A 230,686-nucleotide genomic window follows, 5' to 3' on the forward strand; every position below is an offset into this window, starting at 1 on the left:
GGCGTGCTGCCGCTGGCCAGCCATTTTGCTCATACGCCGGGCCAAGAGATGGCAGATTATATCGCCCTGATGCAGGCGCAATATGGTGACTGCTAGGTGTATTATCAGCGGTTAGGTTATTCTGGCTGCAATGACTACACAAAGCCGTGTGTCTTGACCCCGATTTGTCTCTATTGCCCCGCTTATTAACAATGGAGTGATACACTCGGGCGATGAGCTTGAGTTAAAGAAAAGCCAACGCGAGGAATTAGCACATTAACGCTCATGATGCCGCCGGGCTGGATAATATCTATCCCTTAGTGATCTTCGATGGCACCTGTAACCTGTGTCATGGCGCGGTGCGTTTTATCGTTAAACGCGACAAACTGCGACGTTTTCGATTTGCCTCGATTCAGAGCGATATTGCCCAGCAGATCTTGGCCGAGCACGGCATAGTCGTGGACCTTGAGGATCTCAGTACATTCTATCTGGTAGATGAGGATGGTGTGCTGGCTCAGAGCGAAGCGGCGCTGGCGGTGGTGAGTCACCTCGATGGCGCCTGGCCCTTATTGAAGCTATTTAGGTGGCTGCCCCGCGCCTTGAGAGACTGGGGTTATCGCCAGATTGCCAGCAGGCGTTATCGCCTCTTTGGTCGCAGAGCCTGCGCCCTGCCAACAGAGGTCGACAGGGCTAGATTTCTTAACTGAATCGAGATTAGTTGAGGATCAGAGTGCCATCAGCTTAGGCAAGAAACGATCGTCCAGTTTGGCAATCTCGCGCTGTTCATCCAGAACCTGCTGCAAAATCTCCTTGCTGGTGAGTGGATTGGCCAGTACCACACGAAACACGACCGAAGTGATGCCATGATTATTGGCCGGGATGATGCGGGTACGGGAGACAAAAGATTTTCCCTGTTCGCGCTGCCGCTTCTGAATAAACTTGGTCAAGCCGTCTAGCAGTGTGTTGATCTCGCTCACCCGCGCTGTGTCACCAGTTTGTACAGCCTTTTCCAGTGTCACTTGTACCTTGGCGGGCACATAGCGATAGGTCAGCAGGCAAAGCTCTGGCTTAGATGCCAGCTGGAAATCATCTTGAGCAGCGATAAGCTCGCCGAAATAGCGCGCCTTTTCCAGGCTGTTGTTGATTAAGATCTCGTAGCCGTCACGTCCAATCACCTGCAAGCAAGCGTGCACTAGCATGGCCATACCTGGGCGGGATCCCTCTAAGGTTTGGCTACCCAAATCCTTTGAGCCCTTGCGCAGAATATATTCGGCGTGGTGTTTGATGGCGTTGGCAAATTCCGGGTCTTTAAATAGCACCATTCCGGCGCCCATGGGCACGTACATCTGCTTATGAGCATCGATAGTCACTGAGTCGGCGCGCTCGATACCGGATAACAGGTGACGATACTTGTTCGACAGTAGGCTGGCACCGCCCCAGGCAGCATCTACATGGAAATGACAGCCAAGGTGCTCGGCCAGATCTGCAAGCTCGTCGAGCGGGTCGATATTGCCGGTTTCCGTGGTGCCCGCCACGCCGACAATCGCCATGACCTTGATATTCTTATCGGACAGTTGTTTGGCCGTCTCGCGCATCTTGGCCACATCCACCTTGTTGTCCGCCGCGCAGGGAATACTGATGATGTTGTCGCGGCCGATGCCGAGCAAATCAGCGGCCTTGCCGAGAGAGTAGTGGCCGCGCGTTGACACTAAGATCGCCAGATCATCATAGCCATAATGGCGCAGCGCGCGCATTAGGCCTGATTGTGCCACACCCTTGAAATCCCCATCGGGTTTTAGCAGACGGTTACGAGCGATCCACAGGGCCGTGATATTGGCGACCGTACCACCAGAGCAGAAGGCGCCAAGGGAGTGACTGGCGCTGTGCATCCAGCTCTGATAAAAAGTCTCGGTCTGACCGTAGACCATATGATGCATCATCCCCAACACCTGACGTTCCAGCGGCGTAAAGGCCTTGGAGGTTTCTATTTTCACCAGGTTTTGGTTCAGCCCTACCATCATCTTCGACAGTGGCAGTACGAAATAGGGCAGTGCCGAGGTCATATGGCCAATAAAGCTGGGCGCCGAAGTATGTACGCTGTGGGCGATCAGCGTTTGCATCATCTGCTCGGCATAGTCGGAGACGAAGCTGGGAGCGGCCGGGATCTGATGGGCCTGAAAGTCTTTTTCGATCTCGCTAAGTGGCTTCTCGACCGCGACGATATTCTCTTTGAGGAATCCCATCAGGTTTTCTGACAGGTTTTTCTCTATCTTGCCAAGGGTCGAATTAGGTGCCTCGGGCAAGGTGAAAATACGCATCAAGGCCTCTTCAGAGGCGGTCGCTTGTCGTGTCTGTTTTGATGTCATCGAGGCGCGTCGCTTAACTTGTGTCTGTTTTGTAATCGAAAACAGGCGGACGAAAAAGGGAGCTAACTTTACTGTAAGCTTTATACCGCATCAAGGGGGAAAAGTGAAATGGCTAGCGGCAGGGGCGTAAAGCCCTGAGAGTGCCCAGGGACTAACCAAAGGGGGTCGTCCCTGGGCACTTTAGTTTAATTGGCTTTGGGACTATCGACCTAGCCGATACAGGCGGGCGATATTCACTGCGCAGTGGTAAAGGTTGTCGCTCGCACTGGCCAGAACCTGTTCTAATGCCATCGCTCTTGGGGTGACTGAAAAAATAGCTTCTATGCCGTGTTCGAGCAGTATATTGGCATCGTCGCTAACACAGCCGGCAATGGCGATCACCGGGATCCCCTGTTTGTTGGCCTCGCGGGTGACCCCCATGGGCGTCTTACCGTGCAGGGTTTGGCTGTCGAGGCGGCCTTCGCCTGTGATCACTAAGTCTGCGCCTTTGAGCTGCTCGCTCAGCTTAACCGTTTGCATCACGATATCGATACCGGGTCTGAGCTTGGCCTTGAGATAGGCCAGCATCGCAAAACCCATACCGCCTGCCGCGCCTGCACCCGGTACCTCGCGGCATTCCGTAAGGCCCGCGAGCTGGGTAATATCGGCAAAGTGAGCCAGTGCCTTATCCAGTCTGGCGACCATGATCTCATCGGCGCCTTTTTGTGGCCCGAAGATGGCGGATGCGCCTTTTTCGCCGCACAGGGGATTATTTACATCGCAGGCAACTTCAATCTGTACCTGACTTAAACGTGGATGCAGGCCGCTGAGATCGATACTGGCCAGTTCGATGAGGGCTGCGCCGCCAGGGGCAAGGGGCGTACCTTGACCATCGAGCAGGTGAACGCCGAGCGCCTGCAACATACCTGCGCCGCCATCGTTGGTGGCGCTACCGCCGAGTCCGAGGATCAGGTGAGTGACGCCGTTGTTGAGCGCGTGGCAGATAAGTTCGCCTGTGCCATAGCTGGTGGTGATTAGGGGATCGCGCAGGGCCGGAGGCACATGGTGCAGCCCCGAGGCCGAGGCCATTTCAATCACTGCGGTGCGCTGGCCAGCGATCTCTTGACCCAGTAAGCCGTAGTGCGCATCGACCTGGTTGCCCAGTGGGCCAGTGACCTTGAGGTTAACCAGTTTACCACCTGTGGCATCGACCATAGATTGCACAGTACCTTCGCCGCCATCGGCCACGGGTAACTTAATATATTCAGCATCGGGTAGCACCGCTTTAAATCCGCGTGCTATCTCTGTGGCGACTTCCATGGCGCTCAAACTTTCTTTATATGAATCGGGCGCGATGACTATTTTCATGCAGGCTTCCTGTGTGAAGGGGGAGTAACGTTTAATTAAATCTGGGGTGTCCGGCGCCAAGGTATTAACCCTTCAGCGCCGGGGAGTTTAGCTTAGAGTAGGACAAGACTCAGCAGATAGACTAGCGTCATGGCGGTAACACCTTGGATTAGGGTCGCCATGGTTTGTGCCTTGTAGGCCTGCTTCACGCTCATGCGGCTAAACTGAGTGACCACCCAGAAGAAGCTGTCGTTGGCGTGTGAGACTGTCATGGCACCGGCGCCAATGGCCATCACTGTGAGCACGCGGCCCATGTCGCTGGCCAGGCCGATATCGCCCAGCATAGGCGCAACCAATGCAGAGGTGGCCACCAGGGCTACGGTCGATGAGCCTTGAGCCGATTTTAGTGCCGCGGCGACGATAAACGGCATGAAGATACCGATACCCAGTGCCGACAGAGAACTGCCAAGGAAATTACCAATCTCTGTGGCTTTGAGCACGGCACCGAAGGCACCACCTGCACCAGTGATTAACAAAATCGGGGCTGCAACCACCAGACCATGGCTGATGCGCTCGCTGAACTCTTTGATCTTATCGTCACTCTTAAGCAGAAGTAGCGAGAGGAACAGGCCAATCATCAAGGCGTTCACAGGTTGACCCAGGAAAGCCAGCGTATCGAATAGCGCGCCATCGCCCAGTGGCATTGAAGGGAACTTGGCAATAGAGCCTAAACAGATCAGTAGGATCGGCACGAAGATAGGGGCAAAGGCCTTGGCTGGGCTAGGTAGCTCGCCATAGGTTGCCTTCAGTTTGTCAAAATCTTCCACATTGTTTTTAAGCTCTTCGGCGCCTTCGCCATCGGGTTCAACATTAGCGAAGCGGTTAGCCCACAACATACCCGCCAGTGCGGCAACGGCGGCAACGAAGATACCGACACCAATCACCAAGCCAAGGTTAGATTCCAGTCCCAGGTTACCTGCTGCGGCGATAGGGCCGGGCGTTGGCGGTACGAAGGTGTGAGTAGCATAGAGACCCGTGGCGAGGGCTACACTCATGGAGACGCTGGAGACCTTCATACGGTTGGCCATCGACTGCTTGAGCGAGTTGAGGATCACATAGCCCGAGTCGCAAAATACCGGGATAGAGACCAGGTAACCGATGATCGACATGGTGAGGGTGGGGAAACGTTTACCTAACAGTTTAATGACCACATCGGCCATGGTAATCGCCGCGCCGCTCTTTTCCAGTATGGTACCGATAATGGTACCCAGCACGATAACTAGGCCGATATAGCCTAAGATACCGCCGAAACCGGAGGTGATGGTTTTTGCCACATCGGCGCTGGGTAAGCCATAGGCAAACGCAGCGATAAATGAGGCGAGAATGAGGGTTAGGAAGGGGTGAAGCTTAAATTTGGATGTCGCGATAACGATAAAGGCTATCACGGCGATCAAGATCAATACTAGGCTCATAGGGTGTCCCTGTCGTGGGTTATATTTATTGGTTTAGCGTTAACCCGCCCCTAGCGCAGGGACAGAGGGTTTTCAGGCTGGCACCATTATCCGTAGATAGAGACAATCTGGCTTCGTGCCAGTTGCCTAACATTTAACTTGAGCGTAACCAATATTTGTGCGCTTGCACAAATATTGGCGAAAACAGAAGATAAAAGTCGGTCTGGATCACAAATCGACGGGCGGGGTTGTTCGATTAGGCGGTTAATTTGTCGTCGTTGGCTGATTGCCAGCTGGCCTCGCCGCGACAGGCACTGCCGAAGGCTTGAAATAGTTTGACCGAGTCAGGATTTTCATTGGCCTGCCACTCAGGGTGCCACTGCACGCCGAGGATAAACTGGCCATAATCTGGGCCGTGGATTGCCTCAATCAATCCATCTTCACCATAAGCCAAGGCTTCGAGCCCCTTGCCTAGGGTGCAGATCCCCTGGCCATGGAGGGAGTTGACCATGGTCTTGTCGCCAATCAACTTGGCCAGCCAGCTGCCGGGTACCGTCTTGATGGCGTGTCTGGGTCCATACTGCACATGATTTGGGGTCTGAGGATCTTCACGGTGATCATCAAAGCCGGGTTCGCTATAGACCTTTTGATACAAGGTGCCACCCAGTGCAATATTAAGCTCCTGCATGCCGCGGCAGATCCCCAGAATAGGTAACTTACGCTTAAGGGCGCCTTTAATCACTGCCAGGTCGACGATGTCACGGTTCAAATCTTGGCTTTTTTCAGGGGTAAGGTTTTCTTGTCCATACAGGCTAGGCTCGATATTTGAGCCAGCGCCCGAGAGATAAACTCCATCGACCATGTCCAGATATCGGTCTACGTCCTCGACGCCGAAACAGGTAGGCATGAGCAGCGGGACAGCATTGGCTATTTCCACAATCGGCTGCATATATTTGTGGGTCATCACTTGGTACGGATGTTGGTTTTTGTCCTGCTGGCCCATGGTCATCAAGATAATAGGTTTGGATTTCTTAGCACTTGTAGTCTGTGTTATTGGCATAGATCACCCGTTTGGTCGCGTTATTTGTCACCCGATGCGTGACATAAGAGTAGCGTTATACGGCCGCTGTGGGCCTTAGCTATTGGCTTTGTTTTAAGGATAGCAAAATGTGCAAAGCCCATTTATCGACCACCAGTCTGCCCTAATGGTGTTCATTATGTCAAACGGTTTGATTTTAATTAATTACGTTTTGGGGCTGGTTGGAGGAGACGTGAAATCCCAGATTTTATCCTGGGAGCATGATTCTTCGATTTGACCTGGTTTGGTTATTGAGGGGGATTCTATATGTTTGATCTATCCGAGGTGTCCATATATGCGATCGAATAACATCCCTGTTTAATTGCCAGTTCGGCATCCATGCCTCTCGCTCGTAAGCGCTAAGCTTTGCTTCACTCACCGAGCCAAAATAGTGATTGTACGAGCCCTGCCGGGCAGGCGCTAATGCCAGATTCCCCCCATTGGGCTGATAACCACAATAACCATTTGTTCCGACCTCGACCTAGATCAAAATAACTTCACCAAATAAACCTTAACATTGGTGCGAACTGTCACCTGACAGAGCATGTTCCCGTTCCCACTGTTGGCTGGAAGACTTGAAAGGCAAGCCTGTTGAGTCCTGCTGAAACGCAATTGCTCAGGGCTGAATTGTTGAGAAACAGGCTCTGCTATCCATGCCGGATAAGATGGCGAACATTGCTAAGAAGATAAAAAACCACCTGATTGAGATTGTTATGATTCATAAAATGAAGCTGGCCGTAAGGGGCATACCCACACCAATGGCGGGCTTGGCGCTGGGCATTGCAAGCTTAGGTTGGTGTTGGGAAAACTTTGCCGAGCTCCATGGCTATGGGCAGTGGACTGGCGCCGCGATTGCCAGCGTGCTGTTAGTCGTCTTGGCCGTTAAGTTTTTCTTTCATCACGCTCTGCTTAGGCAAGATCTCGCTCATCCGGTCGTCGGCAGTGTCGTCCCCACCTTTGCGATGGCGCTCATGGTGGTGTCTAACTCCCTGGCGCAATTTTATCCGCTAGCGGGTGATGCCTTGTGGCTAGTGGCTGTGGTGCTCCACATCATCTTTCTGGTGAGCTTTGTATATCACAGGGCAAAAGACTTTGAACTGCACCATTTGGTGCCCAGTTGGTTTATTCCCCCCGTAGGCATTGTGGTTGCGGATGTCTCTTTCTCAGGCAATCCGGCACTGGCAGGGATAGCGCAGGGCGCGCTGCTCTTTGGCATGTTGGCTTATGCCGTGATGCTGCCCATGATGATCTATCGTTTCATGTTTACCCATGAAGTGCCTGATGCGGCGAAACCCACTATGGCGATTCTGGCGGCGCCAGCCAGTCTCTCGCTGGCAGGCTATTTAACCGTTACGACAACGCCATCGCCGGTGATTATCGCCCTGTTATTTGGCATCGCCGTGCTGATGACAGCTGTTATCTACCTGGCGTTTTATAAGCTCCTGAGATTGCCCTTTAGCCCCGGCTATGCGGCGTTTACTTTCCCTTTAGTGATTGGCAGTACGGCATTGTTTAAGATGGCAAACTGGATGGTACTCGAGGGGATAAAGGCTGATTATGTGCAGCAGGTGAGAGAGTTAGCGGTATTTGAGTTAATGGTGGCGACCCTTGTGGTGTGTTATGTCACGCTGCGCTACATCAATAACCTCTTGATACAACCTCGCCTTGTTTCAAGGACAGCTTAGTGTCACCTCCTGTTTAGAGTCTCGTTTTGTTCAGTATCGACGCGCCCTGCTTGATGGGCGGCAGGTTAACCGTCCTGATAAGGAAGCCTCGCCGGGTGAAAGCCATAGCTGTGGAAAAGCTTTAGCTGTGTAAGCCATAGCGCGAAAGCCAGCACGTCAACGAATCCCCATGCGCTCAGCGCAATAATCAAAACCCTATAGTGTTAACGGTCCGTATGCGCAAAAATAATGACCTTTACGGCATGACTTAGCCGGCGAGAGTGCGTAAAATCCCCGCTTTCAGAAAGGGGTTCTAGCGCCATTGCCCCGGCTTTTTGTCGTATTTACTTAAGATGTCAGACGCCATGTATTGTGCCCAGCAATGTTTCACTCCGTTTCGCGCCTCCGTCGAGGGGATCGCGCTGCCTGAGCGGTTTACCTTTCCCTTCTATTATGAGCCCCACAAGCTGTGTGAGCTGGCGGCAAGTGAGTTGCAGGAATATCTTGAGCATCAAAAGCAGTGGCAGCACAACTTCGGTCTGAGCGGCGAGCGCGAAGGTGCCATTGGCAAGATGTTTGGCGTCTTGGTGGTGCAAAATGAACAGGGTGAGCTTGGTTATCTCAAGGCGTTTTCAGGCAAACTCGCCGAGCAGAATCTGCTGCCGGGATTTGTGCCGCCTGTGTTTGACATGCTGACCCAGGATAGCTTTTTTCTTGGCGAGCAGCTGGCCATCAATCAATTGACGGCAGAGCTTGAGGCCTTACAACAATCCCCCGTTCTCAGCGGGCTACAGAGCGAACTTAAGGCGCTGCGCGAAGCCAAAGAGCAGGCTGTGGGCGAACTTAGGGCGGAGATTATCGACAACCGTAAGTCGCGCAAGGCCAGACGTGTGGCAGGTGAGCAGCTTGATGCCGCGGCCTTTGAGGCATTACAGCAACAGCTTGGTCGCGAGAGCGTGGCCGAGAAGCACAGGCTCAGGCTGTTAAATGAGCAGTGGGACAGTCAGATTGAGCTGCGCGCCACCCAACTTGCCAGCCTTAATGCTGATCTCGACGCCTTGAAACTGCGACGCGCCATGCAGTCCAGTGCCTTGCAGCTAAAGTTGTTTGCCCAGTACCGCTTTTTAAATCAGGCGGGCGAGGTTAAGGATCTTAACAGCCTGTTTAGTCACCTGCCTAATGGGTTACCGCCGGCCGGTGCGGGGGAGTGCGCCGCGCCTAAGCTGCTGCAATTTGCTTTTGAACATCACTTTAAACCTATTGCGATGGCGGAGTTCTGGTGGGGGGCATCGCCCAAGTCCGAGGTGAAGCAACATAGGCATTTCTATGGTGCCTGTCAGGGCAAGTGCGAACCCATTTTAGGTCATATGCTTGCCGGTATCGAGCTGGATGATAATCCGCTGCTGAGCAACCCTGCTGAGGGCAAAGCGCTCCCCATTCTCTATCAGGATGAGGCGATAGCTGTGATCAACAAGCCGGCAGAGTTTCTCTCTGTGCCAGGCAAGAACATCAGTGATAGCGTTTATAGTCGCATGAAGCTGGCCTTTCCGAGGGCCAGTGGACCGCTGATAGTGCACCGCCTGGATATGTCCACCTCAGGTTTGATGGTGATCGCACTGAGCAGCGAGGCCAATAAGGCGTTGGTACAACAGTTCATCGGCCGCACCGTGGAGAAGCGCTATCTTGCCAAGGTGGCTGGAGAAGTAAAGGGCGATGCGGGGGAGATCAAGTTGCCTCTGAGAGTGGACCTTGATGACAGACCGCGCCAGCTGGTCTGTTTTGAACATGGTAAACATGCTCATACCTATTGGCAGGTAAAGGCCAGGGAAGAGGGCACGACCTTGTTGTCACTGTTTCCGAAAACGGGCCGAACCCATCAGCTCAGGGTGCACTGCGCTCATCAAGATGGCTTAGGGCTGCCGATTATCGGTGACGATCTCTATGGTGCTAAGGCCAACCGATTGCATCTACATGCCCAGTATCTGGCCTTTAACCATCCGCTAAGCGGCGAGCGGGTGAGTTTTAGCTGTGAGCCCGATTTCTAGACCTTTTCATTGCTCATCCTGGGTTCGGCTTAGTAACACCTGCCCCAGATAGAGCTGCAACAGGCCGTCGAGCTTATGAATATCTATCTTAGTGATTTGGGCTATCTTATCCAGGCGATACCTTAAGGTGTTACGGTGAATAAACAGCGACTTGGCGCAGGCTTGCTGATCGCCAAAGTGTCCCAAATAACTTGCTAGCGTCTTGCGCAACAGGGCGTTCTTGTCTTTGTCTATCAGGCGCTGAAACGGCGTCAATAACTGTTTGCCGCGCCAGTCATCCTTAAGGCCTGAGAGCATCACCAAGAGGGCATGGTCTTCATAGAGGTATTTGCTCTGCTCAGGTTGTAACTGTTGGCCAAAATTGAGGGTTTCCAGCGCCGTCTGATAGGAGCGGTTGATCTCCATGGTATCGGGGAAGTAGTGGCCAAGGGCGATTTTGAGGCGTGTGTTTAACTCGTTTGGCAGACGTTTAAGCAGGCGGTCGATGCGCAGGCTCTCAGCTTCGGCGCTCCAAGACTTGCCATCGAGAAAGGCGGGTTTGAGGATCACCAACTCTGTCATCGAGGTCATGGCGATTAGGTTGCCCCTTGAAGGCGTTTCCAGCAGGTGCAACACAGTCTTGAGCAGAGAGTTAGCACGCTCGTCGCTGGTATCGTCGTTGATTCGAATGACGGCGGCGACTCTGGGCATCTCAAGATCAATATCGAGTCGTTTGGCCCAGATCCTGAGATGATCGAGATCCCGTCCTTCAGGTTTTATCAGCTGCAGGATAAACTCCTCCTGCTGACGAGCACGCCATTGCGCCACATCCAGCGAGTTAGCCTGCTCGACAATCATCTCGGCGGTCATTTTCAGCAGCTGGCCAAACGCCCTGAGGTGTTCAGGCTCGCCCGTGATACCGATAACACCGATGATCTCGCCCTGATAGTGCAGCGGCAGATTGATGCCCGCCTTGACCCCATGCAGGCTACCTGCGCTGGCGTTGTTGAGCTCAACGGTGCGATTCTGACTGATGGCCAGCAGGGCACCTTCGTGGGTGGAGCCGATTCGGTGTGGGTCGCCAGAGCCCAGGATTACGCCTTGGCTGTTCATCACATTGATATTGTGGCCGATGATCGCCATGGTGCGATCGACTATCTGTTGGGCAAGTTGTGTGTCGAGAAAGAACAAGTCGATGTTAACGGCTTAGGGATTGAACCTTGAGCTTAAGGCAAAAGTTTCCCTGACACTAGACTTGCTGGACGCTTTTGCGAGATGGCAATAAAAAACCCGCGACAGGCGCGGGTTTTTTTGTAGGCTTTAGCCTATTACAGCTTGTAGCTCATGCTAAGCATGATCAGGTGGGCATTGTAGTCGTGGTTGTTGTAACCAAATCCGACGACGTTCCAAATGCCATCTGGCGCTATGCTGTTACCTGGGTCATTGTCCTGGTATTTTTCCATCTTGTAGTCAAGACGAACCGCCATCTTATCGGTGGCCTGGTATTGACCATAGAAATTGACGTTGTGGACACTGGCATAGTAATCGCCATAGTCACCAGTGATACCCTGTTGTACCTGAGTGTTGCTGCTTGAATCTGAGAAGGTGTAGTCTACGCCAAGACGTAGTTTTTTCTCTAACAGATTGTTGTAGCTGAACCCAGCGCCAACCACATCGACCTGATCTTCAACTAAACCAAACCAGTTTGGCGCGCCAAAGTTGGTGCTGCCAGCCTGCTCTGAATCAATGTTCTGACGATTGTAGAAGGCGTTAACCATCATATCGTCGTTGAGCAGGTAGCTGAGGTTGATGTCATAGCTGACATCTTTTGACTCAGTGAGACCGATTTGGGTTTCGTTGTAGTCATCCAGTGCGTAACGACCACCAAAGTCAATGGTCAGCGCATCGATTGGCGTGTGGCTAACACGAGCCTCGACCATGGTGCGCTTGCGGTCGGCAAGGTTGTACTTGCGCAGCAGGCTGTTTGACTCATTCGAGGTCCACTCTGAGGCTTGGTATTGCGAACCATCACGCTCGCCATAGCTACCCTTGATCCACATATCCCACTTGTCGAATGCGCTTAGGTGGTACTTAGCCCACAGCGTGTTCTCATCAGTGGTTTCGCGATCTTGGTAGCTACGCTCGTCGCGGCGGTAGTCGTAACCCACATCAAGCTTCATGCCACGGCTGATACGCAAGTCAACACCTACTTTACCCCTTTGTGTCGTGAAGTCATAAGGGGTGTTGTAGGCCACTTTGCCTGTGGTGGAGTCGATGCTGATCTGAGTCCACTCTTCCACATTGGTCTTGTTATCGCGGTCGCTATAGTCATAGCTGGCGTTAACACGAACCGTGCGGTTGATGCGAGACACTACCTTGAGGTTAGCGCCAGTCATATCGACCTTAGCATCTAGGGCATCTACTGGCGTTTGATAACCATAACCAGAGGTTACCAGCGCCTGATCTTGGCTCATCTGACCGTAATGCACGCGGCCGCTCATGATGGTGCTACCGGCTGTGTATTGGCCCATTAGCGAGACGGTGTGCGCCTCGTTGTCTGGGTCTAACGCCATGGTGCCCTGAGTCTGCGCGCCGAAGGTTGGATTAAAGGCATTGTCAAAGGTCAGCTGGCTGTACTGGTTCTTAAAGCTTGAACCTGAGTAGGCCAGGGCGGTAAACCAGTTATCGCCTTTGAACTTGACGCCTGCCTCCACGGTATCTGTGGTGTAATCCACAGGCTCAGCCAGCATCATAGACTGATTGAAGAAACTACCTGATGCCTGCTTAAGACCCGTTTTATCTTCACGCTCATAGGTGATGTAAGTGCTCCACAGCTCCTCACCCTGATACTCGAAGCCCAGGCCAGCGCGCTTGCGCTTGAGGGAGAGTTCAAGTGGGTTAAGGCTGTTGTATAGCTCACTCATATCCTGGCTTGAGCCCGCAGTCTGCCAGTTGTCTGGCAGAGTGAGGTGGTCGCCGCCTACGCCTTGATAAGGACTCATTGCCTTGTCAGTCTTGTAGGTGGCAATTTGACGGTAGTTGATGTTCAGCTTGTGCTGTCCTACCTTGCCAGTTTCGAGATCAAGAGAACCGTTTTCCATGCCGAGGTTTTGCGCCTCTACGCTGGCACGGTAACCAGATTCGCTGACGTAACTGACATCGGCATCGACCTTACCGGCAAATTCATTTTCGGCGGCAAATGCGTTGGCAGAGCGTATATCATCGCTGTCGTTGTAACCCACGCCAACACCTACAGTGCCGCTGACGCCAGTTTCAATTTTACAACGCTTACAGTCCCACTTATCGAACTTCACTTTCTCGGTATTGGCGTTTTGAATGCCATAGCCATCGGCCAGCGCCATGCCAGGCATGACGATACCGGCATTAGCGATAAGGGCGAGGGTGACTACATTGAGTTTGAATTTCATCTTCTCGTCTCCTTAGCGCTGGAATAGCTTGCCAGATGGATGGTTTGAACCATGGATCTGGTTGTGACAGTTCAGACAGCTACGACCACCGGTAAAGGCGTTACCACCCACGGTACCTTGGTCGGTGTTGCCCATGTAAGCATTGCTGGCATGGCCATCGCTAGCGTGGCACTGCTGACAAAGTTGTGGCGCGCGAGTCTTCAACATGCCCTCGTTAACGCTACCGTGCGGGTTGTGGCAGCTAACACAGTTTTCAGTTACGGGAGCATGTTCCCATAGCTTTGGGCCGCGTTTTTCTGCGTGGCACGAGTAGCAGGTCTCGTTAACGCTGGGCTTAACCAGGTCCGAGTCTGACAGGGTACCGTGTGGGTTGTGACAATCGCTACAAACCATCTGCGCCCACTTCATTGGGTGAGCAGAGCGCTTGTTCATGTCAGCTTTTTGCTTAGTGTGACAGCTGGTACAGATCTCCATCTCGGTGTTCTTAGAGAGCACGGGATCTTTATCTGTGTGAACTGAGTGACAAGAAGCACAGGCAACATCGGCATTATCGTGGTGACCGCCGTTCCAGGCCATACGCTTGTCATCTTTGTGACAGCTCATACAGACGCTGTTTTGCTTCTCAGCAGACAAGCTTGAGTCGGGACCGAAGGCGATCATCGGCTCGTTACCACCGCGGTTATGCTTACCCATAGGGCCGTGGCAGGCTTCACACTGCAGACCGGCCATCGGGCTTTTGCTCGAGTCGGCGGCGCCGTGTACGCCTTTAAACAGATCCATGACCTTTTCTGATTTGCCGTGACACATAAGGCAAGAGTCGGCACCTTTAGGCGAGTATTGGCCTTCGGCAAACTTCTTGTCTAGCGTGGCTTCCACCTCGTCAGGGGGCATCTTAGCGTCCCACTTAGAGGCTACGGCGCCTTGGCTTATGCCAAGCGACAGCACAGCTGCTGCCATCACCGCCGGAATCAGGCTTTTGAATTGATTTATGATTTTCATAATAGGCATCCTAATTTGCACAAAATAGTCGTGAAAAGTGGGGGAGGTGACTCCCCCGGATTTCAATTTGAGATGTGCAAATTACATCTTCACCGCAGTGTGATCTTCGATAACAGGTGCGTGGCAGTAGAAACAAGTTTCAACTGCGTTACTGGCTGTTTCTTTAAAGTCATTGAAGACTGCACCTTGTTTTTCGGCGTGAGCCTTTACGCTATCGCTGGTGTGACATGAGGTACAAGTCGCCGCGATAGGTGAACTATATTGGCCAGCAGCAGTGGCTAGTGCACCCTTAGCTTTGAAAGCGTCCAGGTTGAAGTCGTTGTGACACTGGGCACAATCTTTGATGATACCTTGCTCGCCATGTACCACGTGCAGTTTCATCTCTAGTGCACCTTTGTTAGCGCCACTAGCGTATGTACCGTCAGGAGTGTGACAAGTGACGCATCCGTCTATGCCTACAATCATTTCACCATCAGCATTAGGACGGCCAAGTTGTTCAGACAAAACAAAGCCTGTGTGATACTTAGTGTGGCTATTTAATGGCCACTCGCTTCCATGACAATTTTTGCAAGAAGCAAAGTTTACAGAGTCAGTGTGGCGGTAGCTTGGTGCTTCACCAGACAGGGTGCCATGAGCTAAATCTGCTTTCATGGTTACTGTTGGTACGCCTTCGCCGCAGTTTACGAGTTTTCCATTTTCAGCACACATGGATAAACCGATAAAGCTAAACGCAGTATCTGCATCAGAACCACTCTCACCGAACGGTAATTTTCCAGTGTTAACGGCCAATGAGCCATCAACGACTTGTACGGCACTACTTAACTCATTATTTTTAATGAGATCGATAGCGACTTTATGTTCACCGTTGTCTGGGTTGATGTTATAGCCCATGATTGGGTAATTAGGGCCAACGTTAGTGATGCTTTCTAGGTGATCGATTTGAGGCAGAATCTCATTTACATCTAGTGCATTACCGTTCGCGTCAGTGAATGCGATAGTGAGTGTCGCACTATTATCTTCAGCAACGGCTACAAGTGTTGCATTCATACCAATTTGATCAATCACAGCTTTTTTCTGAGCGAAGCCTTCGGTATGGAGCTCCTCAGTCCAGCTTGCGTTATGACAGGCAATACAGTTGCTGTTGTCATTCTGCTGAGAGTGACCTTTACCCGCTTTGAAGTCGACGTTGACGTGGCAACTAGTACAGGTTTCCATGGTTGGAACGCGTGACCAGTTACCCCACTCGGTTAGCTCTTCTGACTGCACGTGACAGGTTTGGCAGTTGTCTTGCACTATGGCGTGAGCTGTTTCGGCGCTCTTTTCCATGTTACGACCATACATCTTAGCGTCGTTGTGCACGTTGTGGACCAGATGGCCGAAGGCAACTTGTGGCTTGCCTTTGTCATCTGCCATCTCTTGAGTATGACAAGACACACAGCTCTCTACTTCAGTGTAGCTGTGATAGATCTTTTCACCTTCGGCGTGACAGCTGTTACAGCTAGCGGTATCAACCACATTTTTGGTGTAAAGGGCTTCATAGCCTTCACCTGAGAAATCTTCTGCGATCTCAGTACGTGGTACGACAGTTACACCATCAAGCAGTGTCGATGCACTGGCAATAACGTTATAACGCTGAGTTAGCTCTGAGTTGTAACCTTCCACGTCGATAGTAAAGGTGTAGTTACCATCTTTATGATCGGTAAAGGCTTTTTGTGAGCCAATGAATTGCCATTCGGCGGCATTACCGGCACCGGTTGCACCTTGTGGCAGCAGTTGGACGACTTTTTTCACTTCAAGATCTTTTAGACCGATAACAGGAAGATCTTCTTCGTTGGTCGCAAAGACTGTGATAGTTGGAATACCGTTGTCATAGTCCACCTTGGTGACATCAAGGTGAAGCACTTTAATGGCGTCGGCTGCTGGGCCACCTGGGTTGCCCGGATTACCATCTTTACCATCGCTACCACCACAACCGGTAAGAGCCATGGAGACAGCACCTGCTGCGAGAAGCAGCTTAAATTTATTGTGTTGTACGTTCATCATTTTTTCCCTGCATAGGTTTGGCATCGTCTTAAGTGCATGGCCTGTTAATAGCGCCGATTCTCGTTTATAAGTTGTGCGACCTAAGTCAATGCTGGAAATAGAAATCCCCAAGGAAATGCTAACGTAACAGACGGCTAAAATCTGCCTGACTGAGTCTAATGTGTGACCCAGATCTTTCTATTTCTAAAGGGGTAGGTTTGAGGGCTGATAAAGGCGGTATTTGATGAAAAAAATGTTGCAAAATGAAACGGTTTTACGATTTTTGTTTTTATTTTAGCATTAGCTGTTCTTTATTAAAAACAAAGGGAGGCAATGCCTCCCTTTGGGTATCAGAATTTCCCCAGATGAGCCATCAGGGGAAAGGCTAAGTCACTAGTGACTGCTGCCCCAGTTAGCGTGAGCTTCCAGGATCTGACTGTCTTTATGACAAGTAGAGCAAGTTTCAGCCGGGTTGAGGCTATCATAATCGCTAGCAGGTACACCTAAGGTGGTGAGTGGAGCACCGTCTTGCTTTAGCAAGCCACCATTGGTCTGAATGTGTGCAGCAGTGGCTTCACTTAGACCATAAGGCGCTTGGTGACAGCTGACACATGCTGCGGCTTGTGGTGATACCACTAGCTGCTCGTTAGCGTCATTTAAACGGTTACCATCAGTTGTACCAAAGGCAACAGGTGCGGCTTTCGGATCTATCTTAGAAAGTGAGAATCCGTTGTCACCGTGACATGCCTGACACTCAGTCTTCTTGAAGAACAAGTCGCCTTCAGGGGTGTAGACATAGTGCTTGCTGTGAACAATATAAGCTAGGTTAGAAGAACCTGCGCCTTTCTTGTCACGTGTGCCATTGTGGCAGCTTGCACAGCCATCCATGTCGTTACTGAAACGATGCTTGATCGCAGTAGTGTGACACTGCTGACAAGCTGTCATGTCTGCATGTTGTACGCGTGGAGACTGGTCAACCTTGGTACCATCGGCAGCGAAGTAGGCTGTGTCAGAAGGCACATAAGGGCCAGCATTTGTTGCAACGCCTTCTGTGACTGTACAGTCGGCTAATGCGCCTTTGCCGTCAAAGCAGATGTGCAGTTGGCTGCTTAGCGCAACAGTCACTTCAGGGGTTTCCATCACCTGGGCAACCTTGTATGCACCATCAGCGATAGTGACATTGATAGACCCATCTTCGCCAGCAGTGAAGTAGCGGTAACCTATCTTCTGGTAGTTCACGAGGAAGTCATCATCGACTACACCGTTGAATACAATGGCACTGGTGTCGCCACCATATTTGTATGGCGTAGGATCGATTTGTGCCAACGTCACCTTAGTATCACCTAAGCTCACAGTCATGTTAGCCGTTACTGTCTTAGTATCAGCATCATAGCTCATGCTGTTAAAGGTTACTTTTGCAGCTGCTGATTGTGCATTGTCATTTTTCAGGTAGTGGCCCGATTCTGCACCGCGTACACCACCGTTTGGATCGTTATGACAGCTCACACAGTTTTGCTTGCTTTCATCAATCTGGTTGTTGTCACTATCCCAGTGCCAGCTTGGTACTGCGTATGGGCTGTTGTGACAGTTCATACAGGTTGCAGTATCCAAGTCAGCCTTCCAGGCGTCAGCCATCATCAGGCTTTCATCTGCCTGGTGACAGGTTTGGCAGTTACCCGCGCTTTGTGGGTAGATACCGTTGTAGGTCGAGTGGCTATGGATAGCGTGTGCCATACCTTTGATTGAGCCATCAAACTCATAGCTACGTACCACGTTGCCAGCGTCATCTTTTTCGTCTTTCATGTACGTGTTGTAGTCGGTATGACAGAAGGTACAAGACTCAAGTGTGACATGTTTGCCGCCATGCATGGCAAGAGCGCCATCTTGACCAGGACGGTGACAGCTCTGACAAGTATCATTTGCAATCAGCGCTTTAGGCTTACCTTGAACTGTGTCAGAACTTGGTTGCCAATAGAAGAAGCTGTTATCAACCATTGACGAACCGGCAAAATTGCTCGCCTTAACGCCGAGGTAGATGCCGTTAGTGACGTCTGCCTTATAGTCGTACTTGCCTAAGGTGTCGATAGGTTTATCCAACACTAGCGTATAGCTACCGTCACCATTATCGGTTAAGCAAGTTTCACACTCTGAACCTTTGAAGTAGGAAGAGCCAGTGTAGTGGTCATCGCCTTTATCTTTATTAAAGTAGCTTAACCAGATATCACGTGGGTTGCCTTCGAGATCTGTGCTGCCCACTTCATCTTCGTTGCCGACACGACCAAAAGAAACTGCACCAATATCTGCTGGTTTGAGACCGAGTACCGCAACGCCGTTAGCGTCAGATAGATTGAAGTTGATGGTGAGGATACCTGCGTCATCTACGCTGGCCGATTGAATAGTCGATTTTAGGTGTGAAACCTCGCCAATGGGGTTAGCGATAGGACCTGGCTTGCCATCTTCGCCATCTTTACCGTCGCTGCCGCAACCAGATAAAGCGAGAGAGAGAAGTCCGGCACCTAATACAGCTTTTGTCGCTGCATTAACATTGAACTTTTTCATCATGATTATTCCCTGCAATAGTTTTAATCATCACTAATTGATTGTTCTTCAATAAAAACAAGCACTGAAAGAGAGTGCTGTAATTGTTTTCTACGTTGAAAACACCCGCTTAGTGTGTGGAATTAATTTCCACCTCTAAGGCTATCGAAATGGCAGCTTTTTAGCAGGTGTTTCAGTCAGCTTATGTGATTGAGATCTGACTATTTCTTTAGAGGTAGGTAAAAAAATGCATTTTAAGTGAAATTTTCATTTTCACTTAAGAAAGTCAGCCAGTTAAAAGGATGTCTTGTTAAATTTTTGTGGCAATGTGAGCCGGGTTTGTCGCGGCGTGTTAGCCTGTTTAGGTATGTGTGGGAAGTTGTGCGAAAGTCACTCGCTGAAGTTAATGGGATGTGTGGTAAACAAAAAAAGAGTGGAAAGCTTGGCTTTCCACTCTTGTCATGATTTAGAACAGACTTTGCTTTTTAGTCTTGCTTATGCAACTCGGCAACCTTTTCTGCACTATGGCAGGTTAGGCACGACTCGCTGTTGAGCATAGCTTCTTCGTAGCTACCCGCAACGACACCACCCATGCTTTCGATGTGTGATTTAGCCGCCTCTTTTCCTCCGCCGATCTCATAGCTTGATGAGACGTGGCATGAGGCACAAACACCCGCTTGTGGACTAGAGAAACTGGCATCGCCCTTGTTCCAACGCATTGGGGTTGAGCGCGCATTTTCTAGACCGAAGTTCATATCACTATGACAAGCAGAACAGTTGGCACTGCTCACTAGAGACTGAACATCTTCGCGGCCGTGAGCCTTACCAAAGGTACCGTGTACACGAACGATTAGGCTGTTGTAGTCGCCAGCTTCGTGACACTGCGCACAAGTGTGAATGTCTGCATTGCGGTAGTGGGTAGCGCCTTTACGGGCCACCATGTCGTTGTTGTGACAGCTTGCACAGTTATCATAATCAACGGCGCTGGCGCGTTCAGGAGCCTGGTCACCACTTAGCGTCAAAAATGCGGTTTTTGCAGCATTAGTGCTGAGGGCACCTGAACAGTTACCTTCACTATCAAGAGCTGTCAATGTCGAGCTCTTGTTTGCAAAACAGGTGTTAAAGCTTGGAGTGATGGCAATGTTCGCCCCAGCCTTGATAGCATCAGCCAGAGATGGAAGGCCATAACCTGGGTTAGCAGCATTAACCGTTACACCGTAGCTACCATCTATATTCGCGATGACTGAACCACTGGTGCGTCCGGCTAGGAAAGCATCAGGCTTTGTCGCGTCAACGGCGTTTACATAGAGACGCATGCCAGTGGTATAGTCAACAGTTACTATCTCTTCACCCTTAGTTAAGTGCATGGTAAAGCTTAAGGTATTTGAAGCCTCATCCCAGTTGATTTGACTGTAGCTGGCATCAATTAGAGTACCCGCCTGTGATGCTGCTTCGCGGCTGTCTTGCTCATGGCCAGCGAAATGACGGAAGGCGCCGCCACGGGTGTTACCGTCGTGGCTACTATGACAGGCGACACAGCCTACCAGCTGGGTTTCTTCTCCAACAAGCTCAGTGCGGTTACCGTAATGGTAATCGCCGTGGCAAGTTTGACAGGCAACGGCATCCTTATCAGCAAACCATGCCATTGCATGAGGAGTAAGTCCTTCTGGCAGCGTCTCTTCAGTTGTGGTGTAGCTAATGTGACAGCTTTGGCAGTTGGCTGTTGAGGCTGGGAAGTTAAGCTCGGCTTTAGGCTGGCCTTCGCTATCGAGCGCCGCACCATCAAACTTGTATGCAAATGCTGGGTTTTTGCTTGCGTTAGCAATGACAGTATTGAATTTTGCCAGTTCACGGCGATCACCTTCTGTGATACCTGTGTGAACCGCATGCACTAGGCCTTTGATTGAGCCATCAAAGTTAAATTCAACCGTATTACCTTCTCCGTCAACACCAGAGCCGCTGTATTGGGTGTAATCGGTATGACAGAAGCCACAGCCATCGGCGGTGTTACCATAGTTGCCATGACGAATATGGTCCTGGCCTACGTGACAGTTAGTACAGGTTTCCATCTCTAACACCTTCTTAGGCGAGGCGACAGACTGCTCTGTTAATGGATCCCAGTAGTAGGCTTCGACATTCTTAAGCTTGTTCTGACCCACGCCATAGGTGATCAGGTAGATACCATTGATGCGATTGGCGTCATAGCCATAATCCAGACCATTAGTGTCGATGATCTCCGGCGCAGTAACCTGATATCTTCCCTGGCCAAGATAAGCCAGACAGGTCACACCTTCCTGACAGTCACGGGTCGGGCGCCAGTTGTTAGAACCTGTCATAGGTACGCCATTTTTGCTGGCATTACGGTAAGAAAGCCAGATCTCCTCATCGCCATCGCCTCTAGCAGTGACTTCTGTACCGTCTTCTAAGCTGAAGGGAGTGAAGGCTTCGCTGCGTGTGCCCATACGACCAAAGGCGATGCGTAGTGGATCGGTAAGTGTCTCTAATCCAGTAACGGCAACACCGTTAGGATTGGTTAGACTGAATTCGAAGGTTAAGGTTTTTGACGTCTCATCAAAGCTTGCCTTTTCTATTTGGGTCTGTACGGCGGTTGCACTGTTGATATCGATTGCGATTTCACCTGGTTTGCCGTCTTCACCATCTTTACCATCGCTGCCGCCACAACCGGCAAGCGCTAGGGACAAGGCCCCAACACTGAAAGCTGTTTTGACAGCGGTACTGATTGAATACCGTTTCATCATTTTTCCCCTGCATGAGAATGAGAGTGATCTCAATTTTATTTTTGGTATGAACAAGGTGAGCCAGAGTTATTGCTATTGCCTCAATGACTTGGCGACACCTTGGGCGCATATTACTCAAAAGGGGGTAGATGGAGAGCGTGCGTCTGCCCAAACGTGAAGCGGATCTATTAACAGTGTTACAAAATGATAGTTGTGTTAAAGCGCAATAATTACAGTTGGTTATATTTTTAGCTCGGTTTCAAAATTAAGCAATGCTGTGAAAAGTCGGCCGCTATCTTAAGTGAAGCTTAATAAGTGGGCGTTTTATTAGCTTATGTATTGATCTAAGACAAACTCATTGGTGGAGGCTGATGACCGATTGCGCTTCATTTGGTCACAATCTGTATTTGTGGGGTTGTCTGAATGTTGTCTAAAGGTTGGCGGGGTGAAGAAAAGGAGGCTAAAGCCTCCTTTTCTGAGCTGAGGGTTAAGGGTTATGAATACCCAGTAGTTGAGTTGGTGTGTGGCAGGTTGAGCAGCTCTCTGCAGAGCGGCTGCGAACGTCATCAGCACTCATACCATCTAAGATACCGCCGTTGGTCTGGATATGGGCCGCTCCAGAGTCCTTAAGGTATTTCTGGTGACAGCTGAGGCAGGCACCAGCATCGGATGAGACCCAGATATCGACGCCTGTGGTGGTATCGCCATAGCGCCAGACGCGGTCTTTGACTCGGCCAAGTTCAAAGCCACCATCGGTATGACAGGTGAGACAGTCTGTTTTCAGTACAGTGCCCGACTGCACGCCTGCGTATTTCAGGTAATGGCCTTCGGCTTCGTGCGCCTTAAAGGCGAAGCTGGTTGGTTTACGACCGCCTGGGTAACCTTCATCTCCTCGTGTGGTTTTATCAGAGGTGTGACAAGTCTGACAGTTGTAGCCATTATTGTAGTGGTGATTTTCTTGGTTGTGGCAAGTTTGACATTTTGCCGTATCGACAATGGCACGGCGCATGGCGGTTTGCCCATTCTGGTCAACACCAGTACCAGACCAGACGAATTGGTAAGGCGCCTCTTTTACAGCAACCGAACGGGTGTTATCGCTACACGCGGTCATTACCACCTCAGCTACACCATAGCCACCATTGTTGAAGCAGACCTCAATGGCCGACCAGAGTTCAAATGTCTTACCTGTGGCATCTAGTGGCATATCGAAGGTGTTCGCGACAATGGTAAAGGTCTTGCTGGTATCGTCATAGGTGCCTTGAGACAACCTGAAACGGCGGTTGCTGTAGGAAGCGTCGCTATAGGCTGGGTAGTCTTTATCGACATCCCAAGCGACGACCACTCGGGTTCCCAGTTCAATATAGTCTGCGCCGACTGCATTACCTGAGGCATCGGTAACTTGCACATCAAACTTCAGTTTACCATCGGCGTCTAAGCCTATGTTGCTAAAGTTGACGCCCATGGCCTGGGCTAGCGTATAAGCCTTGAGGACATCGCCATGACGCTTCTCGGCGTTACCTGTGCCTGAGTAGGTATCCGTCGCGTTATGACAGGCAACACAGTTGGTGCTGGAGTGATTCTGCGACGGTTTTTCGGTGTGACAGCCAATACAGGCAAGGTTTGACTTATCGGCCTTAAACAGCGCGGCATCGCTAGGGGCACCGTCGCCCTCGACGTGACATGCTGCGCAATTGGCTGCCGGCTTTTGCGGGAACATCACCTTGCCATAGTCGTGCAGGCTGCCACCAAAACCCACTATCTTATAAGGCGCGGGTACATAGCCTTCAGGGGTGCTGGTGACTCTGTTCTGGCCCTTATGGATGGCATGTATCATGAAGGCAAATGCAACGCTGTTGCCACTTTCTGGATCGCCAGAGGTTGTGGTGTGGCAACTGGCGCAGTTTTCCAGATCGATACGACGACCGCCGTGGAGCGCCAGACTCTCCTCTTGGTGGCAGTTCATGCAGGTTTCTTTGCTGACCACATTGCGGGTTTGAATCCCGTCGGTAGCGCCTGTTGATGGTTGCCAGTCATGGTGAGCATTGGCGGTTGCCTGAGGCAGTTTCAGCTCCAGTGTCACCCTGTGAGTGTTGTCGCCGTTATAGGTGATCGCCAGTGGTTCGGCCACATTGGCGATATTTTGCTGAAATTTATAGGTGTAGCTACCGTCAAGATTATCCATGAAACAGTCTTCACAGCTGCTTGCGGCCTCAACGTTTGCTTGGTACTGAGGGGAGGGGTTAAGCCCTGAGGTATCCTCAGGTAAAGAGCCTGGCTGTCTTAGTCTATTGATGTAGGCTTGCCACTGGTAGCCGCGATCAAACTCCTGACCATCTATAGTTTCGACGACATTAGCGAGTTGGGCGACCCCAAAGCGTAAATCATAATCTTTGGTGAGGCCGAGTACGGCGACGCCATTGGCATTTTCCAGCTTAAAGGTCACGCTTACCTGTCCATCTTCGACCGAGGCCTCTGTAAATTCTGCCATTACGGTAGGAGTGTCATCGATATTGACACCGATAGGGCCGTCAGCGCCATCTTCACCATCCTTACCGTCACTGCCACAACCTAGCAGGAGCGCGCTGCAACTTAGGGCAATGAGGCTCCATCTATTCACCTTTCTCTTTATATCCATCATAGTGCGTTCCATTTTAATCTATCTATCAATGCTTGTTAGGATAGGCGCCAGCGATACTGGCGCCTCCACGGGTTATTTGATTGGGTGTACTTTCAGGACATCGGCTTCTGCGCCCAACCTGTGACAGGTCGCGCAGCTTTCAGTACCTGCGGTAGCATCTGACAGGGTGCCCATAAACACGGCGCCTTGCTGGATCATGTGATTCTTGTTGGTCTCGCTGCTATGACAGTCGCTACAGATTGCCGCAGTTGGGCTGGTGTAGCTACCGTCACTAATGGCCAGAGGTTTAACTCCTGGGTCGAGTGGCAGCGCTGGCGAGAGTACACCGTCATTATCGCTATGACACTGGGCACAATTGCCTATGTCACCAGGATAGTTGATGGCTTCATAACCGGCTCGCTGGCCGCTATGAATGGCGTGGATCAGGTGCTTAAAGTCGGCAGTGGTCGTCGAAGGATTTTCGCTGGCTTCGGCTACCATATTAGGGTTATGACACAGCTGACATTGGCCTTCGAGATCATTTCGCGAACCATGGAAGTTCAGTTGTTGATCCCCATGACAACTGCCACAGGTGTCATTAGTCACTACCACGCGACGTCCGCTATCACTGAGCGCCTCGCTGCTAAAGAAGCTGTGGCTGGATTTGATGACGATTTGGCTGTTGGCTTCGTTATCGCAGCTACCCAATACGCCATCGGCCGCGCAGATGCGTCCCTGTATCGCTAAGGTGCCCTTATCCATCTCGCTACCCGCTGGCACGCTAAGCCCAGTGACTTGATAGTCGAAGGCACCATTACTGCCGGCGAGAGGCGTTATTTCATGCAGACGAATCGAGCGTGCCGAACGAGTGGCATAGTCGAAGCTTGTGCCCCAGTTCGCGTAAACTCGGAGGTCTGATATAAAGTCGAGTTGGTCGGCACTGGAGGTATACCGCTCACCACTACTCGGGTTTTCAAGTGCAAGGGTAAAGGAGACGGTATCACCGCTTCGCATCGCCTTAGTGATCACTGGCTTAAATTGTGCCAGTGCCTGCTCGTTACCACCGTCATTGTGTACGCTGGCTGTCCAGTCGGCATTATGGCAGGCGACACAGTTGGCATTGTTAAGTTGAGCGGGGTGGCCTTCCCCAGCCTTAAAGTCGATATAGGTATGACAAGAGCCACAGGTCTCCATCGTTGGCACTCGAGCCCAGTTCATCTGTTCGCTCAGGCTTTCATCTTGGGCGTGACAGGTTTGGCAGTTAGCCAGCGAACCTGGGAAGCCGGTTAAATGTTTGCCGTGGATCATCTGGGGGAAGATGTTATCTGGATTGCTGACACGATCGGCATTATGACAGGTCACACAGGTCTCAATCTGGTTGTAGTTACCTCTGTGGAAGGCGAGATCGTTGTGACAGCTGTTACAGGTGTCTATCTTAATCAGATTGCGGCTGTAAGCGGGTTCGCTACTCGTTCCGTCTGTTTCCGCCTGCCAGTCAAAGTGCTGATTGGTAATGGGCAGGGAAGTCCCATCGGCAAGTGTATCGCCGCCCATCTTCACTACAATACGTTGAGTAGCGCCAGCCTGATAGCTTATGTCGTTCATGCCATCAAAGGCTGCACTGAAGGTGTAGCTGTAGTTACCATTTTTATGGTCGACATAGCTCCCTGGGCAGCTGGCATTGCAGTTCTCAGAGGTAAAATATTGCCATTGTGAGCTGTTACCCGCATTGGTATAGCCTTGAGGTAACAGCTGGGCGGCAATAAAGGTGGCAGTGGGCACCCCCACCACAGGCTCATCGTTTTGGTTGGTGACACGGTAGTTGACCGTGGCGACGCCTCCCTCCATATCAACCTGATCGAAGGTGATATGGAGATCATCTATCACCATGGCTGGTGGGCCGCCGGGTTCACCTGGGTTGCCGGGTTTACCATCATCGCCACCACAGGCTGATAATAGGGTCATTAGCCCGAGGAGGGCTACATAACAAATGGGGTTGTTCATCTTCATCATCGCTTCCTTGGCATACGGGGTGCTACCTGAGTTACAGACGGTAACTCAGGGTCACTCCAAAGTAGTGGGCGCTGTAATCGTGGCTTAAGTCACCGAAACTCAACACGTTGGGGATGCTGTCTGGCATGAGCTGGTCATTGGCCCTGTCAGCATCTTGGTACTGCTCGAAGATCCAATCGAACCTCAGACCTAAGCCATTGCTCAGGCTAAAGTCTGCGAAGGCATTGATGTTATGTTTGGTGGCGTAATAGTCGCCATAGGGATTGTGTAGCCCTTGGCTCACTTCGGTGTCGCTCTGACCATCACTGAAGCTATAGTCAAGTCCTATCCTAAGGCGTTTTTCAAGCAGGTTGCTATAGTCAATGCCTGCCCCTATGAGGGTGGCCTCGTCCTCTGTGTTTGCAAACCAATTGGCTCCGGCGTAGTTATTGCTGCCAGCCTGATCGCTGTCGCGCCAGTCCTGGTTGACAAAGGCGTTGAAGTTTAGGTTTTCACTGATAGCGTATTGCGCTGACAGATCATAGCCTTGGCTGTCTACCTGTGTCAGGCCTATCTGGGTGTCGGTATAATCATCTTGGCGGGTATGCAGATTTAATGTGACATTATAGGCTCCGCCGTTGTAGCTGGCATAAAGTCCATAGCCTTGGTGCTCGCGATCGGCGAGGTAGCTGCGTCTCAGCAGAGGGTTATTGGGCCTGTTGCTGGCGGTCATGCCATGATATTCACTGCCGTTGCGATCGCGATATTCGGCCTTTAACCAAGCTTGCCAATGGGGAGAAAGCCGGTAGTGGAGCTTGGCTTCAATATCGGACTCCTGCAGAGTGTCTCTATCAAGGCCGTTGTAATTGTTGTGTTCATATTGATATTGCAGGTCTAAATATAGGCTGCGGGTGAATCTGTACTTGGCGCCTAGATTGGCCTGCTGGCGTGTGCGGTCGTAGTCTGGATTGAGCCGATCGCCACTGTAGTAGCTGTCGGTGACAATTTGTGGATAGCTGAAGATTGGCGTCTTGTTGTCACGGTCTCGATAATCATACCCCGCTCTGAGGCTAAAGTCTGGTGTCAGCCTGCCGTGATACTTTAGTTTCATCTCTATCAAATCCACTTGGCCTGCTAGGTCCGTCGCTGGTAACGCAGGCGAGGGGCCATTGATGGTGGCAGGTAAGAACGCCTGATCTTGTGTCATACGAGTAAAGCCCAGATGCATAATGACCTGTTGGCCCTCAGCGGAAAATTGGCTATGACCTGCGACGCGATAAGCTTTGTTGTCAGGGGCTACGGCATTTTGGCCAAAATAGGCGGCACCGAAGGTGGGGCTGAAGGCCGATTGCCAGTGCAGAGCACTCAAGTCGTTTTGATATTGGCTGACTTCGGCGTCTATGCCCGTGAGCCAGTGATCGCCACGAAAGTAAAGTTTGGCATTGACGCGATCGTTTTTATCTTCGATACGCTCGGCCAATAAGGTGCTATTGGTAAGCAGATTAACACTGGCGCGGCGATTGCCCTGGCGCTCTTCATGTTGATAGCCAAGAGCAACTTCATAGAAGTCACCAGTATAGTTAGCATCGATACGATAGCGGTCCCGGGTGATCTTAAGCTCTGCAGGGCTGAGGCTGGATGACAGGCTTGTCATCTGATCTGTGGTTGCAGCGCTTTGCCACTCAATAGGCAATTGCCATGTCTGGCCATCGCGGCGGTAAGGGGTTAGGGCGCTATTATTGTCGTAGCGGGCAAAGCCTCGATAGGCTGCTTGTATTTCATACTGGCCTTTGCGCCCCGTGGTTAAAGAGGCTGAGCCGGCATCATAGCCTAAACGATTGGCTTCGAAGTGAGTTTGGTAGCTCGAATCTGTCTTGTGAGCAAGATCCGCTTCAAGGCTTGCTACGGCGCCATCTTGGTCAGTCCCTGTTGTATTGCCGAAACGGCTATCACCGCCATCATTGTAGGCAATTCCTGCCCCTATCATTCCCGTTGTACCCTTAGGGACTTCACAACGTTTACATTCCCAGGCATCAAGTTTGACTTTGTCACGGTTGGCCGAGGCAAGCCCATATCCTTGTGCGCCGGCATAGCTGCTGATCACAGCTAAGGCCAACAGGCTTAAACGCCATGGGAGTCTTTGAGATCCATCTTGTTTAATCATCGCTATGCTCCCTCATTAACGTTGCAGAAGTTTGCCTGACGGGTGGTTAGAACCATGCACCTGGCCATGACAGTTCATGCAGCTTTGTCCCGCATTAAAGGCGTTTGGACTGTTGGCAAATACGGGGTTAGCGGCATGGCCATCGCTGGCATGACACTGTTGACAAAGTTGCGGTGGCTTGGCGATTAACATCGCCTCGTTGACTGTGCCGTGGGGGTTATGACAGTTAGCGCAGTTATCGCTTACCGGTGCGTGCTCCCATAGTTTAGGACCACGTTTTTCGGTGTGGCAGGCATAACAGTTCTCGTTAACGCTCATCTGTTTTAAGCCTGCATCACCCAATCCACCATGGGGATTGTGGCAGTCGCTACAGACCATCTGCTGCCATTTGAGTGGGTGGCTGCTGCGCTTGTGTAAGTCGGCCTTCTGTTGGGTATGACAGCTGGTGCAGACGGCAACTTCCTGGGCCTTATCGCTAATAGGGTCATGACCTGTATGTACCTGATGACAATCACTACAGGCCACATCGGCGTTATCATGATGGTTACCGTTCCAAGCCATACGCTTGTCGTCGTTATGGCAACTCATACAGACGCTATTTTGTTTTGCAGCGGGCACAGGAGATTGGGCACCAAAGGTAATCATGGGCTCTTTGCCGCCACGGTTATGTTTGCCCATAGGGCCGTGACAGGCTTCACATTGGAGATCTGCCATGGGAGAGCCTTTTACTTGAGGATCGCCATGTACGCCATCGAAAAGGGCCATTACCTCTTGGCTTTTTCTGTGGCACATAAGGCAGCTATCGGCGCCTTTGGGAGAGTATTGTCCCTCGGCAAACTTAGTGTCGAGGATTTGCTCAACCTCTTCGGCGGGCATTTTGTCCCAAGGGGTTGCCTGAATCGACACACTGAGGAGTGGGTATAGTACGATTAGAGCCGCTAGCTTGAACGCAAGCAGCCAGTTAGATTCCTTTTTCATCATCATCCATCCAAGCACAGAAAAGTTTTTAGTTGTTATCTTTAAAGATTGCTAATTTACCAATTCTAAATAATAGGTGTGATTTGTGACGAATGTGTAACTTTTGTATCGATAATTGTTCTGTAAAAGTGATGTTTTAGAACGAATTAGCATTATATGTGATCTTGATCACGTTGTTGGGGTGAGGTAGGGACGTAGAATGCCCTTGTTGGTGAAAATGATTCTCATTTAATTATCTCGTTTTCTCATTGAGATATCTGTCACATAATATAAAATACAATTGAAAATTATTATCGTTTCCAATCATAAATATTGATCTAGATAAAGTTATTGGAAGCCTTGCTCCGTTAGAATCTGGTGTAGTTCAGATTTATCGAGACCTGAAAAGGTAGAGTTGCAATATGAAATTAAGCGAATTAAAGCCTGGCGACAGTGCAGTGATCTCCGAGGTTGGCCAAATTAGCCTGCCTGCGGTGGTGAAACGCAAGCTTTTATCTATGGGGATCACCCCCAACACCTCTTTGACATTATTACGACGTGCCCCACTTGGCTCGGGATTAGAGTTGGCCATTCGTGGCAGTAAGTTATGCATGCGTAAGGACTTGGCAGAGGTAATAGAGGTGGAGCTGGCTCATGGCTAAACAATTTCATTGTGTGACTGTTGGCAACCCAAATGCGGGTAAATCAACACTATTTAATGCCCTAACCGGAGCTAACCAACAGGTGGGTAACTGGTCAGGGGTGACGGTTGAGAAAAAGACTGGCCAATTTACGTTAAATGACACTGAGGTGTTGTTGACGGATCTTCCCGGTATTTACGATCTGTTGCCAGCAGGCAGCAGCTGCGATTGCTCTCTCGATGAGCAAATTGCCCAGCAGTATCTGGCTGAGGCGCAGATGGATGGCATCATCAACTTAGTGGATGCGACCAACATTGAGCGTCACCTATACCTGACGGTGCAGCTGCGTGAACTTGGTATCCCTATGGTGGTGGTGATCAACAAGATAGATGCGGCTAAGGCACAGGGGATCGAGGTCGATGTTACCAAGATGACCAAAGAGTTAGGCTGTCCGGTGATCGCCGTCTGTTCTCGTGATGTCAATGATATTAAGCAGGTTCAGGCCCGGGTGGTGGATCTGCTCGACGGTAAGGTCTCAGAGGCGCCATTGGTGCTGGATTACGATGTTGAGATTGAGGCGGGAATTAAAGCGCTGTTTGAGCGAGACAGCCAACTGAGTCGTGGCCGAGCCTTGGCAATGATGGGCAATGGCTTAGGCTGTGGTCAGTGTAAAAATGGCCAGATGCTTTCAGAGGTTTCTCAGTGCTCCGAGAAACTTGCGGCTCAGGGCAAAGATATCGAGATCATGGTAGCGACTACTCGTTTTGATTTCGTGCAGAAAGTATTTAACGAGTCGGTAAAAGCCGCCGATGTTCAAACCATCAGTGATCGCTTAGACAAGCTGGTATTGCATCCTGTCGCCGGGGTCCCAGTATTTCTGTTCGTAATGTATCTGATGTTCATGTTCAGTATTAATGTGGGCAGTGCTTTTATTGATTTTTTCGATATCACGGCCGGTGCCTTGTTTGTTGACCATCTCGGCGCCTTTATGAGTAACGTGGGCGTACCTGCGTGGTTAGTCACTATTGTTGCTGGTGGCGTGGGACAAGGTATTCAAACCGTTGCCACCTTTATTCCGGTGATCGCCGCGCTCTTTTTGGCACTGTCTGTCTTAGAAGGCTCGGGTTATATGGCTCGCGCAGCTTTTGTGGTGGACGGATTGATGCGCCGCATCGGTTTGCCGGGTAAGGCGTTTGTGCCTATGATTGTCGGCTTTGGTTGTTCAGTGCCTGCAATTATGGCGACCCGTACCTTAGGCAGTGAGCGTGAGCGTATCGTGACCGGTATGATGGCGCCCTTTATGTCTTGTGGTGCACGTCTGCCTGTTTACGCCCTGTTTGCAGCGGCCTTCTTCCCTGAATCGGGCCAGAACCTAGTGTTCTTGCTTTATATCATAGGTGTATTCGCGGCTATCGGTACCGGCTTACTGCTAAGGTCGACCTTACTACCCGGCAGCAGCAGCGCCGTAGTGATGGAACTGCCTAACTATGAAAAGCCTAAGTTTAAGGCGGTGATGGCCAGAACCGGTAAGCGCACCAAGAGCTTTATTCTAGGAGCGGGTAAAACCATTGTGATTGTGGTTACTCTGCTTCACTTTGTTAACTCTATCGGTGTCGATGGCAGCTTTGGACATGAAGACAGCTCTGAATCTGTGCTGAGTGTGGCGAGTCAAAAGGTGACTCCTTTCTTCTCACCTATGGGGATAGAGAAAGACAACTGGCCAGCCACTGTCGGTATCATCACAGGTATCTTTGCTAAAGAGGCGGTAGTTGGCACCTTAAACAGTCTCTATTCCACTTCGGGTGGTGACGAGGAGGCTTTAGCACCATTTTCTGAAAGCTTTAGTGAAGCCTTAGCAACGATTCCTGAGAACCTGTTTGGTATCGCCCCAGAAGATCCGCTATCTATGTCAGTAGGGGATATCGAGAGTATTGAAACTGCCTCAAGCGAGCTGGATGTGGATACCTCGACCTTCAGTGCGCTGCAGAGTGGCTTTACAGGTATTACAGCGGCATTTGCGTACTTGCTCTTCATCTTGCTTTATACGCCATGTGTGGCCGCAATGGGGGCGTTAGTGGGCGAATTTGGCTCTCGCTGGGCGACCTTTGCAGCGACTTGGACATTCGCACTTGCCTATGGCACTGCAACCGTCTTCTATCAGGTGATGACCTTTGCGGCTCACCCGTTGCAATCGGGTCTCTGGATAGCCTTCTTTGTGGTGGCCTTGGTGGTCTTTTACCTCTGGCTTAAGCGCAAAGGGCAGCGCGCCCAGACGATTATTCCTGTTATCAATGTAGTAACTGAATAAACAATTGACCCGCGTTAAGTCAGTCGTTAAAAACAGAAAAGCAGCGATTTATCGCTGCTTTTCTGTTTTTGCGCTAAATGATGTCAGTTTTTGCTATTTGGCCGTTGTAACGAAGCGAGATCTGTAGGAATATGCAGGTTTTCCCCAATTAATGTCGAGCGGCGATTGTGCGGCCGATGATTAGAGTTCGCAAAGAGGATTTCCATGAGTCATGTGGACACCGAAGTACGTCCTAGTAACTTCATTCGTAACATCATAGATGAAGATTTAGAAAGCGGTAAGCACACGAGTGTACACACGCGTTTTCCGCCTGAACCAAACGGTTATCTTCATATTGGTCATGCTAAGTCGATCTGCTTGAATTTCGGTTTAGCTAAGGACTATAAGGGGCTATGTAACTTACGTTTTGATGATACCAACCCTGAGAAAGAGGATATCGATTACGTTAACTCTATTCAGGCCGACGTCAAGTGGTTAGGTTTCCAGTGGGATGGTGAAATCCGTTACTCGTCAAACTACTTTGATCAGTTACATCAGTACGCGGTTGAGTTGATCAATAAGGGCTTGGCTTATGTATGCTTCCTTAATGGTGAGCAGACCCGTGAATATCGCGGTACCTTAAAAGAGCCGGGTAAGAACAGCCCTTATCGTGACACCTCGGTGGAAGAAAACCTTGAGCTGTTTGAGAAGATGCGCAAGGGCGAATTTAAAGAGGGTGAGTGCGCCCTGCGAGCCAAAATCGATATGGCATCGCCTTTTATGTGCATGCGCGATCCTGTGATCTATCGTATCCGTTTTGCTCACCATCATCAGACAGGTGACAAGTGGTGTATCTACCCTATGTACGATTTCACTCACTGCATCTCTGACGCGATTGAAAGTATTACCCATTCGCTCTGTACTCTGGAGTTCCAAGATAACCGTCGTCTGTATGACTGGGTATTGGATAACCTGGATGATTTCCAGGCGCCAAACCGCACTCGTCAGTATGAGTTTTCGCGCCTGAATCTGGAATACACCCTGATGTCTAAGCGTAAGCTTAACGATCTTGTGGTTCGCGGTTTAGTGTCAGGTTGGGACGACCCGCGTATGCCGACCATTGCAGGTCTACGCCGCCGTGGTTATACGCCAGCGTCTATTCGCGAGTTTTGTCGTCGTATCGGCGTGACCAAGCAAGACAACATGGTCGAAGTGGGTATGCTAGATGCGTGTATCCGTGAGGAGCTTAACGAGCACGCGCCGCGCGCCATGGCTGTGATCAATCCGGTAAAGGTGATCATCGAAAACTATCCTGAAGGCCAGGTTGAAAAGCTATCGGCACCAGCGCACCCAACCATAGAGACTATGGGGCAACGTGAGCTGGTCTTTGGCCGTGAGCTTTATATCGATGCCGACGATTTCCGTGAAGAGGCCAACAAGAAGTACAAGCGTCTTATTCAGGGCAAGGAAGTGCGTCTGCGTAATGCCTACGTGATTAAGGCTGAGCGTTGCGACAAAGATGAAGCGGGCAATGTGACCACCATCTATTGTACCTATGATGATCAAACCCTAGGTAAGAACCCGGCTGATGGTCGCAAGGTGAAAGGGGTGATCCATTGGGTTGAGGCTTCTAGCTGTGTTCCTGCTGAGTTCCGTCTGTATGACCGACTGTTTAATCAGGCAAATCCAGCTGCGGCCGAGACGGTTGATGAAGTGCTTAACCCTGAATCTCTTGTGGTTAGACACGGCTTTGTAGAGCCTGGTTTGGTGAATGCTGAAGCCGAAAAGGCATACCAGTTCGAGCGAGAAGGCTACTTCTGCGCCGACAATAAAGACTCATCACCTGAGCATCTGGTCTTTAACCTGACCGTTGCGCTGCGAGACTCTTCTAACTAAGTCTTAGGCTCAGTTTTAGTTGGGTGCTAGCTTGATGTTAACTTAGCACCCACTCGATATTAAAAAAGGCTTTAGGATCACCCTAAAGCCTTTTTTGTATTTAGCGTTAGCCTATCGTTGCTATTGATATATAGGACCTAATCCGTAGCTCCAAAGGATCACACTCGAGGCCATTAAGGCAACCAGCAATACTAAACCGGCAGTAACGACCGAGCTGGCGTAGATAAAGCCTTTCTCTTCAGGGATGTTCATGATGATGGGAACGCCCGTGTAGAGCAGATAGACAGAGTAACTTAGGCCAACTAACCCAACAATCATCACAAACCACAGAGCGGGGTAGAGTGCAGCCAGACCCACCATAAATAGCGGAGTAGCTGTATAGGCGGCTAGCTCAATGGCTTGGGTATAGGTTGGGTGTGCATCAAAGGTCTTTGCCATCCAAAAGGCCAGGTAGGCTAAGGCAAATACCCCGGCGATTAGACCGAAATACATACTGACTGACATCATCAAGGCGCTTTGCTTGGTGAGGAAGAGTGGATCGGATACCCCGAGATTCCAGCCTATCATTGTCGATGCAACATAGGTGCAAATCGCTGGTATAAGGGCAATTAACAGGACATGACTGAGACTGCTTTTGAGCGCTTCGTGATTTTGTTCAATTGTGTGCCACTCTTCTTTTGGATGAGTGTATAACCCCATTAAGTGATTCAATATCATTATAGTTATCCTTGTTCAGCTTTCATTACTGTGCTCGCCAAACTTCAGACGAACCCTAAATGCCTGTCGGTCTGCTACCAATAGACCTTAGGCTCCCAAACAGCCGCTTCAATGTGGCTGACATAGTTTATTTATTGAACATAAACTTAGACTAGTCAAGCTAACTTTCATCTGTTAGGCAGATAGGCGTGCCCAAGGATTGATTTTATGAGTAAAATAGGCGCCGTTTGTTTGTTAACCTTCAGAGTGTGTAATGCAAGCTTTATTAGCGCCGATCAAGCAGTTTTTACAATGTGAAACCCCGGATGAGTGGATCGCCGTCGCCAGCCGACCGGAGCAGTTGTCGGCGTTATTAATTGATCACTGTAATTGCGAGCTAAAGGCGGCGCAGACCGCGATGTTTCTTATTCGCAAATATGCGGTAGATAAAGATAGCGGTGAGCAGTTGCTGCAGTGGGCTAAACCCTATGAAGACTTTGTCTATAACAAACAGCGAGATATCGATGTTTTTCTTGCTCGCGACGTTAAGAAGAATGAATTACTTGGTGAGCTTAAGCCAAAGGCCGGTGTCGCCTACGGCGCGGATCTCATTGCCAAGATGGTACGCCTGATTAAAGAGGAGTTTCATCATTTTGAGCAGGTGCTTGAGATCATGCAGGCTAGAGGCATTCCTTATCAAAACCTTACCGCCGGTCGCTATGCTAAAGGTATGATGCGTGCGGTGCGCACCCATGAGCCGGCGACGCTGGTGGATAAGTTGATCGTGGGCGCCTTTATCGAGGCGCGCTCCTGTGAGCGTTTTGCTAAGTTAGCGCCTTATCTTGACGAAGGGCTGCGCAAGTTTTATGTCTCGCTGCTACGCTCTGAAGCCCGTCATTATCAAGATTATCTGGTGTTAGCTCAGGCGATATCACCTGATAATATTGAGCAGCGTGTCGCTGAGTTTGCTGCCCTTGAGGCGGAGCTTATCAGCGCCCCAGACAGCGAGTTTAAGTTTCACTCTGGCAGGCCTTGTTAATCGCTAGCTGTTTAACCGGTTGAGCAACAAAGGTTAGTTGTCAGCGAATGGCAGACGTTGCAGCACCAGCTGCTCGGCACTGACCTTTAGCACACTTCCTTGTTCATACCAGTCACCGACGACTATGCGTTGGCGATTATTGGTGAGCTGGTGGATGTTGGGTCTGTGGGTGTGACCGTGGATCATTCGCTTAGTGTCAGTCTGCTGCATTAACTGCTCGACCGCACTCTGCTCGACATCCATGATGCTGTAGCTTTTTAATTGATTACTCTGCTTACTCTTATGGCGCAGCTTATTGGCAATGGCTGTGCGCTGGGATTTGGGCAGATGATTGTAAATAAACTTGGCCCAGCCGAAATTTCTAAATCGACGAAATCGTTGGTAGGTTTTATCTAAGGTGCATAGGCTGTCACCATGGAGAATAACACTGGGTATGCCGTAAAGGTCTATACAATAGACTTCGGGTAACAGGGTCATTCCAGCGAGCTTTGCATAACGTTTACCGAGCAAGAAATCGCGATTGCCATGGACGAAATAGATAGGCGTGTGCGCCGAGAAGGCTTTTAAACGCTCGGCTAGCTCGAGAGCGAAAGGCTCTGCAATGTCGTCTCCCACCCAGACCTCAAATAGATCGCCCAGAATATAGAGGGCATCACAATGGCTGGCGTCTTGACTGAGAAAACGGTTGAATGCGGCGAGAATATCGGGGCGATCGGTACTAAGATGCAGATCGCCCACAAACAGGGTGTAATTCAAGAATTGTCTGCCCTGTGCTTACTCAGCAACGGTCACGCTTTCGATAACAACAGCTTCTAGCGGCACATCTTGATGCATGCCGCGATTGCCCGTAGCCACTGCCTTGATCTGGTTAACCACATCCATGCCTTCAACCACTTTACCGAACACGCAGTAACCCCAGCCTTGTACCGACTCAGATTTAAAGTCGAGGAAGGTGTTGTCGTTGATGTTGATGAAGAACTGTGCCGTGGCCGAGTGAGGATCTGAAGTACGTGCCATGGCAATGGTGCCTACAACATTAGATAGACCATTGTTGGCTTCGTTTTCAATGGCTTCGTTACAACGCTTTTGCGACATATCTTCGGTAAATCCGCCGCCTTGGATCATGAAACCATCGATTACGCGGTGAAAAATGGTGCCGTCATAGAAACCGTCTTTAGCGTACTTAATGAAGTTAGCTGCGGTTACAGGGGCTTTTTCGGCATCAAGTTCAATTTTGATAACACCGTGGTTGGTTTGCATTGTGATCATATGACTGTATCTCATCATGGTTACTTATTCAGATAGCGCCCGATTCTAGCCTATTAACCATGATGCATAAAGGGATGGCACGACTTTTATCATCTTTCCCTGATCCCAGCGCCTGAATATTTACCTCTTGTTAGCTGTAGAATGTGCGGCGTAACAAAAAACGCTTTAGATTCACGCTATCACGCTGGAAGACCCTGTTTTCAGGTGGTAGACTGAGCGACCCAATTGTAGTCAATAATTTGTAGAGAAAATCGATGTTGAAGCTATACAACAGTCTTACCCGCCAAAAAGAGGAATTTAAGCCATTACAGCCAGGTAAAGTCGGCATGTATGTCTGCGGGGTCACCATATATGATTTGTGTCATATTGGTCATGGACGTACGTTTGTTGCTTTCGACATGATCGTCAGATACCTGAGGTATAAAGGTTACGATGTGAACTTTCAGCGTAACATTACCGATGTCGACGATAAGATCATTAAGCGCGCCGCAGAGAATAACGAGAGCTGCGATGCACTGACTGAGCGATTAACCCAAGAGATGTATCGTGATTTCGATGCGCTCAACATGAAGCGTCCTGACTTTGAGCCGCGTGCGACTCAGCATATGCCTGAGATCATTGAGATGGTTGAACGTCTAATTGAGCGAGATCATGCCTATATTGCCGACAATGGCGACGTGCTGTTCAGTGTGGCTTCATTCCCTGAGTATGGTCGTCTATCAGGGCAGAACCTAGATCAGCTGCAGGCGGGTGCCCGCGTTGAAGTCGATGAAAACAAACGTGATCCTATGGATTTCGTGCTTTGGAAGATGTCTAAACCAGGTGAGCCAACATGGGATTCACCTTGGGGACCGGGTCGCCCTGGTTGGCATATCGAATGTTCAGCAATGAACAGTAAGCATTTGGGTGAGCATTTTGATATCCACGGCGGCGGTTCGGATCTGCAGTTCCCGCACCATGAAAATGAGATAGCACAGTCATGCTGCGCCCATGATACGCCTTATGTGAATTATTGGATGCACACCGGCATGGTGATGGTGGATAAGGAGAAGATGTCGAAGTCACTGAACAACTTCTTCACCATTCGTGATGTGCTTGCGCATTATGATGCCTCGACTGTACGTTACTTTTTGCTGTCGGGTCACTATCGCAGTCAATTGAACTATTCAGAAGATAACCTTAAGCAGGCTAAGGCGGCGCTTGAGCGACTCTATACGGCGTTAAAAGGCTTGGATCTTAGCGTCGAGGCGGCGCCAGCGACCGAATATGTGGCTAAGTTCACTGCGGCCATGGACGATGACTTTAACACTCCTGAGGCTTACTCTGTGCTGTTTGATATGGCGCGCGAGATCAACCGCCTTAAAGTGGACGATTTGGCTGCGGCTTCTGCTCTGGGTGTAAGCCTTAAGCAGCTAGGTGATGTGCTGGGCATTTTAGATCAAGATGTGGATGCCTTCTTTAAAGGTCAGGGTAGTGACGATGAGGTTGCTCAAATTGAAGCCCTAATCGCCGAGCGTAACCGTGCCCGCGCTGAAAAAGATTGGCCTGCGGCAGATGTGGCCCGTGATGGTCTGAATGCTCTTGGGGTGATCTTAGAAGATGGCCCAGAAGGCACTACATGGCGTAAAAAATAAGCTATCGGTTAGCCAGTGAGATTGCTTTAGCTGTCTTGTTGTAAAAACCACTTAATAAAAAAGCCTGCATTAACTGTGCAGGCTTTTTTGTGGGCGTTGATTGCTGGAGGTTTTACCACCCGGACCACAATCAGATTTACTGCGCTTAGTCGTGATAGTTCTCGGCCGCAAACAGGGTATTTTCCAGTAGGCTGGCAATTGTCATAGGACCTACGCCACCAGGTACTGGTGTGATATGACTAGCGTGCTCGGCGGCCACATCATATTGCACGTCGCCAACCAGTTGGCCGTTTTCTAAACGGTTGATCCCGACATCGATAACGATGGCACCGGGTTTAATCCACTCACCTGGAATAAAGTGTGGTTTACCCACAGCAACCACGACCAGATCGGCGCGGCGGACTTTATCTTCAAGGTCACGGGTAAAACGGTGACAGGTCGTCGTGGTGCAGCCGGCCAATAGCAGCTCTAATGTCATTGGGCGACCAACAATATTCGATGCGCCAACGACAACAGCATCCAGGCCGTAGGTGTCTACGCCTGTTGATTTGATTAAGGTCATGATCCCCATAGGTGTGCATGAGCGCAGCACAGGAATGCGCTGCGCCAGACGACCGACATTATAAGGATGGAAACCGTCGACATCTTTATCGGGCTGAATGCGCTCGATCACCTTCGACTCTTCGATATGATCAGGTAGTGGCAGTTGCACCAAGATGCCGTCAATCGCAGGATCTTGGTTGCACTTGTCGATCAGGGCCAATAGATCGGCCTCAGATGTTTCGATTGGCAGGTCAAAAGATTGCGATAGGAAGCCAACTTCTTCACAGGCGCGGCGCTTGCTGCCGACATAAACCTGAGAAGCCGGATCGGCGCCGACTAAAATAACGGCTAGTCCCGGTACACGCTTTCCAGCCTCTTTGCGGGCGGTTACTTTGGCACTTAGTTGCTTTCGAATGGATTGAGCAATCGCTTTGCCATCGATTATTTGTGCTGTCATGGGGGGTGGATTTCCTTAATATGGCGCGATAATAAAAAATCGGCGACATTTTAACAGGGGGGGCGGAAACTGTCATTGACTTAGGACGATAATAGACAGTTCTAATATATGGATAATGCCAGCTAAGGCGCCTATTATCATTACATTGTTAAAAAGGCTAAGCTGAAGTGTGGAAACGGGTTATTAGCGCAGATATTTGCCCGGATTGTTTAATAAAGTTTCGGATAGCTGTTTAAATAGTCATGTGCGTCGTCATTGCAAAAAAATCGTTGACGCTAATCATGTGAGGGGATAATATGCGCTCCGTTCTCAGCGACACCCAGTGAGTGTTGAGAGTGTTAGACTTTCGGTGATTAGCGCAGCCCGGTAGCGCATCTGGTTTGGGACCAGAGGGTCAGAGGTTCGAATCCTCTATCACCGACCAAATTTTTAAATAGTGTGGATACGCTATTTTGCCCTGTTAGGATATGAACCAAGTTCATAACGACGCGCCCGTAGCTCAGTTGGATAGAGCATCCGCCTTCTAAGCGGATGGCCGCAGGTTCGAATCCTGCCGGGCGTACCAAATCAGTGGTGATTGTAGCTCAGTTGGTAGAGCCCCGGATTGTGATTCCGGTTGTCGTGGGTTCAAGTCCCATCAGTCACCCCACTTCTTTTGAAGAAAATAAAAAAAGCGACCTAAGGTCGCTTTTTTTACGTCTGTAATTCGAGCTTTGAGGCTCGACTATGCAGAAAACCGTGGCTATAATGTCGCGTCTTGATAAATTTCAACTATGTGCGACGACTGCCAAACCCAGTTACCAAGGCATTTTAGTCGTTTTTTTAGATCAAGAAACGAATACCTTAATAGTTGATGATTCGGCTATTACAAAAGACGTTTGACATATTTCGAGGTAAAACAATGCAAGTTTCTGTAGAAACAACACAAGGTTTAGAGCGCCGCCTAACTATCTCTGTTCCAGCTGAGCAGATTGAAAAAGCCGTTTCTGATAGTTTGAAAAATGAAGCTAAGCGTGCACGTATTCCTGGTTTCCGTCCAGGCAAGGTACCTGTAAGCGTGATCAACAAGCGTTACGGTAAAGCGATTCGTCAAGAGATCACTGGTGAAGTGATGCAACGTAATTTCGTTGAAGCCATCATCGCAGAAAAATTGAACCCAGCGGGTGCACCAACTTTTGTTCCTGGTGAGACCGATGCCGAAAACTTCCAGTTTGTTGCAACCTTCGAAATCTACCCAGAAGTAGAACTAAAAGGTCTAGATGCAATTGAAGTTGAACAACCAACTGCTGAAGTAACCGATGCTGATGTAGATGCGATGATCGAAACTCTGCGTAAGCAACACGCAATGTTCGAAGTGGTTGAGCGTGAAGCGGCTGAAGGTGATAAAGCGAAGATTGATTTCGTGGGTTCTATCGACGGTGAAGAGTTTGAAGGCGGCAAGGCTGAAGATTTCGAACTACAACTGGGTAGCGGCCGCATGATTCCAGGCTTCGAGTCTGGCGTTGAAGGCCATAAAGCGGGTGAAACATTCGATATCGAAGTGACTTTCCCAGAAGATTACCACGCAGAAAACCTGAAGGGTAAAGTGGCTAAGTTCGCTATCACTTTGAAAGAAGTACAAGCGGCTAACCTGCCTGAAGTTAACGACGAGTTCGCTAAGTTGTTCGGTGTCGCTGAAGGTGGCCTAGAAGCCCTTAAAGTTGAGATCAGCAAGAACATGAGCCGTGAGCTTGAGCAAGCGCTTAAGGCTAACGTTAAAGATCAAGTACTAAACGGTCTGCTAGAGCAAAACGAGATCGATCTGCCTAAGGCACTGATCGACGGTGAAGTTAACGTACTTCGTCAACAAGCAATGCAGCGTTTTGGTAACCAAGCCGCTAACATGCCTGAGCTACCAGCTGATCTGTTCACAGAGCAAGCTGAGCGCCGCGTAAAAGTCGGTCTGCTACTTGGTGAAGTGATCAAAACTAACGAGCTGAAAGCGGATGATGAGCGCGTACAAGCACTGATCGCTTCTATGGCGTCTGCCTACGAAGATCCAAAGGAAGTTATTGAATATTACAATAACAACCAAGAGATGATGCAGAACATGCGCAACGTTGCGCTAGAAGAGCAAGCGGTTGAAGCTCTGCTGAAAACGGCTAAAGTGACAGAGAAAGCAGTTCAATTCGAAGAATTTATGAACAAGGCTACTGGTCGCGCGTAACCTATGCTTGACTTAAATGGCTGTTAGCCATTTATAATGGCTCGTATGAGGCTCCTCATGCGAGCCGTTTTTATTTAGGGAAGTTAATAATGCAAAATGCGCCAGAATCAGTACTGAATGCACTTGTGCCTATGGTTGTTGAACAAACTGCCAAGGGAGAACGTTCATATGATATTTATTCTCGTCTGCTAAAAGAGCGAGTGATCTTCCTCGTCGGTCAGGTCGAGGAGCATATGGCAAACCTAATCGTTGCTCAGCTACTGTTCCTTGAGTCTGAGAGCCCAGATAAAGATATCTATCTTTATATTAATTCTCCGGGTGGTTCGGTGACGGCAGGTATGGCGATTTATGATACGATGCAGTTTATTAAGCCTAACGTCAGCACAGTTTGTATTGGCCAGGCTGCCAGCATGGGCGCGTTTCTGTTAGCCGGTGGTGCTAAGGGTAAGCGTCATTGTCTACCTAACTCGCGTGTGATGATCCATCAGCCTTTGGGCGGTTTCCAAGGCCAAGCCTCTGACATTGCGATTCATGCGCAAGAGATCTTAGGTATCAAGAATAAGTTGAATCAGATGCTTGCCGATCATACTGGCCAGCCGCTGGAGGTTATCGAGCGCGATACCGATCGTGATAACTTTATGAGTGCAACCGAGGCCGAGGCCTATGGTTTAGTGGACTCAGTGCTCGATAAACGAAGCTGATATTTGTCGCTTGCTGAGCTATGATCAGTAAAAGGCTATAGAGATGAATTGTGCAGTGAGTGAAACTGCAAAAGAGGTAAACTAATGGGCGACAACAAAAGCAACGGTGATAGCGGGAAACTGCTGTACTGCTCTTTTTGTGGAAAGAGTCAGCATGAGGTTCGTAAGCTCATCGCCGGCCCTTCTGTGTATGTATGTGACGAGTGTGTAGAGCTTTGTAATGATATCATCCGTGAAGAGATTCGTGAGATATCGCCTAAGCAAGATCAAGACAGATTACCTACGCCACATGAGCTCAGAGCACATCTTGACGACTATGTGATTGGTCAGGAGAAGGCTAAGAAAGTCTTATCTGTTGCTGTATATAATCACTATAAGCGTTTAAAGAATTCCACGCCTAAAGATGGTGTCGAGTTGGGTAAGAGTAATATCTTGCTGATCGGCCCAACAGGTAGTGGTAAAACATTGCTTGCCGAGACTTTGGCTCGCTTCTTAAACGTGCCTTTTACTATGGCTGATGCCACCACTTTAACCGAAGCCGGTTACGTGGGTGAAGATGTTGAGAACATCATTCAGAAGCTATTACAAAAGTGTGATTACGATGTCGAGAAGGCACAGCGCGGTATCGTCTATATCGATGAGATCGATAAGATCAGTCGTAAGTCAGATAATCCGTCTATCACCCGTGACGTGTCCGGTGAAGGTGTACAGCAGGCATTGCTTAAACTGATTGAAGGTACTGTAGCAGCTGTGCCACCTCAAGGCGGACGTAAGCATCCTCAGCAGGAGTTCTTGCAGGTTGATACCTCTAAGATTCTGTTCATCTGTGGCGGTGCGTTCGCAGGGCTGGAGAAGGTGATTGAGCAGCGTTCTCATGTGGGAACCGGTATTGGCTTTGGCGCCGAGGTGAAGGGGGAGGCCGATAAGGCAACCATTTCCGATGTACTGATGCAGGTTGAGCCGGAAGATCTGGTCAAATACGGTCTGATCCCTGAGTTTATCGGTCGTCTGCCTGTTTTGGCGACACTGGCAGAGTTAGATGATGCGGCCCTAATTCAGATTCTGTCTGAGCCGAAGAACGCGTTGACTAAGCAGTTTGCAGCCTTGTTCGAAATGGAAGGGGTAGAGCTCGAGTTTAGAGAAGATGCCCTTAAGGCGATCGCTTTGAAGGCGATGGACCGCAAAACCGGTGCTCGTGGCCTGCGTTCAATCGTTGAAGGCATACTGCTTGATATCATGTATGACTTACCTTCGTCAGAAAATGTGGCAAAGGTGGTTATCGATGAATCCGTGGTCAAGGGGGAGTCAGATCCTATCTTGATTTACGAAACCAACGAGTCGCAAGCTGCCGTTGCTGAACAATAATTCGGCTAACACTCAGCTAAGCTATCATTAAGGAGTCCACTGGACTCCTTTTTTTATTTTTGCCATTGAAACCCACTAAAACACCCCAATATACTGATTAATATTGTTACCAAACGGAATCGAGCTATGACCTTAGAGCGTGAAGCGCGAATCGAACTCCCGGTACTGCCATTGAGAGATGTGGTGGTCTACCCGCACATGGTTATCCCCCTGTTTGTTGGGCGGGAAAAATCTATCCGCTGCCTGGAAGCGGCGATGGAGCAAGACAAGCAGATTATATTAGTGGCTCAGCGCGATGCTGAATTAGATGAACCGACCAGCGATGATATTTTTGACGTCGGTACCGTCGCCTCTATCCTGCAACTGCTGAAACTGCCTGATGGCACGGTGAAGGTGCTGGTAGAAGGCGGCCAACGTGCGCGCATCGACAAGTACACTCAAGAAACCGAGTATTTTATTGCCACGGCGCAATATCTTGAATCGGAAGAGCTTGCCGACAAGGAAGAGGAAGTACTGGTGCGCTCGGCCATCGGCCAGTTCGAAGGTTATATTAAGCTGAACAAGAAGATCCCGCCTGAGGTATTGACCTCGCTGTCGGGTATCGATGAAGCTGCACGTTTAGCTGATACCATGGCGGCACATATGCCGCTCAAGCTGGAAGATAAACAGGCTGTGCTTGAGATGGTCAACGTCTCTGAGCGCCTCGAATATCTGATGGCCATGATGGAATCTGAAATCGATCTGCTGCAGGTGGAGAAGCGCATTCGCTCTCGCGTCAAGAAGCAGATGGAGAAGAGCCAGCGCGAGTACTATCTGAATGAGCAGATGAAGGCGATTCAGAAAGAGCTTGGTGATATCGACGAGTCTCATGACGAGTTCGAGACCTTGACACGTAAGATTGAAGAAGCGGGTATGCCGAGCGAGGCCAAAGAGAAGGCCACCGCTGAGCTGAATAAGCTGAAGATGATGTCACCCATGTCAGCTGAAGCTACCGTGGTTCGCAGTTATGTGGACTGGATGATCTCTGTGCCTTGGAAGCAGCGCTCTAAGATCAAGCGTGATCTGGCAAAAGCTCAAGATGTTCTGGATACAGACCATTATGGTCTGGAGAAAGTCAAAGAGCGCATCTTAGAATATCTTGCAGTGCAGAGCCGTGTTAAGCAGCTTAAAGGGCCTATCTTATGCCTTGTGGGTCCACCAGGCGTAGGTAAAACCTCTCTGGGTCAATCTATCGCTAAGGCAACGGGCCGTAAGTACGTCCGTGTTGCGCTCGGCGGCGTGCGTGATGAAGCGGAGATCCGTGGTCACCGTCGTACCTATATCGGCTCAATGCCAGGTAAGGTGATTCAGAAGATGTCTAAGGTGGGTGTCAAGAACCCGCTGTTCCTGCTCGATGAGATAGACAAGATGAGCAGTGATATGCGTGGTGATCCAGCGTCAGCGCTGCTTGAGGTGTTAGATCCTGAGCAGAACGCGACCTTTAGCGATCACTACCTTGAGGTGGACTACGATCTCTCTGATGTGATGTTTGTCGCCACTTCTAACTCGATGAATATTCCTGGTCCATTGCTTGACCGTATGGAAGTGATTCGTCTGTCGGGTTACACCGAAGATGAGAAGCTTAACATTGCCAAACAACACCTGCTGCCAAAGCAGATTGAGCGCAATGGCCTGAAAGCCAATGAGGTGACTGTTGATGAGAGTGCCATCATAGGTATTATTCGTTATTACACCCGTGAAGCCGGTGTGCGTGCACTTGAGCGTGAGCTGTCTAAGATCTGCCGCAAGGTGGTGAAGCAAATCCTGCTCGATAAGTCGGTTAAGCATGTGGACGTCAATCAAGACAATCTCAAGTCTTACCTGGGTGTTCAGCGCTATGACTATGGCAAGGCGGAATCGAACAACCAGATTGGCCAAGTCACAGGTCTTGCCTGGACTGAAGTGGGTGGCGACCTGCTCACCATCGAAGCCACCTCTGTGCCGGGTAAGGGCAAGCTGACTTATACCGGTTCTCTGGGTGATGTGATGCAGGAATCGATTCAGGCGGCGATGACAGTGGTGCGAGCCCGTGCAGAGCAGCTTGGCATTAACCCAGACTTCTACGAGAAGCGTGATATCCATGTGCACGTGCCAGAAGGGGCGACGCCTAAGGATGGCCCATCAGCCGGCGCGGCAATGTGTACGGCTTTAGTTTCAAGCCTCACGGGTAACCCGGTACGTGCCGATGTCGCCATGACCGGCGAGATCACTTTGCGCGGCGAAGTATTGCCCATTGGTGGCCTAAAAGAGAAACTGCTCGCGGCCCACCGCGGCGGTACTAAGCTGGTGTTAATCCCTAAAGAAAACGAGCGAGATCTTGAGGAAATTCCGGCTAATGTGGTGGCCGATCTTGAGATTAGACCGGTACGTTGGGTCGATGAAGTTCTTAAGTTGGCGTTAGAACGACCAATCGAAGGCTTTGAAGTTGTTAAAAATTTGGTCTAACGCAAGAAAATGCCTATTTGCATTAAAAAAAATGCAAAAAGGGGCTTTTTAAAATCTAAACCTGTGGTAGCCTAGGTCTGTGGATAGCTTTCTAGCTGCAGCCCTTGGCGCTGCTGGTTTTTAGGCTTATTCCGATTTTATTTCTTAGGTTTTCCTATTTGGCTTGAACTTTAGTTTCAAGCTTGTTATAAAAAGCCTCCGCAGACCGCTCTAGAGAAGGATTTGGTTGCGGCGCAAAAATTAAATTCAAGGGGATGACATGAACAAATCTGAACTAATCGAGAAAATCGCTTCTGGTGCTGATATCTCTAAAGCGGCCGCTGGTCGTGCTCTAGATTCTTTTATTTCTGCTGTGACTGATGGCTTAAAAGATGGCGATAAAATCTCTCTAGTTGGTTTTGGTACTTTTGAAGTGCGTCAGCGTGCAGAGCGTACTGGTCGCAACCCACAGACGGGTAAAGAGATCAAGATTGCAGCAGCAAACATTCCAGCATTCAAGGCCGGTAAAGCACTTAAAGACGCTGTAAACTAAGAAGCTCTTAGTTAAGGTGGCCTTTGTAAACCTTACGAGTAGTTTGATAAGCACTGTTTAGACAGTGCTTTTTACGAGTAAGGGTTTTGATAATGTCAATTCACATTATCAAGCCGTTGGCCTAACATTACGCACTGTGTAAACTAGGTCTACAAATTACAAAAATGGCGCATCCTCCATATAGGTGATGCGCCATTTTATTTTCAATGCAACGAGCGAGAAATCTGATGTTAGAAAAGATTCGCGAAGGCTCACAAGGCGTGATTGCTAAAGGCATTCTCGTTCTTGTGATATTGTCCTTTGCATTTACTGGTGTAAGTAGTTACCTCGGGTCATCCTCGGAGCCGTCAGCGGCTACGGTTAATGGTGAAGAGATCAGTAAATCTGCACTGGAGCAAGCCTATCAAAGCGAGCGTGCTCGATTAGAGCAGCAACTGGGTGAGATGTACGATGCATTGGCCAGTAACGAGAGTTACCTGGCTAGCGTGAAGCAGAGTGTTTTAGATCGTTTGATCGCCGATAAACTGGTTGATCAAGCTGCTGCCGAACTGGGACTGACGGTGTCAGATCAGCAGATCAAGACAGCCATCATGAACGAACCTGCGTTTCAAACCGATGGTCAATTCGACAACGATCGTTACCTGGCACTTATTCGTCAACTGGGTTATCAAGCCAACAGTTTTCGCGACATGATGCGCGCCGACATGACTCGCCGTCAGTTGGTGGTTTCTGTGGTAGGGTCTGAGTTTGTGTTACCTGGCGAGGCCGAGTATCTGGCTAAGCTGCAAGGGCAGACTCGCGATATCCGTTATCAGGTTGTCGATGCTGAGCCCCTGTTAGCGGGCGTGACGGTTAGCGATGAAGAAGCTAATACCTACTATCAGCAAAATCAGATGCAATTTGTGCGTCCTGAGACGATTTCGTTAGATTATATCGAGCTAAGTGCCGATATGTTGGAATCGTCTTTTCAGGTCACGGATGAAGAAGCTAAGACTTACTACGATGAAAACAAGGCGCAGTATCTGCAGCCAGAGAAGCGTTTAGCTGGTCATATTTTAATTAGCCTTGGCGATGATGATGACGCGGCCGAAGCGAAGGCTGAGGCGGTATTAGCCAAACTTAAGGCTGGTGAAGACTTTGCAGAACTGGCTAAGAGCGATTCAGACGACAGCTTTAGCGGTGAGCAAGGTGGACAGCTGGATTGGTTCGAGCAGGGTGTGATGGAAGCACCATTTGATGAGACGCTGTTTGGTCTAGAAAAAGGTCAGTATTCAGATGTGGTTAAAACCAGCTTTGGTTACCATATCATTAAGCTGTTAGACCTACAGCCAGCATCGACCTCTGCTTATGAGGATGTGAAAGATAAGATCATCGCTCAACTTCAGCAAGATAAAGCGGTTAACGAGTACTATTCGCTGCAGCAGCGCTTGTCTGATGTGAGCTATGAAGTGCCTGATACCCTATCTGAGGCGGCTAAAGAAGTTGGCGTTGCGGTGAAGACAAGCCCTGTGTTCACTCGTGACAATGCACCAGAGCCTCTTAACTCCCCTGATGTGCTCAAAGCGGCGTTCTCTAACACCGTATTGCTAGATGGCATGAACAGTGACGTAATTGAGCTGGGTAATAACCATGTGGTTGTGGTACGTGTTAAAACACATACCGAGGCCGGTACCATGGAGTTTGCCGATGTTAAAGCAAACATCCTTGAGCGTCTGAAACAGGATAAGGCGAACGATCTTGCTCGTGATAAAGCTCAAGAGATCATGGCGGCCATTAAAGGCGGCGATATCTCAGAAGAGATGATCACTCGTACCCAGTTAAGTCGTGGTGAGCAAGGTATAGATACTTCGATTGTCAGTAAGGCATTTGAAATGGCTCAACCTTCAGGTGACCTAGTGGTTGATACTGCTGCACTGGCTGATGGTTATGCCGTGGTGATTTTAGACAAGGTTAATCAGCCTGAGCAAGTCGATGCAAATCTGGTGACAGCGTTGAAACAAAGATTGAATTCGCAGTACAGTGAAAACGATTACCGCTCGCTTATTGCCGCACTGAAGTCAGAAGCTGAAGTGGTTTACTCGCCAGCTGAATAAAGCTATCGGGTATCCTTAAAAAGCCAGTCCAAGTGACTGGCTTTTTTATTATCTGTCATTTAACGAGCTAAGTTGGCTTGTTGGCTATGGGTTTTAAGACCACAGTGTGAGGGTGCAATCAGAGTGTCAGAGTGCCAGAGTTCAGCTAAGAGTGGATAACTCATTAAACCAGTGCATTGGGTAGTCGATAAGGAGATTAGGTTATTGAGGCGAGCAGAGGCGTTTTGATGAACATTATCAGGCGAGACAAATATAAAAAAGCCACGGATAGACCCGTGGCTTTCTTCATGACACACAGCTAGGTAAAGTTTAGAGCTGCTCTACGTCAAAATTCACTTCAGGGTTAACATCGGCTTCATAGTCAACTGAGGCGATGCCGAAACCAAACAGCTTAAGGAACTCCTCTTTGTACTCTCGGTAATCGGTGAGTTCACTGAGGTTTTCGGTGGTGACGCTAGGCCACAGATCGCGGCAATGTTGCTGAATATCTTCACGTAGCTCCCAATCATCTAGGCGCAGACGGTTGGCCTCATCGACCTCTGGTGCTGCACCATCGGCGCGGTAGAGGCGCTCGTGGAACATACGGTTGATCTGCTCCTGACAGCCTTCGTGAAGGCCCTCTTCGCGCATCTTCTTAAACACCATTGCAATGTAGAGAGGCATAACAGGGATCGCCGAGCTGGCCTGAGTTACCACGCTTTTTAGTACAGCGACATTCGCGCTACCGCCAGTGGCTGACAGCTTATCGTTCAGTGCGTGTGCCGCGCGGTCTAGATCCATCTTGGCTTTGCCCAGCGCACCGTGCCAGTAGATAGGCCAGGTCAACTCTGTACCTATGTAGCTGTAGGCAACGGTTTTGCATTGTGGGGCTAAGACACCGGCTTCAGAGAGGGCGTTCATCCACAATTCCCAATCTTGGCCGCCCATGACGGTAATAGTGTCTTGGATCTCCTGCTCAGTAGCCGGCTCGACACTTGTCTCTATGATAAGGTCTTTGTTGGTGTCCACAGCCGTTGCCGTGTACGTTTCACCAATGGGCTTGAGTGATGAACGTACCAGCTCTCCGGAGTCTGGCAGCTTTCTTACCGGTGAGGCCAGAGAATAAACCACCATGTCTACTTGACCCAGATCTTGTTTGATCAGCTCGATTGCCTTTTGCTTAGCTTCATGGCTGAAGGCATCGCAGTTTAGGCTTTTCGAGTATAGGCCATCTTGCTTTGCAAACTTGTCGAAGGCGGCAGAGTTATACCAGCCAGCCGTACCAGGTTTAGTTTCGGTACCTGGTTTTTCAAAAAAGACGCCGAGGGTTGCTGCGCCGCTGCCGAAGGCCGCTGCGATGCGTGAAGATAGACCATAGCCACTTGAAGAGCCGATCACCAATACTTTTTTGGGGCCGTTTGCGACCGGACCTTTTGCCTTAGTGATGTTAATTTGCTCTAGTACATTTGCTTCACAGCCAACCGGATGAGTGGTGGTACAAATAAAGCCACGTGTTTTTGGTTTGATTATCATGTTTCTGCTTCTCTTGAAAAAGTGCCATAAGGATAAATAAACCAAGAAGAAATGGCACATGTTTTTTAGTAATAAGACGTTAATGCTCCAGTGGTTGGAGCAGTTTAACGCTTGTAGGAAAACATCGTCTGTTCTTGGATCAGTCGCTGGGTGTATTCGTGTTGTGGCGCACTAAACAGTTTTTCAGTCGTGGCCTTTTCCACCATTTTGCCCTGATGCAATACCATGATCTTGTCGCTAAAGTGGCGGATGATATTCATGTTGTGGGAGACGAAAATATAGGAGAGCCCCATCTCCTGCTGCAGCTTGAGTAGCAGGTTAAGGATCTGTGAGCGTACCGAGAGATCCAATGCCGTTAATGCCTCATCGGCTATGATGATTTTGGGGTTTAGCATTAAGGCTCTGGCCACGGCTACCCGTTGTTTCATCCCCTCTGAGATCATATGGGGGTAAAAGTCGGCATGCTCGGGCAGTAAACCGACCTTTCTTAAGGTGTCGACCACTTGGGCAAAACGCGCTTGTTTGTCCAGATCCGTATTAAACCTGAGAGGTTCATCCAAGAGCTCACCTACAGTAAGACGCGGGTTGAGTGAGGTGTTTGGGTCTTGGAAGATCATGCGGATTAGGCGGCAGCGTTGTTTGAGGTTACGGCTTTCTAATGCTTCGCCCTCAAATAAAATTTCACCATCTGTGCGTTGCTCCGCGCCGACCAAAATGCGCGCCAAGGTACTCTTGCCTGAGCCGGTTTCACCAACAATCGCCAGGGTCTCGCCACGATTGAGCTCGAAAGAGATAGGTTCGAGCGCGTGATGATACTGACGCTTAAAGCCTTTATAGCCGGCGAAAAAGGTTTTACTCAGTCGATCAACTTTTAGTAAGGGGCTCTTCATGGCATGGCTCATTGTGATAAGGAAAATGACAGGCAAAATAACGGTCTTTCTGATGACACAGGCTAGGCTGATTGACACATAGTTTCTGTGCCTGGGGACAACGCGGACCGAGTCGGCAACCTATTGGAAGATGTTGCAGCGCAGGCGCGGAGCCAGGTAGTGTCTGCATCATGGTCTTGTGATGTTCAGGATTTGAATAGTCAGGAATATTGTCCAATAGCGCCTTAGTGTAGGGGTGATAGGGATTGGCGATCACATCGCTTGTCGCTCCCGACTCCATCACCTGACCGCTATACATTACAGTTAGGCGGTCGCTCCATTGGGATAAGGTTTCTAACTCGTGACTAATTAATAGGATAGAGACGTTTTGCAGCTGGTTTAGCTTACTCAACAGACGAAATATTTGCGCCTGGGTGCGCACTTCCATCGAGTTGGTTGGCTCATCGGCGATCAACAATCTGGGTTGGTTGGCCACGGCGATGGCAATCATCACCTTCTGGCATTCGCCGTCTGATAACTCCCAGGCATAGCTGGACATGATCTTCTGTGTCTCTTTGATGCCTACCTTGTGTAACCATTGCTGTGCTTTTTTACGTTTGTCACTGCCACGTTTCCACCAAGGGAGATCTTTGTTTTCCGGCATCGCCTCAATGATCTGAGTGCCGACTGCGATGGCCGGATCCAGGCTACTGATAGGGTCTTGAAAGATCATTGCCATTTCGCTGCCCATGAGCGCGCGGCGCTCGCTGGGTGACATATCCATCAGGTTTTGGCCATCCCACATCATGCGGTCGGCTTGTATGGTCCAGTTGTGACCTGGAATGCCCAAGATGGCTTTGGCAAGCAGTGTACGGCCCGAGCCTGATTCTCCCACCAAGCCATGCACTTCTCCTGGATTAAGGGTCAGACTCACCCGCTCCAGCGCCTTTACTCGGCCATGGGGCGTATCCAGTTCTATGGTGAGGTTTCTAATGTCCAGTAGTGGCATAGGTTTGTCTCATTAGGAGCGAATAGGGGAGAGGGCAGATCGCAGCCCGTCGCCCACAAGGTTAATGGCCAGTACGCTGCACAAGATAGCCACGCCGGGGATAGTCACAGTCCAAGGGGCGGTGAGTAGGTTGTCCATGCCTTGAGATACCATGGCGCCCCATTCCGGGCTAGGTGCCTGCGCCCCGAGATTGAGAAAACCCAGTGCGGCAATATCCAAGATGGCCGCGGAGATCCCCAGAGTGGTCTGAATAATCATGGTATCCATCACGTTTGGCAAAATCACATACCAGAAGATCTGTAGGCTATTGGCACCATCGAGTCTGGCGGCGGTAACATATTCTTTTTGCAGTTCTTCATGTACCGCCTGGTGAATGGCGCGCACAAATTGTGGCGTTAAGGCGATGCCCACCGCCCAGAATACGTTACCAAGTCCAGGGCCTGTCACGGCAACCACTAAGATCGCCATTAAGAGCGAAGGAATAGAGAGCAGGGCATCTAATAGATGGCTGAGAATGCTGGATTTAAGCCCTGTCATCATGCCTGAGATAGAGCCGATAACAAAGCCTACCAAGAGGGCGGTAATTACGATGGCAAGGGCCATGCCAAAGGTCAGGTGAGCGCCATGAAGTAATCGACTGAAGATATCCCGGCCCAGATCGTCAGTACCGAGAAAATGTTCTACTGTGCCAGAGGGTTCCCATGAAGGCGCTAGCAAGAGTGCCAGGGGATCTTGATGCTCCGGGCTATAAGGTGCGATCAGCGGACCAAATAGTGCCAAGAGCAACAGACAACAGACGGCCCAGAGTCCCGCGAAGGCAAAGGGGTTGTCGGTAAAGGCTGACCAGATCCGGCTCAGGGGAGAGGGAATATGATCTTCCTGATAGATTTTAATTTGCGGCATAAAGCTCTTTCCTGCTGAGGGGATTCATTGCCGTATGGATCACTTCGATAAGAATGCTCAAGAAGATGATAATTAGGGCAACGGCTAAGATCCCACCCTGAATCACAGTATAATCACGTTGATAAATCCCCGAGACTAACCAAGCGCCTACGCCCGGCCAGCTAAAGATCACTTCTACCACCATAGCATAGCTGGCAAAGGCGCCTAACATCAGGCCAAGGTTTTTCAATACAGGGACAAAGGCGTTCGGTAGGGCATGGCGCAGCACTATGGTACTGGTGCGCAATCCGCGTGCCTCGGCCGCCTTGATATAGGTCTGATCCATGATGGTTATCATGGCTGAGCGTGTGATACGCACCACTACGGTAAACGGCAGTACCGCAAGTGTTACTGCTGGTAAGATGATATGCAGCAGGGCGTCAATAAAGGCCGATGTCGCGTATTGTGAATCGGACAACAGGGTATCGATAAGCAAAAAGCCGCTGACAGGTTTGATGTCGTACAGCAGGTTGATCTGGCCCGAAATGGGCAGCCACCCCAGTTGCACGCCAAACCAGAGCGAGAGTGACAGGCCTAACCAGAATACTGGGATAGAGTAGCCTGTCAGGGTGATCGCCATAATGGTGTGCTGTGTGATCTTGTGTTTGCTCAAAGAAGCCAAGACGCCTAAGGGAAGACCGAGGATAAGGGCGATAAGCCCTGCAACTATACCTAACTCGAAACTGGCGGGTAACACGGCCGAAAGTTCATCGATAACCGGGTTTTGAGAGGTCGCGGAAATGCCTAAATTACCTGTCAGTCGCTGGTGCAGATAGGCGATAAACTGATACACTTGAGAACTGTCGAGTTGATAGTCTTGCTCTATCTGCATCAGCTGTTCACTGGTTGGTGATTGTAAGCCAGTTAGCGCGAAGGTATGTTCTACCGGAAATTTTCCCGTGGCGATAAACATCACCAAAAAGAGCACAAAGGAGGTTGCCAGGAACAGATTGAGTCTGCGGATCAGGTATCTGGCCATTAGTTACTCTCCTTTGCAGCAGGCTGGGACGCCGAGGTGTTGGTAAAGGAGATACCGCCAAAAGGCGTTAACTTAGATTCGGTGACCGATTTTTGTTTGACCACCAGGCGGGTGGCGTGAGCAAAAGGCAACAATGGCATCTGCTGGGCAATATAGTGTTCCGCCTCTTGATAGAGTTTGGCGCGTTTTCCTCTGTCAGTGGTCGATTTCGCCGCATTGAGAATCTGATCAAATGCTGGGTCGCACCAACGAGAGCGGTTGCTGTTAGAAGCCACCGAGGCGCAGCTTAAGATCGGCGTAAAAAAGTTATCCGGGTCGCTGTTGTCCGCGTTCCAGCCAATAAGCACTGAGTCATAGCCGTGCTGGCTCAGTTTCTGATTGAATACACTCCAGTCGTAGTTAACGATATTGACCTTGACGCCAATGTTGGCCATATCTGCCTGAATCAGCTCTGCTGTTTTATGGGCGTTAGGGTTATAGATGCGCGCAACAGGCATGGCCCAAATATCAATGGTGAGATCGTGAACGCCAGCTTCGCTAAGCAATTGACGGGCTTTCTCGGGGTTATAATCGATCAGACTTTCGTTGGCGGAGTAGGCCCAAGAGAGGGGCGGCAACAGGCCGACAGCCTCTTCTGCGGTCTTATGGTAAACGGCTCTGAGAATGTTTTCTTTGTCTACAGCGTGAGCCAGCGCGCGCCGAACCCTGACATCATTGAGGGGAATACGCTCTGTGTTGAAGGCCCAGAAGGCGACATTAAATCCTGGCAGTGAATCGACCTCAAGATCCTCTTTATCGATGACAACTGGCAGTTCGCCCGCTTTTGGTAAGGCTGAGATGTTACAGTCACCCGTGATGAGCTTTGCTAAGCGAGTGGTGCTTTTTGGCGTTATATCAAACACAAGCTGGTCGACTTCAGGGGTGAGACGCCAGTAGTCAGGGTTACGGTAGTAACGGATAAAGTCATTTTTTACATAGTCGATTAGACGAAACGGTCCAGTGCCTATGGCTTGTTTATCCAGTAACTCAGCTTGGCCAGATTGCAATAGCTGATCGGCGTACTCTTTGGAGAGAATAATTGCAAACCCGGTCGCCAGATTCGACAAGAAAGAAGCATCTTTATGCTTGAGATGGAAGGCGACATGGTAGTCATCAATCTTCTCAATAGCGTCGATCAGTTCGGCAAAGCCAATACTCTGGAAAAAGGGGTAACCTGTCTTGGAGACAAAGTGGTAAGGATGGTTAGTGTCGATAATGCGATTGAAAGAGAAGAGCACATCGTCGGCATTAAAATTACGGCTCGGGGTAAAACTGTCTGACTGATGAAATTGTACGCCCTGGCGTAACTCAAAGGTGTAGACCTTCTCATCCTCGCTTAAGTGCCAAGAGGTGGCCAGTGATGGGGTCATCTCTCCCGATTTGGCGTCATAATCGACCAATCCATCATAGAGCTGCTGTGAGGTAGCATCGACCGTAGTGCCTGAGGTAACCAACTGGGGATTAAAAGATTCTGGATTGCCTTCAGAGCAGTAGACCAAGCCTGAGGGCACGCGTGTTGGCCCACAGGCTGACAACAGTGGCACAATACAACAAAACGCCGAACCTAACGTGAGACGTTTGAGCAGCTCTTTCATCAGTAGATGTAATAGTTGTTTGAATGAAGAGGTTTATTTTAACAGTGGGATGGAGTTAGGGGCAAACATCATCTGCCCCTGAATGCGTTATTTATCCAGTAAGTTGTACTTTTTCAAGATACCTCTGAGCTGGTGATAGCTGAGCCCGAGCAGTTCGGCGGTTTTCTTCTGATTATATTGACCTGTCTCTAAGGCTTTTTTGAGCAGTGAGATCTCTTGATGTTCGCAGTGCTCTTTAAAGTCGATGGGGAAACAGATTTCATCGCCAGTCGAGACAGTGCTTTGCGCCTTAGGCTCTGGCTTGTCCGTGTCGCTCTCGCTCTGGCGCGGCGTATCGACCTGGGCTTGACGAGATTTGGTCTTGACACGATTCGTTGGGCGATAGGGAGAGGCGAAGGGATCGATCACTATGCTGTCTATGGCTTCATCTTGCTCGGTATTGCGATAGACGGAGCGCTCAACTACGTTCTTTAACTCACGAATATTGCCTGGCCAGCTGTATTCCATTAACTGTTCTATTGCATTTGGGCTAAAGCCATCAAATTGTAGCTGCTTTAATTGGCGCGCCATGCCGATGGCAAAGTATTCTGCTAGCGGCATGATATCTTCCTTACGATGACGCAGTGGTGGCAGCGTGATCACATCGAAAGCCAGGCGGTCGAGCAGGTCGGCCCGAAATTCGCCTGCTTCGGCGAGTGAGGGCAGATCTTCGTTGGCGGCGCACACTAATCGCACATCGGTCTGCACGGTTTTACTACCGCCCACGCGTTCAAACTCACCATATTCGATGACCCGCAGTAACTTCTCTTGTATGAGTCCAGAGGTGTTGGCCAACTCATCTAAAAACAGTGTGCCGCCATCGGCACGCTCGAAACGCCCCTCATGTTTCTTATTCGCGCCGGTAAAGGCGCCTGCATCATGGCCAAAGAGTTCACTTTCAAGCAGATTTTCACTGAGTGATGAACAGTTTAGCTTGATAAAGCTTTGATCCCAGCGTTTAGAGAGATAATGTAAGCGCTCGGCGATCAGTTCTTTACCTGTGCCGCGCTCGCCAATAATTAAGACAGGCTTTGATAGCGGAGCAATTTTTGATACATGCTCTAGGACTTCCAAGAGGGCGTTTGACTGACCTATAAGGTTGTCTTGTTGAAATTGATTGGCCACTTTATTTTTTAGTCTTTCACGCTAATTATTGGTGAAAATAATAATATGTGTCTCGTGAATTAAAATAAAGAAAAAGTTATAAATATGTTTAACCAATTGTTTTTTATGGGTATAGTTAAGTTGGCACACTTAATGTATTAATCTAAGCGAAACCAACATAAATTTGAGGACAGTATTATGGGAATTTTCTCTCGCTTTGCAGATATTATTAACTCTAATATCAGTGCATTACTCGATAAAGCAGAAGATCCAGAAAAAATGGTTCGCCTGATCATCCAAGAGATGGAAGATACATTAGTTGAAGTGCGTTCGACCTCTGCCAAAGTCTTGGCTGAGAAGAAAGAGATCATTCGTCGCATAGCTAAAGTACAAGAGCAGGTGCAGGATTGGCAGGACAAAGCAGAATTGGCCTTGTCGAAAGACCGTGAAGATCTCGCCAAAGCCGCTTTGCTTGAAAAGCAAAAGGCCAGTGAGTTGGCGGCCACTTTGGAGCAGGAACTGGTTGTTGTTGAAGAGCAGATCAGCCGTTTGAAAGAGGAAGTGAACCTGCTGCAAGAGAAGTTGGCCGATGCCAAGGCGCGTCAGAAGACTATCATTATGCGTAAGCAGACTGCGTCTTCTCGCTTAGAAGTGAAGCGTCAGCTGGATTCGAGCAAGATTGATAATGCCATGAGCCGTTTCGAGCAGTATGAGCGTCGTGTTGAAGGTCTTGAGTCTCAGGTGGAAGCCTATGATCTGGGTAACCAGAAGACACTTAACGACGAGTTTGCTGCGCTGGAAGCTGATGATGCCGTGAACGCGGAACTAGAAGCCCTTAAGGCTAAGGTCAAATCAGCTAAAGCTAAGAAACAGACTAAATAACAACAATTCTGAGGTGAGTTATGGATTTGGATTTATTAATAGCCCCCATTATTATCTTTATGGTTGTGGTGGCGCCCATCTGGCTAATTCTGCATTATCGTAGTAAACGCCAAGTGAGCCAGGGACTCACTGAAGAAGAGTATGCTCAGCTTAATGAGTTGATTGGTAAAGCAGACAAGATGGCCCAACGCATCGAAACATTGGAAGCAATTTTAGATAGCGAGGCCCCGCAGTGGAGGAATCGAGATGAGCGAATCTAGTGGACGCCCCTTATATCGAATTCCCGAGTCAGGCAAGATAGCTGGAGTATGCGCAGGGATTGCGGATTACTTTAACTTCGAAACCTGGTTGGTGAGGGTAGTAGCAGCATCGATATTTTTGCTTGGGGGATCGGGAGTTGTCATTATCATCTACGTATTACTCTGGATGATCTTGGATATCAAACCCGGCAGCGCAAAGAACAAGCAACAACATAAAGAGATCGAGGTGAAGAAAAAGGTTTGGCAGGCAGGGGAGCCAGCCAAGGCAGCCTTAAGAGACGTCAACAACCAGTTTCGTGATTTAGAACTCAGGTTGCAGAATCTCGAAAGACATGTCACCTCAGATAGCTTCGAGCTAAAACAACAGATCAATAATCTTTAAATTCTTTCAATGGGCGGTGTATACCGCCCTTAGCCGTATTAAGATTAGGTGATGAACTCAATTAATCGCTCACTTCGTAAACTTACTCACCATTCTAAGTCTTTGGTTAAACGGACGACGGATAACCATGTCAGATTGGCTGTCACGGGTCTGTCTGGGGCGGGAAAAACCGCATTTATCACCGGGTTGGTTAACCAGTTGCTGCATGCGGGCATCGGCGAGCGTCACAATGCTCTGTCTTTGCTTGAAGTGTCGCGAGAAGAGCGGCTTTATGGGGTTAAACGTACGTTACAGCCTGATCTTACTATTGCCAGTTTCGACTATGAAGGTGCGATGGCTGCATTATGTGGCGAACCCGCCGCCTGGCCGCAATCGACGCGTACTATTAGCGAGTTACGCCTGGCCATCCGTTATCAGCCTGCTGCTGGCCTTAGGGCGAGATTTACCGATAGTGCGACGCTTTTCTTAGATATCGTTGATTACCCGGGCGAGTGGTTGCTCGACCTGCCCATGCTAAGACTCAGCTTTATGCAGTGGTGTCAGGCGCAGTCTCGGCGTAAAGCAGTACTGTCGCTTAGCCCTCTCTATGAGAGCCTGATGTCTCTCTGTTGCGAACTGGATCTAAACGCACCAGCCGATGAGCTCAAGCTCAAAGAGATTGCCAATGCTTATCAAGCGCTCTTGGTTGATCTCGTTCAGCAGCAGGGGTTTTATTATGCACAGCCTGGACGCATGTTGCTGCCTGGAGAATTGGCCGATACGCCGATTCTGGCGTTTTTCCCGCTATTGCATCTGCGAGAGAGTGAGTTGCTGGAGCATGAAAAAAGCGCTAAAGGTTCATACTATCAGGTGCTTAAGCAAAGGTATCAGAGCTATGTTAGCCAGGTGGTGAAGCCTTTCTACCGAGACTATTTCGCTAAATTTGATCGCCAGCTTGTGTTGGTCGATTGTTTAACCCCCCTTAATCGTGGCAAGGCGCAGTTTGATGATATGGCCAGTGCAATCGACGGCATCATGGAGAGCTTCCATTTTGGTCAGTCTAATCTGCTCAGACGCCTGTTTGCGCCCCGTATCGATAAGTTATTGTTTGCTGCCAGTAAAGTGGACCATATGAGTCGTGATCAGCAGGGCAATGTACTGTCTCTCCTATCACATCTGGTTAAGCGTAGTCAGCAGCATGCCCAGTTCGAGGGCTGTGAGGTCGAGACCATGGCGATCAGTGCTATCAAGGCTACCCAGCACGGTATGGTCCAGAGCCAAGGTAAAGAGGTTGAGGTGGTTCAGGGCCGAGAGCTAAGCTCTGGTGACCTGGTTACCTTGTACCCAGGCGAAGTCCCTACTCACTTACCTAGCGCCGATTTCTGGGCCCGTCAGGGATTCGATTTTGTTAATTTTGCCCCGCCAAAGGCTGAGCAATCCGGTCATGAGGTGCATTTTGAGCATATACGCCTGGACCATCTTTTGCAGTTCTTACTCGGAGATAAATTGCGCTAACAGGTCGCAGATAAACATCATGTTGAAGGTGTTATGAATAAACCCGATTTACAGATAGAGAAGAAGCAGGTCTTCGATGAGCCTCAGCTTACCGGGGAGACAGAACTTAAGGCTGCGCGGCGTTTTGATGGTGAGGTGACTCTTGACGATCAAGAGTCCGAGCAGACCTTGAATGCACTGGTTCCTGAGCTCGATGGGATAGCGCCTCAGGCACGCTCACGCAAAAAGTCCTGGTCTTGGTTAGCCAAGGGGTCAATCTTGGGGATTGGCCTTGTCTTTGTCGTTGAGCTTTTGCTGACACTGCGACAGGCCTGGTTTGAGAGCCCTTGGCTATTTGCCCTCTACGGCGCGGTGACCTCGGTTGTGGGATTATGGGCCTGTGTGATTGCTATCAAAGAGTGGCGTCAGCTTAAGCGACTGCGCTCGGTGGAAGAGGCTCAGGCGGTAAGTGAGCGCTTATCTGTTAGCATGCAAAGAGGTGAAGCTGATAAGTTTATTGATAAGATCATCTCGGCGTTACCTGGAGAGATAGATACTCAAAGGTACTATCGATTGGTACGAGAGGAGCACAACGATGCCGAGCGGTTACTCCTGTTCGAAACAAGTGTCTTGCCACAGCTCGATGCCAAGGCCAAGAAACTGGTGCATCGTTATGCCAGCGAATCAGCGCTACTGCTCGCGGCGAGTCCTCTTGCCGTGCTCGATATGGCGATCATATTGTGGCGCAATCAGAAGATGATCGCACAGCTTGCCAGTTGTTATGGCATAGAGTTAGGTTATTGGAGCCGCATCAAGCTTATCAGGTCGGTGATCACTAACATTATCTACGCAGGTACCAGCGAAGTGGTCACTGACATTGGGACTCAGCTGTTTTCACTCGAGGTATCGGGGAAAGTATCGGCCCGGTTAGCGCAGGGACTAGGCGGTGGTTTACTCACTGCGCGTTTGGGATATCAAACTATGCGCCTGTGTCGTCCGGTTGTCTTTACGCCGGAGACTAAACCAAAACTCAGCAAGATCCATACGGCTTTGCTGGGTGAGTTGAAAGACTTCTCACTTTCGGTTCTGGGTAAAACAACCGTTCGTAACAAAGATTTTACATCGAAGTAGGGCTTAATTTTTCGCTGCAGGTTTACTCCTAGCCCCTAAACTGGGCAAGTTAGTGCATCGCTCTCATCCAAACCTAACAATAATAGTGAGCGAGTATTATGGAGAAAGTGTATGCAAGAGAAATGGAAGCTTGCCACTCAGGTTATTCATGCTGGGCACGAGTCAAACCAGCATGGCGCCTTGGTGTCCCCCCTGGTGCAGAGCGCGACCTTTACCTTTGATAGTGTCGAGCAAGGTGGCGATTGTTTTGCCGGTGAGCAACAAGGCTATATCTATACCCGTTTGGGAAACCCCACCACCGCAGAACTGGAACGCAAGATGGCAGCCCTTGAGGGAAGCCAATCGGCTGCGGCTACGGCTTCAGGAATGGCCGCAGTCTCTGCAGCCCTGCTGACCCATTTAAGCCAGGGCGATCACTTGGTCGCTTCACGGGCCGTCTATGGTTGTACTTTTTCCCTAATGACCGAGCAGTTTAAGCGCTTCGGTATTGAGGTGACCTTGGTCGATTTTGCCGAGCTTGCCAACATCGAACAAGCTATCAGGCCTAACACTAAGGCGCTCTTTTGCGAAACTCCCGTGAATCCTCATCTTGATGTTTATGATTTACAAGCGATAGCCGCCATCGCGAAGCGCCACAATCTAGTCAGCATAGTGGATAACACCTTCATGACGCCCCTATTGCAACGTCCATTGGCGTTGGGGATAGATGTTGTGATCCACAGTGCCACTAAATACCTCAACGGCCATGGCGATGTGATTGCCGGTATTGTATGTGGCACCGAGGAGATGATCACTAAGCTGAAACTCGAGGTACTAAAGGATATTGGTGGGGTGATCTCTCCCCATGATGCCTGGTTGATCCTTCGAGGGCTAAAAACCTTAGATGTACGTCTGGGGAGGCATTGTGACAACGCTGAGCGGGTGGCGACCTACCTTGAGCAACATTCGCAAGTCGCCAGAGTCTACTATCCGGGGTTAAAGGGGCATTCTGGCTATGGATTACTCGGACAGCAGATGCGCCGCGCTGGTGGTGTCGTTGCCTTTGAACTTAAGGGGAGCTTTGAGACCGCTAAGGCATTTGTGAACAGACTGAAGCTATTTAAGATCGCGGTGAGCCTGGGGGATGCGGAATCGCTTATCCAACATCCTGCTTCTATGACTCACTCTCCCTATTCGCCAGAGGCGAGGATGGAAGCGGGGATAGGTGATACGCTGCTAAGGATCTCTTTGGGTCTCGAGGACAGCGATGACATCATTGCCGATTTGGCGCAGGCCTTCGAATCATGATCGTTAACTGAAATAGGTTAAGTGAAGTACTTTTAGTGAAATTTACAGGTGATAAAAAAGGCCAGCATCAGCAGGCCTTTTTTGTTACTGGTGTTAGATAGTCCAGAATAGGTGGGCTATCACATAGAGCGCCAGCATACTGATGAAGTTGATAATCACCCCGGCGCGCATCATTTCAGATTGTTTAATGTAACCTGAGCCGTAGACGATAGCGTTAGGCGGTGTGGCGACGGGCAGCATAAAGGCGCAAGAGGCCGCAATACCGATAAGCACCGACAACATGACTGGAGACAGGCCAAGTGCCTCGGCGATGGCGGCAAATACAGGCACCAAGAGTGCTGCACTGGCCGTGTTACTGGCAAACTCGGTCAGCATTACCACGAAGAAGATCACCGCAAAGGTAAATAGGGCCATGTGAGTGTTGCCAAAGATATCGGTTACCCAGTGAGCGAGGAAAACGCTGGTGCCTGTGGCCTTGAGAATGGCGCTGAGAGTGAGGCCGCCACCAAAGAGGATCAGTACGCCCCAATCTGTGGTTTTCTCAATCTTCTTCCAATCGACTAAGCCTAAGCCTGCCAACATAACCACTGCGCCGAGTGCCACTATAGTATCGAACTGAGGGATCCCTCCTAGGGCTGCCGAGATAGGCTTACTGAAGATCCAGCAGCAGACGGTAGTGAGGAAGATCAGTAAGGTAAGTTTGCCGGGTAAAGCAAGTTGCTCGTTGCTCTTGGGAAGCTCACATACCACATTGAGGTTGGGTTTCAGATAGAGATAGAGAGCGATCAGCATACTAGGCAGCATGAGAGCCACGGTAATAAGGCCAAATTCTAGCCAGTCGGCAAAACTTAAACCGACCTGAGCCGCTGCAATCGCATTGGGAGGGCTGCCAACTAAAGTGCCTATGCCGCCAATGTTTGCCGAATAGGCGATACCCAGAAGCATAAACAGATAGGTGCTTTTGTGCTCCTTAAAGTCCAATTGTCTTAATATTCCCAAGGCTAGCGGCAACATCATGGCCGCGGTGGCAGTGTTGCTTATCCACATCGACAGTAATGCAGTAATACCGAAGAGGAGCATACAGGCAATGCTGAGTTTACCTTTCGATGCCGTTAGCACCTGATATGCAATGCGCCTATCAATGCCCTGATGGTTTAGCGCTGCTGCCAGCACAAAACCACCAAAAAACAGATAGATGATTGGGTTGGCGAAGTTGCTCATGGCGGCCTTGGTTTCAAATACCCCAAGTAATACCCCCATGATAGGGATTAAGATGGCTGTGACACTAATATGTATCGCTTCTGTTAGCCATAGAATGGCGGCGAAGATCAATATGGAGATCCCCGTATTGACGCCTTGTTCAAAGGGCAAGAAATTGTAGAGCAGTGCAAAAAGCACGATATCGGCAAATAGGATCACCAGCTTGCTTTGCGAAGCCGATTTTGGCGGGGCAGCGAGTGCCTCTTGTGTTGTGTCGAGGGACATTGAGCTTCCTGATTTATTATTGTTTGGCGCTACACACTAGCCTAGCGGCGGCGGTACGCAACTGAAATTTTTTTGTGGCAAAACTACAGAGTGGCGACGGCCCGATGTGATCCGCATCTCTGAAGTGGGTGCAATTGTGCTTTATATCACTCAGGCATGATAGGGGACGATCAAATTTTTTTTCAGTCGCTAGTTAAAGGCTCAGTAATTAATAAGGCGCTGAAATAAATTAATATAATTTATTTTGTGATCTGTATCGCATTGGGTGTGCTGCTGCAGCTTTGCTGGTCACGAATTGGCAAAATTTTTGAACCTGTTCTATGTTTTCGAGGTGGCCGAGGAAAAAGGATTGTTGGCCATGTATACCACAAGGACACAAGGAGACACCCTATGAAACATCTGCTTTTTGCGGCGCTCGTTGCAGCGTCATTTTCCCTTCTACCCGTCATGGCCGCCGATCAGGTGGTTGTTCCTGTTGAGACCGCTCAGGCGAGTCTGACGCAGGTTAATATTAATACTGCCAGTGTGCAGGAACTGACTCAGCTCAAAGGTATTGGCGAAGCCAAAGCCATGGCAATAGTCGAATATCGCGATACACATGGTCAATTTTCGAGTGTTGAGGAGTTGACCAAGGTAAAAGGTATTGGGCCTAAGGTGTTGGAGCAAAATAAAGCGATGTTATCGCTTTAACCTAATGGTTAGTATTGTTGTTTTAGCCCGCAGTCGCGGGCTTTTGTTTATAGATTCGTCAGTTAGGGCTATTCTGGCGATAACTCTTGGTTATTCACTTGATTGCTGGGCTGCCTTAGTGGATAATGCAGGCCGTCTTAGAGCATTCTAGCTCAAGAAACTATGGTGACCCTAGGGTCCCCCCGCAATGATAACTTGTGAACTCGGCCAGGCCCGGAAGGGAGCAACCGCAGCAGGCGACTCATGTGCCGGGGTGTGGCTCTAGGGGAACCTCCAATTCTCACTATTATCAACGAGTTAACTCAGAAATACCTCAGGTGATACACTTGGTGGTACACTCGATGATAAATAGGTTATCCCCATTACTAAACCTAAGCTAATCAGTTTAGCGATCACTCTGACTTGTCAGATATCTTCTTGTTGCTCTTCTGTGAGCTTTGATTTTAAGAAGGCCCTGGATTTCTCAAGTGCGGCTTGTATCTCTTCTTTCATCTGTTTGAGTTCGTTATAGTCTTCGAAGAAATAGGTATCGACCAGATGGCGGATATAGCGCACTGGTAGTTGATTTAAGGTGACGCAGCAGAGATCGGCAAGATAGTCTTCGGGGAGTTCGTCGAATAACCCTTCGTCAGACAGTAACTCCATCAAGAGTACTTCGTAATAATTGCGAATTTCCAGTTGCATAGGTTTTTCCCTCAAGTTCCATTGCGGTTTATCTAAGCATAATCTAGTTTGCTACCATATGGCATGAGCGGCAATAAAAACTTGTGCATGGCGCTCACTAAGCTCTTGTATGTCATGACTATAGCCTCCACCGACCACGCATGCTATGGGGATTCCGGCCTTTTTTGCCGTCTCGAGTACCAGATGATCTCGCTGGTAGATCCCTAGAGTCGAGATGTTCAGGTGTCCTAACCTATCATCTTGATGCACATCAACGCCGGCATCATACAAGATGAGATCTGGCCGATAGAGACGAATTGCAAGTGCTAAGGTTTGCGTCACTGTTTCAAGGTAGTCAGCGTCCAGAGTTCCGCGCGCTAACTCAATATCGAGATCTGAATGCTGCTTTCGGGCCGGAAAATTCTCTTGGCAATGGATAGAGCAGGTGTAGATATTGTCATATTTTTGCCCCATGGCGGCGGTGCCATCTCCTTGATGCACGTCACAATCGAAGATCAATACAGTATCGACGCCATCGAGGCGTTGGGCGTGCAAGGCTGCGGAGATCAGGTCATTAAACACACAGTAGCCACTTCCAAAGTCATAATGGGCATGGTGATAGCCGCCGCTAAGTTGTAGCGCGACGCCATGGGTTAATGCCAATTCGCAGGCCAGATGGGTGCCGCCGATGGAGTAAAGCGTGCGTTGTGTCAGCCTGTCGCTTAAGGGAAATCCCAGGCGGCGAATGGCCTTGACGGTGAGACTTTGCTGGATAAATTGGGTCACATAATCCGGGCAGTGGATCTGGCTTAGCCATTGAGGCGTGACGGCTTGGGGGAGGTGAAAGGCCTCTGGCGGCGCTATCTTGTTGTCTCTTAGATATTGGTATAAAGCCTGATATTTGGTGATGGGAAATCTATGGTGTTGGGGTAACGCCAGCTGAGAATAGCTGGCGTGATAGACGAGTGGAACCATGTAAGTTGTTTATAGCTGTTGAATTGCCCAGCTCATAAACTCTTTACGTGTTTTCTCATCGGCATGTAGCCACCAATATTGCAGCATCTGCTGAGCATGGTCAGCATCGCTTGGGTTGGCAGGGAGTTTGGCTGGCAGAGTGACAGCTTCTACGGTAGTGGCTTGCTGGGCAGGCGCAGTACTACGGGCAACGGCGGCGCCACCTGTGGCGGCGGCTGTAGCGGCTTCAATATCCTGGCCAGAGTCGCCATTAAAGAGTTTACTGACAAAGCTGCTTTCGGTGATATCGGTTTGAGTGACCTTATAGTTGACGTTGCCTCCGTCGACACGGCTGATCACAACGGCTGGCGACTTAGCAAAACTCTTAGGTTTCTTGATGATCTCGCCTTCTGCTGGTTGAAGCTGGTATTCATAATCACCATCAACGGCCAGGGTCACAATAAATGGTGAGGATTTAACGAAACTTTCACTGTCGCTGAAATCGTCTTGTACCATGTCATGGTAACGGATAGCGATTTTGTGGGTACCTTCGCTTAGTTCCAGATCCGACTTATGGTTAAACAGGCTGCCTTCAACTTTTTTGCCGTCCAAGGCAAGGTATTCGAACGACATGGGAATCTTGAGATTTGCAGCCATTGCCGATGAGGCACCAAGCAGAGCGATTAAAGCGGTGATTGGCTTGATTGATTTCATTGTTGCTCCTTAACGATTTTGATGCTTATACGGGCGTTCAAACGCCTGAATACGATCTTCTATATAGCTAATAGCTTGTCGGCACTTGCCTAAGCGGCGATGGACCAAAAGTATTTCATTTTGCAGTGCAATTTTGTCAGCACTATGACAGTTTTCAAGCTTAGATTGCAAATGCGCAATTTTTTGTTCAAAGGTGTGAACCCAGTTCATATGTTTGTTCAATTCTTCATAGAGCTGGTGGCTATTATTCATCACCCCAGCCGCGATCCAGCTAAAGCCACTTTGTGCATGGCTGTTTTGGCGGCGTTTTCTTGCATGGGCAATACGCGATGTCTTCTGTTGCTGTGCTGACTTAACCCCGAGTCCCGTAGTGTTGAGTGCACGTTTTAAAGCGGTAAACCTGTCTTGTATCCCTTCACAACTCAGTGCGATAGTGTCTGCCGAGATATTGCCTTGAAGCAGTTTCTCTAATTGGGCGATCTTCTTACTGAGTTGATCTATGCAGGGACCGAGTTGGGCGCCCGCCTGATTGAACAGTTTGTCATTAAATCGCTCAGTGTCTTGCAGCAGTTTTCGTTCCCCTTTGGGGAGCTGGCTGTCGTGTTGTAACACCTCTTGCTCTAACTGTTTCAGTTGGACTCGTAAGCGGTGGATAAGTTCATTGGTCTTCATGACCAGGCCCCCCAGGCCAAATTAATGGCGATGAGTATGACTATGGCTATAAAGAGGGGACGAATAAAGGGAACCCCAAACTTTATCGCTGTTCTGGCACCGATGAAGGAGCCTAACATCATGCAAAGCCCCATTGATAAACCAATGATCAGGTTCACCTGGCCTAAGGCAAGAAAAACCGCTAAAGAGGTCAGGTTACTAATAAGCGTCATTGCTCTGGCGAGGCCGCAACTGTTCAGTACTGGCAACTTATATTGCGAGACGCTGCTAATTGTCCAAAAGGCGCCTGTGGCGGGTCCGGCAAATCCATCATAGAACCCTAGCGGCAAACCTTGGCGCCACTGTTTGAACTTGGAGGGCGCTTTCTGCGGTGGCTCATAGCTGGGGCAACCCATGGCATTGGGTTTGAGTAAGGTGTAAAGGGCTACGGCTATGATAAATAGCGGTAGCCACTTTTCTAGCCATTGGTTGTCGATAAGGTAAACCACAAAGGTGCCCATCACGGCGCCAATAAATGTGGCAATGGCAGCGTGATACCAAAACTTGGGGGTAAAGAACTGTTTTCGATAATAGGTAAAGGCTGCCATGGACGAACCAAAGCTGGCAGCTAACTTATTGGTGCCCAGTGCCGTATGGGGGGGAATGCCTATCGTCAGCAAGGCGGGGATGGAGAGTAGCCCGCCGCCGCCGGCTACGGCATCAATAAAACCTGCGATGAAGCCCGTAGCAGCAAGAATGGCCCAGCTGCTGGGTTCGAGTAATAGATCCAAAGAGTTTCCTATTCTATAACTTGGCGGAAGGGTGGCAGGGCATCGAGCAACGATTTGCCGTAGCGTTTCGTCACTAAACGGCGATCCAATATAGTGATTCTGCCATAATCCTCTTCTTTACGCAGTAATCTACCACAACTTTGAATGAGTTTACGTGAAGCATCGGGAATCGTCAGTTGTAAAAAAGGATTTCCCCCTTTGACTTTGATGTATTCCGCGTGGGCTTGTTCCACCGGTGAGGTGGGGACAGCAAAGGGGAGCTTGGTAATGATCAGGTTAGTCAGGTAGTCGCCTGGAAGGTCCAAACCTTCTGAAAAGCTGCCGGTGCCAAAGATGATACTGACCTCGCCGTTATCACAACGCGCCTTATGATCTTGTAGTAGCTGTTGACGCGACGCTTCTCCCTGTATCAGTAGCGGGCTTTTAAGCTTGGGCCGAACCAGATCGGCCACTTTCTCCATCTGCCAGTAGGAGGCAAATAGCACTAGGGTCGCCATTTCACCATCGATCAGGGTCAGGATCTGCTCGGCCAACTCATCTGTGTAGCGATCGTCTGTGGGTTCAGTGCGCATCTTAGGCAGATAGAGGGTGGCGTTCTGTTGGAAGTCGAACGGGCTGTCCATGGCCAGGTATCGACTGCCATCATTGACGGACAAGCCAACCTGATGGGTAAAGTGATTAAAGTTGTTCAATGCCCTTAATGTCGCGCTGCAAAGCACGACACCGGCAGCCTTTTCCCACAGCAGGGATTCCAGCATGAAGCCGACTTCGATAGGGGATACATTGAACAGGTAGTCGCTCTGCTTGCCGACAATATGTTCTACCCAACGCGCCATAGGGGCGCCTTTGCTATTGTCCTCCTTGGCCATCATCTTCCAGAGCTTTTGCAGGTTTTCCAGACGTTGAAGCATAAATCCGGTTTCGCTCAGCAGCTGCTCAGCCTGATGCTTGGGTAGCTCGCCATCTTTAATGGCTTCGCTAAGCAGTGCCAACATCTTGTTAAATTGCTTAAGCGCCCCATTTGAGGCAGTAGCCAGGTTTTCCGCCTGTATGGTTAAAGCCTGAGGCAATTTGCCGTGCTCAAACCGAATACGACGTTCGGGGTTATCAAACCCGGCCGTTTGACCATCACAATATTGGGCGACGCTGGAGAGTAGGCTGGTGAGCTCATTGATGTGATCAAGCATTGCCTGAGCTGGCGCTATGATATGGTTGCTCTTGAGCTGATTTTGCAGTTTAGCGCTAGTTTTACCGACCTTTTCAAGCCAATCGATAGCGCCTCTCAAGGTTGCTTGGGCGCTAGAAAAGTCCCTGGCGACCACTGGTAAGTGATGCGCCTCGTCAATGACATAGTAGAGATCTTCTGGGTCAGGCAGTATCACGCCGCCCCCCAGTTCAAGATCGGCAAACAGCAAACTGTGGTTGGCGATCAATACATCCCAGGTGTCGATATCTTCTCGGGCCTTATGAAAAGGACACTGTCTGTGGCTAGCCAGTTGTCGGTGGCAGCTGTGCTTGTCACAGGCTATCTGTTGCCACAGGTGATCTGGCAATGCTTGGGTGAGGGTGTCTCGCTCGCCATTCCAGCGACCCTCATGGAAATCTTTCAGCAAGCTTTGCAATAGTTCTACTTGACTGTGATCCGGTTTGGTTTGCCACATCGCCATCTGAGTGCCGTCATCGCCGCCGATCAGCATCTCCAATTTGGCCAGACAAACATAACGCTGTCGTCCCTTGACGAGACCAAAACTAAAATTGAGCCCAGATTGCTGTAAAAAGAAGGGCAGATCCTTGTTAAGCAGCTGTTCTTGCAGGGCAACCGTGGCGGTAGCGATACAGACTTTCTTTTTACTGGCAAGCGCCAGGGGGATGGTTCCCAGAATATAGGCTAAGGATTTACCTATACCTGTGCCAGCCTCCACGACTATGATCCGTCTGTGCTTGTCATATTCTCCTGCAAGCGTCTTTGAGATCTCGGCAACGATATAGTTTTGTTCCCGGCGTGACCTAAAGTTAGGTAAGGCCGCGGCGATATCTTTGTAAATGGTACGGATCTGGGTTTTAACGTCTGCAGATAACATGAAGGCATAGTGCTGGACAAATAATGCTGTACATAATAACAGTGATTACATAGCCTAAGAAGCATTGATGTGATGATTTGGCGACTTATTTACAGTTACCTAATCTAAAGATATGAAATAAATGGAAATAGTTTAATTTGCGCGACGCTAATTCGCTGCTTGTCAGCATAAAAGGACGAATACTCACTCGTCATCATTTTGCTAACGAGCTGCATTATTATCTTAGAACTCCTCAAGGTCCTGTGCGGGTCATCGTTCCCCATGGTGAGCGTATCTGCTTTTGCCGCACACAAGATCTCGCAGCGCTTGGTACAGCACTGCAAGATACTGGGGTAAGGCAAGAATCGCTGGTATTGAAAACTTTCGATGATGAGCCAGTAAGTGCGCTTTATTTTTCCTCTAACCAAAGTTTCCGACACCTTAGCCGCACCGCGACGGATAAAGGTGTGGCGTTGTTCGAATCGGAACTGCGCGCCGAGCAGCGTTATTTGATTGAACGTTATATCGCCCTCGATGTGGAATTTGTGGGGCAATGGCAAGCAACAGAGCAGGGGATACCGACACTGTTGGCTGACAGGGGGCGGAGAAGTGATGCCAAGGTTTCCATGTCAGTCGTCTCCTTAGATTTTGAATGCTCTGTGGAGGGGCAACTATATAGCGTCGGCTTATTTGGTCAGTCGGCCAGTGGAGAGCGTTTTCAACAAGTCATCATGGTGGGCGAGGCGGGACAAGCCGGAGCTGACTATCTCGAGATGGTTGAGGATGAGCGCGCGCTAATTTTGCTTCTGCTGCAATGGTTTAAAGAGCAGGATCCCGACATCATCATTGGCTGGGCGGTAGTGACCTTTGACCTTGCACTTCTCTATCGCCGGGCAAAATTGCTTGGGATAGATCTCACCCTGGGACGTTGCGGCGCGCGCTTATCCTGGCGAGTCGAAAATAAATTTAGGCCGGAAACCTTGGTGCTGCCAGGGCGTGTGGTGCTCGATGGTATCGATTGGTTAAAAGCCGCATTTTATCAATTTGATAGCTTTAGCCTGGAGAACGTAGCACGTGAGCTGCTGGGGGAAGGTAAAGCGATTCACAACGTCAGTCAGCGCGCCCAGGAGATCACCAGTCTGTTCCTTCACGATAAAGTGGCGCTGGCACATTACAATATTACCGATTGTCGCCTTGTGTGGGAGATCTTTGAAAAAACCTCTCTGTTAGCCTTTGCGTTAGAGCGCTCACGCCTGACCGGACTGGAGCTTGGGCGGGTGGGTGCATCGGTTGCAGCCTTTAATAACCTTTATTTACCCCATCTCCATCGAGCCGGTTATGTGGCGCCAAGCGCGCCGGTAAGTGATGGCATTGAGAGTCCGGGTGGCTATGTGATGGACTCAAAACCCGGCCTTTACCAACACATATTGGTATTGGACTTTAAGAGCCTTTACCCATCAATTATTAGAACCTTTTTAATCGACCCCAAAGGCTTGATTGAAGGGCTTAAACAAGGTCAAGACACAGTTCCTGGCTTTCTGGGGGCCGAGTTTAGTCGTCGGGAGCCGATCTTACCTGAGCTGATCGCCAGCTTGTCGGCGAAACGGGAGTTAGCCAAACAAGAGGCGAATGGTCCCTTGTCTCAAGCGATTAAGATCATCATGAACTCTCTTTACGGGGTGCTTGGGTCTCGCGGATGTGTGTTTCATGATGCCAGACTGGCAAGCTCGATCACCTTGCGTGGTCACGAGATCATGAAACAGACAAAGCAATGGATTGAAGAGCAAGGGTTAACGGTTATCTATGGCGATACGGATTCAACTTTTGTACATCTGGCTGAGCCTGAACGAGTGGGCGATATTGACGTCTTTGCTCGCAAGCTGGTTGACAGCATTAACCAGAAGTGGCGAGCCAAGTTAAAGCAAGAATATCAATTAGAATGTTATTTAGAACTCGAATATGAGCGCCATTTTGAGCAGTTTTTCATGCCAACGTTGCGGGGCTCAACCTTAGGGTCTAAGAAGCGTTATGTGGGCGCCTATCGAACATCGGAGCAAGAGCTTAAGTTAGTCTTTAAGGGTATGGAGCAGGTCAGGAGTGACTGGAGTCCATTAGCGCGAGAAATTCAGGCCGAGATTTACTATCGACTGTTTGCCAAACTGGATGTGGTGGCGTATCTCAAACGGATCATTAGCGAGTTACAGCAAGGGATGTTGGATGACAAACTCATTTTCTCAAAACGTTTGCGTAGGGATATTGTCGACTATACTGCTAAATCATCACCTCATGTGAAGGCCGCGACAATATGGTGCGAGCGTAGTGGGGAAAAGGAGCACGGCAAGCGTGGCGCTAAGATCAGTTATCTGATGACACAAAATGGCGCTGAACCCGTGCAGTATCGTGTCGGAAAAATCGATTATCAGTACTATTTGGATAAACAAATAGCACCTATTTCTGATCCTATACTTTCAATTTTAAACACTAGTTTCAATAATCTTGTGGACAAGCAAATGACGTTAATTTAGTTGTTTTCACGTTGAGTAGATAGTGTGTACTTGTTAACAATTAGTATGAAGTCTGAGTTTTCTGAATTTTTTTAGTTAATTTGGTGAAAAAAGGCACGGTTATTGTGATTTTCATCTTTGAGGGGGTGCTGATCTTTTGCTAATCTTGAACTGAAATTGGAACGAAATAAAACAACGGAATGTAGCAAAAAATAAAGCAAACTGAACATAACAAACAAGGTTAGATTAACAAGATGAAGAAGAGTGTAATAGCAACAGCGCTAGCGGCAGTCATTTTTGTTCCCGCTGCATCCGCTATCGAGATCTATAAAGACGATAAAAATGCTGTAGAAATTGGTGGTTTTGTTGATGCCCGTGTTATTAACACTCATGGTTCAACCGAAGTGGTAAACGGTGCATCACGGATTAATTTCGGCTTTACGCGTGAGATGAGCGATGGCTGGAAAGCATTTACTAAGTTGGAGTGGGGTGTTAACCCATTCGGTAACAGTGAAATCGTTTACAGTAGTGAAAGTAACTTCGAATCAAAGAGCGGTGACTTTCTTAATAACCGCCTAGGCTATGTTGGTATTGCCCATGACCTATATGGTAGTTTGACTATCGGTAAGCAATGGGGTGCATGGTATGACGTGGTCTACAACACAAACTATGGTTTTGTGTGGGATGGTAACGCTGCTGGTGTATACACCTACAACAAGGCTGATGGTGCGATAAACGGCGTAGGTCGTGGTGATAAAACGGTTCAATACCGTAACGCTTTTGGCGACTTCAGCTTTGCGGTACAAGCTCAGCTAAAACACGATACCTTCTACACCTGTGAGGCAAATCCAGCGTTGTCGACTGATTGTAAAGAGCGTTGGGATGACCCTGCTGTTTTGGATTCAGAAGAAGTTAAGTACAACTATACCTATGGTGCATCGGCGACTTACCAAGTTACCGACAAGTTTGCTGTTACAGCGGGTCTTAACCGTGGTGAATTTGATGTGACCTTCAGAAAGACAGCCGAGCAGATCACCGCTATAGACGTGATCTACGGTTTAGGTCTGACCTGGGGTAATTGGGATGGCGATGGTTTTTACGGCGCCGCTAACTTTAACAAAAACGAAAACCATGACACTGATAACCTTGGTCGTTTGATTAAAGATTCTTACGGTGTGGAAACCCTGTTTTCTTACAAGTTTGACAATGGCCTACGTCCCTTTGTTTCTTACAACATATTAGATGCGGGTAAAGACTACATCATTCAACCGAATAACGTTGATCCTAACTCATCTTTCAAGCGTCAGTTCGTGGTAGCGGGTTTGCATTATGTGTGGGATGCCAACACAGTACTTTACATCGAAGGCCGTAAGGACTTCAGTGAATTTGAAGGTGCTGATGCCGAAGCGCAAGCTAAGTTTGAAGAAGATGGCGTAGCCATTGGTATTCGTTACACCTTATAATCAACAAATAGATCTTTTTCTGTTTAAAGAAGCGCCCTTTGAGGCGCTTTTTTGTGTCTGTAAAACAGTGGCGTATTAATTGAGTCGATTAAGCCGACCCTATGTTCTCTGTCTGTTCTCTCGATGTTTGTAACATCTTGTTCTATTTCAATATGCTTTTGCCGAATTCAACAGGCGAAAGGCTTAGATTTCTACCCTTGCATCGCTTATTTTGTAATCAATTCTTTACGAGTCCACCAGAGTCTAGCTTGATATTGCTACTTACCTATAGGTTTTTATCAAGTTGTTACCATCTTCGTTTTGTTACATTTGCATATAGATAAATTATCTTAATCGCTAATTAAGCGCCCCATTAAATTAGCTTGGATAGATTAAAGCTAATGAAGTGAGATATGGTTAATGCATTGTTTCGTATTGATTTTTTAGGCGATCCGCATTGCTCTGCTAATTAAGGGATAACGAAACCAAGCAAAGGGATCTGGCTAACAAAGATCATCCCAATTGTGATAAGCGTCTACAAAATGAGCGAACGCAAATTAATTCTGTGAAAATAGTGATGCGATTGTTGATTAAATGTTTCACATGTGGTTCTATTTGTTGGCGAATGTGCACAAGTGTAACGATTGGTGTTTATTTGTGTTTACTTTCACAAAAAAATAAAAAATAAAGTCCAGGGAGAAACAACATGTATAAGAACAGCTTATTAGCTAATTCGGTGCGTTTTGCGCTAGTTAGCGGTGCAGCTATGACTGCTTTTACTGCTCCAGCAGTATTCGCGGCAGACGAGGAAGCTGCGGATAAAGTTGAACGTATTGAAGTTACTGGTTCACGCATTAAGCGTAGTGATCTTGAGGGTGCTTCACCTGTAACAACGATCACTGCAGAAGATATGAAAGTTGAAGGTAACTTTACGGTAGCAGATGCGCTACGTAACAGTAACTTAAACTCTTTTGGTTCATTCTCTGAGCGTTCAGGTAGTTCTGCTCAGTCTCAAGCAACTATCGATCTTCGTGGTGCCGGTTCAAGCCGTACACTGGTTCTGATCGACGGTAAGCGTTTCCCAGGTTCACCAACACTGGGTGGTGCATCAGCTAACTTGAACGCCATTCCTATGGCGGCAGTTGAGCGTATCGAAATTCTGACCGATGGTGCTTCTTCTACTTACGGTTCTGACGCGATTGCTGGTGTTGTTAACATCATCATGAAGAAGAACTTCCAAGGTATTGAGTTCAATGTAGGTGGCGGTTCACGTGAGCGTGATGGCGGCCTGACAAGTAAAGAATTCTCTGTGGTCGCTGGTTATGAAATGGATAAGGGTAACATTACCTTTGCATTCGACCACCAAGACCGTAAAGGTATCTCTGATGCAGACCGTGAGTTCACTGCACCATGGATGAAAGACCTAGATGGCGACGGTGTTATTCAGGCATACAACGAGACTGACGGCTGGTCATACTACGGTGCTACAGTACTTGCTCCTGATTTTTCTGAAGCACAAGCTTCTTTATTGTGTGATGACCTTATTGCCCAGTATGGCGAAAATGTATTCAAGCGTGTTGCTGCTGATGCGGATTGGAGCGAAGGTTCTGAGTACTGTATGTATGCATACGGTAACGTTTCATACAACAAGGCTTCTGTAGACCGTAACACTGTTTATGTAGATGCTAACTATGAGTTGGGTGAAGATGTTGAGTGGTTCGGCCGCATCATGTTTACTCAAAACAACTCATTTGGCCGTTATGCGCCGCCAGCAGCACCTTGGACTAACATGACTGCTGATAACCCACATAACCCATATGGTGAAGACGGTGCATACGGTCTATACCGCTGGGTTGGTATCGGTACCCGTGATGGTCGAGTAGATGACTACAACCAAGATTACCTAACAGGTCTTCGTGGTTCTATCAGCTCATGGAATGATGCAACGTGGGAATTCTACTACCACTACAACAAGGCCGATAACAAGTCTATCGGTGAATACTACTTAAGCTATTCAGGTCTTGCTTACAACGAAGCTAACGGAATCGATCTAGGTTCTGAACAGGGCGTTGCTAATATGAAAGCGACTACCCTGACTCAGGATAAGGCGACTTTCCATCAGTATAATGCTGGTATCGGATTTGACGCTGGTGAACTGCCAGGTGGTGCTGCAGCTCATTACTTCGGTCTTGAGTACTTCGAACAAGATTACGCTTCTATCTATGACGCTCAGTCAGAAGCTGGTCTAATCGGTGGTAGTGCTGGTAACTCAGCTGGCGGTGACCGTCAAGTATGGGCAGCTTTCTATGAAGCAGCTCTGCCGCTAATCGATTCTGTCGAGTTGAACCTTGCTGCTCGATACGATGACTACAGTGACTTTGGTGACAACCTTGCACCTAAGGCGTCTATTCGCTGGCAAGCTCTGGACAACTTAGTTGTTCGTGCTTCTTACTCTGAAGCTTTCCGCGCACCCGCTCTTGATCAGCTTTATGCTGCGACAACCTTCAGTGCTGATACTGGTACCGATTACCCATTCTGTGAATCGAATGGCATCTCTGAGGCAGACTGTTCTAGCCGTCAGTACGACACTTATATTCGTGCTAACAAGGACCTAGGTCCTGAGACTTCTGAATACCTCAACTTTGGTGTTGCGTGGGACGTCGTTGATAACTTCGGTATCAAGGTTGACTACTTCGACCTGAACATCGATAACGTGATCAGCCGTCGTTCAATCACTAACGTGATGGAAGGTATTGCTGACGGTACGCTTAACCCAACTGAAACCTTCTACGTGGTGCGTGCGCCAGGTCAGGGTGGCAAGCTTGGTGCGGCTCGCGAAATCGGTACTGGTTATGGTAACGGCGACAAGCTACAGATCAAAGGTTTGGACGTAGCGTTCAATGGTAACTTTGAAACTAGCTTCGGTGACTGGGGTATCAACTGGAACAACAGCTTTGTATTCGATTACATTGTTGAAGTTCAAGGTGGTGAATCAGCTGAAGATACAGCTGGCTGGAACGGTCAACCTGATTACAAGTCAGTATTCACAACTTCATACACCAATGGCGATCACCGTGTATCATGGAACATGAACTACACTGCATCTACCTATGAAGATAAAGATTCTGGTAAGTTAGATTCTTGGTTAATCCATAACCTAAGCTACACTTACAACGCAGGTGCTTACGGTGCAATTATGCTGACTGTTAATAACCTGACTGATGAAGATCCAGTACTGTCTTCTGCTGGTAAGTATGAGAACCCTGATCTTTACAACAACTACGGTCGTGAATACCGTGCTAGCTACACTCTTAAGTTCTAAGAGTTAGTTAATAGTTGTAATATAAATACTTGATAAAAAGGCCCTTAATAGGGCCTTTTTTTATGGTATTAATAAAGCCAATAAAGATAACAATATGAAAAGGGCAAGCATTATGAGCCAACATTGGGATGAATACTGGCAACAGGGGCACTTAACCTCATTCGGCGCCAGCTTTAGCGGAAACTATTCAGGCGTGCTTGAAACTATATGGCATCAGGATTTTAAATGTTTGCCTGATGATTTTAAGGTACTGGATCTCGCGACGGGCAATGGGGCACTGCCGCTTTTACTCAATCAGTTTTTTGCTGATACCCAGAAACCTGGAGAGGTAATAGGTGTTGATCTTGCCAAAATTAATACTGATCTTGCCAAGCTAGATCTCAATAACAATATCGATGTTTCCTTGGTTTCTCATGTTGATTGTGCTTCATTGCCCTATGCTAATAATCATTTTGACCAAGTGATCTCTCAGTTTGGCTTGGAATATTCAGACTTAACACTCTCTATACCGGAAGCAATTCGTGTTTTGAAACCAGAGGGAGCTTTGAGCCTGGTTACCCATCATAGCCGCTCTTTGGTGATAAATCGTAACCGACGAATTCTAACTTTAATCAGTCGCGATGAAACCCAGAGTGTATTTGCCACAATGGAGGCCTTAGTTGCACAAATGGGCACTTTAATCGATGCGGAGGATTTGAGAAAAGTTAAGCAAGACCCTGAATGTGAGCGTCTACGGCATGAGCTAAATCAACACATATCGGCTCTTGTTCAGTTTGATGAAGACGCATTGAAAGATAGTGAACTGTTAGCCTATGTTGCGACACTTTTTCAGCGGGGGCTTTTTTGGTCTCTGGAGCAAAAGACGACATACCTTAATTTCGCCAAAACCCAAATTGTAACGTTAAAGGAGAGGTTGTCAGAATTGATAGCCGCTTCACTCGACGAATCCGCCTTGGCGAGTCTATTGGCTAGGCTCAATGAATATGGCGCTGTGCTCTATAGCCTAAGTCAAATAGCGAATGAGGACGGGCAGATTTTAGGATGGAAGATTGTTATAAACAAAACTGTCTAGCAGGGGAGGGGGCTAAACCGATCATATGTGTACATCATGTTTCGAATGTCTCCCACGGCAACGCCGGAGCAACATAATTGCATTTGCATGCTTTTCCCTAGGTAAGTTGGTTATCACTTTGTTAATTAATCTTTTGTTTATTGTTAATTAGGATAACCCTTTAAATTCATGTGTTTAGTGCCTTGCGCATGTTTAAACTCCTGGGGGCTTGTTTAATTTGTAAATATTGACTTGTTTGAAAAAACACCTCTTGTAGCAATTTCGCCTCGTAAGAGCTTTTTCTGCTAGTTTTAGCCGTTTCCAAATGTTGACACAGGTCAACATTTTGTGAAATGATGCCTGCGGGTCTACACCTCACCCGGTGTAGAAAAGGGAAGATAATAACTAACAATCACAAGAGAAATGCACACTTATGGTGGCGGAATTCATGCAAATATAAGCAGAAAACCCGTGTTACCAATAAGTTAAACCTTTTATTTTTCACTTCAAATTGGTTGGGAACTATGTCCAAGGTAAGCAATAGAACTAAAATCGCTACAGCGCTCATTGGCGCGCTGGCCTTAGCAGGCAGTAACTTAGTGGTTGCCGATCCACTTTCTGACGTTCAGAAAGCGGATTCTAAAATTCATACAGATGCAGCAGCATCTCAGAAGAAAGTCGATAAGTATTACGATCAAGCGCAAGATATGGCGTTTGAATATGGCCAAGTTGCAGACACTCGTGAGTCAACTAAGTCATACAATGATTACGTGGCTGGTTTGGTTGCAGACCAAGAAGCCACAATGAAACTGATTCAAGAAGATATCAACGGTGTTGATAAGCTACGTCAAGGTGTTGTGCCTTTGATGTTCAAGATGGTTGATGCCCTTGAGCAGTTCGTTGCACTGGATCTGCCATTTAATAAGGAAGCTCGTGAAGCACGTATTCAGCGTCTTCGTGAGACCCTTGATACCGCTAACGTCACTTTGGCTGAAAAGTACCGTTTGATTCTTGATGCTTATAACATCGAGCGCGAATACGGTTCTAAGCTGAACGTTGAAACCGGTAAGCTACAACTAGACGGTAAAGAGATCTTGGTTGATTTCATCAACTTTGGTCGCGTTGCCTACTACGCACAAAGCCTAGATCAAAAGTCTGCTTGGATGTTCAATCCAGAGACGAAAGCATGGGACAAGCTAGAAGATAGCTACCTACGTAACATTACTAAAGCAATTCGCCAGGCTCGTGGCCAGGGTGCTCCAGATATGTTCGCGTTACCAATCCCAGCTGCGGAGGCTGCACAATAATGAAAAAGTTAATCTCTACAGCAATCGTTGCTGCAAGTCTATCTTTAACAGCTGGTATGGTGAGCGCTGCTGACGCGCCAAAGAGCATCGATCAGCTACTTAAGCAAGTTCAAACTGAGCGCGCTAACGCTGCTCAAGTTAACAAGAAGCGTGAAGCTGAGTTCCAGGCAGAGCGTGGCGACAAAGCTGCACTACTTAAGCGTGAAAAGGCTGCACTAGCCGCTGAAGAACAGCGCGGTAAAGATCTGTCACAAGCATTTGCCGATAACGAGCGTAAAATTGCTCAGTTAGAAGAAGACCGTAAGATTGCTCAAGGTGACTTGGGTGAAATGTTCGGTGTGGTTAAAGGTGAAGCCGGTGATTTCGCTGGTAAGCTTGTTGCGTCAAACGTTAGTGCACAGTACCCAGGTCGTGATGCGTTCATCGCTGAGCTTGGTGCGCGTAAAGAACTGCCAAAAATCGAAGAACTCGAAAAGTTCTGGGAAGAGCAGCTATTTGAAATGGCTGAATCTGGTAAGGTTGTTACCTTTGATGCTGCGGTAACGGGTATCGATGGTAACGTTCACACCACTAAGGTAACTCGTGTTGGTGCTTATAACCTACTAGCCGATGGTCAGTATGTTGTTTACAACGCCGACCTAGGTCTTATCCAGCAGCTTTCACAGCAGCCTGGTAGCGAGCAAGTAGCAAGCGTTAAGGCTTTCGAAGGCCAAACTTCTGGCGTTCACAAACTGTTCGTTGATCCTGCACGTGGTGTACTGCTAAACGTATTCACTCAGAAAGCAACTATCGAAGAGCGTATTGAAGCCGGTGGTACTATCGGTTACATCATTATCGGTCTACTGGTACTAGGTGCCCTGATCTCTATCGAACGTCTGGTGACTCTGTATGTTGTTGGCGCTAAAGTTAACGCTCAGCGTAAGAACATCGATAACCCAGGTAATAACCCTCTTGGTCGCGTGTTGAAAGCTTACCACGACAACAAAGATGTTGACGTTGAAACGCTTGAACTGAAACTTGACGAAGCGATTCTAAAAGAAACGCCTGCACTTGAGACTCGTATCTCAATCATCAAGGTTCTGGCTGCTATCGCACCTATGATGGGTCTACTGGGTACTGTAACCGGTATGATTGCAACCTTCCAAAGCATCCAGCTATTCGGTACTGGTGATCCTAAGCTAATGGCTGGTGGTATCTCTATGGCACTGATGACAACCGTACAAGGTCTGGTTGCTGCACTTCCACTAATGCTAATGCACGCTATCGTAATTGCACGTAGTAAGTCAGTTGTTCAAGTACTTGAAGAGCAAAGTGCGGGTATCGTTGCCGAGCACGCTGAGAAGAGGAACGCCTAATGATGCTATACCTGATGGACATCTGGGATTCCGTCAGGGGCTTCATGGCCTCCGGAGGCGACGTCCTCTGGTTGGTTGCGGCAGTGCTATTTCTAATGTGGGTGTTAATGCTTGAGCGCTATTGGTATCTCAATTTGATTGCGCCAAAAGAGCACAAGAACATTATCACCGCATGGGACAATCGAGAGGATTCTACCTCTTGGCATGCACACCGTATCCGTGAAGCTTGGGTATCCCAAGCGAAACAAGATATGAATGCTCGTATGCTGATTATCAAAACCTTAGTAGCCATCTGTCCAATGATCGGTCTACTAGGTACCGTAACCGGTATGATACAGGTATTCGATGTGATGGCAGTTCATGGTACGAGTAACGCTCGTATGATGGCAGCTGGTATTTCAATGGCGACAATGCCCACAATGGCAGGAATGGTCGCAGCACTATCGGGTGTATTCTTTAGCACACGTTTAGATGCAAAAATGAAAATCAGTTTAGAAAAGCTCAAAGATAGCTTGCCACACCACTAGAGAGAGTATTGAACATGGCACGTAAAAAGCATTCAAGTATAGAAGAAGAAGCGCAAATTGATATGACGCCGATGCTCGACATCGTGTTTATCATGTTGATCTTCTTTATCGTAACGACGTCGTTCATTAAGCCATCTGGTCTTGACTACAACAAGCCAGAAGCTTCTCAAGCGACAACTAAGAAGTCTGCAAACATCTTTATTGGTGTCAGCAAGACAGGCGTGATTAAGATGGAAAACCGTCAGGTTGACATCGAGCGTGTGACAGCAAACGTTGAGCGTATGCTGGCTGAAGCACCAGAAGCGGCTGTACTGATCGAAGCAGATAAAGAAGCTGAACACGGCATTGTTGTAAAGGTTATGGACAATGTGAAGAAAGCGGGTATCGATAAAATATCGGTTTCAGCGGGGAAAGACTAATATGCTGAGAGGAATAGTATCATTATTAGTTGGTGGTGCTGTTACTTTTGCCCTGTTTGTTTTCATGGCCTTCTTGGTCGGTGGCGGCGCTAAACGCGCCGACACCAAAACTGATTCTCCAGTTATCGAGATCAGTATGGATAAACAGGATACGAAAGTGCAGGACAAGCCTAGGGTAAAACCTAAGCCACCTACACCGCCTGAGCAGCCACCTTTACCAGATACGCCACCGCCAGATAGCTCATCTGACATTGATACCAACATGGCTTTCAACATGTCTGGTGTAGTTGCTGGCTCAGCGAGTACCGGCTTTAAGCTGGGCAACATGATGACCCGTGACGGTGATGCAACGCCTATCGTACGTATCGAACCACAGTATCCAATTGCTGCGGCACGTGACGGTAAGGAAGGCTGGGTACAACTTAGCTTTACCATCAACGAACTTGGTGGTGTAGAAGATGTGCAGGTGATCGACGCCGATCCAAAGCGTATTTTCGATAGAGAAGCTAAGCGCGCACTGAAAAAGTGGAAATACAAGCCTAAGATTGTTGACGGTAAAGCCCTTAAGCAACCTGGCATGACTGTTCAATTGGACTTTAAACTAGATGGAGGCAAATAGAGATGCAAAAAGTTAATACGCTTGCAGCAGCACTATTGTTTGCTATCGGTGGAAGTCTAACAATGGCGCCAGTCGCAAACGCCGCTGAAAAGTGTCCGATTGAGAAGCGCCAGTCTAAGGCCGTAGGCCAAAGCTCGGCAAAGAAAGTCCAAAAGTCTTTCGAAGCTTATCAAGAAGGTAACATTGACGAAGCGATTGCTGTTCTGCTTGAAGCCAGTCCTCGTGATGATTTTGATAAGGCCTATATTGCCCGTATGTTGGGTAACTTCTATGCCGAAAAAAATCAGATGGGTACAGCGATCAAGTATTTGAAGCAAGCTGTAGACGCTGACATTCTTGGTGGTACAGACCATGGTGCTACCCTGCGTTTGTACGCTGACCTGTTGATTCAGGAAAAGAAGTTTAAAGAATCTATCCCTTACTACTATGAGTGGATGAAGTTTACCTGTAAGGAAGATGCACAAGTGTATCGCCGTATTGGTATCGCTTACTCTGAGCTCAAAGAGTGGGACAAGGTTCTTGGCGTTGTTGATAAAGGTCTGGCCATCAGTACTAAGCCCGATAAAGGCTTGTACCAGATGAAGTTGACCGCTTACTTCAACAAGAAAGATTATAAAAATGCGATTAAAGTACTCGAAACCATGGTTCCCTTGTTCCAACAAGATGGCCGTCTTTGGGTACAGTTAGCGCAGTTTTATTTGATGACTGAAGATTATGAAAAGTCACTAGCAACTTATGACTTAGCTTATATGAATGGGTTTTTAGAGACTGCGGCTAATATTACACGTCTGTCTCAACTGCTGGCACAAAACGGTTCACCGTATCGTGCAGCGAAAATCTATGAAAAGCATATGAAGAGTGGCCTGATCAAGGAAGATGAGAAAACCTTGTCTATCCTGGGTGGCTTCTATCACAATGCGAAAGAGCTAAAAGAAGCGGCTGAATACTATGGTAAAGCTGCTGACGTTAATAACGACGGTAAACTTTATCTTAAGCAAGCAAGACTTTTGACGCTTCGCGAACAACATAAGGCTGCTATTCCAGTGCTGAAGAAAGCACTTGCAGCAGGTGGCGTGAGCGAGGGTGAAGTTGAGTTTGAATTGGCGCTGGCTTATCTCGGCACTAAGCAGTACAAGGCAGCGTATAACGCTTGCTTAAAGGCTGCTAAGGATGAGAAGACTAAGCGCACAGCTAATAGCTATCTTGCTTATATCAAGGAAAAAGCACGTATCTATAACGTTGCACTTTAATCCTGGTTGTTATGACATAAAAAGCCCCGCGAGGGGCTTTTTTTATGTCATTTAATCTAGTTAGTTGAGACAGCGCATCGCCGTATGATGCTCCTTCTGCCCCTCAAGGGTATGAGTCAACGAGCGCACATCTTCAAACAAATTTTCGATGTTGAGACCGTCCTCTGGCTGGCAAAGGCAGGCAGCCAACTCATAGTCGATACGGTAGTTGTGTTTACGTTGAAAATCCTGGTTAAAGGCCATGATTTTCTGCTCGATGCGGCCGATAACGATTTCGGTTCCTTCTCTGTCTATGTTGAACAACCCCAAGGCAAAGTTATCCTGATTTAGCCTTGCAACCAGATCCGTGGTCCTTAATATCGCTTCTTGAACCTGTTTCATGAATAATTCAAGCAAATGAGGTTGCTTTACTGTTTCATGAATGTGTGGGCAAAGATACAATAGTGCCAGCGTCTGGCGTTCTCGCATATGGCGGTGCCACTCACGATTGAACACCTCCATAAAGTAGGTTTGATTGTAGACGCCAGTTTCAGGATCTCTGAATCCAGAATTACTAAATGAGTAAATCATTAACTCGCTCCTCAGATACACCTAAGGTAAGTATAGAAAACAACGTACACTTGCACAGATTATGAAGGATATAACTCGAATGAATAAAACGCTTCTCGCATTGACGATATCAGCTTTAGTAGCCATGGCTGGCTGCTCAGACAAGGACACTAGTGCAAGTCAAACGACAAAGGGCTCGCCGGCAGCAGAGAAAGTCTCTGCCACACAGACTCAGAGCGCTGAGCAGGTTTACCTTGAATTAGTCGATCGTTATTTTGACGATCTACTCAAGCTCGAACCTATGTACGCTACCTTTGTCGGTGTTAATGATTATAACGATCAGTTTGGTGGTAGTCTGACTGAAGAGTATTTAAAGGCACGTCATGATTTCAACAGTCGCTATTTGAAGGAAGTTAAGGCGATAGATCGTAATGCCTTACCTGAGGCGCTGCAGCTTAGCTATGACATGTTTGCCTATGATAGAAACATGGCTCTAGTGTCTGAAACTTTCCCGGCTTATTTTATGCCGATGAACCAATTCTATAGCACAGTGATCACCATGGTGCAGTTGGGTAGTGGTGAGAGTGCCCAACCTTTCAACACGGTTAAAGATTACGAAAACTGGTTGTCGCGCTTGAGCGGCTTCATTCAATGGACCAAGTTGGCACAGTCGCGCATGGATGAGGGGATCGCCAGTAAGGTAGTGCTGCCAAGGGTTTTGGTTGAGCGCATTATTCCTCAGCTGGAAGCCCAGCTGGTCGAAAAGCCAAGTGAAAGTCTCTTCTATGCACCAATTACCAAGTTGCCGGAAAGTTTTAGTGAGCAAGAAAAAGCGCAGCTCACCCAGCAATATACCGACTTAATCAGTAAAGAGCTGCTCCCAGCACTTACGTCACTTAAACAATATTTCCAAGACACTTACCTACCAGTTGCCAGAGCCAGTGACGGTTGGTGGGGATTGCCAAACGGTAAGGTTTGGTATCAGCATCTCGCCAATTCTCATACTACCACAAGTATGTCGGTGGATGAGATACATCAGATTGGCCTCGATGAGGTGGCGCGCATCTTGAGTGAGATGGACAAGGTGAGAGCTCAGGTAGGTTTTGAAGGCGATCTCACGGCATTCTTTGACTCGCTATCATCAGAGCCTCAGTATTTCTTTAGCGACCGTCAGGGGTTGATTGACGGATATGGTGTGCTGAAAGATAAGATTAACGCCGAATTGCCACAGTATTTTAATGTCATGCCAAAAGCCGACTATGTGGTTAAGCCAGTGGAGAGTTTCCGTGAGCAGTCTGCGGCAGGTGCTTCTTATCAAGCGCCTGCGGTAGATGGCTCTCGTCCTGGTGTATTCTACATCAACACCTTTAACCTTAAGGCGCAACCCAAGTGGGGCATGACGACCCTGTCTTTACACGAGGCGGCGCCAGGACACCATTTCCAGATCGCCATCAAGCAGGAGTTGACCGGCGTTCCTCAGTTCCAACGCTTTAGTGGATATACTGCCTTCGAAGAGGGATGGGCCCTTTACGCCGAGTATCTGGGGATTGAGATGGGATTGTTTGAAGACCCGTACCAATATTTCGGCAAGCTGTCCGATGAGATGCTGCGCGCTATGCGTCTTGTGGTTGATACCGGACTACATGCTAAAGGCTGGAGCCGCGAGCAGGCAATCCAGTATATGAAGGATAACTCGCCGATGGCCGAGAGCGACATTATCGCCGAAGTGGAGCGCTATATGGCGATCCCCGGACAAGCCTTGTCATACAAGGTGGGTCAGCTGAAGATATTGGCACTGCGCGCCGAAGCGGAAAAAGCTTTGGGGAATAAGTTCGATCTTAAAGGTTTCCATGACCAGATCTTGACCTCAGGCTCGCTGCCGATGGCGGTAATGGAGCAAAAAATCCACCGTTGGATCAAAGCCCAAGGCGCTAAGGCATAATCTGAGAGGAATGCCTTTTTAAACCCAGCAAATGTTTTATACTTGCTGGGTTTTATTTTATTCATTTTTAGGGAAATTAGAGGAGTGCCACATGGTACAAGCAACAGCACGTCATTTATTAGTCAGCAGTGAAGAAGAGTGTGTACAGATCAAACAGCAGATCTTAGATGGCGCCGATTTCGGCGAAATGGCTAAGGCACATTCATCATGTCCATCAGGCGCTCAGGGCGGCGATCTGGGCTCATTCGGTCCAGGTATGATGGTACGTGAGTTCGACGAAGTGGTCTTCAGCGCACCATTAAATGAAGTGCAAGGCCCGGTTAAGACTCAGTTTGGTTATCATCTGCTCGAAGTGACCAGTCGCGGTTAATTAAGGCGAGTTGATGCTTGAGTTATATACAGACAACTTAAGGATCCGCTCGCTCACACCTGATGACTGGCAAGACTTCTTGTCGGTTCATCAGGATGAGCAGCAAAATCGCCATGTCAGAGCGCCGCAAAGCGAGCCCGTTATACGGGATAAGTTTGCCGAGCGGCTTATGCCATGGCGATACGAGTCTGGTGCCTGGCTAACCTTAGTGATCGAAGAGATTGCCACAGGCGAGTTCATCGGCTTTACCGGCTTTTATACTGTTGATGTTAGCCTTGGGCAGGTCGAAGTGGGCTATATGTTAAGCCGCAATGGTCAAGGACGGGGTTACGCAACCGAAAGCCTTAAGGCCGTGATCGATTGGGCTTGCCTGCAATATGAAGTGCATAAGTTCATTGCCTTATGTTCTAACGATAATCTCGCCTCGGTGCGGGTGCTGGAAAAGTGTGGTTTTGTGCATGAAGGCACCCTAAGACATAATTTTCGCCTTAACCATGTCTGGGTAGATGATTGCTACTTTGGGCTATTGGCCAGTGAGCGTGGTGATAGCCCGCACTAGCCCCGAGGTGGTATACTCGCCCGGTTCAAATTAAACAAAGGTAGTTAGTGTGACCACAGAATCTCAAACCCTGGCGTTGTTGCCAGGAGAAACCTTTATCGAACTTTATAAAGTGTTAAAGGTTCAGTCTATGACCTCTGGTGGCGGCGAAGCCAAGGTGGTGATCAGCGAAGGCTTAGTCACTGTTGACGGTGAGGTTGAAACCCGTAAACGTAAGAAGGTGATTGCCGGACAGGTGGTCAGCTATAACGGCGAAAGTGTCACCATAGTCGCTGAGTAATCAAAGAGGGAGTCATATTATGCAGTATCCAGATGATGACAACGGCAAGATGTTAGCGGCTATGGCCGATGCTGGCATAGATTTAACCAAAGCCTTGGACGTAGACTTTTTCTTGGTCTTCGAAGATCAGCGTGATGCGGAATCTGCCGTTGAAGAGTTGGCAAAGTCAGATCTTGAGGGCGAGTTAGAGTTGCACCTTAACGATGAGCTGGGTAAGTGGGAGCTGATCGTATGCATTAACATGGTGCCAGAGTATCAGGCGATCGTTGATCAAGAGTTTGAACTCAATGAGTTTGCTGCCGAATTTGGCGGCGCGACCGACGGTTGGGGCGTGATGCAGCACCAAGAAGGTGATGATGAGTTTGCCGATCATGACCATGAATGCGGTGATGACTGTCAGCACTAATGACCAAAAATTCGAGAAGCCACTATTTTTAGTGGCTTTTTTATGCTTTAAATTTGTCTCATAAAACAAAAATGCCTAAGTAGGGAGAGCCCATGGCAAAACAGATCAGTTTCGGTACGCCGGTTAATGACGCCGAGCGCTGGGCATTTGGCATGTTGGCAGATGAGTTGCCAGAAAATTATATCTTGCTTACCAACGTAGAGATCCCCACTAAGTCAGGCCAGGCAATGGAGGTCGATGCCCTGGTGATTGGCGAATGGGGCGTATATGTCGTCGACGTCAAAGGTTATATTGGTAGGCTGGATGCTGGGCTGCACGCCTGGTCTCTCGATGGTCGACAGGTAGACAACAGCCTTGCCAAGGCCAACTATGTGGCGCGGGTGCTGGCGGGTAACGTCAAGCATAAGATCCCGGTTGGTGTTTATGCCCCTTGGTGTCAGGGAATGGTCTTTGTGACTGGGCGAAAGGGCGAAGAGATAGAACTGGAGAAGCAACAGGGCTCCCTGAGCATCTATACACCGAGTCAGATAGTGGCTGCGTTAACCAAGGAATGGGGACTCACGGCGCCGCGTAAACATCAGGTGACCGACGAGCAAAAGCAGATGGTGTTAGAGACCATAGGTCAGGTGGCCTTGGTGGAGCAGCGCAACAATAAGATCCAAGATTTCATTAAGCTTAAGTGCCTGTTCATTCAAAGTGGTCTCGAGGTATGGCAGGCCGAATACAATCCAGGGGGCTGGACCGCGCCATGGCTTCTCAAGGTGTTGGTACCGACACAGTTTGACAATAGCGATGAATCGCTTAGCTATGAGATGCGGCTACGTCATGAGTTTAAGCGCTTACAAACCTTGGCCGGTTGTAGTGGTGTGCCTCAGTGTGCGCCGCTGATTCAAGATGGCGAGCAATTAGTCCTGCCCATCAGAATGCCACGCGGTGTTCCCCTTGACGTACTTGAACATGAGCAGCTGACTACTTATCAGCTCTTGGAGATTTTGCGACGTGCCGTGTCAGGGCTGCAACAGATCCATCGCCGTGGTATCACGGTTGGCGGTTGGAGCAGCAACTGTATCTTTATATCGGATCAGGGGGATGTGGAGTTTATCGACATCAAGGATAACCTGAATACCAGTGAAGATATTTATGCTTTTGCTAAGTGTTTCCTGACGCTAGCCGAGCAAACACGTCAGCCGAGGGTCTACCAGTGGTTCAGGCTGGCGGCGAGCGGCGCGATGACAGATCTGGATATGATACGCTGCGATATTGCGGCGCTGATCGACAATGGGGTGTGTGACACCTTACCCCAGCGGATCACCATCGCCAGTGGCGCCATCATAGATCACCACTACCAGTTAGAGCAGTTTATAGCGGCCACTGAACACAGCCAGTTCTGGCGCGCACGGCATCTGCAGGGCAGTTATCCGTGTGGCATCTCTATCTATGCCAAGGTGGAGACTAATTGGTCTATGCTCAGCAGCCTCTACCGCAGTTTATCTAAGCTTTATCATCCTCATGTGGAGAAGGTGCTTAATTTCGGCCAGTTACCTCAGAGTGATGAGCTGTTTATCAGCCGCGCCTGGGAACAGGGGGCATCCCTCGACGAACTGACCGAGATTCAACTGGGCCAGCCATCGACCTGGTTTACTCAGCTGTTGTCGGCGCTGCAATATCTGCATCAGATGGATATTTATCATGGGGCGATCTGCCCGAAAAATATCATCTGCAATGATGATCGGGCCGTGTTGGTGAATTTCGGTATCGGGCTGGATATTGCCACCAGTCATTATGCGAGTCGATATGCCGATCCTCAGTTGTGGGCGGCAGAAGGAGACGCCGAGAAAGATCTCTATGGGCTTGTGGCGAGTTTTATCGCCACCCTGACGCCCGAGACGTTGCAGGGAGACGGTGGTCAGGCGGGTATTATCAAGGCACTGCACGCGTTCGACAGAGAGTGGTTTGGCGAGAAAACCTTCGATACCTGCCTTAAGGTGTTAAATTTTGAGTTGGATATCACCCCGGGTTGTAACTATCTAGAAGCGTTCGATGTGACTGACCTCCTGAAGAACTAAGCCTTTGTTTAGGCGCAAGTTGATGCCTTGCGTCTAACTGCTCCCATGGCGATAGGGAGCAAAGATCTCCAATAGCCAGTCGATAAAGGCTTGCGCCTTAAGCGGGCGCTCGTTGGCCTTGGGCGTCAGCACATAATAGGCATAGGGGCTGATAAATGATGTCGATAAGGGGATCACCAGGCTGCCTTCGGCCAACTCCTTTTCGATAAAGAAGCGCGGGATCAAGGCCAGTCCCATTCCGCTCACCGCGGCCTGGCTCAGCATATAGAAGTGCTCCATGCCGAGCATCTTGTCTGTGGTCAGGTTCAAGCCCACCTCGTCGGCCCATAAGGCCCATAGCCCTGGTCGCGTAGTGTGCTTGAGCAGTGTCATCTGGTTAATATCTTCAAGGCTGTGTATCTGTTTGGCCAGCTGTGGGGAGCACACCAGACAAAGATCTTCATCCATGAGTTTTAGTACATGACAATGGCGTGGCCGCGCAGTGGCGCTGCGGATCGCTACATCATATTTATCTTGAGTAAAGTCGACCTGGAAGTCACCGATGGAGAGATCCACATAGAGGTGAGGGTGGCGGGCCTTAAACTCCTCTAGCCTTGGGATCAACCAGTTAATAGTGAGGCTGGGTAACACATTGATTGAAAGGGCCTGCGCCAGGACAGGTTGTGAGATCAATTCCTGAGTGGATTGACTGATACTCTGCAGGGCACTGCTAATGTGCCGTAGGTAGCGCTCTCCTTCAGGGGTGAGACACAATTGTTTGTGCTGGCGTTGAAACAGGCTGACATTAAGGTAAGTTTCTAAGCTTTTTATCTGTTTACTGATAGCGCCATGGGTGACGAAGAGTTCCTCACCGGCACGGGTAAAGCTTAAATGTCTGGCTGCCGCTTCGAAAGCCCGTAGTGCATTGAGGGGAGGTAGCGTTAATGGTGTCATTGTTTATCTGTGAGTTTATTTCACGCACTGTTGAGGATAACTCCTTTGCCAAACGCTTGCAAAGGGCGTTTAATAGCCGCCAATTCATTTTACATTTGACCCAGAATTGTTATGTCTCTCGAGCTCAGTTACGAAATCTTAGCCCTGCTGTTTGCCGTGGCGGCCCTTGCGGGTTTTATCGATGCCATTGCCGGTGGCGGCGGATTGATCACTATCCCCGCACTCATGTGGGCTGGTTTGCCGCCCACGGCGGCGTTGGCGACCAATAAACTGCAGGCCTGTGGCGGCAGCTTTTTTGCCAGTTTTTATTTTGTGCGCAAGGGGATGGTGAATCTCGGGCAGATGAAGCTGGCGATTGCCTGCGCCTTTGTGGGCTCAGCGTTAGGCACCATAGCAGTGCAGTTGATTGATACCAGTGTGCTCAAGCTGTTGCTGCCTTTCTTGATTCTAGCTATTGGCAGTTACTTTCTTTTTTCTAAGAAAATCAGCGAAGAGGATAAGCAGCAAGTACTGACGCCTACGGTATTTGGATTTACGGCAGCGCTTGGGGTGGGGTTTTATGATGGTTTCTTCGGGCCGGGGACGGGCAGTTTCTTTGCCTTGGCCTTTGTGTCGCTGGCGGGATACGGGTTGGCAAAGGCTACGGCTCATGCCAAGGTGCTGAACTTCTCAACCAATATAGCCTCATTGATCTTCTTTGCCTTGGGCGGCAAGGTGCTCTGGTTGCTGGGTGGCATCATGTTGCTAGGGCAGGCCATAGGGGCGACCTTAGGCTCGCGTATGGTGCTGACTAAGGGCAGTAAGATCATTCGTCCTTTGGTGGTGACCATGTCGATAGCCATGAGTGCCAAGCTGCTGATGGAGCAATATTTCTGATCCACTGTTAGATTGGACTGTCATTAACCCTATCAAGATCCCTTTAGCTTGCCTGGCTCTGTATTTCGTCTGACTTTTGTGTAGAATGGCTGAGGATTTGATTTAATCATATTACATTTCAGTAATATGCATAGCCAGGGATGTCAGGATGGCCGGTCGTCTAAACAGGGTTGTTTATGTCGCGCTCACACTTTGTTTGAGCCTGCTCAGCGCACTTCAGGGCGCTTATTGCAAGGAAGCTGAGCGCAAGCTTGGTCAATACCAGATCACCATGAGCACAGTTTTTGCCCATGGTGATAACCAACAAGTCGTCAATCGCGCAAGGGCCTTGCTTGATTATCGCGATGGCGCTAACGCCGCCGACCTCTCTATCACTCCTCAAATGTTGCAGTATCAAGATCATCGTTATCGATTCAGGGTCAACAGTTTCGATGACGCAGGTTCTGCAGCAAAACTTGGCGGGATAATTCGACAAGGGATGCTCCTCAGCCGTGAAGGCCAACAGCCGCCAGCGCTGACATTTAAGGCGCAACAAGCCTGGCAAGCCTATAACGACAGACAAGGCGATAAGGCAAGGGCGGCATTAGCGCCTCTGTTATCACTGTTTCACTTAAGCCCTGTTATCGCTCACGCTAATACGCCCGAGTCGGGCGGGGTTATTGCGCCTGTGTTAGGTGAATTTACCGATTGGCAGGTGGAGGAGAGAGAGGGAGAGTTGACGACGGCTAGCCTGCTCAATGCCTATCAGCAAGAGGGAGTGGCATACCGGCATTTCGGCCGCTTAACCTATCATCATCAAACCGGCCTGCTCGATAAGCTCTTGCTCGTTGAGCAAAAACGCCTTGGCGAAAAGCTAGAGACACGTCGCTGGGTGATGGCTCCCAAGGACAGTCGCTATGTCAGCAGCATGCTGTGGCAGGACGAAGGCGAGATTGATTATGATGAACCGGATGACAGCCTCTATGAGATCACTCCTTTAGCCAAGACCCCTGATGACCCAGATGGCGCGGCGTCTATGATGGCGCAGGCTCAGGGGATCATGTCTGCCGGCTGGGGAGGTGATGATATTGAGCTGCGTTATATTCACGGTTTAGTGCCGGGCGACTACGCCACCTCGGTAGTATACAGCAACATTGAGTTGATCGACTGGCAAGAGCGGGTCATCGATTTGCCGCTTTGGGTTCATAGCAGTAGCGGTGCCCGGGCATTTGGCGGCGTGGTGAGCTCGCAGCTCAACTTATTACCGCTAGGCTGGGGCGAGAGCAAAACCAAACTCGACGAGCTTGAGCATATTCGCGCCGAACTGCGCCTGACACCGGTAAAACGTGTGAGTAAATCGCTCCCCTGGCAGCAGTTACTGAGCGCTCCCTACCGCTATGGTGACTCGACTCTTACCCTGGAAGCGATGAACACCACAGGGCGCTATCGTCTGTCGGTGACGAGTCGCGGTAACTATGCCCTCTCTCCAAATTTCAATGGTCTTATTGGTCAGTTGCGCTTGGAAAACATGGTCTATCATGGGCCTGAATGGCTCTCTATGACCGAGCAGATGTTGCTTGATGAGCTATTTACCCTTGAGCCGCCGCCAACCGTCTATATTTTGCAGCTGGCGCAGACGCCAAAAAGCCTTGAGCTGTTACATCTTGAGTCGCTGGTCGACGCCCAGATCAGCCGCAGCGTCAAGTTTGTGCGTCAGTCTGAGTATGACGCCAACCTCGAAAATCCCCCGATGCAACTTTCAGAGCAAACTGCATCTAAGCCCAAGCCATCTGGCAAGTTGACACCAAGGGATGGATTAAGCCAACTGACAACGGTATCGCTCAGCGGACACGATCTCTTTATCCCCCTGCCCACGGCGCTGGCCAACTGGTGTCAGCCTGAAATTACTCAAGGTTTCAATGAGGGGGAGATGCCCGTGGTATGGCGTCTTGTCAGCGATGGCCAGGGGCAGAGCGCCTATCTACTGACCACAGAGGATGATACCCGGCACTACTTTTACGACCAACAAGTGGCGGGCACCATTCGCTGTCAAGGAGAACCTAAGTGGCATGAGATTTTGATAAAACCTGGCGAGCGTCCCTGGTTGGTGGATTTCTCGGCGCTTGTTTCACACACGGGCGGGGACTCTCAGGAGCCGATGAGCTTGAGATCTTTGCTGATCACTGATGCCAGTGGTAGGCGTCTTAACCCGCGTCTGCCCAAGGGGAGTCAGGGAGATACACTGGACAGTGCCCTGATTGATGGGAGTTGGTTGAGTGTCGATGGCGCCGCGCGCCGCGCCGCTTACCTTGAGGTGAGTCATACGCCGCTGACGATTCCTTACAAATTTCATTTTAAGCCGTTGCCCTAGGAGATGAAGATGAGACCTGCTCTCCTGTTTGCGATTGGTTGTTTTACCCTAACCCTTGGCGACGTCCAGGCCAATATCTGGTTGGATGATGATTGGCAGCCTACCCAAGATAAGCAACAAGCCAGTTTCTATTTGAAAAACGCAATTGAGCCTAAAGCGGGGCGCTTTCGTTTCGAGCCCTACTATCTAGGTAGCGATATCATGCAATTTAGCGGCACCCTGAGCGGTGAGTCGCTAAGTGATAACGCCCATCCCGTGGGGGCTTATCGATTCTTTGCCAAAGATGGCACCTTGGTGGAGCAAGGTGAGTTTAATTCCCAGGGGCAGCGTCAGGGGTTGGTAAAGATCTATGATGGCGCCGGCAAACTCAATTGTGATTGCCTGTTTGATAAGGGAGTACGTCAGGGATTGCAACGGGAATACTATGGTGATGGTCGCCTTAAACGTGAGCTGGTATTACATCAAGGTGAGCCCATTGAGCAAGAGAAGGTCTATTCACCTATGGGCCACTTAGTGCGTGAGCTCTGTCATACCGGGCTGTGCAGTGACCGTTTTTATGACAAGCAAGGTCGGCTTACCATGGAAAGCCAAAAACGAGATGGGCTTAAGCATGGGGTCGAAACCTTTTGGCGAGATGGTCAGGTGGAGGTCACTCAGGCTTATCTTGATGGCAAACAAGATGGTGACTATTTTGCCTATTTCCCAAATGGTCAGATTAAACAGCACCATAGGTGGCAAAACGACTTCAAGGTAGGCGAGCAGCTGAACTACTTCGAAGACGGCCGCCTGGCGAAACGAGAAATCCTCGATGGCCGTGGGCGAACCCTGAGCTTGGTCGAGTATCGAGAAAACGGCGAACGATATCGGGAGACCGAATACGATTACAGCGCCGATGGCGATGTTCAGGAGGTCAGACGTTTTTATCATAGAGGCTCGCTGAGCAAGCAAATAGAGAAGCATAAGCTGAGTCAGTGGCGCCTAGTGACCCAATATCATGACGGAAAAGTGATTGGTCGGGAGGAGACCCAGGCCGGCAAGCTGACAGGGTTAAAAATCGCCGCCAAGTTGGATCGTAAAGAGAAGCTTGCCTGGCTAGAGAAGATCCACTATCGAGACGGGCTGCGTCATGGGCCAGCCGAGAAGCGCGGCGGCGATAATAGTTTGTTCTATCAAGGCGAGTATGCCTTAGATAAGCCGGTTGGCGATTGGCAGATGCAGACTCGCGAGATGCGCACTTGGTGTCACTATAACGGCCAAGGCCAGCTTGATGGCGAATATCTGTCATTGGGTGAGTCAGATCAGGTGCTGGAACGGATCAATTATCAAGATGGAGAGCCTGCAGGAAGGTTTGAGCGTTTCTATGCCGATGGCGAGGTCTACCAGCAGGGGCAGTATGTCAATGGTCAGCGCGAAGGCAAATGGATAGTGGTTCAAGAAGGCGATTATTCGCCTCAGCCTAAGCCTCTTCGAACCTATTGGCAGGGGGAGTACCGCGCGGGTAAACAGGTTGGCCGCTGGGAACGACGCTCAAGCAAAGGGTATGGATTGGCCATCGCTCAGTATGATAGTGAGGGGCGAAGGCATGGCGTTCAATATGATTTTTACGCCGACGGCGCCCTGCGCCAGCGTAGTGAATATCGTCATGATCAGCTGATTAGTGAAACGCAGCCCGCAAGGCCCTATCGCTCGCTACAAGCACACATCTTCGCTCTTTATCGTTAAACCGTCAGACAGATACTCGATGACAGCGCAGCGCTATGGCTGCGCCGTCAAGGAAATGATTTTTATAGGTACAAGGAAGCTTGAATGAACCTTTCCCGCCCGATCCACTCTGCGTTGTTGGCAGGCGTCAGCCTTAGTGCAACAGTCTTTATCACATGCCCGGTTGAAGCCAGTCAGAAGCTGTCGACCCTGATGGTGGAGATTCGCCAGCAGGAGGGCATTGCCACTTATTACAATTTGGCCACAGGTATGGCGCTCAATGGCCAGGTGACCCTGGTGCGTGACAATCAGGGGTATACCTTAGGGGAGTTTTCCCAAGGCGTGCCTAATGGGCGCTGGCTGGTCTATTTGCCCAACAATCAGAAGCTTGTCGAGGGTGAATACCACAACGGTTTGCAAACAGGGCGTTGGCAACTGTTTTCCAACACCGGTGAGTTAAGTGAAGAGCAGTTTTACATCAAGGGCGTGCCGAGCGGCGATTGGAGCCAATATGATGATCTGGGCAACCTCTATCAGAAGAGTGTCTATGAGGCCGGGGCTAAGACTCAGGTGCTGCGTTACTTTGCCAGTGGTAAATTGCAGGCCAAAGAAACCTATGTGGACCATTTGCGTCACGGGATCTGGGAAACCTATCATGGCAATGGCGTCTTGGCTCAGCGCCAGCAATACGCCAACAATCAGATCTCAGGCCCTTATCTTACGCAAAACAGTCAAGGTCAGGTGCTAGAGGAGGGCCGTTTCGATGCCAACGGTGAGCGCCAGGGGCGTTGGCAGACTTTTTATGATGATGGCACACCAGAGCGAGATGAACATTATGAGGCCGGTCGCCGCGAGGGTGAGAGCCTGAGCTACTATCCTAACGGCCAGCTGTCGCTTAAGGGACAATATGCCAACGATATGCGCCAGGGACGATTACTGCATTACAGCGATACCGGAGTGAAGCTTGAAGAGGAACATTATCTCGATGGCGATCATCATGGTGTGCAGCGCTACTTTAACCGCGCAGGCGTATTGGTCAGTGAGCTCAATTACAAGGCGGGTCTGCAGGCGGGTGTTCAAAAGACCTATTACGATAACGGTAAGCCCAAGAAGGTGATTCGCTATCATGATGAACTGCTTGCCGATAATGGCCTGTATCCCCTGCACGGAATGCAGCAGCGTTTTGACGAGGCAGGGCAGCTTATCGCGACTGAGCACTATCAGATGGGGCTGAAAGAGGGCGAGTTTACCACCTATCGTCAAGGGCGTTTACAGCATCTGCAGCAGTGGCAGCAGGGAGAGCGTCATGGGGACTTCATCAGCTACTATGACAATGGCAACCTGCGTAGTCTGGATCAATATCAGGCCAACCAGCAAACTGGCAAGGCTGAGCGATATTATGAAGATGGGACACCCAAGGAGCGCGGCACACGTATCCAGGGGCAATGGGTAGGCCTATATGAGTCCTTCTATGAAACGGGGAAACCACGGGAGAGACTTCACTATAGCGACGAGAAAAGTGCCAGCAGCGAGCGTTTCCCGCTAGATGGTCAATTTTCCCGTTGGTATGCCAATGGCGATCTAAATGAAGAGGGGGGGTACCATAAAGGCGAAAAACAGGGGCTATGGCGTCAGTACCGCCAGGGACTCGTCAGTCGGGAGATGACGTTCGCGGCCGGCAAACTCAATGGCCCTTACAGCGAGTATGATAATGGTCATCGCAGGGTCACGGGCCATTATCAAGATAATCGCAAACAGGGGTTGTGGACCGAGTATCGCTTTCAGGAGAAAGATCCCAGCTTTGGAGCGATCCCCGAGGGCAACATCTACCGCACCAGTCATTATCACCTGGATAAACTCGAGGGCGAGCGGCGCTACTTCAGTTTCAAGCAGGTTTGTTACCGCAGCGAGCAGTATGTGGCGGGCGAGTTGACAGGCCCCTACAGCGAGTATTACCCAGGCAATGGCCAACTCAAGCGCCAAGGCACTATGGTGCAGGGGCGTCAGACCGGACTGTGGCAGAGCTGGTTTGAAGATGGAGTCTTGTCTGAAAGTGCCGAGTATCTGGATGGCAAGCTACAGGGAGAAGTTGCCAAGTACTACGCCAACGGTCAACTTAAGCAGAAGTCTCAGTACCAAAAGGATAAGTTAAGCGGCGAGCAGTATAGCTACTTCCAGACGGGTAAGCCCAAGACCAAGGAGATGTGGTTGGATGGTCAGCGTGAAGGCGAGGCCAGCTATTTTCATGCTAATGGTAAGCAGGCCGAGCAAGGCACTTTTCTGCGCTCACGCAAAGAGGGGTTATGGCGCACCTACTGGCCCACTGGCGAGCTGCGCAGCGAGGGCAGCTATATCGCCGATAGGCAGGCCGGTGACTGGGCCTTCTATGATCAATTCGGCAAGCTGATTAAGACGGAGCATCACTAGGTGAGGGGGAATTACGTGCCACATATCCAAAGGACGCTGGAACAGAACAATTCGAGTAAAGCTGGAACAAGAATTCTAGCTTTGCTCGAAAAAATTGGAGCCGGGATAAGATGAAGTCAGGCGTTAAGCTTATCTCCCCGGCGTTCTTGGCCTTGCTGTTATCCGGCTGTCATCAGGCGCCTCAACTGCCCATAGAAGAGCAGCTACTTACGTTTATCGAGTGCAGCAAGCAGCAGATTTACGGGATCTGGGTCGAGACTGACTGCCTTACAGGCTATCGCGGCAAGCCCTTTAGCGGCATTCACCGATAGGCAGGCCGGTGACTGGGCCTTCTATGATCAATTGGGCAAGCTGATTAAGACGGAGCATCACTAGGTGAGGGGGAATTACGTGCCACTTATCCAAAGGACGCTGGAACAGAACAATTCGAGCAAAGCTGGAATAAGAATTCGAGCTTTGCTCGAAAAAATTGGAGCCGGGATAAGATGAAGTCAGGCGTTAAGCTTATCTCCCCGGCGATCTTGGCCTTGCTGTTATCCGGCTGTCATCAGGCGCCTCAACTGCCCATAGATGAGCAGCTACTTACGTCTATCGAGTGCAGCAAGCAGCAGATTTACGGGATCTGGGTCGAGACTGACTGCCTTACAGGCTATCGCGGCAAGCCCTTTAGCGGCATAGCGACTCGGGGCGAGTTGGCGACTTACTTTGGCGCTACTCAGTATCTTGAGGGTAAACGTCACGGATTTAGCTTCTCGGCCAATGGGCGTCGTATCCTGTCCCAGGGTTGGTATCGTCAAGGAATAAGAGAGGGTGAACACTTAGACTATTATGAGCAAAGCCAGCGAGCGAAACGTCAGGCCATCTACAAGAATGGTGAGGAACAGGCGATCGCCCTGTTCGATGAGGCTGGCATTATAGAAAGTTATCGCCGCCTAGAGGGTGATAAGACAGTCGAGTCCATCATCTATGAGCAGGGACGCCCCTGGACGCACATCTTCTTTCAGGATGGCGAGCAGCGTGAGCGCCTGCGTCACTATTTTCCAGATGGCAGCTTGGCTAGCGACGCCCTGTTTCGTAAACAGGATCTTAAGCTGCTCAGCGAGATCACCTTCTATGCCAGCGGCAGAGTAAAGACGCGCTATGCCTATGATAGGAAGAGCGATCTGGCCACGCAGCAGACCTACTGGCCAAACGGTCGCCTACAATCGCAGCAGCAATATGGCTTCGATCCGCTTATCGTACGCCACGGTGAGCAGCGCAGTTTCTGTCAGTCTAGCGGTGCGCTGGAGGAGCTCGCCCACTATGAGATGGGGGTCGAGCATGGGCGATTCGAATGGTATCACTGCAGTGGTCAGCTGATGAATGCCAAGGCGTTTCGACAGGGGGTCATGGTGGATACTCAGGTGAAGACCTTCGATGATTCGGGCAACTTGATTAAGCGTGAGCGGTTCGACGGCAAGGGGAAATTACTCGAGGCGTTTTATTTTAACGCTGCCGGTCAGCAGATCTATTATGAGCGTCCTTGATCAAGGTCCTGTTTTGTTATCTAAGGGAAAGTTAATATAGCGGTCTTATTTTTCGTCAGATTCGATGCGAGACATTAACGCCCGTGACGCGCAAGCCAGATAGCACCATCGCCATGTTGCAGTTAATCGAACAGGTAAAACAGACCATGCCGCTCGATGATCCTGAGACCTTTGCCTGTGGCCCAAAGGGGGACTGCATAGGTTGTCCTAAGAAGTTGCTTGAGCTGGTGGACAGTGAAATGCGCTATTGGGAAAGCGCCATTGAGCGGGGAGAAAGACCATTGCTTGGCGAGCTTAGCCGTTTTGCCAAGTTATGCCGCAATGTTCATCGAGGCCTGGCGCGTAGTGGCACTCTGGAGCGATACCAAGCTACGCAGACAAAGCGGTCTGACGAATCCCATAATTAACTTGCTATGGGTCATCTTTACTTTTCAATAGCCTATGGCTACTTTTGATTTTCTTTCATGCCAATTCCATCAAGGGTATAGCCAAAGGTTATAACTAAATGGCAGCCTCAGGGTTTAAATTATTAGCAGGCGACCCGAGATTATAGGCATAGGGTTAAACCCATGTCGGGCCTAACCTCATTTATTCGATAAGGAAGCAGTATGGCAAACCAATATATTCCCCCGAAAGTTTGGGTTATGGACAGCGAAAATGGTGGTACCTGGGCCAGTATCAATCGGCCCGAAGCCGGGGCCAGGCACGAGCAGGCATTGCCGGTTGGCAAACATGACTTGCAGCTCTACTCGTTGGCGACGCCCAATGGTCAGAAGGTCACTATCATGCTCGAAGAGCTGTTGGCGCTGGGAGTCGAAGGCGCCGAATATGATGCCCATCTCATTCAGATTGGTGAGGGGGATCAGTTTTCATCAGGTTTTGTGGCGGTTAATCCTAACTCTAAGATCCCAGCATTAGTAGATACGAGCGGGGAGACGCCAGTTAATGTGTTTGAGTCCGGGGCCATCTTGCTCTACTTGGCAGAGAAGTTTGGCCATTTCCTCCCAAGTGAACATGTTGCGCGAACTCAGGTGCTCAACTGGCTGTTCTGGCTTCAGGGTTCGGCTCCCTATTTGGGCGGTGGTTTCGGTCATTTCTATGCTTACGCGCCGGAAAAGTTTGAATACCCGATCAACAGATTCACTATGGAGGTTAAACGTCAGCTAGACCTGCTTGATAAACAGCTGGCCAAGCAGGCTTATATTGCTGGCGATGAATACTCGATTGCGGATATGGCTATCTGGCCATGGTACGGTAACCTGGTGTTGGGCCAAGCCTATGACGCTGCCGAGTTTCTCGATGTCGATGCCTATAAGCATGTAAAACGCTGGGCGCAGCAGATCGCGGCAAGACCTGCGGTGCAGCGTGGCCGTATCGTTAATCGCAACTGGGGCGAGCCTTGGGAGCTGTTGGCTGAGCGTCATCAAGCTGAAGATATCGATGCCGTGCTGGCGTTAAAGCCTGAATAGGTTTAACGGACTAACTCAATTCCTGTTTCAGCACTGATTAAGTATTTTAAGCATGACCCGCCCTGTTGGCGGGTCTTTTTGTACTTAGTCTTGACGCTAAGTACTACTTTACACACAAGCGGCCAGAGGAAGGGAGATGCGCATTGCCTATCTAAGTGACATTTCTTACTATAGCTAACATCAGATACTTAGCTATCCTCCTCATTTCTAAACGAGAAAAGATGAAATTTATCCATACCTCAGACTGGCATATCGGTCGTCAGCTGCATAATCAGAGCCTGCTTGATGATCAGCGTCATGTGCTTTCTCAAATCGTCTCACTCGCTAAGACCCATGAGGTCGATGCCCTGATTGTCGCCGGCGATATCTATGACCGCTCCGTGCCGCCCGCCAATGCGGTAGCCCTGCTCGATGAGGTGCTCAACGAGCTGATTGCCTTGGGAATCAAAGTGATCATGATTGCGGGTAACCATGATGGCCATGAGCGTCTGGGCTTTGCGGCGCGGCAGATGCAGAGTAGCGGTCTCCATATCGTCGGCCCGCTGACAGCTGAGATCAGCCCAATCCATTTAGGCTCAGTCAGCGGTGATGCCGTGTTCTATCCTCTGCCTTACGCCGAACCCGCGACCGTCAGGCTGCAGTTGGATTGTCAGGTCAGTACTCATGAAGAGGCGATGGCCGAGCTGCTGGCTCAGGTGCATCAAGATGACAGTCAGGGACTGCCCAAGGTGGTGATTGCTCACTGTTTTCTCGATGGTGGTAGCGAATCTGAATCTGAGCGTCCCCTGAGCATAGGGGGGGCGGATAAGATCTCTCCCAAACTCTTCGAGGGATTTGACTATACCGCCCTGGGGCATCTGCACGGCCCACAATATAAGGGCGCTGAGCAGATACGTTATTCAGGCTCCATCCTCAAATACTCCTTCAGCGAGCAGCATCAAAATAAGTCGGTGACTTTAGTTGAGCTTGCTCAAGGTGAGACCAGTATCAGTTTGTTACCCCTTGAGCCACTGCGGGATGTGCGCATTCTCGAAGGGGCGTTGGATGAGTTGTTGGCCCAAGGCGTCAAGGATCCCGGTCGCGAGGATTATCTGATGGTGAGGCTACTGGACAAGCACGCCATCTTAGATGCCATGGGCAAGTTGAGAAATGTCTATCCTAACGTGCTGCATCTCGAGCGTACCGGACTGATGGCAGCTAACGAGCAACTGGCCATTGCCTCAGATCATATCAAGAAGGGTGAGCTTGAGATGTTTAAAGATTTCTTTACTCAGGTATCGGGCGAGCCGATGAGTGAGGCGCAGCTTGAGTTAATCACCCAAACCTTGGATGAGCTGCACAAAGGGGAGGAAGGCAGATGAGACCACTGCGACTGACCATGACCGCCTTTGGCCCCTTCGCCGATGAGCAGACCATTGATTTTAATGCCCTGGGCAGCAATCCGCTATTTTTGATCAACGGCCCGACCGGCGCCGGTAAAACGACGATTCTTGATGCCATCTGTTTCGCGCTTTACGGCAAGACGACGGGAGATGAGCGTGAAGGCACCCAGATGCGCTGCGACATGGCCGATAGCCAGCGTCTGACTCAGGTAAGCTTCGAGTTTGAGCTTGGCACTAACCGTTATCTGATCCGCCGTGTTCCTGAACAGTCCAGAGCCAAGAAGAGTGGCGATGGGGTGACGCAGCAAAAGAGCGAGGCGCAGCTGAGTCAATTCGATGCCGATGGCAAGGAGACCCTGCTGGTGGCGGCTAAGGTGTCCGATGCTACTGCGCAGATAGAGCAACTCACGGGGCTGGATGTGGATCAGTTTCGTCAGGTGATGGTGCTGCCCCAAGGTAAATTTCGTGAGCTGCTGATGGCCGACTCTAAGGCCAGAGAGAAAATTTTTAGCCAGCTGTTTCAGACTCACATCTACCGCAGAATCGAAGATAAGCTTAAGCAGCAGGCGGCGGGGATCCGCAAAGAGGTGGAGGCGATGCGCAATCGCCGCTCGGGCATATTGGAAGGCGCCGAGCTTGAGTCTGATCAGGCACTGCTTGACGAACAAACGCGCCTCGCCCCCGAGTTGCAAAAGGCCGAGTCGGATAAACTTGCCCGAGAAAAGGCGCTGCTTGAGGCCAATCAACAACTGGATAAGGGGATGAAACTCCAGGCTGATTTTAATCGCTTGCAGGCCTTGCAACAGGAGGGCGAAGAGCTTAAAACCCGCCAGGCTGAGGCCACTTTGTGGCAACAGCGTCTGCAAGCGGCGCAGCGGGCAAATAACTTAAGCCCTCTATATCAGGCGATGCAATCACGTTTGGGTGAGCAACAGGCGGCGACTAAGCTGCGTGACGAGCGCCAGCAGACGCTGCAGACTGCCCTGCAGGCATTGGCGCAGAGTCAGCAAGCCTTCGAACAGCTCGGTGAGCTTGAAGCGCAACAGTTGAGTCAACAGCAGAGGCTGACTCAACTCGAGGCGCTAGCGCCGCAGCTGGAGCAGCTAACTCAGTTGAGTCAGCGTCTGACCGAGCTTCAGGGCAAAATGCTGGCGGCCGAAACCAGTGGTAAGCAGAGCGCACAGCAACTTGAAGCGCTCAAGCAGGCGCGCCAGGAGATGCTTGGGCGGCGCGAGTTGCTTAAACGAGAGGCCGAGCCGCAGCTCAGTCTGCAACAATCTCTCAATGATGCCCGAATCCAGCTTAAGGTATTTGAGCGCTGGCAACAGCAGCAACATGAGGTAGCGGCCATTGGACATAAGCTGGAGGCGGCAAAGGCCGCAGGCAGTGAACTGGCCGGCAAGCATAAGCAGGCTGAAGATGCCCATAAACGCCTGGAGCTTAGCTGGCATCGCGGTCAGGCGGCGCGTCTCGCCGCCGAGTTATCGCCAGGTGAACCTTGCCCGGTTTGCGGCAGTGTTGAGCATCCTGAGCCCGCTCAGGGCGAGTTTGATTTACCATCGGATGATGCGCTGGCCGAGGCCAAACAACAGGAGTTGGACGCGCTGAATCAGCTGCATCAGGCGCGCAGTGACTTTAAACTGCTCAAGCAGTCGCTACAGACCCAGCAGCAGAGCGCGGAGCAATTGCAGCAGGAGCTTGGGCAGGCGGCCGATTTGTCCCTTGAGCAACTGCAAACGCGGCTTATCGAACTCAATGAGGCCTTCGAGAAGGCCAAGGCGGCGCAAGCATCGCTTGTTCAGTTAGAGACTCAGCTTGAGATCAGCGAGCAGCAGGGACGAGAGTTACAGACAGGCCTGGATGAGGCGCGCGCTCATTATGGCAAGCTGGCCGAGCAACAGGCCAGTGACAAGGGACAATATCAGCAGATTAGCGCGGCCATTCCGAAAGAATTTAGCGACGCGGCGGCAGTAAGTCAGGCCATTGCAGAGCTGGGCGCTAGCCTCACCGGGCTTAAATCGCGCCAGCAGTCGATAAGGGCGAATCACGCCAAGGCTGAACAGGACAAGGCCGCCGCGCAGGCCTCACTCGATGCCGCCAGTGCTCGTGTTGTGGAGGTTAGTGCTGCTGCCGAGCAGGAGCGCCAGCGTTTCGAACAGGCGCTTGAGGCTTCCGAATTTGATAGCGTTGCTGCATTTGAACAGGCCAGTTTGAGTGAGTCTGAGCAGGCCGAACTGGCGCAGCAGATCAAGGCTTTCGAGCAGGCACAGATCACCCATCAGGCTAACCTGGCGCAGTTAACTCAGGTGCTCGCAGATTGCGAGATGCCAAATATTGCTCAGCTAGAGCAGCATAAGGTGGACGCCGAGCAGGCGATGCAAACCGCCTTGGGGCTTTGGCAGACGATAAGTGGCAGAGCGCGCCAATTGGCCCAGACTCAAGAGCAGCTCAAGGCGCTTGATACCAAGGCCCAGGCGCTCGAGCAGCAATATGCCGTAGTGGGTACATTGGCCGATGTGGCCAACGGCAATACGGGCAACAAGCTCAGCCTGCAACGTTTCGTGCTCAGTGTGCTGCTCGACGATGTCTTGCTGGAGGCCAGCCATAGATTGCAGCTAATGAGTAAGGGGCGTTATCGACTGCTACGTAAGGAGGAGCGTGCCAAGGGCAACAAGGCTTCTGGGCTGGAGTTAGAAGTAGAGGATGCCTACACGGCCAAGGTACGCGCCGTGGCGACCCTAAGCGGTGGTGAGAGCTTTATGGCGGCCTTGTCGATGGCGCTGGGATTGTCGGATGTGGTTCAGGCCTACGCGGGTGGGATTAAACTCGATACCCTGTTTATCGACGAAGGTTTTGGCAGCCTGGATCAGGACTCGCTGGAGCTGGCTATCAGAACCTTGATGGATTTGCAGTCGGCGGGGCGTATGGTTGGGGTGATCTCCCATGTGACCGAGATGAAGGAGCAGATCGCCAGTCGCATCGATATTCATAAAAGTGCCAATGGTAGCGAGATTAAATTAGTTTTACCTTAAGATTAAAAGGTGCTGATCTTGATTGGGATTTCAGCACCTTTTTAGTATTTTTGCCTATTTGTACGCCTAAAACCTCAGTTTATTCCATTAAATTGTGTTGTTGATCAGTTTGTAATTGCCGTTATTTTTGATATAACTTGGCATCGGCCCCATTGTTTATGGGGTTTTTGGGCTCTAATGATAAGCATAATAATGAAAGATGAGGCACAGGTTGCGCGCAGGTAAAATTTCTTTTTTGAGCATGTCTCAATCTCGTATCATGGCGTTACCTTCGCCACATAAAAAAATCTTGCTTGCAGCAGGCTTGGTATTGGGCGCCGCCTTGTTATGGCCTACGCAGCAGCAGACCCTTCCGCAACGCATTCCGGTTGCCCTGGATATTGAATCTTTGGTGACTAATCTGCAAAAGAGTGATGAAGTGGTTGAAATTGCCACTCATCCCGATTTTGTCAAAACTATCGTAACTGGTGATACCTTAAGCGGCTTGTTTGTTGAGGCCAATGTCGATCAGCAGACCATGTATAAGGTGCTTGAGGCCGACCTGAATATTTTGGCGCTGGATACCTTAAAGCCCGGTAATATTATCCGTTTCTGGCTCGATGACTCAGGCGAGCTCGAGAAGCTTGAACTCTATTTTAGCGCTGCGCGCCAAGTGGTGTTTAGTCGTTACGAGGAGGGGGGCTTTAGTGTCGAAGAGATCAATGTTGAAGGGATATGGCAAAACCGGGCCTTGAGCGGTGAGATCCACGGCTCTTTCTACCTGTCGGCGCAACGTATCGGCCTCAATGCCGGTGAGATCCAGCGGATCGAATCTCTGCTCAAAGAGAAGCTCAATTTTGCCCGGGATCTGCGCGCCGGCGATAAGTTTGCTGTGCTCAAGAGCGATCAATATATCGACGGTGAAGCGACGGGAAATAGTGATATTCTTGGCGTCCATATTCAGCGTGGCCGCAGTGATATCAACGCCTATCAAAACAGTGACGGCAACTTCTATGACGAACAGGGACGCAGCCTGGCCAGGGCTTTCCAGCGTGTGCCTTTACTCAAGAACTACCGCATCAGTTCACGCTATAACCGCCATCGCCACCATCCGGTGACCGGGCGCACCGCGCCGCATAATGGCACAGATTTCGCCACGCCCATCGGCACTAAGGTGGTCGCGCCAGGTGATGGTATCGTGTCTTTGGTGACCGACCATAGATATGCAGGTAAATATGTGGTGATCGATCATGGTAATAAGTATCGCACCCGCTATCTGCATCTATCTAAGGCGTTAGTACATAAGGGGCAGCGTGTGTCTCGCGGTCAGGTGATTGCCCTGTCGGGCAAGACGGGCCGTATTACGGGGCCGCATCTGCACTATGAGTTCCATGTCAACGGCCGCCCGGTCGATCCAATGAAGGCCAATATTCCGATGGCGAGCAAGTTGTCGACCAAGCAGATGAATGAGTTTGCTCAGCTGGTTAAGGTGCGTCAGATGATGATGGGCCAGAGCTAGTTGCCAAGAGCTATTCGCTAGAGTTAGCTACCAGTAATAAAAAACGCCACATGATGTGGCGTTTTTTACGGGTTTTCGGCGGCTTCCAGATCTAACATGGTGAGCCAGAGCCTGAGATCAAACTCCAGCTGATGATAATCGCCTTCCATATGACAACAGAGCTGATAGAAAGCTTTGTTGTGATCTTTCTCTTTTAGGTGTGCCAGTTCGTGTACCACTACCATGCGCAGCAAAGGTTCTGGCAATTGCTTGAGCCTGGCCGCTATGCGGATCTCATTTTTCGACTTGGTCTTGCCGCCATGGTTTTTGGCTATATAGGAATGTAAGCCCAACGCCTGTTTCTTGAGGGTGAGCTTGTCATCAAAAACCACCTTGCTCAGCGGTGACGATTTCTTGAGATAGCGATTTTTGAAGGCCATGGTGTAATCATACAGGGCCTTGTCGCTGCGGATATCGTGTCCATCGGGGTAACGCCGCTCAAGTACAGCTCTTAAGCGTTTATTCTCAATAAGCTCATAGACCTGGCTAAGCAGCTCGGCGCGATAGCCTTGAAGGTAGGGGAGAGAAACCATAATAGCAAACCGGGCGCCTGGCACCCGGTGAGTCTTAGCTCTGTCTTAATCGTTCTTGGCAAAGATGCACTTGTTTTGGTAGCAATAGGCCACCTCAAAGGCACTTTTTTGAAAGCGTTTCAGATCCAGGCCGTCGAAATCGACCATAGGTGGATTGCGCTTAAGCTGCTCTTTGATGTTGACCGGCGAGATCAGGTGTACCGGCAGACCGCATAGCTGAATGGCCGCTTCCATCTTAAAGCTGGTGGCACTACCGGCCAGTTTGCCTTTCTGCTCGCGTTCGATGATGACCACTTCGTCGACCTTGTAATCTTCCATCAGCTTGCTAAAGGCAAAGTGAAACTCTTTAATCGACTCAGTCTTAGCCGAATTGGAGATAGTCAGCGAGCGAGAACGGCAATCAGGGACGTTAAAGGTCTCACCTTCATAGCTCAACAAACAGATGATGGCTTCGCCACCTTTTAACTCAACGCCACAAACTCTCATGATAACCCTAATATAAAAAACCAATGGCGGCTATTGTAACCTTAATTGACCGGATTGAGCACTAGTTGTTGCGGGAAAATCGCCACGGGGGATGCTTTGCTGGCCTCACGGAAGCTTAGAGGAGAGTCGGATAAAAAGGCAGAGATAAAAAAAGCGGCCATTGAGACCGCTTGATGTTAAAGAGATACTAGCTTACAAGGTATTAGCCAAGCTTAATCTTCAGGCGTATCTTGCAGTTTTGATTTAGGTTTACGCAGCATAGGCGCGTCACCAATATCGACACCTGTGATAAAGCGTCTATCGCGCTGGGCTTTCGATTTGCCGGCGCTGGCACCTTTATCCGCTTTTGTCTTAGGTTTATGCTGAGATTTCGCCTTTTGCTTGGCTTGCTTGGGCGCGTCTTTTAGCCCTTTAAATTTAGGTTCGAGTCCTTCCAGCTCACTCAGCTCAAAGTTCCTTCGCAGGAACAATTGAACCTGTTTGAAGTTGGCCCAGTCTTTAGGCCCCACTAATGAGATGGCATCGCCCTTGGCGCCAGCGCGGCCGGTGCGGCCAATACGGTGAATATACTCTTCGGCAAATTTAGGCATGTCGAAGTTAATCACCAAAGAGACGTTCAGTAGATCTAAGCCCCGTGAGGCCACATCTGTGGTCACCAGAATTTGCTGCTGGCCACGGCTGAACTGATCCATGATCTGGTTACGGGCCGCTTGCTTAAGCTCGCCGCTAAGGGAAGCCGTGCTAAGTCCCTGCTCGGCCAGTACCGCCGCCAATCTGTCGGTGTCGCCGCGGGTCGCGGTAAAGATAATGACCTGCTTATGTTGCTCTTGTTTGAGCAGTTGAAACAGTAACTTCTCTTTATGGCTCAGGTTGTCACACAGGTAAATCTTCTGGGTAATGTCCTGATTCTCGACATGGGATTCACCTATGGCGACATGCTCGGGTTCTTTAAGCAGCTCGGCGGCGATTTCGTTGATTTGGCCATGATCTAAGGTGGCTGAAAACATCAGTGTCTGACGACGCTTGTGGTCAGCAGCCTGATTGATCGCTCTGAGTTGGTCGGCAAAGCCGAGATCCAGCATACGGTCTGCCTCATCTAAGATGAGTAGCTCGAGGCCGTTAAGAAACAGATGGTTTTGCGCCAAGTGATCGGCCAGACGGCCTGGCGTGGCGACGACGAAATGAGGATCTTTAGCCAGTGCCTTGGCCTGGTCGTTAAAGTTTTCGCCGCCTAAGATCTTGAGTGCCTTATATTGAGTGTTAGCCACCAATAGGCGTAGCTGACTGTAGACCTGGGTGGCCAGTTCGCGCGTCGGTAACAGGATCAGTACCCTGGGATCGCGCTTAGTTAACGCCTTGGTGGAGATGACTCGTTGCATTGCCGGCAACAAGAAGGCGAGGGTCTTGCCAGAGCCTGTCTTTGAGGATGCCATGAGATCTCTTCCCGATAAGCCGACGGGAATCGATTGCGTTTGGATCTCGGTCGGCGTGTCGATGCCCATATGTTCAAGGCTGGTCAATAGACGTTTATCGAGTGAAAAATCTGAAAATTGCAATGCTGTGCTCCAAAATAACCATAGGGGCGCATTATACATCGCCGTGAACGATTCAGCCATCGACTTGAGGCGCCAGGATTGTGTTGTCGGGTCGATGACAAATATTTGTGCCGATCAGGCTGCTTGGTGGCTGACTTTGGCTTATGATGAAAAATGAACTCAGTTAAGGTCGGCAAACAGAGATTTGCCAACTATCCCAGGGAGTATTAAAGAGAGTATGGCGAATATCGGCATAGCGCTGGGCAGCGGTGCGGCGAAAGGGTGGGCACATATTGGTGTGCTTAAAGAGCTAGCAAGTATGGGAGTGTTACCCAACAAGGTCGCGGGCTGTTCTATTGGCGCGGTGGTGGGGGCGGCCTATGCGCAAGATAATCTGGATGATCTTGAGGCCTGGGTCAGCAGCTTTTCCAGCTGGGATGTGTTGGGTCTGATGGATCTGAGTTGGCGCAAAGGCGGCTTAATCGGTGGCGAGAAGGTGTTTGATGTGATGCAGCAGCATATCGGCAACCTGGATATCGAGCAGATGCAGATGCCGTTTGCGGCGGTGGCGACCGATCTTTATACCGGTCAGGAGATCTGGTTTAAACAAGGGAACTTGCGCCACGCGGTCAGGGCCTCCTGTTCTATGCCGGGAATTTTGCCACCGGCCAGGGTCGGCGATCGTTGGTTGGTCGATGGCGCAGTGGTTAACCCAGTGCCAGTGTCGGTCAGTCGGGCCATGGGGGTCGATCTTGTGATTGCGGTGGATCTTAATGCCCACCGAAAGGCACGTGTTCAGCAACTGCCGGTGGCTATCTCCTCAGATGTTAAACCTAGCCCAGCCGAGCAGATCAAAGCAGACAAAGAGTTGGAGAGCGGCTTTATGGATCTGTTGGCAAGGGGCCGAGAGTATGTCACTGGCCTAACCGATAAATTTTCGTTGGGTAATCGCAGTGAGCCTGGGATGTTAGCCGTGATGTCTCAGTCGATGGATATTTTAGAACAGCGCCACAAGCGGGTGCGCCTGATGGGCGATCCGCCTGATATTCTCATTACCCCCAATGTGATGGAGATTGGCACCATGGAGTTTCACCGCGCCAGAGAAGCGATAGAAGCGGGTCAGGAGGCGGTGAAGCTGGTGGCACATATCATTCGCGCTCGTATCGATGAGCTTGAGGGCTCATAACCGCTTAATAGCCAGATAATCTAAACCATGGCCTGGTTTTTGCTGATTGCTTAGATAATTCTTAGCAGCAGTCGGAAAATTGACAATGAATTCAATTAGCCGGGCCATTAGCGGTTCACAAGCGAGTCTTATTGCCAACACCTATGGTCAGACGGACAAGGGTGTCGATGGTCATCTGTCGGGTGAAAAGGTGACCCTGTCGCACCAGGCGGCGCAGACCCCTGAGCAGACGACTGGACCTGAGATTAAACAGGAAGAGGTTCATTTTTCTGCCAGAGCGGCCAGGGCGCAAAAGATTGATGCCATGGCGAAAGATTTCTTTGCCTCTGGTCAGTTTGGCCTGGGGGACATTCCTAAGTTGATCCAACGCCTGCATCAAGATGGCATCTTATCCGAAAGTCAGCTCTCCCGCCTCGGTCAGGCAGGGTTTGAGATCCCCAAGGCCGACGAAGCTCAGCCTAACTTACTTGAGTTTATTAACGCCCAGCGCAGTCAATTACAGGCGACTAAGCCAGACAGTGTTATGGTGTCTATTCTCGATGACGCTGAGTCCGTGCTTAAGCAGATGGATAGCTTAGATAGCCAGGGATTGAATCAAAAGGCCGCCAGGGTCTCGGCGCAGCTATCGGTATTTGTGAATGGCGATCAGGCTATGACAGATGCCGACAGGTCTATGTGGCAGGGACTGAAATCGACCATGCAATTGGCCGCCTCTTCGGGAAGTTCGCAACAAGCTTCGGGGCAATTACAGCGTTATTTGGCGCTATCTAAACGAATTACGTAATTTATTCACAGCTTGTCCCATTTTTATCCCGTATCTAGCTTTGTTTGAGTGAGAGGTCAAGGCTAGTTTTGGCGATCAGTGGCCTGGTTGGCAGTAATCTTTTGTCGCAAAATTCCATCGGTAAATTCATGATCTGGATCAAGGTACTTGTTCGCAACTTGTAGCTTAATGCGCTACATATTGTGTTCATCGACTATATTGACACTATATATGGTGTTAGTTTGGCCGTTACTTGAGGAGATATTGAACAATGCCAGTGGTTATTAAGCGGGATGGTTACCGCACGCCTTTTGACGAAACAAGGATTCGAGATGCTGTGATCGCAGCAGCTAATTCGGCAGGTATTGATGATGTTGCCTATGCCACGGCCGTGGCCCAACAAGTACGTCAGTCGGTGGCGGAATTTGACAAAGTTGATATTCACGATCTGCAAGATGCGGTCGAAAATCAGCTGATGGAAGGTCCCTATAAGCAACTTGCCAGGGTCTATATCGAGTATCGTCACGACAGAGATGTTCACCGTGAGCTGAGCAGCCGCCTTAATCGTGATATTCGTGGCCTAGTGGAGCAGAGTAATGCCAGTCTGCTCAACGAAAATGCCAACAAAGACTCTAAGGTGATCCCAACCCAGCGTGATCTATTGGCGGGCATTGTGGCTAAACACTATGCCACCCGTCATATTCTGCCAAGGGATGTGGTATCTGCCCATGAAGCGGGTGAGATCCATTACCACGATCTCGACTACGCACCATTTTTCCCCATGTTTAACTGCATGTTGATCGATCTGGCCGGTATGCTGACCCATGGATTTAAAATGGGCAACGCCGAGATTGAAACCCCTAAGTCTATCTCTACCGCCACGGCGGTGACGGCGCAGATCATCGCCCAGGTGGCCAGTCATATCTATGGCGGCACCACCATCAACCGTATTGATGAGGTGCTGGCGCCTTTCGTGGCCAAGAGTTACGACAAGCATTACCAGGTGGCACTGACCTGGGGTATCACTGATGCCAAAGCGTTTGCCACGGCGCAGACAGAAAAAGAGTGTCACGATGCCTTCCAGTCGCTGGAATATGAGGTCAACACCCTGCATACCGCCAACGGCCAGACACCTTTTGTCACCTTTGGTTTTGGCCTAGGGACTTCATGGGAGTCGCGCCTGATCCAATCTTCTATGATGAAGGTGCGTATGACGGGTCTGGGTAAGAATCGTAAAACCGCAGTTTTCCCTAAGTTGGTGTTTGCTATTCGAGACGGCATCAATCATAAGGCGGGCGACTGTAACTATGACATCAAGCAGATGGCGCTTAAGTGTGCGTCTATGCGCATGTATCCAGATATTCTCAACTACGAGCAGGTTGAGAAGGTCACAGGCTCCTTTAAGACGCCTATGGGTTGTCGCAGCTTCTTGGGTACCTATGAAGAAGAGGGTGAGTTGGTACACGAAGGACGCAATAACTTAGGGGTGGTCAGCCTGAACCTGCCTCGAATCGCAATCGAGGCGCAAGGAGATGAGGCGCGCTTCTATCAGTTACTCGATCAGCGTTTAATCGTTGCTCGCCGCGCCTTGGATACCCGAATCGAACGTCTGCAAGGCGTTAAGGCTCGCGTTGCACCTATTTTGTATATGGAAGGGGCCTGTGGCGTGCGTCTGCGCGCCGATGATGAGATCAGCCAGATCTTTAAAAATGGCCGTGCATCTATCTCTCTGGGCTATATCGGCCTCCATGAGAGCATCAATGCCCTTTATGGCAATGATACCCATGTGTATGACAGCGAAGAGCTCAGGGCGAAGGCGATTGCCATCATCGAGTATCTTAAGGCGGCGACCGTGCGCTGGCGTGAAGAGTCAGGTTATGGCTTTAGCCTCTACAGCACACCGAGTGAAAACCTGTGTAGTCGTTTCTGTAAGCTAGATACTAAGGCCTTTGGCGTGATCGATGGCGTGACAGATCGCGGCTATTACACCAACAGTTTCCACCTGGATGTAGAGAAGAAGGTTAATCCTTACGATAAGCTGGATTTCGAGCAGCCCTATCCAGCGCTCACCAGTGGTGGTTTCATCTGCTATGGCGAGTACCCCAATATGCAAAATAATATTGAGGCGCTGGAAGATGTCTGGGACTACAGCTATAGCCGCGTGCCTTACTATGGGACCAATACACCTATCGATGAGTGCTACGACTGTGGCTTCACCGGCGAGTTTAGCTGTACCAGTAAGGGCTTTACCTGTCCTAAATGCGGTAACCATGAGCCGAGCAGGGTTTCAGTGACCCGCCGGGTATGCGGCTATCTCGGTAGCCCTGATGCCAGACCCTTCAACTATGGTAAGCAGGAAGAGGTGAAGCGCAGGGTGAAGCACCTCTAATGAGGTGACTGCACCTTAGTTAAAGGTGCTGTGGCTAGGTGAAACTCAAGATAGCAAGGTGCCTATAGGCTCTTGCTATCTTTGTGTGAGGCATACATGAATTATCATCAATATTTTCCCATCGATGTGGTGAACGGCCCCGGCACCAGGGTGACCCTGTTTGTGTCTGGCTGTGAGCATCAATGCCGCGGCTGTTACAACCAATCGACCTGGAATCCCTGCTCGGGTCACCTCTTTGATCAGGCGATGATTGAGCAGGTGATTAAGGATTTGAACGATACCCGTATCAAGCGCCGTGGGTTGTCGCTCTCTGGAGGGGATCCTTTATACCCTCAGAACTTGGACGATATCCTGGCCTTGGTGCAAAGGGTAAAAAATGAGTGTCCTGGCAAAGATATCTGGCTATGGACGGGTTATACCTTAGATGAGCTCACGCCAGCTCAGCGGGCGGTGATCGCCTACGTGGATGTGTTGGTGGACGGTAAGTTTGAGCAATCGCTGGCCGATCCCAGTTTGGTTTTTCGTGGCAGCAGTAATCAGGTGATCCACTATCTTAGCGATAATCATGAGTTTAAGGCTTAAGTCATTTAATGGCACAGTCTGTCTTTGGGCATGATGACTTGTCCGCTTCTTCCCCATTAGTGGTATAATGTTCGCCAATTTTGCAGATGCAGCCTATTTTTAGCTAAGGGCTGCATTTGTATTTTAGCTAGATTTTAAGGCAAGTTAATGAATTTAAAGCAAGAGTTACAGCAATTGAACGATCGTCTCGACAAGTATCGCCGCAAGTTAGATGCGGCTGAAAAACGTGGCGATCAGGCGGTGATTTTGCAGTTTAAGCAAGAGATCAATGCGGTAACTAAGCAAATTACCCACGTCAAGCAGCAGCAAAGCCGCCAACTGAACAAAAAAGGCTCAGAGGTGAGTGAGCTGGCTTTTAGTCGCGCGCTCACTAAGGCGGAGCAGGCCGATATGGGTAAGCTTAAGCGTTCGGTGAAAGGCTTGGTGGTGGTTCATCCTATGACGGCGTTAGGGCGTCAGATGGGACTCACTCAGGTAACGGGCTACGCACCTAAGGCTTTTTAAGCTAAAGCAATGATAAATTTGATGCTGGCGTGAGCGACTTCATAGCCTTGACGCCAGTCAAAGCGTATCCTAATGAGCCAAAGTGGTTGCGGTGAAGCAATAACCGATTTCAACACTCGGGTATTTCACTGTTAGGCAAAAACACATAGAATGCTCGGTCTGAGAAAGGGGAGAATCCCTCCACCTTATTATTCTTCTTTATTCGTGTCTCAGACTAGAGCGAGTTGTAAAGGTTATTTCATGTCGATTAAGTATGTCGCCACCTCTAAGCTTCCCACCCCTTGGGGAGTATTTGCCATGCACGGTTTCGAAGATACAGAGACGGGCAAAGAACATGTGGCGCTCACCTTTGGCGAGTTAGACGCAAACCAGCCTATGCTTGGACGTATTCATTCCGAATGTCTTACTGGCGATGCGCTGTTTAGCTTGCGCTGTGACTGCGGCTTTCAGCTGCAAACCGCCATGCAAAATATTGCCGAGGCAGGCCAAGGCTTTATTCTTTATCTGCGACAGGAAGGTCGTGGCATAGGCCTGCTTAATAAGATCCGTGCCTATGAGTTGCAAGATCAAGGCGCCAATACGGTAGAAGCTAATGAACGTCTGGGCTTTGCTGCCGATATGCGCAAGTATGACATGATCAAACCTATGCTGGAGAAGATTGGTGTGCAGCAAGTGAAGCTGATGACCAATAATCCGCGTAAGGTAAAGGCGATGAAGGAGTTAGGTATTGCCGTTATAGAGCGAGTTCCGCTGCAGGTGGGTAAGAATCGTTATAACGAGGCCTATCTTAAGACTAAATCGACCGAGCTGGGTCATATGATGTCTGAATATCACTTTACCGAAGGTCATCAAGACTAGCCTAATTCTCTGGTCAGCGCCGTGACACTCTCGCGGCGTGATGAGATGTGTCTTTATGCTCTTAACTGAGCTTTCGTTTTACGCCGTGACATCAGCTGCCTAGCGATGACTACCTGCTCTTGAAACGGTTTACCTTGCAGCTCGGCGCTCAGGCAATCATTCCCTTGCAATGCCATGAGCTCTTGGTGTAGCGATTTTCTCTTAATGTCTGAATCTTCTTGTTTATCTCAGATCTTCTTATTTATCTCAGGCCTTCTATCTATGTTATGATAAACCCTGAAAGATCACTCTTTGCTGCCCCAGATATGCTGATTAACATCCTTTTGCCCCTGACTGTCTGGTGTATCAACGCGTGGTGTCGCAGCAGGCGCTTGAGCGTCACGACCGGTTTCGCCTTTTAGGTGTGGCGGGATAGGCTCGCCTATCATCTTGAGGTAAAGGCGCTCGACTTTCTCTCTAGCCCATTGGGTCTTACGTAAAAATTTAAGACTGGATTTGATAGAAGGGTCGTGATTAAAACAGCGGATATCTATGCGTCTGCCCAGCTCTTCCCAGCCGTAGTGATCGACAAGATCTGTGAGTAGGGTTTCTAGTTTGATGCCGTGTAGCGGATTGTTCGCCTGAGTCATGGTAAAGATTTCTAAAAAATTTTGGCCATTATATCAGTTTATTTTGGATGTTTTCGATAAAAAAGGGGACCCTGAGGTCCCCTTATATTGGCATTCGCTTACTGGAAGCTAAGTTCCCAAGCATCGATAGTGCCTGTATCACGACGGGCGCTGTCGACAGCCTTCAGTGTCCAGGTTCCGGCAGATTCAACGCCAGACATGTCCACTGTGTAGCTCTTAATAATGTTGTCAGCACTGCCGCCGCTGTTGTCGTGTAGTACGGCAACTTGACCGCTTGGGCTATGCAGCTCAACCTGCAGGTCACCGATATAGGTATGGGTAATGTTAACCTTTACTGTGACAGTGCCAGAGTCGCCGCTACGAGTGACAGCAATTGGGCTGCTGATGCCAGCCGTGTTGTTGTCAGGGATAGCGTAGCTAGTGTTGTTGGTGTAGGTAGCGGCGCCGCCTGTGTTACCGCCTGAGCTTTGCTCAGTGTAGCTGGCCGTGAGGCTTACACCGCTAAAGTCGCTATAGCCTTGAACCATCACATAGTAAGTCCCCGCCTGTGGTGTGCTCACTGGGCAAGACTCGCTGTTGCCGCCTTTCCATGGACGACAGTCGTAGCTGCTTAGAGTAGGCGCCGCACCATACTGAACGTAAAGGTCAGCATCGCCTGTACCACCGCTCATGGCGAAGTTCAGATCGCTGGCACCGGCTGGCACATCGATTGAGAAGTGTAGCTCGTCGCCTTTCACGCCAGTCAGGTTGGTCTTAGCCACGCCATTTTCTAGTACGTTGCTACCGCTGCCTGTACCTGGATCGGTTGGGCCGTTGCAAGAGGCATCGAGATACGCTTTGGCGGCAACTGCGTCGACTAGACCGTAACCTGTCTTGTCATCGCGACCAGCTACATCAAGATCTTCTGCCGTTGCGTTAAGCGCTGCACGAACCTGGGCGGCGCTACACTCAGGGTGATAGCTCCACACCAGCGTTGCTACGCCAGAGACGTGAGGCGTCGCCATAGAAGTACCGTTGTAGTACTCGTAATCTTCAGCATCTGTGTTGGCAACGGTAACATTGGTGCCCAGATGAGCGCGCAGTGCCTGACCGGTTGCGCGATCGACAGAAACAGAAACCATAGGGGCTTCGTTGTTCGTGTCAACCAGGAAGGGGTTTTGCAAACCTGGTAGCGTGGTGTTACTAAAGACGATTGCAGCCTGTGCGCCGGCATTGTTACACGCTTTCACTGCATCGATCTCTGGATAACTAGCGCCTTGATTGCCGACACGCTCAACCAGACAAACCTTGCCAGTCATGTCGCCACAGTTAAAGACGCCACCAGAAACACTACATTCGGCCAGCTCAGCGGTGACAGAACCTATTATCGGTGTGCCAACATAGTTGCCGCTGCTGTCTTTCACATAGCGGTTATGGGGCACGACGCCATTGTCAAAATAGGACACGCCACCGGCTGTGATGTTGGCCAAACGACCTTCACCACGTGTGACGGTTGACAGAATTGCTTCACCTGGGCCCGAGATCTCTACCTGGTTGGTGTATTGAGAGAAGGCGGCGTGATCTTTGTTGTTATCTACCGCAGCCACAGACATTACAGCGTCGTATGACGCAGGGTAGCTATGAGTGTTGTTACCGGCGTTACCGGCAGCGGCAATCAGTAGCACGCCGTTGTTGGCGTGGGCTGCAAGCGCGTTACGCTCTGTGGTGGTTGATTGCGAACCACCCAGGCTCATGGTTACCACGTTTGCACCATTGTTTACACAAGTGTCAACCGCTGACACTAATGAAGAGGAGTAACCCCAACCTTCGGCGTTAAATACTTTGACCACGTGGATGTTGGCGTTTTGGTTTGGCATAACACCTACTACACCGTCGTTGTTGGCAATAGCCGCGATGGTGCCGGCAACGTGAGTACCGTGGGCATTGTTCGCACCTGGCTCATACCAGTTGCCTGTGCCTGAGTTATTGGTACCAGTTACATTGTTGCCGCTTAGCTCGCTGTGGCTACGGTCGTAACCCGAGTCGATGATACAGATAGTGCGGTTGCCAGCCATGCTGTCGCTCAGGCTGGTGGCGCCCACAAAGGTTTGGCCCCAAGGTGTGGTTTCGCTGAGTAAACGGCGCGGCATATCTTCTTCGACATAATCCACGTCGGCGCGAAGTTTCAGCGCCTTGATACCGTTTGCATCTAACTGAGCTGAGTAGGCGTTTGAGCGACCGATGCGCTTCATCTGCTTGGCCTTCACGCTGTTAAGTGCTCTGTGTTGTGAGAAAACTTCGTTAGCTCTTGGCTGATACTCACTGAGCGCGTTATCACTGGCCTGGGCTGCAGCTTCGGCATTCTTAAATTTGACTATGTAACGCTTAGGCAGTGGTGAGGCTTGATTGATGCGGGCATTGTCTGCCTGCAGGTGGAGTCCTTTCGAAGGGGCTGCATTGACGTTTGCTGCAATTGCCAGGGCAAGCGCAGACAAAGACATAGCGACCGCAGTTGTCTTTTTAACTGTCATTTTGTATTCCATTTTAAAAGTTAGAATTAATAATTATTATTAGAGTGCATTGCAGCATGACTGCCACAATAACCGTCACTCGGCAGTGAATTTATCTGCTGATGAAACATTTGTAAACAAGGTGTTAAGTTTGGCTGGCGAAAGATTTGGGATGGTTTTTAATACATTTTTATGCACTTGCTAATCAATGAATACGATTGCAACCTAGGTGATTTATTATATTTTTGAGTATTTATTCGAATTTGTAGCGTGTTTATACAGGGTTGGTTTGGCGGGAGAGATAGCGACGAGAAATTGACTGTTAATTTTAAATCTTTGTATTAAATAGAAATTAGATATTCCATACTTGAAATATCTTATATCAAATAGTTATATGCTGTTTGACTTGTTACAGTTTAGGTGGGCAATCGACAGGAAGGCTGATAGCTAAAAACCAAGGTGGTAGCTATTTTGTATTGTTAAAGACATCCAAGCCACTGAAATAAAAAAGGCACCTTAAGGTGCCTTTTTAAATGCTGTATTCGTTACTCTTTTACCAGGCTTTGATAGCCACCACCGTTATAGGTGTTGCTGTAACCCAATTTGATCAGGCTTTCCTGTGCTATACCGCTACGCCGACCGCTGCGACAATAGAGCACAACGGATTGATCTTTATCGATATTACGCTTGGTAAACTCCTCGGCAATCTGCTCAAAGGGGATATTTATTGCGTTTGCTAAATGTCCCTCAGCGAACTCCTCCGGGGTTCTGACATCGACAATCATGGCCCCTTGCTCAATATGTTCCCAAGCGATTTTAGGGTTTTTCTCTTCGCCGTAACTCGGCGCAGAGATACCCATGATGACGATGAAGAACAGCGTCATCAGACTCATTACAGGGGTTGCTAGCATTTTTTTGGCTTGTCTCACCTTGACTCCTTGTGATCTGTGAGTTTTACCAATCTTAGTCAATAACTGCTCATCCTAGCTTGTTAAAACGCTATTTCTGATCACTTACTTACAGTGATTGGTATTATTTCATGCGAGCCAATTCCGCTTCCGTTTTGATCCCCATCTTCTTCATTAACATGGCTGCGGGGCAGAAGCCGGTAAAGGCGCTTTGAAATAGATTAGCGCCAACAAAGGCGGTTAGCCAGATAAAGTTGGGATGTACAAAGGCGGTGAGCAGCAATGACAACATGACCATAAAGCCAGCAAAGGCAAAAATACTACGTTCGACAGACATACTGTATCTCCTTAAGATTGCGGATTGACCGCGGCAAAATATTCGGGGCGATGGCGCATCACGGCGTAATAGAGCACGGGAATCACCACCAGGGTTAATAGCGTTGAAACCAAGATGCCGAAGATCAGGCTAATGGCTAGCCCGTTGAAGATCGGATCATCAAGAATAAACAGTGCACCTATCATGGCGGCCAGACCCGTTAGCATGATGGGCTTGGCCCTGACGGCACCGGAATGGATCACCGCCTGTTCGAAGGGCACGCCAGCTGCGGTTTCCTGATTAATAAAGTCCACCAAGAGGATAGAGTTACGCACGATAATACCGGCCAGGGCGATCATGCCTATCATTGAGGTGGCGGTAAATTGAGCGCCAAGCAGAGCGTGACCCGGCATCACCCCAATAATGGTGAGCGGGATCGGCGCCATGATGATCAACGGGACGCTGTAGGAGCGGAACTGACCGACGACCAGCAGATAGATAGCTATCATGCCCACAGCATAGGCTATCCCCATGTCTCTAAAGGTCTCATAGGTGATCTTCCACTCGCCATCCCAAAGCACGGCAATGCTGTCCAGGCCTGAGGGTTGATTGACATAATGCTGGTCAAAGCCCAGACCGCCTTCTTGGTTGATACTGCCTGCGATGTCGAACATGCCATAGAGTGGGCTATCCAGTGGACCAGACATATCGGCTACCACCATGATCATTGGGATCATATTCTTGCGTATGATAGGGGCATCTATGACGCGCTTATGTATGGTGATCAGCTCAGAGACAGGCACAGAGGTCCCCGACATTGTTGTGAGCCTGAGGTTAAGCACCTGCTCCAGATCTACCTTGGCGCCTTCTTCTAGCTGAAGCTTGATAGGTACAGGGGTCTTTTGATTCGGCTTGTGCAAATAGCTCACCGCCTTGCCACCGACAGAGGTCGCCACCAGATCGACGATGTTGCTATAAGGCACGCCCAGCAGGCTGGCCTTAGAGCGGTCGATATTGACCTGCCACTTTTGCTGCGCGGCTGGCAGGTAGATGTCGATATCGACTACGTCCTGCGTGTCGTGGAATAGCTGTTGCAACGCTTTGGCAGCGGTTTCGCGCATCTCGGCGTTGGGGCCATAGACCTCGGCTAAGATAGGTGACCATACCGGCGGCCCAGGAGGCACTTCGACGACCTTGACGTTGGCATTGTATTGCTTGGCTGTGGCCTGAAGTGCCATACGTACCTCAGAGGCAATGCTGTGGCTGTCTCTGTCGCGATCACCCTTGTCGACCAAGTTGACCTGAATGTCGCCCAGTTCCTGGCTTTGTCTGAGGAAATAGTGGCGAACCAAGCCATTAAAGTTCATCGGCGCATTGGTACCCGCATAGAGCTGATAGTTATCCACCTCTTTCACTTTATCCAGCTCTAAGGCCAGCGCCTTGAGGACGCGCTGAGTTTGCTCAACCGGTGTGCCCTCTGGCATGTCTACCATCACCTGAAACTCAGACTTATTGTCAAATGGCAGCATCTTAAGCACTACCAGCTGTCCCACCGGCAGCGAGACGGCAATCATGATCAGTAAGGCAATTGCGGCGCCTAGACCAATTCTTGCCTTACCGGCCTGTTTGCCTCGAACAAAGGGCGAGATCAAGCGAGTAAAGAGTCTGAGCATGCGATCGTCTACGTCATGTTCGCTATCGCTGCTCTGATGGCTATGGCCTTTGAGTAGCTTAGTCGCCAGCCAAGGGGTCACGATAAAGGCGATGGCCAGGGAGATCAGCATCCCCATGCTGGCATTGATGGGGATAGGGCTCATGTAGGGGCCCATGAGGCCAGATACAAAGGCCATCGGCATTAATGCGGCGATCACGGTAAAGGTCGCCAAAATGGTCGGTCCGCCCACTTCGTCGACGGCGACGGGGATAAGCTCCACAAAGGATCGTTTTCCAAGGGCCATGTGCCGGTGAATGTTCTCCACCACCACGATGGCATCATCGACTAAGATACCGATGGAGAATATCAAGGCAAACAATGAGATACGGTTTAAGGTGAAGCCATAAGCCCAGGAGGCAAACAGGGTGATCGCCAAGGTGATAATGATGGCGATACCCACCACCACAGACTCACGCAGGCCCATGGTGAGAAACACTAAGATCACCACGGCAGAGGTAGCAAATACCAGCTTAAGGATCAGGGTGTTGGCCTTATCACCTGCTGTTTTACCATAGTTACGCGATACCTCTATGTTGACATCGTCCGGGACTAAGATGTTGTCTATCTTATCCAGTCTTTCCAGGATCACATTGGCGATATCCACGGCATTTTCGCCAGGCTGCTTGCCGATAGCTATGGTAACGGCTGGGTAGATTGCCGACTTGTCGCCATGCCAGGCGTGCTGGGTTGGGATGTCACTATTGAGGCTAATCTTGGCGATATCGCCCAGATACACGGGGGCGCTTTGGCCAGATTCGTCCTGATAGACGGCAACAACCAGCTGTTCAACTTCTTGTTTCGATTTTAAAAACTGCCCAGTTTGTACCTTGATCTCCTGATTATCTTGCACCAGGGATACCGGCATGGAGACATGGTTGTTGCTCGACAAGCTGCGGTTAATATCGTCATAGGTAAGGCCATAGAAGCTCATCTTCGCCGGGTCGATGCGGACGTTCAGGCTGATCTCATGGCTACCAACGCTATAGATCTCTCGGGTGCCCGGAATGCGCTTAAGCTCACTTTCCAGTCCCTTGGCGATATGGGTGAGTTGCTCGGCAGATTGCGCGCTATTTTTCGACCAGAGGGTCAGGCTGACGATAGGCACATCGTCGATGCCACGGGGTTTAATCTGTGGCTCGCCCACGCCGGCATGGCTGGCAACCTTGTCTTTATTGGAATAGACCTGGTTGTAGAGTTTGACTATCGCCTCATTGCGGGGAATGCCCACCTCAAAGATAGCAATGATCAATGCGCCGTCTGGTTGAGAGAAGGAGTAAAGAGTGTCTATGCCCTTGATCTGCGAGATCACCTCTTCCATAGGCTGAGTCACCAACTGCTCGACTTCACTCGGGGTCGCGCCAGGGAAGGGGATATAGATATCGGCAAAGGTGACATCAATTTGAGGTTCTTCCTCTTTTGGAGTAACCATGACGGCAAATAGACCAAGCAAAAGCCCAAGCAATGCCAGCAGCGGAGTAATGGCACTGAGCTGAAACATCGCCGCGAGGCGCCCAGAGAACCCAAGGCGTTTAGTATTGTGCGGTCCATCTGTGTGTCGATCTTGCTGATTCATCGTAATACGGCTCCTATGAGATCAACGGCATTATTGCTTTAACTGCAGCAGTACTTGATAGGCATCGAGAGCGATGGTGTCACCGTCGCTTAGGCCAGAGAGCACCTCGAAACGATCCCCTTGTTTATTTCCCAAACGTACCTGATTGAGAACGAAATGATCCTTGTGCTTGAGGTAAACCGCACTGAGTTCGCTGTTATAGATCACCGCCGATTCGGGAATGGTGAGCGTATTGCGATCGCCGGCATTAAAACTGGCTTTGACCCACATGCCTGGCATCAGGTTGGGTTCTTGAGGCGGCAAGTCAATTCGCGTCTTGTAGCTGTGACTATTGGCGTCGGCAAAAGAGAAGATGGTCAGGGCATCAGACTCTATCTCTTTTCCATTGGCCAGGGCGAGTTTCATCTTAGGGTTGGCTCTTAGCGCGTCGATGTAACGCAGCGGCACATGAGTGACTGCGCGCATATGTTCGGTGGCAAAGCCGCTGAGCAGTGGCTGGCCAGGAGACACGGTTTCACCCACTTCCACATGGCGTGCAGTGACTACACCGGCAAAGGGTGCACTAACGATAGTATATTGCAGGGATTCATTGGCTTGAATAATCCGCGCTCTGGCCGCGCTTACGGCTTGTGCTGCGGCTCTGGCATTGGCGATGGCCTGGTCCATATCTCCTTGAGAGATAGCGCCTTGTGGGAACAACTGCTCAAAACGTTTACGCTGTTTTTGTGCCTCTTCATTTTGAGCCTGCGCACGGGCAAGCTCGGCTTCGGCCGCCGCCAGTTCGGCGCCTTGGGCCTTGCTGGTGATCTCAAGCAGTGATGCGCCCTGAGGAACAATATCATTAACGTCATAGTTAATCTTGATGATACGGCCGGAGGTTTGCGCCGATACCGTGGCCGACTTTACGGCTTCAAGCTGTGCATCTAAGGTGATCCACTGGGGCTGAGACTCTGTAGTTAGGGTTATTGTCGGCTGCTCACTGGCACTCGAAAATAGGCTGACAAGTGACAGCATAATGCCGATAGAAAACGCGTGTTGTACTTGCATGGAAGATCACCTCTTAAAACTTCATAAGAAAATTCTAATGGACTTTTTAAGCTTGTGCAATCTTTTATTAGAAAAATACGATTGATAGGGGCGAAATTATTAGCCCCTTTAAAACTAATCGTTTAAGTAATAGGTCAGAGTAGAAACTACCCTGACTTTTTTAATACTCGGTGTATTACTGTCTCGGTTGCTGATGGTAAATTGTCCCTGAGAGGCGTTTTTGATCTTACCCAGTTGAGAGTCCGAGTCTTTCGCAAACTTCTCAGCGGTTTGACGGGCGTTTTCTGTGGCTGTCTGTACCATTTGTGGTTTTAACTCGTTGAGCCCAGTGAACAGAAATTCAGTGCGTCCGTTGTAGTCTTGATTGGAGATGGCTATTCCTTCTTTGGTCAGCTCAAGAAGATTACCTTGAGTGGCCAGAAGCAACTCGACCCGTTTGGTATAGAGTGAAACAGTGACCTGAGCGGCGTAGCGGTATTTGACGTTAGGGTCGACATAGCCCTGGGCCTGCCTGTCTTCGATAGAGGGGAGCGAGCTTGAGATCTCTTCCTGTGTAAAGCCTTGTTTAATCAGGAAGGCAATAACTTTATCGGTTTTGGTTTGGACCTCTTGATAGAGGTTATTGAGATCATTATCCACTTGGGTAAAGCGGATGGGCCAGATAGCGGTATCGGCTTTCACTTCTGCCTCAGCGAGGCCTTTTACCGTGACAGTTCGTTCCATGGCGCGCATCTTTATGATGCTGTCACCTAAACTTGTGCCTAACAGATAGAGACCGGCGCAGATAAAGCCGCCTAAGAGAATACTTGCCAGTGATTTTTGCATGAGAAGCGTCCGAGTTGCTTGTCGTTAGCGCCAGCATATGCCTGTTTGGTCGGGTTTTCCAGCACTATGCTTGGTTACTGGGCTGCCAGAGCTCTACCTTGTTGCCATCGGGGTCGATAAACCAACCGAAACGACCAAATTCAGAGTCCTCGGTTTCCGCTATTAACTCGGCGCCGCCTTCGGCCACCTGGGCCAGCGCTTCATTGAGATCATCGACGATCAGATTAAACATAAACTCTTTGCTAGAAGGGTGAAGGTAATCTGTGTCTTTGGCCATGGGGGTCCACACACTATAGCCTGTGGCAGCCATTGGCATCAGATTATTGAGGTAGAAGGCTGCGCCGCCCCAGTTTTCTACTGGCACCTCAAGGTAGGTTTTGTACCAGTTGGCGAGTTTTTGAGGATCCTCGCTCTTAAAAAATATTCCACCTAAACCTATTACTTTAGCCATTGTCCATCTGTCGTTATAGGAGTTTGTATTAACTGTAGGAAACTTTTCCAATAACTACAAAAAAGCCGCAGTAGTCTGCGGCTTTTTAAGGACAGTAGAACAAGTTAGAACTTGTAGTTGTACTGCATAGAGTAATAGGTCGCGTTAGAGCGAGTAGTGGCGTGTACTTCGCTTGATTGAGGGTTGCCAATAATTGGTAGGCCGCCAGTGATAGCACTGTGCTCAATTAACTGTACATCTTCACCGCGAACAAAGGCGACACCGAAATCCAGGCTGGCGTGCTTGCTGAGATTAAAGGTTGCACCTGCGGTAAACCACTGACGATCAGAGTCAGGGATTGAGATAGAGCTGACTTCGCCAACGACCCCTTGGTCAAACATATAACCGGCACGTATTGTCCAGTCTTGGTTAAGGGTATAGGTACCACCTATGCTGAACAACCAAGAGTCATCCCAAGCATAGGTTTTTAGGCTGGCTTCAGGAGCCACTGGTACACCACCTACACCACCTACAACACCGTCGGTCACTGTGATCTCATGGAAATCGCCCCAAGTGGTCAACTGCGCTGTGTAGTGCAGAGCAAACTTTTCGGTGAGTTGGTGGAAACCTGCTACCTGGAAGATATCCGGCATAGGGATATTGATCTCATCGAATGCGACAGTGGCACCGGCAATCGGGTTATACATGTCGATATCGCCAGTTGCCTTAAAATCTGGGCTAAAGCGGTAGCTCATACCGAATCTGTGATCGGCGTTGATCTCGTAGACGGCACCTATGATACCACCGAAGGCGACGCCATCGGCTTCAACATCGACCAGGTCCAATTGTCCTGGGCCTTCAGCGGTCGGAACCTGTCCACCACGGGTAAGGGTGCCTGTACCATAAATTACATCGACACCAGCACCTATGCTGAAGTGGTCGTTAAAACGGTACGAGCCACTTAGGTTAAGGTTAAAGGTGGCGACTTCAGTTTTACCCAGCAAGTCTAGAGGTCCGGGCAGGCCGTTAACCAACTGCTCTGATAGAGGTGTGGTGTCTGTACCAGTTCCGAAGTTGCTGAACATGGCAACGCCATAGGCGAACTTGTCGTTGACTGGGCTGACGTAGTAGAAGTTAGGGATTATTTTAGCTTCTGCTGCATCGTCCACATGGCCGTAGTGAATTTGACCGAGTACAGTGTCGACGTAAACATCTTTTACGCTGACTTCAACGTCGGCATAGGTCAGGCCAACTGACAGTTGTTTTTCATCGAATAAGGCCATAGCTGCTGGGTTACGAGATAACACTGAAGCGTTATCTGCAATGACGGCGTCACCGGCAAAGGCGCGGCCGATACCGGTCGCTGACTGGCTGTTAAGTTGGAAACCGGCAGCCATTGCTTGTGAGCTGGCGAGTGTTACGGCTACCGCTAATATTGTCTTGTTGAAACGCTTCATAGTTTATTCTCATTATGGTGGCTTGGCGGCAATTTCATGTAGCCATGAATAGGCCAAGTCCTTTTTATAAATCCCGTGCATAGTAGGGATGTGCTGCAGCCCCAACAACTCCGACCAGATCGGTTTTTTTGTTGAGTTTCTGTTAACGTTTTTCCGAAAAAATCTCTTGGTGTGTCGTTCTTAACAGGAGAGCTTGTGGTCGCCGCTATCCCACGCATTATATGGGTTTGGTTTAGGTTTTTCTAAAGGTTAATGGAATGTGAAAGTGCAAATTATCGGTAAAATTTTCGAGGTATAAAAAAAGCGTACACGTGTACGCTTTTTTGATCTAACGCTCATTTTTAATACAAATGAGCGTTAACTGATATGTTTACAATTTTTGACTAAATTGCTCGAACTGTTCGCGGGTGCTGCTCTCTGGTTTAGAGATCAGGCTGACCAAGATGCCCGACAGCATGGCGAACACAAAACCGGGTAATATCTCGTAGAGATCGAAGATGCCGCCGCTGCTCTGTTTCCAAAGTACTACAGTAATGGCACCAACGATAATGGTGGCCACAGCGCCATTACGGCTGTAATCGCGCCAGAAGAGTGACAGGATGACGACAGGGCCGAATGCCGCGCCGAAACCAGCCCAGGCATAGCTGACCAGGCTGAGCACACTGCTTTCTGGATTTAATGCGATAATGCCCGAGATGATGGCGATGGCCAGTACGCCGATACGGCCAATCATCATCAACTCTTTACTGTTGGCTTGGGGTCTTAGCCACTTCTTGTAGAAGTCTTCAGTGATCACACTGGAGCAAACCAGTAGCTGAGAGTCTATGGTACTCATGATGGCGGAAAGAATCGCCGCGATCAGCAAGCCACCAATCCAAGGATTAAAGGCTGCATGGGCCAGATGAATAAATACCGTTTCTGGGTTATCGATTGGCTGGTCGGCAAAATAGAGGGTGCCAGCAAGGCCTGTAGCCAAGGCGCCGATGAGAGCGACAATCATCCAGCTCATGGCGATACGGCGAGACACCTTGAGATCATCGGCACTGCCAATGGCCATGAAACGCGACAGTATGTGCGGCTGACCAAAGTAGCCTAGTCCCCAAGCCAGCAGAGATGCCAGACCTATAAGTGTGGTGTTGTCGCTAATCAGGGTCAACATGGCAGGATCCAGACTATGGATGCCGTTTTGAGTCTCTGGTTGGCTGAAAATTGCCACGGGTACGATCAGCAGGGCGATCAGCATTAGACAGCCCTGGAAGAAATCTGTCCAGCTCACGGCAAAGAAACCGCCAACGAAGGTGTAGGCGACTATGATCCCCGAGCCGATAAGCAGAGCCAGGTTGTAATCTAGGCCAAACACCTTTTCAAATAAGATGGCGCCGCCCACCATGCCTGATGAGGTATAGAAGGTGAAAAACACTAAGATGGTGACCGCCGACACTAACTTGAGCACAGATTGCTTGTCTTCGAAACGCTTCTCGAAGAAGTCTGGTAGGGTGAGGGCGTTGTCGGTGAATTGGGTGTAGATCCGCAAACGTTTGGCGACAAACAACCAGTTTAACCAGGCGCCAAAGACCAGACCTATGCCGATCCAGGCTTCACCCAGCCCACCCAGATAGACGGCTCCGGGTAAGCCGAGCAGCAGCCAGCCTGACATGTCTGAGGCGCCCACGCTAAGAGCGGTTACGGCTGGCCCCATAGAGCGGCCACCCAAAATATAATCGTCGACTGAGTCGGTTGCTTTATATGCCCAAAGGCCAATGCCCATCATGAGGACGAGGTAGCCGAAAAAGGTAATTAAAATGGGTAATTCAATATTCATGCTTACGCCGTATTATTGTCATGCCAGTTAGCACCCTATTTAAGGCCGCAGCCCGCGACAGCAGTGAGTTGGCATTTTTGTTTTAAGTTGGCCTGCTATGCTAGCAGATGTTTGAGCGTGAGCCCAAATATGTCGTGAAATGTGATCATGATCCTGGCGAGATCGGTCGATAAATTGTCAGATATAGGCGAGTTGTTTTGGGTTTGTTGTGCATCATGAGGGCTTGTTGTGCTTTTGTGTGGCACTTTGTTTGTGGGGGCTCAAAGCGTGCCCCCAGCTTAATCGCTTAACCTTGGTAAAATCAGGCCTAGATAAACGACTCTTTTACTTCATCTCTGACATAGTCCAGATCTTTGGCATGCTCTGCGACCAGCAACACATAGGCATTTTCAGACTTGAAGCCCATGCCCTGATAACGCTTGTCGGCGAAGGCCTCCTCGAGCACCATGCGATCGTCGAGTGGTACAATAAACAGAGTGACTTTGCCTTGCTTGCCCTGCATCACCAGGTGGATGCTCTTCACGCCTTGGAAGTCGCAGTAAGTGCTAAAGAGCACTCGTCCCGGTTGTTCGGTAAACTGCGCCTGGTTGAGGCTGCTTAGCGAGGCCAGTTGAGTATTGATTTCGTCGACACTGATATTTTGCTCGCTCTGCATCGCTACCTTTTCGTGGTAGACATGGGTCAGCGCATGCTGACCTAGGTCCACAGGTGCCAGTCGCATCAGGGTGAAACTGATGCCGGCGATAAAGGCAATAGACGCCACCAGAGCCAGAGTAAAGCCAGTCTTGCGGCGATCGACCTGATGCTGATGTAGCTGCTGATTCAGTAGTAGCTTGGCCTCAAGATCTTCGGGAATATCGATTTTTAACGCAGCTTCGAGTTTGTTATCTAATAGCTTGAGATCGTTTACAAAGGCAGTGCGCTCGCTCGATTCATGCATCGACGCAAGAAACTCGTCATCTTGACGATGTGGATTTTCATAGGCCTCGCGGCGGAATTTTAGCTCATCCATTGGAGCGCCCCCTGGTGTGCGTGTCATCGAGTATCTCTTTTAGCTGATTTCTAGCGCGAAATAAGCGGGTCATTACGGTATTACGATTTAGATCTAGGATGCCGGCAATCTCTTCGCCGCTGAAACCACCAATCACCTGTAATACCAGTGGTTCGCGGTATTCGGCTTCGAGCTTTGCGATCTGGCGTCTTAGCATATGTTGCTCCATGTTCTCCTCACTGGACGAGGAGATATGGTCGGCAATATCGGCTTGATCTATGTCCGAGTAATCAAACTGCTTACGTTCGAAACGGCGCGCATTTTCCCTGCGTAAAATCGTGATCAACCAAGCCTTGGCGGCTTTATCATCTTTTAAAGACTCAAGAGAGCGCCAAGCACGTAAAAAGGTTTCTTGAGTGATATCTTCAGCGATATGTTTATCGCCGCACAGCCAATAGGCGTAGCGGAACAGATCGCCATGAAGTGCCCTGACAAGGCTATCGTATCGTCGTTGTTTATTCAGCATGTCACTATTGACCGACTTTTTCGGTTTTATATTTCGTATCACGCTAAACATTTTTTACTCGCAGCATAGGAAGGGGTTGGTGCGCCAATTGTTTCGACTACGTTAACGCTATTGGCGCACCAGAGGCAAGTTGTTAGAGCGGATTTAACGGACTCAAGGCAGATTGTGTGCTTGTTTGGGTTGCTGCAGGTACATTCCTCACCTGTTTGATCACGTTTTCGGCGTCAAACTCAGTACCGGCAGGACTATAACCTTGACGCTGAATAGCCGCTATAGCCTCGGCAAGTTGAGGATATTGCGCCGCGATGTCAGACAGACTCAGTGGTTTACCAGCAAGTTGGCTCATATATTGTTGCAGGGCAACCAAGGCCTCACCGCTGCGACCTGCGCGGCAGGCATTTTCAAATTGGTTTAATGCTGACGATGGTTTGGAAGCTGCAGCTGCTGCTGGCTCAATCGCTCCCTTGCCTTGACGGTAACTTTGGTAGTGGCGATACCAAAGCAGTAGGCTGGCTAACCACGCCAGTGCCAGCGCCGCGCTCACATAGGGCCAGAAGCTGGCCGAATCGGCGCTTTGGTTGACTAAGCTCACCTGGCTTGGCGCCGGTGCGTTATTGGCAGGGGCGACGAGGAGTGTGCGAGCCGGCAGGGTGGCATACTCCTGTTTACGAGTGTGGGTATTCCACCAAGGGATGCGGATCTCAGGCAGGGTATAACTACCGGGTTGTGTCGGCACAATCGCCGTAGTCTGGTTGAGCTGCGCCACCACCTGTTTTTCGCGCACATAGGTTTTGCGCTGTGGCTTCTCAGGATAGCTTTTAAAGGTATCGGGCAGTGCCAGTGCTATCTCGGGTAAGCTAGTGTCGTCGGCGTTGGATGCTAATAGGCTGATGTTGCGGGTAATAGGTACGCCAACTTGAAACTCTTGATCTTGCGGCCAATCTTCTTTTAGCACTACAAGATCGCTTGCCAGCCAGTCGCCCTGATAGCTATCGGGGATAGGTAATACGGTTATTTCGCTCGGGGCGGCTTTGGCCTGCATGGGGCGACTTTCGTTAAAAGAGAACATGCCGCCGCGACGGGAGGACTCCACTAACACATCACCTGAAAAGCTCGCGCCCGAGAGTGACAGGTTGCCGGGCTTGTCGGCGATCAGGCTATAGGTTCGTTCGATCACTCGGTAGCGTCTGCCATCGATGATCTCATGGCCATCGACATCATCGCCTAGCTGCTTGAGCTGGGCCCCCTCGACATTGGGCGCGCTGAGTACACCTCGCTGCAACTCGACGCCCAGGTAGAGCTTAACCTTATAGGTGATCAACTGACCCACATAGGCAGTTTCGGTGGAGACGTTGCTGCGAATAAAGAGGTTTTTCATCTGCTCGGGTTGGCTACCCGGCGCCACCACCTTGAGATTGATAGGGTCTGAGCTGATGTTGTCTATGGTCATCGCCGGGATCACTATTGTGCCGGTCTTTTTAGGCGCCAGGAGGATCTGCCAGCGAGTTTCTTTACTGGCATCGAAGTTCATGATCTGGGTACTGCGACTGACGCTGGTGCGTCCGACAATAAAGTCTTTCAACAGGGCGCTGGTATCCAGACTGGCATTGTCCACATCGTCATCGGCCTTGATGCTGAGCACCAGGTATTCGCCCTGAATCGCCGGGTTTCTGTCTACCGAGGTTTCTACCTTGGTCAATGCATAGGCTGGGGTCGATAAACAAAGTGCCACACAGGCTAAGGTCAAAAGGTGTCGTATTACCACTGTTGATTGTCCTTTATGGTCGCGCCTTGACGGCGGCGTTTTTGATATTCCAGTTGCATCTTGTTGCGCAGCAGCACCTGAGGATCGTCAATCACCCCGGTGAGGGCGCGTTGCATCTCAGGTGGCAGCTCCTCGGGGGCGATGACATTGCTCATGGCGGCGTTGGTTTGAGCGTCTGTCTCACCTTGTTCATCTGACTCGCTGGGGTTGCCCTGTGCCATATCGGCTTGAGCATTCGACCGCTCGCTTTCAGCTTGATGCTCTTGAGCGGCTAGCCCTGACTTGTCCGCTTGCTCGGGATCGGCACTCATTTGCGCATCATTATTTGGCGATGACGATGACTGCTGCTCGCCAGACTGATTTTCATTGTCTTGAGATGAGCTTTCCTGATTCTTCTTAGCTGATTTATCTTGCTCAGAGTCGGCCTGCTCGGATGAATTGCCGTCACTAGATTGAGATGGCTCACTATTTTGGTTTGCCTGCTGCTCGCTCTCTTGTCCTTGGCTGTCTTGTCCTTGACTGTCTTGGCCTGCGTTGTCTTGACCAGCGCCGTCTTGGCTAGCATTGCCTTGCTCACCATTATCTTGATCAGCATTTTGCTCAGATTGCTCTTGCTGAGACTTTTCCTGTTGAGCGTCCTGTTGACTCTCATCCTGATCAGATTGCTCTTGACCGTCTCCATCTTGTGTGTGTTGCTCTTTGAGCTGCTTAGCCAGCTCAAGGTTTTGCTTGGCCTGGGTCAGCTGAGGATCTTTATCCAGTGCCTGCTGATAACGCTCAATCGCCTTGTCGAGGTCATTGAGCTGCATCAGGCTATTGCCCTGATTGTATAAGCCATTGGCGGAATCATCTTGCTCGAATAGCGCCAGCGCCTGCTGATAGTCACCACTTTTATAGAGCGCTGAGGCTTTCCATTGGGGCGAGTTAAACAGCTCAGCAGCCTGCTGATGCTGGTCTGCCTGATAGGCCTGCATGGCGCGTTGATCGTCCGTGCTGAAAGGGTGTTGCCAGCTGATGGCCTGTGCCTGAGGGCTCGGCGCTAATACCAGAAAACAGGCAATCGCCGCGAACGCCTGCCTGAAACTCAGCAGGACAGGGAGCAGCAAAAGCAAGGTGAGATAAGGGCCAAGATCTTGCCAGGTTTCTCCTTCGAGCTCAGAGGCCTTAGCATCTGTCTCCTGGCTTAGGCTATCAATGAGGGATTCGAGGTCTTGGCCATCGGCGCGATAGCTAAATAGCTCACCACCACTGTGGTTGGCCAAGGTGCCAAGCTGATTGAGATTCGTTTTGCTTACCACCACCTGATCGCTATTATCCCGCATTAATTGCCCATCGGGCAAGCGGATGGCTGCGCCCTGAGTTGTGCCCATTGCCATTATCGACAGGCGATACTGGCTGTCTGCCAATAGCGATTTAGTGTCACTAATCTGCTCAGGGTTGATCCCGTCAGTCACTAAGATAATCTCGCCTTTGAGATGACCGCCCTGCAGTAGTAATTGCTTGGCCTGACTTATCGCAGCGGGCAGATTAGAACCCAATACCGGCATGATCTCAGGTGAGAGGGTGGGTAGCAGGTTAAGTAAGGTGGCCTTATCCCGCGTGAGTGGGCTGATGGTAAAGGCGTCCCCGGCATAGGCGACCAGGCCGGTTTCGCCCTCTTTAAGGCTCTTGATCAGATCCGTCGCCTTAAATTTTGCCTGTGTTAGACGGTTGGGCGCCAGATCGGTCGCATACATGGAAAGTGACATATCCATCACTATCACCCTGCCAAGGTTTGACTCAAAAACCGGCAGGTTTTGCTTGGTCAGCGCCGGGCCGGACAGCGCCAGGATCCCGACCAGCCAGATGAAGCTGATGAGACCTAATTGACCTTTTTTTGTGGTCGCCTGACCGCTGACCAATACTTTGGCCAGATGAGGCGCGATATAACGATTCCAGCTTGAGGCCTGATATTGCTGGCGTTTAAGTTGCCAGAGCAATAGCGCGAGTGGAATAAGGGCTAAAAGCCATTCGGGGCGGAGAAAATGGATCATGAGCCTCTCCGGGGGAAGCGTTGAACTAAAGCCTGCACGGCAGCAAGGCGGGTTAACATTATCAATACACTGATCAGCATAGCCAAGGCTAAGGGGTAAAAGAAGAGCTCGGCTTGGGGGCGATAACTGAGCTGATCGCTGTCGGTAGGTTCGAGCTTATCTATCTCTTGGTAGATCCCCTGCAACTCGTCTGAATTGCGTGCCCTGAAATAGCGGCCATTGGTTTTTTGCGCCAGCAGGGTGAGCTGGTCTTCGTCAAGATCCATCGACGGATTGACCCGCTCTTTACCGAATAGGGTTCGACGTTCCAACACCTCGGCGCCCACGCCAATAGTGTAGATAGTGATGCCGCGCTTAGCGGCGATATCGGCGGCTTGCTCTGGAGTGATACTGCCAGAGTTATTGGAACCATCGGTCAGCAGAATCAATACGCGATTACTCTGCTGCGCCTTGTCGAAGCGTTTAACTGCCAGAGCGATGGCTTCACCAATGGCCGTCTGTTTACCTACTAGGCCAATCTGGGCCTCGGTGAGAAACTGAGCAACCGAGCGTCTGTCTTGTGTGAGGGGCGCTTGTAGGTAGGCGTGATCGGCAAACAGGATCAGCCCAAGCTTATCGCCCTTACGGCGCTCGATAAACTCGCTCATCACCTCTTGCACCATGGTAAATCTGTCGACCGTCTTGCCCTCAAGCACCATATCTTCAATCTGCATACTGCCTGACAGATCCACCGCCAGCATAAGATCCCGGCCTTTACTGGGCAGCTCTATGGCATCACCAACCCAGAGCGGGCGGGCAACGGCGATAACCAGCAGCGACCAGAGTAGCCAGTAGGGCCAGCGGGCGCTGGGATTGGCGCTGTGTTGACCTATGGCGCGGGTGTCTGCGACGCCTGGCAGTTGCAGTTGGCCACCCTTGACCTGAGCGGTTTGTTTGCTGCGGGCAAAGATCAGCGGCAAAGGGAGCAGGAGTATTAACCAGGGCCAGGCTAGCGTGAACATGGCGCCTCCTTGCTCTGTTTTAGGGGGAGGGCCTGTTGCAGCCAGGCTTGAGCGCCCGCGAGTAATTGCGATGCCTCATCAGCGGATAGCTCTGCTGACTGGAAGCGTTTTTCTAGCAAGGTAGCCAAGTGAGGGTCTATGCCGGGTACCTGCTTTTTAAGCCAGTCATACCAAGCTGCTCCTTGCAAAGAGGCGACCTGCTCCCGCGGCAAGTAACTCATGGCGCTGCGTTTAAGCAAGGCGTTAACGCTATGGGGCAGCTGGGGATCGCTTGCCTCAAGTTGACTGAGCAGCTTTAAGGCCTCACGTTTGGCGGCTAGGTGTTTACGTCTGCGCTTAAGATAGATAACAAGGCCACAAACGACTAACAGTAGCAAAAGTGCCAGCAAGTAGTAGCCGTAGGCGAGGGGCCATAGCCCGATAGGATCTGGGGTAATAATATCCTGCATTGCAGCCAGGCCGGATTGCGGAGCCACTTGCATCTACCTCAAGGCTCCCATCTGCTGATTTAAGGGCTGCGCCGCACTTATGGTTCTCGGGCGTGCGTTGATCTGATTCATCATGGTGATAAATCCTTGTTGCTGTGTCTGTTGCTGAGCGAGCCAGGCGTTGTAGCTGCGTCTATCTAGCATCAGCTCCTTACCGCCATCTCTGACAGGAAACTGAAACTGAGATGGCAGTTTCAGTGTGCCTTGTCTGAGTGGGTCAGTGATTAAAAACGCCCCAATGTCGCAATGGCGTTTTAGCTCACTCAAAGGCCCTAAGCATTGCGGATTAAAATGACTGCCATCACTGATGATCCAGATGAGTGAGCCAGGTTTGGCAATGCGTCTGAGTCGCTGGCAGGCACTGAATATATGGTCTGGCTGTTTGGCCGGGTTGGCCATCTGGGCCAACTGGTGTTGATGTACCTTTTCTACGGCCGAGATTAACGCCAACATGCCGGTTTGTCTGCTGCGGGGCTTAAGCTCTAGGTGTTCTGCCTCGCTGGCAATCAGCGCGCCTAAGCGATCGCCATGGCCTACCGCGGCCCAGCCAAGGGTGGCGGCCAGATGGGCGGCCTGAACCGACTGCAGCATTAAGCTTGAGCCGAAATAGAGGCTGTGGCTGAGATCCAGCAGTAACAGCACCGGACGTTCACGCTCCTCGACAAACAACTTGGTATGGGCCTTGCCGGTTCTGGCAGTGACCCGCCAGTCTATAGTGCGCACATCATCACCGCTCTGGTAATGGCGCACCTCGGCAAACTCCATCCCGCGTCCCTTGATGCTGCTGGCTCTGTGTCCGGCCAATGCGGCTCGCGCCTTGGTTCTGCGTTCGGGCAGGGCTCTGGCCAGATTTTGGCAGGCTAGCAGCTCTTTTTGATTGAGCGACACACCATCGGCAAACAGGGGTAAAGCATTCTGTTCCATTAAGGCACCGCAACCTGACTAAGGATATGGTCGATCACCTGATCGGCACTTACGCCTTCTGCCTGCGCCTGATAGCTCAGCAGCAGACGGTGGCGTAGCACATTAGGGACTACGGCTTGAATATCTTCAGGCGAGACAAAGTCGCGCTCCATCAACCAAGCGCGGGCACGGGCACAGCGCTCGATGGAAATCGTTGCCCTGGGGCTGACGCCATACTCCAGCCAGTTGGCGAGCTGATCGCTATATTGCTGTGGTTGTCGGGTGGCCATCACGATATTGACGATATATTGCTCCAGCGGCTCGGCCAGATAGATATCCAATGCCGCTTTTCGGGCGGCGAAGACTTCGTCCTGGGCGATAGGCGCTACCTTAGGAAGCTGCTGAGTAATGGCTTCACTACGTGATAAGCGCATGATCTCAAATTCGGTTTCAGCACTCGGATAATCCAAATTCAGGTGCATTAAGAAGCGGTCCAGCTGGGCTTCTGGTAGGGGATAGGTACCCTCGTTTTCCAGTGGGTTTTGGGTTGCCATCACCAGAAACAGCTTAGGCAGTTTATAGCTTTGTTTACCCACAGTGACCTGGCCTTCGGCCATGGCTTCAAGTAAAGCTGATTGCACCTTTGCCGGGGCGCGGTTGATCTCATCAGCCAAAATCAAGTTGTGAAAGATAGGGCCGGCTTCAAATTCGAAAGTAGCCGTTTGGGCGCGATAGATATCGGTGCCGGTCAGATCGGCCGGCAGCAGATCCGGGGTAAATTGAATACGGTGGAAGTCACCCTCAACGCCATCGCTTAACGCTTTAACCGCTCGGGTTTTGGCTAGGCCTGGTGGGCCTTCAACCAATAAGTGACCATCGGCAATCAGTGCGATCAGTAAGTTTTCGGTAAGAGTGGGTTGACCCAGGATCACTTTATCCAGGTATTCACGTAATGCATGAAATCGACTTAACGGCATGATGCTACTCGGTATTATTTAATTGTGTGAGCTGTAGACAGCGTGTTGAGTAAAAAATTCAGTGGTAAATGGTTTATCGCACTCCATGACTTAAGCAGAGGGCCTGCTAGGATTGGGCTGTGCCAATTTCCATTCAGCAAATTAAGTTAACATGCTTAAACGGGGATTTAAACCAGAGTTAGCCGCAAAATTCGCATTTATTAAACATTGTTAATCAACATCTTTTTCGATATTTGTTGTTTAAAAACCAAACGGGTGTTTAAAACCTTGAAATAAGAAGTTAGAATCAGATCACACTTTGATGGTCTGACCTGTTGTGAAGCTGTTACAAAAAGAGAACAACGGGGTAGGGAAGAATAATAACGGCGTTAATAGAAGCGTTTCTATCAGACGCGTCACGAGGGCAAAAGATGAGTGAATTACAGCAAGTAAGGAATGCGAAGGGTGATCGCATCGCGATAGTGATGGGGCTAAGAACCCCTTTCGCTAAGCAGGCGACCGCTTTTCATGGGGTGTCGGCGCTGGATATGGGCAAGATGGTGGTTAATGAACTCTTGTCTCGCAGTGAATTAGACCCGAAAGAAATTGAGCAGCTTGTTTATGGTCAGGTGGTGCAGATGCCTGCAGCGCCTAACATCGCCCGCGAGATAGTGTTAGGGACTGGCATGGACGTCTCTACCGACGCTTACAGCGTAACACGCGCCTGTGCTACCAGTTTTCAGTCAACGGTCAATGTGGCCGAATCCATCATGACGGGCAACATCGAGATAGGCATTGCCGGCGGTGCGGACTCTTCGTCTGTACTGCCCATTGGTGTATCAAAGAAGTTAGCCCACGCCCTGGTGGATCTGAATAAGGCCCGCAGTTTAGGGCAGAAATGGTCAATTATCCGCCGTCTAGGGCTCAAAGATCTTTTACCCGTTCCCCCTGCGGTTGCCGAATACTCGACCGGATTGTCTATGGGACAGACTGCCGAGCAGATGGCAAAGACCTACAATATTAGCCGCGCCGATCAGGATGCGCTGGCGCACCGCTCTCATACCCTAGCGACAGAGACCTGGGATTCAGGCCATCTACGTGATGAAGTGATGGTGGCTCATGTGCCGCCTTATAAGTCCTTTATCGATAGAGACAATAACATTCGTGAGAACTCTTCTCTGGATTCCTACGCTAAGTTGCGCCCGGCATTCGATCGCAAGCACGGTTCGGTAACTGCAGCTAACAGTACGCCGCTAACCGATGGTGCTTCGGCGGTACTACTGATGAGCGAGAGCCGCGCAAAGGCGCTCGGCTATGAGCCTATCGGCTATATCAAGAGCTATGCCTTTAGCGCCATCGATGTGTGGCAGGATATGTTGATGGGGCCTTCCTATGCAACGCCACTGGCACTGAAACGTGCCGGTATGGAGCTTGAAGATCTGACTTTAATCGAGATGCATGAGGCCTTTGCGGCGCAGACGCTCGCCAACATGCAGATGTTTGCCTCGAAGAAGTTTGCCAAAGAGAAGCTTGGCCGCGACCGCGCCATTGGCGACATCGATATGACTAAGTTTAACGTTTTAGGCGGCTCATTGGCCTATGGCCATCCCTTTGCGGCAACGGGAACCCGTTTGATCACTCAGGTATGTCGTGAGCTAAAACGACGTGGCGGCGGTACTGGCCTGGCAACGGCTTGTGCGGCAGGTGGTTTAGGTGCAGCAATGATAGTAGAAGTGGAGTGATCTCATGGAAAAGAGTTTTACATTAAGTCGTCTCGATAGCGGCATCGCTGTGCTGACCATGGATGTGCCGGGTGAGACCATGAATACCTTGAGGGCCGAGTTTGGTCCTGAGATCTGTGAGATGTTGGCCGAGATTAAGAGCGATGCCAGTATCCGCGGTGTGGTGATTATCTCGGGTAAGAAAGACTCATTTGTTGCAGGTGCCGATATTTCCATGCTTGATGCCTGCAGCACAGCAGGCGATGCACGCGAGTTATCCAAGCAGGGCCATGAGGTGTTTTTCGCGCTTGAGTCGTTAACCATTCCTGTGGTTGCGGCCATAAATGGTGCCTGCCTCGGCGGTGGTCTTGAGCTGGCGCTTGCCTGTCATCAACGTGTCTGCAGTGATAGCAACAAGACCATGTTAGGTCTGCCTGAAGTTCAGCTTGGCTTGTTGCCAGGTGGCGGTGGAACCCAGCGTCTGCCGCGTTTGGTAGGCATTGCCAAGGCGTTAGATATGATGCTGACCGGCAAACAGCTAAGACCCAAGCAGGCCCTGAAATTAGGCTTGGTAGATGATGTGGTGCCCGAGTCTATTTTACTGCAAACGGCAGTCGAGATGGCACTGGCTGGAGCACGTCCGGCTAAGAAGCGTAAGGTCTCTTTGGTTGAGAAGCTGTTAGAGGGCACGCCTGTGGGGCGTAACATCATCTTCGATCAGGCACTTAAGCAGGTTAACAAGAAGACCCAGGGTAACTATCCTGCGCCAGAGAAGATCATCGACTGTGTACGCCAAGGCATGACCAAAGATATGGTGAAAGGCCTTGAGGTGGAAGCTCAGCATTTTGGCGATCTGGTGGTTTCTAGCGAGTCTGAAGCCTTGAGAAGCATCTTCTTTGCGACCACAGAGATGAAGAAAGAATCTGGCGCCGGTGATGTATCGCCTAAGGCCGTCAAGAAGGTGATGGTATTGGGCGGTGGTTTGATGGGCGGCGGAATCGCTTCTGTCACTACCACTAAGGCCAAGATCCCTGTGCGGGTGAAAGATATCAGCGAAACGGGTTTGAGCAATGCGCTCGCTTATGCCTATAAGTTGCTGGCCAAAGGGGTTAAGCGTCGCCATATGACACCGGCTGTACGGGATAACCTGATGGCGCTGATGACCACGACCACCGAATATAAAGGCATCAAAGATGCGGATATGGTGGTGGAAGCGGTATTTGAAGATCTCAATCTAAAACATCAGATGGTGAAGGATGTTGAGCGTGAATGTGGCGAACATACTATTTTCGCCTCGAATACCTCCTCACTGCCGATCAAACAGATCGCCGAGGCTGCTGAGCGTCCTGAAAATGTGATTGGTTTGCACTATTTCTCACCAGTAGAAAAGATGCCACTGGTTGAGGTCATTGCCCATGAGAAAACTTCGCCTCGGACCATTGCAACTACTGTGGCCTTTGCCCGTAAACAGGGTAAGACGCCAATCGTGGTGAAAGATGGTGCTGGCTTCTACGTTAATCGTATTTTGGCGCTCTACATGAATGAGGCGGCGAATCTGTTGTTAGAGGGGCAGAGTGTCGAACATCTCGATAAAGCGCTGGTGAAGTTTGGTTTCCCTGTAGGCCCCATGACCTTGCTTGACGAAGTGGGTATCGATGTGGGAGCTAAGATCTCGCCCATTCTTGAAAAAGAGCTTGGTGAGCGCTTTAAGGCGCCAGCTGCCTTTGACAAGCTACTCGCTGACGATCGTAAGGGGCGTAAGAATGGCAAGGGCTTCTACCAATATGGTAACAAAGCGAAGAAGAAACTGGTCGATGAAAGTGTCTATGGTGTGCTTGGACTAACTCCTGGTACAGATAAAGAACCAAGAGCAGTTGCCGAGCGTTGTGTCATGCAGATGCTTAACGAGGCGGTTCGTTGTCTGGAAGAGGGGATCATTGCCTCGCCAAGAGACGGTGATATCGGTGCGATTTTTGGTATCGGATTCCCACCATTCTTAGGTGGCCCTTTCCGTTACATGGACTCGTTAGGTGCGAAACACTTGGTTGAGACATTAAAGCGTTACCAAAGTGAGTTTGGTGATCGTTTTACGCCTTGTGACCGATTAGTCGAGATGGCCGAATCTGGTGCTAAGTTTTACGATTAATTAATTTTGAATTTAACAATGCGGCAACATGATGCCGCATTTTTTTTGCCCTAGGATATTTTTTGCCTGTTTTTTGTTCAGATATTGGTTGGGTTCAGGTATGATGCTCAGCTCATTTTTGCGATTTTCAGTTTCTTTAGCGCGGTTGTTTTGAGGTATTTTCTGTGATGGTACTTATTCTTAGTGTGTTGACTGTGAGCAGTCTGGCGATGGGAAACCTGGCATTTCGAGCTGGTCTAGGGGTAAAGCGTTGGGCCGTCTTAGGGCTTGTGTTAGGGCCTGTTGCTTATCCGCTACTGAGTACCCACAAGCGTTTCGCGCTAAAGCGAGTGCAGGGTAGGCATAGCGTCGCGATTAAAGTGTGATGGCTTCGCTATTCTGCTTTATAGCCCAACCGGTTTTACCAAGTGCGGATAAAGTCCATTGAGATTATCGCTAGTGGAATATCGCAGGATCAAAAAAGGAGCTCTTGATAGCTCCTTTTTTATGTGTCTGGTTTTACTAAGAGGGTGAAATTCAATTAATTCCACCAACCTTTAGCAGGGATCACTTCTAGGTGATTTAGGCCTTCAGGTAGCTGTACCTTCTTTCGCTCTGGTTTGTGAGTAAGTCCAAGAGCTTTTTTCAATGAATCTAACATAATCATTCTCCTTAAGACTTAAGCAACGGCTGAGTTGATGAATTTGATGTTTGGTGAACCAGCGAGTTCAACAGGCTTAAACTTGATGTTTGGTGAACCAGCGAGTTCAACAGGCTTAAACTTGATGTTTGGTGAACCAGCGAGTTCAACAGGCTTAAACTTGATGTTTGGTGAACCAGCGAGTTCAACAGGCTTAAACTTGATGTTTGGTGAACCAGCGAGTTCAACGGGCTTAAACTTGATGTTTGGTGAACCAGCGAGTTCAACAGGCTTAAACTTGATGTTTGGTGAACCAGCGAGTTCAACAGGCTTAAACTTGATGTTTGGTGAACCAGCGAGTTCAACAGGCTTAAACTTGATGTTTGGTGAACCAGCGAGTTCAACAGGCTTAAACTTGATGTTTGGTGAACCAGCGAGTTCAACGGGCTTAAACTTGATGTTTGGTGAACCAGCGAGTTCAACAGGCTTAAACTTGATGTTTGGTGAACCAGCGAGTTCAACAGGCTTGAACTTGATGTTTGGTGATCCCTGAAGAGTTTCGTGTAGGTTACAATTCTCTAAAGAAGTATTTATATTAGCTGTAGAACAACTAAATGCTAAAGCGATGGCAGTAACTAGTCCGTTAATCATTGTCTTAATCTCTCAGGGTTGTTGAAGTTCAGTGTCAAATATTTGTTCACTGTTGGTTTCTGAGAGATATGTTGCAGATGTTATGCCAACTTTTAAATATTCTCCTTTTTAGTTAAATTTTATCCTTGATTGGCTAAATTTTTGCATTTTAAACATTAGGCTTTTTTGTGGCTGGATACTGGCTTATAGCTAAAAATTTCTTGCTTTAGCAGCTCAGTAAAGCAGGTTTCATCGACAGCCTTGCTATAGATAAAGCCCTGAATTTCTTCACACTTTAAAGCTTTGAGTATATTTAGTTGAGATGCTTCTTCGACCCCTTCACCGACAACTGAGAGTCCCATGTTGTGGGCTATGGTAATGATAGAGTCGACCATTTTCAGATCTCTGTCAGATTTATCTATGTCGTCAACAAAGGCCTTATCGATTTTAAGGGTGTCGATAGGGAAGCGCTTTAAATATGACAGTGATGAATATCCGGTGCCGAAATCGTCTAACGCCAGGCTGACGCCCATTTTAGAGAGTTGCATCATAACTTTTATCGCCTTTTCTGGCTGTTTTATGACGGTTCCTTCGGTAATTTCCAGCTCAAGGTTGGCAGCTGGGAGTTGAGTTAGACGTAAAATTGACTCTATTCGCTGCTGTAGGTCCGGAAGTGCGAATTGTTGTGATGATAAATTGACAGCAACCCGGCCGTTGAACAACTTTTGACGGCGCCAATTTTGCGCAGCAAAGCAGGCTTTACGTAATACTACTTCGCCGATTTCGACGATAAGCCCGTTTTCCTCTGCCAGAGGAATAAATTCGCCAGGGGAGATCAGGCCGTGCTTGGGGTGATTTAGTCTGACAAGAGCTTCCATCCCAGCCATCTTACTACTTTTGAGGTCAATCTTAGGTTGGTAGTAGACTTCGAAGAGATCGTCTCTTAAACCTTCACGGATCAGGTTCTCTACTTCAAGTTGACGTATTGCATTGCGGTTCAGAGATTCTGAATAAAATTGGTAGCGATTGCCGCCAGCCGATTTTGCATGATACATGGCTATGTCAGCTTTACGTAGCAGCGCCTGTTCATTCTGATCGTCTTCTGGGTAGAGAACGATACCTATACTTACTCCAACAACGACTCTATCTTTTGTCAGTTCAAATGGGCTAGAGAAGGCGTCAACCACATGATTAGCGATAACGGCGCTGGAACCAATATCAGGGTTATTGTCAACGAGTATGGCAAACTCATCGCCGCCCAGACGATAGATGCTGGTGTGGTAGGGGACTGTTGACTCGATGCGCCTTGCTACTTTAATTAGGAGTTCATCACCGACCTGATGACCTAAGGAGTCGTTAATCTTCTTGAAATTATCTAAGTCCAAGACCATTAGGGTGTGGTGAGTATCTTTTTTAACTAAGTTCCCTAGGGTGACCATTAAGCTTGAACGGTTAGGTAAACTGGTCAGCAGGTCATTGTTGGTGAGCTTTCTTAGCTCTTCTTCTTGCTGTTTACGACGAGAGATATCGGAGAACACGCCTACATAATGGGAGAGTACTCCCTGTTCATCGTAGATAGCGTCGACCGTTAGTTCCATTAGGAAGCTGCTTCCATCCCCCCTGGAGGATTCAACCTCGTTACTCCAACTACCTTGCTGTTGCAGAATATGTCGAATCTGTTCTGAGTAGCTCTCGGGGTATAGGTCAAACTGAAAGAGTTCGCCGATAAAGTCATTGCGACTTTTTTCACAGAGATCACAACAGGCTTCGTTGACCTCAACAAACTTAAATTTATTGTCTAAGATGAACATGCCTTCAGAAATATTTTCGATGGCGCGTTCAAACAGCCTTAGTTGCTCTTCTGCCTGTTTAAAATTACTGATGTTTTTGATGGTACCTGTCATACGCAGGGCTTTATCATTTTCATCACGCTCAACGATTTTTGCCCTATCCAAGATCCAGATCCATTGGTCATCTTTGCCTTTGACGCGATAGGCGGCTTCAAAATGATCGGTTTCGCCATAGAAATGTTTGTTGAGCGCGGTATTGACTCGCTCTTGGTCCATGGGATGGATGTTACTCTCTTCACCTGCTTCACCAGAGCGTTGACCATCTCGCGGAAATTCGAGAGAGCCCCAGATATTAGAGCGATAAATTTGACCTGTTTCGATATCCCAGTCCCACATTTCATCGCCGCTACCCCACAATGATAGCTTTAAACGCTCTTCAGACTTGGCGATTTGTCGCTGTACCTCTCGTCTTCTCAGCGCTGCTTTGACAATCGCACCTGTAATCAACAGTGTAATCATTAGATACACAAGCTTAGCTTGAATAGATAGCCACCAAGGAGGGGTGATATCTATATTAATTGAAGTCGTTTCACCTTTGCTTTTTGTTATGGGGTTAACAGCATAAACATTAAAATTATAATTGCCGGGTGAAAGGTTAGTATAAGTGGAAGAGTTGTTTCCTTTAGACTCTATCCAATCTTCGGAAAGCCCTTCCATTTGATAGAAGTACTCTAAATTGTCAATAGGGGCATTGGGTGTAATGAATTTGAATGTAAATGGGTAGTCTGAATACTTTAGGGTTATTTTTTTAGTGTGTGATATTGATTTGCTTAAGTAGCTGGAGCCAATTTCTATTGGAGTGTTAAATATAAGTAGGTCTTTGACTATTGTGCTAGGTTTGATGTCTTTTCTTATGTAGTTGTTTATTTTATTTAAATCGACCAAGCTTGCGCCATCAATACCGCCAAATAAAACATGTTCATTGCCATATTTTATGCTGCTTGGAGTATTGTACTCATGCTGGCTGCCATAGTTTGTGGGAAAAGACCAATGGGAGTTTTCTGAAAGTAGAATTATTTCTCCTATTGATGCAGCGACTATGTAATCATTGATGAATTTTATAGAGTAGATATCTTTGTTGTTTGAAAATAACGTCTTTAAAGTGGAATCATTGGGGGAGTATGATTTTATAGATGTAGAGGTTCCTAATATTACGTTATCATTTGAAATCTCTAAACTGAATGTTATCTGGTCGTCAATTTTTACTAATGACTTGTTTTTGTATTGATAGAAGCCACTTTGTGACGCAATATACAGTTCATTGTCTTTAAAGTTTAAGACTCCTAATATAGGGGCGTTATCTTGCGTCTCAATGGTAAGTAGTTCATTGTTGTTATCAAAAATGTGGAGCTTACCATTAGATGTCCCTGCATACAGTATTTTTTCATTGCTGGTTAATACTGTAATCGTGTCATTTAGGATTTGGATTATCTTGTCATTTCTCAGGGAAAACAAACCTTTGTGGCTTCCAATGTATATATCGTCTCCTATCGAAATTGTATTTTTATATCCTTGGATTCCAGTGTTGATTTTTTTTATAAGGTTCAGTTTTTTATCATAGAGTTTTACATACTCATCATCTGATGAAACAAGGATGTTTTTAAATTTGTCTGTACTAAAATGCCATATGTTCTTATCGAAATTACTAAGATTAGATATTAAATTTTTAGAATCCTTTACCTCCAGTAGTCCTTCGTTTATTAGACCTATATACTTTGAGTTTTCTGTGGTGTAAAAGTAGGAAACGCTGCCAAATTCAGCTTTTTTATCTATGGTTCCAATTTTTATGATTGATTTTTCTTTAATTTCAAAAATTGAGTTTTCATTAGTGGCAAATATGATGTTTTTGGAGGCATGTATATTTGTTAGTTTATTGCTATTTGATATTTTAAAGTCAATTTTGTTAAAGTTTATTGAACTGTTATCGATATAGATGAATTCATTTTCTGTAGATGTGACATCTAGGATGTTACTACCTATTAGTTCAGGGAGATCTAGACTCTTATTGATTCTATAAAGTTCACCGTTATATGTTTTTATTATGTACTCATCATTTGTGGAAACTATTTTTTTTGCTTCTTTTATTTCCGGGTATTTTTTTACAACTATTCCTTCATTGAATATGATGAGTTCGTTGTCTGTTCCTAAAATAAGGATGTTTTTGTCACTGTAAATACTCCAGATAGCAATGTTATTGTTGTCGAGGCTAATTTTCTTTTCTATAAATTTATCTAATTCTGGTTCAAAGTAAACAATGCCGCTATCAGTGCCAACTAGTAATTCTGAGTTTTTTGTAAAGCTTAAGCTACGAATAAACGAGCTAGGTAATCCACTTTTATTATCTGCTAAATAATGCTTAAATTCATGCCCGTCAAACCTATTTAAACCATTTAACGTTCCGACCCATACATAGCCATTATCATCTTCGACGATAGATGTCACAGTACTTTGGGATAATCCTTCAGGGACACTGTATATATGCCCATTAAGTTTAATGGATGGGTTTTCACTGCCTGCAAAAACATAGCCGGAGACGGTCAGGGCCATTAGCAGTGAAAGTAGAAATCGAGATAAGAATGTAGGCATAATTATTAGTCTGATTATTAGCCATTAATGCATAGGCAACAGTTATTTAACCTACTTTATTCAGAAACAGGGGGATTTGTCAAAAGAACACTGAATTTTCTTGTTTGTAAATTACTCTCATTTTCATTGTTGCTTAGTGTTTTATGCTGTGCGCTTGGTAGTTGGCCATCTTATTTGTTTGTAAAGTGGTCTAGGTCAGTGGTTTGCTCGGTATCTCGTTGGTAAGTTATTTCTGTCAATGTCAGGCAAAAGGCCCTTCCTCGGGCCTCAGAAGAGAGTTAGTAGTTAAACTTTGCCGCGCGTTGCTTAAAGCTTCTTAGATCGGTGATCATATTGTCAGACGTTAACTGCTCTTGGTTTCTGTGTTGCTCTCCTGTTGTAAACAGGATCAAGCGGTCACCATGTTTGGTTCGCATCTTCTGCATCATAAATTTGATCAGATCGGAGCGGGTCAGCTTGGTAATCTGCTCAGCAACCAATTCTCTTTGATTAAATTCATAATCTTTATTACCTATGCTCGACCAGTACCTCTGACCTCGGGTCTTTAGATTGGAGTCATGCTCCATTATCTGATTGATAAGGCCCTGTTTTGTGAGCTCCCACTGATCGTTGGTTATTTGCATTACGGCGTAATTAAAGTCGGCAATGAACTCATCTATCGCCTCAAGTAACTTAAGAGGGCCTGCGGTGGGCGATTGTATATAGAAGATCATGCCCGGATAACGATTTAGTGGCAGGTAACCTGTGCCCACCATGTAGCCTAATTGGCGTTTGGTTCTCAGCTCATGGAAGAAGGTCGACGACATGGTGTGATTTAATAGACTAAACAGAGCCATTTTTAATGGAGTAGTCTGCGAAGATTGGTAATACACTATGATACTGCTGTCTTGATGGTTAACATTCACTTCGCGCATCAAGGTGCCGACATTCTCGAGTTTGATCAACTCACGCTCTGATTCGCCGCTAGGGGTCGATACTAACGAGAGTACATGATCCAGTCGTTTACCCAGTGCCTGGGCCTCTTCGGTTAGCCAGTCACCGTAGACGAGTCCTTCGAGATGAATCTTCTCGTAAAATGCGCGCACATGATTATGCAGATCATCTAAGGTGATATCTTCAAGCTCTTCGGCCATACGCTGCGGTTCATAACTGCGTTTTTGCAGGGTAACCGTCAAGCTGGTAAAGAGCTGCGAGATGGGTTTGGCTCGGCTTTGGTTAATCCAGTTGCGTAAGATCTGTTTCTTGATCTGCTTAAATCTTTCTTGGGTAAAGTTACGCTCTCTGGCCTTGTTGATGAGTAGAGATAACAGAGCCTCCTGTTTGCCCGTTAAGCCGGTAAGATGCAGTGTGATGCCCCCTTGGTGAGGGTAGATGTTGTAACTCAGCCCTGCGACCTCGGCGGGATAGGTAAACTCGGTAAGGTAGTCGAGCAGCATTTCAACATACAGCCGGGTTAGGGCGGCATGCTTTGGCGTGGCGGCAGCTTGGTGGGAGTCTAACGACAGATACATATGCCCCTTAGGCACATTAAACTCATCATCTTTTCTGTGCCAGATGCGGTAACCCGCTTCCTGACAGACGATAACTGGTACTGGGTGATCGCTCTTGTCTTCTCTGGCAATCGAGTCTTCGATAATGAAGGGATTCGCCTCTGGTAACTTAAGGGATTCTCTGATCTCTGGGTCACGCCAGGATACTAACCTTTCGCTGGCGATCGGCTTCATCTGATAGGGGGAGTGATACCAGGCCGCCTGTTTCTCTGTGTCCAGATCTGGCGAGATGAGCTGTATACGTAGGTTGTCAGGACTCATTAAATCCAGCAGCTCTTTCACCTGGCTCACATCTAATCCATCCATGCGGTAGTCGCCGTAGATTAGATCGACCACCTGATAGTGATGCATATTGATGCTGAGGTGACTGGCCAGATCAAGAGGTTTTATCTGCTCCTGATATTTAAAGGCGAGCTTAAGTAAATTAGCTCTCTCCTGATAACGCCACGCCTCCATGCCTTGGGTTTTAATTAATTTCAGATATTCAAAGCTTGCCTGTATCACATCATCGAGCTGTTGCAGCCCTTTTTCGGTGAGCTGAATGCTGATGTTATAGTCTTTAAAGTTGTAGCCGTTGACGCCGCCGCCGGCCGAGAGATTGATGGCCAGTCCCTGTTCTTTCAGGTGACTCAGTAAACTTCCTTTACCTTCATAGCCCAATAGGTGGCTGATAAAGGTCAGCGGCTTTCGCTGATAAAAGCGGTCGATGGCGGGTAGGGGAAAGGTAATGGCAACGCGCCTTTGCTCTTTGAGTGGAACAATATTGATCTGCTGCTGTAGCTGAGCTGGCTCATAAATCGCCACGTCAGGATACTGCTTAATCAAGTGACGATTCTTTATCGGTGCAAAATAGGTGTCGGCCAGTTGGTTCAATTCATCAAGTGATAGCGGCGCTACCAGACAGAGGGTCATCAGATTAGCGCTGTAATGAGATTGATAGAAATCCAGTAATTCCTGGCGTAGTGTCGCTTCACTGCCCGCCAAGGTTTTGAGATTGCCAACTGAAAACTTTGAGAAAGGGTGAGCCGGATTAACTGTCTCCTTTTGAACCTGATAGGTACGGCGAATATCGTCTTTCAGCTTGAGGCTAAATTCAGATTCAATGGCATGGCGCTCTCTGTCGACCAGCTCTAGGTCAAAGCAGGGGGCAATAAAAAATTGGCTAAAACGATCCAGTGACTCTTCAAACACCTCGGCATCGATAGAGAAGAAAAAGTTGGTTTGCTCAGTACCCGTCCAGGCATTATTGCTGCCGCCATGTTGATTAATAAAGGCGTGATACTCACCTGAGTTAGGGTATTTTTCTGTGCCTAAAAACAACATATGCTCAAGAAAGTGTGCCATGCCAGGACGTGAAGCCGGATCATCGAAATGGCCGACGTTGACCGCCATCGATGCGGCGGCTTGTTGTGCCTGTAAGTCTTCCACTAAAAGTACCCGCAGCCCGTTAGCTAGTTGCACATATTGGTACTGGCGATGATCGTTGGGGCTCTTAGTGATTGGCGTCGAAGTGGGCAATGGCTGACTCCATCCTTTTACTGGACAAATGTATGATATTCATCGGGGTTTAGGTCGTTAAAGCAGTAGCCTACATATTGGGCTTCAAAAATGACTTTGGCAAATATCTTATCCGTTATTCGACTAATTAATAACAGACTTAAGGTTTGTTGCGCAGCACTTTAACGCTACAATTCATAGTAGAACAAGAATAATCATAGCGAGAGTAGTATGAAGCTATATTTGATGCGACATGGCGAGGCGGGTTATCACGCACACTCAGATAGAGAGCGTGTGCTGACTGAGATCGGCCGCTATCAAACCGAATTGATGAGTAACTGGCTGGTCCGTGATGTAACCGAGTTCGATCTCGTGCTGGTGAGTCCCTATCTGCGTGCGCAGCAAACATGGCAGGAAGTGAGTAAGCACTTCCCCGAGCCCCGAAAGTGGTTGGTGCTGGATGAATTAACGCCTTCGGCCGAGCCGACCATGGCAGCCGATCTGACCTTGGCTTATGCCGAACAATACAAGGCTGACAATGTGTTAGTGATTGCCCACATGCCGCTGTTGGGCTATATGGTCAGCGAGTTGGTGCCAGGAATCGAACCGCCTTTGTTTGCCACTTCAGGGGTGACTTTAATCGACAGACATGGCGAGCGAGGTTCGCTAAGCTGGCAGCATACCCCCCATACGGTGAGCTAGCCGGATAGCTATATAAATACAAAAAGGACGCCTTCGCGTCCTTTTTGTTGTCCTAATTAAAGAGGGTTAATTACTCCCAAGAGGGAAACTCGCCGACCTCGACCAAGACCAACAAGGCGGCATCGCCACCCCATTCTTTTGGCGCCTTATGGAAGGCTTTAACTTGAGGGTGTTGCGCCAGCCACATAGGAATATTCTGTTTTAATATGCCGGTGCCATGACCATGCATCACGCAGCAACATTGGCTGTGCTGTTTGACGCAGGCTTGAATCAAGGCCGCAAGCTCTAGCTTGGCTTCAGTTTGACGCATGCCGTGCAGATCCAGTAGCAGATCGGGTTGATAGTCACCGCGTCTGAGCCGCTTAAGCTCATGGCTGTCGACATTTTCTCTTGACCAGCGCATCGCGCCTTCTAAGGGGAGCAGGGGCTGATAGGTATCGGAGAAGTAGCTGTCGGCATGCAGCTGAGTGGTGGCGATCTCCAGCTCTCGCTTGGGTTTTTGCGGCGCCGCAAAATGCCGCTTATCTTGTTTAAGCGGTTTTATTCCTTGAGTTAGCGCCGAAAAAAGCGCCAACTCATCATCTTTTTCTCTATTCATGGGGCTATTTTATTGAATCCGATGCCATATGAATAGAGTTCAGTTACAATGAGTCGGAACTATCTAGCGGGAGCAAGTTTTGGATAAGATTTTTGTTGATGAAGCCGTGACGGAATTACGTACAATCGGCGATATGTTGCGTTGGGCGGTTAGCCGTTTTAACGATGCTAATATCTATTATGGTCACGGTACCGATAATGCGTGGGATGAGGCGATAGCCCTAGTGTTCCATGCTTTGCACCTGCCAGAGGAGATTGGCCAGCAGGTGATCCACAGTAATCTGACCAGCAGCGAAAAGCATAAGATTGTTGAGCTCATCATTCGCCGTGTACGCGAGCGTTTACCTGTGCCATATCTGACAAATCGTGCTTTTTTCGCCGGTTTGGAATTTTATGTCGATGACAGAGTGCTGGTGCCGCGTTCACCCATTGCCGAGATGATCGCTAACCGCTTTAGTCCTTGGCTCTATAATAAGCCGGTGAATCGTATCTTAGATCTCTGTACCGGCAGTGCCTGTATCGCTATCGCCTGCGCCTATGAGTTTGAAGATGCCGAAGTTGATGCTATCGACATCAGCAGCGATGCACTGGAAGTGGCGCAGATTAACATCGAATCTCTCGGCGTGATGGACAGGGTATTCCCTATCGAGTCTGATATGTTTGCCGCTATCCCTAGAGCTCCTCAGTATGATCTGATTGTCTCCAACCCTCCTTATGTGGACGCCGAAGATATTGGTGATATGCCTGATGAATATCATCATGAGCCTGAGTTGGGGTTAGCCTCTGGACGTGATGGTCTGGATCTCACTAAGCGCATTCTTGCTAATGCCGCCGACTACCTGACCCAAGAGGGCTTGTTGGTCGTTGAGGTGGGCAACTCTATGGTGCATCTCATCGAGCAGTTCCCTGAAGTGCCCTTCACCTGGGTGAATTTCGAACATGGCGGTGACGGTGTGTTTGTGCTCACACGAGATCAGCTTGTTGAAAATGAATCACTTTTCGCCATCTACAAAGATAGTGAATAATAGTGGGAAGGGCTTAGTCGCATATGACTAAGCCGATTTAATACCAATCACGGTAAGTAAGAGAACAGAAATAGCGCAGGAATAACGTTCGAGAACAAGGCAGGATTTTTCGATAAGTAGTTATTCTACAATCAAAAATAGTAACGCCGTAATCGGACGTTATAACAAGCTAGAATGATCCGCTATTTACTACGATTGGTATAAGAATATAGCCAGTGGCAAGTTTAGGTTATGCTGGAGTCAACTAATCAAGTAGAGGTGAAGTAAGCACATGTCGGGTAACAGTATCGGTCAAAATTTTGTGGTAACGACTTTTGGCGAGAGCCATGGTAAAGCCTTAGGTTGTATTATTGATGGCTGCCCTCCGGGTCTGGCGATCGATGAAGCCGATATGCAGCACGATCTCGACAGACGCCGTCCAGGGACCTCGCGTTATACCACAGCTAGACGCGAGCCGGATCAGGTTAAAATCCTCTCTGGCGTGTTTGAAGGGCAAACGACTGGCACCTCTATTGGGTTAGTTATTGAGAATACCGATCAACGCAGCCAGGATTACTCCAACATTAAAGATCAGTTCCGTCCGGGACATGCCGATTACACCTACCAGCAAAAATATGGCCTAAGGGATTATCGTGGTGGTGGACGCTCATCGGCGCGGGAAACCGCCATGCGAGTGGCTGCCGGTGCGGTGGCAAAGAAGTACCTTAAGCAGGTACACGGTATCGAGATTAGAGGCTATCTGTCTCAGCTCGGTCCTATTTGTGCCGAGACCCTGGATTTTGAACAGATCGAACAAAATGCCTTTTTCTTCCCCGATGCCAGTAAGCTAGAGCAACTCGACGAGTATATGCGTGAGCTGAAAAAGAGCGGTGACTCGATTGGTGCCAAGGTGTCTGTGGTGGCGACCAATGTCCCAGTGGGATTGGGGGAGCCGGTATTTGATCGTCTCGATGCCGATATCGCTCATGCTCTGATGGGGATCAATGCAGTAAAAGGCGTAGAGATTGGCGATGGTTTTGCCGTGGTGAACCAAAAAGGTTCTGAGCATAGGGATCTGATGTCGCCTGAAGGCTTTGCCTCTAATCATGCTGGCGGCATCCTTGGCGGCATCTCCTCTGGGCAGCCGATAGTGGCACATATCGCCATGAAGCCGACTTCTAGCATCAGCGTGCCAGGCGAGAGTATGACAGTGCAGGGTGAACCTGCCGAGGTAGTTACCAAGGGGCGCCACGACCCCTGTGTAGGGATCCGCGCCGTGCCGATTGCCGAGGCGATGTTGGCCATAGTCCTAATGGATCACCTGTTAAGACACAGGGCGCAGAACCAAGATGTGCATAGCATTACACCCATATTGGGCATGAAGTAGCCCACAGTAATAGTGAAAGTCAGAAGGCACATTAATGTGCCTTCTTTTGTTCGAGACTTACCGACCGGTGAGCTCGCGTAGTAGCAACATCAACCCCAGAAGGTCTGTGGGGAGAAACACTCTAGGAATAGCCTTACACCATGTCGCAGGCAGAATCACAGCAACAACTTCATTGGATCAGCGCGTGTTACTTTTTCTTTTTCGCTATTCTTGGTGTCTTGGTGCCTTATCTCGGTGTCTTTTTCGAGCATAGGGGCTTTGAGCCGCAGCAGATAGGTTTTTTGCTGGCGATTTTAATGGCAACGCGCATCATAGCGCCTAATATATGGGCCGTGGTCGCCGACAAGACGGGAATGCGCGGTCAACTGGTGAAGATGGGCGCGGCTTGCTCTGCGGTGACCTTTTTAAGCTTCTTCTATCAGGGGGGCTTTCTCTATCTGGCCATCAGCCTCAGTATCTATACCTTTTTCTGGAATGCCATATTGGCGCAGCTTGAGGTGATCACCTTAGAAACCTTAGGTGAAAATACCGGTGGCTATGGCAAAATCCGCAGTTTCGGTAGTCTGGGTTATCTGGTTTTTGTGGTGAGCGTGGGCTTTGCCATTAGCCATTTTGGTACCGAGATTTTGCCCTTTGTGGGATTAGGCTTGTTCCTGGGCCTACTTGGTTGCTCACTGTCTTTGCCCAGTACTCGAGTGCGGGTCGATAAAACGCTGACAGCGACGCCGCTGAAAATTGATGCCGGGATCTTCTGGTTTCTGGTGTCAGCCTTACTGTTACAGATGAGCGCTGGGCCATTTTATGGTTTCTTCGTGCTCTATTTGAAACAGGTCGGTTATAGCGAATCGACAGCAGGGATCTACGTCGCCCTTGGGGTACTGGCCGAAATTGTGATGTTTATGTTTGCCCCAAGACTGCTTGGCCGCTACGGGGTCAGTGCTTTGCTTGTGGTCTCTATCGGTCTGACCGCCGTTCGCTGGTTGCTGATGGCCTTCTGTGCCAGTAGCATGGTGTGGCTCGGCGTTAGCCAGTTGCTTCATGCTTTTACTTTTGGCCTGGTGCACGCGGCGTCGATTCAATTTGTGCATCAAAGATTTGATGTCAGGCACCGTAGTAAGGGGCAGGCGTTATACGCCAGCTTGAGTTTCGGTGTCGGCGGTGCGCTGGGCACCTGGCTGTGTGGCTTCATCTGGGGAGATGGTTCACAGGCTTGGTTGAGCTGGTTAGTGGCTGCGGTGTGCGCGGTGCTGGCGATGCTCGCCGTATTTCTCATCCCAGCACAAGCTAGTAGTAGCCAAAAACAATAATAAATAACAAGGATATAGCCATGAAACAGACATTTCGCCTCGGTGTGATCATTAACCCTCTAGCGGGCTTGGGAGGCAGTGTGGCGCTAAAGGGGAGTGATGGTGTTGCCCAGGAGGCGCTGGCTCGCGGCGCCGAGCCCAAGGCACACCTGAGAATGGCACAGGCACTGAAGGTGATCTTACCCTACCAAGACAAGATTACTGTCGTGACGGCCTCTGGCGCCATGGGCGCCGATCTTGTCAGTCAAATGGGGTTTGCTCATCAGGTGGTTTATCAGGTGGGGGAGACAACGGCAGCGGGCGATACCCAAGCTGCAGCTAAAGCACTGCAGGCCGCGGGAGTCGATCTCTTGCTGTTTGCTGGTGGCGATGGCACGGCGCGGGATCTGTTTGAGGTGATTATTGATACCCAACCTGTGCTTGGCGTGCCGGCTGGGGTGAAAATTCATTCTGGCGTTTATGGGATCACCCCCCATGCATCGGGCATGGTGGTCAAACAGCTACTGGACGGCGCATTAGTGAGTTTGATGACTGCCGATGTTATGGATATTGATGAGGCCGCCTTTCGTCAAGGCGTGGTTAAGGCGCGCCGATTTGGCGAGATGCAGGTTCCTGCCGAGCCGCGTTACATTCAGGCGGTTAAGATGGGCGGCAAAGAGGTCGACGAGTTGGTGTTGGCCGATATTGCTGCCGAGGCCGTTAAGCAGATAGAAGAGGGGCTTGCCATCATGGGCTCTGGTAGTACTGTCGCCGCCGTGATGGAAGAACTCGGGTTAGACAACACCCTGCTAGGGGTGGATCTGGTTGAGAATGGCGAGCTGATTGCCAGCGATCTAAGTGCTCAGGCGCTAGTTGAACTGACGGCGAATCGTCCATGCAAGCTGGTGATCACCTTGATTGGCGGTCAGGGTCATATTCTCGGGCGTGGCAATCAACAATTGTCGCCAGCCTTGATCCGTCAGGTCGGCAGAGAAAATATTATCATTCTGGCGACAAAAACTAAGCTAAAAGCACTTGAAGGGCGCCCCTTAATTGTGGATAGTGGCGACCCAGAGTTAGACAGTGAATTATGTGGTTATTATAAAGTCGTGACCGGCTACCACGATTATGTGATGTATCAGGTGGCCAACCCAGATCTGGTGAGTGCTACTTGATTAACCGATACAAGCAGATTTCGATTGGAGAAGTAATGTTAGAGCAGTATGAGCAAGCATTAGATGAGTGGATCGCGACCAAGGTGGCAGGCGGCGATGATGATCAACTCTTTGCCAGCGGTTATCTACAAGGCCATGTTGCCGTAGTCTTATCTGAGCTTGAGCAGGAGTCTGTGCAAGACCTTCAGGCACTGGAAACTAAAATGCAGGTTTGTCTTGAGACCGCCAAGTCAGAGCTTGAACCTGCCGATCACGCCTTAGTGGTGAATGCCTGGACTGAGCTGCACGAGCAGATCTCTCAAGGCCTAACGGCCTAAAGATGACTGACATGAGCCAGGTGATCATTGGGCTGCAAAATCCCAAGAGCCCGACCAACGTGGGCGGAGTGATGCGCGCCGCCGGTTGTTATCGTGCCGATGAGGTGCGCTATACGGGTAAACGTTACGCTTTAGCGGCGCACCACAGAGGCGAGCAGTACAATACCGACACCAAGCGGGTGAGCCAGCATATTCCTCTTATGGGGGTTGAATCTTTGCTTGACGGGCTCGATGATGATACTCAGGTGATCTGTGTTGACCTGGTTGAGGGGGCGACGCCGCTACCGGCATTTCAGCATCCCGCTAAGGCCATCTACCTGTTTGGTCCCGAGGACGGCACGTTAGATCAAGCGCTTATCGATCGAGCCGATAGCGTGGTCTATGTGCCTACGGTTGGCTGTATGAATTTGGCCTCATCGGTCAATGTGCTGCTCTATGACAGATTGGCGAAGGCCGAGCATGTCACGGGTGATGAGTTGATCCGTAGCAGCCGGGATACTAATAATCGGGTTAAAGTCAAAGCTTAATAGTAAAGCAGAAGCGCAAAGGTGAATTAGCCTAGGTAAGAGTTATCTACCGCAGTTTACAGCTTGCTTATAGATGGTTTACCAAGAAGAAACGCCGACTCAACGAGTCGGCGTTTTGACAAGTTCGCTATAGTACTACCTTCAATTCGAGCTGTAGCAGAACGCCCTATAGCGCCTTGCCTTTCAGTAATTTTCTCATCCACATACGGTTGGGGTTGAGCATGGTAAGAACATCGATATTGGCGGGTAGCAGTTCGCCACACAGCTGAGCTGCTAAAATTTCTGCTGCCAGTGGACCAGAAGTTAAGCCGCGAGAACCCAGTCCTCCGAGCACAAACAGGCCTTGATATACGGGCGCGGGATTACTGCGCCAATATTTGATGCTTTCTTTGGTGTGCTGATGCTGTCGATAAGCGCTGGCTATCGCGTCAAAGTCTGGCGCGCAGCCCATCATGGGAGCGTGATCTCGGGTGACCATGCGTACACCAATGCGGGCGCTATGGCCTGAGATATCAACATCTTGAGTCCAGTTAGCCCTATAGCTAGTGCGGATCTTATCCAGATTCTCCAGCTGCTCCGTTGGGCTGTAGGCCAGATTATCGGGATCTTTGACATAGCTCGCCCCTGTGCAGTGCAGTTTGTCATGGGCCGGAGTGAGGTAGCCATGAGAGCAGAGTACCGTCTTGAGGGCTGTCAGTTCTCCTCTGGATGGGATGTGGCTGACCTGGCCGCGAAAACCGCTAATTGGTAGCTGGGTCGTTTGGGAAAAGTCGGTCAGGTGGCGGCCATTAGCCAGCACTAAGTTAGCAAAGGGACCATATTCGGCCTGCTTTCCTGCATGCTCAGTACTTAGATACCAATGCCCCTGGTCATATCGTATGTCGGTCACCTTGCATTGATAATGACAGGTTTGTTTACCGAGTTTTTCCGCCTGGGCTAAGGCCGCGCGGGTCAGGGCTTGAGGGGATACCCAGCCTCCTAAGGGATAGTAGATCCCCTGATGGTTGATTGCTATCCCGGCGAGTGACTTGGCTTTTTCGGCATCGACGGCTTGTGCGATTGACTCGGCCCAAGGCTGGGCCCTGATGATTTTTTCAAGCCTTTGCTGGCTACGTTGATCATGGCCGGTTTGCAAGACGCCGCAAAAATCATGGGGGATATCATGCCCCGCCTCGATCAGCTGCAAGATACGCTGACGGCTAAAGAGGTAGCCTTGTAAAAAATAGTGGCTCAGGCTGCCATGCTCCGGCGTGAGCAGTGGATAGATGGCCCCTTGTTTGTTACCTGAGGCCTGTTGTCCCGGCGCCTCATCCATACAAAAGAAAGTCAGGCTTTTGCCGCGTTCCGCGAGCGACAGAGCAAGACTGGCTCCGGCAACACCGCCCCCGATAATCGCCGTTTCGCCTTCGCCCCCGGCATAAAGCGGATTATAGTGAAGGCTGTCGCTTAGCTGACGACGTAGTGCACGGCGTTCCTGCTGAGCAATATCCAGCGCTGGGTTGCTGGGGACAGATTTAATCGTCACACACTGGTCATCTTTGGTTGCTAAATTGAGTTCACAGAGCTGAAATCCAGCCTTGTTAGCCGCCTGTGACAGTGGTCCAATCCTTGAGGCGGACTCTTTTTCCCTCGTATCACTGAAGGTAAAAAGCGGGGCTGATGGGCAGCTTAAGCGTGCGAGTTGCCAGATAAGCGGCTCAGGGGCTTGGCATATCGCCTCATCGGTATCGAACAACCAGGCATGCACGGCTTTATCGGGATCTTTGGCGCTGATCTGCGCCTTGAGCTGCTCAAGTGCGGTGCCCAGATGAAGATCGATAATCAGTTTACCGTCAGCAAGCGTGAGACGGTGACATCCTGATATGTGGGCAGAGGCGATATCCTTAAGCTGTTGGTTTGTCGCGCCGGGCAGTTGTGAATTTGCTGCTATCTGAGCTAATGTTTGAGCATCAGTTTTGGTATATAGCTGCAGTTGGTAGCGCTTATCCTGAGACGTTACCTTAAAATACAAGAGCGACAGTAAAGTGGACAGCCATTGGCCACCTTTAGTGGTGACAACACCGATCACTTGCTGCGGGGCATCCAGTGTAATTGTCGATAAATGGCTTAAAAATGAGTTCAATGTACGCTTGTCGTCAATAATTTGTGCGTTATCCGGGTGTTCGGTAGTCAATGAATTTACTCTCAACGGGATATTAGGCATTATTTTACCTACCTTTATGGAAAGCTGACCACTTAAATGCAGTAAAAGCGATACTATTGGCGCAGCAAAATTGGTACTAAACGTACGGAATGGATAGTTAATAATGAAAAGAGTCGTGATCACCGGCCTTGGCATAGTGTCAAGTATCGGTAATAACAAGCAAGAAGTCACCGAGTCACTTAAAGCGGGTCGCAGTGGTATTACCCACTCAGATCAGTTTGAAGAAATGAAGCTTCGTAGCCATGTTTGGGGCGACATTAAGTTAGACCCTAAAGAACATATCGACCGTAAAGCACTGCGCTTTATGGGTGATGCTGCTGCATATGCTTACATTGCCATGGAGCAAGCGATAGCTGACGCAGGACTCACTGAAGAACAGTATTCAAATCACCGTGTAGGTATCATTGCTGGTACTGGTGGCGCCTCATCGCAGAACCAGGTGCAAGCTGCCGATACCCTGCGTGAAAAAGGCGTGAAGCGCGTTGGTCCTTATATTGTGCCTCGTATCATGTCGAGCACAGCCAGTGCCTGTTTGGCGACGCCATTCAAAATTAAAGGCATGAACTATTCTATCAGCTCTGCTTGTGCTACCAGTGCCCACTGTATTGGCCACGCGGTTGAGTTGATTCAAATGGGTAAGCAAGACATGGTCTTCGCCGGTGGTGCGGAAGAGGTGGATTGGACCCTGACTATGGGCTTCGATGCCATGGGCGCCCTGTCAACTAAATACAACGATTGTCCTGAGAAGGCTTCTCGTACCTATGATGCGGACCGTGATGGTTTCGTTATCTCTGGTGGTGGCGGTATCGTGGTTGTCGAAGAGCTTGAGCATGCACTTGCTCGCGGCGCTAAGATCTATGCCGAAGTCATTGGTTATGGCGCGTCTTCAGACGGCTATGACATGGTTGCACCATCGGGCGAAGGTGCGGTGCGTTGTATGAAGATGGCGCTTGCCGATGTTGATACGCCAATCGATTACATCAACACTCACGGTACTTCTACACCTGTTGGCGATATGCGTGAGCTAGAAGCCTTGGCCGAAACCTTTGGTGACAATCTGCCAGCTATCGCGTCAACCAAGTCTCTGACTGGCCACGCGTTAGGCGCGGCGGGTGTGCATGAGGCTATCTACAGCCTGATCATGATGGAGAATAGCTTCATCGCGCCAAGTATCAATATCGATAATCTCGATGAGAAGGCCGCAGGTATGCCTATCGTCACTGAATATCGTGATGCCGAGCTCAACACTATCATGAGCAACAGCTTCGGTTTTGGTGGCACAAACGCGACCTTGGTTATGCGAAAATACAAGTAATTGCTTAGAAGCTATTAAAGTGATTATTAAAAAGGGAAGCTGATGCTTCCCTTTTTTTGTGCCTGGCGTTTTAGTTCGCTAACGCCAAGATCTCTATGCCATCAAGGTTAGCGACTCTACGTTTACTGTGCGTTGAACTGCTGGCCTGTGACGCTTGTAGCATCATCACCCATAAGGTAGAGATAAGTGGCCATTATCTCTTCTGGGGTCTTTAAATCTTGTGGATTTTCGGCTGGGTAGGCATTGGCGCGCATCTTAGTGCGGGTGGCACCAGGATTGATGGTGTTGGCGCGCAGGTTGCTGCCCTCATATTCATGGGCAATACACTGCATCATGCCTTCGGTGGCAAATTTAGAGATGGCATACTCACCCCAGAAGGCACGGCCCTGACGGCCGACACTGCTAGAGGTAAAGATGATTGATGCCGAAGGGGCCTTTTTCAGAACAGGTAACAGGGCTTTGGTCATCATGATCTCGGCAACCAGATTGACCTGAAGCACCTCGTTTACCGAATCCATTGAGATATGTTCGAAGGGGCCAAGGACGCCCAGTAAACTGGCGTTATGTAATAGACCGTCTAGGTGACCAAACTGCTGTTCGATCGTCTCCGCCATATCTTGGTAATTTTGCTCAGTAGCACCTTTGAGATCTAACGGTACGATAGCCGGGGTCGGGTAGCCCGCCTGTTCTATCTCGTCATAGACGGCTTCGAGCTTCTTGACTGTTTTGCCCAGTAAGATCACTGTGGCACCATGTTCTGCATAGGCCAGTGCAGCGGCGCGGCCAATACCATCTCCAGCACCCGTGACCAGAATCGTTTTATCTTTTAGTAAATCTTTTGCTGCCTGATATTCCAACATGAGTCGATTTTTCCTGTAAGCGGAATTCCCCGCCATTTCTATGATTTATTCGAGCCTGAAACGTATGTTTTAAACAAATGATTAATTAACTAGCACTAATCTGTTGTTTGTGTGTGACAAAATTGTAGCTAACTCAATAATTTTACGTTAACTTGGCTAGCGTTAGGGACTGAAAAAGTCTCATTGGTCACTCAAGGAAGACTATTGTGACCAATTTTTGGGGAAAACAAAATTATTACAACAAGATTTGGGGAAAAAAGATGAAAAGACTCTTTTTGGGTGTCGCAATTGCATCCGCATTGGGAATGGCTGGTTGTAGCGAAGACAGTGTTGATCAGCTCAAAGATAAGACCGAGCCACTGATCCCTCTGTCGCATATGGTATTCGATCCCGCGAACAGCAAGGTACCATTACCCAACGATCTACTTTTTAGCGGTACGACCGACGGAACACTGACCATGCCGGGTGAAAAAGCCGATGGTAGCAGTGACTATACCGACCCTCAGATGGCCCTAGGCGCGCTCGATGGTTGGTCGACCACCTCTCCGATCTCTATTTCTGTCGCACCAGCGATGGACCATGATGGAACTCAGCTGACTCTTGCCGCTGCATCTGTCGCGCAACCTGGTGCTGTGCGCATGTTCGAAGCCACTGTCGGCGGCCCTCTGTCAACGGATCCCGAATGTCAGGCTGCAATGTCTGTTTCTGCGTGTAAGATTGGTGACGAGCTACAATTTGGTGTCGACTTTGTGGCAACGGCCTCGGGTAATACTATTGCCATAGTGCCACTTAAGCCGCTTAAGGCTGGACAGTCTTATGTGTATGCCACCACAGATCTTATCCAAGACTCGGCCGGACGTCCTATTGCGCCTTCGACCACCTATGGTCTATTAAAAATGGATATTGAGACTAAGCCTCTGGAAACTCCAGAGCAGCTGATGCTGCAAGGCCTAGTCAATAGCTATGAAAAGGGCATGGCTGCGGCGCACGGCGTCGATAGCTCAACCATCAGCTATTCAGGCCTGTTTACGACGCAGGCGATCAGCGATGTCTATGAGACAACCAAACTGCTGATGTTGCAAGAGGGGACGCCATTTGCACCGTCAATGACAGTGCCTCAGCCGCATCCGCTGGGGATCACCGTTGCCCAAGCCGCAGGCTTAACGCCTACGGACGGCGTGGCGTATGTGGTTTCTAGCCTGGCCGATGTCTATGTTGCCCAGCTGACACTGCCAACTTATGGGCAGTGTAACTCTGTAAAGTGTGCTGGCAGTATCGATGATAAATGGAGCGCTGGCAGGAATGGCTATTGGAAAGCATTAGGCGATAGCCCGGTAGCCGTGCTGTTAGCCCTGCAATCTGGTGCCTTAAGCCAAGAAAATTTCGGTGCACAAGCGGTCGCTAATGGTATTGGCCCTTCTGCGGCTCTGGCTAATCCTGCATTGTTAGCGGGTAAGAGTTGGTTACTTGACGATGGTACGCCAGTGGACAAGGCCAAGCATCTGACTAAGTTCAATCCAATTCCTGCGCCAACGGGCAGTGAGACTGTGCCAGTCTTGATCTCTATGCCAAATGCTGAGCGTTTAGCCCAGTTTTATGCCTCTCAAGGGCTTCCCTTCACGCCGCCAACAGCTGGCTGGCCGACCACTATGGCCATGCATGGTCTAGGTGGCGGTAAAGAGATGTCGCTAGCCTATGCCGGTAGCTATGCGGCAATGGGGGTTGCGACGATTGCTATCGATATGCCACTGCACGGGGCTCGCTCTTTCGATGCCAACGGTGATGGTGTCTACGAGGTGTCGGCAACCGATCCTGCATTTGGCGCCTTTGTGGGTAACCCTGAAGCCTTTAAGAATGGTAATCCGTTAGTCTTTATAAACCTTGAAAGCACCTTGTCTGTGCGTGATAACTTCAGACAGGCGACAGTGGATCATTTAGGCCTACGTGCTGCATTGACCGGTCTTGCCGGTGGTCTTGCAGCAGCCCAGATGCCACAGATGTTCGATATTACCAAGATAAGCGCTCAAGGACTTAGCTTGGGTGCTATCGTAGGAACTGACTTTGCAGCCTATGCAAACTCAGGTTTGACGCATCCTGCCAATGGCGCCGATTTAAGCTATGTGCATAAGTTAAATGCCGTATCTCTGGTTGCCCCGACGGGCGGCTTCGCGGGGACTTTCATTGGTTCTGAGACCTTTGGACCACTGTTGTTTAGTAACGTTGCAGCAAGCGATACATTCCAAGCATTGGTCGAAGAGGCTAACAAGGAAACAAAATATGAGCCAGGTACACCGGAATATATGGCGCTGGTAGAGGCTGTGTATGCTCAGTTCTTGCCAACATTTGCCTTCGCAGTACAGACGGCAGTTGATGGTGCAGATCCAATTAACCATGCAGCGGGGTTAAAAGCGACAGGCTTACCGGTTCATTTAATTGAAGTGGTGGGTGATGGTAGTAACTTACCTGATCAAGTCTTGCCAAACTATGTTGAAAAGTTCCCTGTATCGGGTACCGAGCCGCTTATCGCAAACTTAGGCCTTGAGTGTATCGATACCACAACAGTGGGGGCTGGTGCCGTGCGCTTTAGCAAAGGTCATCATAGCTCGCTGATAAGCCCAAGCGAAGTGCCTGGTGTGACCGATGGTAGCGCCGCGGCTGCGACGGTTGAGATGCAGCAGCAGGTCGCCGCCTTTGCGTTGACGGCTGGTAAGGGTGACGCCACTGTTTTGGTTCAGGATGATTCAGTCATTCAACCTTGCGGCGCAAACTAAGCGTATTATTCAATAAGTGAAAAACCCAGCTATTGCTGGGTTTTTTTATGGCTGGATTTGTTATTGCACTCAGTGCTGTTAGAATAGCGCCCAGATTTTTTAAGGCCTTATCACGGAGCTTAATTTTGGAATTTTTGTATGAGTATGGACTCTTTCTAGCGAAAGCTGTCACCATAGTGGTAGCGATAGTCGCGGTTGTTGTTCTGGTGTTGGCGTCGGCAGTGAAGCAGAAGGCCGATAAGGGTGAGCTTAAGCTGACTAATGTGACCGATGAGCTTAAGTCGCTAAAGCACGACTTGAAAGAGGAGTTGCTGAGTAAGAAGCAGTTCAAGGCTTACGAAAAAGCCCTTAAGGCGGAAGAGAAAGCTAAAGAAAAAGCCGAGAAGAGCGATGCACCCAGCTCGCCACGGGTCTTTGTGCTGGATTTCAAAGGCAGTATCGATGCCGGTGAAGTTGCCTCATTGCGTGAAGAGATTAGCGCCGTGCTGGCGGTGGCCGAGAAAGGTGATGAAGTCGTGGTGAACGTCGAAAGCGGCGGTGGTATGGTCCATGGCTATGGCTTGGCAGCAAGTCAGCTTGACAGGCTACGTAACGCTGAAATTCCACTGACTATCTGCGTTGATAAAGTGGCGGCAAGCGGTGGTTATATGATGGCCTGTGTTGCGAACAAAATTTACGCAGCACCTTTTGCGATTGTTGGTTCAATTGGTGTGGTCGCACAGATCCCAAACTTCAATCGTCTGCTTAAAAAACATGATATCGATTATGAGCAGCATACGGCCGGTGACTTTAAACGCACTCTGACCCTGTTTGGTGAAAACACAGATGAGGGACGTGAGAAGTTTCAGCAGGAACTTGAAGAGACCCATGTACTGTTTAAGGCCTTTATTAGCAAGTATCGTCCCGAGTTGGATATTGCCAAGGTGGCAACCGGCGAACATTGGTATGGTCAACAGGCGCTGGATTTAGGCCTAATTGATGCGCTCTCCACCAGTGACGATGTGGTGATGAAGCTGGCTCAAGAAAAAACTGTGATTAAGGTGCGTTATCAGATAAAGAAAAAGATCGCCGACAAGATAGCTCATAGCGCCTCTTTGGCGGTCAATGCGGTGTTTGATCGCTTGGCGGAAAAGAATCAACCTCTGAGCTAAGAGAACGCATTTTCACCAGATAAAAACCCGTCCTTGGCGGGTTTTTACATATTTGTAACTTTTTATCCTTGCCAGGCTTTTACTCTTAGGCAAAATCTTATACAAAGCATTATTACCCTAGATTTTGTAAGGTTGAGATGACGAGTATTACCCGCTACCAGGCAACACTAAAGGTTGGCGATCAATCTTATCCCGCATATGAATTGAGAAGCTTACTACGGTTTGTTGCGCAGCGTTTTGGCCCAGAATGCGCCGATCGTCTATGTGCCGACATCGGCCTTGGTATGAACGAGTTGGCTGAGATGAGCTTCGTTTATGTGTGGCAGGTCGATTATGCCATGGCGTATCTTGCAGGGCTGGATAATGACCCTCAGATCGGCGCTAAGTTAGGCGAGACCTATTGCCTGGAAGCGCTAGAGTTGATCTGGCCTTATTTGGCAAAGTGCAAGACACTCGGTGATTGTTTAGAGTTTGTCATTGCCCATCCCGAGTTAGTGGGAAGTGTGTCAGATACCCTAGTGACTCACAAAGCGCAGCAACTTTATTTTCGCTGGTTAAACACGGGCAAGATATCAGCGCCGCATTTTGCCTTACAGTTTCAAAATAGTGTCTGCTCCATGCTGGCGTTGGCGCGGCAGTTGACGGGGCAACACGTCAAACTTGAGCGTGTATTACTGGCGACTCCTGAGCATGAGTGCCAATTTTTGACGCAGTTTTGCCAGGCTGAAGTCAGCTTCAATCACGAGTTCTTCGAGTGGGCGATTGCGCATCAGGCGCTCGACCTGCCCATAATCTATGATTTTTCGCGCATATCGTCAGACGAACAGGCCTTGCATGAGACGTCATTGATTGAAAAGGTGCTGGCCATCTTAAACGAAGGCTTTCCACAAACTCCTAAGCTTGAGCTGATGGCGCTGAGATTGAATATGAGCGATCGCACCCTGAGGCGTCATCTGGCTAACGCCGGGACCAGCTATCAGAAACTGGTGGATCAGGTGCGCTGCCAGACGGCGATAGGGTTAATTGTGCAGGGCAATAAGAGCATAGTCGATATCGCCGATATCATGGGGTTTAGCGACGTGAGTCACTTCAGGCAGAGTTTTAAGCACTGGCTTGGCCTGCCGCCAGGCCAGTTTATTCGTAAGATTTAAGACGAGTGCTGGCAGTTGCCTAAACTGGGCGCTAGTCCATCTATCCAGGTTTCCAATACTTTCAACGCTTCGACATGACTCAGGCTGCGGCCAATGGGGGGCATGCGATCTTTCGGTGCGTCTAACATCTGCCTGTAGAGCAAGATAGAGTGCTCTGCATCGCCGGGTATGATGTCGTAAGACAGCCCCTTCTCACCGCCATCCCAGCCTGGGGGTTGCTTGCAGATCCCATATTGAAAGCTGGTGTGATCCACATAAAAGCCTAAGCGCAGCCCAGAAATACTGGCAAATCCCTCAGCTCTGTGACAATGAGCGCAGTTGATATCTAGGTATCCTTTCGCCCTAGCGGTCAAATCGGCATGAGTATCATTGATGTCGGGTGCCGTATCGGGGGCGCCAGTGGCGGGCAGCCCTGTGAGTTTGCCTTGCTGCTGCCAGTAGTTAAGTTGGTTTTGGGGGTTACCTGCGATAGGCAGTTCATGATTAAGCAGGTAGGGCTTTAGCCCGATAGGATAGATCTTTACGCCACTGTCGCTTGCACGCTGATGACACAGCTTACATTCAGCTCTGCTGGGCACATGATAGTTAAAACTCAGTGTTTCTCCCTGACGATTCAGGCTATGGTCAAGATTGGCGCCAGTAAGGGCAAGTCGTGCCTCACCGTCTTGCCACAGATAGGGCAACGCGGTCCAGCCGCTAGGACGGTGGATGAGTAGACGGGTCTCCACAAGCTTCTCATGTGCCTCTCCCTGAAGCTGGGTATCAGTCGGTAGGGCAAAGCTTTTTACCAGTACTGCGCCGACCGGGAGGTCGAAGGTGTCTGTGCCATGATAGGTGATCGTTTTGCCATCAGGCAGGAAGATGAAACGGTACTTGTGAGCATAATTGGTAAACAGCTGGCTAGACAGTTCATATTTGAAGCCGGGCGCGCGCGGTTCTCGGGTCGGCTTATCTGGCTGCTGAAATAGTCTGTAGTGGGACAGGCTTGGGCAATCTTGCTCCATCAATGCCTGCCAATTAATGTCGTTGCCTTGACTGTCACACAGGCCTGGCTCAGGGTTGGTGCCACCTGTCGGCGGTGTCATTGGTGTTTCTGGTGTGGCTGTCGTGCTGTCATCGCTGCCGCCGCAGGCCGTGAGGCAGAGCAGCAAGAGGGCGGTCAAATAATTAAGGGATGAAGTTCGCATAGGATTCGGCTCGCTATAAAAAGGGCCGCCAGTTGGCGGCCCTTGAGGCTAGATTATTGTGAGCAGGTGGCCAGAGGGAGTCGCTTGATCCACTCGGCGATAAGTGCCGTTCCTTCGGTGTGAGACAGGCTGCGACCGATCTCTGGCATGCGATCGCCAGGTGCCGTGCTGTCCATACGGAAGTGAAGGATAGAGGTCTCGCTTGAGCCTGGTACAACGTCGTAACTCAATGAGCCGCCACCATAGGCGATCGGTGACTTACAAGTACCGTGTGAGTAACCACTGTCTTCCTCATAGCTACGCCAGTATTCCAATTTAAGCCCTGTGTTGGACGCGTTACCTTCAGGACGGTGACAGTGAGCGCAGTTGATATCCAGATAGCCCTTAGCGGTCTGCATCAGTTCGGTATCTGTCATCGTTGCAGCCTTAGCTTCGTCGCCATCATTGAAAGCGGGTACAGTGCTGATGGTTGCCGTGTCGGGTACACCTTGCAAGATACCGGCAGCTTGCCACTTCATCAGCTGGTTCATGGTACCGTCGCTGTAGGCATAGTCTTTGTTCAAGTGACGTGCCTTTGGACCTATGGGGACAAATACCGCAGGGCTGGCATCGTCAACCTTAAATTGGTGACATTGCTTACATTGATTCATGCTGGGGACGACATAGTCAAAGTCTAGCGTCTTGCCATTATGAACCACCTGCTTGCCCTGAATAGCACCGGCCTTGGCCAGTACGGCATCAGTCTGTTCGGCGTTAAACACATAAGGTAGTGCCGACCAACCGGTGGCGCGCTTTATCAGTAGGCGCGTTTCCACTAAGGTTTCGTTTTCCACGCCGCGCTTACTGGTGTCAGCGGGCAGGGCGAAGGTCTTGGTGATCACTGTGCCGACTGGGAAGTCCATGCTTTCGTTGGCCGAGTAGTTTGCGACTTTACCTTCTGGCACGAAGACGAAGCGGTATTTGCTGGCATAGTCGGTAAACAACTGGGTGTTGAGATCATAGGGAATACCACCTGAGTTTGCCCCTGTGCTCGGATCGCTGGTATCGGCAAATAGCTGATAATCAGAGAGGTTTGGACAGTTTGCACCCAGTAGTGCATCCCAGTTAACCCCAGCAGCAGTGGTGGTACACAGATTTAGATCGCCATCGCCGATCAAACCGCCTTCACCTTCGCCGATAGAGCCGCCGCCACCGACCAGGTTACCGCCATCACAGCCTTCAACGTCATCATCGACGCCACAGCCGAAGATTTGATCGCCAAAGGTGACAGTGTGAACCGGTAGGCTCAGCTGGGCACAGTTCATAATTTTATCTTGGGTTTTCTCATACAGGACATCGGCGATGCTGATGTCGGTATTGTTGTTGGCATACAGGCGGCCAAAAGAGACGTCGCCGTTATTCTGGGCACAGATGTTATCGCTACCATCTTGTGCGAAAGGTTGCTCTTTTAGGCCTAAGTAGGCTGCTGTACCGTTGTTAGAGAGCATCTCGCCCAGTCCATCATAGAGGATACCCGGGAAGGCGCCATGGCTGAGCAGGTAAGCCTTGATGATATCTTCGATGAGATAGCCATTGGGCTTCTTACCATAATCCTTGATGATGTTGTCGTGAAGATAGATGTTGCGCGGCGTTGGGCGCCAGCCATCTTCAATCGGCTGCCCTGGCTGACCATAGTTGCCCACAAAGGTACTGATATCCGGCTCAGCAATGAAGAAACTTGAGACTGTGACCCCTAGGGTGTCGTGGCCGGTGATTTCGTTATTAAATATCTCCACATCATTGGTAGAGAGGATGATCACCCCAGTGCCTGGCGGCACAATATGTACCCCCGCAGGATTGGAGGAGGCGTTAGCAAAGTTGGGGGTGTTATTGTTGTACACCTTGTTATTAAAGATGCGCACGCTTGAGCCATATCTATGGTTGTTGATCGGCAGGTCGAAGACCAAGATACCGCCAGTGTTACCCATGGCTTCGTTGTCGTAGACGTCGGCATATTTAGAGTTTTCGATTTCGATACCGGCGACGTTTTCTTTGGCGATATTTCGGCGTACGACGATATATTCAGATTGCCCCACATAGATACCGGCATCGGCGCTACCGCGTACATAGGTGTCTTCAATAAGAATGTTTTCACACTCTACCGGATAGAGACCGTAGGCACCGTTGTCTTCGTCAAGCTCACCTTCCCAAACTGTGGCCAGACGTCTCAGGATGATGCCATTGGTATTTTTAAGCTTGATACCGTTGTTCTTAGCTTCGTTGACTGAGAGATCCTGAATGGTGATATTTACGGCGTTTTGCACAAAAATACCGTCACCTGTGATCGACTCGGAGAAGTCCAGCACAGTCTCTTCCATGCCGTGACCCATGATGGTGATGTTTTTAGCGTAGGCGCCATCACCGTCGACATCGCCGTCAAACAGCAAGGTCGATTCGATCTTGAAGTGTCCCTTAGGTAGCACTATCACATCGTTGCTTTGGGCATTGATTAAGGCTTCTTGAATACGGGTGGTGAGGTTTTCACCATCTTCGATGATGATTGCTCCCACTGGAAAGCTTGGGCCCGGATCTGTGGGGGTAGTGGTCACAGGTGGAGTTTCGACCGCAGGTGTGTCTTCATCGTCTGAGGAACAGCCGGTGAACGAGAGTGCCACTGCACTGGCGACTAACGTTGGGATCAGCCACGAGGGCGTCTTGTTGAACATAGTATCTCCTACTTATTGTTATTATTCCTTGGTTAGATTGCACTGCCGTACCAGATATGCAATGTGAAATCTGGCCAACAAATTATTAACATCTGTATTAATCAGTAGCTTAGTTTAGTTTTTAAACAGTTGTTTGAGATAAAAACTAAAGAAAACAAGCTGGTGCGCAAATTATTAAAACGCTGGAAATCTGGCTGGTTAACTGGTAGGAGCTGTTGAGTGAGTTGCATTAATTAGCGGGGGGCTGGTTGGCATAAGGTTTGATGTGGCCGAAGGCGCTGTTAGCATCGCCTCGGCCCAAGTGATCCTATTGGCTATCTGTCTGCGTATTGATCAGCCAAGGGTGGAGAAAGTCGGCGATTTGCGGCTGCGCCTGTTCATTTGGATGTATGCCATCGGCCTGCATCAATTCTGGGTGAATAGCGATCTGTGTCATGAAGAAGGGCACCAGCGTAATGCCATGCTCGCTGGCAAGCTCTTCGTAGACCTGGGTAAATTGTTTTGCGTAGCGTGGGCCATAGTTAGGCGGCACCATCACCTCGCTCAGCAATACTTTGGCTCCAGAAGCCTTTGCCAATTGGATCATTTTTGTAAGATTATTTTTCAATTGCTTAGGTGCGAAGCCGCGCAGGCCATCGTTTCCGCCCAGTTCGATAAAGACCAGCTTGGCCTGGGTAGATTCCAGCAGGGCAGGGAGTCGGCGCAGTCCTCCGGCCGAGGTTTCACCACTAACAGAACCATTGATGATGGTGATATCCGGTGTTTGTTGCTGCAACAAATAGACCCAGGACTTCTCTTGCTCCATGCCGTAGCCTGCGCTTAGGCTATCACCTAAGATCAATATCGGGTTAGCATGGGCTTGGGGGAGCAAGAATAAAACGAGCAGGCCAGAGATGCGGATAAGCTGGCTTAAGCGACGAAGCGAGAAGGAATATATGTTAAAAAATAGTGCTATCAAGGTCAGTGATCTCTATAAATCGGTAACTACCCAAGAGGGAGAGCTTACTATCCTCAATGGCATCAACATGGATGTCAAGTCGGGAGACAGTGTGGCCATATTGGGGCCATCGGGTTCCGGTAAGTCCACTTTACTTGGATTGTTAGCGGCGCTTGATTCGCCCACCTCGGGTGAGATCATGCTCGATGGTGTCGCCCTGAAAGGACTGGATGAAGAAGGCAAGGCGGCGCTGCGTAAACAGAAAGTCAGCTTTATTTTTCAATCTTTTATGTTAGTCGATACCCTTAATGCTCTTGAGAATGTGATGCTACCGGCTGAGCTCTCGGGTGTTGCCAATGCAAAACAGAAGGCGCAGCAGATGCTGCAGCGCGTAGGATTAAGTCACAGGCTCAATCACTTTCCTAACCAACTCTCAGGTGGTGAACAGCAGCGCGTGGCCATCGCCAGAGCCTTTATCAGTGAACCTAAGGTGCTGTTTGCCGATGAGCCCACAGGCAATTTAGATGGCGCCAATAGCGATAAGGTGGCCGATATGTTGTTTGATCTTAATCGTGAGAGCGACACCACCTTAGTACTGGTGACTCATGATCTGCAGCTGGCTAATCGTTGTCAGCGACGTTTTAACATGCAAGCAGGAAAACTAAGCGAGGCGCATGACAGTCGAGAGCCTCAGAGCGCAGCGGAGGCGAGTTAATGGAATCTCGCATCGCATGGAAGTTATTTAAGCGCGAGCTGCTTCAGGGGCAGTTGTTACTCATCATCTTGGCTATTACCCTGGCTGTTCTGTCGGTAACTGGCCTGGCGCGGGTCAGTGAGCGCTTGCAGCTGGCCATCAATGGTCAGGCATCAAAATTTATCGCCGCCGATCGCATTATTAATTCCCCGGTTCCTTTGGATAAACAGATCCTAACGCAGGCCGAGTCCTTGGGGTTAAGGCACGCGGCCAGCATGCAGTTTAACTCCATGGCCTACGCCGGTGATGCCTTTCAGCTGATAACCGTCAGGGCCGTAGACGACAATTACCCCTTAAAAGGGGTGATAGAGCTGGGTGATGGGCCAACCGATAGGTTACCTGAGGCCGATGCTATTTGGTATGAGACGCGCCTTGGGGGCATCCTGGGTTATCCTGAGCGCCTTGAGGTGGGCAATGCCGAGTTTAGCCTGAGCGCCGAGATCGCCAGATTACCCGATGCAGGCTTTAACCCCTTTGCTTCTTCGCCCGTGGTGTTAATGCGCCTCGCAGATGTCGAAAAAACAGGGGTGATCCAACCGGGAAGCCGGGTAAGTTATATCCATCAATTTACCGGAGACAGTGGCCAGCTTAAGGCGTTTGAAGATGCGGTCAAGCCGCTGCTCAACAACAGTCAGAGTTGGGTCGATGTTCAATCGGGAGATTCACCAATTGCGGGGGCCGTTAAACGGGCTGAGCGCTTCTTGTTGCTGGCGAGTCTATTGGGTATTGCACTGGCCTGCGCCGCAATAGGCATTGCCGCACAGCGTTACTGTCAGCGTCACTTTGACGTGGTGGCCATGCTAAAAACCTTTGGTGCATCGAGCAGACAAATCCGCATTCTCTTTGGCTTGCATCTGCTGTTTGTCACTCTGATGGGGATAGCCTTGGGTCTGTTTGGCGGCTTCTTATTGGACTCCCTGATCACTGCGTATCTGCCGGCTTCTATCTCTGCTTATTCGCCGCCGTTATTTCGCCCTATTGCGCTAGGTATCGCCACCGGCCTTATTTCGGCCTTTATGTTTTCGGCTTATCCGTTAATGCGTCTGCTGGCCATTCCCCCTTTGCGGGTGTTACAGCGTCAGCTCGAGGGGATTCAGCTTGGCATGTGGCTGCACTTGGTGCTTAGTCTGTCGGCGATGGCGCTACTGGGTTATCTTTACTCACAAAGCCTGGTGTTGACCCTGACCGTGGTTGCCGCCGTGATGTTGCTCGGTGTCTTGCTAAGCCTGTTTGGTTTCCTGTTGATCCGCGCCGGTCAGAGTGTAGGTATGAAGACCACAAATCCGATGCAATTGGCATTGGCTGGTTTAAGACGACGGGCCAGGCAAAATGCGGTGCAGCTGGTAGGTTTTAGCAGCGCATTGGTATTGCTGCTCACCATTATCGCCCTCAGACAAGATCTGCTTGATGAGTGGCATAAACAGTTGCCAGAGCAGTCACCGAACTATTTTCTGGTGAATATTGCTCCAGAGGAGCAGGAACCGATAGAAGCGTACTTCAGGGCAAATCAGGTTAAAGCGACTGATATCTATCCGGTGATACGTGGCCGCTTGGTGGAGATTAATGGCGAGACCTTGATCTCGGCCGCTCAGGCAGAGGAAGGCGTCGAGGGCCGAGTCGGTATTTCTCGTGAACTCAATCTGACCTGGCGAACCTCGCTACCACCCAATAATGAACTGATATCAGGACATTTTAATCAGTCGGCCGATGAGGTCTCGGTAGAGTCTGGGGTGGCCGAACGTTTGGGGGTTGGGCTTGGAGACGAGCTGACCTATGTTATCGACAATCAGCCTCTTACGGTAAAGATTGCCAGTATTCGTACCGTCCACTGGGAGACGATGCAGCCTAACTTCTTTATGATTTTCCATCCTGAGGCCTTGGCACCTTTTGCCTATACCTCTATGGCTAGCTTCTATCTGGATGAGAGTCAGAAATCTTTGGTGCTTGGTTTGATCAAAGGTTTTCCGACCGTGTCCATCATAGATGTGGGCGCTATGGTGAAGCAGTTAAGGCAGATAATCGATCAGGTCTCTCTGTCCCTAACCTTGGTATTAGTCTTGGTGTTACTGGCCAGCAGCTTAGTGATGATTGCCCAGACCGAAGCGGGAATGGCGACTCGTCAGCGTGAATTGGCGGTGCTGAGAACCTTTGGCGCCTCGGGTTGGCTGCTGAGAATGGCCACGGCACTCGAGTTTGCATTGCTTGGCCTGATTGCCGGGCTGCTGGCGGCCATCGTCGCGGAATTTACCATCTATCTGTTAAAGACTCAGGTATTTGAGCTGGTGGTCTATATGCACTGGGATTGGTGGCTATTAGCGCCCCTGTCTGGGGCGGCTATCGTGGCGCTGCTGGGGACCTGGCGATGTCGTCAGTTATTACAGAAATCTTGCCGACAACTCTTGCAAGGCTAAGCACTCATATCTTGCAAAGCTGAGTATTAAGAATCAAACAGGTTGCTCAGGGCTTCATTCAGGTGGGTAAAACGGAAACTAAAACCCGCCTGGGTGAGCCGATCAGGGTAGACATATTGCCCCTCTAATAGCAGCTGTGACATCTCGCCTAACGCAAAATTGAGCACTACTCCCGGCATGGGGATTAGAGTGGGCCGGCTCAATGCTGTTCCTAATGCGTTGGTAAATTCACGGTTGCTAACAGGGTTAGGGGCGGTGGCATTATAGATACCCTCGCACTCTGAGTGGCTAAGCAAAAATAGTATGAGGGCGACAAGATCATCCCTGTGGATCCAGCTCATGCCTTGCTGGCCAGAGCCTACTACGCCGCCAGCCCCTAATTTGAAGGGCAGTAACATCTTTTTCAGTGCGCCACCATTTAGGCCAAGTACCAAGCCGATGCGAATGACGCAGACACGGGTGATTCCTTGGCATTCCAGCGCCAACTCTTCCCATTTAGCGCAGACGCTGTGGGGGAATTTTTCGTCATTCCCTGTGTCTTTAAAATGGGCGAGATCGAAAGACTCGTTTAAGTGAACCTGTTTGTCGTGATCGCCATAGATGCCAATGGCCGAGCCGCTGATGAATACCTTAGGTGGCGTCTTACTCGCCTCGAAGAGTTTGGCTAAGCGGGAGGTAATATCCCAGCGACTGTCACAGATTTTTTGCTTTTGCTCTAGGCTCCAGCGTTTATCGGCAATGGGTTCTCCGGCTAGGTTAATCACGGCATCGAAGCCGTCGAGATTACTCAGGGCGCCTAAATTTCCCAGTAACTTATGCTGATTACCGAGTGCCAGGTGGGCTTTTCCGGCTGACCGCGTCAGTAAGGTGAGTTCGTGCTCGGTTTCTAAGGCCTTGACTAAGGCCTTTCCGATAAATCCTGTGCCACCCGTGATCAAAATCCGCATGCCGACTCCATTTTTTTAGGGGATATCAAAAATATACACTATAGATGGCAATTAGGATCATTTTTGGCGCTAAAATTCAGCCGCTTAACTCGTCTCTGTGCTTACTTATCTGAGAGCCTTTTATGACTTCTGGTAACACAGCTGCATTGAGACAGAGTCGGCAAACCTCAAGGCATGGGGTTTGTCTATCTCTACTGAGGCAAAATCGACCCATTCATGATCGCTGGCGATACTTAACACCTGATCGGTAAGGTGTTCGAGCAATGAGAAGCGATTGTTTTCAACTAAAGCAATGATTTTTTTCGTTATCGTGCGATAATTCAAGGCGTCTTGCATATTATCACTGTTGCGTGCCTTAGTGGCGCAATAGTGGATTTCGGCGTTAATGGTGACGTCCTGTTTGTTATTGATCTCATCTTCCTTAATTCCTATGTAGGTGCGAAGACGTAGGTTTTTAATTCGAATGATGGCGATTTCGGGTTTCATAGGCGTTATTTTAGTTGTGAATTATTTAAGTTAAGCCTATCAATATAATGGGTAATTCAGAAGGACTTTATTTAAATGACTCGATTTGAAAATCAAGGGGTCGCGTTTAAAGGCTTTGCCATCATGGCGTTTATCGTCGTGATATTGGCAGGGATAAAAGCCGCAAGCCCAATTGTTGTTCCCTTTGTACTGTCGGCATTTATCGCTGTGATCTGTAATCCGGCGATCAATGGTATGACACGGCTTAAGCTACCACGAGCATTGGCTGTGGCCATTATGATGGTTTTTATCGTCTTGATGGGGCTCTGGTTGGCCTCTCTCGTGGGCAGCTCTATCAATGAGTTTTCTCGTCAGCTGCCTCAGTATCGAGATCAGTTGGTGGAGCAGTTTGCCTGGGTCTTAACCAAGCTACAGGCGCTAAATATCGAAGTCTCTAAAGAGCAGGTTTTGGCCTATTTCGATCCAGGTATCGCCTTGTCGATGACCACTAATATGCTGTCGAGTGTCGGCGGTGTGATGGCCAATCTGTTTTTAATCATATTGACCGTAGTGTTTATGTTGTTTGAAGCTCAGGATCTGCCAAAGAAGTTACACTATGCCTTGGACGATCCCGACATGCGCATCAAGCAGATAGATAAGTTTTTGCATTCGGTTAACCAGTACATGGTGATCAAAACCTTAGTCAGTCTGGGAACCGGCGTTGTCGTAGGGATTGCGCTGACACTTATCGGAGTTGATTACGCCTTGCTCTGGGCTGTGGTGGCTTTTCTGTTTAACTATATTCCCAATATAGGTTCGATTATCGCGGCAATTCCCCCTGTGCTGCTGGCTTTTATTCAACTTGGTCCTGCAGCCGCGGGCGGCACAGCGCTACTCTATTTGGCGACCAATACCGTGATGGGCAATATTGTTGAGCCTAAGTATATGGGACGTGGCCTAGGGCTCTCGACCTTAGTGGTGTTTCTCTCGTTGATTTTTTGGGGATGGTTGCTGGGTTCTGTGGGTATGCTGCTATCTGTTCCCTTAACCATGATCGTCAAGATAGCGCTAGAGTCGAGCCAGAGCGGTGGTTGGCTGGCCATTTTGCTTGCCGATCGCGTCGACGAGTCGCTGTTGAGTTCTGACCAAAATACTGCATCAAATGCAGATAATTAATCTTTTTATACAGGTATATAGTGTTACATGGAGTCATTTAAGCAAGCATTACAGCACATAGGGTTTTCCGGTGAGGCCGAGCGACTGTTTCATGGTCGCGGCGGTCGATATGAGGGGGCCGAACATCTGTGTCTCGACTGGTTTCCGCCTGTGTTGTTGCTTACCAGTTTCAAAGAGATCGACCAAGGGGCCTTGGATTCGCTGACCGAGGCTATTCATGAGCGCTGGGTGGCACTCATGGGCGAGCAGGCTTTTAACTTAGTGTTTCAGCACAGATGTGCCGGGCAAACTCAAACTCATATGTTAAAGGGGGCGGTGCCTGAGCCTCATCTGGTCGTTGAGAACGGCGCACGCTTTCAGGTCCATCTGCTGCGTGGGCAAAATCATGGCCTGTTTTTAGATATGCGCGCCGGTCGTGCCTGGGTCAAAAAACATGCGGCCCAGGCCAATGTATTAAATCTGTTTGCTTATACCTGTGGATTTTCCGTGATGGCGCTGCAAGGTGGTGCCGATCAAGTGGTTAATATCGATATGAGTAAAGGGGCGCTGGCCATAGGTAAGCAGAATCATCTGCTCAATGAACTGCCACACGGCGCTCGTTTTTTAGGGCATGATATTTTTAAATCTTGGGGCAAGTTAACTAAGATGGGGCCTTATGATTTGATCATTGCCGATCCGCCGAGTAATCAGCGAGGTAGCTTTGTTGCCACTAAGGATTATGCCCGCCTGCTGCGTCGACTGCCTCAGCTTTTATCTCCGACAGGAGAGGTGTTGCTGTGTCTTAATGCCCCTGAGTTGGGGATCGACTTTCTAAAAGACCAGGTGGCGGAGCAGAGTCCGACTTTAGAGTTTATTGAGCAATTGGCGAACCCCGAAGTGTTTCTGGATAAGGATCCGGATAAGGCGTTAAAGGTACTGCGCTATCGTCAGAGGCAGTAGATGTGAATATGTGGGGCTCATGGGCCAGCCATGAGCAATAAGGTTAGTAGCGGTTAAGCTCCTGAATAAGGGAGTGTCCGTGGGATTCGATAACCTGGGCTATCTGTTGCTGGTCCAGGTTTTTTAATGCCGAAATTTCGTTAAATAGTTTTTCTTGCACATCAAAGGGCATGGACATCGAGTCCATGAACATATGGATAGATAGGGCATCACCCTGAGTAAACAGGTCGACTAGCCTTTGGGCCTCAAACTCGATCAGCGTGTTCATTTAAATACCTCACTCCTGCTAGCGCAAACAATTCGCTATTAATTAATTGATAGCAGTTCTCATTTCAGGCATTAGATCATTTTATTGTAAACAGAATGTTTTTTAGTTTGTAATGCAGTAAAAAAATGAAAGACTTTCACGCTTACCATTGATAATTGACACTTTTAGCCCTGAATCGGCCGATCTGGCTAACAATTCTGAAAGTTTTCTGTAAGTCTTGTTTTTTTAGTGGTACACTTGCAGGCATGAGTTAGCAGATAGTTGCAGCTTATACCCAAGGCAAAATGCACCAAATAAAAGCATGCCTGTACCTTACACAAAAATCTGGAGTCGTTATGGAAGCCCGTGAATACGAGAACGCCTATTATCAAGTACAAGATGACGTAATTGAGTCATTGCCTGTCGAGATGGATGAAGAAGCGTTTTTGGATTAAGGATATATCCAAACTGAGTTTTCACTAGCGTGTCGAGTCTGACTGGGCGCGTATAAGTTGAGAGTCTTCAGACAAAAAGAGCAGCCACTGGCTGCTTTTTTTTGTGCTCGATAAACATGATTTATCTGGCATCTAAGTCAGTTTTAAAGCCCGCGAGCCTAGCGAGACAGGCCATGTTGCTCGTAAACCTGAGCTCGTAAACTTGAGCTCGTTAATCTGAGTTCGTTAGCCTAAGCTGTTTAACTCGGCTCTGCGCTTTCGCGATAGGTAGGGCGAGGACGGTTTAAAAGCACTAGTTGAGATTCCCCTTTTCAGGCAGAATTTCGACGATCAGCCAGCGATTGTTGACTTTATGCAGGCGTATGGTGCGGTCGTCTATCCAAGGTTGGCCACCCTTGAGTCCCGTCATCTTCACGATAACCGTGACATCTTTGGTGAATTTGCGAAAGAAATCGATATCAATCTCTTCAATTTCCAATGTCACGTCCCGCATGGATAGGTTAAGTACGTGGCGCTGCACCGAGGCGGCAATGTAATAGTGCGACAGCACCTTCTGCATGGGTTCATCGACAAATTGCTTGGCTTTATCAACGTCCCGCTCAACGTAGATAGCCCTAAAGAATCCTAGCGATACCTGTTCAGGGGTCATGACACCTGAGACGGTTTCAGAGTCTGGACTACAGGCAGATAAGAGAAGAATAAAGATAAAAAGTAATTTTTTCATAGGGTTTAATCGATAGGCTTTGGTCTAGTATCGCGATTCTCTAAAGCCTTGGCAAGCGCAGAGCGTCAGTCGAAAGTACTTGACTCTTTAGCGTTAGGCTGGCATATCTGAATGAATAATTTGTTACGGTTATCCACAGAATCTGTGGACAAGTATGTTGAAGAGTCGATGCATAACTCTTAAGTGACTGAACTTAATTGGTAAATTGGTGTGGTCATTTTTTGACGCATTGTGAGCAAGCGTACAGATTTTAACCTTTTCCGTAGACTTTGCATAAAAAAAGCCTGTCATAAGACAGGCTTTTTTGATCTTTGCTTTGGCTTAGCCCTGTGAGGCTTGAATCGCAGTCAGGGCGATGGTGTAGACGATATCGTCAACCAAGGCACCACGAGATAGATCGTTCACTGGCTTACGCATCCCTTGAAGCATAGGGCCAATGCTGATCAGATCCGCACTACGCTGTACTGCCTTGTAGGTGGTGTTACCTGTGTTGAGGTCTGGGAAGACAAACACAGTTGCCTGACCCGCTACCGGGCTGTTTGGCGCCTTAGATTGGGCGACATTAGGCATTACCGCAGCGTCATATTGTAGCGGACCATCGATAATTAACTCTGGACGCTTCTCTTTGGCGATACGCGTTGCTTCACGCACTTTATCAACATCTGAACCTGTGCCTGAACTACCGGTTGAGTAGCTGATCATGGCGACTTTAGGTTCGATACCAAAGGCAGCGGCACTGTCGGCAGACTGAATAGCAATATCAGCCAGTTGTTCAGCATTTGGATCCGGGTTAATGGCGCAGTCACCATAAACCAGTACCTGATCTGGCATCAGCATGAAGAAGATAGAGGACACCAGGCTAGAACCTGGGGCTGTCTTGATCAGCTGTAGCGGCGGACGTATGGTGTTGGCGGTCGTGTTAACTGCGCCTGAAACGATACCGTCTACTTCACCTTGAGCCAGCATCATGGTACCCAGTACCATGTTGTCTTCGAGTTGCTCGCGAGCTACCACTTCGGTCATGCCTTTGTGACGGCGTAGGTCTACCATAGGGGCGACATAACGTTCACGAGCGGTTTCTGGCTCGACGATCTCTACGCCTTCACCTAAGGTCACACCTTGCTGGCTAGCGATACGCTGGATCTCTTCACGGTTACCGATCAGTACACAGCGAGCGATACCACGTTCGGCACAGATTGCAGCGGCTTCGATGGTTCTTGGCTCATCACCTTCTGGCAGCACCACAGTCTTCTTGGCGGCGCGAGCAAGCTCGGTAAGCTTGTAGCGGAACGCCGGTGGTGAGAGTCTGTGCTCACGTGGTGAGTTCTTGGTGACGCTCTCAACCCAGTTCTGATCGATATGGCTGGCTACATACTCTTGCACTTCTTCGATACGCACTGCATCGTCTACAGGTACTTCATGGTCGAAGCGCTGAATATTGAGTGAGGTCTGCCAGGTGTTGGTGTCGATTAAGAACACGGGTAAACCAGTCTCGAAGGCTTGTTCACACAGCTCCATGATCTCAGCCTCTGGCACATAGCTACCGGTTAGTAGCAGTGCTCCCACCTTGACGCCATTCATGGCAGCCAAACAGGCTGAAACAATGACATCAGAGCGATCGCCTGAGGTCACCAGCAGCGAGTCAGTCTTGATATGGGTAACCATGTTAGGAATACTGCGGGCGCAGAAGGTCACTTTACGCAGACGACGGGTATTCATTTCACCGGCATTGATAATGCGGGCGCTAAGGTGCTTGGCTAAGTCTGAGGCGCGTGGGGCGACCAGGTTCAGGTTGTATGGCACACTGCCTAGAATACGCAGTTTGCTCTTACCTGGTAGCTGGAACATGCTGGCGGCATCAGGACGCTGTACATCTTGATGGTCGAACACCTCAGAAAGATCGGGACGGGCACGACCTTCATCATCGACTGGTGCACCAATTTTGTTGATGATAGCGCCGATAAGGCGTTTGTTCTTGCTGCCACCCCAAGCGTTGTGGGCGATCTCAAGGCGATTCATCAAGGCGGTAGGCGTTTCGTTACCGGGCGCTGCGACGAAGATGATGTCTGCATCCAATGCCTTGGCGATCTCATAGTTAATATCGTCAGAGAAAGGATGGTTACGAGTCTGTACCAGGCCCTCAACAATCAGGGTTTCGCTAGCGTCGGCACACTCAGTGGCGCGGGCGATGATCTGTTCCATCAAGACATCAGTCTGATCGGTACGGATTAAATTTTCGGCATGCGCCATGTCGAAAGGCTCGAGCGGATTAACGGTCGGCGACTTACTTAAGATAGTGGTCGATCGCTCTGGCCCTTTGTCTGTTGGACGTTGCTGGGCGATCGGTTTGAAGAACCTCACCTTGACACCATGGCGTTCTAACGCGCGCACCATACCTAGGCTGATAGATGTGAGGCCAACTCCGGTACCGTTCGGAATGAGCATAATATTGCGAGACATAGTTACCTCTTATTACCCGGCCAAAGTATCGGCCGGGTCTTGGTCTAGATTCGTTGCGGGTATTCCCGCCTCTATAGCAGTTACTTTAGCAGTGAAACGGCGTCTTCGGCGATAACCCACTCTTCGTTGGTTGGGATCACCATGGCAACTGGGCCATTGTCTGTGGTGATCTGCCCCTGCTTACCAAAGCGAGCCGCTTTGTTGCGTTCTGCGTCCACTTCAAAGTTGAAGATAGATAACAGGTTTAGCACTTTTTCACGGATAAGCTCCGAGTTTTCACCGATACCACCGGTAAATACCAGTGCATCCAGGCGACCCAGCGGCACAGTGTAAGAGGCGATATATTTGGCTAAGCGGTAGCAGAAGATCTCCAGCGCCAGGGTCGCACCTTTGTGGCCTTCGCTGTAACCTTCTTCGATGCCGCGGCAGTCGTTGGTCAGTTCAGAAATACCCAGTAGGCCGCTCTGTTTGTTCATCAGGTTGTTCACTTCGTCAATGGTGTATCCCAGACGGTCAACCAGGTGGAAGATGATAGACGGATCTAAGTCGCCACAGCGGGTACCCATTACCAGACCTTCAAGCGGTGTCAGACCCATAGAGGTGTCGACACTCTTGCCGCCTCTAACTGCCGTGACAGAGGCGCCGTTACCCAGGTGAGCACAGATAACATTGGTGTCAGCCACTTCTTTGCCGAGTGCCTTGGCGGCTTCACGGCTAACAAATAGATGGCTGGTACCGTGCATACCGTAGCGACGAATACCGTGTTCACGGTAGAACTTGTAAGGCAGGGCATAGACAAACGCATGCTCTGGCATGGTCTGATGGAAAGCGGTATCAAATACGGCGACTTGTGGCAGTTTCGGGAAAGAGGCCTGGGCAGCACGGATACCGATTAGGTGTGCAGGGTTGTGCAGTGGCGCAAGGGCGGCGCAATCTTCGATACCGGCGATAACATTGTCATCGATCACCACTGAATGGGTGAACTTCTCGCCACCGTGTACGACGCGATGACCAATCGCCTGGATCTGCTCGGCAATTTCTGGGTACTGGCCCAAGATGTTGTCGACGATAAATTCAATCGCTTCACGGTGTGCAGTAAATGCGCCGAGTTTAGATTCGAATTTGTTACCATCGACCTTCCACTTGATGCGTGAGTCTTCAAGACCAAAGCACTCTGCTAGACCTGAGATCTGGTCGTCACCTGTAAGCGCGTCGATTATGGCAAACTTCAACGAAGAGCTGCCGCAGTTTAGTACCAAAACCAGTTTGTTTGACATGTTTAAAACCTTCTGCAAAGTGAGTGGATGTTTGGCATCCACTAAAATTGAATGACTTCAAAGCCTAGGGCCGATGTCGCGATAAATTCTCATTCCTGAGATTAAGATTCGGTCTTCATTAGCGCCTTGCCGCTTGGGGCTGGCGCTCGCATTGTGCTATTGTAAAGACAGTATCTTAAGTGTTAGGTGTCATCATTGACTGTTCAAGTGTTAAAAACCTTAGGGGTCGGTCGTCGCTATATGAAGACTTGGCCTATGGTCCGACAACTTAGTTTTTACTTTCCAGAGTATCGCGTGATCCGCGCAACATCTCTGGCGATTCGCTTGATGCCACTTTTGGCCTTGCTGGCCGGTGGCAGTCAACTCTATCTCTACGGATGGACTTGGTTACCTCAGGCCATCACGATTGCATTGTTCTTTATCAGTTTGCCTATTCAAGGCTTACTCTGGCTCGGCTGGCGAGCTAAACATCCTTTACCACTTTCCCTGCTGGATTGGGGCAATAACTTATCTGCCAAGCTCCAGGGTATGGGGGTGGCTTGTGCCCCGTTAGGTGCTAAAGCCTGTTATCTCGATATGGCTGTCATCTTAAAGAAGGCCTTTGAACGTTTAGATAACAGTTATTGGGAAGCGCTGTAGTTAGTAAACAGCGGTGATCCCTGCATCCAAAAACACCTGTTTAATCTGTTCCATGGTTTCGCGCGATGGGGGAGAGATATCATTTAAGCTATATTCTTCACCCATGGCTTCCCATTTGTGTTTTCCTAATTCATGGTAGGGCAATAGTTCTACCTTCTCCACGTTGGTCATAGGTTTAATAAACTCTGCCAACCCTTTTGCCGAGACAATATCATCGGTGTAACCGCCGACCACTACATAGCGTATCCAAGTTTTTTGTTGGCGTTTTTGCAGATACTGGGCAAATTGCAGTGTGCGGTGGTTGCTAACATGGGTTAAGGCGATATGTTTGTCATCGTCGATATGTTTGATATCAAGGAGTACCAGATCGGTATTATCGAGGAGTTCATCGATAATTGGAGTGTACTTACGGACAAATCCGTTGGTGTCTAAGCAGGTGTGAATACCTTGCTCTTTACAGGCCTTAAATAGGGCTGTGACAAATTCGGCTTGTAGTACAGCTTCGCCGCCACTGGCGGTGACGCCGCCACCACTGGACTCAAGAAAAGGGCGATAGCTGATGATCTGTTCCATCAGCTCATCGACCTCGATCTCACGTCCACCTTGAAGATCCCAGGTATCACGATTGTGGCAGTATTGGCAGCGCATCAAACAACCTTGCATAAAGGTGATAAACCGAATGCCTGGCCCATCAACTGTGCCAAAGGACTCCAGTGAATGAATTCGCCCTTTTACTGTCATTGTGACTCCGAAAACTTCAATTAAAGTAGGCTGTGCTAAATTAGTGCACAGCCTAGCTTATATTCACCAAAAATCTAGCGTTTGACCGCTCGATTGACGGAATTTACATCCCTTTGGTGAAAGTACGTGTAATGACGTCCTGCTGCTGTTCTGGTGTTAGCGCGTTAAAGCGTACGGCGTAACCAGAAACACGGATGGTCAGCTGAGGATACTTGTCAGGATTCACGACTGCATCTTCAAGCATTTCACGGTTCATCACGTTGACGTTCAGGTGCTGACCACCTTCGCGGGTTTCGTTATGAGCGAAATAACCATCCATCAGGGCTGCCAAGTTCGCGCGGCGACCATCTTCGTCTTTACCAAGGGCGTTCGGCACGATAGAGAAGGTATAAGAGATACCGTCTTGTGCGTGTGCAAATGGCAGTTTGGCAACAGAGGTCAGTGACGCGATAGCGCCTTTTTCGTCGCGGCCGTGCATTGGGTTTGCACCCGGTGCAAATGGCGCGCCTGCTGGGCGACCGTCTGGTGTAGTACCTGTTTTCTTACCATAAACCACGTTAGAGGTGATGGTGAGAATAGACTGTGTTGGGATCGCGTTACGGTACATCTTCTTGTGACGGATCTTAGCCATGAAGCGCTCAACCAGCTCGGTAGCCAGGTCATCGACGCGAGCATCGTTGTTACCAAACTTAGGATATTCACCTTCGATGTCGAAATCGACGGCAATGCCGTTCTCGTCACGAATAGGCTTAACCTTGGCGTACTTAATTGCTGACAGTGAGTCGGCAGCAATTGATAGACCCGCAATACCACATGCCATGGTACGACGCACGTCTCTGTCATGTAGCGCCATCAGGGCGGCTTCATAAGAGTACTTGTCGTGCATGAAGTGAATCGCGTTTAGCGCAGACACATATTGAGTCGCTAGCCAGTCCATCATGGTATCCAGACGACCTAATACATCGTCAAAGTCCAGGACTTCATCTTTGATAGGCTCGAACTTAGGACCGATTTGTGTCTTAAGCTTCTCGTCCACACCACCGTTGATGGCGTAAAGCATAGTCTTAGCCAAGTTAGCACGTGCACCGAAGAACTGCATGTGCTTACCAACAACCATTGGGCTTACGCAACATGCTATAGCATAGTCGTCAGATTCGAAATCTGGACGCATCAGGTCATCGTTTTCGTATTGGATAGAGCTAGTGTCGATAGACACCTTAGCGCAGTACTTCTTGAAGCTTAGTGGTAACTTCTCTGACCAAAGCACAGTAATATTTGGCTCTGGGCTTGGACCCATGTTGTATAGGGTGTGCAAGAAACGGAAGCTTGACTTAGTAACCAAGGTGCGACCGTCTAAGCCCATACCAGCGATAGATTCAGTTGCCCAGATTGGGTCACCAGAGAATAGCTCATCGTATTCAGGTGTACGTAGGAAACGTACCATACGCAGCTTCATCACGAAGTGGTCAACCATCTCTTGAGCTTGTTGCTCGGTCAGGACGCCATTTTTGATGTCACGCTCGATGTAGATATCAAGGAAGCTAGAGGTACGGCCCAGAGACATGGCAGCGCCGTTTTGGCTCTTCACTGCAGCTAGGTAGCCGAAGTAGGTCCACTGAATCGCTTCTTTAGCATTGGTCGCAGGGCCAGAGATATCACAGCCGTAGCTGGCAGCCATCTGCTTCATTTGGCCCAGCGCTCTGTGTTGCTCGGCGATCTCTTCGCGCAGCTGCATAGTGGCTGTTAGATCTTCACCCTCTTCGAAGCGGGCTTGTAGTGAGCTGAATTGCTCAAATTTTTCCTGTATCAGGTAGTCAATACCGTACAGGGCGATACGACGGTAGTCACCGATGATACGGCCACGGCCATAAGCATCAGGTAGACCTGTCAGCACGCCAGACTTACGGCAGCGCATGATCTCAGGCGTATAGATGTCAAATACACCTTGGTTGTGGGTTTTGCGCAGCTCTGAATAGACATACTTGATGTTGGGGTCTAGCTCGCGGCCATAAGCAGCGCAAGAGCCTTCGACCATACGGATACCGCCGTTTGGTAACATGGCGCGCTTAAGGGGTGCGTCTGTTTGTAAGCCAACGATAGTTTCAAGGTTTTGGTCAATGTAACCAGCTTCGTGAGAGGTAATGGTAGAGACTTTGTCAGTATCGAAATCAACCGGCGCATGGGTGCGGTTTTCCTGTTTGATACCTTCCATCACTTTATCCCAAAGCGTGTTGGTCGCTTCGGTAGCGCCTGCTAGGAAAGATTCGTCTCCTTCATAGGGCGTGTAGTTCTTTTGAATAAAGTCGCGTACATTTACTTCAGACTTCCAATCACCAGGAGTAAAACCTTCCCACGCTTTGGTGAACAGCTCAGTTTTTTCGGTCATCGTACTAATACCTTCTGTTTGAGATAAAGGTTATTGGCTATCGGGCTGGCTTTAATTGCCTGAGTTGCGATACACCAATAGCTATTCTTCACAGCTCCCTTCAATGTATTACCCTGATGATGGGAACTGATAATCGAACCGGTTAACCGTGTCGATTTAAATCCGTTTTACGCGATATCCGAGCTAGCATCCTCTTTGTGGCGATACTTTTTCGGTTATCATAAAATTGGTAAGACCAATTAACCACTTGAATATTACCATATCTACCTAGGTGCTGCACCAGAAACAGGTCGCTTTTCCCTAGTTAATGCCAAAACTGTTATCGAAGTACCATTTTTGGTGTAGATTTTCGTTTGCATCTCCATAAGGACTCGGTTATTTGCGCGAGAAAAGTTGCAGCGCCTCTTGAGTCCAATGCAAGCTATGGTTTTATTGCTCTCCCCTGACTGTTTAGCAGACTAGTCAAATCTCATATTGATGCTGCTCATCAATAAGTTTGATGTAAGTATAGGGGAGAAAAAATGAAAGAGAGCCTAAGCTCTCTTTCATCAATGTTACTGAATTATAGTAGCGCTGGTATCCCTTGGATCATGCCGACGGCGAGCATGGCCACCAAACAGATCACAAAGGCTAGCCCTGGAATAATAAGGCGATCCACTAGGCTTAAACTGGCGGCACGTTCTTTGTCGCCAATCAGACCATTATTGTCGAGCAACATGGTCAATGCCCAAGCTAGCACGGGGTTTGCTACGAATGAGGCAAAGATACAGATGCCTGCAGCCTGGCTGCTTTGGGTATCTTTTACCATCTGCATACCGGCTTCAAGTAGTGGTAAGAATACACCTACCAGTAGCGCGATAGACATTACTGGGCGCCATACGGTAACGTCCATTGGGTAACCAAGAACGGCCACTATGATACACAAGCTACCTAGCAAGATGGCACCTGCTGGAATAGGGCGTTTGGCAATCGCCGCAGGGATCATATAAGTGCCCCAAGACGAAGTGATGTTACCACCACCCACAGCCGTACCAACGATTTGACGCAGTGAACAAGTGGTCATGGTGTCATCGACATCCATTAATACTTTCTCAGTTCCCTTAGGATAGTTCAGCTCCTGGAAGATACGGTGTCCCAAGAAGTCGGGTGACCACATAGCAACAGCCAAGATGGCAAATGGCAGAGACGCGATGAAATGTTCGAAGTTAGGTAAGCCTAGCTGCCAGCCGTATTCGGTTGAGCCCCACCAGTACATAGGGTTCAGATTCGGAATGCCGGGTTCGGTGACAAATTGCAGATCCAGACCTGCCCCCAGAGCGAATGCCAGAGCGATAGCGGCTATCGAACATAATGGGATCGCCAGCCAGCGCTTACCCACTTTAGCCAGGTAGGCGTAGAGGACGACGTTCACCAGTAAGATGAAGAAGGCCACATAACCCAGGCTGTAATCTAAGGTATGTTTGGCCTGTAGGCCGCCGGCCCAATCAAAGAGTGATGTGATTTGGCTCTTGGCGCCCATAAAGCCAAGGAATACCAAGAGGCCACCGGCCACCCCGCTGGAGGTGAGATTGACGAGTCGCGAGCCCCCTTTAAAGTAGCTGAGTAAGAGACCGAAAATACCCAGTAATATCGCTAGTGCTAAGGGGTGGGCACCCGCCAAGGCGATAGCGCCGATAAGGGGGATCATGGGACCGTGGTTGCCGCCCAAGTTAGCGCGAGGGTTGATAAATCCGGAGCTGATAATACAGAAGAGCAGGGCGGGGATAAGCATTTCGACGCGAACAACCTGAATGGCAAATTCGGCGCCTAAGTTAACGTGTTCCCAGCGTTCGCTGAGGCCTGAAGCCCAAGCGGCCATAACCGCTGAGTACATCACGGTAATGCCTATGGTTCCGGCAATAGCAGGGACTAAGTCTTCCCATTCGAAGCGAAAATCTCTTCCCGGTAGATTGAGGCTCCAACGTCTGGGCTTCATGATCTGTAATTCGTGGTCTAAATACGCTTCGCGAGTGGCAAACTCGCTGGCAGGACGGTGAAGCTCTTTGTACGTCAGCTCAGAGGCTTCCATCTCTTCTTTTTTGACAGTTTCTGACATAATTTCTCATTCTCCGAAAAGAACTTATTGACTCATCTATTCGATGATGACTTTGAGGTAATCCCTGCAAGTCTGCGAGTGTCGAAAGACCCCAGGTGTCACTCGTATAACTTGTCCGCCCTCCTAGATGGATTAACACCCCAAATCCGGTGAGCAGTTGCATCCCTAACATCGCTTAAAATTGGTCTGACCAATTTACCTCATAAATCTTAACATAGTGGATTTCACCTGGCATTAACTATCAATAAACTTGAAACTGGTGATTAGATGATTTGGGAGCTAGTTAACATCTTGTGTCGCCATTTCAGATCAATTTCAACATTGGGCATGACTATTGCGTTTAGATATAGATCTCGCCTTTTGTCTCTTTTGGGAGCCCTTTCCCTCTATGAAGAGCAAATTAGATGCATCTCTCACGCCTCACTTTTTAATGGGCGTCTAGCTCGCAAAACAAATAGCAAGTGCGTTGTGCGTCGCATAATTCTATGCCTTGCCACAGGCCTATGTGGTTTAAGGTTTGTCGAGCTAGGGCACTTACTTCAGTTAATCAAGTTGTCTTATAGCTTAGGCAATAAGGTGTTAGTTGCCAGTATGTTGATAGAAAAGTGCTGCTTGGTTTTATGAGCTGAAGATTGCCGCTTCTAACCTTAACATTCCGCCCGCCAAATTAAGTGCTTGTAATAAATGTAATTTATTTGAATTTTTGATGTTTTAACATGGGGTTAACTTATTGGTTGGTGTATCAGAATTGCTGATACTGTCATTCATTAATATCAAATTTTATTTGGTGGTTAGGGGCGCTAATCTCGCCATTAAAGAGCTAGGCGTTGGGCTAACTCTTTGTAAAAACATTTATTAATCACTAGCCGTCTGAAGAGACTTGGCGATAAGGAGATGATGTTAATGAAGTTTAATTGCTGTTTTTATCCTCATAGGGGAGCGGGGCGCCATGACGATACCTAATGTTGTGCCTGTGTTAGCGCGGCCAGCTCAAGTTCAGGCGCAGTCGTCAGAGGTATTGAGCCTATGCCAGCGCGCAGCTCACTATGGGCAGGAGAAGGCCACTAAAGGGGCGACGCAGACGCTAGGTCAAGCCATGTTTGCCGGTGCCTTTATTGCGCTAGCCTTTGTGTTTTATATCACTGTGACCACTGGTGCATCAGGCGATTGGGGGATGGTGCGTTTAGTTGGTGGACTGGCCTTTAGTCTGGGGTTGATGTTGGTGGTGATCTGCGGCGGTGAGCTGTTTACCAGCAGCGTATTGACCAGCGTTGCATGGGCGCAAAAGCGTATTAGTACTAAGGCCTTGCTGACGTGTTGGGGGCGGGTCTATCTGGGAAACCTCTGCGGCGCCCTAGTGATGCTGATGCTGATCTTAAGTGCCAAGATGTACTTGCTCGATGATGGCCGCTGGGGGCTCAATGCGCTACAGATTGCTCAGCACAAATTGCATCACAGCTGGAGTCAGGCATTTGCATTAGGGATCTTATGTAACATGCTGGTTTGCTTGGGTGTGTGGATGACTTTTGCCAGTAAAGAAGCACTGACTAAGGCGATTCTGTTGATGCTGCCTGTGGCAATGTTTGTCAGCAGTGGCTTTGAACATAGCATTGCCAATCTCTTTATGGTGCCCTTGGGGGTTGCCATTAAGCAATTTGCTATCTGGGGCTGGTACTCGCCCACAGGAGTATCTGTCGAGCAATTTGCCGATCTGACCCTGAGCCATTTTGTACTCAATAACCTTATTCCAGTGACGGCGGGCAATATTGTCGGCGGTGGGATCTTGGTTGGCCTTGGGTACTGGTGGATTGAAGCTAAGCAGAAAGCTTCACCTGTTCAGCATGGTGCGCAGGTCACTCAGCATGAACCTGTGTTGCATTCGCATCCACGCGCTGCGCAAGCCGATGTTTGTCATCTTAATCTAGTTCAAGACATTGCAACCACTTCTATCAATTTATTATCTAATGCCTCTACAAGGGGAGCCAGTGTTATGCCTAAATCAATTCAAAAATTAAATGTTAGTGCGCTGATGAATAGCGTGCCCTTTACCTTAAGCCCTGAATTATCTGTGTATGATGGACTTAAAGGCCTGAACCAGGCGCAACTGCGCGGTGCCCCCGTCATCGATAGTAAGGGGAGCTTGTTGGGGTTTGTCTCTCAGCAGGATCTGCTGCGTAGTTTGTGGTCAGAAGAGTTTGTCCGCGGAATTCGTTATAAGGTTGCCGACTTGATGCAGACGCGTGTGTTAACTGTCGCCCCGGATGATGCCGTGGCCGATCTGATCGAGGTGATGGTGGTTGACCGCGATAAGCTGTTTCCTGTCAGTGATATGGGGGTTTTAACCGGAAATGCCTACGCCAGTTATGAAGAGCGATTGCGTCATGCCAGTGCCAGCAAGCCTAGTAGTTTCCCTGTGGTGAGCGAGGGTAAGCTGGTTGGGGTGATCACCCGCGAGGCTGTAGTTGCCAAAGTCTGCGCAATTTATGCCTAGTGTGCAGACGCAAGAAATATAAGTATCAAGGACGTGGCGCTCAGTGCGCCTCGTCCTTGTTATCTTGATTGCCTAGTGATTTCGATTTGATAAGCGCTTTCGTTTAGCAGGATTTGAAAGCCCTTTTTGCGAATGTGATTAACTTTTCATTGGTTTAGTGTGCTGGCGATGTTTGCTCAGGCGCCGTGCTTCGGTTATCACACAATCACGCAGCGGGTTCTCCCCCGAGTCGCAGCGCCACACAAACGACAGGTGTCTTTGCATATTCAGTTGGGGTGTTGGCAGAATCACCAGTTCACCGGCCGCGACCTCTTTCTCCACATCTAAGAAGGGCAGGCTGCTGAGGTAGGGGCCATTTTTCACCAGCGCCTTGAGTAGTGAGACATGTTCATACTCCTTCCAGACATTCAGCTTCTCGATGACTCCGTGGATGGCACCTTCAAATATGCGCCGCGTTCCCGCCCCTTGTTCACGCAGTACCCATCTTGCCTGTTCTAGCTGGGCTAAGCTGGTGGTGGTTTGTTTGGCGTAGGGATGATGCGGTGAGGCGACGACCACGAGATGATCGTCTAGCCACTGTTCTTGGTAGAGGCGACTGTCGTCGTTACGGCCTTCTATGATGCCAAAGTCATATTCATAGTTAAGTAAGCCCTCGACCACATTCTCGGTATTTTCAACTGTGAGATCGATCCTAAGTTCCGGAAAATCAGTATCGATTTTGCTGATAAGTTCGGGAAGTAGATGCTCGGCGGCAGTTTGACTCGAGCACAAACGAAAACGACCGCTGATAAGGTGTTGTTCGTGAAGGCCTAATTCAATTTGTTGCGCATCTTGGAGTAGGCGTCTTGCTCTTGGGCGTAACCAATTACCCCAGTGACTCAGGGTTAACCTGTTGCCTTGTCTAATAAAGAGTGGACGGCCAAGCAGATTCTCCAACTGCCCTAGAGACATGCTGACTGCAGATTGGGTCATGGACAATTTTCGCGCCGCCGCACTCACACTTTCCAGGCTGGCAACGGCATCGAATACCATAATTTGTTTCAGTGAGTATTTCATCGACCTTGAAGCGTCCTAGCTGATTTGAGCGATAATGAAAACTATCAATAAAATTGATACTTGTGCGATATTGATTGTATGAGTGGCGGCATCTTTTCACAAGTAACGGATTGATTTTATCTAAGTTACTAGACTTATCTCACTGTTTGATTCGTCTTGTGCGGCTGTTGTCATTATTTGCGATTACGTGAATGTCATCAAGGATACACAAGCCTGTTATTTGTGCCTGTTTTATTCAGTGTTGCGAAGAGTATCCAGGGTCAGCCAAAGCCTGTGCAGGGGAGATGAATTGGTTTATATTGGCGGGCAATAATAACAATATATGGCGTTACAATGGCTAAACAAGCTCCCCCATCTACAGTTAATCCCGCTAAAAACATAGTATTACCCGATACCTTAGTGATCATCTTTTTTGTCGCGCTGGCTGCTATGGTGCTGACTTATCTGGTGCCTGTCGGTTCATTCGATACCCAAGAGATACACTACCTTGCCGACGGAGTCGAAAAGCATCGTAATGTGGTTGATCCCAGTTCGTTTCGATATAGCCTAGATGAGGCTGGAGAGCACCTTAAACAGCCTGTCGCCCTGTTTGAAGGCGGCGGTGGCATCGGCTTTTTCAACTTTGCCTTCGAAGGCTTAACCTCTGGCTCAAAATGGGGCACAGCGATTGGCGTGATCATGTTTATGCTCGTCATTGGCGGTGCCTTTGGCATAGTGATGGAAACGGGCACCATAGATAACGGCATTTTGCGCTTAATTGATAAGACTCAGGGGAACGAGAGGCTCTTTATTCCTGCGCTGTTTATCTTGTTTTCGCTTGGCGGCGCCGTTTTTGGGATGGGAGAAGAGGCAATAGCCTTTGCCATTATCATCTGCCCATTGATGATTCGCTTAGGTTTTGATGGCATAACCACTGTTATGGTGACCTATGTGGCGACTCAAGTGGGGTTTGCCAGCTCTTGGATGAATCCCTTTAGCGTGGCGATTGCCCAGGGGATAGCGGGGATTCCAGTATTATCTGGCGCAGGTGTGCGCGGCATCATGTGGGCGGGCTTTACCTTGATGGGAGTGATTTTTACGATGCGCTATGGCGCAAAGATACAGGCCAATCCGCAAAGTTCCCTCTGTTATGAATCCGATAGCTATTTTCGCCACCATCAAGCGTCCAGCAACTTAGAGAGTCGGTTTAATTTAGGCGATATTCTCGTCTTGCTCACTATCTTGGTAACCGTTGTCTGGGTGATCTGGGGGGTCGTCACGCAGGCGTGGTTTATTCCCGAGATCGCAAGTCAGTTCTTCACCATGGGAATTGTGGTAGGGGTCATTGCCTTTATCTTCGGGCTCAATGGCATGACGCTTAACCGAATGGCGACCAGCTTCAAGCAAGGTGCGGGCACCATGTTAGAACCAGCCTTGTTGGTGGGATGTGCGTCTGGGATCTTATTGCTCCTTGGTGGTGGTAAGCCCGATGAACCAAGTGTGCTAAACACCTTATTAAATGGCGCCGGTAGCCTGATTGGGCAATTGCCAGCCGTGGTATCGGCTTGGTTCATGCTGCTGTTTCAGTCGGTGTTTAACTTCTTCGTGACCTCAGGTTCTGGCCAGGCAGCATTAACCATGCCCTTGATGGCGCCTCTTGCCGATATCGTGGGGGTATCACGTCAGGTGGCGGTGTTGGCATTTCAGTTGGGAGATGGCTTTACCAATGTCTTGGTGCCGACATCGGCGTCACTGATGGCGACTTTAGGTGTATGCCGCGTCGATTGGGGCGTGTGGGTGAAGTTTATCTGGCGTTTTATATTGGCTCTGTTTTTGGTGTCTAGCATTATTGTGGTAACAGCCCATTACCTGGGTTTTGCCTAATAGTCACTCACTAAAAAGGTCAATAAAAAAACGGCATCCTAGGATGCCGTTTTGTCGTTAAAGATCTAATGGTTTAGAACTTCACTTCACCTTCGATGAACCACTCACGACCGCGAGCGTTGTACACTGAACGTGGGTAGTGTGGCCAAGAAGTATCAGTTGGGTCGAAGTTAGGACCTGCATCGAACAGGTTAACCACGCCAGCTTTCAGCTTGAATGTATCATTGAAAGTGTAACCTGCAGTCAGGTTCCACTTAGTCTGTGATGCCACTTCATGTGCGCTTTCATCAAAGTCTTCGCCACCTGATGCTTTAAACGACTTGTATTGAATACCGTGCATACGTGCAGTGTGGTAAGCACCCAGAGTCGCTTCGAAGTCTTCGATGAAGTAGCCCAGTACTAGGTTAGCGCGGTACTGTGGCAGACCACCGTTATCAATGTCATCTTCAACTGGATCAGTTGGTGACAGTTGGAACTCAGACAACAGGATGTAAGTACCGTTGAAGTTAAGTTTCAGCTCACCATAGCTATCCATATCCCAGCCATAGCCAGCAGTGATATCTAGACCACGTACCTTTTGGAAAGCCAGGTTTTGAGCAACGGCGTTCACGTGAGTGATGGTACCGTCTGCATCGCGAGTCAGCATGTTTTCATACTGCTCATATTCACGAGCAGCTTTGCTAGCGCTGATGTCGCTAACCATGTCATCCAGTTTCCACTCCCAAAGGTCGAATGATGCGTTAAGTGAATCTCCACCCCATACCGCGCCAATGTTAGCTGTGTAACCAGTCTCTGCTTCCAGATCTTTGTTTGCACCCGTTGTTGTATCAATATGCAGTTCATTACAGATCTCGTTGATACGTGGATCCGGATTTGGCTGACTTGGTGTGCCGCCTAACGCCTGACACTGCTTGAAGTCGATAACGGTAGAGAAGCCCTTAGTCGCATCGCCATATACACGGTGCATATCTGGAGCGCGGAAGACAGAGCTGACAGAACCACGAACCAATAGTTCGTCTAGTGGACGGTATTCTAAAGTCAACTGTGGCGACAGGTTGCCACCGAAATCGTCATAGCGGTCATAACGTAGCGCCGCATCGATAGTCAGCACGTCCAATACAGGTAGGCTTAATTCGGCATAAGTTGCCCAGTAAGAGCGCTCGCCTGCACCTGAAGAACCACCAGTGGTGAGGATGTTACCTTTCTTAGATTCTGAGTCTGAGTTCGTCTCATAATCTTGCTCAGTGTATTCTGCACCAAATGCAAATTGGGCATCGCCTGCTGGCATTTCGAACGCTAAGCCAGAGATGTTGGCCTGGACGTTCTTTTGAGTAGATTGTGCGCGCTCAAATGGAGAGTAAGAAGCTTGCTCTACATCTTCTGCACTCATGTTGTTCAGCAGTGAGTTACCGTTCTCACCGGCGGTAATGTAATCGAACATGCCTGCAACAGTCGCAAAACCACTGCGGAACACGTCGACATTGGTACGGCCGTAGTTAACCGATGCATCCCAGCTGTACTCGTCAGCCAGTGTGCCTTCGAAGCCTGCGGTGAAGAAGTAGTTACGTGTCTTGGTTTCGCCAGCGCGGTTACCAAACTCGTGTAGACGACGCACGTAGTAGTAGTCGCCATCTTCGGCGTTGGCAAAATCACCACCTAGGGCTGTGCCTTTATTCGTGAAGGTTTTGCTCAGATCGCCTGAAGATACAGTGACATTGTTGCCGTCAACGTTAACATCGTAGTTATCGATTGCCATTGGCTCGATGTTGGTGGTTGATTTCGCTTCGGCGAAGTCTAGGCGACCTACGAAGCTAACGTCATCAGCCAGCTCATAGTTGAAGTTAGTAGAGCTGATGAAGCGTGAGCTCTTTGGCTGAAGATCACGCCACTCTGAACGGTCGAAACCACAGATGCTGCGAGCGGCATCCCACAAGAAACCGCCTGCGGTACACTCTTCAGGGGTTAGTTGGCGTTGACCAACTGGCATGGTTTTATCTTCCCTAGCAATCGCAGCGATTCGAGCACCATATGAGCTGTATTGTGAATATTTGCTATAAGGCACTTTGTCTGTGTGCAGACCGAAGTTTTCGCGATCGGTTGCTTTTAGTTGTTCATTCTCAGTAAATTCGATGAAGGTCGATACGTTACCGCGATCAGAAGAAGCACCTAGAGAGAGTGCGATACGGTCGCTTCCGCCGCCACCGTGAGTGGTATCAGCGTGACGGTATTTAAGTGCAACACCTTCAAAGTCTTTTTTCAGGATGATGTTGATCACACCACCAACGGCGTCGGCACCATAGATAGCACTACCACCAGATTGAAGAATCTCAATACGCTGTACAGCTTCCATCGGTAGGTTGGCAGTATCGACGAAGTTATCCGTACCACCTGATGGCTTTGGATATTGGTTTAGACGCTTACCATTGATCAGCGTTAATGTACGGTTAGCCCCCGCACCACGTAAGCTGATTGAAGAGGCGGCAGGCGTAAAGCCGTGAACAGACTGGGTAGTCATTGCACTGGTTGTAGAAGTGAGGCTTTCCAACGCATCTTGAACGTTAGTGAAACCCTGTTTAGCCATGTCTTCTGCGCTCATGACGGTAACAGGTGTAGCCGTTTCCATATCGGTACGTTTAATACGTGAACCTGTTACTTGAATTCGTTCAACGCTGTCTTCATCCGCTGCATAAACGGCTGGCGCACTCATTGCTGCTGTGGCGGCACCACTAATTAATGCGAAACGCACAGCTTTAGCCAATATAGAATTAGGCTGCATTTTGTTTCTCCCTGAGACTTATTTTATTTTTGAATTGAACACTGTTGAATTGCTCTTTTTTGAGCCGTTCTATGTGTTGAACTTTATTTAGTAAAAACTTTTCAAATATTTACTTATATTGACGAGTGTTTACTTCGCTCTCGATATAATCATAGAGAGATAACAACTGCAACAAGGTGGCTACAGATGGTGCAGGGTTTTAAGTCTCGCTTGAATTATCTTTTTTGTAACAATAAATACACATTAAGTTTATTGGCTTAGTATTTATTTTCGATGTACGCGTTAATGTAATTGTTGGTGTTACATTTTGCAGCCGTTAGTTAACAGGTTGTTGTTTTTGTGATTTGCTTTGGTTTTTTATTTGTTCTTTTTATTGTTTTTATTTGTTTTATTGGTGTGTCATTTGTTATTTAAAAAAAATGCAAAAATTATGAAAAATATTGTGGAAATGATTTGTTTGTGACCAAAGTCCTGTCGATTTTCCCTGTTGTTTTTGTTGCTTTATTGTTAACTCTGTTTTTTTACTCCTTTTTAATTAATACTAATGTTATAGGTTTTGATTAATTTTTGGGTTATTAGTGCCAACTAATCAGCAGTTATTATGAAGTGCTAGATTGTATTTGTTATGGGTATGTTGTTGTGAGTGGTTTTCTGGTGGGGGTTGTATTCAGAAGAGGTAAAAAAGGCTAAGGGTATTGACCAACGACGGTTCGTTGACACGTTAATATGGTTGAGCTTGTGGTCAATAGAGGCCAGCGTTTGCTTGGCCTCGTTTATTCTGTGTTGCTGTAGAGTATGTTGAGTTAGATGTTGATAGCAGAATAGGTGTCTATAGAACGAGTTATGGTTTTCTTCGGCAACGCAGTAGTGTATGCCCCAAGCCAATCTCGTCTATATCTTCATCGACATAGAGACCCGCCAATGAGATCAGTTTGAGGAGATCTTTGGAGTGATACATACGGCTGTTGCCGTTGGCCATCGCCGTAAAGTAGAGCGAGGTGGCATTGACACAATAGGCACCGGCCTCACAGGGTTGTCTGTCCCAGAAGGTCTCTAAGATACAGAGTTCGCTATGGGGCGCCATGTGTTCTCTCGCTAATGTTAAAATAGCGAGTATTTGCTCTTGTGAAAAGCAATCCAAGAATTGACTCATCCAGTAGAGATCGCCACCAGAGTAGAAGGGGCTATCTGCGTTTAACAGATCGCACTCAAAGCCATGGACACGATCGTCAACGCCTTGTGCCTTGGCATTTTCCATCGCGACCTTAAGCTGTCCTGGCAGATCCATGATGGTCACTGTGACATCAGCATCATATTGGGTACAGGCCAATGCCCATTTTCCTGTGTTGCCCCCAATGTCAACAATGGTCTTAGGCTGACTCTGAAAGATCATAGGTAAAATGGCACTAAAGGCATGATCTGAATAGAAGTGATCAAACTCAAACCAACTTTTCTTGGCATTGTCTGGCAACTGGCTTAATCCTGGATAGATGGTTTGCCAGTCACCAAATACCTTAAGGCCAGTTGCTTGCCCTGTCTCTAATGCCTGGTCTAGTTCAAACATACCTTGGTAACAGACATCATGACTGAAGTTGAGATTGACCCTCGACATCTCATCGTGCAATAGAAAATGACCTATTTTATCCAGGTGATAACCCTTAATGTCTTGCCAAATCAGGCCCATGCTGAGCGCCATATCAAGTAAAACGCCGATGGCGTATTCAGATAATGAACAATGAGTGGCAATCATCTGACGATCATTTTCAGCATGTTGGTCAATATAAGCCAATACCTCATATTTAAGCAGGCAGCGGGCAACTTGAAAGGTGATGGGGGCGAAGGCAATTTTCTGTGCTTCAAACTTGGCGTTAAATGCTGAGATCTGTTTTGGCGAGCGGTAGAAATCCATCCGAGTCCTGACTCTGGTTTGAGTGAAATGTTGTTCACTCTAGCCTGATATCAAAGTGACGACATCAAGTCAGTGTTAAATTGGCGACCTGGCTCGCGAAATGTGCGTTTAACAAGATGAAAGTGCTGGCTTTTCAATCGTCTTGTACAACGGGTAGGGTGAGGCTAGGTGAATCGTCGATACAAATGCTAACATAGTTTATCGCTTAGCCAGGGGATGGACCCTAAAGGATAGTTCAATGCAACAACCGCTCAGCTATGTTGGCCGCACAACTCATAGAGTCGATGGTGAGGCCAGACGTATTGCGATTTTAGAGGCGACTTTAAGGTTGATCGTGAGGGAAGGCATTCGAGGCGTTCGTCACCGCGCCGTGGCTGCTGAGGCCGAGGTGCCATTGGCATCTACGACTTATTACTTTAAAGATATTAAAGATCTGATCAGCGATGCATTAACCTATTTTGCCGAAAAGACGCTTTGGATGAACAATACGCTTGAGCAAAAGAGTTTTGAGTTGCTTGAGACGGTTGAAGCGGGCAGTCAGGAGATGTGCGTTTCACAGCTTTCGGTATATCTGACAGATTTTCTCTGCGCGCATATTCAAGAGCAGGTGATCCATAGGGAAGATCGTATCCTTGAAGTGGCGTTTCATGAAGAGGCGCTGCGTAACCCTGTGCTCGCCGAGGCGATTCAACTGCTGGACAATGGCTTTATTCAGACCATAGAGCGTTTTTTTGCGGCATTGGGTTCGCAAACGCCGAACGCCGATGCCCATCAACTCTTGGGATTGATTCGTTGGGTGGAGTATCAGAGCGTGATAAGCCGTCGACTGGAGCAAGATTTTCTGCGTAACACTGTTGGTGCCTGTATCGATAAGATATTGAGCGCCATAAAATAAAAGACCCCGATCGTTATCGGGGTCTCAGTGGTATAACCATCATTTACTGAAAGTGATTACTGCACGTTTTCCGCATCGCCAAATTGGCCCTGGAAGAGTACTGATGAAAGGTAACGCTCAGCTGCCGATGGCAGGATCACTACGATATTCTTCCCTTCAAATTCAGGTAGCTCGGCGATACGGTTTGCAGCAACAACCGCTGCACCTGAAGAGATACCGACCAGGATACCTTCCTCTTTCATTAGGCGCTGAGCCATCTCAATGGCTTCCTCGTTGGTTACCGCTTCGACGCGATCAACCATTTCGAGATCCAGGTTACCTGGAATGAAGCCGGCACCAATCCCCTGGATTTTATGTGGACCAGGTTGTATCGCTTGTCCTGCTAGGGTTTGGCCGATTACTGGAGAGTCGGCAGGTTCAACTGCGACAGAGGTGATCGCCTTGCCTTGAGTCTGCTTGATGTAACGACTAATACCTGTAATGGTACCGCCTGTACCAACACCAGCAACTACGACATCGACTTCGCCATCGGTATCGTTCCAGATCTCTGGACCTGTGGTCTTCTCGTGGATCTCTGGGTTTGCTGGGTTATCGAATTGACCTAGGATCAGGTATTTCTCAGGAGCAGATTGACGCAGCTCTTCGGCCTTGTCGATGGCGCCTTTCATGCCTTTTGCGCCTTCAGTCAACACTAGGTTTGCGCCAAGCGCCTTAAGCAGCTTGCGACGCTCAAGGCTCATGGTGTTAGGCATGGTCAGGGTCAGCTTGTAGCCACGGGCCGCCGCGACATAAGCCAGTGCGATGCCGGTGTTACCCGATGTTGGCTCGATCAATTCTTTATCTTTAGTGAGCAAGCCTTTCTTTTCGGCGTCCCAAATCATATTTGCGCCGATACGACACTTAACGCTGAAGCTTGGGTTACGCGCTTCAACTTTGGCGAGCACTTTGCCTTTGCTGACGCGATTTAGGCGAACAAGAGGTGTATTACCTATGGTATATGAATTGTCTTCGAAAATTTTACTCATGGATTACTTGCTCCTTAATGTATACAGCTAAATCATAGTGCGCTTTGGGCGCATTAGAAATGATAGTTTCATCTTCGTTATTCCTTTCTGTTATAAAAGCTGTCACTTATATCATAATTACATCGCTGAAGGGGCTAGCCTAATGGGGATCCTATTGATAATTTAACAAAATGTATCAAGTCAGCTAGCTAAAATAATTAGCATAAATTGCAGGGAGCGGATGAGTGAGCAGCATTAACGACAGGATTGGTGGGACGAATGTGCCGAGCCCCGAGGATCGCTCTGCGAACTCCCAAACGCCTAAATTGAAAGGGCCTAAAAACAAAGATCCTAAAACGATTGTCACCCCTTTTGCCTTTCATGTCGCACCTGAGGTGCTCTATACACCTTTGGCTTCACCGTTAAAGCGCGGTCTTGCCATGTTAATCGATGCGTTATTAGTCAGTGTATTGGCGGAGCAGGCTGGGGCGTTGTTTATCTTGCTGGTTGGCTTAACCTTAGTGATTGAGCGTCGTAGTCACCAATTGGGTAAAGCACTTAAATGGGCGCTTTATTTCTCTATGCTCGTGATGACCATCTGGGTGACCAGTGACAATATCATCTCTTACGGCGAAGGGAATGGTGAGCAGAAAACGGCTCAGCCGAACGTTCTTCAGGTGGACTCTGTGAGTACATTGAAGCTGATGCCACAGATCTTGGCGCTCAGTTTGTGTGAAGAGGCCAGCTGCGCCGATGAGAAGCTGACGCAGCTCTTGGCCAAACTCGACCCGTTACAAGCAAGCGATAGCGAAAAAAAGGCGCTTTTATCTCAGCTGATCAAGGAGCTGTCCATACCCGCTCAGGACAAAGATGTGTTGATGCGGCGTGTGGAGCAGGCGTACCCCAACAGCCAAGCTGATGCCAAAGCGACAGTTGTCACAGATGGAAATCTTGACGGCAGCGGCCAAGAAGTCTCCCAGGATGTTAGGTCAGACGCCGAGTCTCACCGTCAAGAGGCTAGCGATAAACTTAACCCTCTGGTTATCGACCCAGCTCAGTTAGAAAATGAGGATGACAAGCCATCTCCCTATAGTCTGCTTGAGTGGGCAAAAGGCATTTTAAATGATCTGGGTTTAGGCTTTGGCTGGGCCGCCTTCTACTTTACTGTATTCACCGCCTGGTTTGACGGTCAGACCTTGGGTAAGAAGCTATTGAATATCCGCGTGATACCGCTGGACGCCTCGGCCATCTCACTGTGGGATGCCTTTGGGCGTTATGGTGGCTATGGCGCCGGTTTTGCTACCGGCCTCTTGGGGTTCTTGCAGATCTACTGGGACGCCAACCGTCAGGCGATTCAAGATAAGATCTCCGAGACTGTGGTGATTGACCTCTCTAAACCCAAAGCCGCGCCTGAACAGGCGATACCCTCATAGGGCGCAGTGCCTTCGACACCTGTGTGAGCTCATAAAAAAGGCCTGCAATTGCAGGCCTTTTTTTACTCAGCTGAGTCTATTCGGGTGCTATCTGCACGTTGCGATAGGCATCGCGATACTTATCGACCCACATGGATGTTGCGCCACAAATCGCTACCGGCATCACGATAAAGTTAATGATGGGGATCATCGAAAACAGGGTGACGGCGGCGCCGAAGCTAAAGCTGCTGCCTTTGGTCTGATTGAGGGCAAACTTCATATCATCAAAAGGCACCTTGTGGTTATCGAAGGGATAATCACAGTACTGAATGGCCATCATCCAGGCGCTGAAGAGAAACCAGAGCACGGGCGCGGCCGTTTGACCGATAAAGGGCACCCAGAACAGGATAAGAAATAGTATGGCTCTGGGAAGGTAGTATTTAAGCTTGATCCATTCTCGTCCCAGTATACGGGGCAGATCTTTAATCAGGTCGATAGTGCCGCCGGTATTGAGATCTTTGCCCGTCAGATATTGCTCTACTTTTTCCGCTAACAAACCATTGAAAGGCGCAGCAATCCAGTTCATCACAGAGCTAAAGACAAAGGAGAGCACCACCAACAGGGTCAGCACGGCCAAGGGCCAAAGCAGAAAGTTGAGCCAGCTCAGGTATTCTGGCAGTTGACCATTGATCCACTGAAATACCTGCTCCAGCTGACCGATGGCAAAGTAGATCACCGTGGAGAACAATACCAGGTTAACGCTGAGGGGAATGAAGACAAAGCGTCTTAGCCCTGGCTGTTTGATCAGCCGAAAGCCGTCCAGAAAATAGTTAACGCCGCTTTTACCGGGCTTGCTTGCTTTTTGATTCATAGTCTTATCTGAATATCCTTAGATCTTGCTTAACAGGGATTGTGTGTCAGCCCCATTTTAAAAACAAGGCCGAAATCACGTCGGCTGGGATAAAAAACGTTACAAAATGCGGCATGCTTTGATAAAGTGACAGCCAATAATAACAGTGGCGCCGCAAGCGCGCACATAAGACGACCTAACTGGCACAATGAGACTCACACAGATAAAACTTGCTGGATTTAAGTCGTTTGTTGATGTAACTAAAATCCCCTTTAACCAACCGCTTACGGCCATCATAGGCCCCAATGGCTGCGGAAAGTCAAATGTTATCGATGCGGTGCGCTGGGTGCTCGGAGAGAGTTCGGCCAAGCATCTGCGCGGCGACTCCATGGCCGATGTCATTTTCAACGGTTCCACGGCAAGACGTCCTATCTCTGTGGCCAGCGTCGAGCTTTACTTCGATAATCAACAGGGGCGACTGGGCGGGCAATACGCCAGCTATCAGGCGATCGCAGTTAAGCGTCAAGTCAGCCGTGATGGGGATTCCAGCTATTTTCTTAACGGGCAGAAGTGCCGCCGTAAGGATATCACCGATCTCTTTATGGGCACTGGCCTTGGGCCTCGCAGTTACGCCATTATTGAGCAGGGCACTATCTCTCGCCTAATCGAGTCCAAACCTCAAGAACTTAGGGTGTTTATCGAAGAGGCTGCTGGCATCTCCCGTTATAAAGAGCGGCGCAGAGAAACCGAAAACCGCATTCGCCATACCCGTGAAAATTTAGAGCGTCTGGGGGATATTCGTCAGGAGCTGGGCCGTCAAATTGATAAGTTGGCGGAGCAGGCCGAGTCCGCCAGGCAGTACCGGGCGCTAAAACAGACAGAGCGACAGCAGCAGGCTGAGCTTGAGGTCAGCAAGTATCTTGAGCTGAGCACTCAGGCCGAAAAATTATCCAAAGAGATTGATGCAAAACTCCTGACCCAGAGTGAAGCCGACGCCAGTGGTCAGTCGCTGGCCCGAAGCCTAACCGAACTTCAGTTGCAACTCGATGACCTCGAGCGCCAGGAACAGCATCAGGTCGAGACGTTTTATCTTAATGCTAATCAGATCACTAAGCTCGAGCAGGAGATCAAGCATCGTCAGCAACAAGATGCCCATCTTAAGCAGCGTATCGAGCAGGAAACCAATAAGCTCTCATTGCTGCAGGCGCAGTCTCAAGCGCTCGCCTATGCCAAAGAGAGTCTCGCCGAGCGTCAGTTAAGCGCGCAGCAGGATCATAGCCAAATACAGCAGCAACTTGAGTTGCTCGATGAGCAGATCCTTGAGGCTGAGCACGCCCTTGAGCAGCTTATCGACGATGACACCCAAAGTAAGCAAAGGGTTAACCAGTGTCAGTTACGTCTTGAACTGAGCAAAGGGGAACTTAAGCATCAGCAGAGCGCGCTCGATCTGCTGGCCAGTCAGCGTCAGAACTGCTCGGCGCAGCTGAGCCAATTGACCCAGATCGATGAAGCCGCCAACCTGGCGCTGCAAACCTCCCAATGTCAGCTGTTATCGGATAAGGCCGATGAACACAGCGCTGAGCTAGAGCAGATCCTCGCCACCCAAGCGGAACAGGTAGAGCTGCAGCGGCAAATTCAGACACAAATTGATGCGCTGTCCCAGTCGTTGGCAGAAGAGCGAGGGCGCCTGAATGTGGTGCAGCGCATGTTGCCCAAGGAGGACGCAGTGACTGGTCGAGCCTTGTGGCAGGCCATTGAGGTGACGCCAGGTTGGGAGAAGGCGGTTGATTTGGTGCTCGATGGTTTATTGACTCAGAGTATTGATGTCGCGCCAACAGAGAATGGCTTTCAACGTGCCAAGCCGCAGTCATGGACCGGCTTGTCCAGCCAGATCAACCTGTCACCTTGGCTAAGCAGACTTAAGTGGGCTGACAGCCTTGCCCAAGCTCGCGACATGGTGGCGACGCTTGCCGATGATGAGCGTATTGTCACCGCCGAGGGCTATCTGCTTGGTCGTGGCTTTGTGCTGCAAAAAGCTGCGCAAAGTAGCAACTTAGTACAGCTTAAAGCCGAGCAGCAGGCATTGAGTGACAGCATTACCGCCAGCATCGAGGCGATTGAAGAGCGAAAAGCCGTGCTTGAGCAGGTGGGCCAGGCTTTGGCTGATACGCGAGAGCGTCACGCTCAGCTGAATACGGCATTGCAAGGGGTGCAGATAGAGAAAGAGCGCCTTGCGGCGCAGGTGCAAGCGACCCAGGTGCGTATCTCGCAGCAAGAAGAGCGCCAGGCGCAACTTGCTGAGCAGCTAAGCGAACAAGAAGGGCGCGAGCAGGTTTTAGTGCAGGCTATTGAGCGACTTGCGCAGACCATTGAAGAGGATGAGCGCAGTTTACAGCTGCTTAAGCAAAATGCCGAACAGGCGTTGAAGTGTCTGCTTGATGGCCGCACTCAACATAAAACCCTGGGGCAGGAACGTCAGAGTCTGGCTCAGCAATTGGCCCAGCATCAAAAGCAGCTGCAAGCCATCAACACCGAAATAGCCCTTAATCGCCAGCAGGGCGAGCAGCAGCAACAGCAGATCGTCGAGTTAACGGCGAGTCTTGCGCAGTTACAGGCTCAGCTAGCGGGCAAAGAGAGTGGTGAGGGCCAAGGTGTTGCCGATGATAAGGCGGCGCAATTGGCCCAAGCCCTGGCACAGCAAGAGCGTAATCAGCTGGGGCTTGATGAGCTGCGGCGTCGTCAGGCAGAGCTGCAAACTCGAGCAGATGAGCTAGGAGCCAAGCAAAAACAACAGCTTGGCAAGCTAGAGCACTTGACTCAAGCCATCAGCGCGTTAAAGTTACGTCGCGAGGGAATAAAAGGTCAGCTTGACAGTCAGTTAGCCCTGCTCAAGGAGCAAGAGGTCGATGTTAGCGAGGTTGAAGCCGGGCTGGATCTGAGCCTGAGTCTGTCGACGCGTCAAAAGGTGCTTGAGCGCACGCGGGCGCAGATTGACCATCTTGGCGCCATTAACCTGGCCGCCATCGAAGAGTATGAGCAGCAGAGCCAACGTAAGGCTTATCTGGATAGTCAGGATGCCGACTTGAGTAAGGCACTGGGGAGTTTGGAAGAGGCGATACGTAAGATTGACCGGGAAACCAAGACTCGCTTTAAAGAGACTTTCGATAAGGTTAACCAAGATCTCGGTATGCTGTTTCCTAAGGTCTTTGGCGGTGGCAGTGCCTACCTGGCCCTGACCGACGATGATCTGTTGGAAACCGGGGTGACCATCATGGCCAGACCGCCGGGTAAAAAGAATAGTACAATTCACCTGCTTTCGGGTGGAGAAAAAGCATTAACCGCTTTATCATTGGTATTTGCGATTTTTAGGCTAAATCCAGCGCCATTTTGTATGTTGGATGAGGTAGATGCACCGCTTGATGACGCCAATGTCGACAGATTCTGTCGACTGGTAAAAGAGATGTCTCAAAGCGTGCAATTTGTTTATATTAGTCACAATAAGATCACCATGGAATTGGCCGATCAACTAATAGGTGTCACTATGCATGAGCCTGGCGTTTCACGCATAGTTGCCGTTGATATCGATGAAGCGGTCGCATTAGCCGACGCAGTATAATTTTGGGAAAAACAGGGTAATCAATGGAAAATTTGCAACTGGTATTATTCGTGTTAGGCGCGGTAGCCATTATCGCGGTACTTGTGCATGGTTTTTGGTCCATTAGACGGCAACAGCCTAAATCATTAAAAGAATCGCCCATGACAGGGCTTTACACAGAAAAAACACGTGACAGTGAAGGTTTTGACGCCGATGGAATAGGCCCTGTTAGAGTCGTTAAGGCAAACAGTGAAGAGCGCGCGATCCCTAAGGCAAGCGCGACCAGCCGGGCAACACCCGCAGGGGCACGGACAAAACAGGAAGAGGAAGACAATAGAACCAGCGATTTCTCTCTTTCTGATGCGCCTAAGCAGAAGGCGCCACGTCAACGCCAGGAGCCTGTGTTATCAAGTGGACTTGCTGCTGATGAAGAAGTTGATGCCAAACTTGAGCAGATGGAGCTGGGGTTAGGCCAAGGGCCCGCGCAACCCTCACTGTTTGAAGATCCCGTTACCGAGCATAAGCGGGAACCGCAGCGCCAAGCGCCGCAGCCTGCTCCTGTCGAACCCGCTGAAGCAAGTGTCGCTCAAGCGCCTCAAGCAGAAGTCGAGCCACAAGCAGATGCCCCATTGGGTGAACCCCAAGATGTGCTAGTGCTACATGTGGTCGCCAAAGAGGGCGAAGCGCTTAATGGCGCAGAGCTATTGCCTAGCCTGCTGACTCTTAACTTTAAGTTTGGCGAAATGGATATCTTTCATCGTCATGAAGATAATGCGGGAACAGGCAAGGTGCTGTTTTCATTGGCTAACATGGTTAAGCCTGGGGTGTTTAACCCAGATGAGATGGAGCAGTTTACCACTCAGGGTATCGTGTTGTTTATGACGCTGCCATGTTATGGCGACCCTTTGATGAACTTCTCTATCATGCTTAACTCGGCCCATCAGCTCGCTGACGATTTAGGTGGCGAGGTACTCGACGGTGGCCGTAGCGAGTGGACAGAGCAGACCAAACAGTCTTACCTGCAACGCATTCGCGCGCAGATGTGATCCCCGAACTGAAATTGAATATAGAGGCCGCATCAGCGGCCTCTTTGCTTAAACCGGATAAGAAACCATGCAAGCTATACAAGACGAGATTAAACAGTTAACCGACGAGCTTAATCAGCACAACTACCGCTACTATGTCGATGATGCGCCGTCTATCCCTGACGTCGAGTACGATCGTCTCATGCGTCGCCTGCAAACTCTAGAGGCGGAGCATCCTGAGTTCGCCCTTGCCGACTCCCCAACCCAAAGGGTTGGCGGTGAGGCCTTAAGTAAATTTAATCAGGTGACTCACCTTAAACCTATGCTGAGTCTGGATAACGTCTTTAGTGAGGAGGAGTTTAGCGCCTTCTATAAGCGGATTAACGATAAGCTGCCACAGACGCCTGCATTTTGTTGTGAGCCTAAACTCGACGGCCTAGCGGTCAGTATCTTGTACCGTGATGGGGTGTTTGAACGCGCCGCAACCCGAGGTGATGGCAATGTGGGCGAGGATATTACCGAGAATGTTCGCACCATTAAATCTGTGCCGTTGAGATTAAGAGGGACAGATTTTCCGCCACTGCTTGAGGTGCGCGGTGAAGTCTTTATGCCCAAGGCCGCCTTTGAGGCGGTTAACAACAAGGCGCGCGAGCGCGGAGAGAAGTTGTTTGTGAATCCGCGCAATGCCGCGGCAGGCAGCCTGCGTCAGCTCGACAGTAAGATCACTGCCAGTCGAGCCTTAGCTTTCTATGCCTATGCCCTTGGAGTCGTAGAGCCTGAGACTTGGTCTTTGGAGACTAGCCATTATGGACAGCTGATGCAGCTCAAACTGTGGGGTTTCCCGGTCAGCGCCGAAGTGAAGGTCTGCGAAGATATCCCAAGTATGCTGGCTTACTATCAGGATATCCTGACGCGCCGCAGCGAACTCGCTTACGAGATAGATGGTGTGGTGCTCAAGGTGAATGATATCGCGCAGCAACAAAGTTTAGGTTTTGTGGCTAAGGCACCGCGTTGGGCCACCGCCTTTAAGTTCCCGGCCCAGGAGGAGATCACTCTGCTTGAAGGAGTCGATTTCCAGGTGGGACGCACTGGCGCCGTGACCCCGGTGGCCCGCTTAAAACCTGTGTTTGTCGGCGGTGTCACTGTGTCGAACGCTACCCTACATAATGCCGATGAAATCGCCCGCCTTGGGGTGATGATAGGGGATAGTGTGATCATTCGCCGCGCCGGTGACGTGATCCCGCAAATTGTGGCTGTGATCGCTGAAAAGCGCCCGAGTGACGCCCAGGATATTCAGTTTCCGTCTCAGTGCCCTGTGTGCGGCAGTGATGTGGAGCGCATCGAAGGGGAGGCCGTGGCTCGTTGCAGCGGTGGTCTCTACTGTGAGGCACAGCGTAAAGAAGCGATCAAACATTTTGCCTCGCGTAAGGCGTTAGATATCGATGGCATGGGCGATAAGGTGGTCGAGCAGTTGATCGATAAGGAGCTGGTGGCTAGCCCGGCTGATCTGTTTAAACTTACGGCTTCGGCGATCACCATGCTAGATCGTATGGGCATGAAATCGGCTACCAATTTAGTCAATGCGCTGGAAGCGGCCAAAAGTACCACTTTTGCGCGTTTTCTCTATTCCTTGGGGATACGAGAGGTGGGTGAGGCGACCGCGGCAAACTTGGCCAACTATTTTAAAACCTTGGAAAAACTGAAGCAGGCCGATGCGGAAACTTTCATGAAGGTGGACGATGTCGGTGTGATTGTTGCTCAGCATCTGGTGCACTTTTTCGAGCAACCCCATAATCTAGAGGTGATTGACAGATTAATCGAGGCCGGCGTGCATTGGCCTGCCATTGAGGAAGTTGCCGAAGAGTCGCTGTCACTTAAGGGCCAGACCTGGGTATTAACCGGAACGCTAACCCAACTCAATCGCAACGATGCCAAAGCTAAGTTGCAGGCACTAGGTGCCAAGGTGGCTGGCAGTGTGTCTAAGAATACCGATTGTTTGGTGGCTGGTGAGGCGGCGGGATCTAAGTTAACTAAGGCGCAGGAGCTGGGCGTTAAGGTGATCGATGAAGCCGAGCTGTTAACTATCTTGGGCGAGTAAGCCCTCACTGAAAACGCCATCTTTTGATGGCGTTTTTTTCACTAATTATTCCTTTGCTGTTGAAATTGGCGGCTTCATCGCCATATAGAGATAAACAGACGAGGGAGATAGAGTTGAATTTTGGGCATATAAACTGGTTAGACGACAACGGACACTTTAAGCCACCACTGATGTTGTATCTAATGCTGGCCTTTATTGCGCGGGGATGGTGTGTGTTTATCGCCTCCCTCACTCAAGCCAGTGATCGCGCTGGACTCGTGGCACTTATCTATCCGCAAAAGTCTGATTTTTTGATGGCCCTGACAGCGGGGGCTGGTGCGCTGCTGCTCTATGGTTTGGTCATCGCCGAACGTAAGCGTTCGCCTGGCTGGCTAAGGCCTGCCTTTAACCAGCTAAAGCCTCTATTGTTGTTACTTTTGTTTGTAGACGGTGGATTACTCATGCAGCGTCTTATTCATAATCACTTTCTCTATAGCTGGAGTTTTGGCCTAGATGCGTTGTTTCTCTTCTGGAGCCTACTCTATATCGCTAAGTCGAAACACCTTAAATACTACCTGCAAGACTGGCGAAACCAGGTGGATTAACGGTAAACCGTTGAAAAAAAAGGCGCTGCAAATTGCAGCGCCAAACATATCTTATCGAAAGAAAATCCAGTCTCCAAGATACAGGAATGTTACAAAATACCTTATAAATCAAGATGAAAAACAACAAATTCACAAGATTTATATTAAGGACAATTGACAGCAACACTCTTTAAAGAGACATAATCCGGGGTTGCTATGTATCTCTAAAGAACAATGTCATACTAACATTTTTTGAATATTGTATGCAATATTTGGGTGGTCTTTTTATCTTAATTTTTGTGTATATCTTATAACCAAGGACTCGTTATGCAGTATCAGTCCCAAGTGTCAATTTGTGCGTAAGTGGTCAATTTAATGACAGATTGTACAAATTGAGTTGCTATTGACTATAGTTATGTTATTAAAGTTAGGCTGCTTTTCATGTTCTTAGGGGATCTTACCGTACCTGATGTCGGATGAAGGTGCCCTGGGTGATGTGGGTCAAATACAACGGAGTTGCTGCGAGTGGCTAGAGCTGAGCCCATACAATTACCCCTTTCAAAATTACAAACAGGTATCACTGTTAAATTACCCTTGTCTTGGAAAAACCATCCTTTCCTGTTTAATCGTATCAAGATTGAGGAAGAGGCCCAGATTGAGTTGATTAAAAGTCTGGGGGTGCCCTATGTGATCTTGTTGTCGGGCGAGGAGCTGCTGGAAGAGAGTGAAGCGGACGCCGATGAGCAGCGACCAGTCGCAGAAGAGGTGATAGATCCTATTCTTGAAGCCAAACGCAATGTGCGTAAATCGATGCGTTTAAGCCAGAAGCGCTTTATTGATTGTGTGAATGAGTGTCGCTCCACCTTTGGTAAGATCGCTAGCGATCCCGAAGGTGCCTATCGAGAGGCCGCCGCCTTAGTCGAAAACTTGCTCGATCATATGCTGGAATTTAAAGAAGTTAATCTGGCGCTGGTCAGTGCTGGCGAAAGCGATAACAGCGTGACTCAACATGGCATCTCAGTGGCGGTGCTGGCATTGATGATTGCCAGGGCCATGGACCTGCCTAAGTCTGATATGCGTGATATTGCGCTGGGTTGTCTGTTCCATGATATCGGCAAGCTAAAGGTGCCTGAGTCTATTCGGCGTAAAAGGACGCCATTAACGACGTCTGAAGCTAATTTCCTTAAGATGCACCCCAACTTTGGCTATGAGATGCTCAACAAGACGGGTCTTTTTAATAAAACCGTCTTGAATATTGTTTTGCATCATCATGAGTTTATCGACGGTTCAGGTTTTCCTGAAGGCTTGACCGAGAAGAAGATCCCTATCACGACTCAGTTAGTAAGCTTGGCAAACGACTATGATGGTCAGCTGTGGGCCGATGATAGTCGCTCGCCGCAGGTCGCCTTGGGTTATCTGTTCAAAAACCATGCGGGTAAGCATTCAGAAACCTTGATTGCCGTTTTGGTTAAACTGCTGGGGATCTATCCTCCCGGTACCTTAGTGCGCTTAAGTGATGGCGATGTGGGTAAGGTGATGGTGACCACCCAATCAGTCAAACAGCCTCAAGTTTGGGCTTGTCATCCAGACGGCAGCGAACCTGGCCTGCGCTTTTTAAGCCAGGAAGAGGTGTTTGTCGAGAACGTTCTTAAGCGCGAAGAGCTCAGCGAAGGAGCGCTTAGGGTGCTGCAAGCAGACAGTGGCATTAGTTTTTATTTTGCTGGCACCCCATAGTCAGATTGCGCTATTTTATACTCTTGGTTTCACTGTAAAGAATTCAAGATGATAGCATCTGTTGCCGTAGTCGGCTGTGGCTGGTTTGGATTGCCTCTAGCCAAGGCGCTAGTTAAACATGGGTACAAGGTTTCGGGTTCAAAACGCAGTGAACAAGATGCCGAGGCCCTTAACAATGAAGGGATCGCCGGGTTTGCCCTGGATCTCGACTGTGATGAGCATCCCTTGGTAAGCCAAGAAGCCATTGCTTCAGGTTTAGCGACCGATGCCATAGTGATCAATGTCCCTCCAGGGCTGCGCCGGGGAGATGACGCCTATCTTACCCGGCTTGCACGCCTCAAGGCCCTGATGGGCAAACACACTTATCAACGTATTATCTTTATCAGTACCACAGGGGTATATGCGCCAGGTTCCGTCTGTACAGAGCATGATGCAGCGGCCTTTAACGCTGTCAGTGAAACCTTGTTGGCGGCTGAAGGAATGTTCAGCGGTGACAACTGCACTGTCCTGCGCTTTGCCGGGCTTATCGGTCCGAAACGACACCCAGGGCGCTTTTTAGCGGGGCGCCAAAATGTATCTGGTGGCAACCTTGCCGTTAATCTTGTTCATTTGGATGATTGCGTCGGCGCCGTGTTGGCGCTGCTTGAGCATAGCGGATCGCTGTCGCCTGCATATAACTTGTCTGCGAGCAAACATCCCACCAAGGCCGAGTTTTATACGCTGGCGGCCACTCAATTGGGATTAGAGAGTCCGAGTTTTGTCGATGCAATGCAAAGCGATGACAAGATTGTCGATGGTGGTCTTATTACGAGGGAACTAAACTACCTGTATCGTCATGATGATCCGCTAAAGATGCTAGCCCATTGTGATTAATGCAGGCGTTTAGATTTCGCTGAGTGTCATTGTGTGATTGGACTTAGGTTTTAAATTAATGGCCTTGGTACGCCAAGGAAGAGACGTTTTTTGATAATAAAAGAGTTGGTTATGAAAAAAGTCATTAAGCTATTTCGTCATTTGAGTCTCATGTTGCTTACGTTTGCAACCTTGCAGGTTAGCGCCGCTCAATATGTGGAAGGGGTCGATTATGTGAAGGTTGCCGGGATTCCTGAGGTCAATCAACCTATAGTGCGTGAGTTCTTCTCCTATAATTGCCCTCATTGTTATCGTCAGGATGGCCTGATCACCTCAGCCGTGGCTAAATTGAATGCGCAGCTGGATAACCAAGTTGTCTTTGAGCGCACACCGGTGGCTGGTGGGCGTGCGAGTTGGCAATTGAGTCAAAAAGCCTATTATCTGGCGAAGAAGTTTCATGTCACCGAGCAGGCTCACGGCAATCTGTTTAAGCGGATCCATGAGGGAGATGGCGCCTTCAGGCGTCAGGAGGAGTTGATTCAGTTCTTTGTGGCGCAAGGGTTACCTAAGGCTGATATCGATAATGCGCTGGCCTCTGTCGATAACAAGCTTGCCATAGCTGACTATGATACCCAGGCGCAACTGTCGGGCATTCGTGGTGTCCCCTCATTATTGGTAAACGGCAAATATCTGGTGACCAATAAGCAGCGTTCACCAGAAGAGTTGGCCGAGCTACTGGCGTATCTGGCGACCCTTCAATAGGGTATTAGTCCTGATTGCCATGTTGAATGTTGACCCCTAAAGCCGCCTCTGAGCGGCTTTTTTTGTACAATTCGTTAACATTTTTCTTCGACCTTAGTCTAGTTTGTAAGCCTATGAAAAACATGGGTTTACGCGCGCGTCAACTTTAATGTTTTTGTTTTTAAAAGAAAAAGCCTCGCTGAGCCTTAAAGTTTACGCTGGCGTTAGACCAAAGTCGCGATTGTCCTAAGCCCTGTGCTTGCTAGATTAATTGATGACTTAATAATAATCAGCACAGGGGAGTCGCAATGGCTTTTGAAAATAACGAAAAGGCAGAAGGTTACTGGCGTGAAAATTTACGTCTAGTACTTGGACTGCTAGCAATTTGGGCTGCAGTGTCATTTGGCTGCGGTATTTTATTGGTTGATGTACTCAATGAGATCCATTTCATGGGCTTCAAACTGGGCTTCTGGTTTGCTCAGCAAGGGGCGATGTATGTATTCGTTGCACTGATTTTTGTCTACGTGGCGAAAGCCAATGCGTTGGACAAAAAATATAATGTTCATGAAGACTAAGGAGCAATGAGATGGATGTTCAAACTTTAACCTATTTGATAGTGGGCTTCACTTTTGCCCTCTACATCGGTATTGCGATCTGGTCTCGTGCCGGTTCAACTAAAGAATTTTATGTTGCCGGCGGTGGTGTACCTCCTGTTATGAATGGTATGGCGACGGCTGCGGACTGGATGTCGGCGGCGTCCTTTATTTCGTTGGCGGGTATTGTGTCGTTTGTTGGTTATGACGGTTCAGTGTACCTGATGGGCTGGACAGGTGGCTATGTGCTGTTGGCCCTCTGTATGGCACCTTACCTACGTAAATTTGGTAAGTTCACTGTGCCTGATTTTATTGGTGATCGTTACTATTCTCAGGCGGCGCGTACCGTAGCGGTTATCTGTGCCATATTTATCTGTTTCACCTATATTGCTGGTCAGATGCGCGGCGTCGGCGTGGTCTTCTCTCGCTTCTTGGAAGTGGAAGTGGATACCGGTGTATACATAGGTATGGCCGTGGTCTTCTTCTACGCTGTGTTAGGTGGTATGAAAGGTATTACCTACACCCAGGTGGCCCAATACTGCGTACTGATCTTCGCTTTCATGGTACCGGCTATCTTCATCTCTGTGATGATGACAGGTCACATTCTGCCTCAGCTTGGTTTTGGCGCCGAATTGGTGGATGCCGCGGGCAATGGCACGGGTGTCTACTTGCTTGAAAAGCTCGATGGCTTATCGGCTCAGCTCGGTTTCTCTCAGTACACTGAGGGTTCTAAGGGAATGATAGATGTCTTCTTTATTACCGGTGCGTTGATGTTTGGTACAGCGGGTCTGCCACACGTCATTGTACGTTTCTTCACTGTACCTAAGGTGAAAGATGCACGCGTATCAGCCGGTTGGGCATTGGTGTTCATCGCTATTATGTACACTACGATTCCTGCGCTGTCTGCTTTCTCTCGCGTTAACATGATTGAGACTATCAATGGTCCTGAATCAACGGGTGTTGCTTATGAAACCGCACCAGACTGGATCAAAAACTGGGAAAAGACAGGTCTGATTAAGTGGGATGATAAGAATGCCGATGGCAAGATCTACTATGCCAATGGCGAGACCAATGAGATGAAGATTGACCGTGACATCATGGTACTGGCTACCCCAGAAATCGCTAACCTTCCTGCCTGGGTTATCGCTTTGGTCGCAGCTGGTGGTTTGGCGGCGGCACTATCAACCTCTGCGGGTCTGCTACTGGTGATCTCAACCTCGGTTTCACACGACTTGTTGAAGAAGAACTTCATGCCGGATATTTCCGATAAACAGGAATTGCTCTATGCCCGTGTAGCTGCGGCTCTGGGTATCGTGATGGCGGGTTACTTTGGTATCAATCCTCCTGGCTTTGTGGCCGCGGTAGTGGCGATAGCCTTCGGTTTAGCAGCATCGTCGCTCTTCCCGGCTATCATCATGGGTATCTTCTCTCGTACCATGAATAAAGAGGGTGCCATTGCTGGTATGGTGATTGGTCTGCTGTTCTCGGCGAGCTACATTGTCTACTTCAAGTTTGTGAACCCTGGCGATAACAATGCAGCAAACTGGTTGTTTGGTATCTCTCCTGAAGGCATAGGTATGCTGGGTATGATAGTGAACTTTGCTGTGGCCTTTATTGTAAGCAAAGTCACTGCTGCAGTACCGCAGAATGTGGTGGATATGGTTGAATCGATTCGTTTCCCTAAGGGAGCCGGTGAGGCTCACGACCACTAGTTGCCCATCTGAATGATTTGGGGGAGCGCAATGCGCTCCCTTTTTTTATTTCATATCTTATTGATTTAATAGCTGCTTATCTGGCAGTCTCAGAGATTCGGCAAAAAGACTAGCCACAAAGGTTCGTAGTCAATATTTATAGGGGGAGACGTGAGCCATTATCAATTATCGGTAGCGACCTTTAATAAGCTGGCTCGCCAGTATCAGGATAAGTATATGCAGATGCCGCTTTACGAACCCACCTATGAGCGGTTGAGTGAGATGCTGGGGGCGCGAGATAAAGTGCTTGAGATTGCCTGTGGTCCAGGGAACATTGCTCGCTATCTGTTAGCGCGTCGTCCACAGCTTGACTATTTGGGAACCGACCTGGCGCCGCAGATGGTCAGTCTGGCAAGGGAGAATAATCCCACCGCTCAGTTTGAAGTGATGGATTGTCTGGCGATCGATAAGTTAACCCAGATGTTTGATGCCATAGTGTGTGGATTTTGCTTGCCTTACCTTAATCAGCAGGAGGCAAAAACCTTAATTGAATCGATGGCTAGCAGACTCAAGCAAGGTGGCCTTCTCTATTTGAGTACCATGGAGGGAGACTATAGCGCCTCTAATCTGCAAACTTCCAGCAGTGGCGATCAGGCGTTCATCTACTATCATGGCGGCGCGTGGCTCATTGAGCAGCTAAACTTTGCTGGATTCGAATTAGTCAGCTGCCATCGTCAGGACTACCCCGAGCGAGGTGATGTGGATCTTTTTATCATGGCTCGGCGCCGTTAAGCCATTCGCTGGCCTTTAGTCGAATAGCAAGAGTCTGTTTGTTAAGGCTATAGTGAATAAAACGGCGATAGCCTAAAGAGGTTGGCGGGCGAGAGGCCGACGTTAACTGTGATTGCTAGAGAGGGAATATGGATCAGAGTGAACTGCAACCTATCACCCAGTTTCTGGGGCAGCTGACGCCGTTTGACAGTTTGTCTGCCGATACCTTAGAACGCTGCTGTCGTGCGCTGAGAGTGGGGTATTACAGCCGCTCCTCTGTCTATGTGCCCCTCGATGAGGAGCATCCTCAACTTTATATCGTGCGCAGTGGTGCCTTCGAGGTGCGCGGCGAAGACGGTGATCTTATTGACCGCCTCGGCGACGGCGACTTCTTCGGTTTTCCTTCGCTGCTCTCGGGCGAGACGGTGAGTAACCGTGTACAAATTCTCGAAGATGGTCTGGTGTATCACTTAGATCCCGAAACCTTTAATCAGCTCAGAAGCGAGAGTCGCGAGTTTGATCGTTTCTTTAACCGTGCGTTCGCCAAGCGTTTGCGTCATCAGGGACGCTTTAAGGCCAAGGAGCTGGGCTCAACGAACAGAGTGAGCAGTTTGATGTCTAAGCAGCCGCTGTGCCTGGATATCAATGCCAGTGTCAGCGATGCTGCCCGCCTAATGCGAGACAATCGGGTCTCCTCTGTATTGATCATCGATAACCAAAAGCTCGCGGGGATTTTGACCGACCGAGATCTGCGCAATCGGGTGTTGGCGGAATCGTTAGATGGCAGTTTGCCTGTGCATCAGGCGATGACAGTGTCGCCAACTACCTTGAGTGCCAATGCTTTGGTGTTCGAGGCCATGTTATTGATGAGTCAGCACAATATTCACCATCTTCCCATTATGGACGAGGGACAGGCCGTCGGGGTGATCACCAGCACAGATATACTCAGAGGGCAGAGCTCCCAACCCTTGTTATTGATCGGTGAGATAGAGCGTCAGCACGATCTCGAGAGTCTGATACATGTTTCCAAACAGATCCCTTTGCTACTGCAAAACCTCATTAGTGCCGATGCCAGAGCCGAGGAGATAGGCCGGGTACTGACCTCAGTTACCGACGCCTTGACGCGCCGCCTTATCGTGCTCAATCAGCAGATCTTAGGCCAGGCACCCATGCCATTTTGCTGGTTGGCTTTTGGCTCTCAAGGACGCCAGGATCAGGCCGCTTGCTCGGATCAAGACAATGGTCTGTTGCTGGCTCACGAAATGGATGAACATGCCCAGGGGTATTTTGATGCCCTGACCAAGGCGGTTTGTGCTGGGCTTGATCGCTGCGGCTATGTCTACTGCCCTGGGGATATCATGGCGCAAAACCCAGAGTGGCGGCTCACCTTGACTCAGTGGCAGCAAAAGTTTGCTAACTGGGTAGAGCGTCCAGAGCCCAAGGCCTTGATGCATGCCAGCATCTTCTTTGACATGCGCTGCGTCTATGGCCCATCTAGCCTGTTTGATGGCTTACAATCTAAGGTGCTGGCGTCCACCAAGGATAACGATATCTTTTTGGCGGGCATGGCAACTAATGCTTTGCAGGTCTCGCCACCACTGGGCTTCTTTAAGAAGTTTGTCTTGGAGCGTGATGGACAAGAGGTGAAGGGGATCGATCTAAAACACAAGGGCAGTGCGCTTATCAACGACATTGCCAGAGTATATGCTCTGTCAGCAGGGATCAGTGAGGTGAATACCGCCAAGCGCATTCGGTTATTAATGGAGCAAAATATCATTAATCGCAAAGATGCCCTCAATCTTGCCGATGCGCATGAGTTTATTGCTCATATGCGCCTGTCGAATCAGGGGTATCAATATACCCATAATCAACCGCTGACCAATTATCTGATGCCCCAGCAGCTTTCCTCCTTGGTGCGTCATCAGCTGCGTGATGCATTCAAGGTGGTGCATGACGCTCAGTCGGGACTAAAGCTTAAGTTTACTCGGAGCTTTTAGGTGTTTGCAGGGCTTAAAATAAAATCTCAGCTTTGCTGGCGAGCCTTGTTGGCTAAAGATGCCACGCTGAAGGCGTATCAACAGGCGCTGCTCGATACCATGGATAAGCCGCTCAATGAGGCCGAGTTGTTGGCTATCGATCTTGAGATGACGGGCTTGAATGCACATTTTGATCAGATCTTAAGTATTGGCCTGGTGCCTATACGTCAGGGGCAACTGGTGCTTAAGGAGGCTCAGCATAAGCTGGTGCAGATTGAGGGCAGTGTCGGTCAAAGTGCAACCATACATGGCATCTTAGATAATCATTTAGATGCAGCATTATCGCCAGAGCAAGCCATGGCCTGGTTTTTAGCTGAAACTCAGGGCAAGGTGTTGGTGGCTCACCATGCACCGTTAGATCTCGCCTTTTTACAAACCGGTATACAGGCTTATCTAGGTGAGAAGACTCAGCTGCTTGCAATAGATACCCTGTTGCTGGAAAAAAGGCGTCTGCTGAGACAGCATGAGCACCTGCAAGAAGGCAGTTTGCGTTTAGGTAAAAGCCGTGCTCGCTATGGATTGCCTGTGTATGCGGCACACAATGCGCTTATCGATGCCTTAGCCTGCGGCGAGCTGCTCTTGGCGCAAATAGCAGCCATGGGGGGCATGGACAGCGTTAAACTCACCGAGCTACTTGGCTAAGTGTTAGTGACTTAAGATTATACTTGGTTACATTTTGTCCCTTTATCTTTGCGTGCTTTTCGCCATTATCTTTTTAAGACACAAAGCGTTGAGAGACAGACGATGGCACTACCTTTACTCTGGCTGGGTGGCGCAGCCCTCGGGGCCGCCCTTATCGCCGATGCTAAGCACAAACAGAAGCAACTCACCTTAGACAGACGGCTGGGCAGGGCGCCTAAGGCGCCTATTGGTGAGCGGGTAAGCCCCTTATCCCCCAGTGTGTTACATCTGGGGGAGGTGAAAGTCGCGCCCAAGCCCGGTGCCCTGGTGTGTTGCTTTGTCTTTGGCGTGATTGAACATACTGGGATCTGGCTTGGAGACGACACCTTGGTGGAGCTGCATGGTAGTGGTCTTATCAGGCCGGTTTCTGCAACGCGTTTCCTGGCCGGACGCACGGGGAGCCGTATCTTTGTGGCCTGCGATCATCAGCATCAGCCTTTGATTGGTGAGTCAGTCCTTGAACGAGCTGAGCAGGCAATTTATCAGTATCGCGAATACGATCTGTTTGATAATAACTGTCATCGCTTCGTCTGGTCCTGTCTGACCGGTGAAGAGAAGAGTATCTCAAGTTTCGACAAGCTTAACCGTTTGCTGGCAGCTCATTTCGCGCAGGCCATCTATTGGGATGAGGCTATTTGGGCTAGGCCAGAATGATGGGGAAGGCGTTTGAGAGAAACAAGCCGCTAGTTGAAGGTTAGCCGTAAAAGAAAATGCCGACATGATGTCGGCATTTTTTTATCTGTTACTTATGGATCACTCGCCGCAGAAGTGTTTCACTGCGCGCTGAACCAGCTCGATACCGGTTTTATCGCAAGGTGGCAGCTCGGCATCACTATGGGCGATTGGAGTCACACGATCGCCCCACTTAAATAGCACGGCTGCTGAGGTTAGGCCAGCTCCAAAGGCACAAGACAAGATGGTTTGATTTGGCTTGATCACTCCCTTTTCCAGAGCATCACAGATGGCGATAGGGATAGTGGCCGCCGACGTGTTGCCATAGTTGGCAATGTTGACCACAGCCTTCTCTTTAGGGATCTTCATGCGGTTGATCAGGGTATCGATAATGCGCTCGTTTGCCTGATGTGGGATCACTAGATCCACGTCATCTTTATCGACACCGCATTTTTCAAGTACAGTGTTGGAAAGCTTGCCCATACCAGCAATGGCACGCTTAAAGATCTCTTGGCCATTGAATTCAATATAGAACTCAAGTGAGGCAGCATCGAATCTGTCCATAGCCGTACCGAAACCGGCTTTAAGGATGTCGCGGCCGGCGGGATCGTTGTTGAGTTCATAGCCAAGTACGCCGCCAGGCTGATCTGTAGCTTCGACAACTACGGCGCCAGCGCCATCGCCAAAGAGTACCGCTGTTTCGCGGCGCGACCAGTCAAGATAGAATGAAAGACGCTCGGCGCCAATCACCAATACCTTCTTCGATTGTCCACTCTTGATCTGCGAACTGGCAAGACCTAAGCCATAGAGAAAACCACTGCAGGCTGCATTGATATCAAATGCGCCGCAATTGGCGCCAATATCGGCCTGTACAGTTGAGGCAATATTAGGAATAAGTGTATCTGGGCTAGCAGTAGCCAAGATAATCAGATCTATCTCTTCACCTTTAATACCCGCGGCGGCTAGGGCGCGCTTGGCGGCCACTGAGGCTAATGCTGAGGTGTTAACATGACTGATGTGTCGCTGACTGATCCCTGTACGCGGCTTAATCCATTCATCCGAAGTATCGATAAAAGTGGCAAGGTCATGGTTGGTAAGCGTTGCGGGGGGAACACATTTTCCCCAGCCGGTAATAGTGGCGTACTGCATCTGGATACTCTCTCAAAAATAAAAAGGCAGAGAACAATAGCTCTGCCTTATCAAACTAATCTAATAAGCCTAGCAAGAAGACAAGCAAGCAACAGTGATTTAGCTCACCTGTTGTGCAACCAACTCACGAATGGCGTTGGCTGCATGTAATATATGGTCTTTCAGTAGCGTCACTGCTTTATCAATGTCTTGGTTACGACAGTGGGTGAGCAAGTCTCTATGGTCTTGCGCCGCTCTGGGTATGCCGCCTGCGAGTAGGAGTTGCAGGCGAATATAACGATCACAGTTGGTATTTAGGCCATGTACCACTTCCATGGTGTGGGGACGATTGGCCGCCTGGTATAAACAGGAGTGGAACTTAGTATTGAGCTCGCTCCAACTGCTCACCGCATCTTCCTGTTGGAAAGCCGCCTCAAGTTCATCTAGGTATCCTTGCGCCTCGGCAAACATCTCTTCGCTGATGTTTGGAATGGCCTTGGCAAGCAAGTCAGTTTCGATAAGGGCTCTTAGCTCAAACAGCTCAGTGACCTGGTCGACCGACAGTTCGGTAGCAGTGGCGCCCTTATGGGCTTCAAACTTTACGAGTCCTTCGGCTTCGAGCTGTAATAAGGCTTCTCTGACCGGAATACGACTGACATTTAGCGCTTCGGCTAATGCACTTTGACGTAAAGGCTCACCTGCGGCGATTTCGCCTGAGAGGATCTTCTCTCTTAAGACTTCCACCACGACCTGAGTGCGCGTTTTATGAACGATTGGAGTTGTTCGGCTCATAGTTCCCGTAATGTCTTTTCGTTATTATATGTGATCCGCATAAGATTACCGCTTATAACACTATAAATAAAGGGAAACCGTGGTTTCCCTTTATTAAAAGTGCGGCTTAAAAGCGCTGTAGATGAGTTTGCCCGTCTCTTAATGCCTCGGGCAACAGTTCGCTTGGCATGTTTTGATAACAGATCGGCCGCAAGAATCTATGGATCGCCATACTGCCCACAGAGGTGCTGCGGCTATCGGTACTGGCGGGATAGGGGCCGCCGTGATTCATCGAGTGGCAGACTTCAACACCGGTGGGCATCTGATTAAAAATAAGGCGACCAACGCGCTGGCTAATGGCATCGACCAAACTGTGGGCATGGGCCCAGTCGCTTGCTTGACCATGAATGGTGGCGGTGAGTTGCCCTTCAAGCTGGTCTGCAACGGTCTGCATCTGCTCTGCATCGTCACATACAACTAAGAGAGCAAACGGGCCAAAGACCTCCTGTTGCAGTGCCTGGTCAGCCAGATAGTGAGCGGCATTTACCTTTAGCGCCGTCGGGCGGGTATGATGACTTGCCTCGGCCGCCTTGCCCTGCGCCAGTAGAGTGATCTCCCCATGTCCTAACAGAGTTTCGACCTGCTGTTGGTAGGTCGCTGCTATGCCAGGAGTGAGCATGGCGCCGGCAGCCTGTTCGGCCAAGGTCTGGCTGAGCCTATCGCAGTAGCGGCCCAATGCCTCACCTTTGATGGCGACAATCACACCAGGGCTGGTACAAAACTGACCATGGCCCATCATCATGGATTGCACCTGAGTCTCGGCAAGTGTCTCGGCTTTATCCGCAAGTATGCCGGGAAGCAAGAATTGTGGATTAGTGGAGCCAAGCTCACCATAGAAGGGGATCGGCTCGGCGCGCGCGGCGCAGCGATCCGCCAGTATACGACCCACCTTTAACGAGCCCGTAAAGCCAACTGCCTTGATCTCAGCTGCATCAATGAGTCCCGTCGAAACCTCTGGTGTATGGCCTTGCAGCAGATTAAAGACGCCTGCTGGCATATCACAAGCCTTAATCGCCTTGTCGATGGCTTGGGTTACCAGTTCGCTGGTAGCTGGATGAGCTGGGTGTCCTTTAACGATAACTGGGCAACCGGCTGCCAAGGCCGAGGCGGTATCGCCACCTGCAGTAGAAAAGGCTAAAGGGAAGTTAGAGGCGCCAAAGACTGCAACAGGGCCAAGGGCAACCTTGCCCAAACGTGTGTCAGGCTTAGGTAGTGGCTGACGTTCCGGTTGAGCCATGTCGGCAATATATTGTTCTATAGGGGTTAACAGGTTTTGCGCAAACAAGCGTAATTGACCGCAGGTGCGGCCGGTTTCGCCTTCTAATCTGGCTAATGGCAATCCGGTTTCTTGTTGTGCTGCGGCGACTATCGCCTCTCGATCGGCTTCAATATTGTCGGCAATCTGGCGTAAGAAGGCGGCGCGTTCGCTGTCGCTTTTATTGCGATAGCTGCTAAAGGCCTGCTGAGCGGCCTTGGTCGCCTGGGCAATTTGCGCTGGGCTTGCGCTGGCAAAGGGCCACTCAATCTGGCTATTACTGACAGGGTTAAAGCTGTTAAAGCCATTAGGCTCGCCTTGCCATTGGCCATTAATGTAGTGCTGACCCTTGAGTCTGCTGGTGATACTTATTGTCATTGCTATTATCCTTTTGGGGTGGCCAGTTAGACCACCTGAAATCCGAAGGCATAGGGGTCGTCATCGTCGACTGTGATGGCATTGTGACCAGTAATTCGTGCCCATCCCTTGATGCTGGGCATGATGGCGTCAAACTCGCCCACTTTGGTGGCGGCTTCGATGCGGCCGACAAACTGGCTGCCTATGATGCTCTCGTGGGTGTACTCATCGCCGACCTTGAGCTCGCCGCGGCTATAGAGCTGTGCCAAACGAGCACTGGTACCTGTGCCGCAGGGGGAGCGGTCGATCGCCTTGTCGCCATAAAAGACAGCGTTAGCACCGTTAGAGCCTTGGCTTATGGTGTCGCCGGTCCAGAGAACATGGGAGACGCCGTTGACCGTAGGATCGTCAGGGTGTACGCAGCTAAGTTCCTTGTGGGCGATTTCGCGAACGATAGGGCTCCAGCGCAAAATATCGCCGGCGCTCCAGTGGCGCAGGCCGGGGAAGTTAGCTTGTGGATCGACGATGGCGTAATAGTTACCGCCGTAGGAGACATTTATTTTAAGCGGCCCGAGGCCAGGAATATCCAACACTACATCTTTGTGGGCCAGATAGGCGGGCACGTTAAATATCTTGACCCAGTCCACCTTGGCACCTGTTTGTTGGTACTGCACCTTAATCTTACCCGCAGGCACATCTATGGTAAGGCGACCTGGTGTCTTGGGGGTTAACAGGCCCGATTCCAAGGCGGCGGTAATAGTGCCTATGGTGCCGTGACCACACATGGGTAGGCAGCCACTGGTTTCGATAAACAGGATGGCGGCGTCGGCGTCATCACTGCAAGGAGGATAGAGAAAGGCGCCGGACATCATGTCGTGGCCCCTGGGTTCAAACATCAGCGCCTTGCGGATCCAGTCATATTGCTGGAGAAAATGCTGACGTTTTTCGCTCATAGTGCGACCCTGCAAGTCCGGATGGCCACTGGTGACCAAACGGACCGGGTTACCGCAGGTATGAGCATCGACGCAAAAGAAGGTTCCTTTTAACATCTATGCCATACTCCTAGGTGTTTAGTTGACGTTGTACTTGTCGAGATCCAGACGGTTCGCCAAGGCCTCAGACATGACTTTTTCCACATAGGCGCGTTCTTCACCAATTAAGGTCATGCGTGGCAGGCGTACGTTTTCACTGCCGCGACCGACGATCTGTTCGGCAAACTTGATGCACTGTACCAAGGTCGGAATCGTATCCAGGCGCAGCAGTGGCATAAACCAGCGGTAGATCTCGCGTGCTTCTTCGATACGACCGGCGCGGGCCAATTTAAACAGCGTAACAGATTCTCTTGGGAATACGTTGGTTAAACCTGAGATCCAGCCGGTAGCCCCCAAAAGAATGCTCTCCAGCGCAATGTCATCCACGCCACAAAGAATATTAAAACGGTCGCCGAAACGGCTTTGCAGTTCGGTGAGGCGGCGGGTATCTGTGGTCGATTCCTTGATAGCGACTATATTTGGCTCTTGGGCCAATATGGCAGTCATTTCAAGGTTGATGTCGACGCCATAACTCACAGGGTTGTTGTAGATCATGATAGGTAGCTTGGTTGAGCGTGCCACGTGTTGGTAATGGGCAATTACCTCACGGTCAGTGCCGCGGTAAACCATGGCAGGTAAGAGCATCAGGCCATCAACGCCAAGCGCTTCAACATCTTGAGCATATTTAGCCGCTTGTTGTGCCGTGTTCTCGGTGCAGCCTGATAATACCAGGATGCGGCCATTAACTGTCTCGACCGTGTGCTTGATGAATTCACGCTTCTCTTCTGGGGTCAGGGAGGCATTTTCACCTATGGTTCCCAGAGCGATAATGCCATCGATCCCATCACGAATGAGGTCTTCCAGCATTCTCGCGTTCGACTCAAAGTTGATCGAACCGTCATCATTAAATTGGGTAGAAATTGCTGGGAATACACCTTGCCAGTTTACTTTCATGTTCAGACCTCTATAGATATTGCTGCGCAAATTACGCGGCGAAAAAGTGATATCAAGTTTTGGTGTTCACCAAAATCTATAGTATATTGTATACAATTTTGAAGGGAAGAAAAGCCCCAAGGTGAGAATGATGTTATTTATCTTTTTATCCCTCACCGTCAAATACTATATATTGCATACAAACAATAACAAAGGAAGTGCCAATGCGCCTATTAGATTTAAGTTCTAGCTTTCTCGAACGCTGCACGCGTTTTAAGACGCTTGATGCCCATACAGAAGGTGAGCCATTAAGGATCTTGCTTGAGGGATACCCAGAGATCCCTGGAGATACTATCTTGGCTAAACGGCGTTATCTGACGGCGCATTTGGATCACTATCGTCAACTCTTAATGCATGAACCCAGAGGGCATGCCGACATGTATGGCGCCATCATCACGGCGCCAGTGACCCCGAGTGCGGATTTCGGGGTGCTGTTTTTACATAACGAAGGTTATAGCAGCATGTGTGGTCATGGCATCTTAGCTTTAGTGACCGCTGCGGTAGAGACGGGCACCATAGTGCTTGGCGATGAGCCCAAAGGGATTAATATTGACTCGCCAGCTGGACTTATCCAAGCCAAGGCTTATCGTGACGAGGTGGGCGAGCTCGAGGTGAGCTTTGTGAATGTGCCTTCCTGGGCCGAGGCGCTCAGTTGCTGCGTTGCTGTCGAGGGAATTGGTGAGGTGGCGTATGACATAGGTTTTGGTGGCGCTTATTACGCCTATGTCGACGCCGATGCCTTAGGACTCAGCCTGGCTCAGAATAATGTGGCGCAAATCATTGATTGGGGTCGGCGAATTAAGCTGGCGGTGATGGCCAAGCATCCACTTGATCATCCACTGGAGGCCGATTTAGGTTTTCTTTATGGCACAATCTTTACCTCGGCTAAGACCAGCTCGAAAGATGCTCATTCGCGCCACGTTTGTGTATTTGCCGACGGTGAGGTGGATCGTTCGCCCACTGGCACTGGGGTTGCCGGTCGTATCGCACTGCTACACGCCAAGGGGGAGGCGCAACTCGGTGAGCGATTGAAAATTGAGAGTATTGTCGATGGCGCCATGCAGGTTTGCGCGCTTGATAACGTCGACTTTTATGGTAAGTCGGCGGTGATCCCTGAGGTGAGCGGCCGCGCCTTTATAACCGGGCGTCATGAGTTTATCTTAGATCCTAAGGATCCTTTCCAGCAGGGGTTTATGCTCAGATGACCAATTATTCGTCAGTTTCCAGTGTGGCTGAAGAGCCTTTGGCTTCAAGCGCAAAGCCAGCTTGCCCAGCGAAGAAGCCTGCTGAGGTCACTATCATCGGCGCCGGGATAGTAGGGCTTGCCAACGCTATTGCGCTGCAGCAGTCAGGCTTTAGTGTGCGCATTATTGATAAACAAGGGGTGGCCGCAGGTGCTTCATTTGGCAATGCGGGTCACTTTGCGACCGAGCAGGTGTTTCCGCTGGCAGATCCGGCCATGTTGCCTAAGTTACCCGGTATGTTGCTTGATCCCTTAGGACCATTCCGTATTCAGCCGCGCTATTTCCTCAAGGCGCTGCCTTGGTTTATGCGCTTTTTAGTCAATATGTTGCCCGCAAGACGCGCCCATAACTCAATGGCGATTAAGGCGCTCAATCAAAAGAGTATCGATGCCTGGCTGCAGTTAGTGAGTGACTGTGATTGCCAAGAGCTGCTTATATTAGCTGGCAGTCTACTGGTGTTTGAGCAGACATCACTGAGTGAAATCGAGCGAGTATATAAAAGCTATCGCGATGCCGGAGTGTCGGTTGAGCTACTTAGCGGCGATAAGGTGAGAGCGCTTGAGCCAGATCTAAGCCCTGAGATCACCCATGGGTTGTGGTTTACCGACGTGGGTCACACGCCTGATCCTGCCGAGCTATGCCAACGTCTGGCAAGGCAGTTTGAAAAGCTGGGAGGCGAATTTATCATAGGTGAAGTGACTCAGTTCGCTGCTGGAGGTGAGTGCGACCACCAGGACGAAAAAGGTGTTAGCGTCAGTGTGGCTGGCGGAGCAACTTATCAAAGCGATAAATTACTGCTTAGTGCCGGCGCCTGGTCTAAACCTTTGGCTAGGCAGTTGGGTTTCAAGGTGCCGCTTGAAACCGAGCGCGGCTATCATCTGATGATGCCACAGTTGAGTCGGCTGCAAAGGCCGGTGGCCTCTTTTGAGCGCAAGTTCATCATCACACCGATGAAGCGAGGAACCTGTTTGGCTGGTACGGTAGAGTTTGGCGGTCTTAAGGCGCCGCTGGTCGAAGCCAGGGCCGACTGTTTGCTGCCCCATTCCAAGGCGTTGTTACCTAATGTGTTGAATGGGGCGGTGGTTTCACAGGGAGAGCGTTGGATGGGGTTTAGGCCATCTTTGCCTGACTCCTTGCCGGTATTGGGCGCCTCGCCTAAGAGCGATAAGATCTTCTTCGCCTTCGGACATCAACATCTGGGGCTAACATGGGCTGCGTTTAGCGCTGCGCTGGTGGCGCAGACAATAAAAGGGGAAAAGCCACAGCTTGACATGAGCCCTTATCGTATCGACAGGTTTTAGCATTAAATCTTGAGATGATATGTTGGCCGGCGAAATTAAAGCGATGAAATGTGCTAAATCATAGTGCTGCATAGTGTTGCATAGTACCGATAGGCACTCTATATAGACAGAGATTCGCTTGCGTTTTAGGTTCGACATTATACTAGGCCAATAACCCCTTGTCGGAGCCAGAATGGAAACCTTAGATCAGCTGCTTAGACGTATTCGCCGTTGTCAACTCTGCCAGCCCCATCTTAGTCATAAGGTGAGGCCTGTGTTACAGGCGGCATCGACCGCCAAGGTGCTCATTGTGGGTCAAGCGCCAGGCACCAAAGCTGCTGCCAGTGGGCTTCCTTTTGATGACCCCAGTGGTGACAGGTTAAGAGACTGGCTTGGCGTCGATCGCGAGCAGTTTTACGATCCCGCTCTGTTTGCCATCGTCCCTATGGGATTTTGCTACCCGGGTAAGGGGCGAGCAGGGGATCTGCCGCCAAGGGCTGAATGCGCGCCCGCCTGGCGTGAGGATTTATTGGCGCATCTGACCGATATCCAGCTTACTCTGGTGATCGGTCAGTACGCTCAGGCTTATCATTTCAGCAAAAGCTGCGGTGGCGTGACCCAGTGTGTACAAGATTGGCAGGCTTATGGCGCTAGTGTCATGCCGCTGCCTCATCCCAGCCCGCGCAACAATCTGTGGCTTAGACGCAACTCCTGGTTTGAAACTGAATTATTGCCCGTGCTAAAGGCCCGGGTCGCGAGCGCCATTATGCCTTAGTGTTAATGCTCATAAGCATATCTTAAGCATAAGAGCAGTAACCTTTATCACGGCCTTTAGTAGACGAGACACTTTTTATATATGGGCATTAACCGTTTTTCATAAAGGCCTCTATCTCAGCTATGGTGCGCGGCACCAGTTTCGATAGGTTGTCATGGCCGGTTGGGGTGACCAAGATATCATCCTCAATGCGGATCCCCATGCCTCGATAGGCGGCGGGCACGTCTAGCGCCGATTCTGGAATATAGATCCCAGGCTCTATGGTAAAGACCATGCCAGGCTCAAGC

The 230,686-nt window shown here is 49.6% G+C and carries 177 protein-coding genes, 3 tRNA genes and 1 other RNA gene (2 of these 181 cut by a window edge); 97 read left to right on the forward strand and 84 right to left on the reverse strand.

Translation table 11 applies throughout. The features are described 5' to 3' along the window. Both CFF01_RS06605 and CFF01_RS06610 read left to right on the forward strand, forming a co-directional pair. A protein-coding gene (locus CFF01_RS06605) for a helix-turn-helix transcriptional regulator (protein ID WP_088904276.1) crosses the window boundary here: on the forward strand, window positions 1-96 show its 3' end. It extends 591 nt beyond the left edge of the window; the window shows 96 of its 687 coding nt (coding positions 592-687); the start codon falls outside the window, past its left edge; it ends in the stop codon at window positions 94-96. 203 nt (window positions 97-299) lie between these two features. Beyond that, entirely contained in the window at window positions 300-686 is a 387-nt protein-coding gene (locus CFF01_RS06610) for a thiol-disulfide oxidoreductase DCC family protein (RefSeq protein WP_198387138.1), read from the forward strand. An 18-nt stretch (window positions 687-704) separates the two neighbouring features. Here CFF01_RS06610 and panP read toward each other — a convergent pair whose 3' ends face one another. The 4 genes from panP to CFF01_RS06630 all read right to left on the reverse strand — a co-directional run bounded on the left by panP (window position 705) and on the right by CFF01_RS06630 (window position 6,182). Beyond that, on the reverse strand, window positions 705-2,345 hold the full coding sequence (gene panP / locus CFF01_RS06615) for a pyridoxal-dependent aspartate 1-decarboxylase PanP (protein WP_088904278.1): 1,641 nt from the start codon (window positions 2,343-2,345) through the stop codon (window positions 705-707). A 201-nt stretch (window positions 2,346-2,546) separates the two neighbouring features. After that, complete coding sequence (locus CFF01_RS06620) at window positions 2,547-3,692, reverse strand: glycerate kinase (RefSeq protein ID WP_088904279.1); 1,146 nt, start codon at window positions 3,690-3,692, stop codon at window positions 2,547-2,549. A gap of 92 nt (window positions 3,693-3,784) precedes the next feature. After that, entirely contained in the window at window positions 3,785-5,143 is a 1,359-nt protein-coding gene (locus CFF01_RS06625) for a GntP family permease (RefSeq protein WP_033537645.1), read from the reverse strand. Window positions 5,144-5,378: 235 nt separating this feature from the next. Next, window positions 5,379-6,182 carry a gamma-glutamyl-gamma-aminobutyrate hydrolase family protein gene (locus tag CFF01_RS06630; protein WP_088904280.1) on the reverse strand — a complete coding sequence of 268 codons (804 nt, stop codon included), beginning with the start codon at window positions 6,180-6,182 and terminating at the stop codon, window positions 5,379-5,381. A 731-nt stretch (window positions 6,183-6,913) separates the two neighbouring features. On the opposite strand from CFF01_RS06630, the gene CFF01_RS06635 reads away from it, so the two are divergent. After that, window positions 6,914-7,885: a TDT family transporter gene (locus CFF01_RS06635; RefSeq protein WP_088905896.1), complete on the forward strand. Its 972-nt coding sequence runs from the start codon at window positions 6,914-6,916 to the stop codon at window positions 7,883-7,885. Window positions 7,886-8,229: 344 nt separating this feature from the next. Then, a complete protein-coding gene (locus CFF01_RS06640) occupies window positions 8,230-9,909 on the forward strand; it encodes a pseudouridine synthase (RefSeq protein ID WP_088904281.1) in 1,680 nt (559 codons plus the stop codon). Window positions 9,910-9,915: 6 nt separating this feature from the next. On the opposite strand, the gene CFF01_RS06645 is transcribed toward CFF01_RS06640, so the two are convergent. The 10 genes from CFF01_RS06645 to CFF01_RS06690 all read right to left on the reverse strand — a co-directional run bounded on the left by CFF01_RS06645 (window position 9,916) and on the right by CFF01_RS06690 (window position 29,364). Beyond that, window positions 9,916-11,079 carry a sugar diacid recognition domain-containing protein gene (locus CFF01_RS06645; protein WP_088904282.1) on the reverse strand — a complete coding sequence of 388 codons (1,164 nt, stop codon included), beginning with the start codon at window positions 11,077-11,079 and terminating at the stop codon, window positions 9,916-9,918. A gap of 137 nt (window positions 11,080-11,216) precedes the next feature. Beyond that, the gene (locus CFF01_RS06650) at window positions 11,217-13,316 is read right to left on the reverse strand and encodes an MtrB/PioB family decaheme-associated outer membrane protein (RefSeq protein ID WP_088904283.1); all 2,100 of its coding nucleotides are present in this window, start codon (window positions 13,314-13,316) and stop codon (window positions 11,217-11,219) included. Between the two features lie 12 nt (window positions 13,317-13,328). Beyond that, the gene (locus CFF01_RS06655; RefSeq protein WP_088904284.1) at window positions 13,329-14,315 is read right to left on the reverse strand and encodes a DmsE family decaheme c-type cytochrome; all 987 of its coding nucleotides are present in this window, start codon (window positions 14,313-14,315) and stop codon (window positions 13,329-13,331) included. Window positions 14,316-14,396: 81 nt separating this feature from the next. Further along, a complete protein-coding gene (locus CFF01_RS06660; protein ID WP_088904285.1) occupies window positions 14,397-16,358 on the reverse strand; it encodes an OmcA/MtrC family decaheme c-type cytochrome in 1,962 nt (653 codons plus the stop codon). A 372-nt stretch (window positions 16,359-16,730) separates the two neighbouring features. Further along, complete coding sequence (locus CFF01_RS06665) at window positions 16,731-18,899, reverse strand: OmcA/MtrC family decaheme c-type cytochrome (RefSeq protein ID WP_088904286.1); 2,169 nt, start codon at window positions 18,897-18,899, stop codon at window positions 16,731-16,733. Window positions 18,900-19,360: 461 nt separating this feature from the next. Beyond that, window positions 19,361-21,634 carry a multiheme c-type cytochrome gene (locus CFF01_RS06670; protein ID WP_088904287.1) on the reverse strand — a complete coding sequence of 758 codons (2,274 nt, stop codon included), beginning with the start codon at window positions 21,632-21,634 and terminating at the stop codon, window positions 19,361-19,363. Window positions 21,635-22,100: 466 nt separating this feature from the next. Continuing rightward, window positions 22,101-24,248 (reverse strand): OmcA/MtrC family decaheme c-type cytochrome, encoded by a 2,148-nt coding sequence (locus tag CFF01_RS06675; RefSeq protein WP_232479550.1) that lies wholly within the window; start codon window positions 24,246-24,248, stop codon window positions 22,101-22,103. A gap of 75 nt (window positions 24,249-24,323) precedes the next feature. Further along, complete coding sequence (locus tag CFF01_RS06680; protein WP_088904289.1) at window positions 24,324-26,243, reverse strand: OmcA/MtrC family decaheme c-type cytochrome; 1,920 nt, start codon at window positions 26,241-26,243, stop codon at window positions 24,324-24,326. 31 nt (window positions 26,244-26,274) lie between these two features. After that, on the reverse strand, window positions 26,275-28,386 hold the full coding sequence (locus CFF01_RS06685) for an MtrB/PioB family decaheme-associated outer membrane protein (RefSeq protein WP_088904290.1): 2,112 nt from the start codon (window positions 28,384-28,386) through the stop codon (window positions 26,275-26,277). Window positions 28,387-28,401: 15 nt separating this feature from the next. Continuing rightward, window positions 28,402-29,364, reverse strand: coding sequence for a DmsE family decaheme c-type cytochrome (locus CFF01_RS06690; protein ID WP_408640505.1), 963 nt, complete (start codon window positions 29,362-29,364; stop codon window positions 28,402-28,404). A gap of 401 nt (window positions 29,365-29,765) precedes the next feature. On the opposite strand from CFF01_RS06690, the gene CFF01_RS06695 reads away from it, so the two are divergent. The 3 genes from CFF01_RS06695 to glnS all read left to right on the forward strand — a co-directional run bounded on the left by CFF01_RS06695 (window position 29,766) and on the right by glnS (window position 34,167). Continuing rightward, the gene (locus tag CFF01_RS06695; RefSeq protein ID WP_011866315.1) at window positions 29,766-30,005 is read left to right on the forward strand and encodes a FeoA family protein; all 240 of its coding nucleotides are present in this window, start codon (window positions 29,766-29,768) and stop codon (window positions 30,003-30,005) included. Continuing rightward, the gene (gene feoB, locus CFF01_RS06700) at window positions 29,998-32,292 is read left to right on the forward strand and encodes a Fe(2+) transporter permease subunit FeoB (RefSeq protein ID WP_088904292.1); all 2,295 of its coding nucleotides are present in this window, start codon (window positions 29,998-30,000) and stop codon (window positions 32,290-32,292) included. The genes CFF01_RS06695 and feoB overlap by 8 nt, the downstream gene beginning before the upstream one ends. Before the next feature lie 204 nt (window positions 32,293-32,496). Continuing rightward, on the forward strand, window positions 32,497-34,167 hold the full coding sequence (glnS, locus tag CFF01_RS06705; RefSeq protein WP_088904293.1) for a glutamine--tRNA ligase: 1,671 nt from the start codon (window positions 32,497-32,499) through the stop codon (window positions 34,165-34,167). A 120-nt stretch (window positions 34,168-34,287) separates the two neighbouring features. Here the strand turns inward: glnS and CFF01_RS06710 are convergent, their stop codons facing one another. Then, window positions 34,288-34,884, reverse strand: a complete 597-nt coding sequence (locus tag CFF01_RS06710) for a Yip1 family protein (protein WP_088904294.1) — start codon at window positions 34,882-34,884, stop codon at window positions 34,288-34,290. A 253-nt stretch (window positions 34,885-35,137) separates the two neighbouring features. Here CFF01_RS06710 and miaE point away from each other — a divergent pair, with 253 nt between their 5' ends. Next, window positions 35,138-35,902 carry a tRNA isopentenyl-2-thiomethyl-A-37 hydroxylase MiaE gene (miaE, locus tag CFF01_RS06715; RefSeq protein ID WP_088904295.1) on the forward strand — a complete coding sequence of 255 codons (765 nt, stop codon included), beginning with the start codon at window positions 35,138-35,140 and terminating at the stop codon, window positions 35,900-35,902. 33 nt (window positions 35,903-35,935) lie between these two features. Here the strand turns inward: miaE and CFF01_RS06720 are convergent, their stop codons facing one another. Beyond that, window positions 35,936-36,658, reverse strand: a complete 723-nt coding sequence (locus CFF01_RS06720; protein ID WP_088904296.1) for a UDP-2,3-diacylglucosamine diphosphatase — start codon at window positions 36,656-36,658, stop codon at window positions 35,936-35,938. 18 nt (window positions 36,659-36,676) lie between these two features. Then, complete coding sequence (locus CFF01_RS06725; RefSeq protein WP_033537660.1) at window positions 36,677-37,171, reverse strand: peptidylprolyl isomerase; 495 nt, start codon at window positions 37,169-37,171, stop codon at window positions 36,677-36,679. A 254-nt stretch (window positions 37,172-37,425) separates the two neighbouring features. Here CFF01_RS06725 and cysS point away from each other — a divergent pair, with 254 nt between their 5' ends. After that, window positions 37,426-38,805, forward strand: a complete 1,380-nt coding sequence (gene cysS, locus CFF01_RS06730; RefSeq protein WP_088904297.1) for a cysteine--tRNA ligase — start codon at window positions 37,426-37,428, stop codon at window positions 38,803-38,805. A gap of 145 nt (window positions 38,806-38,950) precedes the next feature. Here cysS and folD read toward each other — a convergent pair whose 3' ends face one another. After that, complete coding sequence (folD, locus tag CFF01_RS06735; protein WP_033537662.1) at window positions 38,951-39,805, reverse strand: bifunctional methylenetetrahydrofolate dehydrogenase/methenyltetrahydrofolate cyclohydrolase FolD; 855 nt, start codon at window positions 39,803-39,805, stop codon at window positions 38,951-38,953. A 347-nt stretch (window positions 39,806-40,152) separates the two neighbouring features. Between folD and CFF01_RS06740 the strand changes: the two genes are divergently transcribed. The 9 genes from CFF01_RS06740 (at window position 40,153) to ppiD (ending at window position 49,186) form a co-directional block, all read left to right on the forward strand. Beyond that, window positions 40,153-40,229, forward strand: a tRNA-Pro gene (locus CFF01_RS06740). A gap of 64 nt (window positions 40,230-40,293) precedes the next feature. Then, window positions 40,294-40,370: transfer RNA gene (locus tag CFF01_RS06745), tRNA-Arg, on the forward strand. Window positions 40,371-40,378: 8 nt separating this feature from the next. Beyond that, window positions 40,379-40,454: transfer RNA gene (locus tag CFF01_RS06750), tRNA-His, on the forward strand. Window positions 40,455-40,706: 252 nt separating this feature from the next. Beyond that, entirely contained in the window at window positions 40,707-42,011 is a 1,305-nt protein-coding gene (gene tig / locus CFF01_RS06755; RefSeq protein WP_088904298.1) for a trigger factor, read from the forward strand. A gap of 89 nt (window positions 42,012-42,100) precedes the next feature. Next, window positions 42,101-42,712, forward strand: coding sequence for an ATP-dependent Clp endopeptidase proteolytic subunit ClpP (clpP, locus tag CFF01_RS06760; RefSeq protein WP_033537664.1), 612 nt, complete (start codon window positions 42,101-42,103; stop codon window positions 42,710-42,712). Window positions 42,713-42,796: 84 nt separating this feature from the next. Then, window positions 42,797-44,077 carry an ATP-dependent protease ATP-binding subunit ClpX gene (clpX, locus tag CFF01_RS06765; protein WP_033537665.1) on the forward strand — a complete coding sequence of 427 codons (1,281 nt, stop codon included), beginning with the start codon at window positions 42,797-42,799 and terminating at the stop codon, window positions 44,075-44,077. A gap of 126 nt (window positions 44,078-44,203) precedes the next feature. Continuing rightward, the gene (gene lon, locus CFF01_RS06770; RefSeq protein ID WP_033537666.1) at window positions 44,204-46,561 is read left to right on the forward strand and encodes an endopeptidase La; all 2,358 of its coding nucleotides are present in this window, start codon (window positions 44,204-44,206) and stop codon (window positions 46,559-46,561) included. A 259-nt stretch (window positions 46,562-46,820) separates the two neighbouring features. Next, a complete protein-coding gene (locus CFF01_RS06775) occupies window positions 46,821-47,093 on the forward strand; it encodes an HU family DNA-binding protein (protein ID WP_011866302.1) in 273 nt (90 codons plus the stop codon). Window positions 47,094-47,320: 227 nt separating this feature from the next. Further along, window positions 47,321-49,186 carry a peptidylprolyl isomerase gene (gene ppiD, locus CFF01_RS06780; RefSeq protein WP_088904299.1) on the forward strand — a complete coding sequence of 622 codons (1,866 nt, stop codon included), beginning with the start codon at window positions 47,321-47,323 and terminating at the stop codon, window positions 49,184-49,186. Between the two features lie 309 nt (window positions 49,187-49,495). Here ppiD and fabV read toward each other — a convergent pair whose 3' ends face one another. The 7 genes from fabV to pspF form a co-directional block, all read right to left on the reverse strand. After that, on the reverse strand, window positions 49,496-50,698 hold the full coding sequence (fabV, locus tag CFF01_RS06785; RefSeq protein WP_033537668.1) for an enoyl-ACP reductase FabV: 1,203 nt from the start codon (window positions 50,696-50,698) through the stop codon (window positions 49,496-49,498). Between the two features lie 104 nt (window positions 50,699-50,802). Beyond that, window positions 50,803-51,588, reverse strand: a complete 786-nt coding sequence (locus CFF01_RS06790) for a peptide ABC transporter ATP-binding protein (protein ID WP_088904300.1) — start codon at window positions 51,586-51,588, stop codon at window positions 50,803-50,805. After that, window positions 51,563-52,576, reverse strand: a complete 1,014-nt coding sequence (locus CFF01_RS06795) for a peptide ABC transporter ATP-binding protein (RefSeq protein WP_088904301.1) — start codon at window positions 52,574-52,576, stop codon at window positions 51,563-51,565. Before CFF01_RS06795 ends, CFF01_RS06790 begins: the two co-directional genes overlap by 26 nt. Before the next feature lie 12 nt (window positions 52,577-52,588). After that, window positions 52,589-53,479 carry an ABC transporter permease subunit gene (locus CFF01_RS06800; RefSeq protein ID WP_088904302.1) on the reverse strand — a complete coding sequence of 297 codons (891 nt, stop codon included), beginning with the start codon at window positions 53,477-53,479 and terminating at the stop codon, window positions 52,589-52,591. Further along, window positions 53,466-54,497 (reverse strand): ABC transporter permease subunit, encoded by a 1,032-nt coding sequence (locus tag CFF01_RS06805; RefSeq protein WP_088904303.1) that lies wholly within the window; start codon window positions 54,495-54,497, stop codon window positions 53,466-53,468. Before CFF01_RS06805 ends, CFF01_RS06800 begins: the two co-directional genes overlap by 14 nt. Next, the gene (locus CFF01_RS06810) at window positions 54,497-56,131 is read right to left on the reverse strand and encodes an ABC transporter substrate-binding protein (protein ID WP_088904304.1); all 1,635 of its coding nucleotides are present in this window, start codon (window positions 56,129-56,131) and stop codon (window positions 54,497-54,499) included. The genes CFF01_RS06805 and CFF01_RS06810 overlap by 1 nt, the downstream gene beginning before the upstream one ends. Window positions 56,132-56,218: 87 nt before the next feature. Next, window positions 56,219-57,295: a phage shock protein operon transcriptional activator gene (gene pspF / locus CFF01_RS06815; RefSeq protein WP_033537674.1), complete on the reverse strand. Its 1,077-nt coding sequence runs from the start codon at window positions 57,293-57,295 to the stop codon at window positions 56,219-56,221. A gap of 177 nt (window positions 57,296-57,472) precedes the next feature. Between pspF and pspA the strand changes: the two genes are divergently transcribed. The 6 genes from pspA (at window position 57,473) to CFF01_RS06845 (ending at window position 62,689) form a co-directional block, all read left to right on the forward strand. Next, window positions 57,473-58,156, forward strand: coding sequence for a phage shock protein PspA (gene pspA / locus CFF01_RS06820; protein ID WP_033537675.1), 684 nt, complete (start codon window positions 57,473-57,475; stop codon window positions 58,154-58,156). 20 nt (window positions 58,157-58,176) lie between these two features. Next, window positions 58,177-58,416, forward strand: a complete 240-nt coding sequence (gene pspB / locus CFF01_RS06825) for an envelope stress response membrane protein PspB (protein ID WP_011866292.1) — start codon at window positions 58,177-58,179, stop codon at window positions 58,414-58,416. Continuing rightward, complete coding sequence (pspC, locus tag CFF01_RS06830; RefSeq protein WP_088904305.1) at window positions 58,403-58,798, forward strand: envelope stress response membrane protein PspC; 396 nt, start codon at window positions 58,403-58,405, stop codon at window positions 58,796-58,798. The genes pspB and pspC overlap by 14 nt, the downstream gene beginning before the upstream one ends. 51 nt (window positions 58,799-58,849) lie before the next feature. Next, window positions 58,850-60,292 (forward strand): YcjX family GTP-binding protein, encoded by a 1,443-nt coding sequence (locus tag CFF01_RS06835; RefSeq protein ID WP_088904306.1) that lies wholly within the window; start codon window positions 58,850-58,852, stop codon window positions 60,290-60,292. Between the two features lie 33 nt (window positions 60,293-60,325). Then, complete coding sequence (locus tag CFF01_RS06840; RefSeq protein WP_088904307.1) at window positions 60,326-61,402, forward strand: TIGR01620 family protein; 1,077 nt, start codon at window positions 60,326-60,328, stop codon at window positions 61,400-61,402. A gap of 111 nt (window positions 61,403-61,513) precedes the next feature. After that, on the forward strand, window positions 61,514-62,689 hold the full coding sequence (locus tag CFF01_RS06845) for a trans-sulfuration enzyme family protein (protein WP_088904308.1): 1,176 nt from the start codon (window positions 61,514-61,516) through the stop codon (window positions 62,687-62,689). Window positions 62,690-62,782: 93 nt separating this feature from the next. Here CFF01_RS06845 and CFF01_RS06850 read toward each other — a convergent pair whose 3' ends face one another. After that, window positions 62,783-64,174 (reverse strand): SLC13 family permease, encoded by a 1,392-nt coding sequence (locus CFF01_RS06850; RefSeq protein WP_088904309.1) that lies wholly within the window; start codon window positions 64,172-64,174, stop codon window positions 62,783-62,785. A 390-nt stretch (window positions 64,175-64,564) separates the two neighbouring features. On the opposite strand from CFF01_RS06850, the gene CFF01_RS06855 reads away from it, so the two are divergent. Together CFF01_RS06855 and ffs are read left to right on the forward strand one after the other, a co-directional pair. Then, a complete protein-coding gene (locus CFF01_RS06855; protein ID WP_088904310.1) occupies window positions 64,565-64,864 on the forward strand; it encodes a ComEA family DNA-binding protein in 300 nt (99 codons plus the stop codon). 171 nt (window positions 64,865-65,035) lie between these two features. Beyond that, window positions 65,036-65,132, forward strand: an RNA gene (ffs, locus tag CFF01_RS06860) — signal recognition particle sRNA small type. A gap of 137 nt (window positions 65,133-65,269) precedes the next feature. On the opposite strand, the gene CFF01_RS06865 is transcribed toward ffs, so the two are convergent. The 6 genes from CFF01_RS06865 to dinG are packed head-to-tail and all read right to left on the reverse strand — an operon-like array spanning window position 65,270 to window position 70,718. Beyond that, the gene (locus CFF01_RS06865; RefSeq protein WP_033537682.1) at window positions 65,270-65,548 is read right to left on the reverse strand and encodes a late competence development ComFB family protein; all 279 of its coding nucleotides are present in this window, start codon (window positions 65,546-65,548) and stop codon (window positions 65,270-65,272) included. A gap of 51 nt (window positions 65,549-65,599) precedes the next feature. After that, window positions 65,600-66,502 (reverse strand): histone deacetylase family protein, encoded by a 903-nt coding sequence (locus CFF01_RS06870; RefSeq protein WP_088904311.1) that lies wholly within the window; start codon window positions 66,500-66,502, stop codon window positions 65,600-65,602. A 9-nt stretch (window positions 66,503-66,511) separates the two neighbouring features. After that, window positions 66,512-67,195, reverse strand: a complete 684-nt coding sequence (locus CFF01_RS06875) for a DUF2057 domain-containing protein (RefSeq protein ID WP_088904312.1) — start codon at window positions 67,193-67,195, stop codon at window positions 66,512-66,514. A gap of 9 nt (window positions 67,196-67,204) precedes the next feature. Next, the gene (locus CFF01_RS06880; protein WP_033537685.1) at window positions 67,205-67,867 is read right to left on the reverse strand and encodes a primosomal replication protein; all 663 of its coding nucleotides are present in this window, start codon (window positions 67,865-67,867) and stop codon (window positions 67,205-67,207) included. Next, entirely contained in the window at window positions 67,864-68,637 is a 774-nt protein-coding gene (locus CFF01_RS06885; protein WP_088904313.1) for a sulfite exporter TauE/SafE family protein, read from the reverse strand. Before CFF01_RS06885 ends, CFF01_RS06880 begins: the two co-directional genes overlap by 4 nt. 8 nt (window positions 68,638-68,645) lie before the next feature. Further along, window positions 68,646-70,718 (reverse strand): ATP-dependent DNA helicase DinG, encoded by a 2,073-nt coding sequence (dinG, locus tag CFF01_RS06890; protein ID WP_088904314.1) that lies wholly within the window; start codon window positions 70,716-70,718, stop codon window positions 68,646-68,648. Window positions 70,719-70,855: 137 nt separating this feature from the next. Here dinG and CFF01_RS06895 point away from each other — a divergent pair, with 137 nt between their 5' ends. The 10 genes from CFF01_RS06895 (at window position 70,856) to CFF01_RS06940 (ending at window position 84,493) form a co-directional block, all read left to right on the forward strand. Further along, the gene (locus CFF01_RS06895; RefSeq protein WP_088904315.1) at window positions 70,856-73,222 is read left to right on the forward strand and encodes a DNA polymerase II; all 2,367 of its coding nucleotides are present in this window, start codon (window positions 70,856-70,858) and stop codon (window positions 73,220-73,222) included. Between the two features lie 233 nt (window positions 73,223-73,455). Beyond that, a complete protein-coding gene (locus CFF01_RS06900; RefSeq protein ID WP_088904316.1) occupies window positions 73,456-74,664 on the forward strand; it encodes a porin in 1,209 nt (402 codons plus the stop codon). 685 nt (window positions 74,665-75,349) lie between these two features. Continuing rightward, window positions 75,350-77,965, forward strand: coding sequence for a TonB-dependent receptor (locus tag CFF01_RS06905; protein ID WP_088904317.1), 2,616 nt, complete (start codon window positions 75,350-75,352; stop codon window positions 77,963-77,965). A gap of 94 nt (window positions 77,966-78,059) precedes the next feature. Next, window positions 78,060-79,037, forward strand: a complete 978-nt coding sequence (locus CFF01_RS06910; protein WP_232479517.1) for a class I SAM-dependent methyltransferase — start codon at window positions 78,060-78,062, stop codon at window positions 79,035-79,037. Window positions 79,038-79,540: 503 nt separating this feature from the next. Continuing rightward, a complete protein-coding gene (locus tag CFF01_RS06915) occupies window positions 79,541-80,323 on the forward strand; it encodes a DUF3450 domain-containing protein (RefSeq protein ID WP_033537691.1) in 783 nt (260 codons plus the stop codon). Continuing rightward, complete coding sequence (locus CFF01_RS06920) at window positions 80,323-81,678, forward strand: MotA/TolQ/ExbB proton channel family protein (protein WP_088904318.1); 1,356 nt, start codon at window positions 80,323-80,325, stop codon at window positions 81,676-81,678. Before CFF01_RS06915 ends, CFF01_RS06920 begins: the two co-directional genes overlap by 1 nt. Continuing rightward, window positions 81,678-82,205, forward strand: coding sequence for a MotA/TolQ/ExbB proton channel family protein (locus CFF01_RS06925; RefSeq protein WP_081953751.1), 528 nt, complete (start codon window positions 81,678-81,680; stop codon window positions 82,203-82,205). The genes CFF01_RS06920 and CFF01_RS06925 overlap by 1 nt, the downstream gene beginning before the upstream one ends. A 14-nt stretch (window positions 82,206-82,219) precedes the next feature. Beyond that, window positions 82,220-82,624, forward strand: coding sequence for an ExbD/TolR family protein (locus CFF01_RS06930; RefSeq protein ID WP_033537693.1), 405 nt, complete (start codon window positions 82,220-82,222; stop codon window positions 82,622-82,624). Between the two features lies 1 nt (window position 82,625). Next, the gene (locus CFF01_RS06935) at window positions 82,626-83,243 is read left to right on the forward strand and encodes an energy transducer TonB (RefSeq protein ID WP_033537694.1); all 618 of its coding nucleotides are present in this window, start codon (window positions 82,626-82,628) and stop codon (window positions 83,241-83,243) included. Between the two features lie 2 nt (window positions 83,244-83,245). Beyond that, on the forward strand, window positions 83,246-84,493 hold the full coding sequence (locus CFF01_RS06940) for a tetratricopeptide repeat protein (RefSeq protein ID WP_088904319.1): 1,248 nt from the start codon (window positions 83,246-83,248) through the stop codon (window positions 84,491-84,493). A 60-nt stretch (window positions 84,494-84,553) separates the two neighbouring features. Here the strand turns inward: CFF01_RS06940 and CFF01_RS06945 are convergent, their stop codons facing one another. Continuing rightward, window positions 84,554-85,063 carry a diguanylate cyclase domain-containing protein gene (locus CFF01_RS06945; RefSeq protein WP_033537696.1) on the reverse strand — a complete coding sequence of 170 codons (510 nt, stop codon included), beginning with the start codon at window positions 85,061-85,063 and terminating at the stop codon, window positions 84,554-84,556. A 79-nt stretch (window positions 85,064-85,142) separates the two neighbouring features. On the opposite strand from CFF01_RS06945, the gene CFF01_RS06950 reads away from it, so the two are divergent. From CFF01_RS06950 to CFF01_RS06975, 6 genes are all read left to right on the forward strand, one after another. Then, complete coding sequence (locus CFF01_RS06950; RefSeq protein WP_088904320.1) at window positions 85,143-86,984, forward strand: DUF885 domain-containing protein; 1,842 nt, start codon at window positions 85,143-85,145, stop codon at window positions 86,982-86,984. Between the two features lie 91 nt (window positions 86,985-87,075). Then, window positions 87,076-87,354, forward strand: a complete 279-nt coding sequence (locus tag CFF01_RS06955) for a peptidylprolyl isomerase (RefSeq protein ID WP_088904321.1) — start codon at window positions 87,076-87,078, stop codon at window positions 87,352-87,354. A gap of 13 nt (window positions 87,355-87,367) precedes the next feature. Continuing rightward, window positions 87,368-87,913, forward strand: a complete 546-nt coding sequence (locus CFF01_RS06960; RefSeq protein WP_033537698.1) for a GNAT family N-acetyltransferase — start codon at window positions 87,368-87,370, stop codon at window positions 87,911-87,913. A gap of 49 nt (window positions 87,914-87,962) precedes the next feature. Next, a complete protein-coding gene (locus CFF01_RS06965) occupies window positions 87,963-88,193 on the forward strand; it encodes an RNA-binding S4 domain-containing protein (protein WP_033537699.1) in 231 nt (76 codons plus the stop codon). A 19-nt stretch (window positions 88,194-88,212) separates the two neighbouring features. Further along, window positions 88,213-88,599 (forward strand): ribonuclease E inhibitor RraB, encoded by a 387-nt coding sequence (locus tag CFF01_RS06970; RefSeq protein WP_033537700.1) that lies wholly within the window; start codon window positions 88,213-88,215, stop codon window positions 88,597-88,599. Window positions 88,600-88,691: 92 nt separating this feature from the next. Continuing rightward, a complete protein-coding gene (locus tag CFF01_RS06975; protein ID WP_088904322.1) occupies window positions 88,692-90,665 on the forward strand; it encodes an NERD domain-containing protein kinase family protein in 1,974 nt (657 codons plus the stop codon). A 33-nt stretch (window positions 90,666-90,698) separates the two neighbouring features. Here the strand turns inward: CFF01_RS06975 and gcvA are convergent, their stop codons facing one another. Then, entirely contained in the window at window positions 90,699-91,598 is a 900-nt protein-coding gene (gene gcvA / locus CFF01_RS06980; protein ID WP_088904323.1) for a transcriptional regulator GcvA, read from the reverse strand. A gap of 111 nt (window positions 91,599-91,709) precedes the next feature. Between gcvA and CFF01_RS06985 the strand changes: the two genes are divergently transcribed. The 11 genes from CFF01_RS06985 to CFF01_RS07035 all read left to right on the forward strand — a co-directional run bounded on the left by CFF01_RS06985 (window position 91,710) and on the right by CFF01_RS07035 (window position 107,859). Beyond that, complete coding sequence (locus CFF01_RS06985) at window positions 91,710-92,474, forward strand: TSUP family transporter (RefSeq protein ID WP_088904324.1); 765 nt, start codon at window positions 91,710-91,712, stop codon at window positions 92,472-92,474. Window positions 92,475-92,622: 148 nt separating this feature from the next. Continuing rightward, window positions 92,623-94,824, forward strand: a complete 2,202-nt coding sequence (locus tag CFF01_RS06990; RefSeq protein ID WP_088904325.1) for a hypothetical protein — start codon at window positions 92,623-92,625, stop codon at window positions 94,822-94,824. A 9-nt stretch (window positions 94,825-94,833) separates the two neighbouring features. Beyond that, the gene (locus CFF01_RS06995) at window positions 94,834-96,546 is read left to right on the forward strand and encodes a toxin-antitoxin system YwqK family antitoxin (RefSeq protein WP_088904326.1); all 1,713 of its coding nucleotides are present in this window, start codon (window positions 94,834-94,836) and stop codon (window positions 96,544-96,546) included. Window positions 96,547-96,630: 84 nt separating this feature from the next. After that, window positions 96,631-98,952 (forward strand): toxin-antitoxin system YwqK family antitoxin, encoded by a 2,322-nt coding sequence (locus CFF01_RS07000; RefSeq protein WP_088904327.1) that lies wholly within the window; start codon window positions 96,631-96,633, stop codon window positions 98,950-98,952. 110 nt (window positions 98,953-99,062) lie between these two features. After that, window positions 99,063-99,263 (forward strand): hypothetical protein, encoded by a 201-nt coding sequence (locus tag CFF01_RS07005; protein ID WP_088904328.1) that lies wholly within the window; start codon window positions 99,063-99,065, stop codon window positions 99,261-99,263. 174 nt (window positions 99,264-99,437) lie between these two features. Further along, window positions 99,438-100,478, forward strand: a complete 1,041-nt coding sequence (locus CFF01_RS07010) for a toxin-antitoxin system YwqK family antitoxin (RefSeq protein ID WP_088904329.1) — start codon at window positions 99,438-99,440, stop codon at window positions 100,476-100,478. An 83-nt stretch (window positions 100,479-100,561) separates the two neighbouring features. Further along, window positions 100,562-100,885, forward strand: coding sequence for a hypothetical protein (locus tag CFF01_RS07015; RefSeq protein ID WP_232479518.1), 324 nt, complete (start codon window positions 100,562-100,564; stop codon window positions 100,883-100,885). Window positions 100,886-101,086: 201 nt separating this feature from the next. After that, window positions 101,087-101,947, forward strand: coding sequence for a glutathione-dependent disulfide-bond oxidoreductase (gene yghU, locus CFF01_RS07020; RefSeq protein WP_088904331.1), 861 nt, complete (start codon window positions 101,087-101,089; stop codon window positions 101,945-101,947). Window positions 101,948-102,168: 221 nt separating this feature from the next. Further along, window positions 102,169-103,308 carry an exonuclease SbcCD subunit D gene (locus tag CFF01_RS07025; RefSeq protein ID WP_088904332.1) on the forward strand — a complete coding sequence of 380 codons (1,140 nt, stop codon included), beginning with the start codon at window positions 102,169-102,171 and terminating at the stop codon, window positions 103,306-103,308. Continuing rightward, complete coding sequence (locus CFF01_RS07030; RefSeq protein WP_088904333.1) at window positions 103,305-106,361, forward strand: AAA family ATPase; 3,057 nt, start codon at window positions 103,305-103,307, stop codon at window positions 106,359-106,361. The genes CFF01_RS07025 and CFF01_RS07030 overlap by 4 nt, the downstream gene beginning before the upstream one ends. 241 nt (window positions 106,362-106,602) lie before the next feature. Then, window positions 106,603-107,859 carry a peptidoglycan DD-metalloendopeptidase family protein gene (locus tag CFF01_RS07035; protein WP_088905898.1) on the forward strand — a complete coding sequence of 419 codons (1,257 nt, stop codon included), beginning with the start codon at window positions 106,603-106,605 and terminating at the stop codon, window positions 107,857-107,859. Between the two features lie 65 nt (window positions 107,860-107,924). Here CFF01_RS07035 and CFF01_RS07040 read toward each other — a convergent pair whose 3' ends face one another. The 3 genes from CFF01_RS07040 to CFF01_RS07050 form a co-directional block, all read right to left on the reverse strand. Beyond that, window positions 107,925-108,431, reverse strand: coding sequence for a M48 metallopeptidase family protein (locus CFF01_RS07040; RefSeq protein WP_088904334.1), 507 nt, complete (start codon window positions 108,429-108,431; stop codon window positions 107,925-107,927). A gap of 45 nt (window positions 108,432-108,476) precedes the next feature. After that, a complete protein-coding gene (locus CFF01_RS07045; protein ID WP_033537712.1) occupies window positions 108,477-108,917 on the reverse strand; it encodes a DUF3010 family protein in 441 nt (146 codons plus the stop codon). Window positions 108,918-109,129: 212 nt separating this feature from the next. Further along, window positions 109,130-110,473, reverse strand: a complete 1,344-nt coding sequence (locus CFF01_RS07050; protein WP_033537713.1) for a DEAD/DEAH box helicase — start codon at window positions 110,471-110,473, stop codon at window positions 109,130-109,132. A 217-nt stretch (window positions 110,474-110,690) separates the two neighbouring features. Between CFF01_RS07050 and rssA the strand changes: the two genes are divergently transcribed. The 6 genes from rssA to ribA all read left to right on the forward strand — a co-directional run bounded on the left by rssA (window position 110,691) and on the right by ribA (window position 116,734). Then, the gene (gene rssA, locus CFF01_RS07055) at window positions 110,691-111,638 is read left to right on the forward strand and encodes a patatin-like phospholipase RssA (protein ID WP_033537714.1); all 948 of its coding nucleotides are present in this window, start codon (window positions 110,691-110,693) and stop codon (window positions 111,636-111,638) included. Window positions 111,639-111,723: 85 nt separating this feature from the next. Then, window positions 111,724-112,422 (forward strand): hypothetical protein, encoded by a 699-nt coding sequence (locus CFF01_RS07060; protein ID WP_088904335.1) that lies wholly within the window; start codon window positions 111,724-111,726, stop codon window positions 112,420-112,422. A 250-nt stretch (window positions 112,423-112,672) separates the two neighbouring features. After that, window positions 112,673-114,790, forward strand: coding sequence for an anaerobic ribonucleoside-triphosphate reductase (gene nrdD / locus CFF01_RS07065; RefSeq protein ID WP_033537716.1), 2,118 nt, complete (start codon window positions 112,673-112,675; stop codon window positions 114,788-114,790). 96 nt (window positions 114,791-114,886) lie between these two features. Continuing rightward, window positions 114,887-115,372 carry an anaerobic ribonucleoside-triphosphate reductase-activating protein gene (nrdG, locus tag CFF01_RS07070; RefSeq protein ID WP_033537717.1) on the forward strand — a complete coding sequence of 162 codons (486 nt, stop codon included), beginning with the start codon at window positions 114,887-114,889 and terminating at the stop codon, window positions 115,370-115,372. A gap of 147 nt (window positions 115,373-115,519) precedes the next feature. Further along, window positions 115,520-115,876, forward strand: a complete 357-nt coding sequence (locus tag CFF01_RS07075) for a YibL family ribosome-associated protein (protein ID WP_033537718.1) — start codon at window positions 115,520-115,522, stop codon at window positions 115,874-115,876. 240 nt (window positions 115,877-116,116) lie between these two features. Then, window positions 116,117-116,734, forward strand: coding sequence for a GTP cyclohydrolase II (ribA, locus tag CFF01_RS07080; protein ID WP_033537719.1), 618 nt, complete (start codon window positions 116,117-116,119; stop codon window positions 116,732-116,734). Window positions 116,735-117,018: 284 nt separating this feature from the next. Here ribA and CFF01_RS19295 read toward each other — a convergent pair whose 3' ends face one another. The 18 genes from CFF01_RS19295 to CFF01_RS07170 all read right to left on the reverse strand — a co-directional run bounded on the left by CFF01_RS19295 (window position 117,019) and on the right by CFF01_RS07170 (window position 138,628). Further along, window positions 117,019-117,363, reverse strand: a complete 345-nt coding sequence (locus tag CFF01_RS19295) for a VF530 family protein (RefSeq protein ID WP_232479519.1) — start codon at window positions 117,361-117,363, stop codon at window positions 117,019-117,021. A gap of 98 nt (window positions 117,364-117,461) precedes the next feature. Continuing rightward, window positions 117,462-119,873, reverse strand: coding sequence for a S8 family serine peptidase (locus CFF01_RS07090; protein ID WP_088904336.1), 2,412 nt, complete (start codon window positions 119,871-119,873; stop codon window positions 117,462-117,464). 524 nt (window positions 119,874-120,397) lie between these two features. Then, entirely contained in the window at window positions 120,398-120,712 is a 315-nt protein-coding gene (locus CFF01_RS07095; protein ID WP_408640512.1) for a rhodanese-like domain-containing protein, read from the reverse strand. 172 nt (window positions 120,713-120,884) lie between these two features. Beyond that, complete coding sequence (locus tag CFF01_RS07100; protein ID WP_033537722.1) at window positions 120,885-121,097, reverse strand: YgaP family membrane protein; 213 nt, start codon at window positions 121,095-121,097, stop codon at window positions 120,885-120,887. 11 nt (window positions 121,098-121,108) lie between these two features. Beyond that, complete coding sequence (locus CFF01_RS07105) at window positions 121,109-124,363, reverse strand: efflux RND transporter permease subunit (RefSeq protein WP_088904337.1); 3,255 nt, start codon at window positions 124,361-124,363, stop codon at window positions 121,109-121,111. 30 nt (window positions 124,364-124,393) lie between these two features. Further along, window positions 124,394-125,410, reverse strand: coding sequence for an efflux RND transporter periplasmic adaptor subunit (locus CFF01_RS07110; protein ID WP_033537724.1), 1,017 nt, complete (start codon window positions 125,408-125,410; stop codon window positions 124,394-124,396). A 114-nt stretch (window positions 125,411-125,524) separates the two neighbouring features. Continuing rightward, window positions 125,525-126,235 (reverse strand): SIMPL domain-containing protein, encoded by a 711-nt coding sequence (locus CFF01_RS07115; protein ID WP_088904338.1) that lies wholly within the window; start codon window positions 126,233-126,235, stop codon window positions 125,525-125,527. A 64-nt stretch (window positions 126,236-126,299) separates the two neighbouring features. Further along, window positions 126,300-126,686, reverse strand: a complete 387-nt coding sequence (locus CFF01_RS07120; protein WP_088904339.1) for a VOC family protein — start codon at window positions 126,684-126,686, stop codon at window positions 126,300-126,302. A gap of 104 nt (window positions 126,687-126,790) precedes the next feature. After that, window positions 126,791-128,122 (reverse strand): OmpP1/FadL family transporter, encoded by a 1,332-nt coding sequence (locus CFF01_RS07125; RefSeq protein WP_088904340.1) that lies wholly within the window; start codon window positions 128,120-128,122, stop codon window positions 126,791-126,793. Window positions 128,123-128,492: 370 nt separating this feature from the next. Next, on the reverse strand, window positions 128,493-129,944 hold the full coding sequence (gene putP, locus CFF01_RS07130) for a sodium/proline symporter PutP (protein ID WP_088904341.1): 1,452 nt from the start codon (window positions 129,942-129,944) through the stop codon (window positions 128,493-128,495). Between the two features lie 307 nt (window positions 129,945-130,251). Next, entirely contained in the window at window positions 130,252-130,956 is a 705-nt protein-coding gene (locus CFF01_RS07135; protein ID WP_088904342.1) for a DUF3379 domain-containing protein, read from the reverse strand. Continuing rightward, window positions 130,949-131,512 (reverse strand): sigma-70 family RNA polymerase sigma factor, encoded by a 564-nt coding sequence (locus CFF01_RS07140; RefSeq protein ID WP_033537730.1) that lies wholly within the window; start codon window positions 131,510-131,512, stop codon window positions 130,949-130,951. The genes CFF01_RS07135 and CFF01_RS07140 overlap by 8 nt, the downstream gene beginning before the upstream one ends. An 82-nt stretch (window positions 131,513-131,594) precedes the next feature. Further along, window positions 131,595-133,226, reverse strand: a complete 1,632-nt coding sequence (locus CFF01_RS07145; protein WP_088904343.1) for a BatD family protein — start codon at window positions 133,224-133,226, stop codon at window positions 131,595-131,597. Then, window positions 133,220-135,259 (reverse strand): vWA domain-containing protein, encoded by a 2,040-nt coding sequence (locus tag CFF01_RS07150; protein WP_088904344.1) that lies wholly within the window; start codon window positions 135,257-135,259, stop codon window positions 133,220-133,222. Before CFF01_RS07150 ends, CFF01_RS07145 begins: the two co-directional genes overlap by 7 nt. Beyond that, a complete protein-coding gene (locus CFF01_RS07155; RefSeq protein ID WP_088904345.1) occupies window positions 135,256-136,260 on the reverse strand; it encodes a vWA domain-containing protein in 1,005 nt (334 codons plus the stop codon). The genes CFF01_RS07150 and CFF01_RS07155 overlap by 4 nt, the downstream gene beginning before the upstream one ends. Next, a complete protein-coding gene (locus CFF01_RS07160) occupies window positions 136,248-136,742 on the reverse strand; it encodes a DUF4381 domain-containing protein (protein ID WP_088904346.1) in 495 nt (164 codons plus the stop codon). The genes CFF01_RS07155 and CFF01_RS07160 overlap by 13 nt, the downstream gene beginning before the upstream one ends. Then, on the reverse strand, window positions 136,743-137,672 hold the full coding sequence (locus CFF01_RS07165; RefSeq protein ID WP_088904347.1) for a DUF58 domain-containing protein: 930 nt from the start codon (window positions 137,670-137,672) through the stop codon (window positions 136,743-136,745). Then, window positions 137,672-138,628, reverse strand: coding sequence for an AAA family ATPase (locus CFF01_RS07170; RefSeq protein WP_088904348.1), 957 nt, complete (start codon window positions 138,626-138,628; stop codon window positions 137,672-137,674). The genes CFF01_RS07165 and CFF01_RS07170 overlap by 1 nt, the downstream gene beginning before the upstream one ends. A gap of 410 nt (window positions 138,629-139,038) precedes the next feature. On the opposite strand from CFF01_RS07170, the gene fadI reads away from it, so the two are divergent. Further along, window positions 139,039-140,349, forward strand: a complete 1,311-nt coding sequence (gene fadI, locus CFF01_RS07175) for an acetyl-CoA C-acyltransferase FadI (protein WP_033537737.1) — start codon at window positions 139,039-139,041, stop codon at window positions 140,347-140,349. Window positions 140,350-140,353: 4 nt separating this feature from the next. Further along, window positions 140,354-142,474, forward strand: a complete 2,121-nt coding sequence (gene fadJ / locus CFF01_RS07180; protein ID WP_088904349.1) for a fatty acid oxidation complex subunit alpha FadJ — start codon at window positions 140,354-140,356, stop codon at window positions 142,472-142,474. Window positions 142,475-143,132: 658 nt separating this feature from the next. Here fadJ and CFF01_RS07195 read toward each other — a convergent pair. The 3 genes from CFF01_RS07195 to CFF01_RS07205 all read right to left on the reverse strand — a co-directional run bounded on the left by CFF01_RS07195 (window position 143,133) and on the right by CFF01_RS07205 (window position 151,227). Further along, window positions 143,133-143,744, reverse strand: a complete 612-nt coding sequence (locus CFF01_RS07195; RefSeq protein WP_088904350.1) for a hypothetical protein — start codon at window positions 143,742-143,744, stop codon at window positions 143,133-143,135. Window positions 143,745-143,899: 155 nt separating this feature from the next. Then, window positions 143,900-148,120 carry an EAL domain-containing protein gene (locus CFF01_RS07200; protein ID WP_232479520.1) on the reverse strand — a complete coding sequence of 1,407 codons (4,221 nt, stop codon included), beginning with the start codon at window positions 148,118-148,120 and terminating at the stop codon, window positions 143,900-143,902. 317 nt (window positions 148,121-148,437) lie between these two features. Then, a complete protein-coding gene (locus CFF01_RS07205; protein ID WP_088904352.1) occupies window positions 148,438-151,227 on the reverse strand; it encodes an insulinase family protein in 2,790 nt (929 codons plus the stop codon). Window positions 151,228-151,437: 210 nt separating this feature from the next. On the opposite strand from CFF01_RS07205, the gene sixA reads away from it, so the two are divergent. Continuing rightward, window positions 151,438-151,908: a phosphohistidine phosphatase SixA gene (gene sixA / locus CFF01_RS07210; protein WP_033540235.1), complete on the forward strand. Its 471-nt coding sequence runs from the start codon at window positions 151,438-151,440 to the stop codon at window positions 151,906-151,908. A 70-nt stretch (window positions 151,909-151,978) separates the two neighbouring features. Here sixA and smrB read toward each other — a convergent pair whose 3' ends face one another. After that, window positions 151,979-152,506 (reverse strand): endonuclease SmrB, encoded by a 528-nt coding sequence (smrB, locus tag CFF01_RS07215; protein WP_088904353.1) that lies wholly within the window; start codon window positions 152,504-152,506, stop codon window positions 151,979-151,981. 79 nt (window positions 152,507-152,585) lie between these two features. Between smrB and prmB the strand changes: the two genes are divergently transcribed. The 6 genes from prmB to CFF01_RS07245 all read left to right on the forward strand — a co-directional run bounded on the left by prmB (window position 152,586) and on the right by CFF01_RS07245 (window position 158,201). Beyond that, window positions 152,586-153,530 carry a 50S ribosomal protein L3 N(5)-glutamine methyltransferase gene (prmB, locus tag CFF01_RS07220; RefSeq protein WP_088904354.1) on the forward strand — a complete coding sequence of 315 codons (945 nt, stop codon included), beginning with the start codon at window positions 152,586-152,588 and terminating at the stop codon, window positions 153,528-153,530. Between the two features lie 271 nt (window positions 153,531-153,801). Continuing rightward, window positions 153,802-154,896 carry a chorismate synthase gene (aroC, locus tag CFF01_RS07225; RefSeq protein WP_033540232.1) on the forward strand — a complete coding sequence of 365 codons (1,095 nt, stop codon included), beginning with the start codon at window positions 153,802-153,804 and terminating at the stop codon, window positions 154,894-154,896. A 140-nt stretch (window positions 154,897-155,036) separates the two neighbouring features. Then, window positions 155,037-156,203: an MFS transporter gene (locus CFF01_RS07230; protein ID WP_088904355.1), complete on the forward strand. Its 1,167-nt coding sequence runs from the start codon at window positions 155,037-155,039 to the stop codon at window positions 156,201-156,203. Between the two features lie 20 nt (window positions 156,204-156,223). After that, window positions 156,224-157,357 (forward strand): ATP-NAD kinase family protein, encoded by a 1,134-nt coding sequence (locus tag CFF01_RS07235; RefSeq protein WP_088904356.1) that lies wholly within the window; start codon window positions 156,224-156,226, stop codon window positions 157,355-157,357. Between the two features lie 35 nt (window positions 157,358-157,392). Next, window positions 157,393-157,674 carry a YfcL family protein gene (locus tag CFF01_RS07240; protein WP_088904357.1) on the forward strand — a complete coding sequence of 94 codons (282 nt, stop codon included), beginning with the start codon at window positions 157,393-157,395 and terminating at the stop codon, window positions 157,672-157,674. Window positions 157,675-157,676: 2 nt separating this feature from the next. Further along, window positions 157,677-158,201, forward strand: a complete 525-nt coding sequence (locus CFF01_RS07245) for an RNA methyltransferase (protein ID WP_088904358.1) — start codon at window positions 157,677-157,679, stop codon at window positions 158,199-158,201. Window positions 158,202-158,367: 166 nt separating this feature from the next. Here the strand turns inward: CFF01_RS07245 and mnmC are convergent, their stop codons facing one another. Continuing rightward, complete coding sequence (gene mnmC, locus CFF01_RS07250; RefSeq protein ID WP_232479521.1) at window positions 158,368-160,374, reverse strand: FAD-dependent 5-carboxymethylaminomethyl-2-thiouridine(34) oxidoreductase MnmC; 2,007 nt, start codon at window positions 160,372-160,374, stop codon at window positions 158,368-158,370. A 133-nt stretch (window positions 160,375-160,507) separates the two neighbouring features. On the opposite strand from mnmC, the gene fabB reads away from it, so the two are divergent. Further along, complete coding sequence (fabB, locus tag CFF01_RS07255) at window positions 160,508-161,719, forward strand: beta-ketoacyl-ACP synthase I (RefSeq protein ID WP_033540226.1); 1,212 nt, start codon at window positions 160,508-160,510, stop codon at window positions 161,717-161,719. 122 nt (window positions 161,720-161,841) lie between these two features. Here the strand turns inward: fabB and CFF01_RS07260 are convergent, their stop codons facing one another. Beyond that, window positions 161,842-162,579, reverse strand: a complete 738-nt coding sequence (locus CFF01_RS07260; protein WP_033540225.1) for a YciK family oxidoreductase — start codon at window positions 162,577-162,579, stop codon at window positions 161,842-161,844. Between the two features lie 260 nt (window positions 162,580-162,839). Here CFF01_RS07260 and CFF01_RS07265 point away from each other — a divergent pair, with 260 nt between their 5' ends. The 3 genes from CFF01_RS07265 to CFF01_RS07275 all read left to right on the forward strand — a co-directional run bounded on the left by CFF01_RS07265 (window position 162,840) and on the right by CFF01_RS07275 (window position 167,652). Continuing rightward, window positions 162,840-165,350 (forward strand): VolA/Pla-1 family phospholipase, encoded by a 2,511-nt coding sequence (locus CFF01_RS07265; RefSeq protein WP_088905900.1) that lies wholly within the window; start codon window positions 162,840-162,842, stop codon window positions 165,348-165,350. A gap of 125 nt (window positions 165,351-165,475) precedes the next feature. Further along, window positions 165,476-166,501 (forward strand): protease SohB, encoded by a 1,026-nt coding sequence (gene sohB / locus CFF01_RS07270; RefSeq protein ID WP_088904360.1) that lies wholly within the window; start codon window positions 165,476-165,478, stop codon window positions 166,499-166,501. A 137-nt stretch (window positions 166,502-166,638) separates the two neighbouring features. Beyond that, window positions 166,639-167,652, forward strand: a complete 1,014-nt coding sequence (locus tag CFF01_RS07275) for an AraC family transcriptional regulator (RefSeq protein ID WP_088904361.1) — start codon at window positions 166,639-166,641, stop codon at window positions 167,650-167,652. Here the strand turns inward: CFF01_RS07275 and CFF01_RS07280 are convergent. From CFF01_RS07280 to CFF01_RS07290, 3 genes are all read right to left on the reverse strand, one after another. Beyond that, window positions 167,649-168,839: an SO2930 family diheme c-type cytochrome gene (locus tag CFF01_RS07280; RefSeq protein ID WP_088904362.1), complete on the reverse strand. Its 1,191-nt coding sequence runs from the start codon at window positions 168,837-168,839 to the stop codon at window positions 167,649-167,651. The two genes, CFF01_RS07275 and CFF01_RS07280, sit on opposite strands and share 4 nt — an antisense overlap. A 53-nt stretch (window positions 168,840-168,892) precedes the next feature. Continuing rightward, a complete protein-coding gene (locus tag CFF01_RS07285) occupies window positions 168,893-171,544 on the reverse strand; it encodes a parallel beta-helix domain-containing protein (protein WP_033540221.1) in 2,652 nt (883 codons plus the stop codon). Between the two features lie 307 nt (window positions 171,545-171,851). Continuing rightward, window positions 171,852-172,445 (reverse strand): arylesterase, encoded by a 594-nt coding sequence (locus CFF01_RS07290; RefSeq protein ID WP_033540240.1) that lies wholly within the window; start codon window positions 172,443-172,445, stop codon window positions 171,852-171,854. Between the two features lie 34 nt (window positions 172,446-172,479). Between CFF01_RS07290 and CFF01_RS07295 the strand changes: the two genes are divergently transcribed. After that, window positions 172,480-173,196 (forward strand): ABC transporter ATP-binding protein, encoded by a 717-nt coding sequence (locus tag CFF01_RS07295; protein ID WP_033540220.1) that lies wholly within the window; start codon window positions 172,480-172,482, stop codon window positions 173,194-173,196. Beyond that, window positions 173,196-175,646 carry an ABC transporter permease gene (locus CFF01_RS07300; protein WP_088904363.1) on the forward strand — a complete coding sequence of 817 codons (2,451 nt, stop codon included), beginning with the start codon at window positions 173,196-173,198 and terminating at the stop codon, window positions 175,644-175,646. Before CFF01_RS07295 ends, CFF01_RS07300 begins: the two co-directional genes overlap by 1 nt. A gap of 26 nt (window positions 175,647-175,672) precedes the next feature. Here the strand turns inward: CFF01_RS07300 and CFF01_RS07305 are convergent, their stop codons facing one another. Both CFF01_RS07305 and folX read right to left on the reverse strand, forming a co-directional pair. Then, window positions 175,673-176,593, reverse strand: coding sequence for a TIGR01777 family oxidoreductase (locus tag CFF01_RS07305; RefSeq protein WP_088904364.1), 921 nt, complete (start codon window positions 176,591-176,593; stop codon window positions 175,673-175,675). Between the two features lie 120 nt (window positions 176,594-176,713). Beyond that, a complete protein-coding gene (folX, locus tag CFF01_RS07310; protein WP_033540217.1) occupies window positions 176,714-177,079 on the reverse strand; it encodes a dihydroneopterin triphosphate 2'-epimerase in 366 nt (121 codons plus the stop codon). A gap of 75 nt (window positions 177,080-177,154) precedes the next feature. Between folX and CFF01_RS07315 the strand changes: the two genes are divergently transcribed. Both CFF01_RS07315 and CFF01_RS07320 read left to right on the forward strand, forming a co-directional pair. Then, a complete protein-coding gene (locus CFF01_RS07315) occupies window positions 177,155-178,234 on the forward strand; it encodes an AI-2E family transporter (protein WP_033540216.1) in 1,080 nt (359 codons plus the stop codon). Between the two features lie 27 nt (window positions 178,235-178,261). Continuing rightward, window positions 178,262-179,173, forward strand: coding sequence for a class I SAM-dependent methyltransferase (locus CFF01_RS07320; protein ID WP_088904365.1), 912 nt, complete (start codon window positions 178,262-178,264; stop codon window positions 179,171-179,173). Between the two features lie 43 nt (window positions 179,174-179,216). Here CFF01_RS07320 and CFF01_RS07325 read toward each other — a convergent pair whose 3' ends face one another. The 4 genes from CFF01_RS07325 to ackA form a co-directional block, all read right to left on the reverse strand. Then, complete coding sequence (locus CFF01_RS07325) at window positions 179,217-179,441, reverse strand: hypothetical protein (RefSeq protein WP_088904366.1); 225 nt, start codon at window positions 179,439-179,441, stop codon at window positions 179,217-179,219. A 726-nt stretch (window positions 179,442-180,167) separates the two neighbouring features. Then, a complete protein-coding gene (locus tag CFF01_RS07330) occupies window positions 180,168-180,599 on the reverse strand; it encodes a hypothetical protein (protein WP_088904367.1) in 432 nt (143 codons plus the stop codon). Window positions 180,600-180,920: 321 nt separating this feature from the next. Further along, window positions 180,921-183,059: a phosphate acetyltransferase gene (gene pta, locus CFF01_RS07335; RefSeq protein ID WP_088904368.1), complete on the reverse strand. Its 2,139-nt coding sequence runs from the start codon at window positions 183,057-183,059 to the stop codon at window positions 180,921-180,923. A gap of 80 nt (window positions 183,060-183,139) precedes the next feature. Continuing rightward, window positions 183,140-184,336 carry an acetate kinase gene (ackA, locus tag CFF01_RS07340; RefSeq protein WP_033540211.1) on the reverse strand — a complete coding sequence of 399 codons (1,197 nt, stop codon included), beginning with the start codon at window positions 184,334-184,336 and terminating at the stop codon, window positions 183,140-183,142. A gap of 195 nt (window positions 184,337-184,531) precedes the next feature. Here ackA and yfbV point away from each other — a divergent pair, with 195 nt between their 5' ends. Further along, complete coding sequence (gene yfbV / locus CFF01_RS07345) at window positions 184,532-184,975, forward strand: terminus macrodomain insulation protein YfbV (RefSeq protein WP_033540210.1); 444 nt, start codon at window positions 184,532-184,534, stop codon at window positions 184,973-184,975. Here yfbV and pflA read toward each other — a convergent pair whose 3' ends face one another. From pflA to CFF01_RS07360, 3 genes are all read right to left on the reverse strand, one after another. After that, a complete protein-coding gene (pflA, locus tag CFF01_RS07350; RefSeq protein ID WP_088904369.1) occupies window positions 184,976-185,716 on the reverse strand; it encodes a pyruvate formate lyase 1-activating protein in 741 nt (246 codons plus the stop codon). Between the two features lie 103 nt (window positions 185,717-185,819). Beyond that, a complete protein-coding gene (gene pflB / locus CFF01_RS07355; RefSeq protein ID WP_033540208.1) occupies window positions 185,820-188,102 on the reverse strand; it encodes a formate C-acetyltransferase in 2,283 nt (760 codons plus the stop codon). Window positions 188,103-188,664: 562 nt separating this feature from the next. Continuing rightward, window positions 188,665-190,197, reverse strand: a complete 1,533-nt coding sequence (locus CFF01_RS07360; protein WP_088904370.1) for a DUF3360 family protein — start codon at window positions 190,195-190,197, stop codon at window positions 188,665-188,667. A gap of 949 nt (window positions 190,198-191,146) precedes the next feature. On the opposite strand from CFF01_RS07360, the gene focA reads away from it, so the two are divergent. Next, window positions 191,147-192,688, forward strand: coding sequence for a formate transporter FocA (gene focA, locus CFF01_RS07365; RefSeq protein WP_088904371.1), 1,542 nt, complete (start codon window positions 191,147-191,149; stop codon window positions 192,686-192,688). 138 nt (window positions 192,689-192,826) lie between these two features. On the opposite strand, the gene CFF01_RS07370 is transcribed toward focA, so the two are convergent. Further along, on the reverse strand, window positions 192,827-193,744 hold the full coding sequence (locus tag CFF01_RS07370) for a LysR substrate-binding domain-containing protein (RefSeq protein WP_033540206.1): 918 nt from the start codon (window positions 193,742-193,744) through the stop codon (window positions 192,827-192,829). Window positions 193,745-194,077: 333 nt separating this feature from the next. Between CFF01_RS07370 and yfcC the strand changes: the two genes are divergently transcribed. Beyond that, window positions 194,078-195,607, forward strand: coding sequence for a putative basic amino acid antiporter YfcC (gene yfcC, locus CFF01_RS07375; RefSeq protein WP_088904372.1), 1,530 nt, complete (start codon window positions 194,078-194,080; stop codon window positions 195,605-195,607). Between the two features lie 73 nt (window positions 195,608-195,680). Here the strand turns inward: yfcC and CFF01_RS07380 are convergent, their stop codons facing one another. After that, complete coding sequence (locus tag CFF01_RS07380; RefSeq protein WP_088904373.1) at window positions 195,681-198,383, reverse strand: TonB-dependent receptor plug domain-containing protein; 2,703 nt, start codon at window positions 198,381-198,383, stop codon at window positions 195,681-195,683. A gap of 841 nt (window positions 198,384-199,224) precedes the next feature. Further along, window positions 199,225-200,292: a class I SAM-dependent methyltransferase gene (locus tag CFF01_RS07385; protein WP_088904374.1), complete on the reverse strand. Its 1,068-nt coding sequence runs from the start codon at window positions 200,290-200,292 to the stop codon at window positions 199,225-199,227. 238 nt (window positions 200,293-200,530) lie between these two features. Here CFF01_RS07385 and CFF01_RS07390 point away from each other — a divergent pair, with 238 nt between their 5' ends. Beyond that, window positions 200,531-201,187 (forward strand): TetR/AcrR family transcriptional regulator, encoded by a 657-nt coding sequence (locus tag CFF01_RS07390; RefSeq protein ID WP_088904375.1) that lies wholly within the window; start codon window positions 200,531-200,533, stop codon window positions 201,185-201,187. 56 nt (window positions 201,188-201,243) lie between these two features. Here CFF01_RS07390 and cysK read toward each other — a convergent pair whose 3' ends face one another. After that, on the reverse strand, window positions 201,244-202,212 hold the full coding sequence (gene cysK, locus CFF01_RS07395; RefSeq protein WP_033540201.1) for a cysteine synthase A: 969 nt from the start codon (window positions 202,210-202,212) through the stop codon (window positions 201,244-201,246). Between the two features lie 305 nt (window positions 202,213-202,517). On the opposite strand from cysK, the gene CFF01_RS07400 reads away from it, so the two are divergent. Next, window positions 202,518-203,624, forward strand: coding sequence for an RDD family protein (locus CFF01_RS07400; protein ID WP_408640513.1), 1,107 nt, complete (start codon window positions 202,518-202,520; stop codon window positions 203,622-203,624). 76 nt (window positions 203,625-203,700) lie between these two features. Here CFF01_RS07400 and cysZ read toward each other — a convergent pair whose 3' ends face one another. Continuing rightward, complete coding sequence (gene cysZ / locus CFF01_RS07405) at window positions 203,701-204,474, reverse strand: sulfate transporter CysZ (protein ID WP_088904377.1); 774 nt, start codon at window positions 204,472-204,474, stop codon at window positions 203,701-203,703. Window positions 204,475-204,661: 187 nt separating this feature from the next. Between cysZ and CFF01_RS07410 the strand changes: the two genes are divergently transcribed. From CFF01_RS07410 to CFF01_RS07470, 13 genes are all read left to right on the forward strand, one after another. Beyond that, a complete protein-coding gene (locus tag CFF01_RS07410) occupies window positions 204,662-208,069 on the forward strand; it encodes a chromosome segregation protein SMC (protein WP_088904378.1) in 3,408 nt (1,135 codons plus the stop codon). Between the two features lie 23 nt (window positions 208,070-208,092). Further along, window positions 208,093-209,094, forward strand: coding sequence for a cell division protein ZipA (gene zipA, locus CFF01_RS07415; RefSeq protein WP_088904379.1), 1,002 nt, complete (start codon window positions 208,093-208,095; stop codon window positions 209,092-209,094). 67 nt (window positions 209,095-209,161) lie between these two features. Further along, window positions 209,162-211,171 carry an NAD-dependent DNA ligase LigA gene (gene ligA / locus CFF01_RS07420; RefSeq protein WP_088904380.1) on the forward strand — a complete coding sequence of 670 codons (2,010 nt, stop codon included), beginning with the start codon at window positions 209,162-209,164 and terminating at the stop codon, window positions 211,169-211,171. Between the two features lie 113 nt (window positions 211,172-211,284). Then, entirely contained in the window at window positions 211,285-211,755 is a 471-nt protein-coding gene (locus CFF01_RS07425; RefSeq protein ID WP_088904381.1) for a DUF2919 domain-containing protein, read from the forward strand. A 504-nt stretch (window positions 211,756-212,259) separates the two neighbouring features. Continuing rightward, entirely contained in the window at window positions 212,260-213,468 is a 1,209-nt protein-coding gene (locus CFF01_RS07430) for an HD-GYP domain-containing protein (RefSeq protein ID WP_088904382.1), read from the forward strand. A 48-nt stretch (window positions 213,469-213,516) separates the two neighbouring features. Beyond that, a complete protein-coding gene (locus CFF01_RS07435; RefSeq protein ID WP_088904383.1) occupies window positions 213,517-214,341 on the forward strand; it encodes an SDR family oxidoreductase in 825 nt (274 codons plus the stop codon). Window positions 214,342-214,452: 111 nt separating this feature from the next. Further along, window positions 214,453-215,082: a thiol:disulfide interchange protein DsbA/DsbL gene (locus CFF01_RS07440; RefSeq protein ID WP_088904384.1), complete on the forward strand. Its 630-nt coding sequence runs from the start codon at window positions 214,453-214,455 to the stop codon at window positions 215,080-215,082. Between the two features lie 287 nt (window positions 215,083-215,369). Next, a complete protein-coding gene (locus tag CFF01_RS07445) occupies window positions 215,370-215,636 on the forward strand; it encodes a DUF4212 domain-containing protein (RefSeq protein WP_011866169.1) in 267 nt (88 codons plus the stop codon). 11 nt (window positions 215,637-215,647) lie between these two features. After that, the gene (locus CFF01_RS07450) at window positions 215,648-217,366 is read left to right on the forward strand and encodes a sodium:solute symporter family protein (RefSeq protein WP_088904385.1); all 1,719 of its coding nucleotides are present in this window, start codon (window positions 215,648-215,650) and stop codon (window positions 217,364-217,366) included. A 150-nt stretch (window positions 217,367-217,516) separates the two neighbouring features. Next, window positions 217,517-218,137 carry a class I SAM-dependent methyltransferase gene (locus CFF01_RS07455; protein WP_088904386.1) on the forward strand — a complete coding sequence of 207 codons (621 nt, stop codon included), beginning with the start codon at window positions 217,517-217,519 and terminating at the stop codon, window positions 218,135-218,137. Between the two features lie 128 nt (window positions 218,138-218,265). Next, complete coding sequence (locus tag CFF01_RS07460) at window positions 218,266-220,113, forward strand: DUF294 nucleotidyltransferase-like domain-containing protein (RefSeq protein ID WP_088904387.1); 1,848 nt, start codon at window positions 218,266-218,268, stop codon at window positions 220,111-220,113. Beyond that, a complete protein-coding gene (locus CFF01_RS07465) occupies window positions 220,114-220,794 on the forward strand; it encodes an exonuclease domain-containing protein (RefSeq protein WP_088904388.1) in 681 nt (226 codons plus the stop codon). Between the two features lie 102 nt (window positions 220,795-220,896). Continuing rightward, window positions 220,897-221,487: a lecithin retinol acyltransferase family protein gene (locus CFF01_RS07470; protein ID WP_088904389.1), complete on the forward strand. Its 591-nt coding sequence runs from the start codon at window positions 220,897-220,899 to the stop codon at window positions 221,485-221,487. A gap of 99 nt (window positions 221,488-221,586) precedes the next feature. On the opposite strand, the gene CFF01_RS07475 is transcribed toward CFF01_RS07470, so the two are convergent. The 5 genes from CFF01_RS07475 to dapA all read right to left on the reverse strand — a co-directional run bounded on the left by CFF01_RS07475 (window position 221,587) and on the right by dapA (window position 227,061). Beyond that, on the reverse strand, window positions 221,587-222,654 hold the full coding sequence (locus CFF01_RS07475) for a ketoacyl-ACP synthase III (protein ID WP_088904390.1): 1,068 nt from the start codon (window positions 222,652-222,654) through the stop codon (window positions 221,587-221,589). A 99-nt stretch (window positions 222,655-222,753) separates the two neighbouring features. Next, window positions 222,754-223,425: a GntR family transcriptional regulator gene (locus CFF01_RS07480; RefSeq protein WP_033540185.1), complete on the reverse strand. Its 672-nt coding sequence runs from the start codon at window positions 223,423-223,425 to the stop codon at window positions 222,754-222,756. A gap of 106 nt (window positions 223,426-223,531) precedes the next feature. Next, window positions 223,532-225,097 (reverse strand): aldehyde dehydrogenase (NADP(+)), encoded by a 1,566-nt coding sequence (locus tag CFF01_RS07485; protein WP_088904391.1) that lies wholly within the window; start codon window positions 225,095-225,097, stop codon window positions 223,532-223,534. Between the two features lie 26 nt (window positions 225,098-225,123). Then, complete coding sequence (locus CFF01_RS07490) at window positions 225,124-226,125, reverse strand: 4-hydroxyproline epimerase (protein ID WP_088904392.1); 1,002 nt, start codon at window positions 226,123-226,125, stop codon at window positions 225,124-225,126. A gap of 21 nt (window positions 226,126-226,146) precedes the next feature. Continuing rightward, window positions 226,147-227,061: a 4-hydroxy-tetrahydrodipicolinate synthase gene (dapA, locus tag CFF01_RS07495; RefSeq protein WP_033540182.1), complete on the reverse strand. Its 915-nt coding sequence runs from the start codon at window positions 227,059-227,061 to the stop codon at window positions 226,147-226,149. Between the two features lie 203 nt (window positions 227,062-227,264). On the opposite strand from dapA, the gene CFF01_RS07500 reads away from it, so the two are divergent. The 3 genes from CFF01_RS07500 (at window position 227,265) to CFF01_RS07510 (ending at window position 230,399) form a co-directional block, all read left to right on the forward strand. Continuing rightward, the gene (locus CFF01_RS07500; RefSeq protein ID WP_088904393.1) at window positions 227,265-228,305 is read left to right on the forward strand and encodes a proline racemase family protein; all 1,041 of its coding nucleotides are present in this window, start codon (window positions 227,265-227,267) and stop codon (window positions 228,303-228,305) included. Next, window positions 228,302-229,645, forward strand: a complete 1,344-nt coding sequence (locus CFF01_RS07505) for an NAD(P)/FAD-dependent oxidoreductase (RefSeq protein ID WP_088904394.1) — start codon at window positions 228,302-228,304, stop codon at window positions 229,643-229,645. The genes CFF01_RS07500 and CFF01_RS07505 overlap by 4 nt, the downstream gene beginning before the upstream one ends. A 172-nt stretch (window positions 229,646-229,817) precedes the next feature. Further along, window positions 229,818-230,399, forward strand: a complete 582-nt coding sequence (locus tag CFF01_RS07510) for a uracil-DNA glycosylase family protein (protein WP_088904395.1) — start codon at window positions 229,818-229,820, stop codon at window positions 230,397-230,399. 88 nt (window positions 230,400-230,487) lie between these two features. On the opposite strand, the gene CFF01_RS07515 is transcribed toward CFF01_RS07510, so the two are convergent. Beyond that, window positions 230,488-230,686, reverse strand: partial view of an aminopeptidase P N-terminal domain-containing protein gene (locus CFF01_RS07515; protein WP_088904396.1) — the end only. The gene runs 1,121 nt beyond the window's last position; the window shows 199 of its 1,320 coding nt (coding positions 1,122-1,320); the start codon falls outside the window, past its right edge — the gene reads right to left on this strand; the stop codon is at window positions 230,488-230,490.

Source organism: Shewanella marisflavi (assembly GCF_002215585.1).
GTDB classification, from domain to species: domain Bacteria; phylum Pseudomonadota; class Gammaproteobacteria; order Enterobacterales; family Shewanellaceae; genus Shewanella; species Shewanella marisflavi.

What these genes read in the sequence shown, in the direction of transcription:
- CFF01_RS06925 (WP_081953751.1), top strand. Translation starts at nt 81,678, where the DNA reads ATGATGCTATACCTGATGGACATCTGGGATTCCGTCAGGGGCTTCATG.
- nrdG (WP_033537717.1), top strand. Translation starts at nt 114,887, where the DNA reads ATGAATTATCATCAATATTTTCCCATCGATGTGGTGAACGGCCCCGGC.
- CFF01_RS07370 (WP_033540206.1), bottom strand. Translation starts at nt 193,744, where the DNA reads ATGAAATACTCACTGAAACAAATTATGGTATTCGATGCCGTTGCCAGC.
- CFF01_RS07300 (WP_088904363.1), top strand. Translation starts at nt 173,196, where the DNA reads ATGGAATCTCGCATCGCATGGAAGTTATTTAAGCGCGAGCTGCTTCAG.
- CFF01_RS07030 (WP_088904333.1), top strand. Translation starts at nt 103,305, where the DNA reads ATGAGACCACTGCGACTGACCATGACCGCCTTTGGCCCCTTCGCCGAT.
- pta (WP_088904368.1), bottom strand. Translation starts at nt 183,059, where the DNA reads ATGTCTCGCAATATTATGCTCATTCCGAACGGTACCGGAGTTGGCCTC.
- CFF01_RS07230 (WP_088904355.1), top strand. Translation starts at nt 155,037, where the DNA reads ATGTCGCAGGCAGAATCACAGCAACAACTTCATTGGATCAGCGCGTGT.
- CFF01_RS07480 (WP_033540185.1), bottom strand. Translation starts at nt 223,425, where the DNA reads ATGAGCCGAACAACTCCAATCGTTCATAAAACGCGCACTCAGGTCGTG.
- CFF01_RS06950 (WP_088904320.1), top strand. Translation starts at nt 85,143, where the DNA reads ATGAATAAAACGCTTCTCGCATTGACGATATCAGCTTTAGTAGCCATG.
- sixA (WP_033540235.1), top strand. Translation starts at nt 151,438, where the DNA reads ATGAAGCTATATTTGATGCGACATGGCGAGGCGGGTTATCACGCACAC.
- CFF01_RS06625 (WP_033537645.1), bottom strand. Translation starts at nt 5,143, where the DNA reads ATGAGCCTAGTATTGATCTTGATCGCCGTGATAGCCTTTATCGTTATC.
- CFF01_RS06795 (WP_088904301.1), bottom strand. Translation starts at nt 52,576, where the DNA reads ATGCCACTACTGGACATTAGAAACCTCACCATAGAACTGGATACGCCC.
- CFF01_RS06695 (WP_011866315.1), top strand. Translation starts at nt 29,766, where the DNA reads ATGAAATTAAGCGAATTAAAGCCTGGCGACAGTGCAGTGATCTCCGAG.
- CFF01_RS06975 (WP_088904322.1), top strand. Translation starts at nt 88,692, where the DNA reads ATGGCAAAACAGATCAGTTTCGGTACGCCGGTTAATGACGCCGAGCGC.
- miaE (WP_088904295.1), top strand. Translation starts at nt 35,138, where the DNA reads ATGCAAGCTTTATTAGCGCCGATCAAGCAGTTTTTACAATGTGAAACC.
- CFF01_RS06930 (WP_033537693.1), top strand. Translation starts at nt 82,220, where the DNA reads ATGGCACGTAAAAAGCATTCAAGTATAGAAGAAGAAGCGCAAATTGAT.
- CFF01_RS06905 (WP_088904317.1), top strand. Translation starts at nt 75,350, where the DNA reads ATGTATAAGAACAGCTTATTAGCTAATTCGGTGCGTTTTGCGCTAGTT.
- CFF01_RS07110 (WP_033537724.1), bottom strand. Translation starts at nt 125,410, where the DNA reads ATGCAAGTACAACACGCGTTTTCTATCGGCATTATGCTGTCACTTGTC.
- tig (WP_088904298.1), top strand. Translation starts at nt 40,707, where the DNA reads ATGCAAGTTTCTGTAGAAACAACACAAGGTTTAGAGCGCCGCCTAACT.
- CFF01_RS07075 (WP_033537718.1), top strand. Translation starts at nt 115,520, where the DNA reads ATGAATTTAAAGCAAGAGTTACAGCAATTGAACGATCGTCTCGACAAG.
- CFF01_RS07060 (WP_088904335.1), top strand. Translation starts at nt 111,724, where the DNA reads ATGAATTCAATTAGCCGGGCCATTAGCGGTTCACAAGCGAGTCTTATT.
- CFF01_RS07090 (WP_088904336.1), bottom strand. Translation starts at nt 119,873, where the DNA reads ATGACAGTTAAAAAGACAACTGCGGTCGCTATGTCTTTGTCTGCGCTT.
- ppiD (WP_088904299.1), top strand. Translation starts at nt 47,321, where the DNA reads ATGTTAGAAAAGATTCGCGAAGGCTCACAAGGCGTGATTGCTAAAGGC.
- CFF01_RS07260 (WP_033540225.1), bottom strand. Translation starts at nt 162,579, where the DNA reads ATGTTGGAATATCAGGCAGCAAAAGATTTACTAAAAGATAAAACGATT.
- clpP (WP_033537664.1), top strand. Translation starts at nt 42,101, where the DNA reads ATGCAAAATGCGCCAGAATCAGTACTGAATGCACTTGTGCCTATGGTT.
- dinG (WP_088904314.1), bottom strand. Translation starts at nt 70,718, where the DNA reads ATGTTATCTGCAGACGTTAAAACCCAGATCCGTACCATTTACAAAGAT.
- CFF01_RS06840 (WP_088904307.1), top strand. Translation starts at nt 60,326, where the DNA reads ATGAATAAACCCGATTTACAGATAGAGAAGAAGCAGGTCTTCGATGAG.
- CFF01_RS06960 (WP_033537698.1), top strand. Translation starts at nt 87,368, where the DNA reads ATGCTTGAGTTATATACAGACAACTTAAGGATCCGCTCGCTCACACCT.
- CFF01_RS19295 (WP_232479519.1), bottom strand. Translation starts at nt 117,363, where the DNA reads ATGACTCAGGCGAACAATCCGCTACACGGCATCAAACTAGAAACCCTA.
- CFF01_RS06710 (WP_088904294.1), bottom strand. Translation starts at nt 34,884, where the DNA reads ATGATATTGAATCACTTAATGGGGTTATACACTCATCCAAAAGAAGAG.
- CFF01_RS06685 (WP_088904290.1), bottom strand. Translation starts at nt 28,386, where the DNA reads ATGATTAAACAAGATGGATCTCAAAGACTCCCATGGCGTTTAAGCCTG.
- CFF01_RS06900 (WP_088904316.1), top strand. Translation starts at nt 73,456, where the DNA reads ATGAAGAAGAGTGTAATAGCAACAGCGCTAGCGGCAGTCATTTTTGTT.
- CFF01_RS07240 (WP_088904357.1), top strand. Translation starts at nt 157,393, where the DNA reads ATGTTAGAGCAGTATGAGCAAGCATTAGATGAGTGGATCGCGACCAAG.
- CFF01_RS07475 (WP_088904390.1), bottom strand. Translation starts at nt 222,654, where the DNA reads ATGCAGTACGCCACTATTACCGGCTGGGGAAAATGTGTTCCCCCCGCA.
- cysK (WP_033540201.1), bottom strand. Translation starts at nt 202,212, where the DNA reads ATGAGTAAAATTTTCGAAGACAATTCATATACCATAGGTAATACACCT.
- CFF01_RS06670 (WP_088904287.1), bottom strand. Translation starts at nt 21,634, where the DNA reads ATGATGAAACGGTATTCAATCAGTACCGCTGTCAAAACAGCTTTCAGT.
- CFF01_RS06680 (WP_088904289.1), bottom strand. Translation starts at nt 26,243, where the DNA reads ATGATGAAGATGAACAACCCCATTTGTTATGTAGCCCTCCTCGGGCTA.
- fadJ (WP_088904349.1), top strand. Translation starts at nt 140,354, where the DNA reads ATGGAAAAGAGTTTTACATTAAGTCGTCTCGATAGCGGCATCGCTGTG.
- CFF01_RS06725 (WP_033537660.1), bottom strand. Translation starts at nt 37,171, where the DNA reads ATGATCACAATGCAAACCAACCACGGTGTTATCAAAATTGAACTTGAT.
- ackA (WP_033540211.1), bottom strand. Translation starts at nt 184,336, where the DNA reads ATGTCAAACAAACTGGTTTTGGTACTAAACTGCGGCAGCTCTTCGTTG.
- CFF01_RS07105 (WP_088904337.1), bottom strand. Translation starts at nt 124,363, where the DNA reads ATGAATCAGCAAGATCGACACACAGATGGACCGCACAATACTAAACGC.
- yghU (WP_088904331.1), top strand. Translation starts at nt 101,087, where the DNA reads ATGGCAAACCAATATATTCCCCCGAAAGTTTGGGTTATGGACAGCGAA.
- CFF01_RS07095 (WP_408640512.1), bottom strand. Translation starts at nt 120,712, where the DNA reads ATGGGTATCTCTGCGCCGAGTTACGGCGAAGAGAAAAACCCTAAAATC.
- fadI (WP_033537737.1), top strand. Translation starts at nt 139,039, where the DNA reads ATGAGTGAATTACAGCAAGTAAGGAATGCGAAGGGTGATCGCATCGCG.
- CFF01_RS07320 (WP_088904365.1), top strand. Translation starts at nt 178,262, where the DNA reads ATGGAGTCATTTAAGCAAGCATTACAGCACATAGGGTTTTCCGGTGAG.
- CFF01_RS07275 (WP_088904361.1), top strand. Translation starts at nt 166,639, where the DNA reads ATGACGAGTATTACCCGCTACCAGGCAACACTAAAGGTTGGCGATCAA.
- CFF01_RS07295 (WP_033540220.1), top strand. Translation starts at nt 172,480, where the DNA reads ATGTTAAAAAATAGTGCTATCAAGGTCAGTGATCTCTATAAATCGGTA.
- feoB (WP_088904292.1), top strand. Translation starts at nt 29,998, where the DNA reads ATGGCTAAACAATTTCATTGTGTGACTGTTGGCAACCCAAATGCGGGT.
- CFF01_RS06910 (WP_232479517.1), top strand. Translation starts at nt 78,060, where the DNA reads ATGAAAAGGGCAAGCATTATGAGCCAACATTGGGATGAATACTGGCAA.
- CFF01_RS07035 (WP_088905898.1), top strand. Translation starts at nt 106,603, where the DNA reads ATGTCTCAATCTCGTATCATGGCGTTACCTTCGCCACATAAAAAAATC.
- smrB (WP_088904353.1), bottom strand. Translation starts at nt 152,506, where the DNA reads ATGAATAGAGAAAAAGATGATGAGTTGGCGCTTTTTTCGGCGCTAACT.
- focA (WP_088904371.1), top strand. Translation starts at nt 191,147, where the DNA reads ATGACGATACCTAATGTTGTGCCTGTGTTAGCGCGGCCAGCTCAAGTT.
- folD (WP_033537662.1), bottom strand. Translation starts at nt 39,805, where the DNA reads ATGACAGCACAAATAATCGATGGCAAAGCGATTGCTCAATCCATTCGA.
- CFF01_RS07195 (WP_088904350.1), bottom strand. Translation starts at nt 143,744, where the DNA reads ATGATTAACGGACTAGTTACTGCCATCGCTTTAGCATTTAGTTGTTCT.
- CFF01_RS07385 (WP_088904374.1), bottom strand. Translation starts at nt 200,292, where the DNA reads ATGGATTTCTACCGCTCGCCAAAACAGATCTCAGCATTTAACGCCAAG.
- CFF01_RS07460 (WP_088904387.1), top strand. Translation starts at nt 218,266, where the DNA reads ATGGATCAGAGTGAACTGCAACCTATCACCCAGTTTCTGGGGCAGCTG.
- CFF01_RS06630 (WP_088904280.1), bottom strand. Translation starts at nt 6,182, where the DNA reads ATGCCAATAACACAGACTACAAGTGCTAAGAAATCCAAACCTATTATC.
- putP (WP_088904341.1), bottom strand. Translation starts at nt 129,944, where the DNA reads ATGAATATTGAATTACCCATTTTAATTACCTTTTTCGGCTACCTCGTC.
- CFF01_RS07005 (WP_088904328.1), top strand. Translation starts at nt 99,063, where the DNA reads ATGAAGTCAGGCGTTAAGCTTATCTCCCCGGCGTTCTTGGCCTTGCTG.
- CFF01_RS07235 (WP_088904356.1), top strand. Translation starts at nt 156,224, where the DNA reads ATGAAACAGACATTTCGCCTCGGTGTGATCATTAACCCTCTAGCGGGC.
- CFF01_RS07360 (WP_088904370.1), bottom strand. Translation starts at nt 190,197, where the DNA reads ATGTCAGAAACTGTCAAAAAAGAAGAGATGGAAGCCTCTGAGCTGACG.
- CFF01_RS07200 (WP_232479520.1), bottom strand. Translation starts at nt 148,120, where the DNA reads ATGGCCCTGACCGTCTCCGGCTATGTTTTTGCAGGCAGTGAAAACCCA.
- pflA (WP_088904369.1), bottom strand. Translation starts at nt 185,716, where the DNA reads ATGACAGTAAAAGGGCGAATTCATTCACTGGAGTCCTTTGGCACAGTT.
- CFF01_RS07125 (WP_088904340.1), bottom strand. Translation starts at nt 128,122, where the DNA reads ATGAAGCGTTTCAACAAGACAATATTAGCGGTAGCCGTAACACTCGCC.
- CFF01_RS06775 (WP_011866302.1), top strand. Translation starts at nt 46,821, where the DNA reads ATGAACAAATCTGAACTAATCGAGAAAATCGCTTCTGGTGCTGATATC.
- CFF01_RS06655 (WP_088904284.1), bottom strand. Translation starts at nt 14,315, where the DNA reads ATGAAAATCATAAATCAATTCAAAAGCCTGATTCCGGCGGTGATGGCA.
- CFF01_RS07045 (WP_033537712.1), bottom strand. Translation starts at nt 108,917, where the DNA reads ATGAGAGTTTGTGGCGTTGAGTTAAAAGGTGGCGAAGCCATCATCTGT.
- CFF01_RS07040 (WP_088904334.1), bottom strand. Translation starts at nt 108,431, where the DNA reads ATGGTTTCTCTCCCCTACCTTCAAGGCTATCGCGCCGAGCTGCTTAGC.
- CFF01_RS06870 (WP_088904311.1), bottom strand. Translation starts at nt 66,502, where the DNA reads ATGGTTCCACTCGTCTATCACGCCAGCTATTCTCAGCTGGCGTTACCC.
- CFF01_RS07010 (WP_088904329.1), top strand. Translation starts at nt 99,438, where the DNA reads ATGAAGTCAGGCGTTAAGCTTATCTCCCCGGCGATCTTGGCCTTGCTG.
- zipA (WP_088904379.1), top strand. Translation starts at nt 208,093, where the DNA reads ATGGAAAATTTGCAACTGGTATTATTCGTGTTAGGCGCGGTAGCCATT.
- CFF01_RS06880 (WP_033537685.1), bottom strand. Translation starts at nt 67,867, where the DNA reads ATGAAGACCAATGAACTTATCCACCGCTTACGAGTCCAACTGAAACAG.
- ligA (WP_088904380.1), top strand. Translation starts at nt 209,162, where the DNA reads ATGCAAGCTATACAAGACGAGATTAAACAGTTAACCGACGAGCTTAAT.
- CFF01_RS06810 (WP_088904304.1), bottom strand. Translation starts at nt 56,131, where the DNA reads ATGAAAGAGCTGCTCAAACGTCTCACGTTAGGTTCGGCGTTTTGTTGT.
- CFF01_RS06635 (WP_088905896.1), top strand. Translation starts at nt 6,914, where the DNA reads ATGATTCATAAAATGAAGCTGGCCGTAAGGGGCATACCCACACCAATG.
- CFF01_RS07410 (WP_088904378.1), top strand. Translation starts at nt 204,662, where the DNA reads ATGAGACTCACACAGATAAAACTTGCTGGATTTAAGTCGTTTGTTGAT.
- CFF01_RS07485 (WP_088904391.1), bottom strand. Translation starts at nt 225,097, where the DNA reads ATGACAATAAGTATCACCAGCAGACTCAAGGGTCAGCACTACATTAAT.
- CFF01_RS06620 (WP_088904279.1), bottom strand. Translation starts at nt 3,692, where the DNA reads ATGAAAATAGTCATCGCGCCCGATTCATATAAAGAAAGTTTGAGCGCC.
- CFF01_RS07440 (WP_088904384.1), top strand. Translation starts at nt 214,453, where the DNA reads ATGAAAAAAGTCATTAAGCTATTTCGTCATTTGAGTCTCATGTTGCTT.
- glnS (WP_088904293.1), top strand. Translation starts at nt 32,497, where the DNA reads ATGAGTCATGTGGACACCGAAGTACGTCCTAGTAACTTCATTCGTAAC.
- CFF01_RS07470 (WP_088904389.1), top strand. Translation starts at nt 220,897, where the DNA reads ATGGCACTACCTTTACTCTGGCTGGGTGGCGCAGCCCTCGGGGCCGCC.
- CFF01_RS07325 (WP_088904366.1), bottom strand. Translation starts at nt 179,441, where the DNA reads ATGAACACGCTGATCGAGTTTGAGGCCCAAAGGCTAGTCGACCTGTTT.
- aroC (WP_033540232.1), top strand. Translation starts at nt 153,802, where the DNA reads ATGTCGGGTAACAGTATCGGTCAAAATTTTGTGGTAACGACTTTTGGC.
- CFF01_RS06990 (WP_088904325.1), top strand. Translation starts at nt 92,623, where the DNA reads ATGGCCGGTCGTCTAAACAGGGTTGTTTATGTCGCGCTCACACTTTGT.
- CFF01_RS06865 (WP_033537682.1), bottom strand. Translation starts at nt 65,548, where the DNA reads ATGCAACTGGAAATTCGCAATTATTACGAAGTACTCTTGATGGAGTTA.
- CFF01_RS07390 (WP_088904375.1), top strand. Translation starts at nt 200,531, where the DNA reads ATGCAACAACCGCTCAGCTATGTTGGCCGCACAACTCATAGAGTCGAT.
- CFF01_RS06660 (WP_088904285.1), bottom strand. Translation starts at nt 16,358, where the DNA reads ATGATGAACGTACAACACAATAAATTTAAGCTGCTTCTCGCAGCAGGT.
- CFF01_RS07025 (WP_088904332.1), top strand. Translation starts at nt 102,169, where the DNA reads ATGAAATTTATCCATACCTCAGACTGGCATATCGGTCGTCAGCTGCAT.
- CFF01_RS06650 (WP_088904283.1), bottom strand. Translation starts at nt 13,316, where the DNA reads ATGAAATTCAAACTCAATGTAGTCACCCTCGCCCTTATCGCTAATGCC.
- CFF01_RS07170 (WP_088904348.1), bottom strand. Translation starts at nt 138,628, where the DNA reads ATGCCGTTAAGTCGATTTCATGCATTACGTGAATACCTGGATAAAGTG.
- nrdD (WP_033537716.1), top strand. Translation starts at nt 112,673, where the DNA reads ATGCCAGTGGTTATTAAGCGGGATGGTTACCGCACGCCTTTTGACGAA.
- CFF01_RS06995 (WP_088904326.1), top strand. Translation starts at nt 94,834, where the DNA reads ATGAGACCTGCTCTCCTGTTTGCGATTGGTTGTTTTACCCTAACCCTT.
- CFF01_RS07155 (WP_088904345.1), bottom strand. Translation starts at nt 136,260, where the DNA reads ATGTTCACGCTAGCCTGGCCCTGGTTAATACTCCTGCTCCCTTTGCCG.
- lon (WP_033537666.1), top strand. Translation starts at nt 44,204, where the DNA reads ATGACCTTAGAGCGTGAAGCGCGAATCGAACTCCCGGTACTGCCATTG.
- CFF01_RS06845 (WP_088904308.1), top strand. Translation starts at nt 61,514, where the DNA reads ATGCAAGAGAAATGGAAGCTTGCCACTCAGGTTATTCATGCTGGGCAC.
- pspB (WP_011866292.1), top strand. Translation starts at nt 58,177, where the DNA reads ATGGATTTGGATTTATTAATAGCCCCCATTATTATCTTTATGGTTGTG.
- CFF01_RS07160 (WP_088904346.1), bottom strand. Translation starts at nt 136,742, where the DNA reads ATGCAAGTGGCTCCGCAATCCGGCCTGGCTGCAATGCAGGATATTATT.
- CFF01_RS07505 (WP_088904394.1), top strand. Translation starts at nt 228,302, where the DNA reads ATGACCAATTATTCGTCAGTTTCCAGTGTGGCTGAAGAGCCTTTGGCT.
- CFF01_RS07285 (WP_033540221.1), bottom strand. Translation starts at nt 171,544, where the DNA reads ATGTTCAACAAGACGCCCTCGTGGCTGATCCCAACGTTAGTCGCCAGT.
- cysS (WP_088904297.1), top strand. Translation starts at nt 37,426, where the DNA reads ATGTTGAAGCTATACAACAGTCTTACCCGCCAAAAAGAGGAATTTAAG.
- CFF01_RS06875 (WP_088904312.1), bottom strand. Translation starts at nt 67,195, where the DNA reads ATGAAATCAATCAAGCCAATCACCGCTTTAATCGCTCTGCTTGGTGCC.
- rssA (WP_033537714.1), top strand. Translation starts at nt 110,691, where the DNA reads ATGGCGAATATCGGCATAGCGCTGGGCAGCGGTGCGGCGAAAGGGTGG.
- CFF01_RS06690 (WP_408640505.1), bottom strand. Translation starts at nt 29,364, where the DNA reads ATGAAAAAGGAATCTAACTGGCTGCTTGCGTTCAAGCTAGCGGCTCTA.
- pflB (WP_033540208.1), bottom strand. Translation starts at nt 188,102, where the DNA reads ATGACCGAAAAAACTGAGCTGTTCACCAAAGCGTGGGAAGGTTTTACT.
- CFF01_RS07265 (WP_088905900.1), top strand. Translation starts at nt 162,840, where the DNA reads ATGAAAAGACTCTTTTTGGGTGTCGCAATTGCATCCGCATTGGGAATG.
- CFF01_RS06640 (WP_088904281.1), top strand. Translation starts at nt 8,230, where the DNA reads ATGTATTGTGCCCAGCAATGTTTCACTCCGTTTCGCGCCTCCGTCGAG.
- CFF01_RS06800 (WP_088904302.1), bottom strand. Translation starts at nt 53,479, where the DNA reads ATGCCGCAAATTAAAATCTATCAGGAAGATCATATTCCCTCTCCCCTG.
- CFF01_RS06665 (WP_088904286.1), bottom strand. Translation starts at nt 18,899, where the DNA reads ATGATGAAAAAGTTCAATGTTAATGCAGCGACAAAAGCTGTATTAGGT.
- CFF01_RS06805 (WP_088904303.1), bottom strand. Translation starts at nt 54,497, where the DNA reads ATGGCCAGATACCTGATCCGCAGACTCAATCTGTTCCTGGCAACCTCC.
- CFF01_RS06935 (WP_033537694.1), top strand. Translation starts at nt 82,626, where the DNA reads ATGCTGAGAGGAATAGTATCATTATTAGTTGGTGGTGCTGTTACTTTT.
- cysZ (WP_088904377.1), bottom strand. Translation starts at nt 204,474, where the DNA reads ATGAATCAAAAAGCAAGCAAGCCCGGTAAAAGCGGCGTTAACTATTTT.
- CFF01_RS07315 (WP_033540216.1), top strand. Translation starts at nt 177,155, where the DNA reads ATGACTCGATTTGAAAATCAAGGGGTCGCGTTTAAAGGCTTTGCCATC.
- CFF01_RS06945 (WP_033537696.1), bottom strand. Translation starts at nt 85,063, where the DNA reads ATGATTTACTCATTTAGTAATTCTGGATTCAGAGATCCTGAAACTGGC.
- clpX (WP_033537665.1), top strand. Translation starts at nt 42,797, where the DNA reads ATGGGCGACAACAAAAGCAACGGTGATAGCGGGAAACTGCTGTACTGC.
- CFF01_RS06920 (WP_088904318.1), top strand. Translation starts at nt 80,323, where the DNA reads ATGAAAAAGTTAATCTCTACAGCAATCGTTGCTGCAAGTCTATCTTTA.
- CFF01_RS07450 (WP_088904385.1), top strand. Translation starts at nt 215,648, where the DNA reads ATGGATGTTCAAACTTTAACCTATTTGATAGTGGGCTTCACTTTTGCC.
- CFF01_RS07445 (WP_011866169.1), top strand. Translation starts at nt 215,370, where the DNA reads ATGGCTTTTGAAAATAACGAAAAGGCAGAAGGTTACTGGCGTGAAAAT.
- CFF01_RS07150 (WP_088904344.1), bottom strand. Translation starts at nt 135,259, where the DNA reads ATGATCCATTTTCTCCGCCCCGAATGGCTTTTAGCCCTTATTCCACTC.
- CFF01_RS07115 (WP_088904338.1), bottom strand. Translation starts at nt 126,235, where the DNA reads ATGCAAAAATCACTGGCAAGTATTCTCTTAGGCGGCTTTATCTGCGCC.
- CFF01_RS06850 (WP_088904309.1), bottom strand. Translation starts at nt 64,174, where the DNA reads ATGTCCCTCGACACAACACAAGAGGCACTCGCTGCCCCGCCAAAATCG.
- panP (WP_088904278.1), bottom strand. Translation starts at nt 2,345, where the DNA reads ATGACATCAAAACAGACACGACAAGCGACCGCCTCTGAAGAGGCCTTG.
- CFF01_RS07305 (WP_088904364.1), bottom strand. Translation starts at nt 176,593, where the DNA reads ATGCGGATTTTGATCACGGGTGGCACAGGATTTATCGGAAAGGCCTTA.
- CFF01_RS07330 (WP_088904367.1), bottom strand. Translation starts at nt 180,599, where the DNA reads ATGAAAAAATTACTTTTTATCTTTATTCTTCTCTTATCTGCCTGTAGT.
- CFF01_RS07280 (WP_088904362.1), bottom strand. Translation starts at nt 168,839, where the DNA reads ATGCGAACTTCATCCCTTAATTATTTGACCGCCCTCTTGCTGCTCTGC.
- pspC (WP_088904305.1), top strand. Translation starts at nt 58,403, where the DNA reads ATGAGCGAATCTAGTGGACGCCCCTTATATCGAATTCCCGAGTCAGGC.
- pspA (WP_033537675.1), top strand. Translation starts at nt 57,473, where the DNA reads ATGGGAATTTTCTCTCGCTTTGCAGATATTATTAACTCTAATATCAGT.
- CFF01_RS07165 (WP_088904347.1), bottom strand. Translation starts at nt 137,672, where the DNA reads ATGGAACAGAATGCTTTACCCCTGTTTGCCGATGGTGTGTCGCTCAAT.
- CFF01_RS07135 (WP_088904342.1), bottom strand. Translation starts at nt 130,956, where the DNA reads ATGGATGAGCTAAAATTCCGCCGCGAGGCCTATGAAAATCCACATCGT.
- fabB (WP_033540226.1), top strand. Translation starts at nt 160,508, where the DNA reads ATGAAAAGAGTCGTGATCACCGGCCTTGGCATAGTGTCAAGTATCGGT.
- folX (WP_033540217.1), bottom strand. Translation starts at nt 177,079, where the DNA reads ATGAAACCCGAAATCGCCATCATTCGAATTAAAAACCTACGTCTTCGC.
- CFF01_RS06855 (WP_088904310.1), top strand. Translation starts at nt 64,565, where the DNA reads ATGAAACATCTGCTTTTTGCGGCGCTCGTTGCAGCGTCATTTTCCCTT.
- CFF01_RS06790 (WP_088904300.1), bottom strand. Translation starts at nt 51,588, where the DNA reads ATGAAGAGCCCCTTACTAAAAGTTGATCGACTGAGTAAAACCTTTTTC.
- CFF01_RS07245 (WP_088904358.1), top strand. Translation starts at nt 157,677, where the DNA reads ATGACTGACATGAGCCAGGTGATCATTGGGCTGCAAAATCCCAAGAGC.
- dapA (WP_033540182.1), bottom strand. Translation starts at nt 227,061, where the DNA reads ATGAAAGTAAACTGGCAAGGTGTATTCCCAGCAATTTCTACCCAATTT.
- fabV (WP_033537668.1), bottom strand. Translation starts at nt 50,698, where the DNA reads ATGATAATCAAACCAAAAACACGTGGCTTTATTTGTACCACCACTCAT.
- ribA (WP_033537719.1), top strand. Translation starts at nt 116,117, where the DNA reads ATGTCGATTAAGTATGTCGCCACCTCTAAGCTTCCCACCCCTTGGGGA.
- CFF01_RS06675 (WP_232479550.1), bottom strand. Translation starts at nt 24,248, where the DNA reads ATGGATATAAAGAGAAAGGTGAATAGATGGAGCCTCATTGCCCTAAGT.
- CFF01_RS07380 (WP_088904373.1), bottom strand. Translation starts at nt 198,383, where the DNA reads ATGCAGCCTAATTCTATATTGGCTAAAGCTGTGCGTTTCGCATTAATT.
- CFF01_RS07490 (WP_088904392.1), bottom strand. Translation starts at nt 226,125, where the DNA reads ATGTTAAAAGGAACCTTCTTTTGCGTCGATGCTCATACCTGCGGTAAC.
- CFF01_RS07100 (WP_033537722.1), bottom strand. Translation starts at nt 121,097, where the DNA reads ATGTCTGTCGAACGTAGTATTTTTGCCTTTGCTGGCTTTATGGTCATG.
- CFF01_RS07120 (WP_088904339.1), bottom strand. Translation starts at nt 126,686, where the DNA reads ATGGCTAAAGTAATAGGTTTAGGTGGAATATTTTTTAAGAGCGAGGAT.
- CFF01_RS07510 (WP_088904395.1), top strand. Translation starts at nt 229,818, where the DNA reads ATGGAAACCTTAGATCAGCTGCTTAGACGTATTCGCCGTTGTCAACTC.
- gcvA (WP_088904323.1), bottom strand. Translation starts at nt 91,598, where the DNA reads ATGACACCATTAACGCTACCTCCCCTCAATGCACTACGGGCTTTCGAA.
- CFF01_RS06835 (WP_088904306.1), top strand. Translation starts at nt 58,850, where the DNA reads ATGAACTCAATTAATCGCTCACTTCGTAAACTTACTCACCATTCTAAG.
- CFF01_RS07000 (WP_088904327.1), top strand. Translation starts at nt 96,631, where the DNA reads ATGAACCTTTCCCGCCCGATCCACTCTGCGTTGTTGGCAGGCGTCAGC.
- CFF01_RS06955 (WP_088904321.1), top strand. Translation starts at nt 87,076, where the DNA reads ATGGTACAAGCAACAGCACGTCATTTATTAGTCAGCAGTGAAGAAGAG.
- CFF01_RS06985 (WP_088904324.1), top strand. Translation starts at nt 91,710, where the DNA reads ATGTCTCTCGAGCTCAGTTACGAAATCTTAGCCCTGCTGTTTGCCGTG.
- CFF01_RS06940 (WP_088904319.1), top strand. Translation starts at nt 83,246, where the DNA reads ATGCAAAAAGTTAATACGCTTGCAGCAGCACTATTGTTTGCTATCGGT.
- CFF01_RS07500 (WP_088904393.1), top strand. Translation starts at nt 227,265, where the DNA reads ATGCGCCTATTAGATTTAAGTTCTAGCTTTCTCGAACGCTGCACGCGT.
- CFF01_RS06970 (WP_033537700.1), top strand. Translation starts at nt 88,213, where the DNA reads ATGCAGTATCCAGATGATGACAACGGCAAGATGTTAGCGGCTATGGCC.
- CFF01_RS07140 (WP_033537730.1), bottom strand. Translation starts at nt 131,512, where the DNA reads ATGTTTAGCGTGATACGAAATATAAAACCGAAAAAGTCGGTCAATAGT.
- CFF01_RS07435 (WP_088904383.1), top strand. Translation starts at nt 213,517, where the DNA reads ATGATAGCATCTGTTGCCGTAGTCGGCTGTGGCTGGTTTGGATTGCCT.
- yfcC (WP_088904372.1), top strand. Translation starts at nt 194,078, where the DNA reads ATGGCTAAACAAGCTCCCCCATCTACAGTTAATCCCGCTAAAAACATA.
- CFF01_RS06915 (WP_033537691.1), top strand. Translation starts at nt 79,541, where the DNA reads ATGTCCAAGGTAAGCAATAGAACTAAAATCGCTACAGCGCTCATTGGC.